The organism is Microbacterium sp. AC215, from assembly GCF_979258645.1.
On record NZ_OZ409869.1, the window covers coordinates 1,626,675 to 1,857,360 of the forward strand.

The 230,686-nt window shown below is 68.6% G+C and carries 187 protein-coding genes, 6 tRNA genes and 2 pseudogenes (2 of these 195 only partly in view); 66 read left to right on the forward strand and 129 right to left on the reverse strand.

Annotated elements, in window-relative coordinates; genetic code table 11:
- The 4 genes from ACZZZF_RS08075 to ACZZZF_RS08090 form a co-directional block, all read right to left on the reverse strand.
- Positions 1–1,195: the 5' portion of an Ig-like domain-containing protein gene (locus tag ACZZZF_RS08075; protein ID WP_463497885.1), read on the reverse strand. It extends 479 nt beyond the left edge of the window; only the first 1,195 of its 1,674 coding nucleotides appear in the window; it begins with the start codon at positions 1,193–1,195; its stop codon lies off the left edge, out of view.
- A gap of 157 nt (positions 1,196–1,352) precedes the next feature.
- Positions 1,353–2,039: a response regulator gene (locus ACZZZF_RS08080; RefSeq protein WP_431739140.1), complete on the reverse strand. Its 687-nt coding sequence runs from the start codon at positions 2,037–2,039 to the stop codon at positions 1,353–1,355.
- Entirely contained in the window at positions 2,036–3,151 is a 1,116-nt protein-coding gene (locus ACZZZF_RS08085) for a sensor histidine kinase (protein ID WP_463497886.1), read from the reverse strand. Before ACZZZF_RS08085 ends, ACZZZF_RS08080 begins: the two co-directional genes overlap by 4 nt.
- A 4-nt stretch (positions 3,152–3,155) precedes the next feature.
- Positions 3,156–3,854: a DUF2306 domain-containing protein gene (locus ACZZZF_RS08090; protein WP_463497887.1), complete on the reverse strand. Its 699-nt coding sequence runs from the start codon at positions 3,852–3,854 to the stop codon at positions 3,156–3,158.
- A gap of 131 nt (positions 3,855–3,985) precedes the next feature.
- Here ACZZZF_RS08090 and ACZZZF_RS08095 point away from each other — a divergent pair, with 131 nt between their 5' ends.
- Positions 3,986–5,002, forward strand: coding sequence for an NAD(P)-dependent alcohol dehydrogenase (locus ACZZZF_RS08095; protein WP_463497888.1), 1,017 nt, complete (start codon positions 3,986–3,988; stop codon positions 5,000–5,002).
- Positions 5,003–5,126: 124 nt separating this feature from the next.
- Complete coding sequence (locus ACZZZF_RS08100; RefSeq protein ID WP_463497889.1) at positions 5,127–6,029, forward strand: PfkB family carbohydrate kinase; 903 nt, start codon at positions 5,127–5,129, stop codon at positions 6,027–6,029.
- 17 nt (positions 6,030–6,046) lie between these two features.
- Here ACZZZF_RS08100 and ACZZZF_RS08105 read toward each other — a convergent pair whose 3' ends face one another.
- Positions 6,047–7,630 (reverse strand): SLC13 family permease, encoded by a 1,584-nt coding sequence (locus ACZZZF_RS08105; RefSeq protein WP_463497890.1) that lies wholly within the window; start codon positions 7,628–7,630, stop codon positions 6,047–6,049.
- A gap of 308 nt (positions 7,631–7,938) precedes the next feature.
- On the opposite strand from ACZZZF_RS08105, the gene ACZZZF_RS08110 reads away from it, so the two are divergent.
- The 3 genes from ACZZZF_RS08110 to hrpB all read left to right on the forward strand — a co-directional run bounded on the left by ACZZZF_RS08110 (position 7,939) and on the right by hrpB (position 12,875).
- Entirely contained in the window at positions 7,939–8,367 is a 429-nt protein-coding gene (locus tag ACZZZF_RS08110) for a MarR family winged helix-turn-helix transcriptional regulator (RefSeq protein ID WP_053098809.1), read from the forward strand.
- A 250-nt stretch (positions 8,368–8,617) separates the two neighbouring features.
- A complete protein-coding gene (locus tag ACZZZF_RS08115) occupies positions 8,618–10,219 on the forward strand; it encodes an SPFH domain-containing protein (protein ID WP_053098808.1) in 1,602 nt (533 codons plus the stop codon).
- Between the two features lie 103 nt (positions 10,220–10,322).
- Entirely contained in the window at positions 10,323–12,875 is a 2,553-nt protein-coding gene (hrpB, locus tag ACZZZF_RS08120) for an ATP-dependent helicase HrpB (RefSeq protein ID WP_463497893.1), read from the forward strand.
- 7 nt (positions 12,876–12,882) lie between these two features.
- Here the strand turns inward: hrpB and ACZZZF_RS08125 are convergent.
- The 5 genes and pseudogenes from ACZZZF_RS08125 to ACZZZF_RS08145 form a co-directional block, all read right to left on the reverse strand.
- Positions 12,883–13,616, reverse strand: a pseudogene (locus tag ACZZZF_RS08125) (ABC transporter permease).
- Positions 13,613–14,389 (reverse strand): ABC transporter ATP-binding protein, encoded by a 777-nt coding sequence (locus ACZZZF_RS08130; protein WP_463497895.1) that lies wholly within the window; start codon positions 14,387–14,389, stop codon positions 13,613–13,615. Before ACZZZF_RS08130 ends, ACZZZF_RS08125 begins: the two are co-directional and overlap by 4 nt.
- Before the next feature lie 96 nt (positions 14,390–14,485).
- Positions 14,486–15,082, reverse strand: coding sequence for a TetR/AcrR family transcriptional regulator (locus tag ACZZZF_RS08135; protein ID WP_056276946.1), 597 nt, complete (start codon positions 15,080–15,082; stop codon positions 14,486–14,488).
- Positions 15,083–15,116: 34 nt separating this feature from the next.
- Entirely contained in the window at positions 15,117–15,869 is a 753-nt protein-coding gene (locus ACZZZF_RS08140) for an AAA family ATPase (RefSeq protein ID WP_372983844.1), read from the reverse strand.
- Positions 15,870–15,921: 52 nt separating this feature from the next.
- The gene (locus ACZZZF_RS08145) at positions 15,922–17,415 is read right to left on the reverse strand and encodes an L-serine ammonia-lyase, iron-sulfur-dependent, subunit alpha (RefSeq protein ID WP_072590750.1); all 1,494 of its coding nucleotides are present in this window, start codon (positions 17,413–17,415) and stop codon (positions 15,922–15,924) included.
- 16 nt (positions 17,416–17,431) lie between these two features.
- Between ACZZZF_RS08145 and ACZZZF_RS08150 the strand changes: the two genes are divergently transcribed.
- Positions 17,432–17,851 (forward strand): prolipoprotein diacylglyceryl transferase, encoded by a 420-nt coding sequence (locus ACZZZF_RS08150; protein WP_285365183.1) that lies wholly within the window; start codon positions 17,432–17,434, stop codon positions 17,849–17,851.
- Between the two features lie 76 nt (positions 17,852–17,927).
- Here ACZZZF_RS08150 and ACZZZF_RS08155 read toward each other — a convergent pair whose 3' ends face one another.
- A complete protein-coding gene (locus ACZZZF_RS08155; RefSeq protein ID WP_295104255.1) occupies positions 17,928–19,658 on the reverse strand; it encodes an L-aspartate oxidase in 1,731 nt (576 codons plus the stop codon).
- A gap of 71 nt (positions 19,659–19,729) precedes the next feature.
- On the opposite strand from ACZZZF_RS08155, the gene ACZZZF_RS08160 reads away from it, so the two are divergent.
- A complete protein-coding gene (locus tag ACZZZF_RS08160; RefSeq protein WP_053098801.1) occupies positions 19,730–20,662 on the forward strand; it encodes a LysR family transcriptional regulator in 933 nt (310 codons plus the stop codon).
- A 6-nt stretch (positions 20,663–20,668) separates the two neighbouring features.
- On the opposite strand, the gene ACZZZF_RS08165 is transcribed toward ACZZZF_RS08160, so the two are convergent.
- From ACZZZF_RS08165 to ACZZZF_RS08185, 5 genes are all read right to left on the reverse strand, one after another.
- The gene (locus tag ACZZZF_RS08165; protein WP_463497897.1) at positions 20,669–21,715 is read right to left on the reverse strand and encodes a family 43 glycosylhydrolase; all 1,047 of its coding nucleotides are present in this window, start codon (positions 21,713–21,715) and stop codon (positions 20,669–20,671) included.
- Positions 21,712–24,336 carry a family 78 glycoside hydrolase catalytic domain gene (locus ACZZZF_RS08170; RefSeq protein WP_463497899.1) on the reverse strand — a complete coding sequence of 875 codons (2,625 nt, stop codon included), beginning with the start codon at positions 24,334–24,336 and terminating at the stop codon, positions 21,712–21,714. The genes ACZZZF_RS08165 and ACZZZF_RS08170 overlap by 4 nt, the downstream gene beginning before the upstream one ends.
- Position 24,337: 1 nt before the next feature.
- Complete coding sequence (locus ACZZZF_RS08175) at positions 24,338–25,243, reverse strand: carbohydrate ABC transporter permease (protein WP_230101259.1); 906 nt, start codon at positions 25,241–25,243, stop codon at positions 24,338–24,340.
- A gap of 4 nt (positions 25,244–25,247) precedes the next feature.
- Positions 25,248–26,132: a carbohydrate ABC transporter permease gene (locus tag ACZZZF_RS08180; RefSeq protein WP_053098799.1), complete on the reverse strand. Its 885-nt coding sequence runs from the start codon at positions 26,130–26,132 to the stop codon at positions 25,248–25,250.
- Between the two features lie 63 nt (positions 26,133–26,195).
- Positions 26,196–27,521 carry an ABC transporter substrate-binding protein gene (locus tag ACZZZF_RS08185; protein ID WP_463497901.1) on the reverse strand — a complete coding sequence of 442 codons (1,326 nt, stop codon included), beginning with the start codon at positions 27,519–27,521 and terminating at the stop codon, positions 26,196–26,198.
- A 168-nt stretch (positions 27,522–27,689) separates the two neighbouring features.
- On the opposite strand from ACZZZF_RS08185, the gene ACZZZF_RS08190 reads away from it, so the two are divergent.
- Positions 27,690–28,736 (forward strand): LacI family DNA-binding transcriptional regulator, encoded by a 1,047-nt coding sequence (locus ACZZZF_RS08190; protein WP_463497903.1) that lies wholly within the window; start codon positions 27,690–27,692, stop codon positions 28,734–28,736.
- A 218-nt stretch (positions 28,737–28,954) separates the two neighbouring features.
- On the opposite strand, the gene ACZZZF_RS08195 is transcribed toward ACZZZF_RS08190, so the two are convergent.
- Positions 28,955–29,027: transfer RNA gene (locus tag ACZZZF_RS08195), tRNA-Arg, on the reverse strand.
- A 66-nt stretch (positions 29,028–29,093) separates the two neighbouring features.
- The gene (locus tag ACZZZF_RS08200; protein ID WP_072590748.1) at positions 29,094–29,675 is read right to left on the reverse strand and encodes an asparagine synthase; all 582 of its coding nucleotides are present in this window, start codon (positions 29,673–29,675) and stop codon (positions 29,094–29,096) included.
- Between the two features lie 128 nt (positions 29,676–29,803).
- Between ACZZZF_RS08200 and ACZZZF_RS08205 the strand changes: the two genes are divergently transcribed.
- On the forward strand, positions 29,804–30,643 hold the full coding sequence (locus tag ACZZZF_RS08205; protein WP_463497904.1) for an SDR family NAD(P)-dependent oxidoreductase: 840 nt from the start codon (positions 29,804–29,806) through the stop codon (positions 30,641–30,643).
- Position 30,644: 1 nt separating this feature from the next.
- Here the strand turns inward: ACZZZF_RS08205 and ACZZZF_RS08210 are convergent, their stop codons facing one another.
- From ACZZZF_RS08210 to ACZZZF_RS08250, 9 genes are all read right to left on the reverse strand, one after another.
- Positions 30,645–31,508 (reverse strand): hypothetical protein, encoded by an 864-nt coding sequence (locus ACZZZF_RS08210; RefSeq protein ID WP_463497905.1) that lies wholly within the window; start codon positions 31,506–31,508, stop codon positions 30,645–30,647.
- A gap of 10 nt (positions 31,509–31,518) precedes the next feature.
- The gene (locus tag ACZZZF_RS08215; protein WP_072590746.1) at positions 31,519–31,764 is read right to left on the reverse strand and encodes a hypothetical protein; all 246 of its coding nucleotides are present in this window, start codon (positions 31,762–31,764) and stop codon (positions 31,519–31,521) included.
- Positions 31,765–31,906: 142 nt separating this feature from the next.
- Positions 31,907–32,566: a GntR family transcriptional regulator gene (locus ACZZZF_RS08220; protein ID WP_400340271.1), complete on the reverse strand. Its 660-nt coding sequence runs from the start codon at positions 32,564–32,566 to the stop codon at positions 31,907–31,909.
- 136 nt (positions 32,567–32,702) lie between these two features.
- A complete protein-coding gene (locus ACZZZF_RS08225) occupies positions 32,703–33,344 on the reverse strand; it encodes an NADPH-dependent F420 reductase (protein WP_463497907.1) in 642 nt (213 codons plus the stop codon).
- 56 nt (positions 33,345–33,400) lie between these two features.
- A complete protein-coding gene (locus tag ACZZZF_RS08230) occupies positions 33,401–34,348 on the reverse strand; it encodes a GNAT family N-acetyltransferase (RefSeq protein ID WP_463497909.1) in 948 nt (315 codons plus the stop codon).
- Positions 34,349–34,379: 31 nt separating this feature from the next.
- Entirely contained in the window at positions 34,380–34,814 is a 435-nt protein-coding gene (gene sufU, locus ACZZZF_RS08235; RefSeq protein ID WP_056276906.1) for a Fe-S cluster assembly sulfur transfer protein SufU, read from the reverse strand.
- Positions 34,811–36,133, reverse strand: a complete 1,323-nt coding sequence (locus tag ACZZZF_RS08240; protein ID WP_463497911.1) for a cysteine desulfurase — start codon at positions 36,131–36,133, stop codon at positions 34,811–34,813. Before ACZZZF_RS08240 ends, sufU begins: the two co-directional genes overlap by 4 nt.
- A 56-nt stretch (positions 36,134–36,189) precedes the next feature.
- Positions 36,190–36,660, reverse strand: coding sequence for a hypothetical protein (locus ACZZZF_RS08245; protein ID WP_463497913.1), 471 nt, complete (start codon positions 36,658–36,660; stop codon positions 36,190–36,192).
- Entirely contained in the window at positions 36,630–38,165 is a 1,536-nt protein-coding gene (locus tag ACZZZF_RS08250; protein ID WP_463497915.1) for an RNA polymerase sigma factor, read from the reverse strand. The genes ACZZZF_RS08245 and ACZZZF_RS08250 overlap by 31 nt, the downstream gene beginning before the upstream one ends.
- A gap of 273 nt (positions 38,166–38,438) precedes the next feature.
- Here ACZZZF_RS08250 and ACZZZF_RS08255 point away from each other — a divergent pair, with 273 nt between their 5' ends.
- A complete protein-coding gene (locus ACZZZF_RS08255) occupies positions 38,439–39,905 on the forward strand; it encodes a PucR family transcriptional regulator (RefSeq protein ID WP_463497917.1) in 1,467 nt (488 codons plus the stop codon).
- A gap of 4 nt (positions 39,906–39,909) precedes the next feature.
- Here ACZZZF_RS08255 and ACZZZF_RS08260 read toward each other — a convergent pair whose 3' ends face one another.
- The 5 genes from ACZZZF_RS08260 to ACZZZF_RS08280 form a co-directional block, all read right to left on the reverse strand.
- Positions 39,910–41,808: a sigma-70 family RNA polymerase sigma factor gene (locus ACZZZF_RS08260; protein ID WP_463497919.1), complete on the reverse strand. Its 1,899-nt coding sequence runs from the start codon at positions 41,806–41,808 to the stop codon at positions 39,910–39,912.
- A 259-nt stretch (positions 41,809–42,067) separates the two neighbouring features.
- A complete protein-coding gene (locus tag ACZZZF_RS08265) occupies positions 42,068–42,661 on the reverse strand; it encodes a hypothetical protein (protein WP_463497921.1) in 594 nt (197 codons plus the stop codon).
- The gene (locus tag ACZZZF_RS08270) at positions 42,658–43,620 is read right to left on the reverse strand and encodes a class C sortase (RefSeq protein ID WP_056276889.1); all 963 of its coding nucleotides are present in this window, start codon (positions 43,618–43,620) and stop codon (positions 42,658–42,660) included. Before ACZZZF_RS08270 ends, ACZZZF_RS08265 begins: the two co-directional genes overlap by 4 nt.
- Positions 43,621–43,722: 102 nt before the next feature.
- Positions 43,723–45,204 carry a SpaH/EbpB family LPXTG-anchored major pilin gene (locus ACZZZF_RS08275; protein WP_053098784.1) on the reverse strand — a complete coding sequence of 494 codons (1,482 nt, stop codon included), beginning with the start codon at positions 45,202–45,204 and terminating at the stop codon, positions 43,723–43,725.
- A gap of 67 nt (positions 45,205–45,271) precedes the next feature.
- A complete protein-coding gene (locus ACZZZF_RS08280) occupies positions 45,272–47,794 on the reverse strand; it encodes a DUF7507 domain-containing protein (RefSeq protein WP_463497922.1) in 2,523 nt (840 codons plus the stop codon).
- Between the two features lie 210 nt (positions 47,795–48,004).
- Between ACZZZF_RS08280 and ACZZZF_RS08285 the strand changes: the two genes are divergently transcribed.
- Entirely contained in the window at positions 48,005–48,652 is a 648-nt protein-coding gene (locus ACZZZF_RS08285; RefSeq protein WP_295101767.1) for a LysE family translocator, read from the forward strand.
- Positions 48,653–48,661: 9 nt separating this feature from the next.
- Here the strand turns inward: ACZZZF_RS08285 and ACZZZF_RS08290 are convergent, their stop codons facing one another.
- The 4 genes from ACZZZF_RS08290 to ACZZZF_RS08305 all read right to left on the reverse strand — a co-directional run bounded on the left by ACZZZF_RS08290 (position 48,662) and on the right by ACZZZF_RS08305 (position 52,389).
- Positions 48,662–49,459 carry a DUF1206 domain-containing protein gene (locus tag ACZZZF_RS08290; protein WP_053098781.1) on the reverse strand — a complete coding sequence of 266 codons (798 nt, stop codon included), beginning with the start codon at positions 49,457–49,459 and terminating at the stop codon, positions 48,662–48,664.
- A gap of 67 nt (positions 49,460–49,526) precedes the next feature.
- Positions 49,527–50,159: a GyrI-like domain-containing protein gene (locus ACZZZF_RS08295; protein ID WP_463497923.1), complete on the reverse strand. Its 633-nt coding sequence runs from the start codon at positions 50,157–50,159 to the stop codon at positions 49,527–49,529.
- A 107-nt stretch (positions 50,160–50,266) separates the two neighbouring features.
- Positions 50,267–51,130, reverse strand: coding sequence for an AraC family transcriptional regulator (locus tag ACZZZF_RS08300; protein WP_463497924.1), 864 nt, complete (start codon positions 51,128–51,130; stop codon positions 50,267–50,269).
- Between the two features lie 89 nt (positions 51,131–51,219).
- A complete protein-coding gene (locus tag ACZZZF_RS08305; protein ID WP_053098778.1) occupies positions 51,220–52,389 on the reverse strand; it encodes an ROK family transcriptional regulator in 1,170 nt (389 codons plus the stop codon).
- An 86-nt stretch (positions 52,390–52,475) separates the two neighbouring features.
- Between ACZZZF_RS08305 and xylA the strand changes: the two genes are divergently transcribed.
- Positions 52,476–53,663 (forward strand): xylose isomerase, encoded by a 1,188-nt coding sequence (gene xylA, locus ACZZZF_RS08310; RefSeq protein WP_056276871.1) that lies wholly within the window; start codon positions 52,476–52,478, stop codon positions 53,661–53,663.
- A gap of 5 nt (positions 53,664–53,668) precedes the next feature.
- The gene (xylB, locus tag ACZZZF_RS08315; RefSeq protein WP_463497925.1) at positions 53,669–54,955 is read left to right on the forward strand and encodes a xylulokinase; all 1,287 of its coding nucleotides are present in this window, start codon (positions 53,669–53,671) and stop codon (positions 54,953–54,955) included.
- 151 nt (positions 54,956–55,106) lie between these two features.
- Here xylB and ACZZZF_RS08320 read toward each other — a convergent pair whose 3' ends face one another.
- From ACZZZF_RS08320 to ACZZZF_RS08330, 3 genes are read right to left on the reverse strand one after another with little or no spacing between them, the layout of a single operon-like run.
- Positions 55,107–56,168: a Gfo/Idh/MocA family protein gene (locus ACZZZF_RS08320; protein ID WP_372983829.1), complete on the reverse strand. Its 1,062-nt coding sequence runs from the start codon at positions 56,166–56,168 to the stop codon at positions 55,107–55,109.
- Positions 56,165–56,896: a cupin domain-containing protein gene (locus ACZZZF_RS08325; protein WP_372983828.1), complete on the reverse strand. Its 732-nt coding sequence runs from the start codon at positions 56,894–56,896 to the stop codon at positions 56,165–56,167. Before ACZZZF_RS08325 ends, ACZZZF_RS08320 begins: the two co-directional genes overlap by 4 nt.
- The gene (locus tag ACZZZF_RS08330; protein ID WP_463497927.1) at positions 56,893–58,023 is read right to left on the reverse strand and encodes a Gfo/Idh/MocA family protein; all 1,131 of its coding nucleotides are present in this window, start codon (positions 58,021–58,023) and stop codon (positions 56,893–56,895) included. The genes ACZZZF_RS08325 and ACZZZF_RS08330 overlap by 4 nt, the downstream gene beginning before the upstream one ends.
- Before the next feature lie 99 nt (positions 58,024–58,122).
- Between ACZZZF_RS08330 and ACZZZF_RS08335 the strand changes: the two genes are divergently transcribed.
- From ACZZZF_RS08335 to ACZZZF_RS08345, 3 genes are read left to right on the forward strand one after another with little or no spacing between them, the layout of a single operon-like run.
- On the forward strand, positions 58,123–59,106 hold the full coding sequence (locus ACZZZF_RS08335) for a LacI family DNA-binding transcriptional regulator (RefSeq protein WP_463497928.1): 984 nt from the start codon (positions 58,123–58,125) through the stop codon (positions 59,104–59,106).
- Between the two features lie 22 nt (positions 59,107–59,128).
- The gene (locus tag ACZZZF_RS08340; protein ID WP_056276856.1) at positions 59,129–60,064 is read left to right on the forward strand and encodes an NAD(P)-dependent oxidoreductase; all 936 of its coding nucleotides are present in this window, start codon (positions 59,129–59,131) and stop codon (positions 60,062–60,064) included.
- A gap of 39 nt (positions 60,065–60,103) precedes the next feature.
- Entirely contained in the window at positions 60,104–60,499 is a 396-nt protein-coding gene (locus ACZZZF_RS08345) for a VOC family protein (RefSeq protein WP_053098770.1), read from the forward strand.
- A gap of 9 nt (positions 60,500–60,508) precedes the next feature.
- Here the strand turns inward: ACZZZF_RS08345 and ACZZZF_RS08350 are convergent, their stop codons facing one another.
- The 3 genes from ACZZZF_RS08350 to ACZZZF_RS08360 form a co-directional block, all read right to left on the reverse strand.
- On the reverse strand, positions 60,509–61,483 hold the full coding sequence (locus tag ACZZZF_RS08350) for an NAD-dependent epimerase/dehydratase family protein (RefSeq protein ID WP_187249940.1): 975 nt from the start codon (positions 61,481–61,483) through the stop codon (positions 60,509–60,511).
- A gap of 38 nt (positions 61,484–61,521) precedes the next feature.
- On the reverse strand, positions 61,522–62,178 hold the full coding sequence (locus ACZZZF_RS08355) for a GntR family transcriptional regulator (protein WP_363519646.1): 657 nt from the start codon (positions 62,176–62,178) through the stop codon (positions 61,522–61,524).
- 99 nt (positions 62,179–62,277) lie between these two features.
- The gene (locus tag ACZZZF_RS08360; RefSeq protein ID WP_400340239.1) at positions 62,278–63,318 is read right to left on the reverse strand and encodes an aldo/keto reductase; all 1,041 of its coding nucleotides are present in this window, start codon (positions 63,316–63,318) and stop codon (positions 62,278–62,280) included.
- Positions 63,319–63,546: 228 nt separating this feature from the next.
- Between ACZZZF_RS08360 and ACZZZF_RS08365 the strand changes: the two genes are divergently transcribed.
- Positions 63,547–66,171, forward strand: coding sequence for an excinuclease ABC subunit UvrA (locus tag ACZZZF_RS08365; protein WP_463497930.1), 2,625 nt, complete (start codon positions 63,547–63,549; stop codon positions 66,169–66,171).
- A gap of 37 nt (positions 66,172–66,208) precedes the next feature.
- Here the strand turns inward: ACZZZF_RS08365 and ACZZZF_RS08370 are convergent.
- The 9 genes from ACZZZF_RS08370 to ACZZZF_RS08410 all read right to left on the reverse strand — a co-directional run bounded on the left by ACZZZF_RS08370 (position 66,209) and on the right by ACZZZF_RS08410 (position 75,509).
- Positions 66,209–66,297: transfer RNA gene (locus ACZZZF_RS08370), tRNA-Ser, on the reverse strand.
- A gap of 203 nt (positions 66,298–66,500) precedes the next feature.
- On the reverse strand, positions 66,501–67,502 hold the full coding sequence (locus tag ACZZZF_RS08375; RefSeq protein ID WP_056276845.1) for a LacI family DNA-binding transcriptional regulator: 1,002 nt from the start codon (positions 67,500–67,502) through the stop codon (positions 66,501–66,503).
- A gap of 42 nt (positions 67,503–67,544) precedes the next feature.
- The gene (locus ACZZZF_RS08380; RefSeq protein ID WP_053098765.1) at positions 67,545–68,222 is read right to left on the reverse strand and encodes a hypothetical protein; all 678 of its coding nucleotides are present in this window, start codon (positions 68,220–68,222) and stop codon (positions 67,545–67,547) included.
- Between the two features lie 2 nt (positions 68,223–68,224).
- Positions 68,225–69,166 carry a carbohydrate ABC transporter permease gene (locus ACZZZF_RS08385; protein WP_053098764.1) on the reverse strand — a complete coding sequence of 314 codons (942 nt, stop codon included), beginning with the start codon at positions 69,164–69,166 and terminating at the stop codon, positions 68,225–68,227.
- On the reverse strand, positions 69,163–70,164 hold the full coding sequence (locus ACZZZF_RS08390) for a carbohydrate ABC transporter permease (RefSeq protein ID WP_053098763.1): 1,002 nt from the start codon (positions 70,162–70,164) through the stop codon (positions 69,163–69,165). The genes ACZZZF_RS08385 and ACZZZF_RS08390 overlap by 4 nt, the downstream gene beginning before the upstream one ends.
- A gap of 67 nt (positions 70,165–70,231) precedes the next feature.
- Complete coding sequence (locus ACZZZF_RS08395; RefSeq protein ID WP_053098762.1) at positions 70,232–71,527, reverse strand: ABC transporter substrate-binding protein; 1,296 nt, start codon at positions 71,525–71,527, stop codon at positions 70,232–70,234.
- A gap of 163 nt (positions 71,528–71,690) precedes the next feature.
- Positions 71,691–72,617 carry a glycoside hydrolase family protein gene (locus ACZZZF_RS08400; protein ID WP_463497932.1) on the reverse strand — a complete coding sequence of 309 codons (927 nt, stop codon included), beginning with the start codon at positions 72,615–72,617 and terminating at the stop codon, positions 71,691–71,693.
- The gene (locus ACZZZF_RS08405) at positions 72,614–73,705 is read right to left on the reverse strand and encodes a Gfo/Idh/MocA family protein (RefSeq protein ID WP_463497934.1); all 1,092 of its coding nucleotides are present in this window, start codon (positions 73,703–73,705) and stop codon (positions 72,614–72,616) included. The genes ACZZZF_RS08400 and ACZZZF_RS08405 overlap by 4 nt, the downstream gene beginning before the upstream one ends.
- 28 nt (positions 73,706–73,733) lie before the next feature.
- Positions 73,734–75,509, reverse strand: a complete 1,776-nt coding sequence (locus tag ACZZZF_RS08410) for an ABC transporter ATP-binding protein (RefSeq protein WP_187249932.1) — start codon at positions 75,507–75,509, stop codon at positions 73,734–73,736.
- 65 nt (positions 75,510–75,574) lie between these two features.
- Between ACZZZF_RS08410 and ACZZZF_RS08415 the strand changes: the two genes are divergently transcribed.
- The 6 genes from ACZZZF_RS08415 to ACZZZF_RS08440 all read left to right on the forward strand — a co-directional run bounded on the left by ACZZZF_RS08415 (position 75,575) and on the right by ACZZZF_RS08440 (position 82,548).
- Positions 75,575–76,540, forward strand: coding sequence for a serine hydrolase domain-containing protein (locus ACZZZF_RS08415; protein WP_285365260.1), 966 nt, complete (start codon positions 75,575–75,577; stop codon positions 76,538–76,540).
- 95 nt (positions 76,541–76,635) lie between these two features.
- Complete coding sequence (locus tag ACZZZF_RS08420; RefSeq protein WP_072590718.1) at positions 76,636–77,028, forward strand: L-rhamnose mutarotase; 393 nt, start codon at positions 76,636–76,638, stop codon at positions 77,026–77,028.
- The gene (gene rhaI / locus ACZZZF_RS08425; protein ID WP_463497936.1) at positions 77,025–78,191 is read left to right on the forward strand and encodes an L-rhamnose isomerase; all 1,167 of its coding nucleotides are present in this window, start codon (positions 77,025–77,027) and stop codon (positions 78,189–78,191) included. Before ACZZZF_RS08420 ends, rhaI begins: the two co-directional genes overlap by 4 nt.
- A 75-nt stretch (positions 78,192–78,266) precedes the next feature.
- Positions 78,267–79,121, forward strand: coding sequence for an alpha/beta hydrolase (locus ACZZZF_RS08430; RefSeq protein ID WP_056276823.1), 855 nt, complete (start codon positions 78,267–78,269; stop codon positions 79,119–79,121).
- A complete protein-coding gene (locus tag ACZZZF_RS08435; protein WP_463497938.1) occupies positions 79,118–81,154 on the forward strand; it encodes a bifunctional aldolase/short-chain dehydrogenase in 2,037 nt (678 codons plus the stop codon). Before ACZZZF_RS08430 ends, ACZZZF_RS08435 begins: the two co-directional genes overlap by 4 nt.
- Positions 81,151–82,548 carry a rhamnulokinase gene (locus ACZZZF_RS08440; protein WP_463497940.1) on the forward strand — a complete coding sequence of 466 codons (1,398 nt, stop codon included), beginning with the start codon at positions 81,151–81,153 and terminating at the stop codon, positions 82,546–82,548. Before ACZZZF_RS08435 ends, ACZZZF_RS08440 begins: the two co-directional genes overlap by 4 nt.
- Positions 82,549–82,722: 174 nt before the next feature.
- On the opposite strand, the gene rhaS is transcribed toward ACZZZF_RS08440, so the two are convergent.
- The 4 genes from rhaS to ACZZZF_RS08460 are packed head-to-tail and all read right to left on the reverse strand — an operon-like array spanning position 82,723 to position 87,428.
- A complete protein-coding gene (rhaS, locus tag ACZZZF_RS08445; protein WP_056276817.1) occupies positions 82,723–83,766 on the reverse strand; it encodes a rhamnose ABC transporter substrate-binding protein in 1,044 nt (347 codons plus the stop codon).
- A 55-nt stretch (positions 83,767–83,821) separates the two neighbouring features.
- A complete protein-coding gene (locus ACZZZF_RS08450) occupies positions 83,822–84,874 on the reverse strand; it encodes an ABC transporter permease (RefSeq protein ID WP_053098751.1) in 1,053 nt (350 codons plus the stop codon).
- Positions 84,871–85,902, reverse strand: coding sequence for an ABC transporter permease (locus ACZZZF_RS08455; RefSeq protein WP_053098750.1), 1,032 nt, complete (start codon positions 85,900–85,902; stop codon positions 84,871–84,873). The genes ACZZZF_RS08450 and ACZZZF_RS08455 overlap by 4 nt, the downstream gene beginning before the upstream one ends.
- Positions 85,899–87,428, reverse strand: coding sequence for a sugar ABC transporter ATP-binding protein (locus ACZZZF_RS08460; RefSeq protein WP_053098749.1), 1,530 nt, complete (start codon positions 87,426–87,428; stop codon positions 85,899–85,901). The genes ACZZZF_RS08455 and ACZZZF_RS08460 overlap by 4 nt, the downstream gene beginning before the upstream one ends.
- A gap of 150 nt (positions 87,429–87,578) precedes the next feature.
- Between ACZZZF_RS08460 and ACZZZF_RS08465 the strand changes: the two genes are divergently transcribed.
- The gene (locus tag ACZZZF_RS08465; RefSeq protein ID WP_187249926.1) at positions 87,579–88,586 is read left to right on the forward strand and encodes a LacI family DNA-binding transcriptional regulator; all 1,008 of its coding nucleotides are present in this window, start codon (positions 87,579–87,581) and stop codon (positions 88,584–88,586) included.
- A 91-nt stretch (positions 88,587–88,677) separates the two neighbouring features.
- Here the strand turns inward: ACZZZF_RS08465 and ACZZZF_RS08470 are convergent, their stop codons facing one another.
- Positions 88,678–89,721: a M24 family metallopeptidase gene (locus tag ACZZZF_RS08470; RefSeq protein ID WP_463497942.1), complete on the reverse strand. Its 1,044-nt coding sequence runs from the start codon at positions 89,719–89,721 to the stop codon at positions 88,678–88,680.
- Positions 89,722–89,795: 74 nt separating this feature from the next.
- Between ACZZZF_RS08470 and ACZZZF_RS08475 the strand changes: the two genes are divergently transcribed.
- The 4 genes from ACZZZF_RS08475 to ACZZZF_RS08490 all read left to right on the forward strand — a co-directional run bounded on the left by ACZZZF_RS08475 (position 89,796) and on the right by ACZZZF_RS08490 (position 94,207).
- A complete protein-coding gene (locus ACZZZF_RS08475) occupies positions 89,796–90,800 on the forward strand; it encodes a LacI family DNA-binding transcriptional regulator (RefSeq protein WP_463497944.1) in 1,005 nt (334 codons plus the stop codon).
- A gap of 85 nt (positions 90,801–90,885) precedes the next feature.
- On the forward strand, positions 90,886–92,214 hold the full coding sequence (locus tag ACZZZF_RS08480; protein WP_056276812.1) for a Gfo/Idh/MocA family protein: 1,329 nt from the start codon (positions 90,886–90,888) through the stop codon (positions 92,212–92,214).
- On the forward strand, positions 92,211–93,107 hold the full coding sequence (locus tag ACZZZF_RS08485) for an NAD-dependent epimerase/dehydratase family protein (RefSeq protein WP_372983813.1): 897 nt from the start codon (positions 92,211–92,213) through the stop codon (positions 93,105–93,107). The genes ACZZZF_RS08480 and ACZZZF_RS08485 overlap by 4 nt, the downstream gene beginning before the upstream one ends.
- A complete protein-coding gene (locus ACZZZF_RS08490; RefSeq protein WP_463497946.1) occupies positions 93,104–94,207 on the forward strand; it encodes a mandelate racemase/muconate lactonizing enzyme family protein in 1,104 nt (367 codons plus the stop codon). Before ACZZZF_RS08485 ends, ACZZZF_RS08490 begins: the two co-directional genes overlap by 4 nt.
- A gap of 23 nt (positions 94,208–94,230) precedes the next feature.
- Here ACZZZF_RS08490 and ACZZZF_RS08495 read toward each other — a convergent pair.
- Positions 94,231–96,518, reverse strand: a pseudogene (locus ACZZZF_RS08495) (glycoside hydrolase family 3 C-terminal domain-containing protein).
- A 93-nt stretch (positions 96,519–96,611) separates the two neighbouring features.
- On the opposite strand from ACZZZF_RS08495, the gene ACZZZF_RS08500 reads away from it, so the two are divergent.
- Complete coding sequence (locus ACZZZF_RS08500; RefSeq protein ID WP_463497948.1) at positions 96,612–97,208, forward strand: TetR/AcrR family transcriptional regulator; 597 nt, start codon at positions 96,612–96,614, stop codon at positions 97,206–97,208.
- Positions 97,209–97,277: 69 nt separating this feature from the next.
- Here ACZZZF_RS08500 and ACZZZF_RS08505 read toward each other — a convergent pair whose 3' ends face one another.
- From ACZZZF_RS08505 to serS, 4 genes are all read right to left on the reverse strand, one after another.
- On the reverse strand, positions 97,278–98,531 hold the full coding sequence (locus ACZZZF_RS08505; protein WP_053098742.1) for an LCP family protein: 1,254 nt from the start codon (positions 98,529–98,531) through the stop codon (positions 97,278–97,280).
- A 50-nt stretch (positions 98,532–98,581) separates the two neighbouring features.
- A tRNA-Ser gene (locus tag ACZZZF_RS08510) sits at positions 98,582–98,666 on the reverse strand.
- A gap of 42 nt (positions 98,667–98,708) precedes the next feature.
- Positions 98,709–99,530: an HAD family hydrolase gene (locus tag ACZZZF_RS08515; RefSeq protein ID WP_053098741.1), complete on the reverse strand. Its 822-nt coding sequence runs from the start codon at positions 99,528–99,530 to the stop codon at positions 98,709–98,711.
- Positions 99,527–100,810: a serine--tRNA ligase gene (gene serS, locus ACZZZF_RS08520; RefSeq protein WP_053098740.1), complete on the reverse strand. Its 1,284-nt coding sequence runs from the start codon at positions 100,808–100,810 to the stop codon at positions 99,527–99,529. The genes ACZZZF_RS08515 and serS overlap by 4 nt, the downstream gene beginning before the upstream one ends.
- 74 nt (positions 100,811–100,884) lie before the next feature.
- On the opposite strand from serS, the gene ACZZZF_RS08525 reads away from it, so the two are divergent.
- Entirely contained in the window at positions 100,885–101,883 is a 999-nt protein-coding gene (locus ACZZZF_RS08525) for a diacylglycerol/lipid kinase family protein (protein ID WP_072590707.1), read from the forward strand.
- 28 nt (positions 101,884–101,911) lie between these two features.
- Here ACZZZF_RS08525 and ACZZZF_RS08530 read toward each other — a convergent pair whose 3' ends face one another.
- From ACZZZF_RS08530 to ACZZZF_RS08540, 3 genes are all read right to left on the reverse strand, one after another.
- On the reverse strand, positions 101,912–102,652 hold the full coding sequence (locus tag ACZZZF_RS08530; RefSeq protein WP_463497950.1) for a hypothetical protein: 741 nt from the start codon (positions 102,650–102,652) through the stop codon (positions 101,912–101,914).
- Between the two features lie 52 nt (positions 102,653–102,704).
- Positions 102,705–104,165 (reverse strand): cardiolipin synthase, encoded by a 1,461-nt coding sequence (cls, locus tag ACZZZF_RS08535; protein WP_053098737.1) that lies wholly within the window; start codon positions 104,163–104,165, stop codon positions 102,705–102,707.
- A 100-nt stretch (positions 104,166–104,265) separates the two neighbouring features.
- Positions 104,266–104,439, reverse strand: coding sequence for a hypothetical protein (locus ACZZZF_RS08540; RefSeq protein ID WP_171821981.1), 174 nt, complete (start codon positions 104,437–104,439; stop codon positions 104,266–104,268).
- 120 nt (positions 104,440–104,559) lie between these two features.
- On the opposite strand from ACZZZF_RS08540, the gene ACZZZF_RS08545 reads away from it, so the two are divergent.
- On the forward strand, positions 104,560–105,678 hold the full coding sequence (locus tag ACZZZF_RS08545; protein WP_463497951.1) for a DUF4192 family protein: 1,119 nt from the start codon (positions 104,560–104,562) through the stop codon (positions 105,676–105,678).
- Here the strand turns inward: ACZZZF_RS08545 and lysS are convergent.
- Entirely contained in the window at positions 105,671–107,197 is a 1,527-nt protein-coding gene (gene lysS, locus ACZZZF_RS08550; protein ID WP_053098735.1) for a lysine--tRNA ligase, read from the reverse strand. The two genes, ACZZZF_RS08545 and lysS, sit on opposite strands and share 8 nt — an antisense overlap.
- 80 nt (positions 107,198–107,277) lie before the next feature.
- Between lysS and ACZZZF_RS08555 the strand changes: the two genes are divergently transcribed.
- Positions 107,278–109,116 carry a DUF2207 domain-containing protein gene (locus tag ACZZZF_RS08555; protein WP_463497953.1) on the forward strand — a complete coding sequence of 613 codons (1,839 nt, stop codon included), beginning with the start codon at positions 107,278–107,280 and terminating at the stop codon, positions 109,114–109,116.
- Positions 109,117–109,118: 2 nt separating this feature from the next.
- On the opposite strand, the gene ACZZZF_RS08560 is transcribed toward ACZZZF_RS08555, so the two are convergent.
- From ACZZZF_RS08560 to hpt, 10 genes are all read right to left on the reverse strand, one after another.
- On the reverse strand, positions 109,119–109,823 hold the full coding sequence (locus tag ACZZZF_RS08560; RefSeq protein WP_053098733.1) for a DUF2520 domain-containing protein: 705 nt from the start codon (positions 109,821–109,823) through the stop codon (positions 109,119–109,121).
- Positions 109,816–111,762 carry a PH domain-containing protein gene (locus tag ACZZZF_RS08565; protein WP_463497955.1) on the reverse strand — a complete coding sequence of 649 codons (1,947 nt, stop codon included), beginning with the start codon at positions 111,760–111,762 and terminating at the stop codon, positions 109,816–109,818. Before ACZZZF_RS08565 ends, ACZZZF_RS08560 begins: the two co-directional genes overlap by 8 nt.
- On the reverse strand, positions 111,759–112,355 hold the full coding sequence (locus ACZZZF_RS08570) for a PH domain-containing protein (RefSeq protein ID WP_363519576.1): 597 nt from the start codon (positions 112,353–112,355) through the stop codon (positions 111,759–111,761). Before ACZZZF_RS08570 ends, ACZZZF_RS08565 begins: the two co-directional genes overlap by 4 nt.
- The gene (locus ACZZZF_RS08575) at positions 112,291–112,788 is read right to left on the reverse strand and encodes a DUF3180 domain-containing protein (protein WP_056276778.1); all 498 of its coding nucleotides are present in this window, start codon (positions 112,786–112,788) and stop codon (positions 112,291–112,293) included. Before ACZZZF_RS08575 ends, ACZZZF_RS08570 begins: the two co-directional genes overlap by 65 nt.
- Positions 112,785–113,324 carry a 2-amino-4-hydroxy-6-hydroxymethyldihydropteridine diphosphokinase gene (gene folK / locus ACZZZF_RS08580; RefSeq protein ID WP_053098730.1) on the reverse strand — a complete coding sequence of 180 codons (540 nt, stop codon included), beginning with the start codon at positions 113,322–113,324 and terminating at the stop codon, positions 112,785–112,787. The genes ACZZZF_RS08575 and folK overlap by 4 nt, the downstream gene beginning before the upstream one ends.
- Positions 113,321–113,713, reverse strand: a complete 393-nt coding sequence (gene folB / locus ACZZZF_RS08585; protein ID WP_056276771.1) for a dihydroneopterin aldolase — start codon at positions 113,711–113,713, stop codon at positions 113,321–113,323. Before folB ends, folK begins: the two co-directional genes overlap by 4 nt.
- Positions 113,714–113,716: 3 nt before the next feature.
- A complete protein-coding gene (folP, locus tag ACZZZF_RS08590; RefSeq protein ID WP_285365292.1) occupies positions 113,717–114,517 on the reverse strand; it encodes a dihydropteroate synthase in 801 nt (266 codons plus the stop codon).
- Positions 114,514–115,113 carry a GTP cyclohydrolase I gene (gene folE, locus ACZZZF_RS08595; protein WP_053098727.1) on the reverse strand — a complete coding sequence of 200 codons (600 nt, stop codon included), beginning with the start codon at positions 115,111–115,113 and terminating at the stop codon, positions 114,514–114,516. Before folE ends, folP begins: the two co-directional genes overlap by 4 nt.
- Before the next feature lie 3 nt (positions 115,114–115,116).
- Complete coding sequence (gene ftsH, locus ACZZZF_RS08600; protein WP_056276765.1) at positions 115,117–117,117, reverse strand: ATP-dependent zinc metalloprotease FtsH; 2,001 nt, start codon at positions 117,115–117,117, stop codon at positions 115,117–115,119.
- An 80-nt stretch (positions 117,118–117,197) separates the two neighbouring features.
- Positions 117,198–117,749, reverse strand: a complete 552-nt coding sequence (hpt, locus tag ACZZZF_RS08605; RefSeq protein WP_053098725.1) for a hypoxanthine phosphoribosyltransferase — start codon at positions 117,747–117,749, stop codon at positions 117,198–117,200.
- Positions 117,750–117,886: 137 nt separating this feature from the next.
- Here hpt and ACZZZF_RS08610 point away from each other — a divergent pair, with 137 nt between their 5' ends.
- Complete coding sequence (locus tag ACZZZF_RS08610; protein ID WP_230100979.1) at positions 117,887–118,477, forward strand: DUF937 domain-containing protein; 591 nt, start codon at positions 117,887–117,889, stop codon at positions 118,475–118,477.
- Positions 118,478–118,572: 95 nt separating this feature from the next.
- Here ACZZZF_RS08610 and tilS read toward each other — a convergent pair whose 3' ends face one another.
- Positions 118,573–119,559, reverse strand: coding sequence for a tRNA lysidine(34) synthetase TilS (tilS, locus tag ACZZZF_RS08615; RefSeq protein ID WP_463497957.1), 987 nt, complete (start codon positions 119,557–119,559; stop codon positions 118,573–118,575).
- 77 nt (positions 119,560–119,636) lie between these two features.
- Here tilS and ACZZZF_RS08620 point away from each other — a divergent pair, with 77 nt between their 5' ends.
- Complete coding sequence (locus ACZZZF_RS08620) at positions 119,637–120,293, forward strand: TMEM175 family protein (RefSeq protein WP_463497959.1); 657 nt, start codon at positions 119,637–119,639, stop codon at positions 120,291–120,293.
- Here ACZZZF_RS08620 and ACZZZF_RS08625 read toward each other — a convergent pair.
- Together ACZZZF_RS08625 and ACZZZF_RS08630 are read right to left on the reverse strand one after the other, a co-directional pair.
- On the reverse strand, positions 120,260–121,057 hold the full coding sequence (locus ACZZZF_RS08625) for a 3-hydroxybutyrate dehydrogenase (protein WP_056276754.1): 798 nt from the start codon (positions 121,055–121,057) through the stop codon (positions 120,260–120,262). The two genes, ACZZZF_RS08620 and ACZZZF_RS08625, sit on opposite strands and share 34 nt — an antisense overlap.
- On the reverse strand, positions 121,054–122,433 hold the full coding sequence (locus ACZZZF_RS08630; protein ID WP_056276751.1) for an MFS transporter: 1,380 nt from the start codon (positions 122,431–122,433) through the stop codon (positions 121,054–121,056). Before ACZZZF_RS08630 ends, ACZZZF_RS08625 begins: the two co-directional genes overlap by 4 nt.
- A 111-nt stretch (positions 122,434–122,544) precedes the next feature.
- On the opposite strand from ACZZZF_RS08630, the gene ACZZZF_RS08635 reads away from it, so the two are divergent.
- Positions 122,545–123,516, forward strand: coding sequence for a LysR family transcriptional regulator (locus ACZZZF_RS08635; protein WP_463497961.1), 972 nt, complete (start codon positions 122,545–122,547; stop codon positions 123,514–123,516).
- A 68-nt stretch (positions 123,517–123,584) separates the two neighbouring features.
- Complete coding sequence (locus ACZZZF_RS08640; RefSeq protein ID WP_053098719.1) at positions 123,585–124,076, forward strand: inorganic diphosphatase; 492 nt, start codon at positions 123,585–123,587, stop codon at positions 124,074–124,076.
- Between the two features lie 68 nt (positions 124,077–124,144).
- Here the strand turns inward: ACZZZF_RS08640 and ACZZZF_RS08645 are convergent, their stop codons facing one another.
- Positions 124,145–125,512 (reverse strand): peptidoglycan DD-metalloendopeptidase family protein, encoded by a 1,368-nt coding sequence (locus ACZZZF_RS08645; protein ID WP_053098718.1) that lies wholly within the window; start codon positions 125,510–125,512, stop codon positions 124,145–124,147.
- A gap of 211 nt (positions 125,513–125,723) precedes the next feature.
- Between ACZZZF_RS08645 and ACZZZF_RS08650 the strand changes: the two genes are divergently transcribed.
- From ACZZZF_RS08650 to ACZZZF_RS08670, 5 genes are all read left to right on the forward strand, one after another.
- A tRNA-Glu gene (locus ACZZZF_RS08650) sits at positions 125,724–125,796 on the forward strand.
- 29 nt (positions 125,797–125,825) lie between these two features.
- A tRNA-Asp gene (locus tag ACZZZF_RS08655) sits at positions 125,826–125,899 on the forward strand.
- A 70-nt stretch (positions 125,900–125,969) separates the two neighbouring features.
- Positions 125,970–126,042, forward strand: a tRNA-Phe gene (locus ACZZZF_RS08660).
- A 261-nt stretch (positions 126,043–126,303) separates the two neighbouring features.
- Positions 126,304–126,927: a GntR family transcriptional regulator gene (locus tag ACZZZF_RS08665; protein WP_082297981.1), complete on the forward strand. Its 624-nt coding sequence runs from the start codon at positions 126,304–126,306 to the stop codon at positions 126,925–126,927.
- Positions 126,928–127,244: 317 nt separating this feature from the next.
- Positions 127,245–128,165, forward strand: a complete 921-nt coding sequence (locus ACZZZF_RS08670; protein ID WP_285365312.1) for an AEC family transporter — start codon at positions 127,245–127,247, stop codon at positions 128,163–128,165.
- Here the strand turns inward: ACZZZF_RS08670 and ACZZZF_RS08675 are convergent.
- Positions 128,146–128,877, reverse strand: coding sequence for a DUF2071 domain-containing protein (locus tag ACZZZF_RS08675; RefSeq protein WP_463497963.1), 732 nt, complete (start codon positions 128,875–128,877; stop codon positions 128,146–128,148). The genes ACZZZF_RS08670 and ACZZZF_RS08675 overlap by 20 nt on opposite strands.
- 69 nt (positions 128,878–128,946) lie before the next feature.
- On the opposite strand from ACZZZF_RS08675, the gene ACZZZF_RS08680 reads away from it, so the two are divergent.
- The 4 genes from ACZZZF_RS08680 to ACZZZF_RS08695 all read left to right on the forward strand — a co-directional run bounded on the left by ACZZZF_RS08680 (position 128,947) and on the right by ACZZZF_RS08695 (position 132,888).
- On the forward strand, positions 128,947–129,450 hold the full coding sequence (locus ACZZZF_RS08680) for a hypothetical protein (RefSeq protein WP_056276735.1): 504 nt from the start codon (positions 128,947–128,949) through the stop codon (positions 129,448–129,450).
- 163 nt (positions 129,451–129,613) lie between these two features.
- Entirely contained in the window at positions 129,614–131,044 is a 1,431-nt protein-coding gene (locus ACZZZF_RS08685; protein WP_056276732.1) for a coiled-coil domain-containing protein, read from the forward strand.
- A 111-nt stretch (positions 131,045–131,155) separates the two neighbouring features.
- Entirely contained in the window at positions 131,156–132,061 is a 906-nt protein-coding gene (locus tag ACZZZF_RS08690; protein ID WP_072590696.1) for an ABC transporter ATP-binding protein, read from the forward strand.
- Positions 132,058–132,888: an ABC transporter permease gene (locus ACZZZF_RS08695; protein ID WP_230100971.1), complete on the forward strand. Its 831-nt coding sequence runs from the start codon at positions 132,058–132,060 to the stop codon at positions 132,886–132,888. Before ACZZZF_RS08690 ends, ACZZZF_RS08695 begins: the two co-directional genes overlap by 4 nt.
- 79 nt (positions 132,889–132,967) lie before the next feature.
- Here ACZZZF_RS08695 and ACZZZF_RS08700 read toward each other — a convergent pair whose 3' ends face one another.
- From ACZZZF_RS08700 to ACZZZF_RS08730, 7 genes are all read right to left on the reverse strand, one after another.
- The gene (locus tag ACZZZF_RS08700; RefSeq protein ID WP_463499930.1) at positions 132,968–134,086 is read right to left on the reverse strand and encodes a fatty acid desaturase family protein; all 1,119 of its coding nucleotides are present in this window, start codon (positions 134,084–134,086) and stop codon (positions 132,968–132,970) included.
- A 148-nt stretch (positions 134,087–134,234) separates the two neighbouring features.
- Positions 134,235–134,519: a hypothetical protein gene (locus tag ACZZZF_RS08705; protein WP_150115151.1), complete on the reverse strand. Its 285-nt coding sequence runs from the start codon at positions 134,517–134,519 to the stop codon at positions 134,235–134,237.
- A gap of 158 nt (positions 134,520–134,677) precedes the next feature.
- Entirely contained in the window at positions 134,678–135,085 is a 408-nt protein-coding gene (locus ACZZZF_RS08710; RefSeq protein WP_463497964.1) for a Sec-independent protein translocase subunit TatA/TatB, read from the reverse strand.
- Positions 135,082–135,876, reverse strand: coding sequence for a twin-arginine translocase subunit TatC (gene tatC, locus ACZZZF_RS08715; RefSeq protein ID WP_463497966.1), 795 nt, complete (start codon positions 135,874–135,876; stop codon positions 135,082–135,084). Before tatC ends, ACZZZF_RS08710 begins: the two co-directional genes overlap by 4 nt.
- A gap of 3 nt (positions 135,877–135,879) precedes the next feature.
- Positions 135,880–136,122, reverse strand: coding sequence for a twin-arginine translocase TatA/TatE family subunit (locus ACZZZF_RS08720; RefSeq protein WP_187249904.1), 243 nt, complete (start codon positions 136,120–136,122; stop codon positions 135,880–135,882).
- A gap of 42 nt (positions 136,123–136,164) precedes the next feature.
- Complete coding sequence (locus ACZZZF_RS08725; protein WP_187249903.1) at positions 136,165–137,139, reverse strand: intradiol ring-cleavage dioxygenase; 975 nt, start codon at positions 137,137–137,139, stop codon at positions 136,165–136,167.
- Between the two features lie 89 nt (positions 137,140–137,228).
- On the reverse strand, positions 137,229–138,359 hold the full coding sequence (locus tag ACZZZF_RS08730) for a low temperature requirement protein A (protein WP_463499932.1): 1,131 nt from the start codon (positions 138,357–138,359) through the stop codon (positions 137,229–137,231).
- 354 nt (positions 138,360–138,713) lie between these two features.
- Between ACZZZF_RS08730 and ACZZZF_RS08735 the strand changes: the two genes are divergently transcribed.
- From ACZZZF_RS08735 to ACZZZF_RS08765, 7 genes are all read left to right on the forward strand, one after another.
- On the forward strand, positions 138,714–140,246 hold the full coding sequence (locus ACZZZF_RS08735) for a sugar transferase (RefSeq protein ID WP_463497968.1): 1,533 nt from the start codon (positions 138,714–138,716) through the stop codon (positions 140,244–140,246).
- A 98-nt stretch (positions 140,247–140,344) separates the two neighbouring features.
- Positions 140,345–141,493 (forward strand): DUF1972 domain-containing protein, encoded by a 1,149-nt coding sequence (locus ACZZZF_RS08740; protein WP_463497970.1) that lies wholly within the window; start codon positions 140,345–140,347, stop codon positions 141,491–141,493.
- Entirely contained in the window at positions 141,490–142,605 is a 1,116-nt protein-coding gene (locus ACZZZF_RS08745) for a Gfo/Idh/MocA family protein (RefSeq protein WP_053098702.1), read from the forward strand. Before ACZZZF_RS08740 ends, ACZZZF_RS08745 begins: the two co-directional genes overlap by 4 nt.
- Positions 142,606–142,607: 2 nt before the next feature.
- Entirely contained in the window at positions 142,608–143,495 is an 888-nt protein-coding gene (locus tag ACZZZF_RS08750; RefSeq protein WP_200955152.1) for a hypothetical protein, read from the forward strand.
- Position 143,496: 1 nt separating this feature from the next.
- Positions 143,497–144,642, forward strand: a complete 1,146-nt coding sequence (locus ACZZZF_RS08755; RefSeq protein ID WP_230100965.1) for a glycosyltransferase family 4 protein — start codon at positions 143,497–143,499, stop codon at positions 144,640–144,642.
- A 178-nt stretch (positions 144,643–144,820) separates the two neighbouring features.
- The gene (locus tag ACZZZF_RS08760) at positions 144,821–145,438 is read left to right on the forward strand and encodes a DUF4352 domain-containing protein (RefSeq protein WP_463497972.1); all 618 of its coding nucleotides are present in this window, start codon (positions 144,821–144,823) and stop codon (positions 145,436–145,438) included.
- 64 nt (positions 145,439–145,502) lie between these two features.
- A complete protein-coding gene (locus ACZZZF_RS08765; RefSeq protein ID WP_463497974.1) occupies positions 145,503–150,215 on the forward strand; it encodes a PKD domain-containing protein in 4,713 nt (1,570 codons plus the stop codon).
- Positions 150,216–150,272: 57 nt separating this feature from the next.
- Here ACZZZF_RS08765 and ACZZZF_RS08770 read toward each other — a convergent pair whose 3' ends face one another.
- The 8 genes from ACZZZF_RS08770 to ACZZZF_RS08805 form a co-directional block, all read right to left on the reverse strand.
- A complete protein-coding gene (locus ACZZZF_RS08770) occupies positions 150,273–152,672 on the reverse strand; it encodes a right-handed parallel beta-helix repeat-containing protein (protein WP_463497975.1) in 2,400 nt (799 codons plus the stop codon).
- A 284-nt stretch (positions 152,673–152,956) separates the two neighbouring features.
- Positions 152,957–153,580 carry a CDP-alcohol phosphatidyltransferase family protein gene (locus ACZZZF_RS08775; protein ID WP_082298073.1) on the reverse strand — a complete coding sequence of 208 codons (624 nt, stop codon included), beginning with the start codon at positions 153,578–153,580 and terminating at the stop codon, positions 152,957–152,959.
- 89 nt (positions 153,581–153,669) lie between these two features.
- Positions 153,670–159,021, reverse strand: a complete 5,352-nt coding sequence (locus ACZZZF_RS08780; protein WP_463497977.1) for a PKD domain-containing protein — start codon at positions 159,019–159,021, stop codon at positions 153,670–153,672.
- Positions 159,022–159,116: 95 nt separating this feature from the next.
- Complete coding sequence (locus ACZZZF_RS08785; protein WP_463497979.1) at positions 159,117–159,767, reverse strand: hypothetical protein; 651 nt, start codon at positions 159,765–159,767, stop codon at positions 159,117–159,119.
- Positions 159,768–159,821: 54 nt separating this feature from the next.
- Positions 159,822–161,021: an O-antigen ligase family protein gene (locus ACZZZF_RS08790; RefSeq protein ID WP_463497981.1), complete on the reverse strand. Its 1,200-nt coding sequence runs from the start codon at positions 161,019–161,021 to the stop codon at positions 159,822–159,824.
- 61 nt (positions 161,022–161,082) lie between these two features.
- The gene (locus ACZZZF_RS08795) at positions 161,083–162,408 is read right to left on the reverse strand and encodes a hypothetical protein (protein ID WP_463497983.1); all 1,326 of its coding nucleotides are present in this window, start codon (positions 162,406–162,408) and stop codon (positions 161,083–161,085) included.
- Positions 162,409–162,445: 37 nt separating this feature from the next.
- Complete coding sequence (locus ACZZZF_RS08800; protein ID WP_463497985.1) at positions 162,446–163,675, reverse strand: lipopolysaccharide biosynthesis protein; 1,230 nt, start codon at positions 163,673–163,675, stop codon at positions 162,446–162,448.
- Positions 163,676–163,781: 106 nt separating this feature from the next.
- Positions 163,782–164,960: a glycosyltransferase gene (locus tag ACZZZF_RS08805; RefSeq protein ID WP_053098690.1), complete on the reverse strand. Its 1,179-nt coding sequence runs from the start codon at positions 164,958–164,960 to the stop codon at positions 163,782–163,784.
- Positions 164,961–165,122: 162 nt separating this feature from the next.
- Here ACZZZF_RS08805 and ACZZZF_RS08810 point away from each other — a divergent pair, with 162 nt between their 5' ends.
- Positions 165,123–165,584 (forward strand): FAD synthase family protein, encoded by a 462-nt coding sequence (locus ACZZZF_RS08810; protein ID WP_053098689.1) that lies wholly within the window; start codon positions 165,123–165,125, stop codon positions 165,582–165,584.
- 49 nt (positions 165,585–165,633) lie between these two features.
- Here the strand turns inward: ACZZZF_RS08810 and ACZZZF_RS08815 are convergent, their stop codons facing one another.
- On the reverse strand, positions 165,634–166,026 hold the full coding sequence (locus tag ACZZZF_RS08815) for an SIP domain-containing protein (RefSeq protein WP_056276678.1): 393 nt from the start codon (positions 166,024–166,026) through the stop codon (positions 165,634–165,636).
- A 108-nt stretch (positions 166,027–166,134) separates the two neighbouring features.
- Here ACZZZF_RS08815 and ACZZZF_RS08820 point away from each other — a divergent pair, with 108 nt between their 5' ends.
- The 3 genes from ACZZZF_RS08820 to ACZZZF_RS08830 are packed head-to-tail and all read left to right on the forward strand — an operon-like array spanning position 166,135 to position 169,617.
- Positions 166,135–166,398 carry a glutaredoxin family protein gene (locus ACZZZF_RS08820; RefSeq protein WP_053098687.1) on the forward strand — a complete coding sequence of 88 codons (264 nt, stop codon included), beginning with the start codon at positions 166,135–166,137 and terminating at the stop codon, positions 166,396–166,398.
- A gap of 38 nt (positions 166,399–166,436) precedes the next feature.
- On the forward strand, positions 166,437–167,834 hold the full coding sequence (locus ACZZZF_RS08825) for an MFS transporter (RefSeq protein WP_463497987.1): 1,398 nt from the start codon (positions 166,437–166,439) through the stop codon (positions 167,832–167,834).
- Positions 167,835–167,862: 28 nt separating this feature from the next.
- A complete protein-coding gene (locus ACZZZF_RS08830) occupies positions 167,863–169,617 on the forward strand; it encodes an aldehyde dehydrogenase family protein (protein ID WP_463497989.1) in 1,755 nt (584 codons plus the stop codon).
- 24 nt (positions 169,618–169,641) lie between these two features.
- Here ACZZZF_RS08830 and pip read toward each other — a convergent pair whose 3' ends face one another.
- Complete coding sequence (gene pip, locus ACZZZF_RS08835) at positions 169,642–170,604, reverse strand: prolyl aminopeptidase (protein ID WP_463497991.1); 963 nt, start codon at positions 170,602–170,604, stop codon at positions 169,642–169,644.
- Between the two features lie 9 nt (positions 170,605–170,613).
- Positions 170,614–171,495, reverse strand: a complete 882-nt coding sequence (ypfJ, locus tag ACZZZF_RS08840) for a KPN_02809 family neutral zinc metallopeptidase (RefSeq protein ID WP_056276671.1) — start codon at positions 171,493–171,495, stop codon at positions 170,614–170,616.
- Positions 171,496–171,545: 50 nt separating this feature from the next.
- Here ypfJ and ACZZZF_RS08845 point away from each other — a divergent pair, with 50 nt between their 5' ends.
- Together ACZZZF_RS08845 and ACZZZF_RS08850 are read left to right on the forward strand one after the other, a co-directional pair.
- Positions 171,546–172,535 carry a malate dehydrogenase gene (locus ACZZZF_RS08845; RefSeq protein WP_463497993.1) on the forward strand — a complete coding sequence of 330 codons (990 nt, stop codon included), beginning with the start codon at positions 171,546–171,548 and terminating at the stop codon, positions 172,533–172,535.
- A gap of 52 nt (positions 172,536–172,587) precedes the next feature.
- A complete protein-coding gene (locus ACZZZF_RS08850) occupies positions 172,588–173,058 on the forward strand; it encodes a recombinase family protein (RefSeq protein WP_056276664.1) in 471 nt (156 codons plus the stop codon).
- A gap of 25 nt (positions 173,059–173,083) precedes the next feature.
- Here ACZZZF_RS08850 and ACZZZF_RS08855 read toward each other — a convergent pair whose 3' ends face one another.
- The 12 genes from ACZZZF_RS08855 to ACZZZF_RS08910 form a co-directional block, all read right to left on the reverse strand.
- Positions 173,084–173,836 carry a hypothetical protein gene (locus tag ACZZZF_RS08855; protein ID WP_463497995.1) on the reverse strand — a complete coding sequence of 251 codons (753 nt, stop codon included), beginning with the start codon at positions 173,834–173,836 and terminating at the stop codon, positions 173,084–173,086.
- Positions 173,836–175,047, reverse strand: coding sequence for a hypothetical protein (locus ACZZZF_RS08860; protein WP_463497997.1), 1,212 nt, complete (start codon positions 175,045–175,047; stop codon positions 173,836–173,838). Before ACZZZF_RS08860 ends, ACZZZF_RS08855 begins: the two co-directional genes overlap by 1 nt.
- Entirely contained in the window at positions 175,047–175,343 is a 297-nt protein-coding gene (locus tag ACZZZF_RS08865; RefSeq protein WP_053098679.1) for a hypothetical protein, read from the reverse strand. Before ACZZZF_RS08865 ends, ACZZZF_RS08860 begins: the two co-directional genes overlap by 1 nt.
- Entirely contained in the window at positions 175,340–175,642 is a 303-nt protein-coding gene (locus tag ACZZZF_RS08870; RefSeq protein ID WP_053098678.1) for an SAV_915 family protein, read from the reverse strand. The genes ACZZZF_RS08865 and ACZZZF_RS08870 overlap by 4 nt, the downstream gene beginning before the upstream one ends.
- Positions 175,643–175,661: 19 nt before the next feature.
- Positions 175,662–179,636 carry a type VII secretion protein EccCa gene (eccCa, locus tag ACZZZF_RS08875; RefSeq protein WP_463497999.1) on the reverse strand — a complete coding sequence of 1,325 codons (3,975 nt, stop codon included), beginning with the start codon at positions 179,634–179,636 and terminating at the stop codon, positions 175,662–175,664.
- A complete protein-coding gene (locus tag ACZZZF_RS08880; RefSeq protein ID WP_053098676.1) occupies positions 179,633–180,877 on the reverse strand; it encodes an FHA domain-containing protein in 1,245 nt (414 codons plus the stop codon). Before ACZZZF_RS08880 ends, eccCa begins: the two co-directional genes overlap by 4 nt.
- Positions 180,874–182,238 carry a hypothetical protein gene (locus ACZZZF_RS08885; RefSeq protein ID WP_053098675.1) on the reverse strand — a complete coding sequence of 455 codons (1,365 nt, stop codon included), beginning with the start codon at positions 182,236–182,238 and terminating at the stop codon, positions 180,874–180,876. Before ACZZZF_RS08885 ends, ACZZZF_RS08880 begins: the two co-directional genes overlap by 4 nt.
- Before the next feature lie 118 nt (positions 182,239–182,356).
- The gene (locus ACZZZF_RS08890) at positions 182,357–183,793 is read right to left on the reverse strand and encodes a hypothetical protein (protein ID WP_463498000.1); all 1,437 of its coding nucleotides are present in this window, start codon (positions 183,791–183,793) and stop codon (positions 182,357–182,359) included.
- Positions 183,783–185,120: a S8 family peptidase gene (locus ACZZZF_RS08895; RefSeq protein WP_463498001.1), complete on the reverse strand. Its 1,338-nt coding sequence runs from the start codon at positions 185,118–185,120 to the stop codon at positions 183,783–183,785. The genes ACZZZF_RS08890 and ACZZZF_RS08895 overlap by 11 nt, the downstream gene beginning before the upstream one ends.
- The gene (locus ACZZZF_RS08900) at positions 185,120–185,557 is read right to left on the reverse strand and encodes a hypothetical protein (protein WP_053098672.1); all 438 of its coding nucleotides are present in this window, start codon (positions 185,555–185,557) and stop codon (positions 185,120–185,122) included. Before ACZZZF_RS08900 ends, ACZZZF_RS08895 begins: the two co-directional genes overlap by 1 nt.
- A gap of 127 nt (positions 185,558–185,684) precedes the next feature.
- Positions 185,685–185,975 carry a WXG100 family type VII secretion target gene (locus ACZZZF_RS08905; RefSeq protein ID WP_463498003.1) on the reverse strand — a complete coding sequence of 97 codons (291 nt, stop codon included), beginning with the start codon at positions 185,973–185,975 and terminating at the stop codon, positions 185,685–185,687.
- A 32-nt stretch (positions 185,976–186,007) separates the two neighbouring features.
- Complete coding sequence (locus ACZZZF_RS08910; RefSeq protein WP_053098670.1) at positions 186,008–186,322, reverse strand: WXG100 family type VII secretion target; 315 nt, start codon at positions 186,320–186,322, stop codon at positions 186,008–186,010.
- Positions 186,323–186,767: 445 nt separating this feature from the next.
- Here ACZZZF_RS08910 and eccD point away from each other — a divergent pair, with 445 nt between their 5' ends.
- Genes eccD through ACZZZF_RS08925 form a run of 3 tightly spaced genes read left to right on the forward strand, consistent with a single transcriptional unit; the run spans position 186,768 to position 190,798 of the window.
- Positions 186,768–188,102: a type VII secretion integral membrane protein EccD gene (eccD, locus tag ACZZZF_RS08915; protein WP_056276643.1), complete on the forward strand. Its 1,335-nt coding sequence runs from the start codon at positions 186,768–186,770 to the stop codon at positions 188,100–188,102.
- Between the two features lie 3 nt (positions 188,103–188,105).
- Positions 188,106–189,458, forward strand: a complete 1,353-nt coding sequence (gene eccB / locus ACZZZF_RS08920) for a type VII secretion protein EccB (RefSeq protein WP_400340148.1) — start codon at positions 188,106–188,108, stop codon at positions 189,456–189,458.
- Complete coding sequence (locus ACZZZF_RS08925; protein ID WP_463498005.1) at positions 189,458–190,798, forward strand: S8 family serine peptidase; 1,341 nt, start codon at positions 189,458–189,460, stop codon at positions 190,796–190,798. The genes eccB and ACZZZF_RS08925 overlap by 1 nt, the downstream gene beginning before the upstream one ends.
- A 116-nt stretch (positions 190,799–190,914) precedes the next feature.
- On the opposite strand, the gene ACZZZF_RS08930 is transcribed toward ACZZZF_RS08925, so the two are convergent.
- The 10 genes from ACZZZF_RS08930 to ACZZZF_RS08975 all read right to left on the reverse strand — a co-directional run bounded on the left by ACZZZF_RS08930 (position 190,915) and on the right by ACZZZF_RS08975 (position 207,704).
- Positions 190,915–191,547: a hypothetical protein gene (locus ACZZZF_RS08930; RefSeq protein WP_463498007.1), complete on the reverse strand. Its 633-nt coding sequence runs from the start codon at positions 191,545–191,547 to the stop codon at positions 190,915–190,917.
- Entirely contained in the window at positions 191,544–192,374 is an 831-nt protein-coding gene (locus ACZZZF_RS08935; protein WP_187248886.1) for a PP2C family protein-serine/threonine phosphatase, read from the reverse strand. The genes ACZZZF_RS08930 and ACZZZF_RS08935 overlap by 4 nt, the downstream gene beginning before the upstream one ends.
- Positions 192,371–194,155 (reverse strand): DUF5684 domain-containing protein, encoded by a 1,785-nt coding sequence (locus ACZZZF_RS08940; protein ID WP_463498009.1) that lies wholly within the window; start codon positions 194,153–194,155, stop codon positions 192,371–192,373. Before ACZZZF_RS08940 ends, ACZZZF_RS08935 begins: the two co-directional genes overlap by 4 nt.
- Entirely contained in the window at positions 194,152–196,704 is a 2,553-nt protein-coding gene (locus tag ACZZZF_RS08945; protein ID WP_463498010.1) for a transglutaminase domain-containing protein, read from the reverse strand. Before ACZZZF_RS08945 ends, ACZZZF_RS08940 begins: the two co-directional genes overlap by 4 nt.
- A complete protein-coding gene (locus tag ACZZZF_RS08950; protein WP_463498012.1) occupies positions 196,701–198,071 on the reverse strand; it encodes a DUF58 domain-containing protein in 1,371 nt (456 codons plus the stop codon). The genes ACZZZF_RS08945 and ACZZZF_RS08950 overlap by 4 nt, the downstream gene beginning before the upstream one ends.
- A complete protein-coding gene (locus ACZZZF_RS08955; protein ID WP_053099368.1) occupies positions 198,068–199,033 on the reverse strand; it encodes an AAA family ATPase in 966 nt (321 codons plus the stop codon). Before ACZZZF_RS08955 ends, ACZZZF_RS08950 begins: the two co-directional genes overlap by 4 nt.
- A 99-nt stretch (positions 199,034–199,132) precedes the next feature.
- A complete protein-coding gene (locus ACZZZF_RS08960; protein ID WP_463498013.1) occupies positions 199,133–205,123 on the reverse strand; it encodes an Ig-like domain-containing protein in 5,991 nt (1,996 codons plus the stop codon).
- Positions 205,123–206,253, reverse strand: coding sequence for a serine/threonine-protein kinase (locus ACZZZF_RS08965; RefSeq protein ID WP_463498015.1), 1,131 nt, complete (start codon positions 206,251–206,253; stop codon positions 205,123–205,125). The genes ACZZZF_RS08960 and ACZZZF_RS08965 overlap by 1 nt, the downstream gene beginning before the upstream one ends.
- Before the next feature lie 169 nt (positions 206,254–206,422).
- Positions 206,423–206,989: a DNA-3-methyladenine glycosylase I gene (locus ACZZZF_RS08970; RefSeq protein ID WP_053098659.1), complete on the reverse strand. Its 567-nt coding sequence runs from the start codon at positions 206,987–206,989 to the stop codon at positions 206,423–206,425.
- 58 nt (positions 206,990–207,047) lie between these two features.
- A complete protein-coding gene (locus ACZZZF_RS08975) occupies positions 207,048–207,704 on the reverse strand; it encodes a GntR family transcriptional regulator (protein WP_463498017.1) in 657 nt (218 codons plus the stop codon).
- 201 nt (positions 207,705–207,905) lie between these two features.
- Between ACZZZF_RS08975 and ACZZZF_RS08980 the strand changes: the two genes are divergently transcribed.
- A complete protein-coding gene (locus tag ACZZZF_RS08980; protein WP_463498018.1) occupies positions 207,906–208,625 on the forward strand; it encodes a GntR family transcriptional regulator in 720 nt (239 codons plus the stop codon).
- Positions 208,625–209,299, forward strand: a complete 675-nt coding sequence (locus tag ACZZZF_RS08985; RefSeq protein WP_295100767.1) for a GntR family transcriptional regulator — start codon at positions 208,625–208,627, stop codon at positions 209,297–209,299. The genes ACZZZF_RS08980 and ACZZZF_RS08985 overlap by 1 nt, the downstream gene beginning before the upstream one ends.
- A gap of 149 nt (positions 209,300–209,448) precedes the next feature.
- Here the strand turns inward: ACZZZF_RS08985 and ACZZZF_RS08990 are convergent, their stop codons facing one another.
- The 7 genes from ACZZZF_RS08990 to ACZZZF_RS09020 form a co-directional block, all read right to left on the reverse strand.
- On the reverse strand, positions 209,449–210,495 hold the full coding sequence (locus ACZZZF_RS08990; protein WP_053098655.1) for an NAD(P)-dependent alcohol dehydrogenase: 1,047 nt from the start codon (positions 210,493–210,495) through the stop codon (positions 209,449–209,451).
- Between the two features lie 132 nt (positions 210,496–210,627).
- Positions 210,628–212,697, reverse strand: coding sequence for an acyl-CoA dehydrogenase family protein (locus ACZZZF_RS08995; protein WP_056276610.1), 2,070 nt, complete (start codon positions 212,695–212,697; stop codon positions 210,628–210,630).
- A gap of 150 nt (positions 212,698–212,847) precedes the next feature.
- Positions 212,848–214,092, reverse strand: a complete 1,245-nt coding sequence (locus ACZZZF_RS09000) for an HTTM domain-containing protein (protein ID WP_431739267.1) — start codon at positions 214,090–214,092, stop codon at positions 212,848–212,850.
- Positions 214,089–214,895, reverse strand: a complete 807-nt coding sequence (locus tag ACZZZF_RS09005) for a DUF5819 family protein (RefSeq protein WP_230100871.1) — start codon at positions 214,893–214,895, stop codon at positions 214,089–214,091. The genes ACZZZF_RS09000 and ACZZZF_RS09005 overlap by 4 nt, the downstream gene beginning before the upstream one ends.
- A gap of 83 nt (positions 214,896–214,978) precedes the next feature.
- Positions 214,979–220,678 carry a choice-of-anchor G family protein gene (locus ACZZZF_RS09010; protein WP_463498020.1) on the reverse strand — a complete coding sequence of 1,900 codons (5,700 nt, stop codon included), beginning with the start codon at positions 220,676–220,678 and terminating at the stop codon, positions 214,979–214,981.
- A 331-nt stretch (positions 220,679–221,009) separates the two neighbouring features.
- Complete coding sequence (locus ACZZZF_RS09015; protein WP_463498022.1) at positions 221,010–222,770, reverse strand: glycoside hydrolase family 3 protein; 1,761 nt, start codon at positions 222,768–222,770, stop codon at positions 221,010–221,012.
- Between the two features lie 2 nt (positions 222,771–222,772).
- Entirely contained in the window at positions 222,773–224,071 is a 1,299-nt protein-coding gene (locus tag ACZZZF_RS09020) for an MFS transporter (protein ID WP_463498024.1), read from the reverse strand.
- Between the two features lie 137 nt (positions 224,072–224,208).
- On the opposite strand from ACZZZF_RS09020, the gene ACZZZF_RS09025 reads away from it, so the two are divergent.
- Complete coding sequence (locus ACZZZF_RS09025; protein WP_320489722.1) at positions 224,209–225,480, forward strand: TetR/AcrR family transcriptional regulator; 1,272 nt, start codon at positions 224,209–224,211, stop codon at positions 225,478–225,480.
- 13 nt (positions 225,481–225,493) lie between these two features.
- Here the strand turns inward: ACZZZF_RS09025 and recQ are convergent, their stop codons facing one another.
- Positions 225,494–227,554 carry a DNA helicase RecQ gene (gene recQ, locus ACZZZF_RS09030; RefSeq protein ID WP_053098647.1) on the reverse strand — a complete coding sequence of 687 codons (2,061 nt, stop codon included), beginning with the start codon at positions 227,552–227,554 and terminating at the stop codon, positions 225,494–225,496.
- A gap of 90 nt (positions 227,555–227,644) precedes the next feature.
- On the opposite strand from recQ, the gene ACZZZF_RS09035 reads away from it, so the two are divergent.
- On the forward strand, positions 227,645–227,962 hold the full coding sequence (locus tag ACZZZF_RS09035; protein WP_295103039.1) for a GNAT family N-acetyltransferase: 318 nt from the start codon (positions 227,645–227,647) through the stop codon (positions 227,960–227,962).
- Positions 227,962–228,879 carry a pirin family protein gene (locus ACZZZF_RS09040; RefSeq protein WP_053098645.1) on the forward strand — a complete coding sequence of 306 codons (918 nt, stop codon included), beginning with the start codon at positions 227,962–227,964 and terminating at the stop codon, positions 228,877–228,879. The genes ACZZZF_RS09035 and ACZZZF_RS09040 overlap by 1 nt, the downstream gene beginning before the upstream one ends.
- Positions 228,880–229,005: 126 nt before the next feature.
- On the opposite strand, the gene ACZZZF_RS09045 is transcribed toward ACZZZF_RS09040, so the two are convergent.
- Positions 229,006–230,686, reverse strand: the 3' portion of a protein-coding gene (locus ACZZZF_RS09045) for a S8 family peptidase (RefSeq protein ID WP_463498026.1). The gene runs 1,376 nt beyond the window's last position; only the last 1,681 of its 3,057 coding nucleotides appear in the window; the start codon falls outside the window, past its right edge; it ends in the stop codon at positions 229,006–229,008.

Here is a 230,686-nt window from a genome sequence, read left to right on the forward strand (position 1 = left end):
CGCTGAGCACCGACTCCCCCACCGGAACCGTCATCGTGGTGGCTGCCGCATCCGAACCCTCGACCGAATAGCGCACGGTGTAGGTCGCATCCCGAGCGGCATCCGCCTGCGCGCCGGTGAGCTCCTTCGTGATGCCGAACGTCGTGTACGAGACACCACTGCCGTCGCCACCACCCGTTTCGACGACCGTGTGGGTCGCCGAGGTCGCGAACGTGTTGACGATCGCGTGGTTGCCGAAGACATCTCCCGCGGACACCGGCGCATCCGCCTGCGTGAAGTACACGAGCTCGTAAGCGAATCCGCCGGTCGGCAGATCGGTGACGGCGAACTCGAATGAGCGCCCGTCGTCGGCGAGATCGATCACGTAGGCCGACGAATCGACCGCGCTCCAGTCGCCGACCACTGCACCGTTCTCGACAGCGCGTCGCGCCAGATGGAACTCCCCGGTGTAGCGGTGCTCGGTCAGTCCGGCATCGAGGGTGTCGGTGATCGTGAAGGCGCCATCGTCGACATAGCCGCTCGGAATCCCGATGACCCATCTCAGCAGCCCGTCGGTCGCGGTCGCGCCGCCGAACTTGTAGGGCTCGTCCTCTTCCGCCGAATCTCCCGGTACGACTCCGCCGTCACCGGGCAGGTCGACGATCTCGATCGTGTCGCCCAGGTCGAACTCGACGGTCTCGCTGGTCGTCGACTGCGAAGCCCGCGCCTCCATCCAGAACGAGCCGCCGACCTCCTCGAGGCCGTCGACCGCTTCGGTCAGAGTGCACACCATGTCCGGCCCCTGGCCGGCAGCGACGACGCAGTTCGCCATGACCAGACCCGTCACGGGGTCTGTGATCGTGAACTCACCGGCCGACTGACGGCTGAACTCCGCGGGCAGGGTCATCCCGAAGGTCTCCCCTGCCTGCGCCCCGGTCGGGACGGCCCACTCGCCCGTGATCCGCACGGTCTGCCATTGCACCAGCGGGCCACCGCCGTTCTCGTTCTCGAGCGAGACGCTGCCGATCGCCCCCGGATAGGTCACGGACGGAGCCGCCATTGCGGGCGCGGTGGAGCCGAGCAGCCCCGCGATCGCCAAGACCATCCCCACGATGATCGCCACGATGCCGCGCTGTCGCGGCCTCGCTCCCCCGGCTCTCCTGGCCTCATTCATCCTCTTCGTCCGTGCACGCACGACACCACGCTCCCCAGTCATCGTTCTCCCCATCCGATTCGCGTCGCTCCCAATGCGACACATCTAAGAGATCAGGAAAAAGCGGGGGGATTACGCGGCAACCGGTATACAACTCCGATATACCGGGATGCGGTGTTGGCTGCGGCGTACCGGGGACTGCCTCGACGCGTCCCGGCCGTCATCGATTCCGGTTTTCCCCGCCCGTGGCTCGCGGGCTCATGCGCCCCGTCTGATGCGCCCAGATGGCGATCTCGACGCGATTGCGGACCCCGAGCTTGGTCATGAGGCTCGCCACGTGCGTCTTCACCGTGCTGAGGGTGATGAACAGCTCGCGCGCGATCTCGCCGTTGCTCAGACCCGCAGACACCTTCGCGAGCACCTGCTCCTCGCGCTCGGTCAGCGACTCGACCGGCGGCGGCGATGGTGCGGCGGCGGCCGATCCGGCGAAGGCCTCGAGCAGGCGCACCGTCACGTTGGGGGCGATCAGGGCATCACCGCTCGCTGCGGCGCGGATCGCCTGGGCGAGCAGCTCCGACCCGGCGTCCTTGAGCAGGAACCCTCTGGCGCCGGCCCGCAATCCCGCGAAGACGTACTCGTCGAGGTCGAAGGTCGTGATGAGGACGACCGCCATGGGATCGGGCACCCCTGGGCCGGCGAGCATCCGGGTCGCCTCGATGCCATCGAGGCCGGGCATCCGGATGTCGAACAGGCACACGTCCGGTCGCAGACTGCGGGCGAGGGCGACCGCTTCGGTGCCGTCGGCCGCCTGACCGACGACTTCGATGTCGGTTTGGGCGCCGAGGATCATGCTCAGTCCGGTGCGCACGAGTTCCTGATCGTCGGCGACGAGCACTCGGATCATCATGGCGCCCACCCGGCGCGGGGCAGCACCGCGTTGACGATCCATCCGCCGCCTGACGCCGGACCCGCCTCGCAGGCACCGCCGAGGAGGGCAGCACGCTCCCTCATGCCGATGATGCCGAAGCCGGGAGTCGGCGACGCGGCCACGTCTCCGTCGTTCGTCACTCTCAGGCGCACACCACCCGCGTCTGCCTCCACGCGGACGTCGACGCGGGTGACCTGTCGCGCGTGACGGAGGGCGTTGGTCACCGATTCCTGCGCGAGACGGAAGACGGCGGCAGCCACGGGTGGCGGGATGCTGTCGTCGTTGCGCGCGACCTCGACGACGACGACCGTTCCGCCCGGCCGCGTTCCGGCGAGCTGCGCGATGTCGTCCAACTGCGCGCTCGGCGCGAGCTCGGCCGTCTCGCCCTGCCGCAGGACTCGCACCATCGACCTCAGCTCGCTCAGCGTCCTGGCCGCCTCCGCCTCGATCACGCCGAGCGCATCCTGCGCTGCGCGCGAGTCCCGCCCGGCCACCGCGATGCCCGCCTGGGCGCGGATCGCGATCGCCGAGACATGGTGGGCGACCGTGTCGTGCAGGTCGCGAGCCAGGTGCTCGCGCTCCAGCATCCGGATCCGGTCGAGGCTTCGTCGTCTCGATCCCGCCCGGTAGCGAAAGGCGATGCCGAACAGGGCGACCGTCAGCAGCAGCGCGAACCCCCCGACGAGTTCATCGAGGCCTTCCCCGCGGACGAATGTCAGCGCGAGGCTCGCCAGGAGGATGGCCGACCCGATCACGAGGTCGCGACCTGCCCCCCACCGGTACACGGCGTACACGTTCACCATCACGAAGAGACTCGAGTACAGCGCCGAGTCGGGCAGGAGCAGATCGACCGGCACCATCACGATGATGAGCATGAGAAGCGGCTTCGTGCGGCGCCACAGCACGGTCGGCAGCACGACGAGGAGGGCGATCACCGCGAACAGCGGCTGCGTCAGGGCGGTGCGGACGATGCCCTCGACCACGGCCAGGACGGCGACGAGGGCCAGGAGCACCCAATCCCGCCAGACTCGGGACGGCGGAGGGGGCACAGCGCTCGGCGCACTCCACACGGAACGCACGAGCCCGGTCACGCTGTCATGATACAAGCGCACCACGGCGCGACACCCCGCGCGTCCGCCGGCGAGAGCGGCGCCGGATGAGCAGCTCCGCCACGGCACTGTTGATCATGAACGCGGCGGCGACGAGCCATGCCTCACCGAAGGCGTCGACCTCACCGAGGGGGATCGTCCACAGCGCGAAGACGAGCGCCTGGGTTCCTCCCGACACGGCGGTGGCGTAGGCGCGGGTCATCCAGGCCCCGTGCGCCACGAAGTCGCGTCGTGTGATCGCGATCACGCCCCGCACGAGGAACAGGGTCATCGCCACGGCGAAGACGAGACGAACCATCGCGAGCGCGAGTTCATCCGGTGGACCACCGAAGAAGACCGCGAGCCAGGCCGCTGAGAGGGCCGCGACGAATCCTGCGGGAATCAGCACGCGGCCGGCCACGCGGTGCCAGGCATGCCGCGTTCGGAGCGCGGGTGAGAACTGGAACGCCCCGAGAACGCAGTAGACGGTCATCGCCACGATGTGCGCGACGATCGCGACCGTCGACGCCAGGAGGAGAGTCCTCACGGGTTCCCCGCTCACCTCCTGCAGACGAAGCGCTCCACCGATCACGGGAAGCACGCTGAGCAGCAGAAGGCCGGTGATCGCCGGCCACCCGCTCTTCGATCGCCGACGCCGCTCCTTCTGCTCGGGAGTCGATCGGGCGGCCTTCATCTGCTGCGACATGTCTCGATGCTCGTCTCATCGACAGTCGGGGGCATCGGCCGTCAGCACGGACTCGGAACCGTACTTTCGGCCGAGCGGATCCGGGCTTCCTGGCCGATGACGAGCATCCCCGGGACGACAAGCATCGAGACATGACCACTGACACGACCATGACCGCGGCCGTCTACCACCGCTTCGGCGCCCCTGAGGAGGTCCGCCTCGAACAGCGGGCGGTCCCCACGCCCCGGCCCAGCGATGTGCTCATCCGGGTGCACGCGAGCACCGTGAGCGTCGGCGATCATCGCGCCCGCGCTCGGGACATCCCGGCCGGCCTCGGGGTGCTCGCCGCAGTCGGACTCGGCGTGTTCCGTCCCAGTCGGCCGATCCTGGGCATGGATGCCGCGGGCGTCGTCGCGGCTGTCGGCTCGGGCGTCACCGCCTTCGCACCCGGCGACAGGGTGATCGCCTCGACCGGCGGAGCGTTCGGCGGTCATGCCGAGTACGTGCGCCTGTCTGCCGACGGCCCGATCACCAGAGCTCCCGACACGATGAGCTTCGAAGAGGCGGTGACGCTGGTGTTCGGCGGCATCACCGCGCAGTGCTTCTTCGCCCAGGTCGCGATCGGCCCCGGCACCTCCGTGCTCGTCAACGGAGCATCCGGCGCGGTCGGCACTGCCGCGATACAACTCGCGAAGCAGCTCGGAGCAGACGTCACCGCCGTCACGAGCGGCGGCAACGTCCCACTGGTCGCGTCCCTCGGCGCCGATCGGGTCATCGACTACACCCGCGAGGAGTTCGCGGCGGGGGGCGACACGTACGACGTGATCGTCGACTGCGTCGGCAATGCCCCTTTCAGCCGGGTGGAGACACTCATCAACCCCGGCGGTGCGCTGCTGCTCGTCATCAGCGATCTGCGGTCGATGCTGACGAGCCGCGGGCACACTCGCCGGTCGGGAAAGCTCGTCACCTGGAACGTCGGCACGCCGGGCGCGGAGGACCTCGCCCACCTCGTGAGCCTCGCGGATTCCGGTCGCTTCCGGGCCGTCATCGACAGGACCTTCGAGCTGGCCGACATCGTCGAGGCGCACCGCTATGTCGACACCGGCCGCAAGCGGGGAAACGTGGTGCTGCGCATCCCCCAGCCCGGAGCGAACCACGCGCATGGGTGATGACCGGCAGCATCTCGCTCGACATCGCGGCTAACAGCGGCGCCCCGCTCGCGCAATGCCCTCTCGGTGGGCGTCGTCGACGCTTAGCCTCGTGCTGTCACGATGGTCGAAGGGCGGCGCACCCATGTCGGAGAGAAGAGACCGCTTCGCGGTGTTCGGCCAGATCGCCCAGGATCTGGTCCTCAGGGGAGATGCGCTCCCCGAGCCGGATGAGTGCGTCAGCGTGTCGGAGCTGCGACGGCTCCTCGGCGGCAAAGGCGCGAACCAGGCCGTAGGCCTTCGTCAGCTCGGGGGTTCGGTCGCGATCGTCGGCGTGGTCGGAGAGGACGACATCGGAGAGCGGCTCGTCACCGCCCTGCCGCACGACGCGATCGATGTCTGCGGGGTGGTGCGGCGCGGGGGCTCGGCCGTGCTGGTGGACGTCGTCGATCCGGCATCGCGGCGCATGCTGCTCGAGCACGTCCCGCCGACGTCGCTGTTGACCGTCGCGGATGTCGAGGCATCGGCGAGCGGTGTCAGCCGTGCAGGCACGATCTGTCTGCAGTCTCAGCAACCGGGCGATGCGCTGTCGGCCGCTCTGATGATCGCGCGACGAGCGGACGCGACGGTGGCGCTCGACGGAGCGCCCGAGCCGGAGGTTCGCGACGAACTGCTCGCCGGTGCGGACGTCGTGCGTGCCGACGCCACGGAAGCCGAAGGACTGACGGGGATCGCCGTGTCGAACCTGGACTCGGCTCACGAGGCGTGCCGGTGGCTGCTCGCTCGCGGACCCCGCATAGCGGCCGTGGAGGTGGCAGGCGAAGGCGACCTCGTCGTCTGGGAGGACGGCAGCGCCTACCGCGCACATGACGACGACGAGACCGTGGTGGACCGCACGGGAGGCGGCGACGCATTCTTCGTGGGACTCGTGCGGGGTATCGCGAACGGGTGGTCGATGGATCGCGTCGCGGATCTCGCTGCACGGGCTGCCGCGTCGACCGTGGCACGGCTGGGCGGTCGGCCGGAACTCGCGCACCTCGTGCGGTGATGCCGCGTGATCGGGAGTCAGAACGGCCAGATGAGCGGGACGTAGAGCACCGCGACGGCGACGTAGATCGCGACGAGTGGAAGACCGAGACGCCAGTAGTCACCGAATCGGTAGCCGGCGGGCTGCATGACCATGAGATTCACGGGTGTTGCGATCGGCGTCAGGAACGCAGCCGCTCCGACGACCGTGAGCGCCATCATGAACGGCTGCACGCTGACGCCCATGCTCGACGCGACGGACACCGCGATCGGCGCGATGACGAGCACGGTCGCCACGTTCGAGATGAACTGCCCGAGGATCACCGATGCGACGCAGATCGTGAGCAGAGCGAGATGGGGCGAGGTGTTGCCGACCAGCTGGAGAACCGCGTCGCCGACGAGATCGGCGGCGCCGGTGGAGACGAACGCCGATGACAGCGGGATCATCCCGGCGATGAGCGTGACAGTGGGCCACGAGATCGCCGAGAAGGTCTGCGTCACGGTGAGCACCCGCGTGACGATGAGGGCACCGGCCGCGAGAAGGCCAGCGATGACGGGCGGGACGACACCCGTGGCGAGGAGCACGACCATCGCTCCGAGGATCACCAGCGCGCGCCGCGCACCCCGGCCGAGCGGCACTGTCCGCTGCATCTGCTGGGGCGAGCTGACCGGAATCACATCGGGTGAGGTCGTATAGCGGTGCAGTGCCTCCCACGGCCCCTGGACGAGCACGGAGTCACCCGCCTGCAGCGTGACCGCGCCGGTCGCCCTTCCGCCCACGTCGCCCGGACGGCTGCCGTGCCGGAGCGCGAGGATCACCAGGTCCTCCTGTCGCGTCGTCATCCCGGGCGAGACGACCCGGCCGATCAGGCTCGACCTCGGCCCGATGAGCACCTCCGCGACGCCCTCGCCGACCGTGAAGAGGCTGCCCGTATCGAGCGCGACGTCATACGTCTCGCGCCAGGCGCGGGCATCGTGACTCGGGTCGGCGGGCTCCTCGAGACGGTCCGGAACGCGCTCGGGCAGGAGCCTGTCTCCGAGCGCGAGCACGAGCACGACCGTCAGGACGACCATCGGGATGCCGACGATCGCGAACTCGAAATACCCGAACGCACGCCCACCGGCCTCTGCGGCCGCCTCGGACACGAGGATGTTGACCGGCGTTCCGGTGAGCGTGAGGAGCGACCCCGCGCCGGCGGCGAATGCGAGCGGGAGGAGCATGCGCGACGGCGCGATGCCTGCCCGTACCGCGACGAGCACCACGATCGGAAGGAGGGCAGCCACGGCACCGTTGATGCTGATCACCGCCGACAGCACGGCGGCCAGCAGACACACGATGAGCAGCAGGCGCGAACGGCTCTTGCCGGCGCGGCGCATGAGCTGCCGTCCCACCCACGACGTGACGCCCGTGGCATCCAGCGCCTCACTGACGATGAACAGAGCGACGATGAACAGGACGATGGGATCGCCGAACCCGGCGAAGGCGTCGCCGAGCGAGAGCACTCCCGTCGCCCACAGAGCGATGGGCACCGCCATCGCGACGATGACCATCGGGATGCGGTTCGACACGAACGCGATCACGGCCGCACCGAGTATGAGGAAGGTGATGATCTCGGGGTTCATCGTGTGTCTCCGGTGTCGGGGTGCGCATGAGAGCGAATGGGAAGGCTGTCGGCGGCGAGCGCGTCGTCCCCTGTTCAGGAGACATCACCATCTTCGCCTGCCCTCAGCCGGATCGCTGCGCAGGCCCGTCGAGATTTCCGTGACCAAACCGTTGCATTCGTTACCTCGCCGTTATAGAGTGATTGCACGGTGAATGTTTGCTGTGGCATACACCGCATGTGATTGCAGGACACTCTTGGTGCAAGGGACAAGGGCCGGTCGGGAGCCTCTCCGACCGGCCCTTTACTGTTGCCAGTACGCTGTTCTCCATGACCGATCGCAAGCTCGCCCTCGAGGCCTGGGAGAGCCTGTTCCGTGCACAGCACGAGCTGTTCACGGAGATGAACACCGACTTCGATGACACCGATCTCGGGCAGGCGGAGTATGACGTGCTGCTCACGGTGACCCGCTCCCCCGGCATGTCGGCCCGCCTGCGCGACGTCACGGCGAACATGCTGATCAGCCAGCCGAGCGTCTCGCGCCTCGTCGACCGCATGGTCGCCCGCGGACTCGTCTCGAAGTGCCCCGACCCCGACGACGGACGCGGTGCGCTGATCAGGGCCACGGATGCCGGTGTGCGCCAGTTCCGCAGCGTCGCCACGGTGCATGGCCGGTCGATCGCCGAGCGGATGTCGCGCCTCGACGACGCCGAGCTGAAGACGCTCCGCGATCTGGCGGAGAAGCTCCGCGGTCGCTGACCCCGACGCACGCACGCAATCCGCGGTCGCTGACCGAACGAGCTCGGCGCATACGGAGGGTTTCCGCCGTACGGAGGATGCCGCGGCGCTGAGCCTCCTCCGTATCGCAGATCTCCTCCGCATCGCCGAGATCCGGCGGCATCCCGCCCCGACACCCTCCCCTCTTTTCTGGCAGGGTGGAGCGTGAACGCCCGCGCGGCCGCGCCGGCATCCACGACCGCCCCCTCGGGGGGAACCAGGGAGGTCATCCATGGAGATCGCCGGAATCGTCGGCATCCTGATCATCGTCGGGATCGGGATAGCCATCGCTATCGTCGTCCTGCTCATCCTGCTGCTGTTCGCACGCAGCTGGATCAAGGTGGCTCGCGCCGATGAGGCGCTCGTCATCTCGGGGCGCAAGCAGAAGGTGCAGCGGGCCGTCATCTCGGCCGACGGCACGACCAGAGACGAGATGTCGGAGTCGCCCGTCACGGTCATCGTGAACGGCAAGTCCCTCGTCAACCCGATCACCCAGCGCCACGAGATCATCTCGCTGCGCTCGCGTCAGGTGTCGCTCAACGCCGAGGCCCAGTCGCTCGACAGCGTCACCCTCAACGTCGACGGCGTCGCCATCGTGAAGATCGGCTCCGACCCCATCCTCGTGCGCCGCGCCGCCGAGCGTTTCGCCTCGCAGGACAAGGCGATCGAGCAGTTCACCACTGAGCAGCTCGAAGGTGCGCTCCGTGGAATCGTCGCGACGCTGTCTGTCGTCGAGCTCATGCGCGAGCGCAAGAAATTCTCCGACCAGATCGCCGCCGACGTCTCGCAGGAGCTCGCCGAGCAGGGTCTGATCCTCGACTCGTTCCAGATCAAGGGCATCACCGACAAGGTCGGCTACATCCAGTCGCTCGGTGCTCCCGAGATCCAGGCGAAGCGTCAGTCTGCCGAGATCTCGCAGACCAACGCCGACCGCGCGATCAATCAGAAGAACATCGCCAACCAGGAAGCCAACCTGGTCGAGCAGACGGCTCTCGACACGAACACCGCCAACGCCAACGCCGGCATCGGTCGGGCTCGCGCCGAGGCCGAGCAGGCCGAGAATCTCGCCCGCGAGCAGGCTCAGCAGGCCGTGCTGCAGCAGCAGGCGGAGAACCGCCAGGCCCAGCTCGACGCCGACGTCAAGCGCGTCGCCGACGCACAGCGCTATGAGGCAGAGACCCGGGCACAGGCCGAGCTCTACACGCGTGAGCGTGCGGCGGAGGCCGGAGCGATCGAGCAGGTGAAGCAGGCCGAGGCCCGCACCCGCATCGCCGAGCAGCAGGCGCAGGCCGACAAGGCCAAGGCCGACGGTGAGGCCGCAGCCGCGATCGCCCGAGCCACCGGTGAGGCCGACGCACTGCGTGCGCAGGCCGAGGCCGAGTCCGAGGCCCGCCGACTGCGCGCGAACGCCGAAGCAGACGCCATCCGCGCCGAGGGTGAGGCGCGAGCCGCCGCCGTCGAGGCAGAGGCGAAGGCCATCGCCTCGAACCAGGACGCGTTCCTGTCGCAGCGGGTGCTCGACACCCTGCCGTCGATCATGGCCGAGTTCTCGAAGGGCTACGCCGCGATCGGCAGCGTCTCGATCATCGGCGGCTCCGGCGAGGACGGCGCGTCGAGCGTCGTCGGCGCCGACAGCGCGAAGGCACTCAAGTCGGTGTTCGACAGCGTCAGCGCGGCGACGGGCCTCGACCTCGCGTCGATCATCCAGGGCCAGGCCGTGGGTCGCGGGATCGGCGAAGGCGTGGCTGCGGCATCCGCACCGTCCACGCCGACCCGCCAGTCTGCGCCGACCACCCCGCCGCCGCCGGCACCTCCGGCTCCCGCAGCGGAGTAGTCAGCACACAGCGCACAGCGGATGCCGCGGCCGATTCGGTCGCGGCATCCGTCGTCTCCGCCACCCGTGCTCGATGACTCCGGAGACCAGGCAGACTGAGGGAATGACCGCCGCCGCCTTCGACCTCGCCACCATCGGCGCCGGGCTCTCGTTCGCGGCCGCGCTGGACGAACTCGGGGCCGCGCTCGACGGGAGCGGATCAGTGGTCGTGAGCGCCCCGCCCGGCACGGGCAAGACCACTCTCGTGCCGCCGCTGCTGGCGTCACGGTCGTCCGGGCGCGTGATCGTCACCCAGCCTCGCCGCGTCGCGGCTCGCGCCGCAGCCCGCCGCCTCGCTCATCTCGACGGCTCGGCACTCGGCACCCGCGTGGGCTTCACCGTGCGCGGCGAGCGCTCGGCAGGTGCGGCGACCCGCATCGAGTTCGTCACCGCCGGAGTGCTGCTGCGTCGCATGATCGACGACCCCGGCCTCGACGGTGTGGATGCCGTCATCCTCGACGAGGTGCACGAGCGCGCACTCGAGACCGACCTGCTGATCGGCCTGCTCTCGGAGGTCCGCGAGCTGCGCGACGACCTCGTGGTCGTCGCCATGTCGGCGACGCTGGATGCCGCGCGCATCGCCTCCGTCCTCGGCACCGACGACCTGCCCGCGCCGATCGTCGACCACGCTGTGCCGGCGTTCCCTCTCACCGAGCGCTGGGCTCCCAGCCCGACGCCGCGCCTCGATGAGCGCGGTGTCACCTGGGGCTTCCTCGACCACGTCGCACGCACGACGACAGCGGCCGCACTCGAGCTGGTCCGCGAGAACCCTCGGGCCGATGTGCTGGTGTTCGCCCCGGGCGCGCGGGAGGTGTCGGAGATCGCCCGCCGCATCCGCGATGCGAGCGCGGCGTTCGACGTGCGAGAGCTGCACGGTCAGATCCCCGCGGCGGAGCAGGATGCCGTGATCCGCGGGCGTCGACCGGATGAGCCTCCGCGCATCATCGTGACGACTTCGCTCGCGGAGTCGTCGCTCACCGTGCCCGGAGTGCGCCTCGTCGTCGACAGCTGTCTGTCGCGGCATCCGCAACGTGATGCCGCGCGCGGCATGACGGGTCTGGTCACGACTGCCGCGTCGCGCTCGTCATGCGTGCAGCGCGCCGGTCGCGCCACGCGCCAGGGCCCGGGCATCGTCATCCGCTGCGTCGACGAGCGCACCTATGCGGCCGCCCCGGCCCGCCCGACACCCGAGATCGCGGTGACCGACCTCGCGGATGCCGCCCTGCTGCTCGCCTGCTGGGGTGCCCCGGGTGCAGAAGGCCTGCGCATGATCGACCCGCCGCCCCGAGACAACCTGGCCGATGCCGTCTCGGTGCTGCGCGGTCTCGGCGCGATCGACGACGAGGGCCGCGCCACGGCCGAGGGTCGAGCTCTCGCCCGGATCCCCGCCGACCCCCGGCTCGCCCGCGCTCTCCGTGACGGCGGCTCGGTCGTCGGCAGCCGTCTCGCCGCAGAGGTCGTCGCCGTGCTCGGCGGCGACCTGCGCATCGCCGAGGCCGACGTCGCACAGGCGCTCATCACCCTGCGCGGCGGACGGACACCGGACGCTCGCCGCTGGCGTGACGACGCGAACCGCCTCGAGCGCATGGTCGCTCCGGCGGGGGACGTGCGATCGAGTCTCGACGGCGTCGGACTCGTGATCGCACTGGCGTTCCCCGACCGGATCGCGCATCGTGTCGAGCGCACCGCCCACGGAGCGGTCTTCCTCCTGGCGTCCGGAACCCGTGCCGGAGTGACTGGCCCGCTCGCCGCAGTCGAGTGGCTCGCGGTCGCCGACGTCGCGCGGGCCACGGCGCGAGTGGCGGCAGGGTCAGGCGCGATCATCCGATCCGCGGCTGTGCTCACGGAAGCCCAGATGGAACGCGCTGCGAGTCACCTGCTGACCGACCGAGTCGAGGCGGAGTTCACGGGAGGTCGCGTGCAGGCGCGCCGTGAGCGCCGCGTCGGTGCGATCCTGCGTTCGTCCTCGCCCGTGCGCCCCTCTGCTCAAGAGGGGCGGGATGCCGTGCGCCGCGCGGTCCTGCGCGACGGGCTCGGCATGTTCGCCTGGTCGGATGCCGCGACCGCGTTCCGACGCCGATTGGCCCTGCTGCGGCGAGAGCTCGGCGGCCCGTGGCCCGACGTGTCGGATTCCGGGCTGCTCAGCACTCTCGATGACTGGCTCGCTCCCGAGCTCGACACCCTGGCGGGCGGCACCCCCGCAGCGCGAGTGGATCTGTCCTCGGCTCTGCGTCGACTGCTGCCCTGGCCCGAGGCGGCGCGCCTCGACGAGCTCGCACCCGAGCGCCTCGCGGTGCCGAGCGGATCCCGTATCCGCATCACCTACCCCGAACCGGACGACACCTCGGCACCCCCGGTCGTCGCTGTGAAGCTGCAGGAGTGCTTCGGCTGGGCCGAGACTCCTCGACTGGTCGACGGACGCGTGCCGGTGCTGTTCCACCTGCTGTCGCCCGCGGGGCGCCCTCTCGCGGTCACCGACGACCTCGCCTCGTTCTGGTCGGGCCCCTATGCCCAGGTTCGCGCGGAGATGCGAGGGCGCTACCCGAGGCATCCCTGGCCGGAGGACCCGTGGGCGGCCGTGCCCACGAAGCACACCAAGAACCGCGCCGCGCGCTGACCCTGCCTCACGCGGTGCGACGTCGCAGGGTCAGCGATGCGAGGACGAGCGCCCCGACTCCGAAGGCGACGACGACCAGCAGGGGTCCGTACACGTCCCACCCCTCGTCGCCGGCCGTGACGGCGTTGATCGTGTCGATCGCATAGCTCAGGGGCAGCCAGCCCGAGATGGCGTACAGCACGTCGGGCATCTGATCGCGCGGCATGAAGAGCCCGCCGAGGATGATCTGCGGGAAGACGAGCAGCGGCATGAACTGCACCGCCTGGAACTCGGTCTGCGCGAAGGCGCTCGCGAGGAGCCCAAGGGCGGTGCCCAGGAGAGCGTCGACGACGGCGACGAGTCCGAGCTGCCAGAGCTCACCCTCGACGTCGAGCCCGCAGACGCCGACCGCGAACGACACGGTGATGATCGCCTGCAGCAGCGCCATCAGCCCGAACGCCAGGGCATAGCCGAGAATGAAGTCGGCCTTGCCGAGCGGAGTGGTCATCAGACGTTCGAGGGTGCCGGAGCGTCGCTCCCGCAGGGTGGTGATCGAGGTGATCAGGAACATCACGATGAATGGGAACAGCGCGAGGATCGCTCCCCGAACTGATCGAACACGCCGTCCTGATCGCTGAAGAGCCACGCGAAGAGTCCGACCAGCAGGCTCGGCGCGATCAACATCAGCGCGATCGAGCGAGGATCGTGCCGCAGCTGTCCGAGCACCCGGGCGGCGGTGGCGAGCATCCGACCGCCGTTCATTCCGAGGCCTCCCGCCGTGCGCGCCGGGTGCTGCCCGCCGCTGGACCCCCGGTCGCTCGGCTGTCCCGCTCGATCAGGGCGAGGAACGCCGCCTCGGGCTCCGTCGTGCCCGTGTCGGCGAGGAGTCCGGCTGGGTCCGTGTCGGCGATGATCCGCCCGCTCCGCATCAGCACGAGCCGATCGCATCGCAGCGCCTCGTCCATCACGTGACTCGAGACGATCATGGTGACGCCGCGCGCGGCGAGGCCGCGGAACAGGTCCCACAGTTCGGCGCGCAGCACGGGGTCGAGGCCGACCGTGGGTTCGTCGAGGACGATGAGCTCGGGGGATCCGATCAGTGCCATCCCCAGCGAGATGCGCGTCGCCTGGCCACCGCTGAGCGAGTCGACGAGCTGGGCGGCCTGCGCCCGAAGCCCGACCTCGTCGAGCACCCGGTCGACGTCGCCCTTCGGTGCTTTCAGCACCGCCGCGAAGTACGAGAGGCTCTGCCGGACGGTGAGATCGCCGTACACGGCGGCACCCTGTGTTCCGTACGCCACCCGATGCCGCAGCCGCGGCGATCCGCCCGGTTCCCCCAGCACCGTCACCATGCCGGCGGTGATCCGCTGCACACCCACGATCGAGCGCATCAGCGTGGTCTTGCCGCATCCCGAGGGACCCAGCAAGCCGGTGATCTCGCCCCGGGGGATCACCAGGTCGACACCGTCGAAGACCTGCGTCCTTCCCCGTCGCACTCGCAGCCCCGAGATCTCGACCGCCGCTTTATTCATCATGTGATGAATTATGCGCCGCGCGAGTCGCGGGGTCAACGGGTACTCGTGCCCGAAGCCGAGGCGGGATGCAGGCGGCAGTGCGGCGCGTGGCCCGCGCTATTCGAAGAGGTAGCGCTGCACGGTCGGTCCGACCCGCAAGACGATGTCATCGACGGATGCCGCGGCGATCGGCGCGAGCCGCAGCACGTAGCGCGTGAGCAGCAGACCGGCGATCTGCGAGGCGACGAGTGTGGCGCGCAGCTCGGCATCCGCGACGCCGAGCGTCTTCGCGATCCGGCCGATGAGTTCGCGAGAGAGGAACCCCGCGAGAAGGGGCGTGGTGAGCCGGCTGCCGATCGCCGTCCGAATGAGCATGACGCCGCGGCGACGGATGTCGGGCTGCTCGAAGGCCTCGAGCACGTACCGCACGAGACGCTCGCCGACGGCGTCACGCGGACCCGCGACGATGGCCGGCACGTCGATGTCGGGGCGCAGCGGAATGCCGACCGCCTCAGCGAAGAGGTCTGCCTTCGTGCCGAAGTAGTGGTGCACGAGCGCCGAGTCGACGTCGGCACGAGCCGCGATCGAGCGCACCGTCGTGCCGTCGTATCCGTGCTCGCCGAACTCGTCGACTGCGGCGGCGATGATGCGTTCGCGCGCATCGGAGACGCCACGCGGACGCCCGCGCTTCTTGGGCGCACGCTGCTCGGTCATGGCGCCAGCCTACGACCAGATCTGCGCGCTCCCCTCAGTCGAGCAGATGCCGCAGGTACCGCGGCGGGTCCTGCAGGAACGACCGCCAGTGGTTCACCAGCTCGAGGTCGTTCCACTCGGCGGGACGGATGCCCCACTCCCCCACTTCGAGGATGCGAGCTCCCGGCAGCGCGGCGAGCACCGGCGAGTGCGTCGCGCACAGCACCTGACCCCCGTCGTCGACGATGCGCTGCAGCACCGCGATGAGGGCGAGGGTGGACTGGAACGAGAGCGCTGCCTCTGGCTCGTCGAGACAGTAGAAGCCGGGTTCATCGAATCGACTGTCGAGCAGAGCGAGGAAGGACTCGCCGTGGCTCATCTCGTGGAACGCCACGTCGCCCCTCGCGGAGGGATTCTCTTCGAGGTAGGTGTAGAACGAGTGCATCGTCTCGGCTCGCAGGAAGAATCCCCAGCGGTTGGCTCCGACTCCGCGCTGCAGCTGCAGCCACTCCGACAGCGGCGACTCGCTGGGGCGCGTGCTGTGCATCGCCTGGCGGGACCCTCCCTCGGGCGAGAGCCCGTAGGCGACGGCGATGCCCTCGACGATCGTCGACTTGCCGCTGCCGTTCTCGCCGACGAGGAAGGTCACCCCGGGAGCGAGATCGATGCCTTCCTCGAGCACCTGGGCGACGGCGGGAATGGTGGTCGGCCACATGCGGCCGGAATCCGGCGCGTCACCATTCGCGCCCACGGCGACGATGGGCTGCTCCCGCCGCCTGCGACTGCCCGGGGTCCAGATCGATTCCATGCGCGCCTCCTCAGAGGAGGCTATCCGCAGCCGCCGACGCGCTCGGAATGACTCAGCACTCGATGACGTTGACCGCGAGACCACCCTCGCTGGTCTCCTTGTACTTGGTCGACATGTCGATTCCGGTCTGGCGCATCGTCTCGACCACCGCGTCGAGGGAGACGTAGTGGCTGCCGTCGCCGCGCAGCGCCAGACGGGCGGCCGTCACCGCCGTCGACGCGGCGATCGCATTGCGCTCGATGCACGGAATCTGCACGAGGCCGCCGATCGGGTCGCAGGTGAGCCCGAGGTGGTGCTCCATCGCGATCTCGGCGGCGTTCTCGATCTGCCGGTTGGTGCCGCCCATCACGGCGGTGAGCCCTCCGGCAGCCATCGCGCAGGCCGAGCCGACCTCAGCCTGGCAGCCACCCTCGGCCCCCGAGATCGAGGCGTTGGCCTTGAACAGCGAGCCCAGCGCCGTGGCCGTGAGGAGGAACCGACGGATGCCACGGCGGCGGTTCGCGTCGGCGACGGCGTCGTCGTCCTCGGCCTGCGCCGCCTCGATCGCCCGCGTGCCGTCGAAGCCGAGCAGCGCACTGCCGACGAGTTCTCCGTACGGCGTCACGGCATTGCCCGCACCGAGGCCCGAGTCCGCCAGGAACCGCCACCAGTACATCGCGACGGCGGGAAGGATGCCGGCGGCGCCGTTGGTCGGCGCCGTGACGACGCGACCGCCCGCCGCGTTCTCTTCGTTGACCGCGAGCGCGAAGGCACCGAGCCACTCTCCCGGCAGCTCGCGATGACCGTCGGCCTCCGCCTCCTCGAGCTGCGCGCGGATCATGCTCGCCCGCCTCTTGACCTTGAGCATCCCCGGCAGGACGCCGTCCGAGTGCAGTCCGTTCTCGACGCACGCAGCCATGGCGTCCCAGATCGCATCGAGTCCGGCGGCGACCTCTTCTTCCGAGCGCTCAGCGGTCTCGTTGAGTCGCGCGATCTCGGCGATCGACAGTCCGTGCTCGTCGCACAGTGCGAGCAGCGACGCGGCGTCGGCATACGAGTAGGGCAGTGGGGCCGAGGCGAGCTTCGCCTCCTCGCCGTCCCGGCGGATGAACCCGCCGCCGACGGAGTAATAGGTCTCTTCGGCGACGACACCGCCGGCATCGTCCCGGGCGGTGATGGTCATCGCGTTCGGATGACCGGGCAGCCGGGTTCGCGGCTCGAAGACGATGTCGGCCTTCGAGAACGGGATCTCATGGACCCCGTCGACGCGCACCGTGGCGCCGTCGCGAAGGTCGGTCCAGGCGGCGCGCACGTCGGCCGGGTCGCAGCTCTCCGGCGACAGCCCGCGAAGGCCCGCGACGACCGCATCCGGCGTGCCGTGACCGATTCCGGTGGCGCCGAGAGAGCCGTACAGCGTGCATCCGATGCGTGCGACGCGATCGAGAGCTCCGGACGAGCGCAGGCGCTGAGCGAACGCGAGGGCCGCCCGCATCGGCCCGACCGTGTGGGAGCTCGAGGGGCCCACTCCGATGGAGAAGAGATCGAAGGCCGAGACGTACGCTGTCACCTCTTCAGCCTACGTCGTGCGCAGGAAGACGGACGCTCCGGAGGCTGTCGTCAAGGCCCTTCTCGCCTCGCAGCCGCTGACGGATGCTGGGGGTGCACTCGATGCGAAAGGGACGATCATGACGAACAGCACGCCCGAGCAGGACCCGACCTCCGGCCTCGACCCCGAGGCCCAGACCCCCACTCCGACGCCCTCGTCCGGCGATGCCGGCGAGTTCAAGGATCCGGCGAACACCGCCGAGAAGCCGGCGGAGGCGGAGTCCCCCGAAGACGCGGATCCGTCGGAGGTTCCGAGCAACGACGAACTCGAAGAGCCGAGCACCGAGAAGGAGCCCTCGGAAGAGCCCAAGGCTCCGTCGCGAAACGACCCCGAGCCCGACCATGAGGCGGTCGGGATCGGGGTCATCGACGGTCCGGAGACCGACGAGGGCGACTGAGCGACTCCTACCTCGCTCGACCACCCCACCGCTCCCGTCGCGATGCACCCTGCGACGGGAGCGAGATCGGATGCGGCTATTCGACGAGCTTGCCCTCGGTGTCGACCTCGCGCATGAGCTCGGCGATCTCGGCGGGGATCTCCGGGATCGACTCGCGCGTGACTCCGCCGGTCGGCGACCAGACGAGGTTGACCTGCAGCGTCGGGTCGGTGTCGGGGTAGTCGCTGCGGTTGTGACATCCGCGCGTCTCCCGACGCTCCAGCGCCGCCTCGAGAGTGGCTCGCGCGGCGAGCGCCGATGCCTTGAGGTCGAAGGCATGCGCGAGATCCTGGAATCCGGCGATGTCCGGGTGGATGCCGATGTCCTCCATCCGCCCCTCGATCATGTCGAGTTCGGCGAGGCCGGCACGGAGTCCGTCCTCCGACCGCACGACACCGGCATGCTGGGTCATGGTGTTGCGGATCGCGCGCTGCAGGGCTCGCACATTCTCGCGACCGTCGGCCGTGAGAAGGTCGTCGATCTCGGCGCGGGCCTGGACGACCGCGTCCGCCGAGCGGCGCTGAGCGTCGAGCCCCGCGGCATGCGCCATGGCCGCCTGCCCGACGATGCGCCCGTAGACGAGCAGCTCGATGAGCGAATTGCCGCCGAGGCGGTTGGCTCCGTGCAGGCCGCTCGATGCCTCGCCGATCGCGTAGAGCCCGTCGACGTCGGTCTGGTGGTCGTCGGGACGCACCCACACGCCACCCATCGAGTAGTGCGCGGTGGGCGCGATCTCGATCGGATCGGTCGTGATGTCGAGCATCTGCAACTCCATCATCGTCTGGTAGACGCGGGGCAGACGGGTCATGATCGTCTCGCGCGGCAGATGCGAGACGTCGAGCCAGACGCCGCCGTTCTCGGTGCCCCGCCCTTCGGCGATCTCGGTGTACGCGGCGAGCGCGACACGGTCGCGTGTCGAGAGCTCCATGCGCTCAGGATCGTACTTCGACATGAAGCGCTCACCGAGGGCGTTGCGCAGGATCCCGCCCTCGCCGCGGGCCGCCTCCGAGATCAGGGTCCCGGCGGCGTTCTCGGGCTCGATGATCCCGGACGGGTGGAACTGCACGAGCTCCGGGTCCCGCAGGCGGGCGCCCGCATCGACCGCGAGCCGGAACGAGTCTCCGGTGTTCTCGTCCCGTCGTGACGAGGTGCGGCGCCAGATGCGGTTGTGCCCGCCCGCGGCGAGGATCACGGCATCCGCGTGGATGAGGTAGCGCGTGCCGTCCGACTGGTCGAAGCCGTAGGCGCCGAAGACGACGTTGTCGCGCACGAGCAGACGCGTGATGTAGACGTGGTCGAGGATCGGCACCTCGAGCTGTTCGGCCTTCGCGACGAGGGTTCGCTGGATCTCGAGACCCGTGTAGTCGCCGGCGAAGGCCGTGCGACGGAAGGTGTGCGCCCCGAAGAACCGCTGCGAGATGCGGCCGTCGTCCTCGCGGGCGAAGTCCATGCCCCAGCGCTCGAGATCCCGGATGCCGCGCTCGGCCCCCTGCGTCACGATCTCGACCGTGTGCGGGTTGGCGAGCAGGTAGCTCTCCTTGATCGTGTCGGCGGCGTGCTGCTGCCAGCTGTCGGCCTCGTCCATGGTGCCCAGCGCGGCGTTGATGCCGCCGGCGGCGAGAGAGGTGTGCGCGTCCTGGCGCGGGCGCTTGCCGACGGCGAGGACGTCGATGCCGTGCTCGGCGACCTCGATCGCCGCCCGCAGCCCGGAGCCGCCGGTGCCGATGACCAGGACCGTGGTGGAGATCTGACGTTCGCGAGTGCTCATGCCTTCCACGCTAATTACGGTATCCCGATAACTCCAATGCATTGTTCTACTGGTATCGATACACTGAAAACATGAACCTCGAGCAGCTCCGCGGGTTCGTCGAGGTCGCCCGCCTCGGCCATTTCACCCGCGCCTCCGAGCACCTGCACCTCGCTCAGCCGTCGCTGAGCCGACAGATCTCGACACTCGAACGCGAGCTCGGCGCCGAGCTCTTCCACCGGGCGCGCGGGCACATCGGACTCACCGCCGCCGGAGAGGCCCTGCTCCCCCGCGCTCAGCGCATGCTCGCCGAGTCCGACGCGATCCGCGAGGAGATGGCCGAACTCGCCGGACTCCGCCGTGGCCGCGTGCGACTCGGCGCACCGCCCACCCTCTGCATCAGCCTCGTCGCCGAGGCGATCAGCACCTTCCACGCCGCCCACCCGGGCGTCGACCTGCACCTCACCGAGAGCGGGTCGAGGCTGCTCGTCGATCAGCTGGCCGTGGGTGCCGTCGACATCGCGCTCATCACGGAGTCGGAGGGTCCGCCGCCGTCGGGCTTCAGCCTGACGCGCATGCCGCTGCTGACCGAAGAGCTGGTGGTCGTGTCCGCCGCATCCGAGCCTCCCGTCTCGACCTCCACGGTGATGAGCCTCGACCACCTCGCCACCCTGCCGCTGATCGCGCTCGACGAGACCTATGAGCTGCGGGCGACGACCGATGCGGCCTTCCGCTCGGCAGGGCTGACCCCGAACTTCGTCCTCGAGGGCGCCGAGATGGACGCGCTGCTCCGCTTCGTCGAACGAGGCGTCGGCGTGGCCGTGGTTCCGGCGATGGTGCTGCTCGATCAGCCGGCGCTGCGGTCGGTCAGGATCTCGCACCCGATGATGAGGCGCACGGTGAGCCTGGCCCACCGTGCGGACGTCACGCCGGCCGTCGCGGTGGCCGCGATGCGTCACGTGATCGTCGGCACGGCCGCTGAGGTCGCCCGCCGAGACCCTGCCATCACGAGCCTGCTCGACTGAGGTCGCTCAGGCGTCTTCGTACTCGTCGGGAGACCACTCGTCGCGCCAGTCGATGATCGGCCGGTCGCCCTCGAATCGGATCGGCAGCCAGACGTAGTCGGCGATCGAGGTGTCGACGTAGGCGAATTCCTCCATCGGCTCGTCGCCGTCCTTCCCCGGTGCGAAATGCTCGATGAACGCCTGTCGCGCGCGGTCGCCGTGCTCGAGATACCGCGGCAGCCACCGATCGGCGACGGCGATATAGAGGTCCTTCTTTCTTGGATGCCGGAACACCGATGAGATCTGGGAGTGGTACGAGGTGCGCGACTCGTCGCCCGGATGCAGGTCGCCGAGCACCTCGAACGGACCGTGATAGCTGCGCGCCACCGCCGACTCGGACGGGTTCGGGTAGTACCCGGTGGTGCCGGAGGTCAGCAGGTAGTGCAGTCCGCCGCGCTGGAAGTGCGCCGGAGCCTCGCGCACGTACGGCGGCTGCGGCTGCGGGAAGTGGGTCGAGTAGTACCCGGTGACATCGGTGTAGTCGCTGGTGAGGTCGGCGCAGATCATCTCGGAATGCACGCGTTCGAAGTAGTAGTACCCCTTGCCGTCGTGCGGATCGACGACCAGATCGAAATCCCCGGCGCTCATGTCGAGCGGACGCAGCCAGGTGCGCTGGATCTCGTACGGACCGAGGATGCTGTCACTGGTGAGCACCGTCGAGCGCTGCACCGATCCCTTCGTCATGACCTTGACCCAGCACACGTACGTGCGGGTCTCGGCGTTGAAGATGATGTGCGGTCGGTCGAGCCCCTGAGTCGGATGCAGCGGTGAGGACTCGTCGTACTCGTCCGGCGGGATGATGACGCCCCGGTCGTCCCAGTTCACGAGGTCGATCGACGAGTAGCACCGCACTCCCCAGTGCCAGATCCCACTCCCCGGCGTCGAGAACTCCTTGTTCTCGCCGTACCAGTAGTGCACGCCGTCGACGGTGATGACGGATCCGCCGTGGGCGTGGATGCGCTCGCCTTTCGTGTCGAGCCACACCTGCCCCGGCCGGATGTGCTGCTGAGTCATGCTGCTCCCTCGGTCTCGAGAACGGGCTCCGGTCTGCGCCAGCCGAAGAACGGCCGTTCGGGGTCGTCCTCCACGGCGCGGAACGTCGTGGTGAACGAGTGGCGCCCGGGGCCGACGGGGATCTCCTCCGCGGATCCCGGAAGAACGAGCACGCCGATGGATGCCGCGGGCACCTCGACGTCGATGGACAGGCGCTCGCCGTCACGCCGCCACGCGATCGACGCCGTGCCGCGAACGCTGTCGTACCGCGCACTCGCGTGCTCGAGACGACCGCCCGGCTGCGGCTCGAAGCGGATCCTCTCCCACCCGGGCGCATCCGCCGCGAGCCCCGCGACCACCCGGTGCAGGAAGTCGGCGACGGCTCCGAGCGCGTAGTGGTTGAACGACGTCATGTCGCCGGGGTTGATGGATCCGTCCGGCAGCATGCTGTCCCAGCGCTCCCAGATCGTCGTCGCGCCCATGCTGACCGGATACAGCCAAGACGGCAGCTCGTCCTGCAGCAGCAGGTGATAGGCGTAGTCCATGCTCCCGGCGCGCACCAGCGCATCGCAGATGATCGGGGTGCCGACGAAACCGGTCGAGATGTGGAAGCCGCCCGCTCCGACGAGCTCCTGCAGCCGCGAACCGGCCCGCCGCACCTGCTCCTCGTTCTCGAAGAGCTCGAACACCAGCGCGACGGCGATCGAGGTCGGAGTGTCGCTGACCACGCGGCCGCTGTCGCTGAGGAATTCATCCTGGAAGGCCCGGGACGCTCGTTCGGCGACACCGCGATAGTGCGCGGCATCCGCCTCCTCGCCGAGCAGAGCAGCAGCGTCGGCCACGATGCGCGCCGTGCGCACGTGATAGGCCGTCGCGACCAGGTACTTGTCGGTGTGGGACTTGCCGGGGTCCTCCGGTGGTGCGGTCGGGTCGAGCCAGTCGCCCAGCTGGAAGCCGGTGTTCCAGAGTCCTGTGTGATCGGTGAGCTCGTCGACCAGGTCGACCCAGGCGCGCATGCTCGGGTACTGGTCGGAGAGGATCCGGATGTCGCCGTCGTTGCGGTACATCTCCCACGGCACGATCACGGCCGCATCGCCCCACGCGGCCGTCGGGAAGTTCGGGAAGCCGCACTCGACCCACGGTACGAAGTTGGGTACGTGCCCCTGATCAGCCTGCTCGACAGCGAGGTCGCGCAGCCATCCGGTGAGAGTGCCGTGGGCCGCGAACAGGCGCAGCGCGGTGGGCGCGAACACCTGGATGTCGCCGGTCCACCCCACGCGCTCGTCACGCTGCGGGCAGTCGGTCGGCAGATCGACGAAGTTGTCGCGCATGCTCCACACGACGTTCGAGTGCAGCCTGTCGAGCCCGTCGTTCGACGACTCGAACCAGCCGGTGCGCCGCATGCCGGTGTGGATCACCACCGCCTCGACGTCTCCGTCGCGGAGCTCGCCCGGCCAGTTCTCGAGCTCGGCGTACTGGAAGCCGTGGATCGTGAAGCGAGGGGTGTAGATCTCCTCACCCGAACCCGCGGCGGTGTAGCTGTCGACCGATGTCGCCGCCCGGAGCGGACGGATGCCGAGTTCGCCGTTCTCGATGACCTCCGCGTGGTGGAGCGTCACGGTGTGACCGGCATCCGCTCGCACCCGGATACGGAGCACCCCCGAGATGTTCTGACCGAAGTCGAGACGGATGCGGCCGCTCGGCTGACGCTCGACCGTGACCGGGCGCAGCGTCTCGGTCTCCTGCACCGGCAGAGCGGTCGGCGGTTCGATCGCCGCCGGGAAATCGGTTCGGGGCAACATGGCCGCCGGACTCCAGCTGGAGGCGTCGAATCCCGGCGCGGACCAGCCGTCCTCCGTCAACCGCGCATCGAAGCTCTCGCCCTCATACAACCCGACCGCGGTGATCGGCGACGGCGCCGTGAGCCACTCGAGGGGCACCTGTCGAGTGACACCGTCCGCCGTGGTGACCTCGAGCTGCGCGAGCAGCGCGACATCCGATCCGTAGATGTCCCACACGCCCCCGTCGAACCCGATGTGGCCGCGATACCAGCCGTCGGCGAGCCATGCGCCGATCACGTTCTCGCCGACGCGAAGCGCCGCGGTGACGTCGTGCGTCTGATAGCGCAGACGGTGGCCATAGCTCGTCCACCCCGGTGCGAGCACGTCGTCCCCGACACGCTGACCGTTGACCTCGAGCTCGTACACGCCGTGCGCCGTGGAGTGGATCCGGGCCCGCACGATGTCGCCGGGCAGTGCCCCCTCGGCGATGGCAGCCCGCAGCAGATACGCGGGCCGCGGTGCCGTGCGGTCGGCCACGACCGAGGGCGAGGCGAAGTCGACCTGCCAGTCGTCACCGAGCCCGGACTCGATCCGCACCGGTTCGCTCCAGGGGCCGGAATCGAGGGCGCGGATGCGCAGGTCTCCCCCGGCGCGTGGCGCGAGAGGCGCGAACGGCCAGGCGACGCGCTGCGTCGACGTCGTGCGCTCGGCGCGCACCGTTCCGTCGTCGGCGACGAACTCCAGTTCGAAGGCGTCTGCCGCAGCATCCGCCACGAAGGAGATCCGCGGTTCGGCTTCGCCGATACCGAGGGTCTTGCCTCCGCGCCTGTTCTCCAGCCAGATCTCGATGATGTTCGTCATGTCAGCCCTTCACCGATCCGGCGGTCAGGCCCTTCATGACCTGCTGGTTGAGGAACACGTAGATGAGCAGCGTCCCGAGCACGTTGACCGAGATCGCGGCGAAGGTCGGCCCGTACTGCACCGCTCCGTACTCTCCGGTGAAGTTGAGCAGTCCGACCTGGATCGTGCGCAGGTCGCTGCTGTTGGTGAACGTCAGGGCGATGAGCAGGTCGTTCCAGAGGAAGAAGAACTGCACGAGACCGATCGTGAACAGGGCGTTCTTGACCAGCGGGAGGCCGATCGAGAAGAACGAACGGAAGATGGACGCGCCGTCGAGTGTCGACGCCTCGAAGATCTCCCGCGGCACCGAGCGGAAGAAGGTCGCCATCATGAACACGGTCAACGGCATCCCCAGCGCCACGTAGGTGATGATGAGCGGCCACAGCGTGCCGGTCATGTTCGTGCGGAAGTAGATCGTGAACAGCGGCAGCAGGATCATCTGCGCAGGCACCATGATGCCCGCGAGGAAGAGCAGCAGCACCGTGCCGCGCCCCTTCCAGACCATGACCTCGAGCGCGAAGCCCGCGGCGGTGCCGAAGACCAGGATGATCGCCAGCGACGGGAACACTGCGACGACGCTGTTGAGGATGTACTTGCCGAACTCGCCGGTGGTGAACACCTCGATGTAGTTGACGATGTCCCACGACTGCGGCAGAGCCCAGAACGGCTCGTTGAGGAACTCGTTCTGCGTCTTGAACGACCCGAGCAGCATCCACAGGATCGGATAGACCTCGACGATGAGCAGCACGGCGATGAGCAGCCGGATCGGCAGCCGTCGGAAGAAGTCTCTGGCGCCTCGACGGTTCGGATCGACGTCGCGGCGGGTGGGCAGCGGGGTGCCCGTGACGATGGCGGTTGTCGCACTCACTGGTTCAGTCCTTCGTCAGATCGCGGCGGGTGGAGCGGAAGATGAAGACCGTGAACAGCAGGCACAGGATCGTCAGCATGAGGGCGATCGTGCTCCCGTACCCGTAGTCGCCGTAGGCGAACGAGGTGCGGAACATGTACAGGGTCAGCGGCGTGGTCGCGTTGCCGGGTCCGCCGTTGGTCAGCGCCACGACCGTGTCGAAGACCTTCAGCGTGCCGTTGATGCTGAAGATGATCGATGACAGCAGCACGGGCAGCGACAGCGGCAGGACGATCGTGCGGATGAGCTTCCAGCCGGATGCCCCGTCGATGCGCGCCGATTCGATGAGCTCGTCAGGGATGTCGACGAGTCCGGCGTACAGCAGCACGGCATAGAAGCCCATCGACCGCCAGAGGTCCATCGCGATGATCACCCAGAAGGAGGCGTCGGGGGTGCCGAACCAGTCGAGGTTCTGCCCTCCGAGGATCCCGAGGAAAGAGTTCACCGGTCCGACGGTCGGCGCGGCCTCGAACAGTCGCTGGAACAGCAGCGCGACCGCCACCGTGGGGAGCACCACGGGGAAGAACACGATCGTGCGGATGATCCCCGATCCCTTGCGCAGCCAGAAGACGTACATCAGAGAGAGCAGATAGCCCACGATCACCTGCAGGGCGGTGAGGATGAGCGCGTACTTCAGGGTGAAGAAGATCGCGTCCCAGGCGGCGGGGTCCTGGAAGAACTTGGTGAAATTGTCGAACCCGTTGAAGGTGAAGCCCGTGATGGGGTTGCCGTCCTGCACCGTGTAGAACAGCGACCACACGATCGGGACGAGCATGACGAGGGAGTAGACGAGCAGCGCGGGTCCGAGCAGGACGAAGATGGCGCGCTTGTCACCGAGGACTTTGTGCATGGTGGATCTCCTGATGCGACGAGGACGGTCTCGGGGCGGGCGGATGCCCGCCCCGAGAGTGGGTCAGCCTTCGTCGTTGGCGGCCTGGACGAGCGTCATGAACTCTTCGCCGGAGAGGCTGCCGTTGGCGAGACCTGCACCGTTGTTCTGGCTGATGCCGGTCGCCTTCGGGGTGAAGAGCGCCTCGAACCAGAGCACGCTCGACGGAGCGTTCGCGATCTCGTCCTGCACGGTCTGCGTCGTCGAGGGCAGATCGGCGGGAGGGTTGTCGACCACGAAGCCCGAGACGACACCGCTCTCGTTCAGCGCCGTGTCGCCGTAGCCCTCAGCGATGCACTTCAGCCACGCGGCCGCTTCATCGTCGTAGTTCTTCTCGGCGAACATCACCGGGATGCCGACGTTGGCCGGGATCTGGTCGATGCTGCCCTCGCCGCCCTCGACTGCGGGGAAGCGCGCGAAGCCGACGTTGTCGACCCCGATCTGGTTCTGCTCCTCGTCGTTGAAGTTCGCCAGCGCCCAGCTGCCCATGTAGTAGAAGGCGGCTTTCCCGCTGAGGAACAGGTTCATCGAGGCGTTGTAGTCGATCGAGCCGACGGCGTCACCGAAGTATCCGGCCTTGCCGAGTTCAGCGACCGCGTCTGCGGCGGCGACGTATTCGGGGTCCGTCAGTTTCGCATCGCCGTCCGCGACCTTCTGGAGTGCGTCGGGGCCGAGCGTGCGGAAGATGTAGTCGCCGACGAGGCGGGTGACGGGCCAGCCGTCCTTGCCCGCGGTGGCGAACGGCTGGACGCCGGCGTCCTTGAGCGTGGCTGCGGCATCGACGAGGTCGTCCCACGTCTCGGGCACCTCGATGTCGTTCTTCTCGAGAAGCTCCTTGTTGTACCAGAACCCCTCGATGTTGAACTCGGTCGGCAGTGCGTACAGCGCACCGTCACCATAGAGCGCCTTGACCGTCGATTCAGCCGCGGGCAGCAGCCGGTCGGAGACGCCCAGGTCGTCGAGCGCCTGGGAGAGGTCGAGCACCTTGCCCCCGTCGATGAACTCCGACATGAGCGCGGGGGTGCCGGCAGCCATCTGCATGTCCGACAGACCGTCCTGACTCGCGAGCAGCTGGAGCTGCTGGTCCCACTGCGTGCCCGAGATGTCATCGGACGTCAGCGGCGCCGCGTCGGCCGCAGCCTTGCACTGGTCGCCGGCGAGGGTCTCGAGCGTGCTGATGATCGTGGTGTTCTCGGTCTGACCGAGATAGGTGAATTCGCCGGAACCGGCACCGGACTCGGAGCCCGATCCTCCGGAGCCGCCGGAGCAGGCGGAGAGCGCGAGAGCGCCGACGCCGATGAGCGCGATTGCGGGGGCCAGGCGACGGGCGCGCCTCGTTGCTGTGGTCACTGTTCCTCCTTGAAGAGCGACGCCTCTTTTGAAGCGCTTCATTCACACCATGCCATAGAAAAAAAGCCATTGTCAAGAGAGTTACGCATCACAAATGAAGCGCTTCACGAATAGTGATGCTCTAGAGTTGAAGAGCCAGGTCATGGCGACGATGCCGAGGAGGATGACGTGACCGACACTCCCCCGCCCGGGCGCTCGAAGCCCAGCATGGCGGACGTCGCCGCTCACGCGGGAGTCGCCCTCGGCACTGTGTCCAACACCCTCAACAATCCCGAGAAGGTGCGAGAGGCGACCCGTCGCAAGGTGCTGTCATCCATCGCCGAGCTCGGATTCGTCCGCAATGATGCTGCGCGCTCTCTCGCCGCGGGAAACAGCACCTCGGTCGGCCTGGTGCTGGCCGACCTCGGCAACTCCTTCTTCGTCGACATCGCGCGCGGCGCCGAGAGAGCGCTGCGGCGCCACAAGATGGACGTGCTGATCGTCAACTCGGACGTCGACCCCGATCGCGAGGTGCACAACCTCGAGCTGCTCGACCGTTCGCGCGTGGCCGGCATCATCCTCGCCCCTCTCGACACGGCGCTCGCGAAGTCGCCGCACCCCGAGAACCGCACCACTCCGACCGTGCTGGTGAACTTCGAGTCCCCGTCTCTCGCGTACCCGGGAGTCACCGTCGACGAGCGCCACGGCGGGGCGCTCGCCGCATCGCACCTGATCGCGCTCGGGCGCCGACGACTTCTCTTCGTGGGCGGTCCGCGTTTCCTCACGGCCGTCAACCAGCGCTGGGAGGGCGCCGAGCAGGCGACCGCCGCGCACCCCGACGCGCGCATCGAGATCCTCGAGACGCGAGGCGTGAACATCAGGCACGGACGGGATGCCGGACGGCAGATCCTCGCCCGCGGTGCGGGCGCCTACGACGCGATCGTCGCAGCATCCGATCTCGTGGCCATCGGCCTCATCCAGATCCTCAACGAGGTGACCGGATTCTCGGTTCCGAACGACATCGCCATCACCGGCTACGACAACAACCACTTCGCGTCCGAGAGTGCGATCCCGATCAGCACGGTGAGTCAGCCGGGCGAGGAGATGGGCGCCGTCGCAGCAGATCTCCTGCTGGAGCGCATCGCCGACCCCGGTGCGGCGGCGCGCAGCGTCACCCTCGAGCCGCGCCTGCTCCCCCGCACGTCCACCCTCGGCGAGATGTGGCGCAGGGACTGACCTGCAGTCATGTCACCGCTCGCTCGCTGCGACGGAGATCACCCGTGCCGAAGGTCTGAAACTCGCATCCGCTCCTTCGCAGCGTGAGTTCTCCTTCGCTGGACGGGCCTTCGCTGGACGGGCGTGAGGGCCGAAAAGTGGATCCGAAGATGGAGACCGCATGGATGCCGGACAACGCAAAACCCCCGCCGCTTTCGCGACGGGGGTTTCACCTGATGTGCGCCCGAAGGGACTCGAACCCCTAACCTTCTGATCCGTAGTCAGATGCTCTATCCATTGAGCTACGGGCGCTCCTGGACCGCTCAGCGGGCCGTAGAACAGCCTACAACAGACGAGACGCGAAAGCGAAACGAGCGCTCACTCGTCACTGTCGGGCGTGTTCTGCTTGTTCTTCCGCTTCGCTTTCGCACGCTGCAGAGACGACAGCGCCTGCAGGTCGACGAGTCGCAGCGCCTGCATCCGCGCCTCGCGCATCCGGTCGTAATCGGGGTCCTGATCGGGTCGCATGCCCTCGACGCGCAGCCGACGATCGAGGTTGTGCCGCACGTCAGCCCAGGCTCCTTCGCGCGCCTCTTCGACGATGACGCGCAGGGCGGCCTCGTCCTCCATCATGTCGCGCAGCTTGGTCGCGACCCCGTGCGACTGCTTGGCCCTCCGACGCAGGTTGCGCACGTCGCGGTCCCGGTAGTCATGGGTTCCCGAGGGGTCGGAATGGCGACCGCGAGCGCGTTTGCGCAGCTCGGTCAGGTTGCGCTCGACCTCTTCGGACTCCTCGGCCATCGCCCGCAGCGCTTCCCGCGCATCGGCGACGTACTTGTCCGTGTCGAAGACGCCGTTCTCGGCGATCGTGCCGATGAGGATGTGATTCTTCACGGCGAGGCGCGCCGCAGCGGTCGCGATCGCAACGCCTTCGGCGATGGCATCCGCTGTTCGTCCCACCCCTACCTCCTCCCTTCGAGAGTACCGGTATCGCTCGGGGATGCAGTGGGCCAGAATGGATCGGAATCGGGTCTCTCCGACCCGCTCCACGACCGGCTGCTCTCCCGATCGCCGCCAGGAGGGATGCGATGAAGCGTCTCACGCTCACCGGAAGCACGACGGTCATCACGGGCGCTGCGAGCGGGATGGGTGCCGACATCGCCCGGCTGCTCGCTCGCCGACGCGTGCATCTGGCGCTCATCGACCACAACGCCGACGGCCTCGCAGCCATCGCCGCCGAGCTCACGGGCGCCATCGTCACCACCCATGTGGTCGACCTCCGCGACGACGACGCCGTCTTCGCCACGGCCGCGGAGATCACCGCGGCGCACCCCAGGGTGAATGCTCTGATCACGTGCGCGGGCTCGTCGATGCTCGGCGACCTCGACCAGCTGACCATGGAGGAGATGCGCTGGCTGACGGATGTGAACCTCTGGGGCACGGTGTCGATCACGAAGGCGCTGCTCCCCGCCCTGCGCGCGGCGCCGGCCGCCCACATCACTCACCTCGCCAGCGTCTACGCGCTGGCAGCCCCCGCGGGACGCATCCCCTACTCCCTGAGCAAGTTCGCGGTGCGCGCGTTCTCCGAGGCCCTGCGCCACGAACTCGACGGCACCTCGGTGACGGTGGGAGCGGTGTATCCCGCCGGCGTGCGCACGGGCATCATCCTGCACGGACGGTATGCCGCGGCGATCGAGCCGGCCATCGCCGCGCGAGCCGCGGCCGCCCAGGCGGCGATGTACCACACGGAGCCCGCGGATGCCGCGGCGCTGATCGTGCGCGCGACCGAACATCGCCGCGCCCGCACGATGGTCGGACGCGAGGCGCGACTGATCGATGTGCTCACCCGCGTCGCCCCGTCGAGCTACTGGCGGGTCATGCGGCGTCCCCTGCGCGAGGCCATCGACACGACGACGCCGATCGCCTGAGTCAGCCGACTGCGCCGACCCAGATCCCGGACGCCCACGCCTGCTGGTCGGCGTCGCACCCGACAGATCCCGGATATCCGCGAACCACCGCCATGCAGTTCGCAAGGAACTCGGCGTCTCCTCCGAACGCGGAGTAGTAGGCATCTGACGCCGTCAGGGCGCCCCACACCCGGAATTGGTAGATGTGCGCCAGCTCATGCGCCATCGCCCAGTTCAGTCGGTCGGCGCTCCATTCGACGATGTCGGCGCGGTACTTGATGAAGCCGCCGCTGTTCGCGCACGCCGGCGCGGTCCCTCCCGCACAGGAAGCCGATTCGTAGAGCCCGACTCCCCCGCCGCCGACCTGGTCGAGAGCGGCACGCACGCGCGCGTACCCGTCCGGACCGCTCGATGCCCACGCGGGGCCCGAGGGAGCGGCGTACTGCGCCGTCTCCCAGCTGCCGATGTCCTGACCCACCTTGTCGATGAGGGCATGCACGGTGGCTGTGGCGGCGACCACGGTCGCCGGGTTCTTGCGCTCGTCGAGCACGGACTGCTGGGCCGACTGCGCGGAGGCCCTGTGTGCCGAGGTGTCGACCTTGCCGACTGCTCCGTCGATCGCCGCAGTCAGCGCCGCGATCTCGTCGACGAAAGCGGGCCGTACCTCGAGGACTGCGGCACGCGCGGCGGTGTCCTTCTCGGCGATCGCGATCGATCCGTCGAGGTGGTCCGTGCGCATATCCGCCGTACGGATCGACTGCGCCAGCGACCGCAGCTCGGCGATCGCCTCTGCCCTGTCCTCGTCCAGGGCCGCGGCGCGACCGACGACGCCCGCAGTCAGCATCACTGCTGCGACGATCGTCACGGAGAGGAACCGCCGGATCACAGAGTTCGCCTCATGGCAGGAACCCGGAGGTGTCGGTGAGCAGCGTCTCCTGTTCGGCGATGGTGGTGCGCAGTGCCGTCAGCTGCTCCGCAAGACGGAGGTTCACCTCGCGCGCGAGCTCGAGCCGCTCTTCCGCCTGGACGACAGCCGCCCTCGCCTCGGCGAGGGCATCCACACGCTGCTGATCCGCGACAGCGATGAGCACCGTTCCGCCGAGGAGCAGCAGTCCCCCCGCGACGACGGCGACGCCTCTCATATCGCTCCCCAGGACACGACTCTCCGGAACCATTCCGTATGGCCAATATATCCCCGCGGGAGACCGCTCTCCAGGCCGGTCGGTGGTCGGCCGCGCGGCGCGGTCGTTCGCTGCGTTCGCGCGGCACGCCGGGCCGGGACGCTCAGATCGAATAGGCCTGGTCGCTGAGGCGTCGCTCGGCGGCTTCCTGCCCGCTGGCCAGATGGCGCGGGACCATCACGCGCAGGGCGTCCGTGTCACGTGCGGCGACCGCTTCGAGGATCAGCCGATGCTCCTCGGCCATCGCGAGCAGATCGTCGTGCTGCCCGAAGAGCCAGCGCAGCCGTGTGACGAACACCGCGATGAGCTCGCCCAGCATCTCGTTGCCGGCGAGCTCGGCCGAGATCTCGTGGAACTCGCCCGCAGCGATTCGCGCTGCCTCGATCTCGCCCGCGGATGCTGCGGCGAATTCGCGCTCATAGGCCGCCCGAAGCCGCGCGATCCCCTCGTCGGTGTGACGTTCGGCGGCGAAGACGAAGATCAGGGTCTCGATCGCCTCGCGGACCTCCCCGAAATCCCGGATGTCCCGATGCGTGAACTCCCGCACGACTGCCCAGGTCCGCGGGCGTGCGACGACCACTCCCTCGCCGACGAGAGTGCGGATGGCCTCGCGCACCGGAAGCCGCGAGACGTTGAGCTCGGCCGCGATATCTCGTTCGACCAGCCGGGAACCGGGGGCGCGCCGACCGAGCACGATGTCATCGCGAAGAACGCGCGTCACCCGCACCGACTCGAGTTCGCCGGTAGTCCCCACCCCCGCCATGACCGAATTGTCTCACTCGGAGCACCACCCGACAAGTTTGGTATCCCAACGCGGCGCATATGTTACGGGTGCTCCATCGGGGCGGACAGAGAAAGGGGAGCGAATGCCTCGGCATCCGCTCCCCTCGTCCGTGCCGTCAGGGCAGACGGTTGGCGATCGCGAGGTTCGTCGTCAGCTCGTCGGCATTCTGGCGCACGACGTATGCCGGGCGATCGCGCTCGACCCTCCAGGACTCACTGAGGGGTCCGACGTTGACCGTGTCGAAGCCGGCCTCGTCGTAGAAGCGGGTGACGAAGACGACGGCCTCGGCGTCATCGCCCGCTGTGGCGAGGGCGCGTCGATCGGGTGTGCCCGCGGGCGATCCGTCGGTCGTGATGTCGGCCGCGAGGATGTGGTTGAACGCCTTGGCGATGCGCGACGTCGGCAGCTGCGCCTGCAGAAGCTCCGATGTGGTGGTCTCGCCGCGGTCGAGGGCCTCGATGTGCCCATCGCGTTCGAAGTAGTAGTTGTTCGTGTCGAGCACGATCTTGCCCGCGAGCTGCTCGACCGGCAGCTCGTCGATCTTGCCCAGGGGGACGGTGACGACCACGGCGTCTCCGGCCGCAGCCGCATCCACCGCGGTTGCGGCAGTCGCTCGATCGCCGAGTTCTGCGACGAGATCCGAGAGCGTCTCCGGTCCACGGGAGTTCGCGATCACCACGTCGTAGCCGTTCGCCACGGCGACCCGTGCGATCTGGCTGCCGATGTGTCCTGCACCGATGATTCCGAGAGTAGTCATGTTGGGCCCAACGCCCGTCTCGCGCCGCTATTCCCGCGTGACCCCGCGTGTCGCGATCACACCGTGAGCAGGAAGCGCTCCTCGACCCGGCGATAGCCGAGGCTCTCGTAGAGACGGATCGCGGAGGCGTTGAAACCGAAGACATGCAGCCCGATCGAGTCGGCACCGAGTCGTGCGGCCTCGCGCTCGGCCGCGAGCATGAGATCACGACCATAGCCCTTGCGGCGCTGGTCCTCGGCGACCTCGATGTCGAGGATGAACCCGTGCGGGCGCCCTCCTCGCCGACGGACGCCGATCCACAGCACCCCGACCTCGATGCCGTCCACGTGGGCGGTGAACAGCTCCTGCCCCTCCGAATCGATGCCGTCCGGCAGCTCGAGCTCCATCTGCCGGTGCGACTCGACGACGGCATCCTCCGCCGAATACCGACCGGATGCCACCAGGTCTTCCGCGAAGGCCGCCTCGGACGCGGCAGCGAAGCTCGCGAAGCGCTCCGGGGTCATCGGCGCCACGACGAACGCGCCGTCTGACGGCTGCGCCGCCCGAGACGGCAGCGGTTCGAGAAGCATCTGGATCGACGCGACCTCGAATCCCCGCCCCTCGACGAAACCGCGACCAGCGGTGTCGGACGAATGCAGGGCGACACTCAGACGACCGACCTGCTGCCTCCGCGCGAGCGTCGTCAGCTCGTCGAGGAGGTCGTGGAGCTGTCGGCCACTCGGCTCGGTCGCGAACGCGAGATCGACGATGAACAGCACGCCGTTGTTCGCGGCGAGCCAGACGGTGCCGATCCGGGCGTCGCCGTCATCGATCGTGAGGATGAGCGAGGTCTCGGTGTCGTGCCCTGCGGGGAGCAGCTCGTCGAGCACGGCGTCGACGTGCGAGACGGCATCGTCGCCGACGTGCATCCCGGACTCCTGCCGCAGCGACACGAGTCGTGCTCTCGTGGCCTCGCGCCAGTCGTCGAAGGCGTCTGCGGTGAGAGGAGTCAGTTCAAGAGGCATGATTCCATCCTGCACCGCATCGCCTCGGTGCTCAGGACTTGTGGAGTGCATCCTCCGCAGCGACCCAGGCGAGCATGGCGCACTTCACCCGTGCCACGTATCGCGAGACGCCCCCGAGAGCAGCGGCATCGCCGAGCAGCTCTTCATCCGGTTCGATCTTGCCGCGCGAACGCATCGCCTCGCGGAACGCGGCGATGCGGATCTCGAGCTCGTCGACCGTGAGCCCCTCGGCGAGCTCGGCGAGCAGCGACGCGGATGCCTGCGAGATGGCGCATCCGTGCCCTTCCCACGCGATCGCCTCGATGCCGCCGTCGGCGCCGCGGTGCACCTGCAGAGTCACCTCGTCACCGCAGGTCGGGTTCACCTGGTGCGACTGCGCGGCGATCTCACCCCGGAGCCCGAACCCGTGCGGGGTGCGGGAGTGATCGAGGATGAGCTCTTGATACAGGTTCTGCAGGTCGCTCATGCGCCCCTCCGGAAGAAGTCGATCGCACCCTGGACGCCGTCGATCACGGCGTCGATCTCGTCATCGGTCGTGTACAGGTACGTGCTGGCCCTCGTCGATGAGGTGACGCCGAGGCGACGATGCAGCGGCTGAGCGCAGTGGTGTCCGACACGCACCGCGATGCCGCGATCATCGAGGAACTGCCCGACATCGTGCGAGTGGATGCCCTCGACGTCGAAGCTCGCGAGGCCCACACGCGGCAGATCGATGCCGGCACCGAGCACGCGCACCCCATCGATGGCCGTGAGCCCCTCGGCGAGTCGCGCGCCGAATGCGGCCTCGTGCGCCGCGATGCGCGGCATCCCCACCGCCGTCAGATAGTCGATCGCCGCGGCGAGCGCGACCGCCTGGGACACCCGCTGGGTGCCGGCTTCGAACCGCTGCGGCGGCGGCAGGTACGCCGCCTCCGTCGTGGTGACGGTGGTGATCATCGATCCGCCCGTCAGGAACGGCGGCATGGCCTCGAGCAGCTCACGCCGCCCGTAGAGCGCGCCGATTCCCGTCGGCCCGAGCATCTTGTGGCCGGACACCACGGCGAAGTCGACGTCGAGTGCGCGGACATCCAGCGGCAGATGGGGCGCCGACTGGCAGGCGTCGAGCACGACGAGCGCGCCGACGGCGCGCGCACGCGCCACAAGATGCTCGACCGGATTGATGACGCCGAGCACGTTCGACACATGCGTGACGGCGATGAGCTTCGTGCGGTCGGTGATGAGATCTGCGGCGGCGTCGAGCCGGAGGGCACCGTCGTCGTCGAGCGGGATGACCCGCAGGGTCGCTCCTGTGCGGGCCGCGAGTTCCTGCCACGGGATGAGGTTGGCGTGATGCTCCATCTCGGTCGTGACGATCTCGTCGCCCTCGCGCAGACGCAGGCGCTCGGCTGCCGCTCCCCCGCGGCCGAGCGAGGCGTTAGAGATCGAATACGCGATGAGGTTGAGCGCCTCGGTGGCGTTCGACGTCCACACGATCTCGCCCTCGTCGGCACCCACGAACCGCGCGACGGCGGCCCGAGCGTCCTCGAACACCTCGGTGGCCTCGGCCGCGAGAGTGTGCGCACCACGGTGAACGGCCGCGTTGAGGGTGGTGGCGAACTCGCGTTCGGCGTCGAGCACGGCGAGCGGACGCTGCGACGTCGCACCCGAATCCAGATACACGAGCGGGTGCCCGTTGACCTCGGAGCGCAGGATCGGGAAGTCCTCGCGGAGTCGCCTCACCTCGACATCGGTCAGCGGGCCGCCCCCGGTCGGGGCGATCACGTCGGATTCGCGGGAGATGCTCATCCTTCTAGCTTCTCATCTGGCGCACCCCGCGGGGCCCTGCGCACACGGGGCGACGGTCAGGGAACGACGAGGATGTAGTCCGTGTCCGAGATGCCGAGGATCCCCGTCGCCGGGTCGACGTAGCGCAGGGTGATCCGATGGAGTCCGGGCCGGATGTCGATGAACGACACGATGGTCGAGGAGTCGTCGAGCAGCGCGGGCGACGCCGTCTCCCCGTCCAGGGACACGGATGCCGTCGAGCCGGCGACGCCGCGGACGTCGAGCGAGAGGTCATCCCGTCGCCCGTCGCCGTCGGAGTCGACGCGGGAGATCGCACCGTCCGAGTCTTCGGCGAGCCCCGGGACCGGGAAGTAGAGGCGCCCCGTCGGATCACTCACCGTCCGCACGCCGGTGGTCCGGGATGTGTGGCGCATCGAGATCGACATGCCCTGGTGAAGCGTGTCGACATCGGGGCGCACCGAGAAATCTCCGTCAGGACCGACGAGGGTGGAGGCGATCACGAGGCCGGTCTCGTCGATGATCTGCACCGCTGCTCCCGGAGTTCCCGTGCCGGCGATGGTCGGGGAACAGTCGTCCCCGGCAGGATGCTCCAGTCCATCGTCACCGGCTCGACGACGGGAGGGTCGACGACCGGAGGGTCGACGACCGGCGGGTCGACGACCGGCGGGTCGACGACCGGCGGGTCGATCACCGGAGGGTCGACGACAGGAGGGTCGACCACCGGAGGGTCGACGACCGGAGGGTCGACGACAGGAGGCTCGACCACCGGAGAGTCGACGACAGGAGGGTCGACGACCGGCGCCTTCACGACGGGAGGCGCGATGACCGAGGGGCCGCCGGCGGGAGGCGCGACCACGGACGGGTCGACCACCGGGGGAACCACGATGATCGGGTCGATGACGACCTCGGGGCCGGCGTGCTCCTCGGGAACGGTCACGGGCGTATGCGGGTCGACACCCGTCTCGGCCTCCTCCGCCGGCGCGATCGGGCTCGGGACCGCCGTCGATTCGGGCGACATGATCGGCGCCGGAGATGCGACGACGAGCGCGGACGACGGTGTCGACGACTCCTCGGCGTTCGGCGCGCCCACGGGCGCCAGCTGTGCGGCCACCGCTGCGACCGCGACGACGGCCCCGGCTGCCGCGACGGATCCGCCGACGACCAGCCATCGAGCGGTGCCCCTGGGCAGCCAGGCCGGCGCAGACGCAGCCGTCGCAGGCGCAGGAGAGCCGACCGAATAGGCTAACGCCGCCGGTCCGCCGATGATCACGGGAAGCAGCACGGCGCGCAGCTTCGATGACGCCTGCTCGATCTCGGCGCTCGCCATCGTGCACCGCTGGCAGCGCTCCAGGTGCGCGTCGAATCGCGCTCGGTCGGCACGCGCCACATGGCGCCTGCGCCCCTGCGCCACGATGCGCTCGCAGACCCACCGGCATTCCGGGTCACGTCCCGGTTCCTTGATGTGGGCCTGCAGCCAGGCGAGCTTGAAGCCCTCGCGCGCCCGGGCCGCCAGCACCGAGACGGCGTTGGGAGTCATGCCCATGAGCGGCGCGATCTCACGCGGCTTCATGCCCTCGACCTCGAGGTACCAGAGCAGTGTGCGCCACCGTTCGGGGAGGTCCTTGAACGCCACCGTCAGCAGCGCCTTGTCAGAGAGCAGGTCGAGCGAATCCTCCGTGTGCTCGGTCGGAAGCTCCTCGATGTATTCGAGCGCGACGACGTCCTTCTGCTTTCCTCCCCATGTGGCGGCCGCGCTGCGCACGGCCGCGAAGATGTAGGGACGGAACGCATCCGTCGGACCTCCGCCATTGCGGATCGCGCTGAAGGTCTTGGCGAACGCCTCACTGACGAGATCCTCGGGGTCGATCGAGCTCGTGATCGAACGCGCCGCGCGGAGAGCTGCCGGCGAGTGACGATCCCACAGCACGCCGAACGCACTGCTGTTCCCCGCTCGGGTCGCGAGGACGAGCTCGTCGTCACTCGTCTCGGGATCGATCCGCGTGCGCCGCTCGCGCACTGTCGACGAGCTCATGGCGCGACCCGTTCGGCGCGAATCGAGGCAGGAGCAACGGACGGGTCGTTCACAGGGATCCCTTTCGACTTCTTACTGTCAGTCTCGCGACATCGCGATCTGACCGGTATGTAGATTCATACGAGAGTTCTTGACACCGAATAGAGAAGATTCCATGGCCTTCGATGACATCCGCGCCGAAGCCCCGACGTTGCGCGACGCGCTTCGCCTGAGCGACGGGAGGCTCTTCTCCCCCGTCGAAGCACGCGGCTCGATGCCAGGACGTACGTGGGCGTGGAGTTCTACGATCCGTCGGCATCCGCATCCGACTACACCGATCGCATCGTCCTCGGGGCCGGTGTCGCGACGACGAGCGTTCCGGCCCTCGTCGCCGAGCTGGCCGATGTCGGGGCGGCCGCGCTTGTGGTGCGCCCTCCCGATGACGGCGATGGCCTGGAGCGCACTGCCCTCGATCTGCACGTCGCCCTGCCTGTCCTCCACCACAGTGACGGGGACTGGGCACAGCTGGCGAACGTCCTGCGGTCGCTGCTGAGCGGTCACTCGATCGGCCGGGTCTCGGGTGTGCGACTGGGAGACCTCTTCGGCCTCGCCAACGCCATCGCCACCCTCGCGGACGGCGCCGTCAGCATCGTCGACTCGACCGGTCAGATCGTCGGCTACTCCACGCACAGCGAGCAGCCGATCGACGACGTCCGTCGACGCACCACTCTGCTGCTGCAGGAGGACATCTCGATCGCATCCGACTCGCGCTACCGGTCGCTGCTCCGCGCCAGCGAGGCACGGCACTTCCCCTCGAGCACCGACGAGTTCGGACGCGTCGGGATCGCCGTGCGAGCGTCCGGCGAGCTGCTCGGCTCTCTCTGGGTGATCCAGATCGATCCATCGCCGGCCGCCCGGACCCGGTCCCTGCTGGAGGAGATGGAACCGATCGTGGCCCAGCATCTGCTTCGTGCTCGAGCGGAGGCGGGCGACCGGGACCGTCGGACATCCGACCTGCTCCGCACGCTTCTCGAAGATCGACGGCATGCCCGCGGCGCGGCGTCGCAGCTCCTCATCCGTCCCGAAGCCGGATGCACGGTCGTGTGCTTCCGGATCACCACGTTCGACGAGGTGGAGGCGATGCGCGGTCTGCAGCGAGTACTCCATCTGGCGATGAGCGTGTCCGGCGCCGCCTTCCCCGGCTCCCACAGCGCGGTCGTCGGCTCGGAGGTCGTGACGCTCATCCCGGGCCCGAACGCCGCTGCGGTCGAGACCTTCACCCAGGCGGTGATCCGGATCGACGACGCGTTGATCGCCGGCATCGGCACGCGCGCGTACGACATCAACGGCATCGGCCGTTCCTATCGTGAGGCCGGGGCCACGGCCGGCGTGCTCGTGAGTTCGTCGCTCCGCGACGACCATGAGCCCCGCATCGCGACCTTCGACGAGATGCGCGATCGCCTGGCGATCCTCCAGGTCGCCGACCTGATCGACGGCCTGGATGCCACGGTCGGCGACGCCGCGAGCATCCTCGCCGAGCATGATGCCGCGCAGGGCACCCGTCTGACGCACACCATGCGGGTCTTCCTCGACCAGCTCGGCAGTGTGCGTGAGACCGCCAGCGCACTGCACGTTCACCAGAACACCGTCCGGTATCGGCTCGATGTCGTGCGCAACGAGCTCGGGATCGACATCGATTCGCCGGCCACGCGACTCTGGCTCTGGCTCCGGCTGTCGGCGACCGCGCGCACCGCAGTGTGAGGACTCATTCGATCGCCGCCGGCAGCAGCACGGTCACTCCGGCACGACCCGTGGACGGCTCGATGTACCGGGCGGCGACGAACGGCTCACCGACACGGGATCGCACGACGATCCCGTCGATGTCGTCGGTCGCGAGCCGCACAGTGCGCGATCGCCCCTGCTCATCGAGCAGCTCGACCCATGCATCCGGTGCGGCGCTCAGATGCAGACAGCTGACCGCGCCGAGGGACGCCTCAGGACAGGCGTCCTGGTCCGCGGCCGCGATCGTGGGCGTCGCGAAGGTGAGCGGCCCCATCGCCTCCGCCCACTCGGTGACTCCGGTCGCCGCGTCGTACTGCCTCACGCTGAGCGTCATGCCCTGACGCAGGGCTTCGCCCGAGACGTCGAGCACGAATGCGCCGTCCTCGTCGATCACCCCGGTGTCGAGCATGACGCCGCTCTCGTCGGTCACCGTGACGACCGCGCCTGCAGCGCCGACCCCCTCGATCAGATCCGGCACGAGAGAGTCCTGGGCGATCGACCGGGTGATGCGGAACTCCGCCAGGTCGATGGGCGGCGGTGTCTCCGACGGAGCGTCGGTCGGGGTCGGAGTCGGGGTCGGAACCGCTGTCGACGGGGCCGGGGCGATACTGAGCGGGGTCAGTGGGGGCTGCCTCTCGCCGGGTCCTGGAGTCTCCGGTTCACGGCTCGCGTCCGAATCGGGCTCCAGTCCCGCATCGACCTCGGGCTCCGGCGACGGCAGGGGCTGCGGTTCGGGCATCGGCTCCGATGCGGGCGGCTGAGTCGGGAAGCGCGGCAGATCTTCGAGAACCGGGCCCGCCTCACCGGAGACCGACGCCTCGGAGATCGACCGGGTGAGTTCCGAATCGTCCGATTCCTCGGCCGACAGACTCAGGACGCTGCCCGCCAGGATGACGGCGCCGACCACGACGACGGCGGTCGCCGCCAAGGCGGCCAAGCCACCGGCCGGTACCACCGCCGCTGCTCCGTGCGCGGCGACAGGCGCCCCCGCGCCGATCGAGGAGGTTGCTGCATCGTCCCAGCCAGACGACCCGGTGGACCCCACCACGGAGCTCGCGCCCATGACCTGCGCCTCCGCGGAGGCATCACCGGTGTAGATCGCCGCCGCCACGCCTCCCAACAGCGCGGCAGGCAGGATCGCCCGCAGCCGCTGCGAGACGGTATCGATCTCCGCGGCGACGATCCGGCATCCGCCGCACACGCTCATGTGCTCTCTGAAACGGTCGGCGTCGCCGACCGCGACCGGACGACCGCGACGGTCGACCACGCGCTCGCAGAACCACCTGCAGTCCTCAGACCGCGAGGGATCGTGGATGTGCGCCTCGAGCCAGGCGCGTTTGAAGCTGTCGCGTGCGCGCGCCGCCAGAGCGGAGACCGCATTGGCCGTCATCCCCATCAGGGGCGCGAGCTCTCGCGGCTTCATGCCCTCGACCTCGAGATACCAGAGCAGCGTGCGATGCCGAGCCGACAGCGTGCCGAACACGGCCGCGATGCTGGATCGCTCGGCGATGCGCTCGAAGGCATCGCCGCCCTCCGACGACAGATCGCCCTCCGAGATCAGGTCGATCGACAGGTCGGTCCCGTTGCGGGACCAGCGCGCGGCCGTGTTGCGCAGCGTGGCGAGGAGATACGGCCGGAACGCGTCGCTCGGCCCGCCGCCCGCCTTGGTCACCCGGAGTATCGACGCGAACGCCTCGCTCACGAGATCGTCGGGATCCGCCGAGGGCGAGATCGCTCGGGCGGCTCGGCGCGCGGATTCGACATGCCGGCGCCACAGGAGGGCGAAGTCGCCGATGTCGCCACCCCGCACCGCCTCGATGATCTCGGCATCGGACGGCTCACCCGAGATGTCGTCGTCGTCGAGATACTTACCGAGGATCATGCTGCTCCGGATGCTGTCGAGTCCGGCATCGCGAGCGCAGCGCCGAAGACGGTTGAGGGACGAGGCAGTGGGGATGCCTCGTCCCTCCGACTCTCGTAAGGGTCGAATCCGCTCTGAGAAGGTTCGGCCGGGGAGTGGTCGACCTCTGCTGTGCGGGCGTCGGCCGGGAACCCGACGCGAGGCCGATGGCCATACCTACAAGACCGGTATGACCGGAAATCGTGACGGTCAGAACCCGAGATTCTCGCTGTGCAGGACATCAGCTGCCGCTCGCCGCCGGGTCCACGGGCGCGAGCGACAGGAAGCGCATCTTGTTCTCGCCGTAGAAGCACGTCTGGACCATGAACTCCCCCGTCATACCGGTGAGTTCTTCGACGTTCGACCACTTGGGCGTGTGCCGCTCCTCGACCACCTCGTAGATCATGTCGGAGCCCTCGACGGTGACCCGCTGACCGAGCTCCCAGCCGAGGATCACGTCTCCCCCGCAGTTGTTGTGTGCGGCGAACAGCGGCAGCACGTCGTCGATGCGGTAGCTGACCATCTCGGTGAACGTGCCGTCGCATCGGTCGAGCTCGACCATCCCGCCCTCGACCCCGAGCCTGATGACGGGAAGCTCGTCGGGCGCGAAGACCTCATGGAACGTCTTCAGCACCGAGACTTTGACGTCACCGGTCACTTTGTCGACCGCATCGGGGGCGAGCACGGATGCGGAGAGGAAGGATGCTCCCAGTCCGACGAGCAGGATGCTGGTCGACAGCAGACCGATACGTCGCCGCGGGCGGCGGCGTGTCACGGGCTCGCCGGGTTCGTCGCCGTTCGCGGCGGTGCGGTCCACTGCGACGTCGACCGTCATGAGTCGGAGCCAGCGGACACGTGCGTCGCTCGTCGGCCGCTGCGGTTCTTCCGGGCACGGCGAGGCTTGACGACGATGAACGTGAGTGCCGGCACTCCGACGACGAGCAGTGCCCACCACGGGAAGCCGGCGGGGTCGGTGGTGTCCGCGATGGTCGTCACGGCGGAGTCCTCGGTCGGAGCATCGATGCGCTCTGCGCGCACGAGCAGGCGGTGCGTGTTGACGCCGGTGGGCGTGCACGTGACGAGCGTGAGGTAGTCCTTGCCGGCGACCTGACGCAGGTCTTCCGCGTCGTCGGGAAGAACGGTCTTGGTCTGATCGACCTCGTAGTAGAGGTCTTCGCCCAGTGCGCTGACGATGATGACGTCGCCCTCGACGAGTTCATCGATGTCATCGAAGAGGGTGGCCTGCACGAAGCCGTTGTGGCCGGTGAGCACCGAATGCGTCCCCGGTCCACCGACAGGAAGCGATGAGCCGTAGAGGTGCCCGATACCGCGAGACAGTGTGTCTTCATCGGTGCCGTGGAAGACCGGCAGATCGACGTGGATGCTCGGAATGCGAATCCGCGCCATCGTGTCGGTTCCCTCGGTGGTCAGAGTGTCGAAGTACGCCGAGGCCCCCTCGCCGATCGCCGTCTGCTGTCCGTCTGCTCCGAGGGCATACGGGTCGCGCAGCGGCCCGGTCGGAAGATTCTCGTTGTACTCCTCAGCGGCGGCGAGCATCTCGTCGACCGCCTCATCGGGGATCTGCTCGACGGACTGGATGTACCCGTCGACGTCGGTGTCGTGAGACCAGGCCGAGAACCAGGAGGCCGCGGTCGGGTAGACGAGGACCACGATGCCGATGGTCGCGATGAGCATGACGATCGACTGGCTCCATCCCCACCGCGCCTTCTGGGCGGTGGCACCCGTAGCGGGTCGCGCTGGGGCGTCCGGTGCGGACGCGTCGATGAGGGTCATGCTGCGCTTTCTGATCGGAGCTGGAGAAGAAGTAGGTGGAAACGAATGGGCCGTGCGGGGGAAGGGATCTCTTCACCTCCCCCGCACGGCCGGTCTTTCGGGTTACGCCTGTGCTGCGGCCTTGCGACGGCTGCGGATGGCGAGCAGGACCGCTCCACCGAGCAGCATGACGCCGCCGGCGAGGAACAGGGTCGTGCCGGTGCCACCGGTCAGCGGCAGGGTGAAGCCGGCGTTCGAGGGAACGTTGACGACCTCGAGGTCGACGCCCACAGCCGAGGTGGCGGCGGTGACGGTGAACTCGATCGGAGCTGCGAGCAGCTCGAATCCGTCGGGTGCGACGATCTCAGCGAGCCAGTACGACTGGTAGCCGTCTTCGCCCACGGCGACGGTGGCGTTGTCAGCCCAGTCGGAGTAGCGCAGACCCGAGATGGTCACGGTGCCGTCAGCGGCGACCGCGAACTCGGTCGAACCGGCGAGAGCGATGGCGTTGGTGCCGTCGATCGCGTCCTGCTGGGTCGGGTACACCGAGAACACTGCACCGGTGAGCGGTGCGCCGGCCTTGTCGGTCTTCTCGACCGTGATGTCGCCCCACTTGGTGATGACCTCGGGGGTGACGGTGGGTCCGCCGGGCTCGCCCGGTGCGACCGTGTACGAACCGGCGTTCGGGTAGAGCACTGCCGTGTTGGCGATCTCGCCGACCGTGTTGACCTCGGCGGTGATGACGACCTGAACCTCGGTGGCCGGGTGAGCCGCGAGAACTGCGCGACCCGCAGCGGTGAACTCGACCGTCACCGCGTTGGTGGCGGCGTCGTGGACGACCGTGTAGTCACCCGCAGCGAGCGGGGTCCCGTCGACGAGCGTCACAGCGGCGCTCACGTAGTCGAGCTTGGCGTCCAGCGTGTCGACGATCTTGTAGCCGTCGATGACTGCGACGTTGGGGATGCCTGCCGTGATCGTGAAGTCGATCTCGTCGCCGAGCTTGATGTCGGCCGAGTCCTCGACGGTCTTGGTCGCCTCGGTGAGGGCGTTCTTCGGGTAGACGTGCACGTCGTACAGCCACGTGCTGTCATCGGCCGGGTCCGTCAGCGGGACCGTCACGAGGAACGGGGCCACGCCGGTGGAGCCAGCGAGCGGAGCGGTCTCCACCACGAAGTAGAGGCCGAGGTCGAGGTTCGCCAGGGCGATCTCACCGTTCGCGTCGGTCAGGGTCTGACCGCCGATCGCGCTGGCCGTGTATCCGGCAGCCGTGATGTCAGCGACGCTGTCGGGGTTCAGGTCGGCGAGATCGTTCGCGTCGACCCAGCCCTGGTTGCTCGTCAGGTCGATCGTGTCGACCTTGTAGACCGTGAAGCCCACGCCCGGCAGCGGTGCCAGTGCGACGTTCTGCTCGGTGCCGTCGTTCGGCAGGCCGGTGGGCGTCTCGGGTGCCTCGAACTTGTGGATCGTCAGCGAACCGACGGCGTCCGGGTCGACGAGGTTGGGCGTCGCGGCGCTTGCAGGCGCTGCGAGGGTCAGCGCGGCGACGCCTGCGACGAGCAGACCTGCCGCGACGCGGGATCCGCGTCCGTTGTTGGGAGTGTTCACTGTGTCTCTCTCTAGGTGGCCAGGTCGCCCTGGTGGGTTGCAGATGGTGGATTGTGAGAAGTGCAGATCAGATCTGCGGGTCTGTGGTGTCGGCACGTGTGTTGCGTCGGCGGACCCAGAGGGCCAGCCCGCCCGCGCCGAGCACGGTCAGGGAACCGGCGAGGATGTAGGGCAGTGCGCCCGTCCCTCCGGTGGTCGGAAGGGTCAGCGCCGGCACGTCGCGCACCGTGATGATCTGACCGGTGGAGGTCACCGCCTGATCGCCGCCCGCGGTGATGCTCACCGTGCGGTCCGGGTTGATGACGAACTTCACGGGAGCGGCGAGCAGGCTGAACCCGTCGGGTGCCGTCAGCTCGCTCAACCAGTACGTACCGGCCGGGATGCTGTCGATCTGGAACAGACCGGTCTCGACCCCGTTGATGGTGAAGGGAAGCGCCGTGCCCGGCTGCCCGTTCGCGTCTGCGAGCACCGCGAACGAGGAGCCGTCCATGCGCACCCAGGTGTTCGCTGCGGCTTCGCCGACCTTCTCGATCTTCAGCGGGATGCGGAACGGCTCGACGGGGGTCTCGGTGCTGTCGTTGTTCGAGCGCACCGAGACCCCCTTGGGGTCGGTTCCCGTGGAGTGGGCCGTGTTGATGACCTTCTTCGCGTCGACGTCTGCCTGGCCTATGACGTACGGCGCATTCGCGGCGCACGTCGAGATCTGGGTCGGCGCGATCGTCGTGGGCGTGCAGGTGACGGTGATGTTGCGCTGCGTCAGGCGGTCATCGACCACGGTGATGTTCGCGACCGTGATGTTTCCGGTGTTGGTGACGGTGAACGCGTACATGATGTGGTCGCCGAGCCCGGTCACGCCGTCCTGATCGATGTCCACGACCGAGGCGGTCTTGTCGAGCACGAGAGCGGGCGTCCAGGTGGCGGGGATGATCTCGTCATCGGTGTCCGTGACGTTCGGTCCGACCGCCGGCGTTCCGGTGGCCCGTGCGACGTTCGTCAGCGGAGCGCTGTCGAGGTCCGCCTGCTGCACCACGTAGGTGGCCGTGCAGGTCATCTTGGCGCCACTGGCGAGTGTGGATCCCTGAATCGGTGTGCAGGACAGCGTCGTCATGTCGCCCGCACCCGAGAACGTGTCCTCGGTGATCCGCACGTTGGTGAGGTTCGTGTTGAGCGTCGTGTTCGTCGCGGCCTTGGGAGTCGTGTTGGTCGCCACGAAGCTGTAGGTGATGACGTCGCCGACCTTCGAGTACGCCTTGTCGGGATCGGTGTCGCTCGTCACGGCGACGCCGTTCACGGCGGTGATGCTCTTGACGATGTCGATCGACGGCTGGATGACCTCGAGCGACGCGTTGGCCGGCGGGTTCAGGTTCGTCGTGATGTTGGCGGGGCCGTTGATGTAGGTGCCGTTCACCGTCGAGGTGACATCGACCGTGATCGTGCACGATGCCTGTCCGAGGGCGAGGTCGCCGCCGGTGACCGACACCGAGGTTCCGCCGGCCGGCGCCGTGACCACGTAAGCCGCACCGGTGCGCTGCGTGCAGGTGCCGCCGACGTTCGGGGCCGCGGCGATCTTGAGGTTCGTCGGCAGCGCGTCGGTGATGGTCCAGTCGCTCTTGGCCATGAGGTCGGTCGTGTTCGTGACGGTCAGCGTCATCTTCGAGGTCGAGCCGTTGGTGATCACGGTCGGGCTGAACGCCTTGTCGAGCTGCGGGGTCACATCGACGATCTGCGGCAGATCGAAGGCGACGTCGTTGCCCGCGCCGGTGGCCGTCGCGTTGTAGAGCATCAGACCGAGGTTCGCCGAGGTTCCGACGGGCACCTGGTAGGCGGCCGACTGCAGCTTCGCGATCTGCGTCTCCCACACCGTGTTGTTCGTGCACGGGTTCAGTCCCGTGCTCAGGGTGATCGGGGTGCCGTTCACGAGGAGGCTGAAGGTCTCCTTGGGCTGGTTCGCTCCGCCGGCTGCGGGGCAGTTGACCGCAGCGAAGTATGCGGAGACCGCGTAGTAGTGACCGCCGATGGCCGGGATGGTGTTGACCGTGCGGAACTGCGTGCCCGCGGCGATCGCTCCGTTCGTCGCATTCGTGTACGACGTCAGCACCTGGTTGGTCGCCGCCTGCGTCGTCGTCTGGCCCTGCGCGACTCCGAGCGCACGAGCCATCTGCTGCAGCGTCGTCCACGTCGTGCTGACGTTGTTCAGGCAGCCCAGGTCAGTGACGGGCGCCGTCGGAGTCGCACCGCTCATGATCCAGCCGTTGCACTGGTTGCCGGCCGGGGTGTACTGCGTCGAAGCCGTGTACGTCGAGTTCGCGGCTGCCGCGCCGCCGACGTAGGTGGTGATCGACCGTGCGGCGAGTGCTGCGCTCTGATTCGAGAAGTCCTCGGTGTACACCGGAGTACCCGGCTGAGGCGTTCCCGGCGTGCCGGGCACCGTCGCCGCGGCTGTGATTCCACTCGGGGCGAGCGTCGCTCCGGCGACGAGCACGCCGGCGATGGCGAGCACGCCGAGCAGCCGCGTGATCGCCCGTTGGCGAGGCGCGACTGCGGAGCGTAATGGCCGCTCCGTCGTGCGGTGGTGCGAGCGAATGCTCATGAATGTCCCAATCCCGGCATACCCTCGACCCGCCGGATACGGCGGAGCGCGAGAGGCGGATGCCTGTCCCCGAAAGTCGTGTGTGTCCCCAGTGCGAGACAGGAAGCAGAAGCCGCCCGTCACATACCCAGACCCCGGCGCGGACTTTTTATGACGGGCGTGGGAGAAAACTTTTCGGGGGGCCTCTTCGGGCTGCCCTAAGCTCGCACCATGTTCAGCGCCGAGACCCTCGCGACCTTCGTCGTGGCCGCGTTCGTCATGGTCGTGATCCCCGGACCGACAGTGCTGTTCACGATCGGCCGGGCGATGGCCCTGGGGAGACTGGGCGGGTTCCTCAGCATCCTGGGCACGGCGCTCGGCTCGATCCTGCTCGTCGTCGCCGTCGCCTTGGGCGTCGGCACCGTCGTGGCGCAGTCGATCGTGCTGTTCACGATCGTGAAGGTGCTGGGCGCCGGCTACCTCGTCTTCCTCGGCGTCCAGGCCATCCGGCATCGAAAAGATGCCGCGGCCACGGTGACAGGACCTGTGGCGCGGCGATCAGGCGTGCGTCTGCTCGGTGAGGGGTTCGTCGTCGGGGTCACCAACCCCAAGTCGATCGCCTTCTTCCTGGCGATCCTTCCTCAGTTCGTCGACCTGCACGCAGGGTCGGTGCCGATGCAGCTCTTCGTGCTCGGCACGATCGTCGTCGCGATCGGAGTGGCCTGCGATGCGATCTGGGTGCTGCTGGCGAGCGCCGCGCGCGAATGGTTCGGACGCTCTCCGCGACGCATCGAGGCGATGGGCGCCACCGGCGGCCTGCTCATGATCGGGCTCGGCGCGTTCCTCCTGCTGTGGAACGACAAGCCTGCGAACGCCTGAGGCCGAGACTCACATACGCGCGAAGCGGGCGCGGACCATCGAGAAGACGCCGTAGATCGCGAGTCCGACCCCGACGAGCCAGAGGATCGCTCGGCCCAGGGGCAGGTCGACGAGGCTCCGCAGAGCCGCGTCGAGACCAGCGGCCTTCTGCGGATCCTGCGTCCACGCGGCCACCACGAAGAGCGCACCGGTGACCGCGATCGCGATTCCCTTGGCGATGTAACCGGCGACCCCGAGGGCGATGATCCCGGGCCGCGACGGGCCCGTCGGGACATCCATCGTCTTCTCGAAGCCCCGAGTGAATCCGATGACGATGAATCCGATGCCGACACCCGCGACGGTCAGACCGAGGAGGATGAGCGCCACGATGCCACCCGGCGCCGAGAGCACGACGGCGCTGAGCGCCCGAGAGGTGTCTTCGGATTCGACGTGCCCGCCGAAGGCGAAGATCAGGGCCAAGCCGGCGATCACGAGGTACGCGCCCGCGATGCCGATCAGCTTGATCCTCATCCCCCACTTCCTGGTCTCCTTGCCGCCGGTGAGGAGACCGCTGGCGACCTGCCAGACAGCGAGCGCGATCAGGGCCACCGCGATCACGCCGAGGACCAGCCCGCCGACGGGCGTCGAGCGGATCTGCTCCATCGCGCCGTCCTGATCGGCGTCTCCGCCGCCGCCGCTGGCGATCGACACGGCGATCGCCCCGATGATGATGTGCACGAGGCCGATCACCACGAATCCCGCCCGCGCCACGCGCCGGAAGGCATCGGATCGCTGCGCCGTGCGCGCGGCACCCTTCGCTGAGGTCATCCGAGCAGGATATCTGTCGGCGCGAAGACGTCGGAGGGGGTTGCGTCGTCGCTGAGAGCCGCCCTCGTCAGGTCGCCCTCTCGACGGGTTGGCGCAGGATCGTCCGGAGCTTCGCCGGTTCGACCCGTCGGACATCGCTGAGGTAGATCTCGTGGTGCAGGCCCGTCATCGACAGGCCGTTCTCGGGGATGAATCGATGGTGCAGATCGTCGAGCACCGGGGCCTCGTCGTCGTAGGAGCCGATATGGAGCGTCTGCACGCTGAGCCCTTCGTCGAGGGTCTCGAGACGCACGGAGCGGAGGGCGGGTGCAGGCTGCTTCTTCTTCGCCAGCTTCGCCTCGACCGCGTCGACCGCGTGGTCGAACATCTCCGGGGTGACGTGGTCGGGCACCATGATCAGGAGAGTCCACCGCCACGCCGATTTGTCGCGGCGCGATGTGAACGACTCCATGTCGGGCGCGTGCCACTGCCCCTCGAGCGGCATCACGACCGTGTCGATCCCGAGCTGCTCCCTGCTCGCGAACTTGAGCGCGTAGGCGATCGGGAAGAGTGCGGACACTGCGTCCTGGTATGCCTGGGCGGTGTTGGGATCGCCCGCCCCGTCGACCATCAGATACTGCATCGAGGGAACATCGAGGATGCGGAACTCCCCGTGCTTCGCCTGATAGGCGTCGAGGGTCTTCTTCGGGTCGAGCGCCATCGCGGGTCCTCTCACGGCGGAATCGGCATCCGACCGTCGGCACAGTGTCGCACGGGCGACGGACGTCGGGTGGTCGGCGCGCATCCGCGCCGACCACCCTGACGCGCTCAGGCGGGCTCGACCGCGAGCCACAGCTCGCAGGACGCGTGCGTCCCGGTGAACTCGAGGTACCGGACGATCGAGGGCGCGGGCCGCAGCCGCCACGGATTCGACGGGAACCACTCCGTCGCCGTCGCGGCCCACAGCGTCTGCAGGGTCTCCGGGAACGGACCCGTGGCGGCGAAGACCGCCCAGGCGCCCGCCTCGACCCTCACGACATCGAGATCGTCGGGCACCGAGGTGGTCGGCCGCACGGAGACTCCGTGCAGGTAGGTGAGCTCGGTGCCCTCCGGCGCATCCTGAGCGATGTCCCCCGTGATGGCCAGTATCCCCTCGGGCTGCGCATCGCTCAGCGCCTTGAGGCGAGCATGCTCCTCCGGGGCGATCGAGGAGATGTGCGCCTGGATGTGCGGATTGACGCCCTCGTGGATGAGCGGCACTCGTGCGGCATGGCCGACGAGGACGAGCTCGGGGGTGGTGGTGATGGTGACGTCCATCGGGGTGCTCCCTTCGACGCTCAGGCGGAACCGGAGCGTGGGTTGTGTGCGGAGAGGACCCCCGTCTCGGCGCGCATCGACCGGGCTGATCCCGTGCACGGCGCGGAACGCCCGGCCGAACGCCTCGATCGAGCCGTACCCGTGTCGCACGGCGACGTCGAGCACGTTCGGGGCGCCGGCGGCGAGTTCTGCGCCGGCCAGCGTCATCCGCCGACGGCGGACGTATTCCGACAGCGGCATCCCCGCCAGAGCCGAGAACATCCGGCGCAGGTGGTACTCCGTCGTGCCGTGCACGCGAGCGAACCCGGCGACGTCGATCTCGTCGCCGGTGCCTGCCTCGACGAGATCGACCAGTGCGTTGAGCGTTCCGATCATGAGGTCCTCCTTTCCCCACCATCGTGCGGCCCGAGGGCGATCTGCGACCCGACTTTCCGTGTCGGATCCGATCGATCGCCTCTCGGAGGTCAGCTCCGCTCGCCCGGATCGGCGAGCAGGTCGGCGAATGCCAGCTCGGCCGCGCCGATCAGCAGCCTGTCAGCGCCGAGAGCGGCCGGGCGGATCTCGAGCGCCTCAGCGCTCTCCGACATCGCGAGCGCCGTCACATCGTCGACGATCTGATCCGCCCGCAGATCGGCGAGGGTGGCGAGGAATCCGCCCAGCACCACGAGAGCAGGATTGAGCACGTTCACGGCATTGGCCAGCGCGCTCGCGAGCACATGCGCCTGACGCGTGATCTCGGCGGCCACCACCGGCGAGTCGGATTCGGAGAGCTCGGCGGCGAGCGTCTCATCGTCGGCCGAGTCGAGGCCGACCGCATCGAGAAGCAGCCGGCGGCTCACCTCGGCCTCGAGCACACCGTCGCGAGTGCGGCGGTCGGCGTCTGCCGAGATCCGGGGTCTGTTCTGACCGAACTCCCCCGCGTACCCACCCGCCCCGGCGACCGGCCTCCCGTGGATGATCAGTCCGCCTCCGATACCCGACGCACCTCCGTTCAGGTAGACCACGTCGTCGATCCCCCGGCCGGCGCCGTAGCGGTGCTCGGCGATGGCTCCGAGCGTGGCGTCGTTGTCGACGAAAGCCGCAGACGCCGTCGCCGAACGGACGAGATCGGCGAGCGGCACATCGGTCCAGCCGAGATGAGGCGCATTGCGCACGACACCGTCGGATGTTCGCACGAGGCCGGGGACCGCGACACCGATCGCCGCGATCCGTGCCGCGGCGAGCGCCCCTTCGCGCCAGGCGGCGATGCGATCGGCGATCGTCGACACCACCGCATCCGGCGTCGGAACGGTCTCGTTCGGCAGGCGCTCGCGCAGGACGATGCTGCGGTCGAGGCCGATCGCAGCGATCTCGATCGCGTCGACCTCAGGGTTCACCGCGATGGCGACGACGCGAGCCGACGCCGTCACGACCGGTGAGGGGCGCCCCACACGGCCGGGTACGTCGGGTATGCGCTCGTCGACGAGACCGCGTCTGACGAGCTCTGCGACGAGGTCGGCGATCGTCGAGCGGTTGAGCCCGGTCTGCTCGGTCAGCGCGGCTCTCGACTGCGCGCCGTTCTCGTGCACGAGCCGCAGGAGGAGGGCGAGGTTGTGCGGGCGGGTGCCCAGCGCGGGGCTCGGCTGCGTCGGCATCCCTTCACTGTAGGGGGTGGACGCACCTTCTGTCATGAGATATGTTGTGAATCACAACTTATTCGATGACCTGCACAGGAGCAGCCATGACCACCCCCACCCGTGACGACAAGTTCTCCTTCGGCCTGTGGACCGTCGGCTACAACGGCGCCGACCCGTTCGGCGGCCCCACGCGCCCGGCGCTCGACGTGGTCCACGCCGTCGAGAAGCTCGCCGAGCTCGGCGCGTACGGCCTGACCTTCCACGACGACGACCTGTTCGCCTTCGGCTCGACCGATGCCGAGCGCCAGACTCAGATCGACCGCCTGAAGGGTGCGCTCTCCGACACCGGCCTCGTCGTGCCGATGGTCACCACCAACCTCTTCAGCGCGCCGATCTTCAAGGACGGCGGTTTCACCTCGAACGACCGCGACGTGCGCCGCTATGCACTCCGCAAGGTGTTCCGTCAGCTCGATCTCGGTGCTGAGCTCGGGGCCAAGACCTTCGTCATGTGGGGTGGCCGCGAGGGTGCCGAGTACGACTCCGCCAAGGACATCCGCCAGGCGCTCGAGCGCTACCGCGAGGCCGTCAACCTGCTCGGCGACTACGTCACCGACAAGGGCTACGACATCCGCTTCGCGATCGAGCCGAAGCCCAACGAGCCGCGCGGCGACATCCTGCTGCCGACGCTGGGCCACGCCATCGCCTTCATCGACTCGCTCGAGCGCCCTGAGCTCGTCGGCGTGAACCCCGAGGTCGGGCACGAGCAGATGGCAGGACTCAACTTCACCGCGGGCATCGCTCAGGCGCTGTTCCACGGCAAGCTCTTCCACATCGATCTCAACGGCCAGCGCGGCATCAAGTACGACCAGGACCTCGTCTTCGGACATGGCGACCTGCACAACGCCTTCTCGCTCGTCGATCTGCTCGAGAACGGCGGCCCCGGTGGAGTGCCCGCCTACGACGGCCCCCGTCACTTCGACTACAAGCCGAGCCGCACCGAAGACGAGAAGGGCGTGTGGGAGTCGGCCGCCGCGAACATGCGCACGTACCTGCTGCTCAAGGAGCGGGCGGCCGCATTCCGCGCCGACCCCGAGGTGCAGGAGGCGCTCGCCGCCGCCCGCGTCGACGAGCTCTCGACGCCGACCCTCAACCCCGGAGAGAGCTACGACGACTTCCTCGCCGATCGCTCGGCATACGAGGACTTCGACGCGAACTCGTACTTCGGCGGCAAGGGCTTCGGGTTCGTCCGGCTGCAGCAGCTCGCGACCGAGCACCTGCTCGGCGCTCGCTGATCGTCATGCCACTGGTTCTCGGGGTCGACTCGTCGACCCAGTCGTGCAAGGTCGTCGTCGTCGACACGTCGACCGGGGCGGTCGTCCGCTCCGGTCGCGCGTCGCACCCGGAGGGGACGTCGGTCGACCCCGAAGCCTGGTGGCAGGCGCTGAACGCCGCGATCGCGGAGGCGGGGTCGCTCGACGACATCGCCGCGTGGTCGATCGGCGGGCAGCAGCACGGCCTCGTCGCGCTCGACGAGTCGGGCGCGGTGATCCGCGACGCGCTGCTGTGGAACGACACACGTTCCGCCGGTGCGGCGCAGGATCTGATCGGCGAGTTCGGTGCGTCCGAACTCGCCGACCGCACCGGCCTCGTGCCCGTCGCCTCGTTCACGATCACCAAGCTGCGCTGGCTGCGCGACCACGAACCGGAGAACGCGGCACGGGTCGCCGCCGTCGCTCTGCCGCACGACTGGCTGACGTGGCGTCTGCGCGGGTTCGGACCCGACAACCCCGCGCTCGACGAGCTGGTGACCGATCGGTCCGACGCCTCCGGCACCGGATACTGGAACCCGTCGACGGGCGACTATGACCGCGAGCTGCTGGTGGCGGCGCTCGGCCATGACGCGATCCTCCCCCGGGTGCTCGCCCACGACGAGTGGGTGACGGATGCCGACGACCGGCGCGTCGGTGCGGGAGCGGGTGACAACGCGGCCGCCACGCTCGGACTCGGCGCCGTGCCGGGTGATGTGGTCGTGTCGATCGGCACCTCGGGCACGGTCTGCGCTATCAGCACCACTCCTCTGAGCGACCCGACCGGGACCGTCGCGGGCTTCGCCGACGCCTCGGGCAACTTCCTGCCGATCGTCGCCACGCTCAACGCCGCGCGGGTGGTCGATGTGACCGCTGCGCTGCTCGGGGTCACGCACAGCGAGTTCAGCGACCTCGCGCTGCGGGCCGCCCCCGGCGCGGGCGGCCTCACTCTGCTCCCCTACTTCGAGGGCGAGCGCACCCCGAATCTGCCGGATGCCACGGCCTCCCTCTCGGGGATGACACTCGCCTCGACGACGAGGGAGAACCTCGCCCGCGCCGCCGTCGAGGGGATGCTCCGAGGACTCGGCGCCGGGCTCGATGCACTGCGCGATCTCGGCATCCCGCTCGAACGCGCCCTGCTGATCGGCGGCGGAGCGCAGTCGGAGGCCGTGCGTCGCATCGCGCCGGAGATCCTCGGCCTGCCGGTCGAGGTGCCCGAGCCCGGCGAGTACGTCGCGCTCGGCGCCGCCCGGCAGGCATCACAGCTCGTCGGCTGATCCCGCTGGAACGCACCCCGCCGGAACGCACCCCGTCGGGAGGAGATCTCCTTGTCGGGAGGACGAATTCGCCGCATCCGTCCTCCCGAAGCGCAGTTCTCCTCCCGAGCGGGCGACCGAACGACCGAGCACACGAGCGAGGCGGATGCCGTCAGCCGGCCAGCACCCTGGCGTCCCGCTGGGCGATGATGCTCAGCTCCGCCGCCGCGAAGGCGTGCGCCTGTGTCATCGCGTGCTCGGTGCGGTCGATGCAGTCGCGGATCAGCTGACCGAAGAAGGGGAACCCCGTCTTCCCTGTCGCGTCGAAGCGGAACTGTCCGTCCTGATCGACGAGCAGCACCTGTCCGCCGCCGTTGTCGGTCGTGATGTCGGTGTACTTGCGCAATTCGATGTATCCGTCGGTGCCGAGCAGCACGGTGCGACCGTCGCCGAAGACGTCGAGCCCCGCCGGGGTGAACCAGTCGACGCGCACGTAGCCGGTGGTGCCGTTGTCGAGCACGACGTGGGCGTCTCCGAAGTCCTGCAGGCCCGGAGTGTCGGGGTGCGCGTAGTTGGCGACGGTCGAGCTCACGATCTCGCCGGTCGTCGCGCCCGTGTAGTACAGCATCTGCTCGAAGTTGTGACTGCCGATGTCGCAGATGATGCCGCCGTACTGCTCGGTGTCGTAGAACCAGTCGGGCCGCCCCGTGCCGATGCGATGGGGGCCGAATGACGCGACCTGCAGCACGGTGCCGATCGCGCCCCGGTCGATCAGCTGGCCGGCGAGGATCGCCGCCTCGGAATGCACGCGCTCGCCGTAGTACACGGCGAACTTCCGCCCGGTGCGCTCGACGGCGTCTCGAGCGGCATCGAGGTCGTGCATCGTCGTGATGGCGGGTTTGTCGGCGAAGAAGTCCTTGCCCGCGTCGAGCACGCGCACGCCGAGTGGAGCCCGCCGATTCGCGATCGATGCACTGGCGACGAGCCGCACCTCCGAGTCGTCGAGCACCTCCCGCTCGCTCGCGGCGGCACGCGCCTGCGGGAAGCGTTCGAGGAAGTCGGCGATCTTCACCGGGTCCTCGTCGAAGACCAGCGAAAGGGTTGCGCCGGCCTCGATCAGCTGCTCGACCATGCCGACGATGTGACCGTGGTCCAGTCCGATCGCGGCGAAGACGAACTCGCCGGGTGCGACGACAGGTTCGGGGAGCGGATCGAAGGTGTAGGTGCGGGTCATCGCCGGGTCTCCTCGTGGTTCATGTCATAGGTGCGCAGGCGTCCGCACATGCCGAATCCGCGGTCTCCCCCCGAGGGTACGGCTTCGTGCACGCGAGCATCGGCCAGGTGCGCCACCGAACCGGATGCCACGGCATCGGCGAGCGCCACCGAGCGCTCGGCCTGAGCCAGCGGACCCTGGCGCACGAGGTCGCCCCACGCCTCGGCGCGGTGGCGTACGAGCACACCGGCGGCGGCATGGAACGCGCGGAGCGCGCCGTGATCCGCACCCGAGACGGCATCCCGCAGCGTCTCGAATCCCGTCACGGCGAGATCGCGTCGTCGGGCCGCTCGCTCAGCGCGTTCATCTGCATCGTCTCCGAGCGAGGCCGCCGCCGCATACGCGTCGGGGTCGCCCACGATCTCGGCGGGGAACGTCATCACCGCATCACCCGCCTCGGGGAGTCCGGCGTCGCTCATCAGCACGACGACCCGCAGGTCGCCGCCGTTCACGGCACGGTGGATGGTGCCAGGGGTGAACCAGACGACGGACCCCGACCTCAGCGGGGTCTCATGGAACCCGGCGGCGTCGATCGTCTGCAGGGCTCCCTCACCGGAGATCACGACATAGGCCTCGGTCGAGACGAGGTGCATGTGAGGGCTGCCGCCGCAGATGCCGTCCGGCGCGGCATCCGGGTAGACGTCGAGGTGCGACAGCGATGTGCCGCCGGGGAACGAGGATGCGGTCACGATGCCGCCTCCACGAGCGACGCGGTCTTCTCGAAGAAGTGCGGGGCGTTCGCCACCAGCTGTCCCGCCCGATAGTAGGGATCGGACGCCGTGATCGGCAGCGAGACGAACTGGCGCTCGAAGCCGGACTTGTAGATCGCGGTCACCACCTCGACCGCATCGCGGCCGTCCTGTCCGCCGGCGATCGGGACTCTCCCCTCACGGATCGCGCTGAGCAGGTCGCCGATCTGGCCCTCATGCCCGAGGTGGGCGAGCGGGGCACGGCCGGCGACGAGCTCCTCGATGCGTGCGACGGCCTCGGGGTCTCCGCCGTCAGCGGGAAATCCGTCGCGTCGGGACTGCTCGGCGACGACGGAGAACGGCTGGGACACCCGGGCGTTCGCCCCCTGGATCACGATCGCCTGCTCCTCCCCGTGGTGCACCACGGAGCTGGTCAGCTGCGCGAGCCCCCGTTCGTAGCGGAAGACGGCGACCGAGAGATCCTCGACTTCGGCGTTGTCGTGCTGCGCGTTGGCGAGCATGGCCGTGATCTCGGCCGGGCGTCCGAGCAGCCACAACAGCAGGTCGATGTGGTGGATGGCGTGGTTCAGCGTGCAGCCGCCCCCCTCTTTCTCCCAAGTGCCGCGCCACCAGAGGTCGTAGTACGGCAGCCCACGCCACCACGCCGAGTCGACCCGGACGTGCGAGATCGATCCGAGCAGACCCGAGTCGACGACCTCCTTCAGCGCGGCGAGATCGTCGCGGAATCGGTTCTGCGCGACGACGGACAGCACACGGCCCGAACGCTCCTGCGCGGCGAGCATCGCATCGCACTCCTCGAGGGACGGAGCCATGGGCTTCTCGACCAGCACGTGGATGCCGGCATCGAGCGCAGCGGTCGCGAGCGAGGCGTGCGTCGACGGCGGAGTCGCGATGCTCACCAGGTCGACGAGACCCGAGGCGATCATCGCGAGCGGATCATCGAACGTCGCCGCCCGCGTGAGCCCGAACGCCTCGGCCTTCTGCGCGGCCCGCCCGGGGATGACGTCGGCGAGCGCGGCGATCTCGCAGTCGCCCGCGAAGGCGAGGTATCCGCTGTTGTGCGCGTCGGCGATCCCGCCGGTGCCGATGATGCCGATCCTGAGCATTCGCTGCCTCCCCGATGAGGTGTTACTACGTATTACTAAGACGTAGTAGATACTATCGAGACAGACACCCGCCACGTCAAGCCCGGAAAGGAGGATGCCGTGGAGAAACGCCCGACCAGCCACGACGTCGCCCACCTCGCCGGGGTCTCGCAGTCCACCGTCTCTTTCGTCTTCACCGGGCGGCCGGGGATCTCCGAGGCGACGCGCGAGCGGGTGCTTCGCGCAGCATCCGAGCTGAACTACCGACCCAACCTGGCCGCCCGGTCCATGCGCACCCAGCGCACCGGCCGCCTCGCCGTCGTCGTGCCGATCGCCACGATGAATCCGCTCACTCTGCTCTCCGGCGCGATCTCCGCCGCGCGCGAGGCAGGCTACGTCGTGGAGGTGGTGAGCCTGCCCGAGGAGGCGACCGCGCGCGACGATCGCCTCGCCGATCTCATCGGGTCGGGGCAGTACGAGGGCGTGCTCGCGTTCACGCCGCTGCCCGCCACCGACTCCCCCGCCGACGGCCCCGTCGTGCTCTCGGTCGGCGAGTTCGATGACGCGATGCACATGACCGGCGCATTCACCGATTCGCGACCCATCACCGAGATGATCGAACGCCTCGCGGCACAGGGACATCGGAGATTCGTGCATCTGGCCGGCCCCGAGGACTTCCCGTCGGCACGAGCCCGTCGCGCGGCCTACCTCGAAGCGATCGAGCGTCTCGGACTCGAGTCGCTCGGTGTGTTCGGAGAGGAATGGAGCGGCAGCGCCGGTGAGGCCGCCGTCGACAGGCTGCCCGCAGACGCACCGCCGCTCGCCGTGATCGCCGCCAACGACGTGATCGCGACCGGAGCCATCCGAGCGGCGACACGACGCGGATGGACGCTGCCCGACGACGTCGCCGTCACGGGGTGGGACGATCACCCCCAGAGCGCGTTCCTCGTGCCGTCGCTGACGAGCGTGTCGCAGGACCGCGAGAGACTGGGCGCCTACTCGATGCACCGTCTGATCGCAGCCGTCCGCGGCGGCGATGAGCCGATGAAGCCCGACGGTCTGCTGACCGTCATCTGGCGCGAGTCGACCGATTCTCCCCACTGACCGCCGAGACCTGGAGGCGCACATGAAGATCCTGATCCCGAACACCATCGAGCTGCCGGTGACCGCAGACGTCGAGACCGTCGTCTACGACATCGACGCCGAGATTCCCGCCGAGCACCGTGACGCCGAAGCGCTCGTCGTCTGGCACAACTCCTCGTCGTGGCTCCGGGAAGCCGCCCGCGCACTGCCCCGCCTGCGTCTCGTCCAGGCCCTCGCCTCCGGCGCGGATGCGGTTCTCAACGCCGGGTTCGGCGCCGACGTGCGCATCTGCTCCGGTCGCTCGCTGCATGACGGACCCGTCGCCGAGCATGCGCTGACCCTGATCCTGAGCGCCGTTCGACGTCTCGACCGGCTGCGCGACGCTCAGCGCGAGCACGTCTGGGACGAGGCGTTCAACGAGGAGCAGAGCGCCGCGCCCACTCGCGCGCTCTACACGCTGTCCGGCGCCCGCGTGACCATCTGGGGATTCGGTTCGATCGCCTCGACGCTCGCGCCGTTCCTCACCGCACTCGGCGCGGAGGTGCAGGGCATCGCCCGCACCGCCGGAGAGCGATCCGGGTATCGGGTGCACTCGGATGCCGATGCAGCCGCCGTGCTGGCTGACACCGACGTGCTCGTCTCGATCCTGCCCGCCACCGACGAGACCGCCGACCTGTTCGACGCCGAGCTCTTCCTCGCGCTCAAGCCAGGCGCGGTGTTCGTGAACGTCGGTCGTGGTGTGACCGTCGACGAGGCTGCGCTGATCGCGGCGCTGGAGTCGGGACAGCTGCGCGCCGCGGCGATCGATGTCGCGAAGTCCGAGCCGCTTCCGGCATCCGACGTGCTGTGGGACGCACCGAACCTGCTCATCACCCCTCACATCGCCGGCAACCGTCCGGTCGGAGCGGCACGCCTGGTCGACCAGAACGTGACCCGCCTCCTCGCGGGCGATGATCTCCTCAACCAGGTGCACCCCTAGGGTCTGGACACCGCGGGGCGAGCGGCGCATGCTGAGGGCATGACCGCCTTTCAGACCACACACGCGTTCAGCGGGTTCAGCGTCGACGACATCGACGCCGCCCGCTCCTTCTACGGCGACACCCTCGGCATGGACGTCACCACCAATGCCATGGGATTCCTCGACATCAGCCTGCCCGACGGCGGATCGATCCTCGTCTACGGCAAGCCGAACCATGAGCCCGCGAGCTTCACGATCCTGAACTTCCCGGTGGACGACGTCGAAGCAGCCGTCGACGAGCTCAACGAGCGGGGCGTCGTGACCAAGATCTACGACGACTCGGAGTTCGCCACCGATGAGAAGGGCATCCTGCGAGGCGGTCCCGATCGAGGGCCCGACATCGCCTGGTTCACGGACCCCGCCGGCAACGTCCTCGCCGTGCTCGCCGCCGGCTGAGCGCCGCTCTCAGGCGAGGAGCGAGTCGAAGAGCTCGTTCACGGCCGGGTCGACTCGCTGCAGCTCGGGATGCGCGTCGTGCCAGTCGATGATCTCGCGCGCCGCCGTGTGCAGTGGCACGAGCGGGGCGAAGTCCGGCACGAGGCGGCGGACCTTGGTGTTGTCGAAGACGACGGAGTGCGCCATGTCACCCGTGAGCTGCCCGGCGCGGTCGGGTGCGGCATCCTCGATCGCCGCACTCGTGGCGTACCGGATCTTCGGCTCTGCTCCCGCCGCGCGACCGAGGATCGCGTAGATCTCGTTCCAGGTGTAGACGAAGTCGCTCGTGATCTGGAAGGTGTCGCCGTAGGCGAGCGGGTTGCCGAGCAGCCCCGCGAAGCCCACCGCGAAGTCGCTCGAGTGCGTGAGCGTCCACAGCGACGTGCCGTCGCCGTGGACGATGATCTCCTCACCCCGGCGGATGCGGTCGATCGCCGTCCACCCTCCGAACGCCGGGATCGTCCACTTGTCGTAGGTGTGCGAAGGCCGCAGCACCGTGACCGGGAATCCGCGATCCCGGTACGCGGCGGTCAGCAGGTCCTCGCAGGCGATCTTGTCGCGCGAGTACTGCCAGTACGGATTGCGCAGCGGTGTGGACTCGGTGATCGGAAGACGAGAGACCGGCTTCTGGTAGGCGGATGCCGAACTGATGAAGACGTACTGTCCCGTCCGGCCCTCGAAGCGCTCGATGTCCCGCTGCACCTGATCCGGCGTGAAGGCGATCATGTCGGCGACGACATCGAACTCACGACCGGCGAGGGCGGCGTCGACCGCTGCCGCATCCGACACATCCGCCGTCAGCACCTCGACGCCGTCAGCGGGCTCGCGCTGCGACTGTCCGCGATTCAGCAGAGTGACCTCCATCCCCCGGGACGCCGCGAGCGCACTCGCCGCCGAGGAGATGATTCCGGTTCCACCGATGAACAACACCGTCGTCGCAGTCATGCATCCGACTCTAGCGACGGGTCAGGCGAGGAGGCCGCCTAGGCGAGGTGCTCGAAGAGCGCGCGGACGGCCCCTTCGACGGCATCCGGATCTTCCGCACGGATCGCGTGGGCGACGGCTTCGGCCGCAGCGACCAGCCCGGGTGTCGCGTCGTCTCCGGGTACAGTCTCGGAGAACTGCAGCGCGCATTGAGCGAGGATCGTGGCCTCGACCAGGTGCATCGCCTGTCGCGGATGCCGCACGAGATCGTCGACGGCGGTGAGGAACGCGATGGCCGCGGCGTCGCGGTCGGCTGCGGCCTGCGCGCGACCGATCTCCTCGGCATACGCCGCGAGATCGGAGCGGACGCCTTCCGCGGCCGTGGGCAGCGCCGTGCGGAGCGCCGTCCCCGCGAGCACGCCGGCGTAGCTGATGGCGGCACGCGACTCGCGTGCGGTGAGGTCCGCGACCTTGGTGTAGCGCGCGGGAGTGACCTCGACCAGTCCGATGTCACGCAGCCGGATGATCGCTTCGCGGATCGGGTTGAGCGACATGTCGAGCTCTCGGGCGAAGCGCATCGTGTTGAGCGTGTCGCCCGACCGATAGTCCCCCCGCAGGATCGCCCCGAGGATGTGCTGGAAGGCAAGTTCGGGCAGCGGCACGGCACCGCGATGGGTCCAGTGGTGCGTCCGTGGATCCGCGTAGGCGATGGTCATTGGTGCTCCCCAGGTCCGTTGTGTACGCCCCCTGTGACAGGGGCCCCCACTAGACAGACTCGCTGCCGCCCGGAATATTACGCAGCGCCAGGGAAAAAGTCAGACGACGCTGGCGCCGGGCGCCGCAGCGAACTCCTCGAGAGCGGTGACGACGTCGTCGGAGAGCTCGACCTGGCTGGCCGCCACCGCGTCGTCGATCTGGCCCGTGCGCGATGCTCCGATGATCGCGGTGGTCACCACGGAGTCCCGCAGCACCCACGCGACGGCGAGCTGGGGAATCGAGAGGCCCGCGTCCTTCGCGACGCGGTCGATGCCGCGGATGCGCTCGAGGTAGCTGTCGGTGAGCGCGGACCCGTTCAGGAAATGGCTGTTCGCGGCACGCGAGTCGGCCGGGACGTCACCGTCGATGTACTTGCCGGTGAGCAGGCCCTGCGCGAGCGGCGAGAACACGGCGCTGCCGATCTCCAGCTCGCGCAGCGCCGGGAACAGCTCGGCCTCGGGAGTGCGGTCGAACAGCGAGTACCGCGGCTGGTGCAGCAGCAGCCTCACGCCCTGATCCGCGAGCAGCTGATACGCGCGACGCGCCAGCTCGGCCGGGTAGTTCGAGATGCCCACGTACAGCGCCTTGCCGCTGCGCACGATGTCGGCGAGCGCCGTGACCGTCTCCTCCAGCGGGGTCTCGGGGTCGGGGCGGTGCGAGTAGAACACGTCGACGTAGTCGGTGTCCATGCGCTGCAGACTCTGCTCGAGCGAGCGCATGAGGTACTTGCGCGATCCGCCGTCGCCGAACGGCCCCGGCCACATGTCGTAGCCGGCCTTGGTCGTGACGAACAGCTCGTCTCGGTAGCGGGCGAGCCCGCTGTCGAGAACGGCGCCGAACGTCGACTCGGCGGACCCGTACGGCGGGCCGTAGTTGTTCGCGAGGTCGATGTGCACGACACCGCGGTCGAACGCGTGCAGCACGATCTCGCGCTGACTGTCGAAGGTGCGGTCACGACCGAAGTTCTGCCAGAGTCCGAGCGACACCTTCGGCAGCTTCACCCCGCTGGCGCCTGCGCGCTGGAACGGCACGTCGGTGTAGCGGGTGGCCGCAGCCTCGTAGGCATGCGTCAGGCGGGGGTCATCGGCGGCGATGGGCATGAGGGACGCTCCTGGATCCGAGGCGGGAAGAGCTTCAGGATAGCGCTTTCTCGCACAGCGGGACCAGGACTCCGATGCATGCTGCGCCGGCATACGGGCGTCCGCGCTCGCAGGCCCGACCGACCGCTGTCAACCACACCGACGAAGTCCGACGGTCGGGGTAGCGTGACGGAGAGACGGCGATCATCGCATTCACCCCCGCTCCCCGCGGGAAACGAGAAGAGGTCCATGATGGGCGGGACCCCACCGTCGAAGCTGTCCGGCACGTCGAACGCCATCGTCGTGACCGGAGCACGGGTGCACAATCTTCGCGACGTGAGCGTCGCGATACCCCGCGACGCCCTCGTGGCCTTCACCGGCGTCTCCGGCTCGGGCAAGAGCTCCCTCGCATTCGGCACGTTGTACGCCGAGGCGCAGCGTCGGTACTTCGAGTCGGTGGCGCCCTACGCGAGGCGCCTGATGAGCCAGGTCGACATCCCCGACGTCGACGCCATCGGCGGGCTGCCTCCGGCGGTGGCCCTCCCCCAGCAGCGCACCGCGGGAAGCGCTCGATCGACCGTCGGCAGCGCCACGTCGATCGGCAACGTCATCCGCATGCTGTTCTCGCGAGTGGGCACATACCCCAGTGGGGCGGAGCCGCTGTTCGCGGAGGACTTCTCCGCGAACACCGTGCAGGGCGCGTGCCCGCGCTGCCACGGGATCGGGCAGGTGTACGACGTGCCGCTGCACCTCATGGTCCCCGACGAGTCGCTGTCGATCCGCGACCGTGCGCTCGACGCCTGGCCGCGCGCCTGGCACGGCAAGCAGCTCATCGACAGCCTGATATCGCTCGGCTACGACATCGACATCCCGTGGCGCGATCTGCCTGAGAAGCAGCGTCAGTGGGTGCTCTACACCGAGGAGTCGCCTCAGGTTCCGGTGTTCACCGACCGCGGCCCGGCGCAGGTGCGCAAGGCCGTCGCGGCCGGCATCGAGCCCTCGTACATGAGCACGTTCGTCGGCGTGAGGCAGTACGTGCTCAACACCTTCGCCAACTCGAAGAGCGCGAAGATGCGCGAGAAGGCGGCGAGCTTCATGGTCAGCGTCCGCTGCCCGATGTGCGACGGACGCCGCCTGAAGCCCGAGGCGCTCGCCGTGACGTTCGCCGGTCTCGACATCACCGAGATGGCCGCGATGCCACTCGCGGACCTCGAGGCACTCCTCGAGACGGCACTCGACTCCTCCGGCAACGGAACGGATGCCCCCGGCGCCGGTGGCGAAGCGCTCCCACCCGAGAAGAAGCTCGCGGCGCACCGGCTGGTCGACGAGCTGCGCGATCGGATCTCCCCCATCATCGAGCTCGGTCTGGGCTACCTCTCGCTGGATCGCTCGACCCCGACGCTCTCGTCGGGTGAGCTGCAGCGTATGCGGCTCGCGACCCAGGTGCTGTCGCAGCTGTTCGGGGTCATGTTCGTGCTCGACGAGCCGTCTGCCGGCCTCCACCCCGCCGACGGCGAAGCGCTCGTGCGCATCCTCCGCTCGTTGCGAGACTCCGGAAACACGGTCTTCTTCGTCGAGCACTCCCTCGACGTGATCCGGCATGCGGACTGGATCGTCGATATCGGCCCCGGAGCGGGATCCACCGGCGGTGAGATCGTCTATTCCGGCCCGATCGATGGGCTGCGGGACGCGGAGCGCTCCCAGACGAGACGATATCTGTTCGCCGACGACCTGCGGGCCGAGCAGCCGACGGCACAGCCGCGGGCCCCTCGCGAGCCCGATGCCGAACTCGTGCTCGTCGACGTCTCGCGGAACAATCTCCGCAGCGTCTCGGTGTCGATCCCCCTCGGCTGCCTCACCGCCGTCACGGGCGTCTCCGGGTCGGGCAAGTCGTCTCTCGTCACCCAGGCCCTGCCCGACCTGATGCACAGCAGCCTCTCCAGCGAGGTGGACGGCTCGTCGACCGACACGTCGACGAGGGAAGAGCAGGGCAGCGCAGCAGCTGATCCGCTGTTCTCCGCACCGATCGCCCACACGACGGGTCGCGCCTCCGGTCCCGCCGACCGCGTGCGACGCGTGGTGCAGGTCAGTCAGAAGCCGATCGGCCGCACCTCTCGATCGAACGTGGCGACGTACACCGGGCTCTTCGACCGCGTCCGCGCGCTGTTCGCCGCGACACCGGAAGCACGTCGGAGGCGCTACGCCGCGAGCCGCTTCTCGTTCAACCTGGCGAGCGGGCGATGCCCCACCTGCAAGGGCGAGGGCACGGTCGAGGTCGAGCTGCTCTTCCTCCCCACCGTCCACGCCCCCTGCGGCACCTGCGGCGGCACGCGCTACAACCCGGAGACCCTCGAGATCGAGCTCCACGGGCACACCATCGCCGACGTCCTCGCCCTGAGCGTGAACGACGCGCGTGTCCTCTTCGAGGACGATGCCGACGTCGCGCGACATCTCGATGCCCTCCTCGACGTGGGGCTCGGGTATCTGCCGCTGGGCCAGTCGGCGACCGAGCTCTCCGGCGGCGAGGCGCAGCGCGTGAAGCTGGCGTCCGAACTGCGGCGCGCCCAGCACGGCGACACCCTCTACCTGCTCGATGAGCCCACCTCAGGACTGCATCCGTCGGACACCGATCGGCTGCTCGTCCATCTTCAGCATCTCGTCGACGCCGGCAACACGGTCGTGATGGTCGAGCACGACATGCGCGTGGTCGCACAGGCCGACTGGGTGATCGACATGGGACCGGGAGCCGGAGAGCTCGGCGGCACTGTCGTGGCGCAGGGAACTCCGCGTTCCGTCGCCTCCGCGAGCGGAAGCACCACGGCGTCGTACCTCGCGGATGCCATCGCGGCTCAGGAACTCGGAGTCAGCGCCTGAGAACAGAAAATCCCTGCCGAGGCAGGGATTCTTTCTGCGGAGACGAGGGGATTTGAACCCCTGGTCCCCGTGAGGGGACTCCACCTTAGCAGGGTGGTGCACTCGGCCGGACTATGCGACGTCTCCAGGCATCCGAACCGTGAAGAGCGGATGCACCTTGCAATCATAACGGGTTCCCGTGGCTGGAACGAATCGGGGCTCAGGGTCCTCGGCCGGGCCGCCTGCAGGACGAAAGCACATCTGCAGGACGAGACCCGACGGATGCTCCCGCATCCGTGCTCCGGTCATGCACACGGCACGGGTGACGGCGCGTGACCCGAGACGATCCCTCAGCCGGCGCTCGATTCGCGCACCACGAGTTCGGGCTGGAACCGTACGCGACGGTCGTGCTCGACGCCGTCGAGCTCCTTCAGCAGCAGATCCACCCCGGTCCAGCCGAGCAGCCTGGCGGGCTGGCGCACGGAGCTCAGCGGCACGACGGTCGCCGAGGCGAAGTCGATGTCGTCGTACCCGACCATGGCGATGTCCTGGGGCACGCGGATGCCGGAGCCGAAGCTGAACGCCTGCAGCAGCCCGACGGCGAGCAGGTCGTTCGCGGCGAAGACGGCATCCGGGCGCGATTCGGGCCCACGCGCCGCGATGGCCTCGCCCGCAGCCCTGCCCTGGAGCACCGTGAGCGCGGACTGCTCGAAGATCTCGAGAGTGACATCGGGGTGAGCGGCGACGGCCGCCTGCACGCCGCGCAGACGATCGGCGACCTGCTGCACTGACTGCGGTCCTCCGACGAATGCCAGCCGGCGACGTCCCGAAGCCAGCAGATGATCGGCAGCCAGGCGTCCGCCTTCGACGTCATCGACCGAGACCGACGGCAGCAGCCCCTCCTCCACCTCGCGGTCGACGAGGATCACCGGCATGCCGCCCGCGGCGAATCGATGCACGGCCGAGAGGTCGTCGGTGGCGGGTGTGAGCAGCACGCCGTTGACCCGCTGCTCCTGGAAGAGCTCGAGGTGCGCGACCTGGCGCTCGTCTCGCTCGTCGCTGTTGCCGAGCAGCACCGTCATGCCGGCATCCGCTGCCCGGTCCTCCGCGCCGCGCACGACCTCGGCGAAGAACGGGTTGCCGATGTCGGGCACCACGAGTCCGATGCTGCGGCTGCGACCTGCGCGCAGCTGCCTGGCGGCGTCGTTGCGAACGAAGCCGAGTTCCTGGATCACCCGCTGCACGCGCTCGACCGTCTTGGCGGACACGCGCTCGGGCTGATTGAGCACGTTCGAGACGGTGCCGACCGAGACGCCGGCCGCAGCCGCCACGTCCTTCACCCCTACCGCCATGGCCTGCCTCCGTCCGTCCGCGCGTGCGCCACGACTACCTTCTCATTCCGCGGGGTGAACTCCGCGCCGGCGACGCCCCGGAACCGCGACGACGGCGAGCGCCGCGCAGCCGATGCCCGCGATGAACAGGGGCGCGAGCGCCCAGGTCACGACGCCGGTGAAGACGGCCGCGGCCGCGATGTACGCGGCTCCGGCGGCATCCGCTGTGATCATCCCCGGCACGGCGCGCACCGCGGCGGTCCACCCGGTCGACGGCGACCAGGCGCCGGCGGCAAGCAGCACGGCGACCGCGAGAGCGAGCAGCCCCGCCCAGCCGATGACCGCGATGATCTCGCCACCGGGCAGTGCGCCCGAGCCTGCGAGCACGACGTCGACCGTGAGCACGGCGGCGATCAGCGCCGCCGGCACCCCGACGCGGAGCGAGGGCAGGATGCCGGTGCGCACGTCGTCCCAGAACAGGGCCGTGCGCGAATCCTCCGCGGCGACGAAGCGACGCAGGTGACGGATGCCGGCGGCCAGGGCGATCGGCAGCGTGACGACGCCGAGGGCGATGATCGTCATCAGCAGTCCGACCGTGAGCACCTCGCCGAACAGACCGAACTTGGCGGTCGCTCCGGGGTTGACCCCGGGCTCGACACCGGCGACCGTCGGGCCGGCGCCCGACCGCGCCTCGCGCTTCGCCGCCCGGTGCGCCCGACGCTCTGCGTTGATGACCGACATGACTAGCCCTTCAGTCCCTGCGTGGCGACTCCGTCGACGAGGAAGCGCTGGAAGACCACGAAGAAGAGCAGCACCGGCACGAGGGCCACGAACGACGCCGTGACCGTCGCGCCGTAGTCGGACGACGAGGTCTGGTCGTTGTAGAGGCGCAGCGCGATCGGCAGCGGGTAGTTCTCGGGGCTCGTCAGGTAGAGCAGCGGGCCGAGGAAGTCGTTCCACGCCCAGATGAACGAGAAGATCGCGCAGGTGATCAGGGCGGGCTTGATGAGCGGCAGGATGATCGACCAGAAGATCCGCAGGTGGCCTGCTCCGTCGATGCGCGCCGCTTCATCCATGTCGCGGGGCATCTGGCGGATGAACTGCACGAGAAGGAAGACGAAGAACGCCTCGGTGGCGAGGAACTTCGGCAGGATCAGCGGGATGAAGGTGTCGACCCATCCGAGCTGGTTGAAGATGATGTACTGCGGGATGATCACGACGTGGAACGGCAGCAGCAGCGTGCCGATCATCGCGGCGAACAGCACGCCGAGTCCCTTGAACTGCACTCGTGCGAAGGCGTAGGCGGCGAGCGCCGACGAGAGCACCGTGCCGACGACGGCCGAGACCGCCAGGATCAGCGAGTTCAGGAAGAAGCGCCACATCGGCACTCCGGCGATGCCCTCCATGACCTTGCCGTAGTTGTCGAGCGTCGGTGCCTGCGGCAGCAGACCGGGGTTCTGACCGAACTCGGAGTTCGGCTTGAACGTCGACAGGAACAGCCACAGCAGCGGGTAGAGCACCACCGCGGTGAGCACGAGGAGACCGATGAACCAGATGACGGTCTGCCAGGTCTTGCGCTTGATGCGGCGACGCGGGGCGGGCGGACCGACGGGCGTCGTCTGCTGCGCGGCGAAGACCGGAGTGGATGCGGCGCCGGACGTGGTCGCCTGATTGGAGGTGCTCATTTGTCGTCTCCCGAGTAGTGCACCCACGACCTCTGAGTGCGGAAGAGGATGAAGGCGATGATCGCGACGACGACGAGCAGGACCCACGCGATCGCGGCCGCGTAGCCCATCTGTCCGTCGGAGAACCCTCGCTTGTACAGGTACACGGTGATGAAGTTCGTCATGCCGGCGGGGCCGCCGGTGCCGTTCGAGATGATGTACGCCGAGGCGAACACCTGGAACGCGCCGATGAGACCGAGCAGCAGGTTGAAGAACATCACCGGGGAGAGCATCGGGATCGTCACCGCGCGGAACCGACGGTAGGCGTTCGCGCCGTCCATTTCCGCGGCCTCGTACAGCTCCTTGGGGATCTGCTTGAGACCCGCGAGGAAGATCACCATCGTGGCTCCGAACTGCCAGACGGCGAGCAGGATCATCATCGGGAGCACGAGGCTCGGGTTGCCGATCCATCCGCCGAGATCCACGCCGAAGATCTGCAGACCGCTGTCGACCGGACCGTCGGAGGAGAACATGGCCCGCCACACGATGGCGACCGAGACCGAGCCGCCGATGAGGGACGGCGCGTAGAAGGCGGAGCGGAAGAAGCCGGCGCCCTTGTCGCGGTAGTTCAGGAGCATCGCGACGCCGAGGGCGGCCGCGAGGGTGATCGGAGTGCCGATGAAGACGTAGACGAGGGTGATCTGCGCCGACTGGATGAAGTTCGGGTCGCTCGTGAAGAGTCGGATGTAGTTGTCCAGCCCGATCCACTTGGGCGGCTGGAAGATGTTGTACTTCGTGAAGGAGAGGTACAGGGAGTAGATCATCGGCACGGCGGTGAGACCGAAGAAGCCGATGAGCCACGGGGTGAGGAACGCATAGCCGGTCGCCGTCTCACGCCGCAGACGTGCGCGCTGGCCCGGCCGCGCGAGTTCGTTCTCGGGGCGGCGGCCGCTGCGCAGCGCCCGCCCTCGCCCGGACTTCTTGCCCGTGACGATCGTCCTGGTCGCCGTCGTGCTCATGACAGCTCCTTCCGAAGTGGATGGGATGCGGTGGGCCGGGCGGATGCCACCCGGCCCACCGACGGGATCACTGGTTGAGGACGACGTCCATCTCGGAGAAGAACTGCGTCACGGCCTCGTCGACCGTCGTGGTGCCGAAGTTCAGCTCGGTGCCCAGCACCCGGAACTTCTCCTCGAGGGTGCCGTAGCCGACGATCGGCACGGGCGGAGCGTCGCCGAGGCGGTCGGCGATCGACTCCTCGTAGTCCTTGACGAGCTGGCTCATGGGATCGAGCTCTGCGGCCTCGAGAGCGGTCTCGGAGGCGGGGAGGCCACGGTTGGTGCCGAAGATCTCGCCGGACTCGGGCGAGTTGACCAGGAAGTTGACGAGCGTCGCCGCCGCCTCCGGGTGCTCGGTCTTGGCCGAGATCGTGTGCAGCATCGAGGGCTTCAGGTACAGATCCTTCGCGCCCTCCTTCGTGACCGGCGGGGCGACGAGGCCGAGCTCGGTGTAGCTCTCGCCGAGGTTGGCGAGGTAGCCCGCACCGAAGTTGTCCCACGTCAGCTCGCTGGCGTTCTTCGCGGCGTCGAACGCGGTGAGGGGGTTGAGCTCCTCGACGACCTGCTGCGGAACGACGACTCCGTCACGGATGTCGTCTCCGGCCTCCCAGAACTCCTTCAGACGGTCTTCGTCGAAGCCGGGCGTGCCGTCTTCGTCGAACAGGTTCTTGCCCTCGCTGCGCAGCTGCAGCTCGAAGTTCTGGATGCGCCCCGTCCAGTCGGACCCGCCCCAGAACTCACCCGCGCCGGCATCGGTGATCTCGCCCATCCACTCGTCGTAGTCCTCCCAGTCGCCCCCGGGGAACTCCTCGACGCCTGCGGTCTCGAGCAGCTGGGGGTTGGTGAAGACGCCCCACGCGTTGGTCGAGGTGGTGATGCCGTAGGTCGTGTCATCGACGACGCCGATGCCGAGGATGTTCTCGGAGAGCGGCTCGGTGTCGATGACCGAGCCGAGGTAGGGCTCGAGGTCGAGCAGCAGGCCGTTCTCCGAGTACTGACGCAGGTACGAGTAGTCGAACTGCATGACGTCGGGGAGTCCGCCGCCGGCGGCCTCGGTCTGGCGCTTCTCCCAGAACTCCGGGAACCCGAGGAACGTCGCGTTCACCGTGATGTTCGGGTACTCCTCGTTGAACGCCTCGATCGCCTGGTTGTAGAGATCGGCGCGGACGTCGTTGCCCCAGAACGCCAGGTCGAGGGTGACCTTCTCGTCGGGGTCGTACGTGGGCTCGCCCTCGGGGCTGCCTCCGCCGGCGCAGCCGGCGAGTACCAGCGCTGCGCTGGTGGCGACGGCCGCTGCGGCCGCCAGACGCTTCTTGCTGAACATCGTTGTCCTCTCTGATGAACGTCCTCGTTCGGCAGGGCCGCGGAACGCCTGTGTCCATGTGGTGCGGGATGCGATCTCCATCGTGCGGGGAAAACGCTTACCTGCACGCTAATCCAGATTGAAACGTTTCGCAACCGGCAATTCGCGGCGGGGATTACATCGATTACCGCGGGGTCTTCGATCCTCTCACGATCAGCTTCCCGCCCTCGACCTCGAGCCCCACGCGACGGACGGCGGATCGCCTCTGCTCGCCCGTCGCAGAGTGGGCCGGAGGCCCCTCCGCGGCGGCGAAGAAGTAGAACCACAGGTCGTCGCCGACGCGCACCTGCGCGCCGTGACTGCCGTGCCCTCCGGTCGGCAGATCAGCGAGGATGACGGCATCCGCATCACCCTGACGCGTCCAGCGCGTGCCGTCGTCGGAACGATAGACGCCCATCCCCCGCCACTCGTCCACGATCAGCCACCAGAGACCGCCGAGCTCGAACACCGTCGGCCCCTCGTGCGGCCGCCCTCCGACAGCGACGCCGTCGAGGGACCAGTCCGCGAGGTCGGGCGATGACGCGACCATGGTCACCGAGTCCGCCGCCTCATCCTTGTACCAGAGGCGCCACAGTCCGTCGGGCGTGCGCGCGACGGCCGCATCGATCACACGATCGCTGCTCAGCACGAGCGGGCCGCATCTCGACCAGTGCCTCAGGTCGTCGGAGGCGTACTCGACGATGGCGCGAGCGAACCCCGGCCAGCGGTCGGGGATGCCGTCGATCTCGGTGAGATGCATCCGCCAGCGCGCACCGTCCCAGAAGACCTCCGGGGCCCAGTGGGTGCGGTCGACCTCGGCGGGCGGCGGGCCGGTCTCGAGGACGAGATCGGATGCCGTGGGCTCGAGCGTTCCGTCGTAGTGCCAGTCCAGGCCGTCGGTCGATGTCGCGACCCCGATCCGGCTGCCGTGCACCCACGACACCCCCGGTCCCGCATCGGCGAGGCTCGCCCGACGCTGGGTGTAGAACATCCACCACAGCCCGTCGGCGTCGACCACGACCCGCGGATCGGTGGCGCCGTCGTAGACGGGGTCGCGGTAGAGCTCTCTCATCTGCGGAGATCGGTGACCGGACTCGCGAAGCCGGCCCGGTGCGTGGGGTGCGAGCCCAGAAGCTCGGGGGTGATCACCGTGCCGTCTGCGGCGGCCGAGGCGTAGATGGCCGCCACGATCTCGAGCGAGCGTGCGGGCGCATCAGCGGTAGGAGGCAGGGGTGCGCCCTCCAGCAGAGCGTCGAACACGTCGCGCAGCAGCGGCTCGTGGTCGCTGCGCTCCTCGGCATCCGGGAACGCCCATCCCTCGGCCTCCGGCTCGAAGCCGGGCGCCGGGGTGATCCGCCAGTTCTCATGACCGTGGGCGTAGACGTGGTCGACCGTGACCGTGGCCTTCTGGGTGTCGATGCGGATAGAGCTCGTCTCTCGCGGCGACACGGCACTGGTGACGAGCTGCGCGACCACTCCCTGGCCGAAGACGATGGTCGCGGTCGAGACGTCCTCGGTCTCGGTCTCGCGGTCGAGCCGCCAGAGCCTGCCCTGCACAGACGACCAGTCGCCCAGCAGGTGCGCGAGCAGGTCGATCTGGTGGATGCCGTGGCCCAGGGTCGTTCCGCCGCCCTCCGTCTCCCACTTGCCGCGCCACGGCACCGCGAAGTAGTCGGCGTCACGGAACCAGAGCGTCTGGCACACGGCGACGAGCGGGCGGCCGAGGGCTCCGCTCTGCAGCAGCCCGCGCACGTGCGCCGCGGCCGTGCCGGTGCGCTGCTGGAAGACGACCGCCAGCTGCCTGCCCGCGGCCTCAGCCGCCGCGCGCATCTCGTCGAGCTCATCGAGCGAGGGTGCCGGCGGCTTCTCGACGATCACATGCGCGCCGGCTGCGAAGGCTGCGAGCGACTGCGAACGGTGCGGCCCGGGCGGCGTGCAGATGAGCACGACGTCGGGGTGCTCGGCGGCGAGCATCTCGTCGAGGTCGCCGTAGGCGGCATCGATGCCGTATCGGCCGGCGAACTCCTGCGCCTTCTCCCGGCTGAGGTCGGCGACGGCGACGAGCTCGGCGCGCGGGTACGCGGCGACCGCGCGGGCGTGCGCGTTCGCCACCGCCCCGGTGCCGACCAGGGCCGCGCGAAGGGTCTTCTCGGTTGTCATCGTTCCTCCTCAGGACGCTGAGCCGGGGTCATCTGATGCCGTTCTGCACCAGGTGCAGGCGGGCGTATCGCCCGTCGGCGGCGAGCAGCTCGTCGTGCGAGCCTTGTTCGACGATACGTCCGTGCTCGAGCACGACGATGCGATCGGCCTGCCGGATCGTCGACAGCCGGTGCGCGACCACGAGCGTCGTGCGACCGCGCATGAGCCGTTCGAGGGCCTCTTTGACGAGTCCCTCGGACTCGGGGTCGAGCGCGCTCGTCGCCTCGTCGAGCAGCAGGATCCGCGGATCGCGCACGAGCGCGCGGGCGATCGCCAGACGCTGGCGCTGACCACCCGAGAGGCGCGCTCCGCGCTCGCCGACCACCGTGTCCCACCCCTGCGACTGCTCGCTCACGAACTCCCACGCGTTGGCGTCTCGCAGCGCCTGTTCGACGCGATCGGGCGTGACGTCGGGCATGCCGTAGGCGATGTTGTCGAAGACCGATCCCTCGAACAGCACCGACTCCTGCGGCACGACCGAGATCGACCGGCGCACTGTGCGCAGGTCGAGCTCCTGCATGTCGGCGCCGTCGAGCACGATGCGGCCGCTCGTCGGACGGACGAATCCGAGCACGAGGTTCAGGAGGGTCGACTTGCCCGAGCCCGACGATCCCACGAAGGCGACCGTCTCGCCGGGGGCGATCCGCAGATCGATCTCGAACAGGGCGTCGTCGTCGGCATCCGCGTAGCGATGCGTCGCAGAGTCGAGCACGATCTCGCCGGCGACCGCCGAGACGACGCGCTTGCCGGAGTTCTGCTCGACGTCGGGCTCCTGCAGCACCTCGGCGATCGAGCGCACCGACTCGAGCCCGCGGGCGCCGACGGGAATGAGCATGAGCAGCTGGGTGAGCCCGCCGGTCAGCAGCGTGAAGTAGCTCGACAGCATCACGACCTCGCCCGGCGTGATCGGGAGGAAGCCGGTGAGCGCGCACACGGCGGCGAGCATGAGGCAGGCGACGCCGAGCAGCTGCATCGCCACCCAGGAGATCGAGGCCACCCGGCCGTTCAGCAGGTCGAGGTCGAGTCCGGCGCGGCGCACGCCATCCGCCCCGCCCGCGACGCGGTTGATCGCCGTCTCCTCGAGCCCGTGAGCGCGGGTCACCGGGATCAGCGACGCCATCTCGCCGACGCGGGCCGACAGCGTCTCGATCTCGCGCCGGAAGACCTCGTTGCGACGCTGCGATCGGTTGCGCATGCCGTAGCGGATGCCGATCGCGATCGGCACGGCGAGGGCATACACGGGAAGGAACTGCGGCACGGTGACCGCCGTCATGCTGAGTGCGCCGAGCATCACCATGGTCGACGACAGGAGCGGATGCGTGACCTGCTGCAGCATGAGCTCGACGTTCTCGACGTCGCGCACCACCTTCGTCTGCACGATCGACGAGCTCATCCTCGTGTGGTACCCGATCGAGAGGCTCTGCAGTCGCGCGGTGAGGGCGTTGCGGAGATCGGCACCGAGGTCTCGCACCACGGTCATGAAGTTGCGGGTGTAGATGATGTGGTTCGGGTAGTTCTGCAGCAGCAGCACGGCGGCCAGCGCGAACCACCACAGCACCTCGGTGACATCGCCGTCGCTCGCCACGACGTCGATGATCGCGGCGGTGATCACCGGCAGGAACCAGAGCGGGATCTCCTTGATCGCGAAGGCCGTGATCGCGAAGGTCAGTCGCCAGGGACGGCGGGCGACGAGGCGCAGCACGGAGCGGGTGGGGTGATCACCGTCGATGAGCGCGGCCGGATGGGAAAGCGCTTTCTGTGCCATGGTCCTATCGTAGAGTCACCGCACCCGTCTGGGAAGCGCGACCATCCGAATCAGCAGGAGCAGCCATGACCTTCGACGCAGCATTCGACTGGGCACGTGGTCACGTGCAGGCGGAGCGCCTGCCGACAGCGGTGCTCGGCATGGCGACGGCTGACGGGATCGTCGACCTCGAGGGCTTCGGGGCCGCGACGGATGCCGTCTATCCGCTGTTCTCGATCACGAAGGTGCTCACCGGCATCACGGCGACGCGCGCCATCGAGAGGGGTCTGCTCACCCCGAACACTCCGCTCGCCGACGCCCTGCCGCAGTTCGGCACCTCTCGTGACGACATCGTGCGGCTGTGGCACCTCGCGTCCCACACCTCGGGGATCTCCGAGCCGGCTCTCGACACCGCGCTTCCGCTGCGCGACGAGCTGCTCAGCCAGGGGCGGGACTTCGCCGCCGGCACCGCGTCGCGGTATTCCACCCTGGCCTTCGAGGGGATCGCGGCGCTGATCGAGCACGCGACCGGTTCGACCTGGGATGCCGGCACATTCGACTGGGCGCATCGCATCGGCGCGATCGGCCTGACCCTCGACCCGAGCAAGTCCCTCGGGGTTCCGGATGCCGCGGCCGGCGGACTCGACCTCGACCGGTTCCACGCCACGCGTGCTCCCGGCGCAGGACTCCTGGGCAGAGCCGAGGATCTCCTGCACCTCGGCGCCGAGCTGCTGCGCATCGGCCAGGGCGCGAAAGACGGCATCCTGTCTCCGGCGGGACTGGCCATGATGCTCCGCCCGCTGACCGGCGCGATCCCCCGCCTCGACCCGTACCCCTCTGAGCGCGGTCAGGACTGGGGCTTCACGTTCAACCTGCGCTCACGAGCGCCGGGACTGGTGGACCGTGACGTCTTCGGCCACGGCGGGTGGGCGGGCACGGAATTCTGGGTGCACCCGACGGCGGGCGTCTGCTGGGTGCTGCTCACGAACGCGGCCGTGCGCCCGGGCGTGGACGCCGATCAGCTCGACAACGCGGTCATCACCGCGGTGTGACCGCCGACGCTCACTTGACACGTCGCTCGCCCCTGTCTAGGGTTGAGACATTGAATGAAACGATTCAAAACCCGCTCGATGAAGAGAGAACCAACATGACCCGCGTCGCGTTCCAGTTGCAGGTGCGTCCTGAACTGCTCGACGAATACCTCGCCCGTCACTCGCCGGTCTGGCCCGAGATGCTGGGCGAGATCGCGGCAGCCGGCCGCCGCAACTACTCGCTGTTCCTCGCCGAGGGCGGCACGCTCGTCGGCTACTACGAGACCGACGACGATGCCGCCGCCCAGGCGTATCTCGCCGCCTCCCCCGTCGCCGCGCGCTGGGAGTCCGAGATGAGCCGATTCTTCATCGGTCTCGACGGACGCCCCGACCAGGCCGCCACCGCACTCGCCGAGGTGTTCCACCTCGAAGACCAGCTCGCCGACGCCGGCGACTCCCCCGCATCAGACATCGACAACCGCACCGACACCGAAGGCAGCGCCTCATGAGCATCCTCTCGTCCGACAACCTCGCCGCCCTCGAACAGCAGGGCATCGAACTCCCCAGCTGGGCGTTCGGCAACTCCGGCACGCGCTTCAAGGTGTTCGGCACGCCCGGCACGCCCCGCGACCCGTGGGAGAAGATCGCGGATGCCGCGCAGGTGAACAAGTACACGGCGCTCGCGCCCTCGGTCGCCCTGCACATCCCGTGGGACCTGGTCGACTCGTTCTCCGACCTGCGCAAGCACGCCGAGGACCTCGGCGTGACACTGGGCACCATCAACTCCAACACGTTCCAGGACGACGACTACAAGTTCGGCGCGCTGACCCACGAAGACCCGTCGATCCGCCAGAAGGCGATCGACCACCACCTCGCCTGCATCGACGTGATGGATGCCACGGGCAGCCGCGACCTGAAGATCTGGCTCGCCGAGGGCTCGAACTACCCGGGGCAGGCCGACCTGCGCGGCCGTCAGGACCGCCTGCAGGAGTCGCTGCAGCAGATCTATGCACGCCTCGGCGACGACCAGCGCCTCGTGCTCGAGTACAAGTTCTTCGAGCCGGCGTTCTACCACACCGATGTTCCCGACTGGGGCACGTCCTACGCCCAGGTCTCGTCCCTCGGCGACAAGGCCATGGTGTGCCTCGACACGGGCCACCACGCACCCGGCACCAACATCGAGTTCATCGTCATGCAGCTGCTGCGCCTCGGCAAGCTCGGGTCGTTCGACTTCAACTCGCGCTTCTACGCCGACGACGATCTCATCGTGGGCGCGGCCGATCCCTTCCAACTGTTCCGCATCCTGTTCGAGGTCGTGCGCGGCGGCGGCCTGAACAACCCCGATGTGGCGTTCATGCTCGACCAGTGCCACAACGTCGAGGACAAGATCCCCGGTCAGATCCGCTCGGTGCTCAACGTGCAGGAGATGACGGCGCGTGCGCTGATCGTTGACCGGGACGCCCTGACCGCGGCGCAGAAGTCCGGCGACGTGCTCGCCGCCAACGCCGTCTTCATGGACGCGTTCTACACCGACGTGCGCCCCGCGCTCGCCGAATGGCGAGAGTCGCGCGGCCTCGCAGCCGACCCGATGGCGGCCTACGCCGGGTCGGGCTACCAGCAGAAGATCGCCGCCGACCGCGTCGGTGGCGTGCAGGCCGGCTGGGGCGCCTGAGCCCGCACCCCGACCCGTCGGGATGCGGGAGCCGATCCCCGCATCCCGACGCCCCCCGACAGAACGGATGACACCGTGAACGAGCAGGTGCTCGACGGACCGCACGGACCGCTGCGCGTGCGGGTGTACACCCCGACCTCTCCCGTCGGCCCCGGACTCGTCTGGGTGCACGGCGGAGGGTTCGCCGCCGGTGAGATCGACATGCCGGAGGCCGACTGGGTCGCGCAGAGCTTCGCCGAGCGCGGCATCGCCGTGGTGTCGGTCGACTACGCGCTGGCTCCCTTCCCTCGCACCTGGGCTGCGGCAGCCGGGGCACCCGAGCGAGAGGGCGTGCACTACCCGGTCGCCTCCGAGGAGGTCGAGGCCGCATTCCGTTGGGCGGTCGACTCCGGCCTCACCGAGGGGCCGTGGTCGATCGGCGGAGCGAGCGCCGGCGGCAACCTCGCGGCCGGCGCGGCACTGCGCCTCAGTCACGGTCCCGGGCCCTTCCCTGCGCTCGCGGTGCTCGCCTATCCGACGCTCCACGCCGTGCAGGCAGCCCCGGATGCTGCGCTGCGCGCCGCTCTCGACGCGGACCCCGATGCCGACGTGTTCGGCCCCGACCCGGTGCGCGGCATGTACGAGAACTACCTCGGCGGGCCGGTCGACGGTGGCGACGTCTACGCCGTGCCCGGCACCGCGTCCCCCGCCCAGCTCTCGCATTTCCCCGCCACGATCATGATCAACGGCGAGGTCGACGAGCTCCGTGTCTCCGGCGAGGCGTTCGGCGCCCTGCTGCGCGACGCGGGCGTCGAAATCGACATCTCGACCGAGGCGGGCACCCGCCACGGCCACCTCAATCAGCCCGAACTCGCGGCAGCGACAGCATCGATCGACCGCTTCGCCGCCCGCATCCTCGCCACGTCTCCACAGAACAGGGAACAGCCATGACCAACCCCACCGCCGCCGCCCTCATCGAGCGGTCGAACCGCCTGGGCGCCGACCCGAAGAACACCAACTACGCCGGTGGCAACACGTCGGCGAAGGGCACGGAGACCGACCCCGTCACGGGTCAGCCCGTCGAGCTGATGTGGGTCAAGGGTTCGGGTGGAGACCTCGGCACGCTCACAGAGCAGGGTCTCGCCGTGCTGCGCCTCGACCGCATGCGCGCACTCGTCGACGTCTACCCGGGCCTCGACCGTGAGGATGAGATGGTCGCCGCGTTCGACTACTGCCTGCACGGCAAGGGCGGTGCAGCTCCGTCGATCGACACCGCGATGCACGGGCTCGTCGACGCCGCGCACGTCGACCACCTGCACCCCGACTCGGGCATCGCGATCGCCACCGCGGCCGACGGCGAAGAGCTGACGGCGAAGATCTTCGGCGACAAGGTCGTGTGGGTTCCGTGGCGTCGCCCCGGATTCCAGCTCGGACTCGACATCGCCGCCATCAAGGCGAAGAACCCGCAGGCCATCGGCACGATCCTCGGCGGCCACGGCATCACCGCCTGGGGCGACACGTCGGAGGAGGCCGAAGCCAACTCCCTCTGGATCATCGACACCGCGGCCGCCTACATCCAGGCCAACGGCAAGGCCGATCCGTTCGGCGGCGTGCGTGCCGGCTTCGAGGCACTCCCCGAGGCCGAGCGGCGTGAGCGCGCAGCGGCCCTGGCCGGCACCATTCGCGGGATCGCGTCGACCGACAAGCCGATGGTCGGCCACTTCACCGACTCCGACGTCGTCCTCGACTTCCTCGCCTCCGAGCGCGCCCCTGAACTCGCGGCTCTCGGCACGAGCTGCCCCGACCACTTCCTGCGCACCAAGGTCAAGCCGCTGATCCTCGACCTGCCGGTCACGGCATCCGCCGATGAGCAGATCGCCCGTCTGCACGAACTGCACACCGAGTACCGCGCCGACTACCAGGCCTACTACGACGCGCACGCGACCGCCGAGTCGCCCGCGATCCGCGGCGCCGACCCGCTCATCGTGCTCGTGCCCGGCATCGGAATGTTCTCCTACGGCGCCAACAAGCAGACCGCCCGCGTCGCCGGTGAGTTCTACGTCAACGCGATCAACGTCATGCGCGGCGCCGAGGCACTGTCGACCTACTCGCCCATCTCTGACGCCGAGAAGTTCGACATCGAGTACTGGGCGCTCGAAGAGGCCAAGCTGCAGCGCATGCCGAAGCCGAAGTCGCACCAGGGACGCATCGCCTTCGTCACCGGAGCCGCCAGCGGCATCGGCAAGGCCATCGCCACCCGCCTCGCCGCAGAGGGCGCCTGCGTCGTCATCGCCGACCTCGACCTCGAGAAGGCACAGGCGGCCGCCGCCGAGCTGGGCAGCACCGACGTCGCGATCGGCGTCGCGGCGAACGTCGCCGATGCGGATGCCATCCAGGCGGCGCTGAACGACGCCGTGCTCGCGTTCGGCGGCGTCGACCTCGTCGTCAACAACGCCGGTCTCTCGCTGTCGAAGCCGCTGCTCGAGACCACCGAGAAGGACTGGGATCTGCAGCACGACGTCATGGCGAAGGGCTCGTTCCTCGTGTCGAAGGCCGCGGCCCGCGTGCTGATCGACCAGAAGCTCGGCGGCGACATCATCTACATCTCGTCGAAGAACTCCGTCTTCGCCGGCCCCAACAACATCGCCTACTCGGCGACCAAGGCCGACCAGGCCCACCAGGTGCGGCTGCTGGCCGTCGAGCTCGGCGAGTTCGGCATCCGCGTCAACGGCATCAACCCCGACGGTGTCGTGCGCGGCTCGGGCATCTTCGCCTCCGGCTGGGGCGCGAACCGTGCCGCGACCTACGGTGTCGCCGAAGAGGACCTCGGCCAGTTCTACGCCAACCGCACGATCCTCAAGCGCGAGGTCGTTCCCGAGAACGTGGCGGATGCCGTCTACGTGCTGACGGGTCCCGAGCTGAGCCGCACGACCGGTCTCCACATCCCGGTCGACTCCGGCGTCGCTGCGGCGTTCCTGCGATGACGGTGCGGTCCGTCGCCGCCGTCGACCTCGGAGCGACCAGCGGTCGCGTCATGATCGGCCGGATCGGCGACGGCCGGCTCGACCTCGAACTCGTCTCGCGGTTCCCGAACGGGCCCGTCGAGCGCGAAGACGGTCTGCACTGGGACTTCGGCGCTCTCTACGAGCACGTCGTCGCAGGGCTCGCCGAGGCGGTACGGCGCGAACCGGCGATCGAGAGCGTCGGCATCGACTCGTGGGCCGTCGACTACGGCCTGCTGCGAGACGGCGAACTCCTCGCCGAGCCGTTCCACTACCGCGACGCGCGCACGGCGCGCGGCGTCGACGAGGTGCACACGGTCGCGCCCTTCGCCGAGCTCTACGGCCGCAACGGACTGCAGTTCCTGCCGTTCAACACGCTGTACCAGTACCGCGTCGATGCCCGCCTCGCCGACGCCGACACCGCGTTGCTCATTCCCGACCTCATCGCGTTCCTGCTCACCGGAACAGCGGTGGCCGAGCGGACGAACGCCTCGACCACCGGGCTCCTCGGCGTCGAGTCGGGTGAGTGGGACGCCGAGCTCGCCGAGCGCATCGGCATCCCGACGCACATCCTGCCGACGCTCGTCGATCCGGGCGAGACGATCGGCACACTCCGCGCGGACCTGGTCGAGCGCATCGGCAAGAAGCTGCCGGTGATCGCGGTCGGGTCGCACGACACAGCATCCGCCGTCGTCGCCGCTCCCCTGTCGACCCCGCACTCCGCCTACATCTCGTGCGGCACCTGGGGGCTGGTCGGCGTCGAGCTGACCGAGCCGGTGCTGACGGATGCCGCGCGCGAGGCGAACTTCACGCACGAGCTCGGCGTGGACCGTCGCTACCGCTTCCTGCACAACGTGACGGGGCTCTGGCTGCTGAGCGAGACCGTGCGCGCGTGGGAGGCGGAGGACGGCTCGCGGATCGACCTGCCCGAGCTGCTGGCCGCGGCATCCGCCGTGACAGACGACGTGCCCCTCTTCGACGCGAACGACGCGTCGCTCAGCGCACCGGGAGACATGCCCGCGCGCATCACGACACTGCTCGGGGCCGAGGCTCCGACGACGCGACCCGCGTTCGCCCGGTCGATCGTCGAGTCGATCGCGACCGCCTTCGCGGATGCCGTGCAGACGGCAGCCGATCTGTCAGGGCGCGCACTCGACAGCATCCACCTCGTGGGAGGCGGCTCGCTGAACCGTCTGCTGTGCCAGGCCACCGCGGATCGCACCGGCCGTCCCGTGCTCGCCGGCCCCGTCGAGGCGACAGCCCTCGGCAACGTGCTCGTGCAGGCACGGGCTCTCGGCGCCGCCCCGGCATCCCTCGAGGAGCTGCGCGCCCTCGTCGCCGCGACGCACGAACCGGAGCGCTTCGACCCGCGCTGACTCCCTCACCCCCGTCGCAGCCCCTCATCCGACCGCCCGTATCCCCGATGGATGCCGGTGCGAATCCCTGTGCGGGTGCGGATGCCCGCCCTGTCAGGCGCCGGAGAACGCACACCGCGGCGCACACGGAAAGGGGCGCCGAGGCCGAAGCCCGACGCCCCTCACGAACTCGACTCAGAAGTCGAACTCGCCGATGTTGTCTGCGTTGAACTCGAACGGGTCGCCGAGAAGAACGACGCCGTCGGCGCCGACCGTGTACTCGCCGAGGTCTCCGGCCTCGAAGGTGTCGCCCTCTTCGCCGGTGATCTCACCCTCGATCAGCGCCTTGGAGGCGAACGCGGCCAGGTAGCCGAGGTCGGCAGGGTTCCACAGCGCGAACGCGGTGACGGTGCCGTCTTCGACGTACTCGCGCATCTGGTTCGGCGTGCCGAGACCGGTGATGGCGACCTTGCCCTTGTAGTCCGAGGTGGACACGTACCGCGCCGCAGCCGCGATGCCGACCGTGGTGGGCGAGATGATGCCCTTCAGGTTCGGGTGGCTCTGCAGCAGCGCAGCGGTCTTGTCGAACGACGTCTGGTCGTCGTCGTCACCGTAGACGGTCTCGACGATCGTGATGTCGGGGTACTCGCTGGCGACGTACTCCTTCATCAGGTCGATCCAGGCGTTCTGGTTGGTCGCGTTGGCGGATGCCGACAGGATCGCGACCTCGCCGGCTCCGCCGATCTGGTCGGCGATCAGGTCGACCTGCACCTTGGCGATGCCCTCGGAGTCGGCCTGGTTGATGAACAGGTCGCGGCACTCGGGGTTCGTGTCGGAGTCGAAGGTGACGACCTTGACGCCGGCGTCACGGGCCTCGTTCAGCGCGTCGCAGATCGCCTTCGGGTCGTTCGCCGAGACGACGAGCGCGCCCACGGCCTGCTGCGTCGCGGTGTTGATGTAGCTGACCTGGGCGTCGGGGGTGGCCTCGGCCGGGCCGACCTCGGCGAACGTGCCGCCGAACTCGTCGACGGCGGTCTTGCCGCCCTCGCTCGAGGTGTCGAAGTACGGGTTGCCGAGGTTCTTGGGCAGGAACGTGATCGCGAGGTTGTCGGATCCGCCTTCACCCTCTGAACCCGAGCCTCCGGATCCGCCGCTGGTGTCGGCGCAGCCGCTCAGCACGAGCGCTGCGGCCACGGCGACCGCCGCGAACCCCGCGATCTTCTTACGTGCAAACGTCATTGTTCTTCCTTTCGTGATGATCACCGCTGGCGGGTGCCGGCGATGAGAGGCTGCCTCATGGTGCGGGAGAGGCTGCTACGCGCAGTGGCGGACCGGCCTTCGCGCGGACGCGCTGCGCCCAGGCGAGGACGCTCGCTGCGACGACCGAGAAGATCAGCAGCCCGCCGGTGATGATGTTGATGACGTCGGATGTGACTCCGGCGAGGCGCAGGCTGCTGCCCAGCACCCCGATCAGGAGAACGGCGGCGACGACGCCGTGCAGGTGTCCCCGTCCGCCGAACACCGACACTCCGCCGAGCACCACGGCCGCGATGACCTGCAGTTCGAGCCCGGTGGCGTTGTCGCCTCGGGCGCTGCCGAACCGCAGCGTGTAGAAGATGCCTGCGAAGGCGGCGACCACGCCCGAGAGCACGAACAGGATGAACTTCGTCCGTTCGACGTCGACGCCCGAGAACCGCGCGGCGTCCTTCGACAGACCGATCGCGAAGACACCACGGCCGAAGGGCGTGAAGTGCAGCAGCACGGCGAACAGCACCAGCAGGATCAGGAACGGGATGACGATGTACGGGATGGTCGTCCCGGCGATCTTCGCCTTCGCGAGCGCCGTCCATGTCTCGGGGAAGTCCGTGACGGCCGTGGTGCCGAGCAGGCCGACCGCAAGCCCGCGGAAGAGTGCGAGTGTGCCGATCGTGACGGCGAGCGACGGCAGCCCGACGATCGTGACGAGGAACCCGTTGAAGGCTCCGCCGACGACGCCGACGAGGAGGGCCGCAAGGGCGGCGACCTCGAAGGGAGCACCCGACTCGGTGAGGACTCCGGTGACGACGCTGGCGAGCCCCACCATGGATCCCACCGACAGGTCGATCTCGCCCGTGATCATGACGAGCGTCATGGGCAGCGCGATGAGCAGGATCGGTGCGACGTCGAGCAGGAGGTAGTTCGCGGTGATCGGCTGGGCGAAGCCGCGGATCGTGACGGCCGCCACGATCGTCACCAGCACGAGGAGCGCGATGATCGCGAACTCGCGGTTGATGAAGATGCGCCGCCACAGCGGACGGTCGTAGTCGCGGATGACGCGGGTCGACGTCGTCGTCGTTGTCGTGGTCATGATTCGTCCCTCGCCTCGATGAGCTGGCGTCTCTGTCTGACCGCGAGCACCCGGTCGAGCACGATGGCCCCGATAATGAGCACACCGACCACGGCACGCTGCCAGAAGTCCGGGATGCCGAGAATGGGCAGCGCGCGGTTGATGGTCATCAGGAGCATCGCGCCGATGGCCGCGCCCCAGACCGTGCCGACACCGCCGGTGATCGCGATGCCACCGATGACGGCTGCGCCGACGGCATCCAGCTCCCAGCCGCTTCCCGCCTGCGAGCTGATGGATCCGTATCGCGCGGCGTAGAAGACGCCGGCGAGACCTGCGAGTGCACCCGAGAGGACGAACGCGGAGAGCACCCGACGGGTGACCTTGAGGCCGTAGAGCTCGGCCGCCGAGGGGTCGGAGCCGATCGCGTAGTACTCGCGTCCGCCCCGGATGTTGCGCAGATACCAGGCCGCGAGCGCGAGCACGATCACCGCGATGATCGTCAGCACAGGGATGAACAGGATCTGCTGCGTGCCGAGTGCGAGGAAGTCCTTGGGCATGTCGGAGGCGTTGATGCGATCGCTGCCGGTCCACAGCACGTTGATGCCGCGGTAGGCATAGAGCGTGCCGAGCGTGATCACCATGGCCGGCACCTTCGCGAAGGCGACCAATGCGCCGTTGACCAGGCCGAGGAAGGCACCGAGCAGGACGGCCGCGATCACGACGACCACGATCGGGATGCCGGGGACGTCGACGAAGAGGCGTCCGGTCAGGTAGGCCGTGAGGCCCATCACCGAGCCCACCGACAGATCGACGTTGCGCGTGATGATGACGATCGCCTGGCCCACGGCGACGAGCATGAGGATCGACGGCGTGAGCAGCAGATCGCGCCAGCCGTCGGAGCTGAAGAGGAACGCCGGGTTCTTGACGGTCGCGGCGATCACGACGAGCACGAGCGCGGCGAGGATGCCGAACTCGCGTGCACGGCCGATGCCGCCGGGCTTCTTCGCGATCGCCGGAGCGGCGGCCGCGGGTGCGGTGGTGGTGCTCATGAGTGCAGCTCCGATGAGTGGGTGGCGGCGAACATGACGTTCTCGCTGGTGGCGTCGTCGCGGGAGATCTCGGCGGTGATGCGTCCTTCGCGCATCACGAGCACGCGATCCGCCATGCCGAGCACCTCGGGCAGCTCGGACGAGATCATCAGGATGCCCATGCCCTCGCCGGCGAGCTGCGACAGCAGTCGGTGCACCTCGGACTTGGTGCCGACGTCGATGCCGCGGGTCGGCTCGTCGATGATGAGGACGCGCGGGTCGGTGGCCAGCCACTTGGCCAGCACGACCTTCTGCTGATTGCCGCCCGAGAGCGTGGACGCCACGGTGTCGAGCGCGTGCGTCTTCACCTCGAGGCGCGACGCCCACTCCTTCGCCGCACGGTTCTCGATGCCGCTCGTGATGAGTCCCCACTTCGAGAGGCGCCGGCGGATGGCGAGCGTGATGTTGCCTCCCACGCTCGCGTCGATCACGAGGCCCTGCTTGCGGCGGTCCTCGGGAACGAGCGCGAGTCCGCTGCGCATCGCGGCGGTCGGGTTGCGGCGGGCGACGCCCGCGCCGAGCATCCGCACCTCTCCCTCGTCGTAGGGATCGACGCCGAAGATCGCGCGGGCGACCTCCGAGCGACCGGCGCCGACGAGACCTGCCAGTGCGACGATCTCGCCCGCGCGCACCGTGAACGAGATGTCGTGGAAGACGCCGGGACGGGTGAGCGCTGTGACCTCGAGCAGCGGCTCGCCGATGGCGGCCTCCTGCTTGGGGAACAGCTCGGTGACGTCGCGGCCGACCATCTGGCGCACCAGTTCGTCGACCGTGGTCTCGGCGATGGGAGTGGTGTCGATGTATGCCCCGTCACGCATGACGGTGACGGTGTCGCACAGGTCGAACACCTCGTCGAAGCGATGCGAGATGAAGAGGATCGCGCGTCCCTCGTCGCGGAGGCTCCGCGCGACCGCGAAGAGTCGGTCGACCTCGACGCCGCTGAGTGCGGCCGTCGGCTCGTCCATGATCAGCACGCTCGCGTCGAGAGAGATGGCCTTGGCGATCTCGATGATCTGCTGGTCGGCGATCGACAGACCCTCGGTGATGCGGTCGGGGTCGAGCGTCACGCCCAGGCGGCGGAAGATCCGGTCGACTTCGGTGCGCATGGCCTTGCGGTCGATGCGGCCGAGGAAGCCGGTGGGCTGACGTCCCATGAAGATGTTCTCGGTGACCGAGAGATCGGGGAACAGCGTCGGCTCCTGGTAGATGACCGCGATGCCCGCGGCCTTCGACTGGGCGGTGCTGGTGAAATCGACATCGTCGCCGTGCAGACGGAAGTCGCCCGAGTCGCGGCGGTACAGACCGGCCATGATCTTCACGAGCGTGGACTTGCCCGCGCCGTTCTCGCCGATGAGGGCGTGGATCGAGCCGGGGCGGAGCGTCAGGCTGCCGGAGCGGAGTGCGACGACGGGGCCGAAGGACTTCACCACCCGATGCAGCTCGAGCGCGGTGGGGGGAGCGCTGCGGGCGGAGGCTGCGTCTACCACTGGCTTTCCTCTCCGTTGAGGGGGATGATGATCGGAATGAACTTTACCTGAATCGATTCAAGCTCGTTTCAGGCTAGTGTATGTGATGCCGGTCTCAGGTCAACCCCCGATGCCGAAGCGTGATCCGCCCGACGACGAGAGGACTGCCGAATGCCGGTCAGCATCCGCGATGTCGCCGTTCGCGCTGGCGTCTCCGTCGGCACCGTCTCGAACGTCCTGAACCGGCCGGACGAGGTCTCCAGCGAGTCGGTCGAGCGAGTGACGCAGGCGATCGAAGAGCTCGGCTACGTGCGAAACGACGCCGCCCGCAAGCTCAGAGCGGGCGTGAGCACGACCGTCGGATTCGTCGTGCTCGACGGCCAGAACCCCTTCTACAACGATGTCGTGCGCGGTGCCGAAGACGAGGCGTCCAGCCACGGCATCGCGATCCTGTACGGCAACACCGACGACGACCCGTCCCGCGAGAAGGTCTATCTCGACCTGTTTCGCGAGCAGCAGGTGCGCGGCCTGCTCATCGCCCCCTACGGCGACGTCATGACGCAGCTGCGCAAGTTCCGAGCGAGCGGGATCGCGACGGTTCTCGTCGACCGATTCAGCGCCGACAGCGGGTTCTCGTCGGTGTCGGTCGACAGCGTCGCGGGCGGGCGGCTGGCGGTCGAGCACCTCATCGAGGGCGGTCGGCGGCGGATCGCCTTCGTCGGGGGCCCCTTCGACATGCGTCAGGTCACCGACCGTCTCGCGGGCGCTCGCGCGGCGGCCGAGAACGCGGCGGTGCACGTCGAGCTCGAGGTCGTGCCGACGGCGGCGATGACGGTCGAAGAGGGCGTCGCCGCCGGAGCGCGCCTGCTCACCCGCCCTCGGCGCGAGTGGCCCGACGCGCTCTTCGCCGCCAACGATCTGCTCGCCCTCGGCCTGCTGCAGTCCCTCGTGTCGGGCGGACGCCTGCTCGTCCCCGACGAGATCGCGCTGATCGGCTTCGACGACAATCCGTTCGCGGCCGCCGCCGCGGTGCCGTTGTCATCCATCCGGCAGCCCAGCCGCATGATCGGTCGCACGGCGCTGCGGATCGTGCTCGAAGAGGCGGCCGACCCCGAGAGCATCCCCCGCCAGACGGTGTTCCCGCCCGAACTGATCGTGCGCAGCTCGACCGTCGGCTGACCCGGGGCGGCCTTCCCCGCACCTCGGCGGCTCAGGTGCATCCGCAACCTGAGCCGGCACTCGGCACCGAGTCCCGCCATCGAGGCCCCGATTACGTCCCGTATGCCCTCGAGACCGGCCGATGCAGCCCCTCGTACTCGACCGACGGCCAGCACTCATCGACCGTGAGCACCTCCCAGTCGTCATCTGTGCGCAGCAGGGTGTCTTCGACTTTGCGGCCCGGTGCGGTCGGGTTCCAGGCGAACGCCTGATCCTCGACGATCAGATCCGCAGTGGATGCCGTGGCGCGGGGATCGCGACCGGCATACCCGGTCGGTCCGCCCTGGTGGTGGCGCTGCCATTCGTCGGCGTCGAACCCATAGCGGGCGTACGCCGCGATGCCCGCCGTGAACGCGTCGTTCAGACGGGCTCCCGGCACAGACGCATCGAGGAGAGCCCGCTCCACGCCCCAGATCGGCTCGTCATCGACGGATGCGCCGACCCAGCGTGTCGCGTTGGCGATGAGCCCGTTCCGACGCCCGCACACGACGATCATGGCCCGCTCTCCGAGCAGCCCGGCGGTCGGAAGCGGATGCCGGAACGCAGTCCGTTCGGAACCGGCGACCAGCACGACGAGCGGATCGATTCCTCGGGCGATGAGCTCGGCGCAGACGATCGCGGCGACCATCCGCTCGCTCTGCTCCGGACCGACGCGGGCGAGCGCATCCGTCAGCGACTCTGCCGTCTCCCGTCCGAGAAGTCGATATCTGGCACGCTCGGCCGGCAGCAGGCGCGCGCGAGCCGCGCGCAGTTCAGCCGCCACGTGCGATTCGGCGACGCCGGCCTCCTCAGCCGCGGCGGCAGCGGGTGGGATCCACCACGGCACGCGCACCACGCGCGCGACATCCTCCGGCAGCAGCTCCTCGGCGATCAGCCGATCGGCCTCGTTCTCGGCGATGAAGAGCACATCGCCCTGCGCCTCCGCCCGCACCGCGAGCACCGGAGGACCCGCGAGCGACACATGCGTGCGCACGCCCTCGAGGTACCACGACAGCGATTCGTGAGAGACGAGCACCACGGGTGCCCCGTCGACCTCTCGGCGCACGCGCGCCAGCCGATCCTGCTTCTCGGCGCGGTCCTCGGATGCTCCAGCCATGAGACCCTCCCTGAAGAACGTTTTCTCGTAGTATGACGACAGCCGCGACCTCTCGCGGACACGAAGGGATGCCGATGGCACGCGAATCGTCACGCCCCGGCATCACCGACGTCGCGAAACTCGCCGGCGTCTCTCTGTCGACGGTGTCGCGCGCGATGAACGGCAACCCGACGGTCGATCCGGCGCTCGCCGAGCGCGTGCAGGCAGCCGCTGCGCAGCTCGGCTACACGGCGAACCCCGTGGCACGGAGCCTGGTGCTCGGCCGCACCCAGACCATCGCCGTCGTGATCCCCGACCTCGAGAACCCGACGTTCCAGGCGATCCTGCGTGGCCTCAGCCGCGCGGCCACGGCCGACGGATATCACGTGCTGGTCGCCGACTCGCGTGAGGACCTGGATGAAGAGCAGGCGCTCGCCCGAGCGACCAGGCTGCGCACCGACGGCGTGATCCTCTGCGCCCCTCGAATGCCCGAGGAGGACCTCGGCCGACTGCTGCCGATGCTCTCCCCCGCCGTCGTGATCAACCGCGGCCCGCAGACGAGCACTCCCGTGGTCGGCGCCGACTACGGATCCGGCATGCGCGAGATCGTCGGCCACCTCACCTCGCTCGGCCACCGCCGGCTCGTCTATCTCGCCGGCGCCACCCGCAGCGTGACGCACAGGGCGCGGCAGGATGCGATCGCGGCGGAGCTCTCCCGGACCGACGGGCTCGAAGTCGAGGAGATCACCGCAGGCGTCGACTTCGACAGCGGCACCGCGGTCGCCGACCAGGTTCTCGCGAGCGGAGCCACCGCAGTGATCGCCTACAACGACCTCGTCGCCATGGGGCTGCTCTCGGCCCTGACCGTGCGCGGCGTCGACGTGCCGGAGCAGCTGTCGATCACGGGTTTCGACGACATCCCCTTCGCCGCCTACACCTCACCCCCGCTCACGACCGTGGCCGTTCCCGCGGTCGAGATCGGCGCAGCCGCATGGGCTGCGATGCACGACCAGCTCACCGGCGGCGATCCCACGGCAGCGCTCACCTTCACGCCGACCCTGATCGTGCGCGGCAGCACCGCCACCGTGCACACGCCCTGAACCGTCGGCGGTCCCGGGGCCTGACACCTCTCCTGTGCTATCGTCGAGAAAACGTTTCCTGACCGGAGATCGAAGAGAGATCACGATGACGAAGACCCGCTACGCCCTCGCCGGTGCCGGAGCCCGCGCGCAGATGTACGTCGAGGGGATCATCGGCACGCACCGTGACCGCGCCGAGCTCGTGGCGATCATCGAGCCGAACCCGGTGCGGGCCGGGCACTACGCTGACCGCATCGCGGAGGTCGGCGCGCCGGCGCCCCGCCTCGCCACCCCCGACGAGCTCGAGCAGGTGATCAGCGACGAGCGGGTCGACCGGGTCATCATCTGCTCCCGCGACGACCTCCACGCCGAGCTGATCGTCCGGTCGCTCGAAGCGGGCGCCGACGTCGTCGTCGAGAAGCCGCTCACGATCGACGCGGCGAGCGCCGCCCGCATCGAAGACGCCGTCGAGCGCACCGGTCGCCAGGTCGTGCTGACCTTCAACTATCGCTACTCGCCCCGCAACAGCGCACTGCGCCAGGTGATCCAGGACGGCACGATCGGCGACGTCACGTCCGTGGACTTCTCGTGGATGCTCGACACGAACCACGGCGCCGACTACTTCCGCCGCTGGCACCGCGAGAAGAAGAACTCGGGCGGTCTGCTCGTGCACAAGTCGAGCCACCACTTCGACCTCGTCAACTGGTGGATCCGCTCACAGCCGACCCGCGTCTTCGCGTCCGGCGGCCTGCGTTTCTACGGAGCCGAGAACGCGGCCGGCCGTGGCCTCGGCGAGCGACCGGCGCGAGGCACCCACGACGACGGCGACCTGTTCGAACTCGACCTGCGCACCGATGAGCGTCTCACCGCGCTCTACCTCGACGCCGAGGAGCACGACGGGTACCGGCGCGATCTCGACGTGTTCAGCGAGGGCATCACGATCGAGGACAACCTCGCACTCGTCGTCGACTATGCGTCCGGCGCGACGATGTCGTACTCGTTGAACGCGCACTCCCCCTGGGAGGGCTACCGCGTCGCCGTCAACGGCACCCTCGGCCGGGTCGAGCTCGAGGTGGTCGAGCGCGGCGCCGTGCTCGCGGGCGAGGGACTGCACCCGCACATCGACCCCAGCCTCTCCGGCGGCCACGGCACGACCGCACTGCGCCCTGAGAGCGAGCGTCTGATCGTGCAGCGCCACTGGGAAGAGGCCTACGAGGTGCCGATCGACGGCGGCGACGGAGGCCACGGCGGTGGAGACGAGCTGCTGCTGTCCGATGTCTTCGAGGGCCCCGGGGACGACCCCCTCGCGCGTCCGGCCGACTGGACCGACGGCATCCGCTCGATCGCTGTGGGCATCGCGGGCAACCGCTCACTCGAGACGGGCCTTCCCGTGAAGGTCGACGAGCTCGGGATCGCTCTGCTGGCGCGGCCATGAGGATCATCGTCACCGGCGGTTCGGGCAGACTCGGACGCACCCTGGTGACGGGCCTCGCAGATGCCGGGCACGAGATCGTCTCGATCGACCGGGAGCCGAGCGCGGCCCTCGACCGGGACGGGATCACGCAGGCGTCCCTCGACCTGACGGACGCGGATGCCACGGCATCCGCTCTCGCCGCGACGTCGGCGGATGCACTGATCCATCTCGCGGCGATCGCGGTGCCCTTCAGCGCACCCGAGGACGTGATCATCCGCACGAACGCGGCTCTCGCCCAGTCGGTGCTGGGCGGAGCCGTACGGGCCGGCATCCACCGCGTCGTCGCGGCGTCGAGTCCCACCGTGGTCGGCTATGGCGCACCTCGCGGCTGGACCCCTGAGCGCCTCCCCCTCGACGAGACGTCGCCGACCGAGCCCTGGAACGCCTACGCCCTGTCGAAGCTGCTCATCGAGCAGACCGTCGACATGCTGCGGCGTCAGGCCGGCGACGACGTGCGCTTCGCCTCCTTCCGCCCCTGCTACGTGATCGCCCCGGAGGAGTGGGCCGGCGCTCTCACCCAGCAGGGCCACACCGTTCTCGATCGTCTCGACGATCCGGCGCTCTCCGCGCCCGCGCTCTTCAACTATGTCGACGCCCGCGACGTCGCAGCCTTCACCGACACCCTCCTCGCCGCGCTCGACCACATCCCGAACGGCGAGAGATTCTTCGTGGGAGCCGACGATGCCCTCGCCCGCCGCCCGCTGAGCGAGCTGCTGCCCGAGTTCCACCCCGGCACCGAGCACGCGGCCGCGGCGCTGACCGGCACTTCCCCCGCCTTCTCGTCCGACAAGGCCGCCCGACTCCTCGGCTGGCGCCCGTCCCGCACCTGGCGCACAGAGCTGGCACTGCTGTGACCACGATCCGGAGCCTGTCGACTCGTCTGCAGAGGGTGCCGCTGACTCGCCCGTGGGCTGCCGACGTCACCTCCGTCGGCGTGATCGCGACTCACGTCGTGCGCTCCGACGGTGGCGAGGGATGGGGCTTCTCGTGGAGTCCGCAGATCGGTGCGCCCGCCGTGCAGGCGCTGCTCGAGCATGACATCGCTCCCGCCGCGGTCGGCCGCTCCGCCACGCCCGCCGAGAGCTGGCAGGGGATGTGGGAGCACCTGCACGAAGCCGGAGGTGGGGGGATCACGACGATCGCACTCGCCGGTCTGGACCTGGCGCTGTGGGATGCGGAGGCGCGGTCGACCGGCGTCTCGGTGTCGGAGTCGATCGGCCGCCGCCGCGAGCGGGTGCGCGCCTACGGCTCAGGCGTGAACCTGCACTACTCGCTCGACGAACTGCTCGCCCAGGTGCAGCGCTGGATCGATGCGGGGTTCGAGGCGGTCAAGATCAAGGTCGGAAAGCCCGACATCGCCGAGGACGCCGATCGCGTCGCCGCCGTCCGCGAGCTGCTCGGCCCTGATCGGGGGCTGATGATCGACGCGAACCAGCGGTGGGATCTGGCGCGGGCGACCGCATCCGTCGAGGTCCTGTCGCGCTTCGACCTCGCCTGGATCGAAGAGCCCCTGCGCGCCGATGACCTCGACGGACACACGGAACTCGCACGGCGCATCGACGTGCCTATCGCGCTCGGCGAGAATCTGCACACCGCGCACCGTTTCGGCGACTTCCTGCGCGCGGGTGCGGCGCAGATCCTGCAGCCCAACATCGTGCGGGTCGGCGGGATCACGCCGTTCCTCCGCATCGCCGAGCTGGTCGCCGCGCACGGTGCGACCCTGCACCCGCACCTTCTGCCCGAGCTCTCGGGTCAGCTCGCGCTGACTCTGCCCGACACCGGCCACGAGGTCCTGGTCGAAGACGTCGAAGACGCCGGCTTCGGTGCACTGGGAGCTCTCGCCGACCCCTCGCCGGTGACGATCGCCGACGGCCACCTCACCGAGAACGCGCACCACGGTCTCGGGCTCCGCTTCGCTCCCCTGCTCGACGACGGGGCCCGCCTCGGCGCCTGAGTTCTCGGCGCCGAGGCGTCCGGTCAGGCCTGCGGCAGCGCGCCGGCGTTCGCTCCGGCGAGCAGCTCCTCGACCTGCTCGTGCGTCACGTCCACCCCCGGGAATCCGATGAGGCGGCCGATCGGGAACGACGCCATCATCTTCTCCATGGCCTCGTCGTTGGGCATCATCGATGCCGCCGACGAATCGGCGCCGCTCAGTTCGCCCAGGAAGCCGCCGAGCGCGCCCATCATGATCGGCCCCGCGACGGGGTGCGCCATCACATCGCCGATCGAGGAGTTCATGGTGAGGGGCAGCGAGACCACATCACCCGCCACCTCGACGGTCGCGGTGGAGCGGATGTCGCGGCTCGATGCCGCGACATCGATGCGGTACTCGCCGGGCTCGACGATCCAGCGGTCGACGCGGACGTCCCAGTAGGCGAGGTCCTCGCGACGGATGACCAGCTCGACCGTCCGGGTCTCGCCCGCGGCGATCGCCACCGAGGCGAAGGCCTTGAGCTCGCGAGGCGCGCGCTGGACGACCGAGGACACCGGAGCGGCGTACACCTGCACGATCTCGCGGCCGTCGCGGGTTCCGGTGTTGGTCACGTCGACGCGCACGGCGATGTCGCCGTTCTCGGCCGCTTCGACCGTTGCCTCGCCGTACGAGAAGGCCGTGTACGAGAGCCCGTGGCCGAACGGGAACGTGACATCGAGTCCCTTGGCGTCGTACCAGCGGTAGCCGACCAGCACTCCCTCGCCGTAGCGGACATGACCGAACTCGCCGGGGAAGCTTCCGAACGACGGGTTGTCCTCCACACGCACCGGCACCGTCTCGGTGAGCTTGCCCGACGGGTTCACGGCGCCGTAGAGCACGTCGGCGACCGCTCCGCCGCCCGCCTGTCCGAGCAGCCAGGTCTCGACGATCGCGGGCACCCGGTCGGCGAAGGGCAGCGCGACGACGCCGCCGTTCGAGAGCACGACGACCGTCGCGGGATTCGCCTCGATCACGGCGTCGAGCACCGCCAGCTGAGCCGCCGGAAGGTCGATGTGCTCGCGGTCGAAGCCCTCCGACTCCTCTGCGGCGGGGAGGCCGAGGAACACGACCGCGACATCCGCTGCGGACGCGGCGGCGACCGCCTCCGCGAGCAGGTCGTCAGCGGAGCGACCGGATGCGGCGGTGTCGCCGCCTTCCACGGCGAAGCCCGGCGCATATGTGACGTCGTCCCCACCGATCGCGCGCAGCTCGTCCAGCGCCTTGTCGACCCTGGTCGGGTTGATGAGCGACGATCCAGCTCCCTGGAATCGCGGCTCGGTGGCGAAGGCGCCGATGACCGCGATGCGCTGCTCGGGGGCGAGCGGCAGCAGGTCTCCGTCGTTCTTGAGCAGCACGATCGAGCGACCGGCCGCCTCCCTGGCGAGCGCATGGTGCGCGTCGACGTCGAGCGGGCCGGAGACGGCCGGACGCCGCTGCGCCTTGCGGACCAGATCGATCGCGCGGTCGGCCGCTGTGTCCAGCACGCTCTCAGCGAGCTCGCCGGCGCGCACGGCAGCGACGAGCTGCGCATCCGTCCGACCTCCCGACGACGGCATCTCGAGATCGAGGCCGGCGGCGACGCCCGCCACACGATCGTTCACGGCACCCCAGTCCGACACGACGAGGCCGTCGAAGCCCCAGTCGTCGCGGAGCACCTGGGTGAGCAGCCAGGGGTCCTCCGATGCGTAGACGCCGTTGATGCGGTTGTACGAGCACATGACCGTCCATGGCTGAGCGTCCTTGACCACGCGCTCGAAGCCACGCAGATAGATCTCGTGCAGCGGTCGCGGGTCGACGTCGGAGCTCGCCCGCATCCGGTCGAACTCCTGGTTGTTCGCGGCGAAGTGCTTCAGCGACGTGCCGACGCCCTGCGACTGCACACCGCGCACCGAGGCGGCACCCAGGGTTCCCGAGACGATCGGGTCTTCGGAGAAGTACTCGAAGTTGCGGCCGCACAGCGGCGACCGCTTGATGTTGATGCCAGGGCCCAGCACGATCGCGACGTCTTCGATGGCCGCCTCGACTCCGATGGCGGCGCCGACCCGCTCGATGAGCTCGGGGTCGAACGACGATCCGATGCCGACGGCCGGTGGGAAGCACGTCGCCGGCACGCTGCTCGAGAGGCCGAGGTGGTCGGTTCCCCCGACTGCTTGCGCAGGCCGTGCGGCCCGTCGGTCATCATGATCGACGGCAGACCGACGCGATCGATGGCCTTCGTGGTCCAGAAGTCCGCGCCGCTCGTGAGCGACGCCTTCTCCTCGAGGGTGAGATCGGATGCCGAGGTGTCGGTCATGGTCTTCCTTTCGCGCGCGACAACGGTGTCTTGCGAAAACTATATGCCAGTAAGTATTGGATCTCAAACGTTGTTCAGGATTACTCTCGAGGAATGGCACGACGAGGTTCATACGCGAAGGGCGTCGCCAGGCGCGAGGAGATCCTCGAGAGCGCTCTCGATGTGATCGGCCGCAAGGGCTATCAGAACGCCTCACTCAAGCAGATAGCCGAACTCGTCGGCGTCACCCCGGCCGCCCTGCTGCACTACTTCGGCAGCAAGGAGGAGCTGTTCACCGAGGTGCTGCGCACGCGCGACGAACACGACGGGATGGCGCCGCAGACCTCGAACTCCGAAGACGCGAAGTCCGCCTTCGTCGACGTCATCCGCCACAACACCCAGGTCCCGGGTGTCGTGGAACTGTTCTCCCGACTCTCCGTCGATGCCGTCGACCCCGCGCATCCCGCGCATCAGTACTTCCTCGAGCGCAGCGAGCGACTCCGCGAGAGCATCACCGACGCCTTCGCCCACGATGCCGGCCGTCGAGCCGCTCTCGATCCGGACACCATGGCGCGCGTGATCCAGGCGGTCGCCGACGGACTCCAACTGCAGTGGATGATCGACCGCTCGGTCGACATGCCCGGCATCATCAGCGCTCTGATGGATGTGCTCTACCCGCCGACCGATCAGCCCGACGCGCAACAGGGCTGAATGCGGAGAACCGCCCCTCGCGCTGTAGGCGAGGGGCGGTTCTTCGTGGCGGAGAGTGCAGTCGGCGCGTCAGCGCACGTTCCCGTTCGAGCAGGTCTGCTGTGCGGCCGAGTTGCCCTTGATCGTGTCGGGCAGCGCCACCACGTTCTCGGGTGCGGCCGAGGGGTCCGGCGTCGCCGCCTCCGCTCCCGGCTCCGCCGGTGCCTGCGTTCCCGGGTCCGTGACGACGACGCCGTCGTTCTCGGTGTTCTGATGCGTGACCTGCAGCTGAGCGTTCTGGTTGATCGCGTCCCACATGGCCTCTGCTGACGTCTTGTCCGGCACGACGCGGTTGGGGTCGTCCGGGTCCGTGAAGGTCGGGTACTGCAGGAAGACGATGTCCTCGAAGGGCACGGACTTCACCGCGAGCGCGATCTGCACGATCTTCATCGGGTCGGCCAGCGACGTGCTCGCCTCGACGTTGTCGAGACCGGTCGTCGCCAGCTTCAGCATCATCGGCACGTTGCCGAGCGTCTCGCCGCTGATGAGCGTGCGCGCGAGGCTCGACATGTACTGCTGCTGGTTGCCGATGCGGCCGAGGTCGCTTCCGTCGCCGACTCCGTGTCGGGTCCGCAGGAACTGCAGCGCGGTGATGCCCTCGATCACATGGTTTCCGGCTGCGAGGTCGAGGCCCGTGTACCGGTCCTTGATCGGGGAGGCGAGGCACACCTCGACGCCGCCGATCGCGTTGGTGATCTCGATCACGCCGCCGAAGGTGACCGAGGCCGCGAACTGGATGTCCTGACCGGAGAGGTCGGAGACCGTCTTCGCGACGCAGTTGAGTCCTCCGTCGGTGTAGGCGACGTTGATCTGCTGCTTGTTCATCGCGGAGTGCACCTCGCCCTCTGCGTCCTCGCACTCGGGGATCGGGACCATCATGTCGCGCGGAAGGCTGACGACGGTGATCCGGCGCGGCTCCTCCGACACATGCATGAGGAGGTTCACGTCGTTGAGGGTGCCTTCGGAGTCCGCGCCCGTGCAGCGGTCGCCGAAGTACTGCGCGTATGCCTCTTCGCACGTGTCGACACCGGTGAGCAGCAGATTGAATCCGCCCTTGTACTCACTGATGTCGGGCGGCAGCTCCTCGGTGCTGTCGAGTTCGACAGCGTTGGCCGAGACGGTGCTCGAGAGGTCGTAGACGATGTAGGAGACGACGCCGAAGCCGCTCACCAGGACGACGGCGAGACCGATCGCGATGAACTTGAGCAGTTGGCTGAGGGGGCCCGGCGTGTGGAGCTGACCGTGGCGCGCGATGGTGCGGCGGCGTCGCGTGGTGGGACTCACTCGGGGCCTTTCGGTTCAGCGTACGGCGCGGAGGCACCGTCCCTGGAATGCGGAGGGTGTGGGATTCGAACCCACGAGACATCTCTGCCCACTGGTTTTCAAGACCAGCTCCATCGGCCACTCGGACAACCCTCCCGACAGACGAATCTGCCGACAAGCCGTGAGTCTAGCCGAGTTCTATTCTCCCGCGCTGACCTGGGCGGCCGCTGGAAGCGTGTTCAGCGCCATCGCGAGACCGCCGTCCTCGACATCGCCGGTCACCTCGCCCGCGGCATCCTTCACCTCTGTCGGCGCCTGCCCCATGGCGACCGCCCGGCCGTCGAGACCCAGCGCCCAGCCGAACATGCCGATGTCGTTGCGCCCGTCGCCGGCCACGAAGACGTGCCCTCGCTCGAAGCCGAGCTCGGTGCGCACGCGCTCCAGCGCCGTGCCCTTGTCCACTCCCTGCGGTGCGATGTCGAGCCAGGCCGTCCAGCCGATCGCGTAGGAGACCTCATTCAGCCCGGCGTCCGCCACGAGGCGGTGGAAGTCCTCCTCATCGTGCCCGGGAGAGACGACGACGACACGGGACACCGGTTCAGCGACGAGCTCTTCGAAGCCGACCTGCCGTCCGCCGTCGAGCGTCCAGTCGTCCAGGTGCTCGGTGTAGAGCCGCAGCCCTGACCCGAGCTCGACCATGTAGCGGGCTTCCGGGAGCCGCTCGCGCAGCAGAGCGAGCACAGGAGACGGATCGAACGTCTCGATGTGCCACCGCTCCCAGTCGTCTCCCACACGGCGCATGGTCACCGCACCGTTCGAGCACACCACGAAATCGGCGGTCAGCTCGAGCTGCTCGACATAGCGACGCGTCGCCATCCAGCTGCGTCCGGTGGCGATCGTGACCACATGGCCGGCGTCTCGCAGGCGCGCGACCGCCTCGGGAACACCGGGACTCATCGTCTCGTCCTGCAGGATGATCGTGCCGTCGACGTCGAGCCCGACGAGCCAGGGAGCTGTCACGCGGTCGGCTCCAGAACCTCGAGCCCGCCGAGGTACGGGCGCAGCACCTCCGGCACGCGGACCGATCCGTCGGCCTGCTGGTGCGTCTCGAGCAGCGCGACGATCCATCGGGTCGTCGCGAGGGTGCCGTTGAGGGTGGCGACCGGCTGCGTCTTCGCGGTCTGCCCCTCCTGAGCCTCGGGTCGGTGGCGGATGTCGAGACGGCGCGCCTGATACGTCGTGCAGTTCGAGGTGGAAGTGAGCTCGCGGAACGCTCCCTGCGTCGGGACCCACGCCTCGATGTCGTACTTGCGTGCGGCGCTGGAGCCCAGGTCGCCGGCGGCGACGTCGATCACGCGGTAGGCGAGACCGAGCGAGGTCAGCATCTCCTCCTGCAGCGCGACGAGGCGCAGGTGCTCGGCCTCGGCGTCCTCCGGGTTGGTGTAGACGAACATCTCGAGCTTGTTGAACTGGTGCACCCGGATGATGCCGCGGGTGTCCTTGCCATGGGAGCCCGCCTCGCGGCGGTAGCAGGTCGACCATCCGGCGTACCGCAGCGCGCCTTTGCCGAGGTCGAGGATCTCGTCCTTGTGGTATCCGGCGAGTGCGACCTCGCTGGTGCCGACGAGGTAGAGGTCGTCGTCCTTGTCCAGGTGATACACCTCGTCGGCGTGCTCGCCGAGGAATCCGGTGCCCTGCATGATCTCGGGCCGCACCAGGGTGGGCGTGATCAGCGGGATGAAGTCGTTCTGCAGCGCCTTGTCGAGGGCGAGGTTCATGAGCGCGATCTCGAGCCGCGCTCCGATCCCGCGCAGGAAGTAGAAGCGGGCGCCCGACACCTTCGCGCCGCGCTCCATGTCGATCGCGCCGAGGATCTCGCCGAGCTCGAGGTGGTCTCGCGGCTCGAAGTCGAATGCGGGGACCTCGCCCACGCGTCGCAGCTCGACGAAGTCCGCCTCGCCGCCCGCGGGGACGCCGTCGACGACGACGTTCTCGATGCGTGCGAGAGCCACCGCCAGGGCGTCTGCCGCCTCATTCGCCGCCTGCTGCGCCTGCTTGACGCGCTCGGCGAGGTCTTTGACCTGAGCGACGAGTGCCGCCTTCTCCTCCTTGGGAGCCTTCGCCACCAGCTTGCCGAAGGCGTTCTGCTCGGCGCGCAGCTCTTCGAACGCGGCGAGCGCCGCTCGGCGCGATCGGTCAGCCTCGAGCGCGGTGTCGACGGTGCCCTGGTCGTTGCCACGGGCGGCCTGAGAGCGGCGGACGATCTCCGGATTTTCGCGGAGGAGTGCGAGGTCGATCATCCATCAAGTCTATGGTGCGGCCCGGGCGCGTCCGCCGCGTCCGGGCGGGCCGACGCCCGGGCTAGAGTAGCGCCATGACCACGAGCGCCACCGGCCGACGCCAGGCAGCGCTCGTCTACAACCCGATCAAGGTCGACGGGAAGCAGCTGCGGGCGCGAGTCCGCGCTCTCTCGCACGAGGCCGGGTGGGAGCATCCGGCCTTCTATCCGACCACGATCGAGGATCCCGGTCAGGGTGCGACGGCCGAGGCCCTCGCACGCGGCGTGGATGTCGTGCTGGTGGCCGGCGGAGACGGCACGGTACGCGCTGTCTCCGAGGCCATCGCCAACACCGGGGTGCCGCTCGCGATCCTGCCGAGTGGCACGGGCAACCTGCTGGCGCGCAATCTCGGACTCCCGCTGGCCGACCCCGACGAGATGATCCGCGCGGCGCTGGGCGAATTCCGCCACGCGATCGACATCGGCTGGGCGCGTCTGACGAGAGAGAGCGGGCAAGACGAGGAGCACGCCTACGTCGTTCTCGCCGGCGTCGGGCTGGATGCCGACATGATCGCCAACACGCGCCCCGACCTCAAGAAGTCGGTCGGCTGGATCGCGTACGTCGACGGCGCGGCGAGGTCGCTCGTGAGCGCCGAGCCGTTCCGATCCGTGTTCCAGATCGACGACGGCCGCCTGCACTCGACGAAGGTGCACAGCATCCTGTTCGCCAATTGCGGCACCCTGCCTGCGGGAATCGCGCTGATCCCCGACGCCTCCATCACCGACGGCGTCCTCGACGTCGCCGTGATCCAGCCGACCGGCGTCTGGGGCTGGCTCGGCGTGTGGCGCAAGATCTGGTGGGACAACTCGGTGCTGCGACGCTCGCGCGCCGGCCGTCGCGTGCTCGAGCGACGGGGCCGGGACGCATCGGTGCACTACTTCCGCGGAGCCGTCGCCGAAGCCGCGGTGACGTCTCCCACCCCGATCGAGCTCGACGGCGACGAGTTCGGGACAGCGGTGCGCGTCACGTGCCGGGTCGATCCCGGGGCTCTTCTGCTGGCGCTCCCCGCCGATCACCCGGTCGCATCGCTCTGATCCACCGGGGCGCGCACTTCTTACAGCGTCAGCTGCGTACCTCGACCGTGCCGTCGAGGTTCCCGCCGACGAGCGTGAGGGTGAAGGCGTCATCATCGACGGCGTCCTCGCCGAATTCCAGGATCGTCGCGCGCGGTGCCATGTCCATGGTGCACACCTGATCGTCGTCGGTCGTGAAGGTCGCGGTGCCCGATGCACCAGATCCCTCGAGGCTCTCGACCACCGGGGGGCAGCCTGACGAGCCCCACGTGAGCAGCACCAGCGAGCCGTCATCGAACCAGCCGGCACTCGGCGCGTACTCCGTCGATGAGCCGGGGGTGCCGGTGAACGACGGGTCGCCGTCGAGCTCGACGTCGTCGACCATGTCGCCGTACGTCACCTGCAGAGTGATCTCCTTCGTCGGGTCGACTCCCTCGGGCAGTGCGCCGATGCTCGAGCGGGAGGCCAGGTCAGCGGTGCACGCCTTCTCGCCGTCCGTCTCTGGCTCCGGCTCGACCAGCGTCACCGATACCGTCTGCCCCTCGGCCGTCACCGCGTCGACCTGGGGAATGCACGTCGAGGAGCCCCACGTCACCACGGCGAACATGCGGCCGTCGTCGAGCAGCGTGCCTTCGACGTCGTCCGAATCGTCGGTGCTCTGCCCGGGCCCGCTCGACGGGTTCGAGGTCGCCTGCGATCCTGTGGCCCCGGGGCCGATCGTGCACCCCGCGATCAGCAGCAGAGCGGCCAGGGACGAGAGAGCGGCGACGACACGCGACGGGGAAGCCATGCACACAGGGTACCGGCCGCGGTCTGCCGAAAGCACCCCCCCTATCGGCGCCCTATTGCAGCGCCGAGGTGAGACGGGCGAGGTTGTCGAGGACTGTCGACCGGAGCGGCTGCTGCATCCACTCCTCGAGAGTGAGCTCCCGGCTGAGCGAGCGGTAGACGTCTTCGACCGCGCGCATCTCGAGGACGAACTCCTCGCCGCGGACGAGCATCGACACCTCGAGGTTCAGACCGAACGAGCGCATGTCCATGTTGCTCGAGCCGATCACGGCGACCTGGTCGTCGATGGTCAGGCTCTTCGTGTGCAGGATGTACGGCTTGCGATACATCCAGATCCGCACCCCGGCCTTCAGCAGCGCCTCGTAGTAGCTGCGCTGGGCGTGGTACACCATCGCCTGGTCGCCCTCTTCGGAGACGAACAGCTCGACCGCGACCCCCCGGTCGACCGCTGCGGTGACCGCGAGCAGCAGCGCTTCATCCGGCACGAAGTACGGGCTGACGATCATGATCTTCTCTTTGGCCGCGTAGAGCAGCCCGAGGAACAGACGCAGGTTGTTCTCGACCTCGAACCCCGGTCCCGACGGCACGACCTGGCAGTCCAGGTCGCCCGAGCCCGCCTCGGCGTGCGAGATGTCGATCTCCTGCAGCACCTCGTCGGTCTCGCTGTACCAGTCACTGAGGAAGATGGCGTTCACGCTCAGCACGACGGGCCCGTCGATGCGGACCATGAGGTCGACCCAGTGCAGACCCCGCTTGATGTTCTTGGGAAGGTTGTAGGTCGAGTCGGTGACGTTCTGGGAGCCGAGGAACGCGACCTTGCCGTCGACCACGAGGAGCTTGCGGTGGTTGCGCAGGTCGGGCCGCTGCATGCGTCCCTTCAGCGGCTGCACCGGCAGCATCAGGTGCCAGTTCGCGCCCATCCGATTGAGCCGGGCGACGGTCTTCCGGTACTTCGGCTTCCACCTGTTCGCCCAGTGGTCCAGCAGCACGCGGACATGCACGCCGCGTTCTGCCACCTCTTCCATCGCGCGGAAGAAGTTGTCCGTCGACGCATCGGACTGGAGGATGTAGAACTCGATGTGGACGTAGTCCTGGGCCTTGCGGATCTCGTCGGCCATCGCGTCGAGCGAGTCCTGATAGTCCGCGATCAGATGCGCGCCGTTGTCGCCGGAGATCGGCAGCGCTCCGAGACGGTGGTTCATCTCGACGAGCGGGGGAAACCAGCTCGGCGCATTCGGGCGCAGGGTGCCGAAGTGCAGGTGCTCGCTCGTCTCGGCGATGTACTCGTTGATCTGATCCTGCTTGCGACGCCGCGCTCGCGGCAGCCGTGGATTTCCGATGAGCAGGAAGAGGAACACGCCGACGAACGGGATGAAGAAGACCGCGAGCAGCCAGGCCATCGCCGCCGTGGGACGCCGGTTGCGCGGGATGATGATGATCGCCGTGATGCGGATGGTCAGGTCGAGGGCGATCAGGAACGCCGCGGTCCACCAAGCCCAGATCTCGGGCGTCATCCCTCGTCCTCTCGGCCGCTCGGCACTTCGACGCCGGGCGCTTCAGTGGGCACCGATGACGGTGCGCTGGCTACACAGTAGCCGATGGTTCCGACGCCGCTCAGGAGCGCGGCGGCAGACCGCGTGCGGCCCGCTCCTCGGCTTCGATCCGTGCGTGCACCTTGCGTTCGGTGCGATCGAACCGCAGGATTCCGCGGAGCACGAAGAAGAACACGACGCTCACCCCGATGGTCGGGATGAGCGACCATGCGGCTGCGAGCCAGAAGTTCTCCATGGCTCCATGGTACGCGACTCACTACCCCACTGCTCCTCCACACTCGGGCGCAGAAGGGGGATAGGCCATCGGCGCTGTGGAGACCGACCGCGAGCGTGCTCGTGCGATGAGACTCGCCGGATGACAACACTGCTCCGCGCTTCCGGCTCCGCTGAGTTCCTCAGCATCGTCCCCTCTCTCGCAGGCTTCACCCCGACTGAGAGCCTCGTCCTGCTGCCGTTCCGTGGCACACGCACGTACGGCGCGATGCGACTCGACCTCCCCCGCAGCCACGACGACCTCGCCGACTACGCGGATGCCGCGGTCGGCCTCGTCTCGCGAGTCGAGCGGACGGATGCGGTCGCCCTCGTGGTCTATACGGATGACACCGTGCAGCGCACACGCGACGGGCTGGTGCTCCCCTTCGCCGTCGAGGTCGATGAAGTGCTGGGTCGGGCGGAGGACGCCGGACTGCGTATCGTCGATGCGCTCTGCGTGACCCCCGACGGGTGGTCGAGCTACCTCGACGGCGATCCGCAGGTCCGCCGTCTCGACCGCCTCGCACCCGAGGTGCCGGGCGTCGGTGACGTCTCCGGGGACCAGCTGTCCGGTGCTGCTCTTCCTGCGGTCGGCTTCGCCGACAAGGAGCGGGTGGGGCGCGCACTGCGTGACGTCGGCGGTCTCCTCGAACGAGGCGGCACACCTGGGGCGACGGGCACGGAGAACCCTCAGGCGATCGCGGCGCTCGTGCTCCTCGAGGACATCCCGGCCTTCTTCGAGTCCGTTCTGGCATCCCCGGACGATCTGCCGCCGTTCGCCACCGCGGCCCTCCTCTGGTGCCTCGATCGCCCGCTCTTCCGAGACGTGGCGCTGACCCAATGGGCGACCGATGCGCGCGGCGGCGAGCGCACGCTCCAGGCGCAGCTCGACTTCGCGGGCGCGACGACCAGGGTGCCCGACGACCTGGGCGATGTCTTCCTCGGCCGGGGACCCACTCCTGATCCGCAGCGACTCGCAGTCGCCCTCTCACTCGTCCGCACGGCTGCCGCTCTCGCCCCGCCTGCCGCGAGACCCGCTCCGCTCACCGCTGCGGCATGGCTCTCGTGGGCACTCGGCCGCTCGAGCCATGCCGCGCAGTACCTCGATCTCGTGCGGGCGATCGATCCCGAGTACGGTCTCGCCGCGCTGCTCGCGTCGATGATCGACGCGGCGATGCTGCCGGAGTGGGCGTTCAGACGCGGCGCGACGCCCGCTATTTGACGAGGGGGAAGAGGATGGTCTCGCGGATGCCGAGCCCGGTGATCGCCATCAGCAGGCGATCGATGCCCATGCCCATGCCCCCGGACGGCGGCATGCCGTGCTCGAGCGCACGCAGGAACTCCTCATCGACCGGCATCGCCTCGACGTCACCGCGGGCAGCGAGCTTCGCCTGCTCGACGAAGCGCTCGCGCTGGATGACGGGGTCGACAAGCTCGGAGTATCCGGTCGCCAGTTCGAACCCGCGGATGTACAGATCCCACTTCTCCACGACGCCCTCGATCGAGCGGTGCTCGCGGACGAGGGGCGAGGTGTCGACAGGGAAGTCCATGACGAAGGTCGGGCGCACGAGGTCGCCCTTCACGAAGTGCTCCCACAGCTCTTCGACGAGCTTGCCGTGCGTGGCCTGAGCGGGCAGGTCCACGCCGTTCGCCTCGGCGAAGGCGATCAGGTCCTCGACCGGATCGCTCGGGGTGATCGTGCGACCGGATGCCGCCGACAGCGACTCGTACATCGAGATGCGATCCCATTCGCCACCGAGGTCGTATTCGGTGCCGTCCGCCCAGGTGACCGTGGTCGAACCGGCGACCGCGATCGCCGCCTGCTGCACCAGCTCCTGCGTCAGCGCGGCCATCTGGTTGTAGTCGCCATAGGCCTGATAGGCCTCGAGCATCGCGAACTCGGGGCTGTGGGTCGAGTCTGCGCCCTCGTTGCGGAAGTTGCGGTTGATCTCGTACACCCGCTCGATGCCGCCGACCACGGCACGCTTCAGGTACAGCTCGGGCGCGATCCGCAGGTAGAGCTCCGTGTCGAACGCGTTCGAATGGGTGACGAACGGGCGAGCGGATGCTCCACCGTGCTGCACCTGCAGCATCGGGGTCTCGACCTCGAGGTAGTCGTGGCTGCCGAACGTCGCTCGCAGGCTCGCGTTCACCGCCGCACGAGCGCGGACCGTCGTGCGCGCCTGCTCGCGGACGATCAGGTCGAGGTAGCGGCTGCGGACCCGGCCCTCTTCGCTGAGCTCCGAGTACGCATTCGGCAGCGGCAGGATCGCCTTCGAGGCGATCGCCCACCCGTCGGCCATGATCGACAGCTCGCCGCGGCGGCTGGAGATCACCTCGCCGTGCACGAAGACGTGATCCCCGAGGTCGACGTACTCCTTCCAATCGGCGAGCGACTGCTCCCCGACGTTCGCGAGCGAGATCATCGCCTGGATCCGCGAGCCGTCGCCGGCCTGCAGCGTCGCGAAGCACAGCTTGCCCGTATTGCGACTGAACACCACACGACCTGCGACTCCGACGACGACGCCCGTCTCGGCACCCGCCTCGAGCTCGCCGTACTCGGCGCGCAGCGCCGGGATCTGGTGAGTCACCGGCACGCTGACAGGGAACGCTCCCCCGCCGGCATCCGCGCGGTTCGCGACCAGACGCTCGCGCTTCGCCAGGCGCACGGCCTTCTGCTCGTGGACGTCTTCTTCGGTGGCGGCGGTGGTCGTCTCGGGCGCGGCAGACGCGTCAGTCATTCGGGGCTCCTTGAAAGTCGTGTCCAGTTTACCGAGGTCCGACCCCTCACCCTGCGGTCGAGTCTGGGTAGCCTCGAAGCATGGCAGCCACCAGACTCGCCCGCACGCTCGTCACGATCGGTCTCACCGCCGCTGCACTGCTCGTGCCCACGACACCGGCAGCTGCAGCAGCGGGACCCGCACCCGCCGCCGGCGCCTCGACCGCGATCCGCGCCGACGTGGACGACTTCTCCTACGCATCGTGGGATGCACGGTACGAGGTGGGTCTCGACGACGACGGCCGCTCGCACATGCACGTCACCGAGTCCCTCACGGCTCGATTCCCCGAGGTCGATCAGAACAAGGGGATCGTCCGCGGCCTTCCGACGAGCTACGAGAACGCGTGGCTCGATGTGCGAGTGCTGTCGGTGACCGACGAGACCGGGGCCGACGTGCCCTACGAGACCGAGCAGGAGGACGGGCTGCTGCTGGTGCTCACCGGCGACGACGACTACGTGCGCGGACTCACGACCTACGTGATCGAATACGAGATGCGCGACGTGATCCTGGCGGCAGACTCCGGAGTCGACGAGTTCTACTGGGACCTCCTTCCTCTCGACAGCACGCAGCCCGTCGAGGACTTCCGTGCGGAGATCGTGTTCGACGAGACGATGACGGATCGGTTGACCGGAAACGCCCGCTGCTATACCGGCTACCAGGGATCGACGAACGAGTGCGACCTCGTCGCGTCGCCCGACGGCGCGCAGTTCGCTGTCGAGGCGAAAGAGCTCTCCCCCGGCGAGGGGATCACGGTCGCCGTCGGATTCGACCCTGGCACCGCTGTGCAGCCGTCGGCTCGGCAGCCCGATCCCGTGACCGACACCGTGCCCGCGATCGCGGCACTGGGCGGGCTCGGGCTCTCGGTCGGAAGCTGGATCGCCGTGTCGGCGTTCAAGAAGAAGCGACGCACATCCAGCGGCATCATCGTCGCGCAGTACGACGTGCCGGATTCGCTGCCGCCACTGCTGGCCGCCGGGATCGTGCCCGGCGCCAAAGACCCGATCCCCGCAGAGATCATCCACCTCGCGGTACGCGGCCTGCTGCGCATCGAGGAGGGCACCGACGTCGAGCAGCCACGGCTGCGACGCCTTCCGGGTGGGAGGATTCCTGACGAGCTCGACGCCCGGGCACTGGATGCGCTCTTCGTCGGCGCCGACGCCGCAGGAGTCGCCGAGGTTCCGAGTTCGAGCGAAGACTTCGCGGCCCGCATGAAGACGCTGTCGCAGAGCGGCATCGAGGCAGCGGTGTCACGCGGCCTCACCACCAAGGCGCGCAGCAGGGGCGCGATGATCCTGCAGTGGTGTGCGATCGGCGTCGTGCTCGCAGGCTTCGCCCTCGGCCTCTGGGGGATCATCGGCGGACGTGTCACAGCGATTCCTGCGTTCGTCGCGATCGCGTTCGGTGTCTTCCTCGTTCTCCTGTCCTCCTTCTACGGCTTCTCGAAGCACACCGTCCTCACCGCCGAAGGCGCCCGACTGCACGAATACCTCATGGGCGTCAGGGAGTTCATCCGCGTCGCCGAAGCCGACCGACTCCGGATGCTCCAGTCGTACACGGGCGCCGAGAGGCGACAGGACGGCAGCGCGAACGTGATCGTCGTCTACGAGCGCCTGCTCCCCTACGCGATGCTGTTCGGCATGGAGAACGAATGGGGCGCCATTCTCGAGCAGGTGTACGCCTACGAGCAACGAGGCGCGTCGTGGATCGGGGATCCCAGCGCGCCCTTCGTCCGCGGTCAGCTCGTGGCGTTCGCTGCGACGTCGCACGCGTCCGCGACGTACGCGGCATCGAGTGCGAGCTCGTCGTCGAGCGCAGGCGGATCGTTCGGCGGCGGCTTCTCTGGCGGAGGCGGTGGAGGCGGCTTCTCGGGCGGTCGCTGACGTCAGAGCAGAGGGGGCGGCCCTGACGCATCGCGGAGCGCCCGTTCGACCGTCGACTGCACCAGGGCGGAGAGGTATCCCCCCGGGTTCTCGACGCCGAGTTCACCGAGGCGCGAGGTGGACTGCGCGATGATCGAGCGTGAGAACTCGGTGACGGTCTGGATCGCGTCGGCGTAGGCCTCCCGATCCGCCTCCGAGATCACGACAGGCTCGCATCCCATCTCGACTGCCAGAGCCTGTGCGATGGGAAGCACCGCCGCCGGAGCGGTGACCGCCGCATAGCTCGCCTGCAGCTGACGCAGATCGATCGACGTGCCCGTGAAGGTGATCGCCGGATGCACGGCGAGCGGGATCGCACCGCTCGAGGCCGCCGGTCGCAGCACCTCGATGCCGTGACCGGGGTCCGTGTGCAGCACGAGCTGGCCGAGCTGCCAGCCTCCGACCTCGGCGATGCCCGCGATCAGGCCCGCCAGCTGATCGTGAGGAACGGCCACCACGACCAGCTCGCTGCGACGCACGACCTCCAGCGCATCGAGGATCGGGACGTCCGGCAGCACCGCTGACGCACGGTCGTCGTCAGAGCCGCTCGTGATGCCGATGATCGCGTGTCCTGCTCCGGCGAGAGCCGCGCCGATGACCGGCCCCACTCGTCCCGCGCCGATGATGCCGACTCCGAGGCGCCCATCGCGGCGCGTCGGATCACTCACCGTTCGGAGCCGGCGCTGCGGGCGGGGCCGGAGGTACGGGCGGAGCGACAGGCGGAGCCGGAGGCACGACAGGCGGAGCGGGCGGCGCGACAGGCGGAGCCGGAGGCACGACAGGCGGGGCCGGCTGCACGACAGGCGGAGCCGGAGGCACGACCGGCGGAGCCGGAGGAGGCAGCGGGGTCCCGGAGACGCCTGCAGCGGCATCCGCCCCGGCGACCGGGTATCCGGGAACCTGCGCTCCCTCGGCATCCGTCACGTATTCGCCCCACCGGTGGGTGTGATCGCGCGCGGCGGCGGCGACCGCTGCCGAGCTCACCCTGTCGAGCAGGTACAGCGCGTCATCGCGTTCGAGACCCGACAGATAGCCCGTGATGAGCCCCTGCACGGAGTGCACCTGCGCACCGGACACACGCTGCGCACGGTCGATCGGCCCCTGCGAGAGCGACACTCCCTGCAGCCGGGCGAGCGGGAAGATCGCCAGCTTGCGCCAGACGATGCCACGCCGGAGCAGGAGTCCGAACTCGGTCAACGCGAAGCCGTGACGCTTCCACGACACGGGCCTGCGCCACCATGCGCGCCGAGGCATCGTCTGGTACGGGTCGCCCTCGACCGGCCCGAGAATGCCGTGCTCCCACACGAGCGGGATGTCGGCGACCGGAGCATCGGGAAGGATCAGCGCGAGCACGCGTTCGACATCGGCGCGCTTGCCGACCGGCAGCACGACGCTGAACTGCTGCGCCGAACCTGACGACTGCTGAGCGGCGCTCTTGCCGCTCATGCGGTTGATCCTGACGGTCCACCAGCCGAACGGCCGCCACAGCAGCGACTGCGTGACCTCCACGGCGAAGATGCGTCCAGGCGGCAGCGTCTCGGTCACGGTCGTCAGCAGACCGTACGTGATCCGCACGCCGTCGGGCGTCGGGGCGATCGAGTAGCGCAGCGACTTCGAGATCTGCGCCCAGGTGATTCCGACGATCGCGATGATCATGGGGATCGCGATGCCCAGCGTGATCCCGAGACCGAGGAACCCGCCGATGGGGTCTCCGTCGATCAGCGAGCCGATCGCGACGCCGCCGACCGCGACCCCGAAGATGATCCCGAAGAAGATGAGCCAGAGGACGCTCGAGATGAGCTGGGAGCCGACGAGACGCCCCGTCGGGATCTTCACCACACTCTCGGGCTCGACGTCGGCGAGGTCGACGCCGCTGATCAGATCGTTGACGCCGGCGTTCATCGATCCGACGAGCTGTGCCCGTGCCGAACCGGGCGCGACCGTCCCCGAGCCTGCGGCGTCAGAGGAGCGCACGCCGGCCGCGGCGTCCGCAGCTGTGAGTCTGGCTGCGCGCGCACCCGAGGCGAGGCGCAGGATGTCGGTGCGCACCGCCTCTGCGCGCGGAGTCGCGAGGTACTCGAGCTCGACGTTGGAATCGGTGCCGGCACCGACGACCTCGAGCTTCGCGAGTCCGATGATGCGGGCGGGGAACGGACGGGTGAGGTTGACGCCCTGCACCCGGTCGAGCGGAGCGCGACGGTGCGAGCGGAAGACGATGCCCTTGCGGACCTCGACGTGGTCCCCCGTGATCCGGAACTGCTGGAAGCGCCAGATGAACCAGAAGATGAGGACGAGGACGACGACCAGTCCGAGCACGCTGAGCAGCACGATGACGATGAGGTTGTTCTGCAGCACCCAGTCGACGGGATCCCCGCCGCTGTAGTCGTACTGCGCCTCCTCAGGGGTGAAGAGGTCGACGAACCAGGCGATCAGACGGTCGCGAAGGTTGGCGATCGCGATGCCCGCGATGATGATGAGAGCCAGCCCGCCCTTGAAGAGCGGGGTGAGCGGATGCATCCGATGCCACTCGCCGTCGGCGAGGGTCTCGCGCCCGGTGGCCGCGATGGGCCGCTCCCCCGTCGGTGCCGGCGGCTGGTGCTCGCTCACAGGCCCGTCCGACGAGTCTCGGCGACCTCGATCAGGGTGTCCCGCAGCGCTTCTGCCGCCGCCTGGGTGAGCCCGGGGATCTGCACTCCGGTCGTCGCGGCGGCGGTGACCATCTTCAGCTGGGAGATGCCGAACGCGCGATCCAGCGGCCCCTGGGTGATGTCGACGAGCTGCATACGTCCGTAGGGCACGGCGATCATGCGCTGCCAGAGGATGCCCTTGCGGAAGACGATGTCGTCTTCGCGGAGCATGTATCCGATGGCCCTCGCCTGCCTCGGCAGGATGACCATGGTGATCAGCGTGATGAGCACGACGACACCCGCCGGGATCCACGCCCAGGTCTGATGCAGCACGAGCGCGAGAACCGCCGCGACCGCGAGGACGACGGCGATGAAGATCAGGTTCTGCACGTTCTGCGAGACCACGTAGCGAGGGGAGATCTGATGCCAGGTCCCGTCGAGCTCGAGTCTCGCCTCGCTGCGCGCGGTGCGCAGCTGCGGGTACGTGCCCTGGTCGAGGGCCGCGCGGTCAGTGACCTCCGCCGAGTTCAGCGGGGCCGGGATCCCCGGCTCGATCTCTGGGTTCTGAGTCATCAGGATCCTTCGGAAGTATGCAGAACTGTTCGGCGATGAGCGCGGCGACGGCCAGCACGACCGCGCTTCCGATCAGTGCCAGCATCGCCACAGTCGACCCTACCGGGGGATCGATCGGCCGGGAGAGGAGGAACGCCAAGAGGCCCGCTCCGAACCCCGCCATGATCGCCCCGACGAGACTGGACGCGCGGGCCAGCGTCACCGCGCGCGTCGCACGGAACGGATCGATGCGGACGCCGTTGCGAACACTCGCGCGCACGGGCCAGGCGACGCCCAGCGAGGCTGCGCCGATGAGCAGGAGCAGCACGGGCAGCAGCAACGACGGCGTGAAGGTCGTGCGGCCCATCGCCGTCAGCATGTGGTCGAGGACGAAACCCGCGCCGGCGGCGAGCACGGCGAGGAGCACGAGGAGTCCGATCGAGGTGCGCTTCATCGCTGCTCCCGGCGTCGCAGATCCGCGACGAGGTCGGCGACGCGGCCCGCACCGGGAAGCACTGCGTCGCGATCGAGTTCGAGCCACGGCTCGAGGACGAACAACCTCTCGAACGCACGGGGATGCGGCAGCTGCAGTCCGTCACCCTCCGCCGACTCGTCACCGTAGGCGATCAGGTCGAGGTCGAGTGTCCGATCGCCCCATCTCTCCAGGCGCTCGCGGCCGTACTCGTCTTCGATCGCGTGCAGCATGCCGAGCAGGATCGACGGAGCGAGGCGGGTGGTGACCAGGGCGACCGCGTTCACATACCCCGGGGCGTCGGGATCCGGCCCGTCGAGCCGCAGCGCGACGGTCTCGATCAACGAGGACAACCGCACGTCTCTGACCAGCGGCAGTCGCGAGATGCGCTCGGCGGCGGCGCGGATCGTGCCTTCGCGATCACCGAGATTCGCGCCGAAGGCGACGACCGCGACGGCATCCTCGCGCCCGGGTCGCGGGCCGGGGAGACTCGGCGGGTTCGCCAGATTGCGACTCATCGCGACTCCTCCTCGGCGAACTGCTGTCGCGCCCGGTGCACGGTGACGGCGACGTCCGAGAAGGTCAGGGCGATCGGAGCATGCGGCTTGTGCACCGTGACGGTGACGGAGTGCACCCGGGCGTCGGCGAGCGCGACAGCCGCGATGCGATCGGCGAGCGTCTCGATGAGGTTCACCGGCTCGCCCGCGACGACCTCTGCGACTCTCTCGGCGAGCTCTCCGTAGTGCACCGTGTCGGCCACGTCGTCCGATGACGCCGCATCGTCCAGCGGCATCCGAAGGCGCAGATCGATCGTGAACTCCTGACCGTTCTCCCGCTCGTGGTCGTACACGCCGTGCCGACCGAACACGGTCAGTCCGGTGAGGACGATCTCGTCCAGGACATCCATGGTTCATCCCTCCCAGGCATGCACGATGGCCAGAGCATCGCGGGTGGCACCGACATCGTGGACTCTGACGGCCCAGACGCCGGCGCGGGCGGCGAGGGCGCTCGTGACCGCTGTCGCGAGGTCACGACGCGCCTCGGACACCGCCGCAGGGTCGGCGCCGATGGTCTCCGCGAGGAACCTCTTCCGGGAGGTGCCCACGAGCACGCGTGGCCCCAGCGCGACGATCTCGTCGAGGCCGCGGAGGACGCCCCAGTTCTGGCCGCCCTTCTTCGAGAATCCGATCCCCGGGTCGACGATCAGGCGCGACGGCGCGATTCCCGCAGCCGCGGCCTCGCCCATGCGCTCGCGCAGCTCTCCCGCGACCTCGCGGGCGGCACGACGATACTCGGCGTGCTCGTACATGTCAGCGGAGAAACCACGCCAGTGGCCGATCGCATAGTCCGCGCCGGACTCGGCGACCGCAGCCAGCATGTCGGGGTCGGCGAGCCCGCCGGAGACGTCGTTGACGATCCGAGCGCCCGCTCGGACAGCCGCCGCCGCAGTCGACGCGTTGATGGTGTCGATGCTCACAGGCGCGCCCTCAGCGACGAGACGCTCGATCACGGGGAGCACGCGCTCCTGCTCGATCTCCGCCCCCACGCGCTCGGCTCCCGGCCTCGTCGACTCGCCGCCGACGTCGAGCACGGTTGCTCCCTCGGTCCGCAGCCGCAGGCCGTGTTCGACGGCCCGATCCACGTCGAGATACCGACCGCCGTCGCTGAACGAGTCGGGCGTGACGTTGACGATCCCCCAGATCCCCGTCATGCGTGCCCCGCGCTCGGGGCGCCGATCAGCGCGATGAGCTCCGCCCTCGCGATCGGGTCCGTGTACTCGCCGCGGGCGGCGATGGTCAGCGTGGACGCCTCCGGCTGCCGTCCTCCGCGCATCGTCACACAGCCGTGGCTGGCATCGAGCACGACGAGCACTCCGCGGGTGTCGAGGTGCTCCGCGATGGTGTCGGCGATCTGCTCGCCGAGTCGTTCCTGCACCTGGGGGCGGGTGGCGAGGATCTCGACGACGCGCACGAGCGCGCCCAGCCCGACCACCTGCTCGCCCGGAAGGTAGGCGATGTGCGCGCGCCCCGCGAACGGCAGCAGGTGGTGCTCGCACACCGACCGGAATCGGATGTCCCGCAGCAGCACGGCACCCGAGGGGAGGGTGTCGGGTGCGGGACCCCGGGCGACGCTGATCGTGTGCGCGAGAGGCGCTGCGGGGTCTTCGCCGACCCCGGCGAAGAACTCCGCATACAGATCGCCCATCCGCGTCGGCGTCTGCTTCAGCCCGGGACGGTCAGGGTCTTCGCCGATCGCCTCGAGCAGTTCCCTGGTGAGTCGCTCGACACGCGCGCGGTCGACAGACACGGGTCAGGCCGTCGCTGGTCGAGCCTGACCGGCTCCCGCCGATCCTGGCTGTGTGCGCGGAGCCGACGCCGGCGCCTGGATCGAAGCGGCCAGCGAGACGTCCTTCTTCGGGACCTCGATCGGAGGACGCTCCGAGACGGGGCGGTCTTCGCTCGAGAGCCACAGCGGACGTTCGGGGAGCTTCTTCACCTCGGTGAAGATCTCGGCGATCTGGTTGTGGTCCAGCGTCTCCTCCTCGAGGAGGGCCAGAGCGAGCCTGTCGAGGATGTCGCGGTTGGCGCTGATGACCTCGTACGCCTCGTTGTGCGCCTGCTCGATGAGTGCGCGCACCTCGGCATCCACCCGCTCCGCGACCTTCTCGGAGTACTCGCGGCCACGGCCCATGTCGCGCGCGACGAACATGTCGCCACCCTCGGAACCGAGCTTGACCGGACCCACCTGGGTGGTCATGCCGTACTCGATGACCATCTTGCGGGCGATCGAGGTCGCCTTCTCGATGTCGTTCGAGGCACCGGTGGTCGGGTCGTGGAAGATGATCTCCTCGGCGACGCGGCCACCCATCGCGTACGTGAGCTGATCCTGCAGTTCATTGCGCGTGACGGAGTACTTGTCGTCGAGCGGCAACACCATCGTGTAGCCGAGGGCTTTGCCGCGAGGCAGGATCGTGATCTTCGTCACAGGGTCGGTGTAGTTCATCGCCGCAGCTGCGAGAGCGTGACCGCCCTCGTGATACGCCGTGATGAGCTTCTCCTTGTCCTTCATCACGCGGGTGCGACGCTGAGGGCCGGCGATCACACGGTCGATGGCCTCGTCGAGCGCGCGGTTGTCGACCAGCTGCGCATTCGAGCGAGCGGTCAGCAGCGCGGCCTCATTGAGGACGTTCGCGAGATCGGCACCCGTGAATCCGGGAGTCTTGCGGGCGACGACCTCGAGGTCGACGCTCTTCGACAGCGGCTTGCCCTTGCTGTGCACCTCGAGGATCTTCTGGCGGCCGCGGAGGTCAGGGGCGTCGACGCCGATCTGGCGGTCGAAGCGGCCCGGACGCAGCAGCGCGGGGTCGAGGATATCGGGACGGTTCGTCGCGGCGATCACGATGACGTTCGCGTTCGGGTCGAAGCCGTCCATCTCGACGAGCATCTGGTTGAGCGTCTGCTCGCGCTCGTCGTTTCCGCCGCCCATGCCGGCACCGCGGTGACGACCGACGGCGTCGATCTCATCGATGAAGATGATGGCGGGAGAGTTCTCCTTCGCCACGTTGAACAGGTCGCGCACTCGCGATGCGCCGACACCGACGAACATCTCGACGAAGTCGGAACCCGAGATCGAGTAGAACGGGGCTCCCGCCTCGCCGGCGACCGCGCGGGCGAGCAGCGTCTTTCCGGTTCCGGGAGGGCCGTACAGCAGCACGCCCTTCGGGATGCGGGCGCCGATGGCCTGGAACTTGGCCGGGTCCTGCAGGAACTCCTTGATCTCGTGGAGCTCCTCGATCGCCTCATCCGCACCGGCGACGTCGGCGAAGGTGACGGTCGGGGTCTCCTTGTTGACGAGCTTGGCCTTGGACTTGCCGAACTGCATGACCTTGCCGCCGCCGCCCTGCATCGACGACAGGAGCCACCAGAACAGCAGGCCGAGCAGCACGAGAGGAAGAAGAAGGGAGAGGATGCCGTCGAACCAGGTCGCACGCGGAACGGCATCGTTGAAGCCGTCCTTCGGGTCGGCGTCGTTGATCGCCGTGACCACTTCTTCGGCCCGGGCGTCGACGTAGTAGAACTGCACCTTGTCCGCGCCCTCGAAGGCCTTGGACAGGGTCATGTCGACCCGCTGGTCGCCGTCGGTGTTGACGACCTCGGTCACCGTCTTGCCGCCGAGCAGCTCGAGACCCTCCTGGGTCGTGATCTGCTTGGGGGCGCCGAGGTTCGAGATCAGCAGGAAGCCGCCGAACAGCAGCAGTCCGATCAGAGCGACGTAGATCAGCGGGTTCCGCGTGAGCTTCTTGACATCCATGGTCGGATCAGCGTATCGCGCGCGCCCTAGGTGGCCGCTGTGCGTTCACCCACGGCGTAGCGGGTGCGCCGGAGCGTCGCTCAGCTGTAGACGTGCGGGGCCAGCACGGCCACATCGCGCAGGTTGCGGTAGCGCTCGTCGTAGTCGAGCCCGTAGCCCACCACGAAGTCGGTCGGGATGTCGAAGCCGACGTACTTGCAGTCGATGACCACCTTCGCGGCCTCGGGCTTGCGGAGGAGGGCGAGCACCTCGATGGACTCCGCACCGCGCGACTCGAAGTTCTCGAGCAGCCAGCTGAGGGTCAGACCCGAGTCGATGATGTCCTCGACGATCAGCACGTGCTTGCCGTTCAGGTCGGTGTCGAGGTCCTTGCGGATCTGCACGACACCACTCGACTTGGTGCTCGCACCGTAGCTCGAGACGGCCATCCAGTCCATCGGGGCGTGGAACGGAAGTGCGCGGGCGAAGTCGGCCATGACCATGACCGCGCCCTTGAGCACGCCGACGAGGATGATCTCCTTGCCCTCGTAATCGATCGCCACCTGGGCCGCGAGCTCATCGAGCTTCGCGATGATCTCCTCCTCTGTGACGAGGATCTGAGCAAGGTCGTCCTGGATCTCCGCGGCGCGCATGGATCGATTTTAGGCGACGCATCGCCATGGTCCTGCACAGCATCCGCAGATCGTCGACCAGAATTCCGGATGCGCGCCGGCATCCCCACTACTCTGACGGTGTGACGGGCGGACGCCCCGGACGGAAGGATTCACCCATGGCTCTCGACGACATCCTGAAGCAGGTCCCGATCGACGACATCGCCGCGAAGCTCGGAGTCTCCCCCGACGTCGCCAAGGAGGCGGTCGAACAGGGCGGAGCGGTGCTGCTCGGTGGCCTCGCCAAGAACGCCTCGACCGCTGAGGGCTCCTCCGCGATCGAGAACGCGCTCAAGCGCCACGAGGGACGGACCGGTGCGGCGAAGGTCGACGACATCGATCAGACCGACGGCGGCAAGATCGTCTCGCACATCCTCGGCGACGACGAGCAGAAGGTCACCCAGAAGCTCACCGAATCGAAGGAGACCGCCGGCATCGACTTCGGCAAGCTCCTACCGATCCTCGCTCCGATCGTGATGGGCCTGATCGCCAACGCCACCAAGGACAAGTCCGCGAAGTCCGCGCCTGCAGAGTCGCAGTCGGGCGGCGGCGGAATCGGTGACGTCATCGGCGGCATCCTCGGCGGCGGCGGCTCCACGGGCGGCGGCGGAATCGGAGACATCCTCGGCGGCATCCTCGGCGGCGGAAGCTCGTCCGGCGGCGGCGGAATCGGAGACATCCTCGGCGGCCTGCTGGGCGGAAAGAAGTAGCCCCCGCCAGCCTGCTGGACGACACCCCTGCGGCCCCCTCCTGAGGAAGAGACCGCGGGGGTTCTCCCTCTCCGCGAGGAGTGGGATGCCGCGGCTCAGCGCGCGGTGAACACGATGCGACCGCCCGCTCGAGCCGCCGAGCACCCCGGCAGATCGATGGGCCCCTGACCCGACCAGTCGATCGCCAGACGAGCGACCTCGAGGGTCTGCGATCGGGTCAGGCTCACGCCGAACTCGCTGTCGACCACGAGTCGGATGATTCGGTTGCGGAGAGCGGCGGGGTTAGCGGCGAGCGCGGCGACGCTCACGGAGATCCCCGCCTCGGCGTGCTCGACGATGTCCTCGATCGTCTCGTGGATCATCTCGTCGAACGCCTCGGCGTCTTCGCGCAGCTGCTCGGCGGTGCGCGCGAGCGCCTCGGCGATGCCGGGGCCGAGCTCGGTCTCGAGCACGGGAAGGACCCGGTCGCGCACCCGCACCCGGGCGAACCGATCATCTGTGTTGTGCGGGTCGTCCCAGACCTCGAGATCGGATTCCGCGCAGAACGCTCGTGTGGTCTCGCGCCGCACCCCGAGCATCGGGCGCACCCAGCGCAGTCCGTCATCGTCCTCTCGCACGGGAGCCATGCCCTGCAGGCTCGCGGCTCCGGATCCGCGTGCGAGACCGAGCAGCACCGTCTCGGCCTGGTCGTCGAGCGTATGCCCGAGGATCACGGCCGCCGCACCGGCATCCGTCGCGGCGTCCTTCAGCACCCGGTACCGCGCGTCTCGCGCCGCTGCCTCAGGGCCTCCGTCAGCGCCGACCTCCACGCGCACGACCAGCGCGTCGAGCCCCAGCGCGGCCGCCGCTCTCGCAGCGCGCGCGGCGACGGCATCCGACCCGTTCTGCAGCCCATGGTCGACGGTGAGCGTGCCCACCCGAAGCCCGAGCTTGGGCGCCTCGAAAGCGGTCGCCGCGGCGAGCGCGAGGGAGTCCGCTCCCCCGGAGAGAGCGACGACGACTGTCGACCCCTCGGGCAGATCGGCGAGCGCGGTGCGCACGGCGAGGCGGATCTCGGCGATGACGGGAGAGAGCGACGGCACAGACCAACGGTAGATCACGGGGACGGATCACCGCACAGCGCTCGCGCTCGACGGGCATCGCGCTCTAGCCTGGCGCCGTGACGGATCACGTGCTGCGGTTCAGGACCGAACGATTCAAGGCGTTCGTCGACGCGGTCGTCGCCATCGCGATGACGCTGCTGATCCTGCCGCTGATGGAGTCCGTGTCCGAGGCCGCCGCCGGAGGTCTGGGCACCGCCGAGTTCTTGCAGGAGCATGCAGGACAGCTGCTGAGCTTCGGGCTGAGTTTCGTCCTCATCGCCAATTTCTGGATGGGGCACCACCGACAGTACGACGAGGTCACGCGGATCACGAGACCGCTTCTCTGGCTCAACGTGGCCTGGATGGCGACGATCGTCTGGCTGCCGGTGCCTACGGCGATGCTCGGTCAGATGGACACCGACCCACTGCAGGTGGTCCTCTACATCGGCACGCTCATCGCCACGCAGATCACCACGCTCGGCGCGCGCATCTATCTGCTGCGGCACCCTGACCTGACGAAGACGCCGCCCTCCCGCATCCGTCACGGTGCCGCCGCCGACATCGCCTCGATCCTGCTCTCGGCGGTGGCGATGCTGCTGGCGATCACCCTCGGAGGGGTGGGGTACCTCGCCCTGCTGCTGCTCTGGCTCACCGGACCTCTGTCATCGCTCCTGGATCGGCTCTGGACGCGGATCGTTCCTCATCGCGCCGACCAGCCGCCGTCCATCGCATAGCTCGCCCCGGTGACCATCGACGCCTCGTCGCTCGCCAGCCAGGCGACCAGCGATGCCACCTCGTCGGGCTCGATCAGGCGCTTGATCGCGCTTTCGGTCAGCATGATCTTCGCCAGCACCTCGGCTTCAGGGATGCCGTGCACACGCGCCTGGTCGGACAGCTGCTTCTCGACCAGCGCCGTGCGCACGTAGCCGGGGTTGACGCAGTTGCTGGTGACGCCGTGCTCCCCTCCTTCGAGCGCGGTGGCCTTCGACAGTCCCTCCAGCCCGTGCTTGGCCGCGACGTAGGCGGACTTGTAGGGCGATGCGCGCAGTCCGTGCACCGATGAGACGTTCACGATCCGGCCGAACCCGTTCGCGTACATCTCCGGCAGAGCCGCGCGGATCAGCAGGAACGGAACCTCCAACATGAGGGTCACGATCCGTCGGAAGTCCTCGGGATCGAAATCCTGGATCGGGCTGATGTGCTGGATCCCGGCGTTGTTCACCAGGATGTCGACACCGGCCAGCACGTCGGCCAGCCGGTCGTCGGTGACGGCGGCCGGCTCCAGCAGATCGACCACCCAGCTCGAGCCTCCGACCTCGGCCGCGGCGGCCTCGCACTGCGCGCGATCCTTGTCTGCGACCACGACGTGAGCGCCACGCGCGGCCAATGCTCGCACGACCGCCAGGCCGATCCCGCTGGCGCCTCCCGTCACCAGGGCTCGGCGGCCGCTCAGCGACAGACCGGCCGCACCCGGCCGCTCGATGCTTCGCTCGGTCATGCCGCGCTCACCCGGGGAGTGTTCAGCCCGTGCTTGCGTGCATCCGCGTCATCGATGTCGTGCAGGGACACCCCGCGGGTCTCCTTGAGGGTGACCACCGCGACCGCGGTGACCGCGCAAGCTGCCGCGACGTAGATCGCCACCGGCAGCCACGAGCCGAAGTCCTGCAGCAGGGCCGTGGCGATGATCGGCGCGAGCGAGCCCGCGACGATCGAGGTGACCTGGTACCCCAGCGAGACGCCGGAATAGCGCATGCGGGTCGGGAACATCTCGGCCATGATCGCCGGCTGCCCCGCATACATGAGCGCGTGGAAGCACAGACCGATCGTGACCGCCGCGATGATCACGAACGGGTTCTGGGTGTCGAACATCGGGAAGGCGAAGAACGCCCAGCTGGCTCCGAGCACCGCGCCGGCGAGGTAGACGGGCTTGCGTCCCCAGGCGTCCGAGAGCCGGCCGACCTGCGGGATCACGACGAAGTGGATGGCATGCGCGACCAGAAGCGCCAGCAGCAGCTGACTCGTGTCGTAGGCGTGCACCGTCTTCAGGTACACGATCGTGAACGAGACGATGATGTAGTACAGGATGTTCTCCGCGAAGCGCAGGCCCATGGCTCCGAAGATGCCCCGCGGGTACTTGCGCACGACCTCGAGCACTCCGTAGCTCACGGCCTTGTCGGCCTCGACCTGTGCGCGGGCCTCGAGGAAGATGGGCGCCTCGCTGACGTGCCGGCGGATGTAATAGCCGATGACGACGACGATCGCCGAGACCCAGAACGCCACGCGCCATCCCCAGCTCAGGAACTGGTCGGCGGGAAGCGCCCAGGACATGCCGAGCAGCACCAGGGTCGCCAGCAGGTTGCCCACCGGGACGGCGGCCTGGGGCCAGCTCGACCAGAACGCGCGAGACCTGTCGGGGCTCTGCTCGGCGACCAGCAGCACGGCACCGCCCCATTCACCGCCGACGGCGAACCCCTGGATGAATCGCAGGAGCACGAGCAGCGCCGGCGCCCAGTAGCCGATCGAATCGAAGCCGGGCAGGCACCCCATCAGGAAGGTCGCGACGCCGACGAGGATGATGGTGATCTGCAGGGTGTGCTTGCGGCCGAGCTTGTCGCCGATCTGGCCGAACACGATGCCGCCGAGCGGTCGGGCGATGAATCCGACCGCGTAGGTCAGGAATGCGGCGATGATGCCGTCGAGCTCGGTGCCGGCGTTGGGGAAGAAGAAGGTGCCGAACACGAGCGATGCGGCGGTGGCGTAGAGGAAGAACTCGTACCACTCCACCACCGTGCCCACCATCGAGGCGGCCACGATCTTCTTCAGCCCGGATGTTCGGGTCTCGACCTGCGAGTCGACCGGTTGCTCGACGCCCATGAATGCACTCCTTCGTGTTCTGCAGCGTCCTCGTCGACGGCTGCCTGGCGGGCCGGTATCCCGTCTGCGGGCGGCCTCCGCCAGTATGTGCATGCCCGGCTCTGTGCGCCAATGACCAGTCGAGCAGAGACGGAGTGCACAATTGCAGATGTGACATCTTCCCCGAGTACCTCCGAGCCGCACGCCGACGATCTCCTCATCCTTCTCGCGGTGTCGCGCACCGGTCGCTTCACTACTGCCGGCCAGAGCCTGGGGCTGAATCACACGACAGTCTCGCGACGCATCGCCGCATTGGAGAGAGTCCTCGGCGGGCGGGTCCTCGCCCGCAGCTCGGGAGGGTGGGAGTTGACAGACCTCGGGCGTCGGGCGGTGCGCGCCGCCGAGGACGTGGAGACGGCGGTGGCGACGATCCATGAAGGAGAAGCCGAGTCCGATCAGATAGCCGGGGTCGTGCGGATCTCGGCCACCGACGGGTTCAGTGCGTTCATCATCGCGCCCGCGGTCGCGCAGCTGCGGCGAAAGTATCCGAGACTCAGCGTCGAGATCGTCAACGTCACCCGGCGGGCTCTGCAGTACCGTTCCGGGCTGGACTTGGAAGTGGTGGTCGGAGAACCGCAGGTGCACCGCGCCGAGGCCATCCGACTCGGCTTCTACACCTTGGGCATGTACGCGTCGCACGGGTACCTGGACGAGCACGGGACGCCCGCCGATTCCCATGAGCTGAGCAGGCATCCGCTGGTCTACTTCGTCGATTCGATGCTCCAGGTCGACGATCTGGATGCTCCTCGACGACTCGTGCCGGGGATGCCGGATTCGCTCAGCTCGACCAACGTCTTCGTCCATGTCGAGGCCACACGCGCCGGCGCGGGGATCGGCTTCCTTCCGTGCTTCCTGGCCGACGGCCACGCCGATCTGGTGCGGCTCCTCCCCGACGACTTCGCCGAGCGCCTGCCCTACTGGATGGTGCTGCGTCCGGACTCGCTGCGCCAGCCCGCGGTCGCCGCGGTGGCTGCCGCCATCCGCGACCGCACGGCGGCCGTCCAGGATGCACTGCTCGGCATCGCCCCGGCCGCCGAACGCTGACAGCACCCGTCGACGGCCCGGCTAGGCTAGTGCGCGGCATCCAACCGTCATTTCTGAGGAGCACACGCATGGGCGCACACGACGCCGTCATCGAGATCCCGCGCGGCAGCCGCGTGAAGTACGAGGTCGACCACGAGACCGGACGAGTGCACCTCGACCGCGTGCTCTACACGACCTTCGGGTACCCCGCCGACTACGGCTACTTCGACAACACCCTCGGCGAGGACGGCGACCCGCTCGACGTTCTCGTGCTCCTCGACCACGCCATCTACCCCGGCGTCGTCGTCGAGGTGCGCCCGGTCGCCGTGCTCAAGATGAGCGACGAGGCCGGCGGAGACGACAAGCTCGTCGCCGTGCTGTCGAAGGACCCCCGTTGGGCCCACATCCAGGACATTGGCGACGTCGCCGAGTACACCAAGAAGGAGATCGAGCACTTCTTCGAGCACTACAAGGACCTCGAGCCCAACAAGTGGGTCAAGGTCGACGCATGGGGCGACGCCGCAGAGGCGCAGCGCATCCTCGACGAGGCGATCGTCCGCTTCGGCGAGCAGGGTCACTGACCCCAGGCTCCGACGAGAAGACCCCCGGTTCCGCTCAGCGGCCGGGGGTCTTCTCGTCGTGGTCGTTCTCAGACCGAGACGCCGCGATCTGCGAGGAACGTGATCGGGTTGGTGTACGCGCCGTTGATGTACACCTCGAAGTGCAGGTGGCAGCCGACGGATGCTCCGGTGTTGCCCGCATAGGCGATGACCTGACCGGAGTTGACCCATGACCCGCTGCGGACGGCGAAGCCGCCGTCCCTGATGTGGGCATAGCCGGAGGAGACTCCCCCACCGTGCTGGATGCGGATGTAGTTGCCGTAGTTGCCGCGCGGACCGGCGTAGTCGACGGTGCCAGACTGCGCCGCATAGATCGCCGCGCCGCACCCGTTCGCGAGGTCGACGCCGTAGTGGTAGCCGGAGCAGGCTGCGCAGGGCTTGGGCCGGGGGCCGAATCCGGCGCTCCGGTGTCCTCCGTGCGGTCGAACCCAGCCGCCGGAACCCGGCGAGCCGCCGACGCCTCCGCCGCCACCTCCTCCGCCGCCGTTGCCTGCGGCGGCTGCCGCGGCCTCGGCCGCTTCGCGACGCTTGCGCTCCTCCTCCGCGACGCGCACGCCCTCCTTGTACCCGGCCACGGTCGTCGCCGTGGCGTCTTTCAGGGCTGAGAGCTGTGCCTGCATCGTCGCGAGGTTCGCCGACTGCTCGTCGAGCGCAGCCTGAGCGGCGTCCGCAGCGGCCTGAGCCTCGATCATCTTCTGCTCGGCGATCTGCTGCAGGCGATCGCGCTCCGTGCGGGCGACGACAGCCTGATCGGTGAGCTGCTGGGCCGAGTTGCGGGCAGCGACCGCGTTGTCGTGCACCGTCTGGTTGTACTGATAGACCTTGTCCATCGTGCCGAGACGCGAGAGCAGCTGGTCGGCGTTGTCGGCCGAGCCGGCGAAGAACAGCTCGAGGGCGGTGTCGTCGCCGCCGTTGCGATACAGCTGCGCCGCGAGCTGGGCCGCCTTCTTCGTGGCGTCATCGGCGGCGACGGCCTGCTCATCGGCCTTCGACTGGAGCTCCTCCGCGACGGCGATGGCGTCGAAGTAGGCGAGCTGCGCGGCGTTGTACTCCTCGCCCGCGAGCACGGCCTTGGCCTGCGCATCCGCCACCCGCTGCTTGAGCGACTGGATGAGTCCCTCGATGCGCGTGACCTCCGCTGCCTTCGCGGACTCGTTGTTCATGGCGTTCTGCACGTCGTCCCAGCTGGGGTACGAGGCGGCGTACGCGGCGGTCACTCCTGAGGAGACGCCGAAGGCGCTGAGGGCGACGACGCTGAGCGCGCCGAATGTGAGAGCGCTGCGACGGGTGACCGAACGGTCCTTCCAGAACGCGCGGCTCTCCGCAGGGGTCGGCGCGCAGCCGCAGTCGTCGGACGCCGCCGCAGCAGCATCCGACGTGGAGTGATGGTCGTTCACACGGCCCCTTTCGCCGGTTTCACAGATGCCACACTAACAACTTCTTTCACATCCGCACCAGGGGGCGGACAGCGGGAGAGGGCACAGCGATGTGAGTCCATCGTCCTCCTGAACACGCCCGGGAGACAGCAGGCTCGCCCTCGATTCGCGTTTTGCTCAGATCTTCCCTTATGCTTGAGCGTCGGCAAGGAAGTCCTCCGGGACAGACTTCGGCCCCATCGTTTAGCGGCCTAGGACGCCGCCCTTTCACGGCGGTAGCACGGGTTCGAATCCCGTTGGGGTCACTCCTTCCGGTACAATTGAAAACAAGTATGGCCCTGTAGCGCAGTTGGTTAGCGTGCCGCCCTGTCACGGCGGAGGTCGCGGGTTCAAGTCCCGTCAGGGTCGCTCTAAGCGACGGGCCCTTTTCTTCGAGAAGGGCCTTTCGTCTAGATGCGACAGGTCTAGCCGGTCGCATGGCTCTGTAGCTCAGTTGGTAGAGCGCACGACTGAAAATCGTGAGGTCACGGGATCGACGCCCGTCGGAGCCACAGGGTGATCATTACAGTCACCTTAGGAACCCTCGCCTAGCTTCTACATGGCGGGGGTTTCCGCTTTTTCCGGTGAGAGTCGGTGTCTGCTCCGCTCCCCTGGGCTGCTGGTTCTGTGCTTGTCGTCACGCGCTCCAGCCACGAGACGACACGTCTCGGGACGACCGTCTCGATGCGTCGAGCAGGTGCACGGGCCGCAGGTCAAACACGCATCTGCTCGGCGGACAGCCGCGCCATACTTATGCGCCGTAATATACCGATATGGGACCTGAACTGCCCGTTGTGCCTGGGGCGCAGCGGAACCTCGGAGCTGAAGAGCTCTTTCGTCGACTCGCGACGTCGATCGCCGACGGCACCTACGCGCCTGGCGCGAAACTGAGCGACAAGGCGATCGCAGACGATCTGGGAGTCACCCGCACCCCCGTCCGAGAGGCCGTGCAGCGACTGGCGCGCGCCGGGCTGATGGAGGTCCACGCGAACCGCTACTCGATGGTCACCGACATCACCGACGAGCGGTCCCGCATCACCCGCGAGTTCGCCGCCTCTCAGGGCGGGGAGATCATCCGTGAGGCCGCGCTTGCGCTGTCCGAGGCGGATCTCGCCATCGCGTGCGAACTGATCGCCGACGCCATCCGGTCCGTCGAGACGGGCGAGGGATGGATCGAAGCCCATGTGGAGCTCTTCGAGTTCCTCACCGACCGCGCGCTCAACGATCTCTATCGACTCATGCTGAGCGACTTCTGGTATCTCGTGTTCCGCGACCTCTACCTCGGCGAGCCCCGGGTGGACACGAAGGAATCGCTCGAGGAGCTCGAGTCCGCGATGCGCGCCCGCAGCGCGAACGCCGGCGTGAAGGCCGTGCAGAGGATGCTCCGCCTGAAGTAGCGGCCACTCCCGAGGAAGTTGGTTCCGGTCCCCCGCGCCCGAACGGGGGGACCGGAGCAGTCGATGAGAAGGTCCGCAAGCGCACCCACCCCCATGTGGGCGCTCAAGACCGAGAGAACTCGAGGGCACCGTCTGGTTCGACCGACGGAGAGCGGCAGATGCTGCTCGTCGTGTTCTCAGCGTATGGCCGCACCCCGTCTTGACGCTGATCGGAGCTCATCCATTGACGCAGGGCCACTCCGACTGCTACGGCGGACTCCCGCGCGCCGACCGTGCCGGTGGCGACGACGTGCGTCCGGGCTGGATACGCTCGAACCATGCTCGAGACGCTCACCGGATTCGCCGTCGTGGGAGTCGCGATCGCACTCGGCTATGTGCTCGGTCGGATCGACCTGCTCGGACCGCACGCCCGGCACGTGCTCGGGCGTCTGATCTTCTTCGTGCTGTCGCCGTTCCTGCTCTTCACCGTGCTCGCCCACGCCGATGCGAAGATGCTCTTCTCCTCGCTGCTCCCCGTGTCGGCGATCGCGGCCGTCGCGATCATCGGGATCTACACACTCATCGCGCGGCTCTGGTGGAAGCGTCCGGTCGGAGAGACCCTGATCGGAGCGCTGTCGGCGGGGCAGGTCAACTCGAACAACATCGGCATCCCGTTGTCGCTCTACCTTCTCGGCAGCGCCGCGTACCCCGCACCGGTGGTGCTGATGCAGCTGCTGGTGTTCACCCCGATCTCGCTGACGATCCTCGACGCCGTCACGAGCGATCGCGTATCGCTGCGAAAGACGCTCGTGCGCACGGCGACGAATCCCATCATCATCGCGTCGCTCCTCGGCACGCTCATCTCGGTGCTGGGCCTCACAGTGCCGCCCATCATCATGGAGCCGGCTCAGCTGATCGCCGATGCCGCCGTGCCGGTTCTGCTGATCAGCTACGGCATCTCCCTGCACGGCCAGCGCGTGCTCGGCGCCCCCGGCCACCGGCGGGACATCATCCTCGCCACCTCGCTCAAGCTCATCGCGATGCCGCTGATCGCGTGGGTGGTGGCCGAGTTCGTCTTCGGGCTCTCGCCGGCCGAGGTGCTGATCGTCGTGATCCTCGCCGCGCTCCCCACCGCACAGAACGTCTTCAACTACTCGCAGCGCTACGACATCGGCGAGACGATCTCGCGCGACACCGTATTCCTGACCACTCTCGGCTGCCTGCCCGTGCTGATCCTCATCATGTTCCTGCTGGGCTGAGCACCGCGTCGATCCGGGACTCGCGCACGTCCGACAGCGTCAGCGGAAGATCGCGCATCACGACGACACTGTCGAACACCACTGAGCCGGCGGGAAGAGCGTCGAAGAACGACGAGCTCACGCTGTGCAGGTGTGCGTTCTCGACCCTCCACGCGTCGGTGGTGAGCGCGACCGATTCGACGCCGCGCCCTCCCCGCGCCGCCGACCAGCCGAGCCGACCGGCGCGATAGAAGTCCGAGGCCTCGTCGATCGAGGCGAAGAGAGAGCTCGACCATGCGCCTCCCACCTCGACATCCGCGCAGAGACTGTGCTCGCCGGCATCCATCGTGACCGCGTAGCGACCATCCCCCTCCTCGATCTCGAACCTCGCTCGGCGATGCACCCCCGGGAACAACCGTCCGCCGAAGATGACCGGATGCCACGCTGAGCTGTGCCGACCGACGATGAAGACGCCTCTCTGCACGCCATCCTCGGTGTCCCACTCGACGGCGACCCGGTGGGCGTTCTCGGAGCGCAGACCCCACCGGCCCCGCGCCCAGCTCGGTCGGATCGACTCCAGCCCCAGCACGCACACGCCGGCCACCGCAGACCCGTCGACGATCTGCGGGCGGAACCCCGTGGGCAGCAAGGAGGAGGCGACCTCCGGCTGGACCCGATAGGTGATCAGGAGTCGCCGACGGAGCTGAGCACGGACACCGCGGATGATCGTCATACTCCGAATGTAGCACTGGAGCTAAATTCCTCCAAGGCCTCGGGGACGAGGTGCACGTAGGTTGTATCCGTGGACAATCCGCTCATCTACATCGCCGCGATCGGCGCGATCATCGTGCTCGCGATCCTCCTGCCCCGCTGGGTCCGTCGCTCCACCGGCGCCGCCGGCGGCAGAGCAGGGCAGCGTCACGTGGCTGACCGCCTCACCGGGATACTCGAGGAACTGGGCACGACGCTCGTGCTGCAGACGTCTGAGGCCACGGCGAGGGAGATCGTCGACGGGGTCGTGCGTCAGCAGCCACGCAAGTTCACCCCGCTCGCGAGCGGAGGCTACGGTATCCGATTCGTCGAACCGGATGACGCGATCGTGCGGGTGGTCGACGATGAGAACGGGACCCGTCTGCAGGTGGAGAGGATCCGCGAGCATCTGGGCGTTCCCAACACTTCCGAGTTCTGGTCAGACCTGCGCTCCGCCGTCTCCGCCGCAGCACGCGCTGAGGGCGTCCAGGTCTCGCCCGGGCCGCCCTTGCGGCACCGGCGCGACGATGCGACCGAGTCGTGGATCGCGGAGTAGAGAAGCCCAGTGCGTACCGGAACATCGGGTGCATCTCACAGCCGTCGCAACTAGGCTGTGTTACTGCTGATCACGCACCGGCCAGCCCACAGTCGGCCTCGCGACGGCACCATTTCTCATCACAGCTCTCAGTCCCTGTGACCTGCGCCGGAAAGGCCGACCCATGAGTGAATCCCCCGACAACGACCGGACCCCCGACTTCTTCGACAAGCTGATCGAAGAGACGCCGCGCGAGCAGTCCGGCTTCACGGCCTCGTTCCGCGGCTACGACAAGGCGGAGGTCGACTCGGCCCTCAGCACTCTGCGCAATCAGCTGAAGCAGGCGAAGGCCGACCTCGCCGCCACCGAGGCACGTCACGAGGACGCAGTCGAGGCGCTTCGCGAAGAAGAGCGCATCGCCCGCGAAGAGCTCGAGGCGGAGCTCCTCGCCACCAAGGCGAAGGCTGCCGAGACCGAGCAGCAGGTCGCCACCCTCACCAACGAGCTCGTCGACACCCCGCGCGCGGATGGCCAGGAGGCACCGTCGCGGGAGCAGTTCGAGGCGATCCTCCGGGTGGCCGAGGAGCAGGCCAACGTCCTCATCCAGAACGCCGCCGTGCAGGCCGACCGTCTGATGGCGGCCGCGCGCGAAGAGGTCACCGCACAGCGGGCCGAGGCGGATGCCGACGTCACCCGCATCATCGCGCACGCTCAGCACGACGCCGACCAGGTGCGCCTGAAGATCGACACCGAGTACACCGCCCACCAGGCGACGCTCGAGCGCGAGGCCGCGCACGCCGCCGAGCGGGTGCATCAGGCGACGCAGGAGGCCACGGCCATCCGCACCGAGGCGGAGAAGGGCGCTGCGGCGCTCCGCTCGCTCGTCACCCGCGAGACCACCCAGCTGCGCGCCGAGGCCGAGCGCGAGGTGCGCGAGATGAACGCCCGCGTCCTCGAGTTCGAGGAGACGCTCACCCGTCGGCAGGACGACGCTCAGCAGGAGTTCCTGGTGCTGCACAACCAGGCCGTCGCCCACGCCGAGCGCATCACCACCGACGCCAACGAGCAGGTGGCCGCTTCGCTCGATCACGCGCAGCGCATCTCGGCGAAGGCTGACGACTACGAGCGCCTGATGCGGTCGCAGGCGCAGACCATCGAAGCGGATGCTCAGGTGCGCGCCCGCGACACCCTGGACCGTGCCCGCGTGAAGTCGCAGAAGATCGTCGACTCGGTGACGGGTCACACGTCCGCCGTGCTGCGGGACGCCGAGGACCACGCGCGCCAGCTGCGCTGGCAGCAGCAGCAGCTCGCCAGCTTCATGGCCGAGGTGCGCGAGCTGATCCGCCCGGAGGGCATCTTCAGCGACGAGGCATCATCCGTCGGCTCTGCAGCGGCCGCGTCGCAGGTCGATGACGACACCGACGCCGAGACCGTCGAGGTCGAGGAAGCCGAGCTGATCGACGACTCCGACGACGCGGTCGACGAGGTCACCGGCGACGAGGAGTTCCGCGGTGACGAGGCGCTGGAGGACGAGCTCCTCGACGAGAACGCCGAGACGATCGACGGCAAGATCACCATCGAGGTCGTCGAGTCCGATCAGAAGGCCTCCCGCTGAGCGACTTCTCCTGACTGACCGAGCGAGGGCGTGGGCGGATATCCGTCCACGCCCTCGCTCGGTTCACCCGTCCTGCTATCGCTCGGAGCCGTCAGCGTGCACGCTGTACCTATGACAGACAGCGTGATCGAGGTGCGGGATCTCCGCAAGGAGTACGGGGGTGCCGTCGCAGTCGACGGCATCAGCTTCGACATCCGCCGGGGAGAGACCTTCGCTCTTCTGGGCCCGAACGGCGCGGGCAAGTCGACGACCATCGAGATCCTCGAGGGCTATCGTCACCGCACGTCCGGCGACGTGCGCGTGCTCGGTGTCGACCCCCAGCGCGGCGGTCTGGCGTGGAAGGCACGACTGGGGATCGTCCTGCAGTCCACCGGAGAGGCCGGCAACTTCACCGTGCGGGAGCTGCTCACCGAGTTCGCCGGTTACTACCCCCACCCTCGTCCGGTCGACGAGGTGATCGCCGCCGTGGGACTCGAGCACAAGCAGCGATCCAGAGCGGGCAAGCTGTCCGGTGGTCAGCAGCGCCGTCTCGATGTCGCCCTCGGGATCATCGGACGCCCCGAACTCCTGTTCCTCGATGAGCCGACGACCGGCTTCGATCCCGAGGCCCGACAGCAGTTCTGGCAGCTCATCCGCACCCTGAAGTCCGAGGGCACCAGCATCCTGCTGACCACTCACTATCTCGATGAGGCCGCCCGGCTGGGCGATCGCGCGGCGGTGATCACAGACGGGCGCATCGTGGCGATCGGGAAGATCGACGAGATCGGCGGGCCCGAGGCGAGGACGCCGATGGTTCGCTGGAGGGATGCCGCCGGCGTGCGCCACGAGCAGCGCACGACCGCTCCCGGCGCGGTCGTCTCCGAGCTTCAGCGAGCGGGCGGCGAGCCGGACGGCCTCGAGGTCGTGCGTCCCACTCTCGAGGACATCTACCTCGGCCTCATCCGTGAGCACGGAGCCGCATCCGATTCCGATCCGACCGCAGAGGCCCTGCGGGCAGATGTGGCGGAGTCCGCATGAGCACCACGACTGCCACGCCGAACTTCGGGCTCGCCCGCACGGTTCGCCTCGGGGTACGCCGCATCCCGTTCGAACTGCGTCAGTACTTCCGCGCCAGCGACCAGGTCTTCTTCACCTTCCTGTTCCCCACCCTCATGTACCTCATCTTCGCGACGATCTTCACGGGCGACATCGGCGAAGGGCCCGACAAGATCAGCATGGCGACGTACTACCTTCCCGGTCTCGTCGCAGGAGGCATCTTCCTCTCCGGGATGCAGGGCCTGTCGATCGAGATCGCAGTGGAGAAGAGCGACGGAACCCTCAAGCGGCTGGGCAGCACGCCGATCTCACCGGCGACGTACTTCATCGGCAAGATCGGTGAGGTCTTCGTCACCGCGATCCTGCAGATCACTCTGCTGCTGGTCGTCGCGGTCGTCCTCTATCAGGTCGAACTGCCCTCGGATGCTGAGGCCTGGGGTCGCTTCGCCTGGGTCTTCGTGCTCGGCCTGCTCTCGTGCACGCTTCTCGGCATCGCACTGTCTGCCGTGCCGCGGTCGGGCAAGACGGCGTCCGCCGTGGTGATCCCGGTCGTGCTGCTGCTGCAGTTCATCTCCGGCGTCTACATCGCCTTCACCGCGCTGCCGGAATGGCTGCAGAACGTCGCTGCGGTCTTTCCCCTCAAGTGGATGGCTCAGGGTATGCGCGCGGCGATCCTGCCCGAGTCGTTCTCCTCGGCAGAGCCGAGCGGATCATGGGATCTCGGGCTCGTGGCGGTCGCCCTCGCCGCATGGCTCGTGGTCGGCTTCATCCTCAGCCGCGCGACGTTCCGCTGGATCCGGCGGAACTGACCGTCTGGCATGCGAACGGCCCCATCCCGAAGGATGGGGCCGTTCGATGTGCGGGTCGGCTGCGACGCCGCGAGAGTGTCTACGCCCGGACGAACTGGGCCGCTGCGGGGCAGTCGAACGGATCAGCACCGGCGGCGAGACCGACGCGGTTGAGGTACTCGATCACGATCGCGTACGACCGGCCGAGGCTGGTCTCGGTGTAGGGCACGTTGTTGGCGGCGCAGTAGTCGCGCACGACCTCGCGAGCCTTCGAGAGGTGCGGGCGGGGCATGTTCGGGAACAGGTGGTGCTCGACCTGGTAGTTGAGTCCGCCCATGAGCCAGGTGGCCCACCATCCGCCGCGGATGTTGCGAGAGGTGCGCACCTGCTTCGAGAAGAAGTCGAGACGGGCGTTGGGATCGATGATCGGCATGCCCTTGTGGTTCGGCGCGAAGGACGCGCCCATGTAGACGCCGAAGACGGCGAGCTGCACACCCATGAAGGCGAATGCCATGCCGAGCGGCAGCATCAGGAACACAGGCACGAGGACGATCGCGAACCGGAGGGCGATGAGGCCCAGCTCGATCCAGCGGCCCTTGGCCTTCTTGCTGGTCACCAGGTGCTTCACGCCCAGGTAGTGGAGGTTCAGGCCCTCGAGCGTCAGCAGCGGGAAGAACAGCCACCCCTGCTTGCGCGTGATCAGACGGACGATACCGCGGGACTGCGCGGCGTCGGTCTCGAGGAACGAGATCGTGTCGACCTCGATGTCGGGGTCCTTGCCGACCTGGTTCGGGTTGCCGTGGTGCTTGGTGTGCTTGGAGTCCCACCAGGAATAGCTGATTCCCACCACGCCGGCGGCGAGGATGCGGGCGAGGCGGAAGTTCGCCGGGCCCGTGGAGAGGATCTGACGATGCGCGGCCTCATGGGCGAGGAACGCCACCTGCGTGAGGATGATGCCGAGAGCCCCGGCCATCAGGAGCTGGAGCCAGCTGTCGCCGAGAAGGATGAAGCCGGTGATGACTCCGCCCAGAGCCACGGCGATGCCGACGGCCACGAAGATGTAGAACCATCCGGCGCGCTGGAGGAGGCCGGTTTCGCGGATGACCTGCGAGACCTGCTTGTAGGCGTGGGTCATCGGAGGAATGTCCGCATTGCCCGAATACGTCTGACGTACCGGTCCGAGAACTGCGTCGGTCTTTTCGACCTGTGAAATGGAGATGTTGCTCTCCCGTCGATCGGAGCCCTTGAGCTGATGTGAAGCCCAAGGCAGATCGCCGAACGCTTAACTCAGGCTAACCCTGCCCTCATGCGATTTGGGGAATACATCAGCATCCCTTGACGATTCACAGTTCCCCCGCATGGAACGGTCAGGCGCGTGCGCGACGCGGTCGGCTGCGGAGGGCGCGGCGAAAGGGAGAGGTGAGGCTGCGCGGGCGAGATCTCGGCGCATTCGCGCTCTCGAGGGCGTCACGGGCGGCATCCAGCGACTCGAACGAGCCGAGGTCGTCACCACGCTGGTCGCGGGCGACATGCGCGGTGCCGTCAAATTCGACGAACCCGGCGAACTCGCCGCCGCGGGTCGCGACGTGCACATCTGTGTCGGCCTGTTTCCAGGTCAACGGATCGGAAGGAGGAAAAGTGGTCGTGCTCATGGTGATACTCATTGCTGTGTGACGGGCACGCGTTGTCGCGACCCGCAAGATGTGAGATCGAAGGCGGATGCCGCGCGCATCGATGCGCTTGGTCCGTAATGGCCCTGATCAGTGGCTCCGTGGTGGCCTAGAGGGCGGCCAGAACTCACGTTGCTCCATCAGTCTAGCAGGTCGGCGCCGCGCACGCGGGCCTCCGCCTCAGCGGGCTTCCACACGCGCCGTGGATGACCGGACGATCCAGCCACGGTCCAGCGCCCCTCGGGCTCCGGCTGCGGGGCCTCAGCGGCTTTCGAGCCGTCCGACTCCTCCCCCGCATCCCACGCCTCGCGGATGATCTGCCTCGGGTCGTACCGCCGAGGATCCACGGCGGTCCATTCCTGGCGGATGCTCGCCACTCCGGCCTCCTGCTCGGCTCGCCGCGCCGCCTCGCCGACGGTGAGCGTCACCCGGCGGACGAGGGCGCCGAGACGGCCCGCATACTCCGGCAGTCGCCGAGGACCGATGATCACGGCTGCGATCAGCGCGACGAGGAACAGCTTCTCGATCGTGAGTCCGAACATCGTCATGCCTCCGTCGTGCCGACGGCCGACTCCCCGACCCTGCGATCATGCAGCCATGCGAGCAGCAGGGCGATCAGGAACAGCAGGGTCATGGGAATCGCGATCAGGAACATCGACAGCACGTCGGCCGCGGGGGTCACGACCGCACTGAAGAGGACGATCGCGACGACGACGAGACGCCAGCTCCGCGCGATCGCCGCCGCCGACACGACACCGAGCAGGTTGAGCATCACGACGAACACCGGGAGCACGAAGGCGACCCCGGTCGCGAGCACGATCTTGAGGATGAAGTCGACGTAGTACGACGCCTGCAGCAGCGTGCTGTCCTCGTTCGAGGCGAAGCTCGCGAGCAGCTCGACCATGTGGGGGAAGAGAAGGAAGCCCATCAGGCATCCGCCGATGAACAGGGGAACGGATGCCGCCAGGAAGCCGAACGTGTACCTCTTCTCTCTGGTGGTCAGACCCGGAGCGAGGAACGCGAGCAGCTCGTGCATCCAGACGGGACTCGACAGCGCGACACCGGCGAAGAGCGCGATCTTGAGCCGAAGGTCGAAAGCCCCGGTGATGCTGTCGTAGTTGAGGCTCGCATCGCGCGATTCGGCGAGCGCACTGATCGGTGCTCGCACGACCTCGAGGATCTGGTCCGAGAGGAGATACCCGGCGACCACCCCGGTCAGGAGCGCCGCCGCCGCACGGAACGAGCGCGTGCGCGCCTCCCGCAGGTGCGAGGACAGCGGCATCCGGGCCAGGGCGGGCGCGGTGCTCGCCTCGACGGCATCAGCGGCGAGCGAGGACACGGTTTACTCCGCGGGCCGCAGGGCGGGCTGCGGGAGGTCTGCGGACTCCCGAGCGTCGACACGGTCCCGGCCCCTCGGCGTCGGCTCGACCCGTGCCTCGTTCGAAGGCTCGGCGACCTCCGATCTGAGGATGCGCATCGACTGGCCGACGCTCTTGGCGAGGGCGGGGAGCTTCGCGGCGCCGAAGACGAGGACGACGATCGCGAGGATGATCAGGGCGTGCCACCCTGTGAGGTTCTGGAGCATGGTCTCTGTTCTTTCGCGTGGAGGGGTTGTCGGGGTTCGGGTTCAGTCGGACGGCGGCTCGCCGCCACCACCGGGGCCGCCCGCGCCGCCCGACGGCGCGGAGCCTGCGCCGGGCGTCGTGGCCGTGTCGACGCCGACCACGAGCGTCGCGGTGTATCCGCTGCCGCCGCCGGTGACAGTGGCCAGCTGAAGGGCCCCGGAGTCGTCGCCGAAGACGTTGTCGCCGGAGAGGCTCGTCTGCGACAGGTTCTGCGTCGAGCCCGGGTAGCGGGAATCGGCGTAGACGGTGGCGCAGACATCTTCGGGCAGTGCCAGCTGGGACGTGGCGATGGCGTTGGCCGAGTCGGTGATCGAGGCGAGGTCGGGGTAGACCTCGAAGTGGATGTGCGGCCAGCGGCCCGAGTAGCAGCCGGGGAAGATCGACGTGAACGAGACCTTCCCCTCGGCATCCGCCACCTGCACTCCACGGAGGTAGGTGACGTCCTCGAGCCCCGACGAGTACATCGAGTACTCCCCCTCAGCCGTGCAGTGCCATGCGTACACCGCGACGCCCTCGAAGGGGACGCTGCCGTTCGCGAGGTCGACCACCTGGAACTCGAAGGTCAGCGGGATGCCGTCGGCTGTCGCCGACCCGTCGATCGACGTCGTGATGTCCTGTCGCACGATGCCCGAATCCTCGAGGACGTCCGGTCCGTTCGATCCGTCTCCGGGGTAGGGACCTGCGGTCTCGTCGGGTATCTCGCCGGCCGCTGTCGTGGTCGACGACCCGGACGTCGTCCCCGTATCGCTCGTCGATGTCGACTCGCTCGTGCTGCCGCTGCCCGACGGGGCGCACGCGGCGAGCACCATCGCGCCCACCCCGAGTCCGGCGAGTCCGAGAATGCCGCGGCGCGTCACCAGGGTGCGGATGTCGAAGGCGGCGCCCTGATCCACGACCTCCTCATCGGCACGGTCGAGCAGCCGCCCCTCGTAGGTCGGGCCCTCAGGGGTCTGTACGGGTTCGGGAATGCGGCTCATGATCGTGCTCCTCTCGATGTGGATGGGTGTCGATGTACCCATGGTCACGGAGGAGCCGATCAGCGAGCTATGCCGCGTCTATGCAGAATCTATGGCTCTCGACGCACCGGCGGATGGAGGACGAGGACGACCACGATCACCACGAGCACGAGGGCGCTGACCGCCACGGGGATAGGCAGCAGGGCGTCGAGGAGGACGACAGCCGCACCGACCGGCACGACGGTGTTCACCACCCTGTCGGCGTTCTCGCGGATCGCGACCCACCAGACGCCGAGCAGGAAGATCGCGATCGGGATGGTCACGGTGAACGACGCCTGGATGGTGGAGAGATGGCTCTCCCCTATCAGGACGTCGAGTTCGACCTCGATGCCCGCCGAGAAGGCGGCGGCCGCGGCGAAGACGAGATAGTGCGTGTACCCGTAGCGGAGCGAGCGGCCGAACGTCGTGATCGCCCTGTGGTGCGGCGCCCAGAAGTAGATCCACCAGAGAGACGCGGTCACGACCAGGGTCAGCACGGAGATCGAGATGAGAGGGACGAAGGAGTCGAGTTCGTTCTTCGCGTCGATGATCGCATTGGCGGAGGCGAGGAGGCTCTCGCCGAGCACGATCAGGGTGAACAGCCCGTAGCGCTCGGTGATGTGATGGGGATGCCAGGGCGTCTGTCTGCGGTGCTCGGCGAACACGGGCACGCTGACCTCGACGAGAGCGAAGACCACGAAGGCCACGAGCTGGAGGGGGCCCGACGGGATGAGCAGGAACAGCACCCAGAGCACCTGCACGCCGGCGATCCCGATGGCGTAGCGACGCGCGGCACCCTTGAGATCTCCCGCACCGCGGGACGCCCGCAGCCACTGCGCGATCATGGCCACACGCATGACGATGTAGCCGATCACCGGGACGGTGAAGTCCCCCTCCTCGAACGCCGCAGGGATGCCGGCAGCGAGCACGAGCACTCCGCCCATCTGGATGATGGTGGTGACGCGATACAACCAGTCGTCTGTGTCGAAGGAGGTGGCGAACCAGGTGAAGTTCATCCACGCCCACCACACGGCGAAGAACACCATCGCGTAGGAGGTGATTCCGTGCACGAAGTCGCCGTGGCTCAGCGCGTGGTGCAGTTGGGCCGAGGCGATGCTCACCGCGACGACGAAGACGAGATCGAAGAACAGCTCGAGCGTGCTGGCCGTGCGATGAGGCTGAGCCGGATCCCTCGGCAGCATGCGGCTGAGATGGAATCGAGGCGCTGAAGTGGTGGTCACGCGGTCAGAATATCGGGGGCCATTCTCCGACTAAGCAGATGTACCGGAATACAGGTTGATCCACTCCCGTGAATTATCTTCCCCTGAACGTTTGGTTCCGCTAGAGTGAACGAAGTCTGCAGTGCCTGCTGCCAGCACCACCGTGTGGGACGGTGACCGCAACCCGTGATGTGGGATCACGGATGCAGCAGGACCCGAGGGGTCGGGAACGCAGACGATGCCATGGACGTGGGGTCCGTGGTCTGGGGAATATCTGGGGATAACTATGGCGCACTGGGGAATTCTGCGTACATTCACGGCTCAAGGGGCCTCGGCATGACTTCCGTCGAGGATGCTCTGAGCATCACTCGCGCGGGTTCGGTCTTCACGCCGGTCTCTGCTCCGCGAGCCGCGAAGTCGGTCACGCGCACGGTGGTCACACCGCGCGTGTCCGCAACGCTGGAGCGACGTCGCCAGTGGGAGCGGCGTTATCGGATGCGACTGCGGATCACGGATGCTGGGGTCATCCTGTTCGCGGTCGGAATCACAGCAGCGGTCCAGATGATGACCGGTGTCGCAGGGGAAGAGGCCCTGCGCAACGGCATTCTGCTGGCCACGCTCTGGTATCTGATGCTCGGCGCGCTGCACACCCGTGACGCAGCGCTGTTCCGCGCCAGCGCCACCGAGTACCGCGGTGTGGCACACGCGAGTGGATTGGCGTTCGGGATCATCGCCATGCTCAGCGTCGTGCTCGGCTGGCAGACGATGCAGCTCGTGCTGCTGATCGGCCTGCCGCTCGGTGTCCTCACGCTGCTCGTCACGCGCTGGGCGTGGCGGCACTGGCTGACGGCGCAGCGTGCGCGAGGTCGTTTCGCCTCGCGCACGCTCGTCGTCGGCAACCGCGACGACGTCGAGTACGTCATCCGCACCCTGCACCCGATCGGCGCCTCCGGGTACCAGGTGGTGGGCGCGACGCTGCTCGACGGCAACGCGCGAGATGTCGAAGCACGCGGCGAGCAGTTCCCCGTGCTCGGCAACGTCAACTCCGTCTCCACCGTGGCTGCCGAACTGGGCGCCGACACGATCATCGTCGCAAGCCGCCCAGACGGCGAGCCCGACTTCGTGAAGCACCTCAGCTGGCAGCTCGAGGGCACCGCCGCAGAGCTCGTGCTCTCGAGCCGCCTCACCGATGTCGCGGGCCCGCGCATCTCCTTCGCTCCTGTCGAAGGTCTTCCGCTGATCCAGGTGCAGATCCCCTCGTACGAGGGCGGTCAGCACGTGCTGAAGCGCGCACTCGACATCGCCGTCGCGTCCGTCGCTCTCATCCCGATCGCACTCATCACGCCGATCCTCGCGCTCCTCGTCAAGCTGGACTCGCCCGGACCGCTGTTCTTCTCGCAGGAGCGCGTCGGTCGCGACGGTCGCACCTTCAAGATCATGAAGTTCCGCTCGATGAAGACCGACGCCGAGCAGCAGCTCGCGACGCTCAAGGAGCAGAACCAGGGAGCGGGCCTGCTGTTCAAGATGAAGGACGACCCCCGCGTCACGCGGGTGGGCAGGATCCTGCGCAAGCTGTCTCTCGACGAGCTGCCGCAGTTCTGGAACGTCCTCATCGGCGACATGAGCGTCGTGGGTCCGCGCCCGCCGCTGCCCACCGAGGTCACCGCCTACGACGGCACCGTGTTCCGTCGGCTCTACATCAAGCCGGGCATCACGGGCCTGTGGCAGGTCTCCGGGCGCAGCGATCTCTCGTGGGACGAGAGCGTTCGCCTCGACCTGCGCTACGTCGAGAACTGGTCGGTCATGAACGACCTGCAGATCATGTGGCGCACCGCCAAGGTCATGGTCCAGCCCAGCGGGGCATACTAGGTACAGAACACTGTGGTTCGGTCTGCCGGGGAGGCGGATGCAGGGCCGTGATGCAGTGAAATGGGTGCGGGAGCACCCGACATGAGGGGGAAATCACCGTGCCATCAACCGTTCGGATACTTGGCACCCACGGCGTTCCTGCCGCCTATGGCGGCTTCGAGACGGCGGCCGAGAACGTCGGTCTGTATCTTCGCGATCAGGGGTGGAACGTCATCGTCTACTGCCAGCTCCCGGGCGAGGGTCGGACCACGGTCGACGACTGGAACGGTCTCCAGCGCGTGCTCGTGCACGAGCCCCGTGAAGGCTGGAAGGGCACGTCGGCATTCGACCTGACCACGATCCGCCACGCGATGCGCGAGCACATCGACGGCGACGTCTGGCTGACCTTCGGCTACAACACCGGTGTCTTCGACGTCATCCCGCGGCTTCGGCGGATCCCCAACGTCATCAACATGGACGGCATGGAGTGGACACGCAAGCGCTGGGGCATCGTCAAGCAGGGAATCCTGCTGGCGAACGAGCGTCTCGCCGGCTGGGTCGGCGATGTGCTGATCGCCGACCACCCCGTGATCGCGACGTATCTGCGGCGCCACTTCGGCACGCGGCGCGTTCAGACCATCACCTATGGCGCCCACGAGGTCGTCGATGCTCCGACCGCACCCGTCGAGGAACTCGGCCTCGTGCCCGGCAGGTATGCGACCGTCGTCTGCCGACCGATCCCCGAGAACTCCGTTCTCGAGATCGTGCAGGCGTGGTCGGCCACCTCACGGGGAATGCCGTTGGTGGTCGTCGGCCCCTACGGCGAGGACGACCCTTACCACGTGGCTGTGCGGGCGGCGGCATCCGATGAGGTGCTCTTCCCCGGTGCCATCTTCGAGCCGGAGCGGATGCGGTCGCTCCGCTTCCACTCCGCTCTCTATCTGCACGGTCACACTGTCGGTGGGACCAACCCCTCGCTCGTCGAGGCCATGGCCGCAGGCAACCCCGTGATCGCTCACGACAACTCTTACAACGCCTGGGTCGCAGGACCCGACAACGCCTACTTCACCGGAGCCGACGATCTCGCCGGCCTGCTCGACGACGTGCTCTCCGATGACAGCAGACGGCAGCGCATGGGCGCCGCCAGCCGCGCCAGGTTCCACGCGGAATTCACCTGGAACAAGATCGGCGCCGAGTACGAGAAGGCGCTACGGACGGCACTCGCGCGACGAGGCCACACGCATCAGCAGACAGGGGTAAACGCATGATCGATGTCGCGGTAGTCGGACTGGGGAAGATGGGACTGTCCCACCTGTCGATGATCAAGGCCCACCCAGACGTGAATCTCGTCGGAGTGTGCGATGCGACGGGGTACCTTCTCGACATCCTCGCGAAGTACACGGGGGTCACGACATACAAGGACCTCGACAAGATGCTCGACGAGGCTCGTCCGCAGGCAATCATCATCGCGACGCCGACGCACCTGCACGCCGGCATGATCCGGCGGGCGCTCGAACGCGGCATCCACGTGTTCTGCGAGAAGCCTCTCGTCATCGACCCCGCTGACAGCATCGAGCTCACCGCACTCGCCGAGCAGAAGGGTCTGGTCACACAGGTCGGTTACCACAATCGGTTCGTCGGCGCCTTCCGCGAAGTCAAGCGACTCCTCGACCTCGACGCGATCGGCACCGTGAACACCGCGCTCGCCGAGGCGTACGGCCCCGTCGTGCTCAAGCCCGCCGGGCGCACCTGGCGAAGCGAGCGAGCGACCGGTGGAGGGTGCCTCTACGACTACGCGGCGCATCCGCTCAACCTCCTCACCTGGTACCTGGGCACACCGGAGTCGGTGAGCGGCAGTCAGCTGACGAGCATCTTCTCCGCCCAGATCGACGACGCTGTCGCGAGCACTCTGCACTACCCCGACGGCACGGCGCAGATCATCTCCAACTGGTCTGACGAGTCGCAGCGCAAGATGACCACCAAGATCACGCTGTGGGGCACCAACGGTCGCATCTACGCAGACCGCCAGGAGATCCACGTCTACCTGCGAGACACGGCGACGATCCCCGAGGGATACCGTGTCGGTTGGAACGTCCGATACACCACCGAGCTCACCGAGGCACCGTGGTTCTATCTGCGCGGCGAGGAATACAGCGCCCAGCTCGACTCGTTCGTGCAGCGTGCGCAGGCCGGTGCGTCCGCCGGCACGAACGACTTCGCGTCGGCCGCGGTCACCGACAGGGTGATCTCCATGATCAGCGAGGACGCGGTGCGCGAGGACTCGCGCCTCACCTCTGACGCAGCATCCGATCTCGCAGTGAACACCGCACCGAAGGGGCGCATCGCGGCGGCATTGACCGCGCTGCGCGGAGGGAAATGACCATGACGACAACCACTCGAACGATGGACCGGCTGCTGTTCGGTGACAACCAGTTCTTCGGCGTCAATCACATGTCGGAAGAGAAGGCACGGGCGCAGCAGATGCGCTTCCAGGACACAGACGCCATCATGAGCGTCCTCGACGCCGCGTACGACGAGGGTGTCCACACCTTCATGTGCACCACTCACGACCGGATCGCCGAGGTGACGGACCACGTCCGCGCGCACCCCGATCGTTACTCGGACATGACCTTCTTCCCGTGTATGCCGTATGCGCACAAGTACGCCAATGCGGTGACGGAAGACGGCTTCCTCGGCGCAATCCGCAAGTTCCTCCCGGAGGAGGGACTCCTCGACAGCATCGCTCGCGGCACCTCCTCGCTCGCCCGCAAAGACATCGAGGGCGTGACGACGCTGCTCATCGACGCCGAGATGAAGATGTTCGAGGGCCTCGACACCCCCGTCATCTGGCTTCAGAACGTGGTCGTCGATCTGCTCTCGGGACTGGGCTTCACCGACGCGTTCCGCATCTTCGCCGATCACGTGCGCAAGCGCTACAACGCGGAACCCGGGTTCATCACGATGAACCTGCCTCGCCTGCTCGACGACCTCGACAAGGCCGGCGTCGAGAACCCGATCGTGTGCTCGAACATCAACAAGCTCGGCTTCCGTATGTCCGGGGGCGTCGACGCGTACCGCGAGGCGATGGACAAGCGCCCGTTCCGCGCGGTCGCGATGTCGGTGTATGCCAGCGGTGCCATCCCGCCGCGGGAGGCCATCGAATGGGTGACCTCGCTACCGAATCTCGAGTCGATCGTCTTCGGCGCATCGAGCAGGGCGAACATCGCGTCGACAGTGAGTCTGGTCGACGAATACTGGCCGCAGCGCTGACATGCCCACCGGTGATCCCAACGTCGTCCTGATCGCGAACCCCGGTGCCGACCTCTACGGCTCCGATCGGATGGTGCTCGAGACCGTGCGGGCTCTCGTAGGTGCGGGGCGACGAGTCGTCGTCACCGTGCCGGCTTCGGGACCTCTCGTGCCGCTGCTCACGCAGGCGGGTGCCGAGGTGGTCGAATGCTCGACTCCCATCGTGCGCAAGGGCCTGTTGAGTCCGCGCGGGCTGATCAGCCTGTTCGTCACCGCTCTGAGGTCGATCGGACCGGGCCTCCGACTGATCCGGCGCGTCGACCCCGGCGCCGTGATCGTGAACACGATCACTCCCCCGCTGTGGATCGCCCTGGCCCGGTGGAGCCGCCGGCTGACCGTGTGCCATGTCCATGAGGGTGAAGGCTCCGTGTCGGGCATCCTGCGACGCGCGCTCTATCTTCCACTCGTGTTCAGCCATCGGGTGATCGCGAACAGCGATTTCACAAGGCGTGTCCTCGCCGAGGCCGCGCCTCGGGTGCGCTCGCGCACTGTGGTGGTGCACAATGCCGTTCCGGGGCCGCCAGAGGTCGTGCCACCGCGTTCGTCCCTCGTCGCGCCGACCCGCCTTCTGTACGTCGGTCGTCTCTCTCACCGCAAGGGTGTGCATGTCGCGGTCGATGCGCTCGACATCCTCGTGCGCGGTCGCCGGGACGCCCGCCTCGACATCGTCGGAGCCGTCTTCCCGGGCAACGAGTCCTACCTCGAGGAGCTGCACGCTCGCATCGAGCAGCGCGGACTCGGCGAGCGCGTATCCTTCCTCGGCTTCAAGGCCTCCGTGTGGGACGACCTGGCCCGCACAGATCTCTCGCTCGTCACCTCTTTGGTCGACGAGACGTTCGGGAACACCGCTGTCGAGGCCGCGCTGTCCGCGCGCCCCGCAGTCGTGAGCAGGGTCGGGGGTCTGCCCGAGGCTGTCAGCGCCTCGCAGAGCGCCACGCTCGTCACCCCCGGCGACGCCGCCGAACTGGCTGCGACCATCGCCGCGAAGATCGACGACTGGCCCGCGCAGGCTCGGCTCGCACTGGCGGATTCCGTCGCCGTTGCTGAGGCGTTCTCGACTGCGCGCTATTCGGACGGCATCCTGGCCGCGCTTGCGCTGAAGGTCTAGCGAACGCTATCCACAGGTCTCTTGTCCCCCATCCGGTGGACATGATATGATCTCGCCACTGGGGATAGTGTCATTTGGGGATGACACAAGCTGACCGATCCGTTCTGAACGGATCGATGTCGGCAACCCTGATTGGGGAATCTGGGGATCGACAATCATGATGATTGCGCGTACAAGCATGTCCATCGCGACCCTCGCGCTCTGCGTGAGCCTGGTCGCTTGCACCGGCAGCAGCGAGGCACCGAGCGGCGGGGGGCCGTCGGCGAATCCGTCGGCGACGTCCACTTCGGATCCGACCGCGGGTGCCGTAGCACCGAGCGAGTCCGACGGGCCGTCTCCGGACGAACCGGTCGCGAAGATCGAGAGGGCGGGCCAGTCGGGCGAACCGAGCGTGAAGGCGGATCCCGCCCGCACCTCGGATGCGGTGTCCTATGACGACGGCGTGAGCGTCGCGATCGACGATGTCACGTTCGCAGCAGAGACGGCGCAGGGCCCCGGGAGCTTCCCGGACCGCGAGTACGCCCGCCTGACGATCACGATCGACAACGGCTCCTCGCAGGCGATCGACCTCGGCACCTCCGTGCTGACATTGCTCGACGCTAACGGCGCGACCGCCGTGCGCGTATACGCCGCAGAGGCTGAGACCGTCGACCTCGCCGGTGTCCTGGCAGCCGGAGAGAGCGCCACCGCCGCGTACGCCTTCGCCATTCCCGCCGATGCGCGCGACGAGGTCACGCTGGTCGTCGACTTCGACGGCGACCATACATCCGCAATCTTCCGCGGAGGGCTCGACTGACATGTCATCACTGAGCCCGCGCGCCACCACTCGACTCGACCGCATCTCAGAACGAGGAACTTCCATGACACGCACCGCCCGCGGAGCAGATCGTCTCCGTCGCGTGATCGCCGCGATCGCCACCGCGGCCACGGCGCTCGCCATGATCGCTTTCATCGCGCTGCCGACCGAGTCGGCATCCGCTGAGACCCCCGGCCAGCCCGACACCGTCACCGCCGACGTCCTGCCGACGTGGCAGATCAACGGCGTCGTATGGAGCCAGGCGGTCGCCGGGAACACCGTGTACGTCACGGGCAGCTTCACCAAGGCGCGTCCGCCGGGGGTCGCCGTCGGCGGCCCCGGCGAGATCGACGCGAACAACGTGTTCGCCTTCGACATCACCACCGGCAACCCGGTACCGAACTTCAACCACGCCTTCGACGGCCAGGGCCTCGTCGTGCGGGTCACCGCCGACGGCAAGACGGTCTACTTCGGCGGCGACTTCACCGCTGTCGACGGACAGGCTCGCGCGCATGTGGCCTCGTTCGACGTCGCAACGGGTGCGATGCTCGATTGGGCACCGCGCGCTGACGGACAGGTACGCGGTTTCGCGTTCGCCGGTGACACGGTCTACGTCGGCGGCAACTTCCGCTCCAGCGGGGGGCAACCGCGCAGCGAGCTGGCCGCCTGGAGCAGCACGACCAAGGCGATCCTCCCGTGGGCTCCGTCTGCCGCCGGCGACGGATTCGTCTGGGACATGCTGATGAGTCCCGACGCGTCCCGCGTCATCATCGGAGGCTCCTTCACGACGCTCAACGGCGCGTCCGCCTACGGCATGGCATCGATCGACGCCGCGTCGGGCACCGCCCTTCCGTGGGCCGCCACCGACAAGATCAAGACGGCCGGCCTCAATGGCGCGATCTCGAGCCTCAGCACTGACGGCACCCAGGTCTACGGGACGGGCTATGCCTTCGGCGCTGGAGCGTCGTTCGAGGGAACATTCGCTGCGGACCCGTACACGGGCTCGATCAACTGGGTCAACGACTGCCTCGGCGACACCTACGGCTCGTTCCCCAGGGACGGGGTGCTGTACTCCGTCTCGCACAAACACGACTGCAGTGTGGTCGGAGCGTTCGGCGACACGAACCCGCGTTCACGCTGGACCAAGGCCATCGCCGAGAGCACGACACCCACGGGCGTCATCACCAAGAAGGACGCCTACGGCTGGGACTTCACCGGACTCCCGTACACCGAGCAGCTGAACTGGTACCCCGACCTCGAGTTCGGCACCTACACCAGCTCTCGCCAGGCGGCCTGGTCAGTGACCGGCAACGCGAACTACGTGGTGCTCGGCGGCGAGTTCCCGAAGGTGAACAACGTCGCTCAGCAGGGGCTCGTCCGCTTCGGCAAGACGAGCGTCTCGCCGCACGCGGTCGGCCCGGTGTACAACGCGGGCCTCACACCGGCTCCGTACTCGAACGAGTCCGGCGTCGTGCGCGTGCCGTTCACCAGTGTCTGGGATCGTGACAACGCCACGATCACGTACGACGTCTTCCGCAGCCCGTCGGTGAAGATCGCGACCTTCACGCGCAGCGACGGCCGCTTCTGGAACCTCCCGGACCTCAGCATCACCGACACCGGGCAGGCGCCCGGAGCGCAGGTGCGCTACCAGGTCAGGGCCAAGGACGCAGACGGCAACGTCCAGTGGAGCGCGTGGTCGCCCTACGTCACCGTGTCGAGCACGCCGACCGCTGCATACCGCGCGGCAGTGCGAGCGAGCGGAGCCGAGCATTACTGGCGCCTCGATGAGACCACGGGAACCCGCCTCAAGGACGACATCGGAAACGCAGCGGGCACTGCGACAGGCCTCACGCTCGGCTCGAGCGGCGCGATGACGAACGACACGAACGCGGCCATCACCTCCGCGGGCGGCAGCTCACCGAAGATGACGACGCAGGACGTCAACGCCGCGCCCGCCGCAGTCACCGTCGAAGCCTGGGTGAAGACCACGAACACCAGGGGCGGACGAATCGTCGGCTTCGGCGACTCGGCCACCGGCACCTCGACCTCGGGCACCACCGATCGCGTGCTCTACCTCGACACCTCGGGGCGAGCGAACTTCGCGATCAACGACGGCTCCTACCGCACGATCTACAGCCGGACCGCCGTGAACGACGGCAACTGGCACCACATCGTGGGTACCGTCGGCAGTGAGGGGATGCAGCTCTTCGTCGACGGCAAGCGCGTCGACCGCGACCAGGCCAGAACCTCGCCGAGGATCTACGACGGGTATTGGCGCATCGGCGCCGACCAGACCAACGGCTTCACCAACAAGCCCACCAACGCGGGACTCGCGGGAACGATCGACGACGTCGCCGTGTATCCGGCGGCCCTGAGCCCGTCGGACATCCAGTCGCACTACCTCGCGAGCGGGCGTTCCGCAGCCTGGACCTCGACTCCGACGGATGTCTACGGCGCCGCCGTATCCACGGACAAGCCTGACCTGTTCTGGCGTCTCAACGAGACCGTTGCGGGAAGCATCGTCGATTCGGCGACCGGCGGCACGACCGGAAACCTCTCCGGCACCGTGACCCGGGGGCAGGCATCCGCGATCGGGGCCGGCACGGCGACCACGTTCAACGGGACGAGCGCGCTCGTCGTCGCTCAGGAGGCTTGGACGGCGCCGAGCACCTACAGCGCCGAGCTGTGGTTCAAGACGACGTCGACCAGGGGTGGGACCCTGATCGGGTTCGGGAACACGACCAGCGGACTGAGCTCGTCGTACGACCGTCACGTGGTGATGCAGAGTGACGGCAAGATCCAGTTCGGAAGCGGGCAGCCGCAGACGACGCTCGTGACCCCCACGGCTTACAACGACGGGCAGTGGCACCATGTGGTGGCCACTCAGGGCACCGGCGGCATGAAACTGTGGTTGGACACGCAGCTGGTGGGCAGCAACTCGATGGCAGGGGCTGAGAACTACCGCGGCTACTGGCGCATCGGCGCGGACCGCACCTGGGGAAGCACACTCAGCAACTACATCGCCGGCACACTCGACGAGGTCGCCGTGTACCCCACCGCTCTCTCTGAGCAGCGGGTGCGCGATCACTTCGCCGCAAGCGGCCGGACAGTGCCAGGACGTGCCCCGGTGGCAGCGTTCACATCTGCGGCGAACAAGCTGAACATCGCGGTCGATGCCAGCACCTCCACCGACGCTGACGGGGGCCCGCTCGTCTACGCCTGGAACTTCGGTGACGGCACCCTGGCGGACGGGCCGACGGCGTCGCACACCTACGCCGCTGGCGGAACGTACACGATCACGCTCAAGGTGACGGACAGCACATCGTTGGTCAACACCCTCACGCGCGCCGTGACGGTCGCTCCGAACCAGGTCCCGACGGCAGTCGTCACCACGAACGCGGATCACCTCGACGTCGCCTTCGACGGGTCGGCATCGACGGATCCTGATGGCACGATCGCCTCGTACGCCTGGGACTTCGGTGACGGCGGGACAGGCACCGGGGCGACCGCGTCGCACAGCTACACGACGGCGGGCACATTCACCGCAACGCTCACCGTCACCGACGACAGCGGCGCCACGGCGACCGCGACTCGCACGGTGACGACGACGCTGGCGCCGAACCAGGATCCGACGGCCGCCTTCACGACGGCGACCGACATGCTCCGGGTCTCGACCGACGCGTCCACGGCGGCGGACCCGGACGGCACCATCGAGTCGTACGCCTGGCAGTTCGGAGACGGTGCGACCGCGACCGGAGCCACCGCGGAGCACACCTACGCGAATGCCGGCACCTACACGGTGACGCTCACGACGACCGACAACAGAGGGGGCACCTCGACGGTCACGCACGACGTCACCGTCGCGCAGAACCAGGCACCGACCGCGGCCTTCACCACGTCGGTCGCGAACCTCACCGCCTCCGTGAACGCCTCCGGCTCCGCGGATGCCGACGGTACCGTCGCCTCCTACGCCTGGGACTTCGGAGACGGCACCTCGGGCTCGGGTTCGACAGCCACGCACGCCTACGCTGCCGGGGGCACGTACACCGTGACTTTGACGGTGACGGATGACCGAGGCGCCACTGCCACCACAACGAACGCGGTCACGGTGGCGGCTCCGCAGGTATGGGCGCAGGACGCCTTCACGCGCACGGCGACCAACGGCTGGGGCACCGCGACGACGACGGGCGGCCCATGGACCATGTTCCCGAGCAGCGCGACGGCCCTCAGCAAGTTCGCAGTCAACGGCACGGGCGGCACGGTCACGCTGTCCGCTGGCAACAACTACTCGGCATCGCTCGCCGGCTCCACGCCGTCGACGAACACCGAGGAGCGGTTCACCGTGGCGTTCAACCAGCCGTCGACCGGCGGCGGCTTCTACTTCTCGGCTCTGGGCCGTCAGATCGACAGTGGCAACGACTACCGCGCGAAGTTCCGTGTAGCCTCCACGGGCGTCGTGTCGCTGTGGCTGACGAAGACGATCGGCGGGGTCGAGACGGTCCTGTCGTCTACGACGATCCCCGGTCTCTCGGTCACCACCGCAGATCAGCTGAGCGTCAGACTGCAGGTCACCGGAACGAACCCGACCACGTTGAAGGCGAAGGTGTGGCGCACGTCGGCCACCGAACCCACCGCGTGGGCACTCACTGCCACGGATGCGACGGCGTCCCTGCAGACCGCCGGCTACGTCGGAGTGAACAGCTACCTGTCGGGGAGCGCGACGGCAGTGCCGGTCGTGTACACCTACGACGACTTCTGGTCCGGCCCGGCTCAGTAGGGGAAGCAAAGAGGCCGGGGTGCTCACGCACCCCGGCCTCTTGCATGTGTTCCGCGATCAGGGGAAGCGGGCCCCGATGGTCGGCGTCGCAGAACCGAGGATCGTCGCCACCACTGCTGGGATCGTCCGGGCCGACGCGGTCACCCCGGCCAGCAGCCTTCCGGAGCGATCGGTGGCCGCACGACCTTCGATCGCGGTCGAGTTCGCGTCCTGCCCGGTCGTGCCGCGGTACGTCGCCCACGTCGAGAAGACGTAGGGGTTCACGTTCTCCGCGCCGCGCGACCAGACGACGAACCAGGTGGGTGCGGCGGCACCGTTGCGCTGGACCACATTGCCGTCCGAGCGGATGTTCAGCTGCGCGGGTGTGTACCGGTGGGTGTAGTCCTCGACGCACACCGTGCAGTTGCCCGCGCTCTCACCGATGACGTTGTTGCCCATCGAGATGTCGCGGATGAGCCACGGCATCGTCGGGTCCGGGAACGGGCGCCGAGCGTTGTGTCCCGGCACCGACGCGTCAGTGGCGCTTCTGCTGTCCTGCACGACGTTGACGGCGCGGTCGCCGCCGATGATCGTGTTGTTCCAGAGGTTCACACCACCGGTGTTGTTGATCTTGACCCCGTTGCCGACGTTTCGCAGCACGAGGTTGTTGACGAAATCGATCTTCTGCGAGAGCTCGAGGAATGCCCCGGCTCCCTTGTTCTCGATGATGTCGGATCCGGCGATGCGGACGTCGTACACGGACTGGTCGAGCCAGACACCCGGCCCGTCGTTGCGCAGCAACGCGGAATCGGTCACCGTCACGCCGCGCGACTTCGCGATCTTCACTCCGCCGGACACCGGCGATGTGTTGAAATGCTCGGCGTTGTTCTCGATAGCGAGCAGATCATCGATGACGAGCGCATCGGCGTAATTCGCGCCGAGGCCCATGAGGCCGTTGCGTGCGAGCGTGACATCGCGGACCGTGGCGTTCGACGACCCGACGAAGAGTCCTGTCGAGGCGTTGTCGTAGATCACGACGTTCTCGAGAGTCGCCCGCGGCGCCTCGACCGTGACGGCGCCCATCATCCACACGGACGTCGCATAGTTGCGGATGCCGATCCCCCGCACCAAGGCTCCCTCGCCTCGGAGCGATAGCGCCTTCGTCAGCGTCGAGGTCTTGACGTTGCGTCCGGTCGGATCGGTGCCGAGGTAGAGGCGGTCGTTCGCGACGTCCGTGAAGAATGTGCCCGCCTTGAGATTCGCGAGCGAGGCGACCTCCGCCTGTGCGACGCCATCGATCCAGACCTGCTCGGGATGCGCGGCCATGGGATGCGCGTCGTTCAGCCATCTCCACCCGGCCTCGGTGCCGTCGGCCTCACCCTTCGTGAACGATGGGGTGGAGTCGAAGTCGTACTTCCAGTCGGCGCTGAACCAGCGTCCACTCGAGCCCTGCCAGTTCTTCAGCGTCGACGCCCCGTCGAACCAGACGGCCTCGCCGGGGTAAGACTGCACCGTGAGCTTCTTGCCCGCGGGGATCACGACCGACTCGTGATACGTGCCTGCCCGAAGCACGAGAGTGGCCCCGGATGCTGCACGGTCGACCGCAGTCTGCACGGTGGCGAAAGGCGCTGCGGACGACCCTGTTCCGGCGGCCGTGCCGCTGGGACTCACGAAGAGCGCACCCGATGGAACGGCGTAGTTCGTCGACCCCACCACCGCAGAACCGGCCGCGGTGCGAGTGCCGGCCACGTTCCAGACCGGGGCTCCACCTGCGGGGGCCGCCGGAGCGGTCGGCGTCGTCGGAGTGGTCGGCGTCGTCGGGGCCGTCGGAGCGGTCGGCGTCGCCGGGGGCGTTGTCGGCTTCACCTCCTGCTTCGTCGTCACCCGAAGATCGTCGAACAGGACCGCGAGTGCGGGAGTGCTCCGCGAGACATAGAGTCGCACTCCGGTGCGGCCGGCGACCGTGAGTCGCTTCGTCGCACGGTCGGTGACGCTGAGCTTCCAGGTGGACGGCTTCACGCCCACGGCGTGCACACGCGCGTCGATGGTGACGGCGACCGTCCCCGCGAGACGGGTCTCGAGCACGAAGGGGACTCCGGCCTTGACCCGCAGGTCCGGAACCGAGGTGTGGCCGAGCGAGGTCTGCACGCCCGCGTTGACTCGGAGCGTCTCGAGAAGGATCACGCCCTTCGGGTCGACGCGCACCTGGGTCTGATAGAAGCCGTCGGCGGTGAGGCGCGACTGCAGGCTCAGGTACACGCCGGAGCCTGCAGTCGGAAGCTTCGGAAGGGTGAAGACCGTGGACTGGGTCGAGTCTCTGACCGACAGGCCGACAGGCCGAGCGGTGACCGTGGCGCCCGGGGCGGCGGCGGTCAGCTTGGCCGCGCCGTTGGCGACCGAGGCTGAGGTCACGGGTGCCGCGTCGTAGGTCGTGCCCTGGGCCGATGTGCCGAGGCCCTTGGTGACGGTACGGGTCATGGAGTCCTGAACCACGACCACGTCTGTCGTCGCCGCCGCAGCGGGTGAGACGACGACCAAGGGGAGTAGAAGTGCGGATAGGGATGCGATGAGGGGGAGGGTTTTTTTGCGCATGAGGGGGAGGCTCCGATGTGCTTCTCGTCACTGCAGGGTCGGGGTGGCAGCTACGACATCCGCCTTCGGGTGGCGGATTATCCTAGACCATAGCCTGAATTCCCTGGGTAGTCACGCTGGGTTCGCTGATATCGATTGAGTAAACGACAGCGATCGGAGATCCTTTCGACTCAGCCGAGCGCCGACATCTTTCGGAACCATATGGCCAAGGCCGCGGCCAGGTACAGCAGCGCGGCGAGTCCCAGCAGGCTGTATACCAGCATGAACGCGGGCGCCCAACCCCAGAGCACGAACGCGAAGCACAGCACGCCGTAGTCGGTGGGTAGACCCATCAGAGAACGGACGAGCGAGAATCCCCCGGCCTGCGCTGCCTGCGGCACCCCGCGCTTGCCGCGCAGGAGGTCGTTCAGGATCATCCCGAAGAAGGTGACCGTCGAGATCACGGCGAACCCGAGCGGAACCAGAAGCCAGAGATCGGAGGGCAGCGGGAAGAAGCGGTACCACCCGATCACGACGGCGAGCGGGAGGGAGACGAGCTTGGTCGAATCGAGAACGTGATCGAGCCATTCTCCGGCGAGCGATCCGCCCCCACGCAGTCGCGCCACCTGGCCGTCGGCGCTGTCCCACGCATAGCCGATCGCGAGAAGCAGCCAGACGACGATGCCGAGAACGATGGACGGGGGCACTGTCGCCAGCAGGACGATCCCCGTGAAGGTGAACGCGGCGCTGATGAGCGAGACCTTATTGGGCGTGAGGCCGGCGGTGTATGCGCCCGCCGCGATCACTCGACCCACCGGACGATTGACGAACACCGAGTAGGCGGGGGCCCCGCGGGCCCTCCCCTTCTGCGCTGCTGAAAGGCTCCGGTAGGCGTCTGCGAAACTCAGGGGGTCACTCCTCGTGCTCGGAAGTCATCGAATGCCACGGTGTACGGAACGCTGCTGAATCCGGACCCCGCGTATGTCGAGATCCCGATGTAGCCGGCGGTCTGCAGGGCTGCGGTGGAATCGGTCGTGGACAGCTGCCAGGCAGCCGGTTCTGTCGTTCCCGCCGCCCAGAGCTTACTCCGCAGCGTCGTCGTACCTGTGCCGAATGCCTGCACTCGCACGTTATATATCGTTCCCGCTGCGAATGTGAACCCGGTGAGGTTCTGCGAGACGAGCGCCGTGCCGCCGCGAGCGAGCTGCGCCGTCACCGAGCCGTCGGCCCCGATCAGCCAGCGTGCACGGTAGTCGTCCGCACCGACGACCCGGGCGAGAGCCGCGACGTAGACCCGCGCGCCCGTCGGCAGTGCGGGGGCCGTGACCGTGAAGGTCAGGTCCGTGCTGGTCGAGGTCGCCGCGTTCAGCGATGCGGTGCGGGTCTGCCCCGCCGCCTGCGTCGTGAACTTCGCGGCGCCGTTGTCGATCGACACGTTCGCCGCTCCGCTGGTCTGCGACCAGACGCCGCCGGTCTGCGCCGTTCCCAGAGCACCGTTCGCCCGACCGAAGTCGTCGGCGGCGAAGGCAGCGCCCGCGGGAGCGACCACGGTCACCGACTGGGTGACCGTGTTCACGGCGCCGGCGTTGTCGGTCACCGTGAGCGTCACCGTGTATGTGCCCGCTGCGGCATACGGGTGCGAAGTCGTCGCGCCCGTGCCGGTGGTGCTGTCACCGAAGTTCCACGCATACGAGGCGATCGAGCCGTCAGGGTCCGTCGATGCCGAGGCATCCACTGCGACGGTGAGATCCGTCGGTGTGGCCGTGAACGAAGCGACCGGGTTCTGGTTCCCCGGGGCCGGAGCCGTCACGGTCACCGGCTTGGTCACCGTGCCCGTCGCACCCTTGTCGTCCGTCACAGTCAGCTTCACCTGATACGTGCCCGCCGCGGCGTACGTGTGCGCCGTCGGCGTCGCTCCCGAACCCGTGGACCCGTCTCCGAACTCCCATGCGTACGACGCGATGGTTCCGTCGGCGTCCGCCGAGGTCGACCCGTCGACCGTCGCTGCGAGGCCGCTCACCGAGCTGGTGAACGCGGCCGTGGGCGCCTGGTTGGCGGGAGGAGTGGGACCGCCCGTGGTCGAGCCTGCCCAGAAGTTGTCGAACCGTGTCTGGAAGGGCACGTTGGTGACGGATCCGCCGAGGTACACGCCGAGTCCGACGTGGCCGGCCGACTGCAGTCCCGCCGCGGAGCTCGTCGTGGTCGACGTCCACGCGGTCGGCTCCGTCGTTCCGACCTTCCAGACCTTCGCCCGGACCGTGGTCGGAGACGTGCCGGTCGCCTCGGTGCGCACATGCAGCGCCTCGCCCGCGGCGACGGTCAGCCCGGTCGGAACCGTGGTCAGCACGGTGGTGGTCTGCTGCAGCTGCAGCTGCACCCCGCCGGTCGGAGACACGATCACACGGGACCTGTAGTCCTCGGTGCCGACGCGGCGTGCCGCCACTGTGTAGTACGCGCTGCCTCCGGTCGGAAGCTGCGGCAGGACCACATCGACGTCCACCGCGGTGTCTGTCGAGGAGACGCCGGTGAGGTAGGCGTACCGCTGCGCTCCTCCGGCAGGCTGCTGGAACGCCGCGTATGCACCGCTGACCAGGTAGTTGGATGCCGTGTTCGACAGCGTCCAGGCCCCACCCGTGTTTGCGGTCCCGAGGCCGCTGGCGGCCGTGCGATTGAACGAATCCGAGGCGTATGTCACCGCACCGACCGGCGCCGACACGGTGATCGAGGCGGTCTTCTGCGAGGTGGCACCCTCGTCGTCGGTGACGGTCAGGGTGATCGTGTAAGTGCCGGCTGCAGCGTATGTGTGCGTCGCCGTGGCCCCCGAGCCCGCTGCCGTCGAGTCACCCCAGTTCCAGGAGTATCCGGCGATCGTGCCGTCGGTGTCCTGAGAAGCGCTCGCGTCGACGTCGACCTTGAGGTCGGCCGCCGCCGAGGTGAACGACGATACGGGCGCCTGGTTGGCCACCGCCTCGACGATCGCCGTCTCGGTGTCGGTCGCGCCCTTGTCGTCGGTGACCGTGAGGGTCACCGTGTAGGACCCGGCGACGGCGTAGGTGTGCGTCGCCGTAGCACCGGAGCCCGCGGGCGATCCGTCGCCCCAGTTCCAGCTGTAGGCCTGGATCGTGCCGTCGGCGTCAGTCGAGGCCGAGGCGTCGACCGCGAGGCCGAGCTTCGTGACCGCGGTGGTGAAGCTGGCGCTCGGCGCGATGTTCGCCGGCGCGCCGGTCGTTCCCAGCGCGTAGTGCTGAGAGACGGCGGTCTCGGAGATGGGCGTCAGATAGACCGCTACCTCGTCGATGGCTCCGTCGAACTCCCAGTCTCCGGGGCCCCAGGTGACGTCGCCACCCACGTGCCAGTATCCGGTGTAGTCCTGCGCGTTCGTCTGGCCGTTCGACCCCTGCAGCACGCCGTCGACGTAGAGACGCATGCCGGTCGCGCCCTGCGTCGCGACCACCTGATGCCACTGACCGTCGTTGTACGACGCGCTGGTCTGCAGCGTCTCGGCGAAACCGACCCACACGCCGTAGATCAGCTTGCCGTCGGGTGTCATGTAGACGTGTCGGTCGTACCCGGAGGAGTTGCCGTCAGCGCTGTTTCCGAATCCGATGATCTTGCCACCGGTCGTGGTGTCCGTCTTGAACCACGCCTCGAGCGAGTACGACCGCGGGTTCGTGAAGGCGTTCTGGCTGATGACCTGGCCGCCCTCGAACGTGGCCGCCGAGTTGCTGACTCCCTCGAGAGCTCCGTTCGCGCCCTTGGTGACAGCGCCGAAGTAGTTGCCCTTCTGGTTGTAACCGGAGGCGTCTGCCGCGACACTGCCGGTCGACTCGCCGAGACGCCAGTACAGCGCGGGGTCGGCGGCGTAGACGGCTGCGCCGTATGCGTCGCTCGGTGCGGTCGAGCCCTCGAGCTCGCGTCCGGATGCGGTGTAATGGGCGGCTGCCTGCTCGCGCGTCAGCGGAGCCCCGTAGATGGCGACCTCGTCGATCTGACCGTCGAAGAACGCGGCTCCAGACCAGGAGGTGTCTCCACCGACACGCCAGTACCCGTTGTACGGCTGGGCAGAGGTGACATCGGTGCGCTGGGCGACCCGGACGCCGTCGATGTAGAGCACCATGCCGGCGTCGCTGAGACCGGCGGACATGTAGTGCCACTGACCGTCGTTGAATGCGGACGACGAACTGATCGTCTGAGATGAGCCGGGGTAGACGCCGAAGGTGACGCGTCCGCTGGCCTCCATGTAGACGTGGCGGTCATAGCTGCCGGATGTGCCGGTCGAGCTGCTGCCGAAGCCGACGATCTTGCCGCCGTCGGTGGAGGTCGTCTTGAACCAGGCCTCGACACCGAAGGTGTCAGGGCCGGCGATGGCCGAGGTGGTCGACGCGAAGCCGTTGGCCGAGCCGTCGAAGTCGGAGGCGTCACGGGAATCCGAGAGCATGGCGCCCGAGGTTCCGCGGGTGACGCCGCTGCGTACCGCGAGGTCCGATGCACCGGCCCAGTCGTACGAGAGGGTCGCGGACGAGTCGTCGAGCGGCCAGTAGCTCAGGGGCGCGTCCTCGAGCACCGCGGTACGGTACGCACTCGGAGCCGCCGAGCCGGACGCCGTCACGGTCGTCGTCCCGCCGAGGATCGAATGACCTTCGTTGTCCGTGGCGCGCACCCGGTATGTGTAGCTCGTGCCGTTCGTGACGGTGGTGTCGACGAACGCCATCGGGGGCAGGCCCCAGTCGGCGGACTTCGACCGGATCTTCTCGTAGGTCTTGACGACCACGTTGTCGCGCAGGACCTCGTACTTCAGGAACTCGCTGTCACGGTCGTAGTTGAGTGGCCAGCTCACGCGGATCGATCCGCCGGTGAGCGCGATCGAGGATGCCGGCCACGCGGTGTTCCAGAGGATAGGGCCCTGTGCGTTCGGAGCCTTGCTGGTCACGGCGAAGCGGGCGAGGCCCTGCTGCCCGGTGTTGTTCACCCGGGTGAACTCGCCGCCGTACACGAGGTACTCGCTGTTGGAGGAGACCGACCACGGACCCTGCGATGCGCCACTGACGTTGCCCGCGTTGAAGGCGGGGAACCAGTGCTGCAGCTTGGGTGCGGGGTTTCCGCCGAAGTCGTAGTAGCCGAGGTTCAGGCCATAGGGCGTGGTGCGCTCGACGTCCTTTGTGACGGCCAGGCCGCGGTAGAACGACCAGGGGTCGCTCTGCGGGAATCCGTCGACGAGGCTGCCGCAGTAGTGCGAGTGGCCAGCCGCGTACACGCTGTCGCCCATGGGCTCGACGTCGTACTGGTCGCCGTGGCAGTCGTTGACCCAGACCAGGTTGCCACTCGACCACGACGCACGGAACGAGCCCTCGAGGTTGCCGCCGTTGCCGAAGACGTAGCCGGTGCCGTAGATGTCGTCGCCGTCGGACTTGAGCGAGAGAATCGCCGCGTCGAGACCGGCGTTGCGGATCACGTTGTTCGCGGAGAAGGGCAGCAGCGAGGCGTCGGATGCCGACACCATGGCCAGTCCGTAACCGGGATTGGAGCTGCCGTTGAGGGTCAGGAAGTTTCCGCCGAGCACGACCTTGTCACCCGCGGGAGAGACGGTGACGACGCGGCCCTGACGTGACTCGAGCACGGGCGCCCAGGGGAGCAGAGTGCCGCTGCGGGTGAAGGCTGCGGCGCCGGAGCGGTCGTTGCCCGAGACTCGGCCGAACGTGCCGGTGATGTACACGGTGTCGTTGGTCGCGGCCACGCCGGAGGTGACGCCGTTGGAGTTCGGGTTGAACGCGGCCAGGTTGCCGCTGGGCAGATCGAACGCGGCGACGCGGTTGCGCGTCTGGGTGTTCACCGTGGTGAAGTCGCCGACGATGTAGAGCCGCGTTCCGTCGGGCGAGGCCTCGACCTGGCGCACCTGGCCGTTGATCGAGGGGGCGAACGACGTGATCAGCGCGCCCGTGCGGATGTCGTAGGCCAGCAGGTTCGATCGGGGCGTCTCGTTCGTCCCCGCGGCCGCGCCCGCCGGGCGTGCGCTGGTGAACTTTCCGGCCGCGTAGACGACGTTGCCCACGACTGCCTGATCCCAGACGATGCCGTTGATCTGAACCGTCGGAAGCGAGTCGGCGGTCACCGTCGGCGCTTCCCCCTCGGGTGGACTGACGTCCGCCTGAGCCGGCGAGATCGCCACCAGCGATCCGAAGGCTATGGCGAGCGTCATCGCGATCGCGATCGATGCTCCCCGTGCGCGGCGTCCCCAAGACAGAGCTGTAGTGCCCATCGTTCATCTCCCCAGATGATGGACCGTTCGCGCTCAACCCCTACATTGGCACCGAACGATGATTCCCCAGTAATCCGTCGTCCGACGGTGACGACCTAAGGTCGAGGACCGACGAAGACGACGTTTGGCGCAGCGGCCAATATATCGACAGTAACACGCACGTCCCCGTCAGGAGAAGAGGGAACTGCAAACTGGTATATCGCATCCGCGCTGGCGCCTGCCGGGATGGAATCCGGCCACACTGTGGTGCCCTCGCCGGTCAAGCCCGCCGCGGGAAGCCGGTCGTCCCCGCCATAGGTCAGCGTGACGTTCGCCCCCGCCGTGTCGACGGGCCCATCCGAATCGTTCGTGAGGCGGACAGTCACCTGGATCGCCGGCCCGCTGGGCTCGCCCGGGATGTCGTTGCCTGCGGTGATCGACTCGATTGCCGTGACTTCCGCGACCACGCCGTCGACCGCGGGGGCGGGTTCGTCGAGAGGCACCTCTTCACCGTCGCCGGGCTTCGCGACGTCGTCGGTGGCACCGGGCGTCGGAGTCTCGAATTCGGTGGGCTGTGGTGTCGGCGTCGGTCCCGGTGTGGTGGTGACCCCCGGTGTGGTCGACGCACCGGGCTCCCCCTGACCTGAGTTGCTGTTCGCGATCACGCCCCACACGATCCCGCCGATGAGGAGCACGGCGACCACGCCGACGATCGTCCATCCACGCCACCCCATCCGCCGCTGCGGACCTCCGACCGACTCAGTCACTGGTCTCTCCTCCGCGCCGGGTCTCCGCGTCGACGACACGGATATTCCGACATTCTAGGTGAGACTCGCCTGTCGCGACCGGCGCCCGTCCACCCGATCGTATTCGGGTCCGACAGGGTCATCGGCGTGCCTGGAACGATGGGTGAGCAATGAGGCCACGACGAAGAACAGGATGAAGGCAGTCGCACTGTCGATGAGACCGCTCTCCGTGACGGAGCGGATGATGACCAGCGTCAGCAAAGGCGTGATGAGCCATCGGCGCCGAGATGAGATCAGCGCGCTCGCCACGCACCACACGATCAGCGCTCCGATCAGCGCGGTGCCGATGAGCCCCGTCTGGGCGAGCAGCGAGGCCCAACTGCTGTCGAGCACCTGCTCGTCACGCCATTTGATGTCGACCGGGATCTTCTTGGCGGAGAGGCCGATGCCGATCCACTTCTGCCATTCGCTCCAGTCCCATCCGATCACGACCCTCCACACGTCGAAACGCGAGTCGAGAGCGGTGGAGGTGTCGTTCGACCCTGCTCGGGTGGCGAGGCTGCCGAAGACGTCGGTGAACGACCCGATCGCGTAGCCGAGTGGAAGAGCGCCGAGAAGAAGGTAGACGACGCTGCGGTCCCGGATGCCGTTGACCACCACTGCGACGCTGATTCCGACCACGATCGCGAGCAGGCCGGTGCGTGATCCGCTCGCCACGGCGATGCCGACCAGGAGGACGGCGGCGAGCAGCCGCCAGACCCGCACGCCGTTGCGCAGCATGAGGATGACGAGACCGACGATCGGCGCCGCCACAAGGCCGGCGAGTTCGTTCGGGTGGATCTCGGGGATACCCCCACCGAGACGACCGCTCGCCGCCAGGCTCGGCAGTCCGGTCACCGCCGCGACGACGGCCACTGAGGCCATCGCCGCGAGCAGGCACACGATACTCGTCACCCACGGCACCGTCGTGAGGAGGAAGAGGATCGTCGCCATCACCAGGAACATCCTGCCGACGAGGACGATCGTCGCAGAGTCGTTGCCCGCGAGAATCGACCCGAGAACACTGACGAGCAGCGCGACGGCGATCACTCCCGCGGGTGCGATACCGACGGCGACCCGCTCGCGCGTCCTCGCCGCCAGCGCGACCGTCGCGGCGAGCGCGAGAAGCGCGATGAACGCCTTGGCGACAACCACCCCATCCGCGCCGCCGGAGTAGATCGTCGCGCTGCGCCAGGGGATCACGCTCACGATGATCAGCACATAGAGAGCCCCCACCACCGCCACTCTCGCCGCGCTGGGATGGTGCGCGGACTGCTGCCGAGGCGGGCGCTGAAGATCAGTCGGAGCGAGCATGCGAGCCTCCGGCGCCCGCGGCGACGGTGTCGCGATCGGAGACTCGCCACGACTCGGCGATCGAGCCCAGCGACCGAGACCCCGTGTGCAGCATGACGACGCCCAGAGGGCGGACGCCCATGACCCGCAACCGTGTCGCCACGGCGACGAGGTCGGTCGCCGACGTCGAGTTGTGCCTCACCGTGATGATGAGACCGGCGCCCGGGCCCATGAGCTGTTCGATGAGCGCGGATGCGCCGGGTTCGCACACGACGATCACCACGTCGAAGCTGTCGTGCATGGAGCTGACCAGCTCGGGGAGCTCGGAGACGAGCCTCTCGAGCATGATGGGCTCCGCGGCGACGAAGACCGCTCTCTTGTCCTCATCGTCCGAGATCGTCGCCCCGTCGAGCACCTCGTTCAGGGTGTGCCCATGACCGGCAACGTGGGCCTCGCGGGTATCGATGACACAGGCGGTCGCGCCGATCAGACGCTGCGCTTCGAGCATCCCGGTGACCGCATCGTCGTCGATCGCTCCGTCCGAGGCGGGGACGAGCACATGCGTTCGCATGCGCCCTCCGGCGAGCGCCACGAGGTTCCCGGCCGCCTCCTCGTATGCGACGATCGCGCCGGAGCCGTCATCGGGACGGAGTCGACTGCGCCGCGGGATCTGCCCGATGACCGGGAGACCCGAGGAGCGCCGCACGTCGGAGATGGTCCGAAGCCGACGGTTCGTCGTCGTGCGATAGACCGCGATGATGGCGCCGAGCGCGAGGCCCGCGATGCCGCCGAGTCCGGTGATCGCGGTCACCTGAGGCGAGATCGGCGCAAGGGGAGCGACCGCCGGGAGCACCTGATCGAGTGCCACGGTGTACCGTGCGTCGTCCTCGTCGTTCTCGGTCTCGCCGATCAGCTCCGAGAGATGCGTCGCGGCCGAGTTGGCGATGTCGGTGGCGAGCTCAGCGGTGGGAGCATCAGCGCGCACCACGAGCAGCACCGTGTCGGCCGTGTTCTCGGCGGACAGCATCTGTCGAATGTCACGGTCGGTGTACTCGTCCTCGTCGAGGTCGAGTTCTGCGCGCACCTTGTCGATCACCTCGGGGCTGTCGACCAGCGGCGGATAGGACTTGATGCGGGCGAGGCTGAACTGATTCCGCTCGAAGAGAGACGCCTCGGTCGAATCGACGCGGAGCAGCAGTGTCGACGTGGCCGCGTACGTCTCGGGCAACAGCTTCGTGACGAACCACCCCATGCCGGCACCGAGTACCGCGAGTACGACGATGACAACCCATCCCTCGCGCAGGATACGTCCATAAGGGACATCTTCCATCGCCAACCCCCTCAGCCGAAGACAGGGCCTAAACCTATCATTCACGGTCCTGTGCTCTGTCACCACGCGGGCTGCCGGGGCCACGACCCGCGACGACCAGCCAACGCAGGCCCAGACCCCCGAGCAGTGATGCGACGGCGAGCGCGAACGGCAGCGTCGACGGTTGCGCACCCAGCGCGATCATCACGATCACGGCCACGATCGCGAGGATCGTGTCGGAGAGACGGATCACGAATACCGCTACCTGGCGACCGGCGACCGCCCCCAACGCCCCGTACGGGGTCACGACAGCGACGGACATTCCGTAGGCCAGCCATGCGATCACAGCAAGCGGGTCGACCTCGACATCGAACAGGAGCGGACTCACCCACGGGATGAGCACCACGGCGATCGCGCTCATCACCACCGTGCCTGCGAGCAGGAAGACCACGACACGGTCGGCCTCGCGTACGGATCCGCTTCCGCCTGCCTTGTGCTGGTCGGCGAAGCGCACGAAGAGGAAGGACGAGAGCCCGCCTATCACGAGGATCAGCGGAGAGGTGTAGGTGCGAGCGGCCTCGAGCAGACCGACGGCGGTGAGCCCGGCGCCGGCGAGCACCAGCAGACGCAGCACGGTGAACAGGCTCGGGCGCAGCACCTGCTGAAGCCCACGCCACATTCCATACCGCCAGACCGCGGCCATGTCCGCACCACGGAGGCCCACGAGACGCCTGTCGCTCCGAGGTGACAGGAACCAGCCGACGAACGTCGCGACGATCTGTCCCGCGGCGATGCCGCCGAGGAAGGCGGCGAGTGTCAGGGTGCCCGTGACATGCACCGTGAGGATGATGGCGAGCGCGACGATGAATCCTGCGACGTCGGTGATCGCGGTGCGGATGAACAACAGATGCGCGATCAGCATCCGCCGGACGATCTCCTCGACCGCGAACGCGGCGAGAGCAAGTGCGAACAGCGCGGATTCCCCTGCGTCAGAGAATCCGGTGAGCCAGGCGATCAGGAAGGAGCCGACCGCCAGCACCGCGGATGATGCGAGCAGCATCGCCTCGAGGCCTGCCCTGATCGGGCGCTGCGAGCGGTCGAGCACCACGAGGGAATCGCCGACCAGGCCGGTGACGACAGCGGTGGCGACGATCACCACCCCGTACAGGATCGCGAATCGGCCGTACTCCTCGATGCCGAGCAGTCGGGCGACGAGGATCTGCAGGAGCAGACCGATACCCGCCTGCGCCGCCTGCGCGATCACGGCCCCCAGTGCCTTGCGCTTCATGTCGCCTCCCCGCCTGACATCCTCGCACGCCATCGACGTCGCTCGATCCCGGCGTCGGAGCGCGGCCATCCGCAGCACCGGCGGCCCCGGTCGTACGCTCTTCGGCTCAGAGCTCGCCGGGCTTCATCGCCTCGGCATCGATCGCCCGTATGATGCGCAGCGTCGCCGTGTCCGGCTTCGGCTCCCCGTCCTCCGTCGCCTCCTTCGCCCGCCGCTGCGGCGCGTAGACCACGAGGGAGTGGAAGAGGAATCGCGCGAAGAAGGCGACGATGAGCGACAGCCCCGTCGCGAGCACGCTGGAGATATGCCAGGTCTCGACCATGAGCGCCATCACGGGGATCCGCAGTGCGGCTTCGACGTTGTTGAAGGTGAACGACGCGGCGAATCGGCCGCCCAGTCCGCGTGCGTCCGTGCGCATGTCTGCGAAGACGAACCGCTCCTGCAGGAGGAAGTTGCCGATGATCGTGACCTCGGCGCCGATGATCGCGGCCCATATATAAGGAACACCTGCGGCGGTGAGCAGCCACATGATCCCCAGGTTCGCGGCCGCGCCGATCACTCCGATGATCGCGAAGAGCGACATCTTGCCGAATCGGAGTCTGGCCAGGTGCGCCACGAAGGTCGCTCCCTGACGCAGGCTCGCTTTGGAGGTCCCGTGACGACGCTCGCCGAACTCCATCGGCACCTCGGCGATGCGGAGGTCCGTGCGAGCGAGGATCTCGAGGAGGATCTTGAATCCCTGCGGCTTGAGGGCTGCCAGGTCCAGACGCGACCGGTCGACGAGGAAGAACCCGGTCATCGGATCGGTGCTGCGGGCGAGACGGATCGGGAACATCGCCCGTGTCAGCCAGGTGGCCGCCCTGGAGACACCGAAGCGGACCGCCGTTCCCAAGCCGCTCGTGTCGCCGCCGCCGATGTATCTCGAGGCGGCGACGAGATCGGCGCCGCCTTCGCCGTGCCTTCCCAGGAGAACGGGAAGCAGCTCGGGCGGATGCTGCAGGTCGCCGTCCATGACGATGCAGAGATCGTGCTGTGCGGCCTCCAGCCCGACGACGACCGCTCCCCCGAGCCCACCGGTGTTGTCGGCCCGGTGGATCACGCGCACGGGCAGCGGAGCATCGGCTGCCACCCGCTCGACCTCGGCGGCCGTGCTGTCTGTGCTGTCGTCGACGAACAGGATCTCGGCGTCGTACGCGGCGAGCGCGAGCGCGGTGCGGGCCACCAGTTCAGCGACGTTGTCGCGTTCGTTGAAGGTCGGCACGATGACGGTGACCGCTGTCCCCACTGTCCGCCCCCTTCGCCTGTACCGGCATCACTGCGGACTCCATAGTTCCATGTGTTCCTATGCGTCGGGAAACCGCGACCTGCTAGAGTGACGGGATGCGGCTGTGGGAGTCGCTGGGCGGATGGGGATCCGCCTCTGGGGAAATACTGATCTGGGGAGATCATGGGGACGCGCATCGGCTATGCCGTGGGTGCTTTCGACCTGTTTCACGTCGGGCATCTCAACCTTCTTCGTCACGCCAAGCAGCACTGCGACATTCTCGTCGCCGGTGTCGTCAGCGATGAGATGCTGCGGCAGGTGAAGGGCATCGAGCCCGTCATCCCGACCGTTGAGCGGGCGGAGATCGTCCGTCACATCTCGTTCGTCGATGATGTGTACGTCGAGACCACGCCGTCGAAGATGGATTCGTGGCGAGACGTGCAGTTCACGCACTTCTTCAAGGGCGACGACTGGCGGGGCACCGAGAAGGGCCTGCGGCTCGAGAGGGAGTTCGGGGAGGTCGGCGTCGAGGTCGTGTACTTCCCGTACACCGCGCACACGTCGAGCTCGTCGCTGCGTCGTGCGCTCGATGCGATCAGCGCAGGCGCGACCGTCGGCGGCGCTCCTGCGCTCGCGACGCGCTGACTGCCCCTGACTGACGGCGGGGCGGGCCCGGGCCGGACCCTGCCGTCAGTCAGTTCGCGACGCCGAGCAGGCTGCGCGCCATCCGTGCGACGTGCGGCGGCGTGTGCGCACCGAGCCAGACCGTCCATTGCAGCGCCGGCTCCGCGCACGTCCACTCGACGCACCAGGAGTGCACCGCGTTCGCGAGGCGCTCGCCTTTCGCATGCTGACGGGCACCGTCACCGCGCAGCAGCCACCGCACGGACACTCCCTCGGGCACGTCGATGTGGCGGAACTGGATGCGAGCGGCCGCCTCGATGAGGATGACCCCCTCGGCATCCCACGGCATGCGAGCGGCGATGGCAGCGATGGCCCCGGCATCGGTCGAATCACCCGCGATCAGCACGACTCCCTCGATGTTCTCCCAGTCCGGATCCTCGAGGTGCTCGCATGCGCTGTTCATACGCCCGAGTATAGGTAAGGGTACCCTTATCTATCAATGGCGGATCAGTCGCATCGCCGCATCCGCCGTCTCGGCGCCTGCCCAGCCGAGCGGCTCTACGCTGGATACATGACTTCTCCTGCAGACTCCGCCATCACGATGTTCGGTGCCGATTGGTGCCGCGACTGCATCCGCACCAAGAAGCAACTCGACTCCCTCGGCGTGGAGTACACCTATGTCGACCTCGTCGCCGACCCCTCCGCGGCCGACGTCGCGAAGGAGATCTCCGGTCGCACGAACATCCCCGTCGTGGTCTACCCCGACTCCTCGCACCACGTCGAGCCGTCGAACGCGGACGTCGAGTCGAAGCTCCGCGAACTCTCCCTGATCTGACCTGAAGCGGCCTCGTCGCGCACCGATACACTGGCGCGATGAGCACCGCGGCTCGGCCCGAACGAGCGTCCGTCCGCCTGCCCGTTCGCACGGTCGCCCTGTACGCGATCGGCTCGCTCGGCACAGGCGGCTATGCCACGCTGCCCGGGCTCGTGCTGACGTACTTCCTGACCGACAATCTCGGCGTCGCCGCACTCGCGGCCGGTCTCATCGTGACCGCGGCGAAGATCTGGGACGTCATCATCGACCCCCTGATCGGCGCAGCCTCGGACCGCCAGTACGCGAAGACCGGTTCGCGTCGCGGACTCATGGTCGTCGGCGCTCTGACACTCCCCGTGTTCTTCGCGTTGACTTTCGCGGTGCCGTCGTCGTGGGGGCCCCTCGCCGGCGCGGTGTGCGTGCTGCTCGCGTTCCTCGCCACCGCGACGTCATTCAGCCTGTTCCAGGTGCCCTACGTCGCGCTGCCCGCCGAGTTGACGTCGGGGTACGACGAGCGCACCCGCCTGCTCGGGTGGCGCGTGGTCGTGCTCACCGCATCCATCCTGCTCTTCGGCGCCGGTGGACCCGAGTTGAGACGGGCGACCGCCGACCCCGTCACGGGATACCTGCTGATGGGCGTGGTCGCCGGTGTGGTCATCGGCATCGGCATGCTCATCGCATCGCGGACAGCCGATGCGGCCGCGCGGAGCATGGCCGCGGCTGACCGACCGAAGGCCCTCGCCCCCGTGGGCCTGCGTGAGCAGTACGCTGCGGGCCTGCGCACGTTGCGTCGCAGCCAGCCCTTCCGCGCACTGCTCGGCACGTTCCTCCTGCAGGCGCTCGCCACCGGCACGATGCTCGCCGGCGCGCAGTACGTGGCCACTTGGGTGCTGCGCTCGGAGGACGCCGTCACGCTGGTCTTCCTGGCACTCGTCGGTCCCGCCCTGGTGGCGACGCCCGGCTGGACGATCGTGGCGCGACGCCTGGGCAAGGAGCGGGCGTTCGCGATCGCGAGCGGGGTCTTCCTGACCGCCGCCGCATCGCTCGTCGTCGCGGTCTGGACGCCGGGAGCATGGATGTACGGCTCGATCGCGGTGGCGGGCATCGCCTACGCCGGGCTGCAGTCGCTGCCCATGGCGATGCTCCCCGACGTGATCTCGCACGATGAGCGGCACAGCGGCCGCGGGCAGGCGGGTACCTTCACGGGAGTGTGGACGGCGGGAGAGACCATCGGGTTCGCGCTCGGAGCGAGCGCTGTGTCCCTCACCCTCGCCGCGACGGGCTACGTGTCGAGCGTCGCAGGTGCCACAGCCTCACAACCGGATGCCGCGATCACGGGCATCGTGCTCGCGTTCAGCATCCTCCCCTCGTTCCTGATGGCAGCGAGCCTGCTGACGCTCCGCCGCTACCGTCTGCGTCGCGCCGACATCGACACCCGACCGGAGTACGCGACATAAGCTGGGATCCCGTCCGAAGGAGACGCCGATGACTTCTGCGACAACGCCCGCCGCTTCGACGGCGAGCCCCGAGCTGGGTGAGGCCGAGCGCACTCGCCTCGACACCGCGATCGAGGACCTGCACGCCGGCACCCGAACCTGGGCAGCGCTGACGCTGGCTCAGCGGGTCACGCTCCTGCGGGCCGTCCGCTCGAGCGTCGCCGCCGCTGCTGAGGACTGGGCGCACACCGCAGCCGCCTCGAAGGGCCTCGACGCCCGGCATCCGCTGCGTGGCGAGGAATGGCTCAGCGGTCCCTACAGCGTTCTCGGCGCCCTCGACGCCTACATCGAGACCCTCGCGCGCCTCGCGCACGGCACCAATCCGCTCGACGGGATCACGATCGACCGCGCCCCCGGTGGACGCACCCGCGTGCATGCCTTCCCTCTCACGGGCCTCGATCGGTTCCTGCTCTCGGGCTACACGGGCGAGGTCTGGCTCGAACCCGGGGTGACCCCGAACGGCGCACGCGCCGCGGCCGGACTGGCCCAGCGCACACCCTCGGAATCGGGAGGCGTGGGGCTCGTGCTCGGCGCCGGCAACATCACCTCGATCCCCGTGCTCGACGTGCTCTACGAACTGCTCGCGCACAATCGCACGGCGCTGCTCAAGGTCAATCCGACCCAGGATGCGCTGGTGCCCGTCTACAAGCGGGCGCTCGCACCGCTCATCGGCCCAGGACTGCTGCGCATCACCCGTGGCGGGCCCGAGGTCGGCACCTACCTCACCGGCCATTCCAGCCTCGCGCACGTGCACATCACCGGATCGGCCGCGACCTTCGACACGATCGTGTGGGGCACCGGAGCTGCCGCCACCCGGCGACGCCGTGAGGACCGCCCGCTGCTGAAGAAGCCCATCACCGCCGAGCTCGGCGGAGTATCGCCCATCATCATCGTGCCGGGCGAGTGGACCGACGCCGATCTCACGTACCAGGCCGAGCACATCGCCACCATGCGCCTGCAGAACAGCGGCCACAACTGCATCGCCGGACAGGTCGTCATCATGTCCTCCGACTGGGCGCAGGCCGATGACTTCCGGGCGGCGCTCCGCCGCGCCTATGCGAACGCTCCGGAACGACCGATCTGGTACCCGGGCTCCCCCTCGCGGATGCACCTCGCGACCGACGCGTACCCCGATGCCCTCGTGCTCGGCGACAGGGTGCTGGTCGAGGTCTCCGAGGGCGACGACGCCACGGCGCTGCAGAGCACCGAGTACTTCGCCCCGGTGCTGGGCGTCGTCTCGCTCGCCGGAACCGGTCAGGAGTTCCTCGACTCGGCGGTGGCCTATGCGAATGACCGGCTGCAGGGGACCCTCGGGGCGAACCTGCTCATCGAGCCGTCGACCGAGAAGGCCCTCGGCGCCGGATTCGACCGTGCCATCGCTGCCCTGCGCTACGGGTCTATCGCGATCAACGGCTGGACCGCCTTCGGCTTCATCACCCCGACGATGACCTGGGGAGCATTCCCCGGCAGCACGATCGCCGACGTCGGCAGCGGCATCGGAGTGGTCCACAACGCGCTCCTTCTCGACCGCGTCGAGCGCTCGGTGATCCGCGGACCGTTCCGTCCCTTCCCCCGGTCGCTCCCGGTGGCGAATGGCGGCGGACGCCTCAGCATCCTCCCGAAGCCGCCGTGGTTCGTCTCCGCGCGCACGGGGGCGACGGTCAGCGAAGGGCTCACGCGATTCCGCGCCGACGGCGGTCTGATCCGGCTGGTGAAGACGCTGACTGCGGCTCTGCGCGCCTGACGCGCTCCCTGCGGCCGCGAGCCGTCAGGCCGAGAAGCGGTCGGTCGCGGCACGCAGCGCTCGCTGGATGCCGGGCTCCGTCGCCGAGTGACCCGCGTCGTCGACCACGACGAACTCCGCCTCCGGCCAGGCCACGTGCAGATCCCACGCCGTCATCATCGGCGTGCACACGTCGTGGCGTCCCTGCACGATGACCGTCGGGATTTGGCGGATGCCGTCGACACCGTCGATCAGCTGACCCTCGCTCCACCATCCGCGATTCACGAAGAAGTGATTCTCGATCCGGGCGAAGGCGATAGCCGTGTCCGGGTCTGACATCGCCTCGATCTGCGCGGCGTCCGGGCGAAGGGTCACGGTCGACGCCTCCCACCGTGACCAGGCCACCGCCGCCGGACCATGCACCGCAGGGTCGGCGTCGAACAGACGCCGGTGGTAGGCCTCGATCATGTGCGAGCGCTCGAGCACCGGAATCGGAGCGATGAACTCCTCCCACAGGTCGGGGAACAGCGCGGCGGCCCCGCCCTCGTAGAACCATTCGAGCTCTGCGCGCCGAAGGGTGAAGATGCCTCGCAGGATCAGCTCGCTGACGGCATCCGGATGAGCCTGCGCATAGGCGAGTGCGAGCGCGCTACCCCACGATCCCCCGAACACCTGCCACTGCTCGACGCCGAGGTTCTTGCGCAGCAGCTCGATGTCGGCGATCAGGTGCGCGGTGGTGACGAAGCGGAGGTCGGCGTCCGGCGCACTCGCGTGCGGGGTGCTGCGCCCGCAGCCCCTCTGGTCGAGCAGCACGATGCGGTAGACATCCGGGTCGAAGAATCGTCGCTGCCAGGGCGAGGTGCCACTGCCCGGTCCGCCGTGGAGGAAGACCACGGGCTTGCCCTCGGGGTTCCCGCTGACCTCCCAGTACATGCGGTGTCCGTCACCGACGAGCAGCTCGCCCGTCTCATGGGGCTCGATGGGCGGGTACAGCGCGTCCAGGTCCATCGCGCCTGCCTACAGCTCTCCGCCGGACACGGTCAGCGGCTGCTCACAGACGTCCAGACCGTTGGTGTATCCCTGGGCGAACCAGGCCTTGCGCTGCACACTCGTGCCGTGCGTGAAGCTCTCGGGATTGACGGTGCCGGACGACTGCTGCTGGATGTTGTCGTCGCCGACGGTGTTCGCGGCGTTAAGGGCGTCCTCGAGCTCCGCCTCGGTCGGCGGCAGGAGGTAAGGAACCCCGTCGGGGTCCTTCTCCTTCGTCATCTGCCCGATCCACGCACCCGCATAGCAGTCGGCCTGCAGCTCGACGCGCACGCCGTTGCTGTCCGGCCCCGTGCCGTTGTTCGGGTACCTGTCCATGACGCCGGTGATGTACTGGATGTGGTGTCCCCACTCGTGCCCGACGATGTACAGCTGGGCGAGGTTGCCGGCGGATGCTCCGAACTGCTGCTCCATCAGATCGAAGAACGTGGGGTCGATGTAGACCGTCTCATCCGGCGGGCAGTAGAAGGGACCGACCGCGTTCGACGCGGTGCCGCAGGCGGTCGAGGTCGCTCCATCGACCACGATCAGCTGCGGCGGCCGATACGGATCGATGTAGTCCTCCCAGTAGCCGTCGAGCGCGAGCTGGGATGCGGCGACACGGCAGTCGACGTTCTCGTTGGCATCCTCGCCGGTCTGGCAGTTCTCGATCACACTGCCCCCCTGCGGCTCCGTCCCGCCACCGGTCGTGCCGCCGCCCAGGAGGCCGGTCAGATCGATGCCGAGCAGGGGTCCGGCGATCAGGGCGATGATGCCGAGCAGGCCGACGCCGCCCGCTCCGGCTACGACGGCACCACGGCCACGTCGGCGGGCCGTGTTGCCGGAGACGTCTGCGTCAGGGTTGAAGGTCATGCCACGAGGGTACTCTGCACCACGGGCTCGCACCGTCGTAGGCTCGAGGCATGACGACCACCATCACGCTCACGGGTGCGGGCGGACAGATCGGCTACGCACTGCTCTTCAGGATCGCCGCGGGAGACCTGCTGGGCCCCGACGAGAAGGTACGGCTGCGGCTGCTGGAGATCCCTCAGGGGCTCGGCGCCGCCGAGGGTGCGGCCCTCGAACTGCAGGACGGCGCCTTCGGACTGCTCGAGCACGTCGAGGTCACGGACGACCCGGCCGTCGGCTTCGACGGGTGCGATCTCGCTCTGCTCGTCGGCGCGAGACCGCGCGGGCCGGGCATGGAGCGCGGAGACCTGCTCGCGGCCAACGCCGGCATCTTCGGTCCCCAGGGTGCCGCTATCGCCGCCCATGCCGCGGATGGCGTGCGGGTCACGGTGGTCGGCAACCCGGCGAACACGAACGCGCTGATCGCGTCGGCCTCGGCGGACGGCGTTCCGGCCGAGCGATTCGCGGCGCTCACCCGGCTCGACGAGAATCGCGCCAGAGCCCAGCTGGCACAGACGCTCGCTGTGCCGGTCGACACCGTGCGACGTGTGCCGATCTGGGGCAATCACTCCGCGACGCAGTTCCCCGACGTCTCGCACGCGACCGTCGGCGGCAGGCCCGTCGCGGATGCGCTCGAGGCCATCGTCGGCGATGTGCCCACGTGGCTCGAGCAGACCTTCATCCCCCGGGTCGCGAAGCGAGGTGCCGAGATCATCGAGGTGCGCGGCTCATCGTCCGTCGCCTCCGCCGCGAACGCCACGATCGAGCATGTGCGCGACTGGGTGCGCGGCACCGACGACTGGACCTCGGCCGGCGTGGTCTCACATGGCGAGTACGGCGTGCCCGCCGGCCTGATCTCGTCGTTCCCCGTGCGGTCGGTCGACGGAGAATGGCAGATCGTCGAGGGGCTCGAGGTCAGCGAGTGGGCCCGCACGCGCATCGACGCCTCGGTGGCCGAGCTCGTCGAGGAACGGGACGCGGTCACAGCCCTCGGGCTGCTCTGAAAGGTCACCGCTCCGGCTCCGCGCAGGGCAGAATGGATGCCGGAGGTGCGCGATGAGCGAGACGATCGATCCCATGAAGGCGACGGCATCCGTCGACGAGGCCCTGACGAGCCCGCTGCATCTGCCGCACGCGGCTGCGGAGTGCCCCAAGTGCTTCACAGAACTGCAGCAGAATCGCGACTTCTGGCTCGCACGCCCGGACGGTTCACGTCTGGTCGGGCTCGTGGTCTCCCGCGAGGGCATGCCCTCGGTGGTCGAGCAGCGCGACGATCTCACGCGTTTCGGGGTGCCGATCGAAGGATTCCGGCACCCCGCTCCCGACATCCTCGAGAGCTGGAGCGATCGGCTGTCGCGATTGATCAGCACGCTGAAGCCCGGTGACGTCCTGGTCGTGGCGAACATCAACGCTCTCGGCCGCGACTCCGAAGAGGGCGCACGTACCGCCAAGGAGCTGCGTCGCCACGGCATCATCGTCAAGGTGCTGAGTCACGACGCCCGTCATCTGGCCGACGCCACGCGCTGAGGTCGCGGGTTCACACGTCTCGCGCTCAGAAGTCTCCCGAGCGAAGTCGAGCGAGAGTTCCCGCTCCGATCTCGGCGCGGGCCTCGGGGCGTTTCCCGTAGAAGGAGACCAGTTCCGCGAGGATCACCGGATCACTCGCGAGATCGCGCGTCGCCCACGAGGATGGACGCGTCGTCGTCGTACGGACGACCACGCGATCGCCCTCCAACGATGCAGCCGAGATCTCATCCCAGGCCGCATTCACGCGGTTGCGTGGAATCCGCAGCTCGACCCCGTCACGACGCAGGGTGAGGCGATGGCCGTCGAGAGGACGGAACCACGAGCGCACGCCGACGGTGAGCAGGATCAGCCCGATCACCGGCACGCCCAGCAGAGTCAGTATCGTCATCCGTTCGGCAGGAACGGTGAAGATGCTCCACGCCCATCCGGCGAGGAGCAGCGCTCCGGCTGCGACGAACGCGCGCAGCGGCCAGACGACCTCCGCCGCACCGCCGAACACGACCGTCGATCCGTCGACCGCAACCCGTACGACCCTCACCCGTTCGATCCGGAGATGAGCGGTCAACAGCCACGCCGCGACGCCGACCGCCAGCACGACCCCCGATCCGAGGAGCATCATGGCCGGGGCGGGGTCAGCCAGCAGTGTGACCGCATAGAAGACGACTGCTGCCGTGAGCACGACGCCGAGCACCACCAGCCCCGTCGTCGACCCCTTCTGGCCCTGCCATCCGGCATGGCCGGGAACCCAGACGGTCTCCGCGGTCTTCTCCTGCCCCATCACCCGAACAGACCCTTCCACGCCTTCCCGACGCCGTCACCGACGTCGCCGACGAAATCGGTGGTGTTCTCCCACGCGTCCTCGGCGAAGTCCGTGGTCGCGTCCCATGCGTTCTCCATCCCTGCATCGATGGACTCCCGCACGTCCTGCGGCACCCAGCTCTCGTACGCCCAGACAGCGCCGGCGCCCACTGCCACCGCAGCCCCGCCGACGACGACCGCAGTGCCCCAGACCGGCAGGGTGATTACACCCGCCGCGGCGAGAGCCGCGACGCCGGCGGTGGCAGCGATGCCGCCGACGACACCGCCGCCGATCTCCACAGCAGTGGAGGAGGGGTCGTCACCTGTGGACATGTCGGAACCCAGGTTCCAGATGTCGATGCCCCAACCCACGACCGGCAGCGCCTTGCTCGCTCGGGAGAGTCGCCGAGCGAGGTCTTCCGCCTCGTCCGCCGCCCAGCGCATTCCGCCGGGGTTGGCCGCCTCCGCAGCCGCCTTCACAGCCGGGTTCCCGGACCGCAGCTCGCGCACGAAGTCGGAGGCCCCGAGGCGGAGATCCTCCGCGTGGGAGACAAGGTCGGTCGCCGTCGTCTTCCACGCGAGCGCCTGCCCTTCGAGGTAGAGCTTCGGAGCCTCACCGCCCGCCTCGTGGAGCCCGGCGAGGATCTTCTGTGCGGTGGACTGCGTCGGGAGCCCATCGAGGAAGCCGTCGAGATTCTCGCTGATCCAGACTTCGAGCTCGCCCCACCACGAACCGACGTCCTCGGCGATCTTGTTGTACAGGTCGATGCGGTCGAGGTGCTGCTGCCACTCATCCCAGTACGGATCGTCGCGGGTCGCAGGACACACGGGAATCAGGGAGACCGGCCGACCGATCACCATTCCGTTCACGGGGAGCCCCTCGCCGCGGGCCTTCTCCCGATGCGCGGCGAAGTCCTCCTTCATCCGCTCCAGCTGGCCGGCGTACGAGCGCAGCTTCTCCGCCGCGTCGCGCGCCAACCCTGCGATCTCGTCCGCCGCGTCCGTGGTTCGCGACAGGATGGTGACGTAGTCGTCAGCCGATTCGCCATACCAGTGCGATCGCACGCCCGTGGGGATGAAGCTCGTCGTGCGGGACGACCCGTCGGCCGCGTCTTTCAGACCGGGATCGAGCCACTCCGCAGCCGCCCGCACCTGCGCGGCGTCACCATGGGTGGTCGTGTCGATCGTCATCAGAGGTCCTCGACGATCGTCGCGACCGGGGTGAGCTGATCGATCACGTCCTGCTCGTTCGTCGCGGAATCCTGTGCGATGGCACGGACGATCTCTCCGAGCGTGCCGTTGATCCGGTACAGCGCGTCGACGCCGTCACCGACCCGCATCATGATCGCCGCCACCGCATCGGAAGCGAGGCCACCGTCGACGGCGGTCGGAATGGCGGCGAGCTTGCCTTCGATCGCCTCCACGGCCTCCTCATGCATGCTCGCGTGGACGGCCATGACCTCCGGGTCCATCGCGATGCGAGTCATGCGATCGCCCCGTCCCGTCGATACGACGCGGGCACATCGAGATCGAAGATCACGACGTCGTACGGCTGCGCGCGCTTGATCTCCGCGAGGTCCTCGGTGCGCACCAGGATCCACGGCTGCCGTTCGCCCGCAAGCGTCAGCAGCCGGTCGAGCGCCGTGTATGCGAGGAGAGCGAGCCGCCCGTCCTTCAGCTCCCTGATCTCGACGAGCTGCGCCTCCGGAGTCGACGTCACGCTCAATGGCAGATACAGCACGGGCGGCACCATCGGCTGAGACGGCGTTAGGGGTTCGAAGGTCATGACGGCCTCTCTCTCGGTCCTACTGGTAGCTCGGCGGCACCCACAGCAGCTGGGCGGCGACCAGCCCGCGGTCTCGGCTGACGATCTGGGCACGCCCCGGAATGGCCGGGATCGCCTTGACCTTGCCGATCAGCTGACCCTCCTCGGGGTTTCCCGAGAGCAGGATGCCGGTGGCACCCAGGTCGGTCATCCGCTGGATGATCGGATCGTAGGCCGCGCGGCTGGCTCCGCCGGTGCGACGCGTGAGGATCACGTGGAGCCCGAGGTCGGCGGCCTGCGCGAGCAGAGGCGCGAGCACAGCGACCGGATTGCCCTGCGACGTCGCCACGAGGTCGTAGTCGTCGATCAGCACGAAACCTTCGGCGCCCTTCCACCACGACCGGGAGCGCAGCTGGTCGGGTGTGACATCGGCGCCGGGGATGCGGCTCTGGAAGAACTGCGCGAGCTCGCTCATCCCGCCCTCGGTCATCTCGTGCGACGTGAGGTAGGCGCCGAGATACTCCTGCGGGATCTCGCCCAGCAGTGCTCGGCGATAGTCGACGACGAAGATCTTCGCCTCCGTCGGGCCGTAGAGACGCGTGATCTCATGCACGACGCCACGGAGCATCGACGACTTGCCCGAGTCGGCGTCGCCGTAGAGGTAGAGCAGAGGCTCGTCGAGCGGATCGATCGAGAACGGGGCCAGGTTGGCCTCGTCGATTCCCAGCAGGATCTCGCGGGGTTCCGAGCCGTCGGTCGAAGCGGCGGCGGCGACCGCTCGCAGATCGGCGTGGCTGATGCGCGACGGCAGCAGACGAAGCTTCGGACCCGCGGGGCCGTGCCACGCTGATGCCACCCGGGTGACCAGGTCGTCGATGCCGTCGGCCAGCGAGGAGGCGTCATCGACACCGTCGATGCGCGGCAGTGCGGTCAGCATCTGCAGGCCGTTCTCGTTGAGTCCGCGGCCCGGGATCGACGTGACGTTCTCGGCGGCCTTGCGGTTGACCTCGGAGTCGGTCGGATCGCCGAGGCGCAGCTCGATGCGGGTGCCGATGAGGTCCTTGATGTTGGCTCGGACCTCCATCCAGCGCGACGCCGTGATGACGATGTGCACACCGTAGGTGAGGCCGCGCGCGGCGATCGCCTGGATCTGCGGTTCGAGCATCTCGAACTCGGCACGCAGGGTTCCCCAGCCGTCGACCAGGAGGAAGATGTCGCCGTAGCCGTCGTCGGCGAGTCCCTGGGCGCGGCGCTGGCGGTAGGTGTCGATCGAGTCGATGCCGTTCTGACGGAAGTACACCTCGCGGGCGTTGAGCAGGCCCGTGACCTCCGCCACCGTGCGACGCACGATGTCGGGTTCCGAACGCGTGGCCACCCCGCTGATGTGCGTGAACCGCTGCAGGCCGGTGAAGCTGCCGCCGCCGAAGTCGATGACGAAGAACTGCACCTCCTGCGGAGTGTGCGTGAGCGCCAGCGCGACCAACGTGGTGCGGGCGAGGGTGCTCTTGCCGCTGAGCGGAGCGCCCACGATCGCCATGTGACCGGCCGCCCCTCCGAGCGAGATCGCGAGGTTCTCGCGTCGCTGTTCGAGCGGCACGTCGACGATTCCCAGCGGCACGGTGAGTGCGCCGGCGCCCCGCCAGCGCGGGGAGATGAGACCGAGGGCGGGGTCTTCGACGAGGTCGCCGAAAAGCTGGTCGAGCGTCGCGGGCGTCTCGAGCGGCGGGAGCCACACCTGATGGGCGGCCGGTCCTCGGCCACTCATCGTCTCGACGGCGATCTCGAACGTGTTGCGCTTCTCTTCGGGCTCGGCGTCGACGACGACCTCAGGCTCGTCGACGGGCGTCTCGGCCCGCCACACGGGTGCTGCGGTGAAGAGCTCGACCGCTGTCGACCCGGTGCTCTGCGCAGAGCCCGATGTCGCGCGGCGCCGACGGCGGGGCGGGGGCCCGGACACATAGGCGGCGCGGAACTGCGTCATCGTCTCGGTGTCGGACTTCAGGATTCCGGCACCGGGCTGAGTGGGCAGGTGGTACGCGTCAGGAACTCCGAGCACGGTGCGCGACTCGGCGGCTGAGAACGTGCGGAGGCCGATCCGGTACGACAGGTGCGTGTCGAGACCGCGCAGCTTGCCCTCCTCCAGGCGCTGCGAGGAGAGCAGCAGGTGCACTTGGAGCGAACGTCCGAGGCGACCGATGTTGACGAACGTGTCGACGAACTCCGGCTTCGCCGACAGCAGCTCCGAGAACTCGTCGGCGACGATGAGCAGAGCGGGAAGCGGAGCGAGGTCCGTGCGTCCGCCACGGCGGGCCTTCTCGTAGTCTGCGACGTTGGCGAAGGGCCCCGTCGCCCGCAGCAGCTCCTGACGGCGGACCATCTCGCCTTGCAGCGCATCCTGCATACGGTCGACGAGCGAGATCTCCTCGCCGAGGTTAGTGATGATCGCCGAGACGTGGGGCATGTCCGCCATACCGGCGAAGGTGGCACCACCCTTGAAGTCGACCAGCACGAAGTTGAGCTGCTCGGGAGAATGCGTCATCGCCAGCGCGAGCACGAGCGTGCGGAGGACCTCGGACTTGCCCGAACCCGTCGCACCGATGATGAGGCCGTGCGGGCCCATGCCCTGCTGGGCCGATTCCTTGATGTCGAGGATCAGAGGGCTGCCGTCTTCGGTCTGCCCGATGGGCACCCGGAGACGGTCGCGCTCGAGACGCGGGGCCCACGCGGCATCGAGATCGAGATCGCGGACGTCGGGAAGGCCGAGCAGCTCGACGAGCTCCGCCTGATCGGTCGCGCTCTTCTTCTTCGCGATGGTCGTGCCACCCGCGTAGAGGGCGATGAGTCGACGCGCTGTCGCCTCGGCCTCGACGATGCTGATCGAGTCGGCTTCGAACGGACGCGCAGGCACCTGCAGGCTGACCAGCTCGGCTCGGCGACCCTTGTCCCCCGGCTCGAACGCGATGCGCAGGGCGTTCGGATCGTCGAGATCGCCCCACCGCGAGGGGAGGTCGATCACGGTCACACCCTGCACGCCGTCGCCGCTGACGAGCGCGTCGTTGAAGGAGGTGCTGACCCCATCGGTCAGGATGACGATGTGCGGCACCTTGGCACCGGATCCGTCACGCGCGAAACGCGACCGCTCCCTGACCTCGGCCGGAAGCATCTCCTCGAGCTCCGACAGCTGAGATCCGATCATGCGCGCAGCGCCGAGTCCGTCCCTGACCGTGCGCGAGTGCGTGTGCGGCATCCACTTCGCCCACTCCCACTGCGGGAGCACCGCCGCGTCCGCCGCGATGACGACCTGCACCGTGTCGGGATCGTGCATCGTCGCGAGGTGCAGCAGGATGGCGCGCGCGAGGCCGCGGGACTCGGTCTCGTCTCCCGTGATCTCGACACGGGCGTAGTCGCGCAGCGTGATGCCGAGCGAGAGGTTCTTCTGGATCTCGTGCGTCAGCATGAAGCGGTGCGCGGCAGAGGCGGCGACCGGGTCGAGCTGGGCGAGCGGCGGCAGCTCCGGTGCCTCGAGCGAGATGCACAGCGGCTGGTCGCTCGTGCCGACACGTACCGTCAGGAAGTCGGGGTCGTTCATCCCGCGTTCCCACACCCTGGTGCGCTCTTCCGCGATGTACGGCAGCGCCGACGGTGCGGGGAGGTGCCAGTTCGCGGCACGGCGCTGCTGGCGAGCCGCGACCCGCACGGTCTGACGCAGCTCGGTCAGGTAGGCGAGATACTCACGGCGCGAGCCGAGCGTCGCGGCCTGCCGCTGGGATCGCTGACGCCATCCGTTCACCGCCACGAAGCCGAGCGACGACAGCAGGAACATCCCGCCGGTGAGCAGTCCGGTCACCGACTGGTTCGACATCGTGACCATGACGATCGCGCCCACGCTGCCCAGCATCGGCAGGAGGGATCCGAGGATTCCCATACCGCCGTCATTGGGCTGCAGCTCGGGCGGCGCCTGGACGGGGAGCTTTCCGGAGGGAACTCGGGGCGGCGCGAGACGGGGTCCTGTCATGCTCTCTCTCCGGCGCTGCTGTCGGTGGCCAGCAGGAGGCTGATGGTGAAGCTGCGATTGCCGATGCGCACCCGGTCGGCATCGTCGAGCAGAACGCGCTCGCCGGCGACGAGCTCGGTCGTCTGCCCGTCGTCGGATCGGATGTCGGACCCGTTGGTGGAGCCGAAATCGGTCACCCAGGTTCTGCCGCGCGAGTGCTCGAGCCGGAGGTGCGTCTTCGACACCGAGGAGTCGGGGTCGGTCACGGTCACCAGGCGATCGTCGTGCACACTCGCCACCGGCGCGCGACCGATGTTCGCCGCCAGAGGGAGCCCCAGCTGCACGCGCTGGCCGGTGTCGAAGATCAGGAGCAGCGCCCCGGACTCGGATGCCGGAGTCGGAGCATCGGAATGCTGCGCAGCCGCCGGGGCGACGGTGAAGAGCGGCTTGTCGTCACCCTGGGCCGCGGGGGCGGGCTTCTCGGTGCGGTGCGAGGCCGCGCGGGCGTCGGTGGGCTCGGAGTCCTCGTCGACGACGGACGGATGGGCACCGAGAGGCACGACCTGCGGAGGAGCGAGCGGAGTGGCGACCTCGGCGACCGTCGCCTCCTGCGGCGCATCGGCGGGCGCCCGAGGCGGGACGGCGACGACGACCGTGCCGGCCACGCGATCGGCCCACGATTGACGACGTCCGCCACGGTCCCATGCGCTCGAGGCGACGACGACCCAGCTGCCGACCGCGACGAGGAAGCCGGCGCCGGTGATGATCCCCCGCACGAACTGGCGCCCCACGCCGGGCGAGTACGGCCGGTCGCCGCGAGACGCGCGCAGACGCAGCACGGCGTTGCCCAGGGTGAGTCCTGTGCGCGCTTCGAGCACGCACAGGAAGATCGCGAGCTCGGCGACCGTGAGGCCGGCCAGCAGCATGCTGCGAGTGGTGATGAGGACGATGGACGCGGCGAGGATGACGGCGGCGCTGTCGAGCGTGAAGGCGGCGATCCGCGCCCCGGTCCCCGCGGGCGAGCCGACGAAAGCCGGACCGAGCCCGTCTTCGGGTCGTCTCGTCCTGGCGCGTGTCGAGACGATCGGAGTGGGGCTGGGAGGCGCGGATGCGGACCGGAGGGGCGCGCCGTCGACACCGGGGGCCGCGGCGATCAGCGCCGGCGGGAGCGCAGGGACCTCCCCGAGCTGGCCGGGTCCGGGCTGGACGGGCGGGATAGCTCCACCGCCCGGCCAGGACTGTGGTTCACCGTTCCCGCTCATCCGGCCATCATTCCACGAACGAGGGACAGCACATTCGCGTAGAGCAGCGCCGCGGGAAGGGCGAGGGCGACGGCGAGCCATTCGAAGGCGTCACCGAAGCGCGACCAGATGAGCGAGCTCGCACCGCGGGAGACGGGGATGATCACGGCGACCGCCGCGAGGCCCACCGCGAACAGCACGGCGGCGCCGAGCACCTGGAAGCCGGAGCCCAGCGCTGCGGCCGCCTGCAGCCCGGCGACCACCGACACCACCGCTGCCGCCGCACGCGGGAGCCAGCGGAGGATGCGCGATGTCGTGTGCCGAGGGGTCAGGAGGAGTGCGAGCGCGACGCAGACGAGGAGTGCGATGCCACCCGAGATCACGAAGGGGTCGTCCGGCCACGGGCGCAGGAAGGCGAGAGGAGCCATGAGCGCGGCGACGACGCTGAGCACTGCTGTTCCGGCGATGAGCCGGGCCGAGGAGTCATCGACGACGGCGATGATGCGCTCGGGCCGCAGCAGCCCGACCGACTCCGGGATCGCCCCTCGGACCGTCCACCGGCTGGTCATGAAGTGCTTGTAGTCGATGAAGTACCCCTCCGGGAGGTTCACCAGGCTGCTGGGCAGTGCGCGCAGCCCGAGCGGCACGAGTCCGAGAGAGATTGCTGCGGCCTCGGCGGGGCCCCATCGCAGCAGCAGCGAGAGCCCCCAGACCGCCGCGAGACCCACGAGGAGCACCGTCGCCGTTCCGGCGGCCGCGCGCATCGGACGGGCTCGGGCAGAGACGGCGATGACCGAAGTGGTGATGCCCGCGGCGAGGAACCCGGATGCGGCAGAGAGGTGCGCACTCGCGTCGAGCTGAGCCGGGATCAGGAGCGCTCCGGCCGAGAACGACAGGAGGACAGGCGCGAGGACGCCGAGGATGCCGCGCACCCCCGCTGCGGAGTCCCGGCGCGACCATGCGACGGCACCGCTCACGGCGCCGACCACGAGGAGGAGACCGATCAGGAGCCTGAGCAGCGGATCTCCGGCCCCCTGGGCGAAGACCGCGACGAGCAGCAGTCCGCTGACGCCGAGCATCCACCATCGGGCGCCGTGGTCCGCGCGCGAAGGCCGCTCCGGCGCGCCCGTGGCTCGCGCCTGCGGCGCGAGTGCCGTGCGGTCGATCAGCGCGTAGAGGCCTCCGTCGATGAGGTCCTCGCATTCGGTGTCGCCGGGGATCTCGAATCCGCCGGGACCGATCGTCGCGAAGCGATCGGCCGTCGACAGTCCGCTGAGGACGAGCGCGTCATCGAGGGTCTCGTCGAAGGGAAGCGAGAGGTCGAAACGACGGTCCTCGCTCTGAAGAACGATCCGACGCCGTTCTACCGTTTCGACTGACATACCTGAACCCTATCGACCGTGTGCGGCTGCTCACTCCGCGGCGTGACCGACCACCGACCATGCACGCGTGCGGGTCGTGGACGGCATCCGCCGTCCACGCCCGCCGCGGTGATCCTGATCAGTCCGCGTGCTCGTCGCGGGAGCCCGCCTGCGCGCCCTTGGCACGCGGACCGCGCTCCTCGTCGTCTTCGAGCTTGGGAGCGATCGGACCACCGAGACCGGAGCGCTTGGCCTTCTCCTCCTCGTCGGCGCCTCCCGCGCCGCCCATCATTCCCATACCCGGACGCATGCCGGAGCCTGCTGCGCCGGACGAGCCCGCCGCACCGCCTGCTCCGCCGACACCGCCGACACCGCCAGCGCCACCGACGCCGCCAGCGCCACCGACACCTGAGCCGAATCCACCCGCGCCGCGCGCACCCACTCCGCCGACGGCGGACTTGCCCAGCAGGCCGCCACTGCCTCTCTGGCCGGCGCCGGACGAGCCTCCGAGTGCCGATCCGCCGAGGGTGCCCATGCTGCCGATACCGGCGATCTTGGATCCCGCAGCGATGGCCGCGGCTCCTGCGCCGCCGCCCACGATGCCGCCGATGCCGCTGCCCCCACCGATGACTCCGCCGGGGAGCGTCGAACCGGGGTGCAACGGATACCCGCCTCCGGTTCCTGAACCGCCGCCGCCGGTGCCTCCCGGCAGCACGCCGCCGCCGGGGAAGTCGACCGTCGGGTCATCGCCGCCGGTATCACCGAGGCCTCCCGGTCCGTCGGGGTCGTACTCCCAGTCTCCGGGACCATCGGGAATCGTCGGATAGGTGGGGTCAGGCAGGTACTCGGGGACGGTCGGGTCCGTCGGCGTCGGCGGGACATACTCGCCGACCCCGCCTCCACCGCCACCGGTCTGGTATCCACCGCCACCGGGCGTGTACCCGGACGGGCCGCCGCCGATCCCCGGGGATCCGATCCTCGGGGCGTCGATCTGCGTGCCCGGGATCGGCTCGTCAGAACCGGACGGGGCCTTCGACGACCGGTAGTCCACCTCGTTCATCGCGCGGGCCGCCTGAGCCAGCTTGTTCGTCGGCTCCGTCAGCGACGCCTCGACCTTCTGAACGACCTCGCGCGCGGCATCCTCCCGCTGGTTGCCGAGGAAGTCGCCGATGGCGTCCAGAGCCTTGTCCGCCGCGAGCGGACCGAGGACCGGGTGCACCACCAAGGACGCGCCCTTGGCAGCGTTCGCCCAGAAGGGGTCGATCGATGCCGACGGGAGTTCGGCGGCCGCGATCTCGCGTCGAGCCGAGTTGCCTTCGACGACCGCGGAGTCCACGGCCTCGACGAGTCTGAGAATGGCCGATACCTTCGACCGGATCTCGTCGATGTCAGCGGTCGCCCCCTTGGCGGACTCGCCCTCCCAGAACTCGGAGAGGCGCACGGCCGAGAGCGCTCGCTCCAGTGAGGTGAACGCATTCGTCACGGCGGAGAGCCGCGGGATGATCGAGTCGTCGAGCTGCCGGATGCGGTTCAGTTCCGCCTCGTACCCGCCCGGGCCCATCTGCTTACCGGCCATGGTTTCCCCCTTGTTCGGTGGTGTCTCGTCGTGAGGAGCGTGTCAGTACGATCGCGAGGATGATCCCGCCGATCACCAGCAGCAGGAGGACGATCCCTCCGCCGATGAGCCAGGGAGTGATCGGCGATGCCTGCTGATCGGGTTGCTCGGCGACCGGCCCGTCCGTCGGGACGGGTGTCTGCGCGCCGCCTCCGAGCGCCGCCTTCGCCTCGTTCACGTCGCCGAGAGACGGCTGCGCGTACGTGTCCTCGGTGTCGAAGAGCGGATTCACGTCAGGATATTTCGACGGGTCGACCGCGAGCATCCCCGTGAGGGAGGCCGCTCCATACCCGGTGCTGTCGTTCCACTCCGGCTCGTGCTCGCCCTTGGTGCCCGTGTTGTGGATCAGGCTCTGGATCAGCTGCCCTGCTGTCGCATCCGGGTACTTCTGCTTGACCATCGCGAGGAAGCCCGCGACGATAGGCGTCGAGAACGACGTTCCCGACCCGATCTGCTGGGCGTCCCAGGAATCCGGGGTCCCCTGCAGGAGGAGCCCGACCCCGGGTGCGGCGACGACGACGTCCTCCGCCAGGTTCGGCTTGCCGTTCGTTCCGGTCTGGATCTTGCCGTCCTCACCGAAGGCCTGCACCGCGACGACTCCGTTGAGCCCCGCGGGCCACAGGCTGATCCCGTCCTCGTTCGACATGCCGGCGACGACGACCGCGTCGGAGGCATAGGCGTCGGCGAGACCCTGCCGCATGTTGATGCTGCTTCCGGAGGAGATCGAGATGATGTCGGCGCCATCTGCCGCGGCGTCCGAGATCGCGCGGTCGAGAGCGAAACGACCGTCGTCGCCCAGCTCCTCGCCGTTCTCCTGGAGGCACTCCGCATCGCCGCCGTCTTCGCCGATGACGCCGTCGAGGACGCCGGTGCTGTAGAAGACCACCTCTGCCCCCGGCGCCACACCCTTGACCGGGGCGCCCCCGGCCGGAGCCTCGCCGGTTCCGGCGATCATCGAGACCACCTGGGTGCCGTGAGAGGACTTGCCGTACTCGGCAGAGACCGCCGGATACGGCTGGCCGGTCGCGTCGAAGCAGTACGAGGAGTCATCGACGGTGACGTTCGCCCCGCGGAGCCCGACCACGTCGGGGTTGATCTGACTGTCGATCACGGCGATCTTGATTCCCGCCCCGTCGAAGCCCGCATCGTGCGCCTCTTGGACCTTGCCGCGATCGAACCACCACAGACCCGATGCGGCGGCCGCTGTCGCGCTCCAGGGCACCGCGATCGCGGCGGCCAGCGCCATAGCGCCGACCGCCGCGATCACTCCGCGGCGAGTGCGTCTCATCAGTAGTCGGCCTCTTCGGGCTCATCGGCACCCGTAGACGTCGGTGCAGATGCCTGGACTCCGGCTGAGCCCCCACCCGTCGCGCCGGTCCCAGCGCCTGTCGATGTCGCGGTGTCGCCGTCGCCCTGGGCAACGGCCGAGTCCAGCAGCGACACGATCAGCTTCGTCTCGTCGGCGAGCGACGCGTCCTGCTCGGCGATCTGCATCACGGCGGCGCGAATCACGTCGTGGGTGTCCTGGATCTTGGCGATGGTCCGCGCCGTGGCGTCTCCCATCGACTGCGCGGCATCGGCCACGGCCCGCCGGAAGTCGACGGTGGCCTTCGACGACCCTCCCTCCGAGACCGCCACCTCGGACGGGCTGGGGAACTCCTGCAGCTCACGCAGGATCCGCTTCAGCTCAGCGAACACTCCATCGAAGTCGATTGCGATGCTCATCGACGCCCCTCCCCTTCACAACGGCAGATGATTCCGAAACATCTGCTGCGCCCTCCGACTCGATCGCCGAACAGCACAGCAGACGGCGCGGGCCCGGCGCATCGCTGCGTCGGGCCCGCGCCACGGATCAGGCCCCGAAACGCCCAGCGGCCGACTTGTCGGTCTGGACGTACTGGCCCGAGATCTCCTCGGTCTTGCCCGCGATCTGCGTGAGAAGCTGCTGCATCTCGCTCAGCGAACGGTTCCACTTGGCCTGAGCCTGGTCATACGCCTGCTGCGCGGAACCATCCCACGCCGCACGGAGCTTGCTGACCTCGGACTCGAGACGGTCCAGCTCGGAACGAATACCCTGCGACCCGCTGCGGATCTGCGCTGCCAGAGCGTTGACCTGCTCCGGGCGAACTGACATCGACTGCATCATGTTCTCCTTGAAATCTCTGTGGTCTACGCTCAGGCGCCCATCATCGAGCCGAGGCCCGAGATGGTCTGCTGGTGAGCTTCTTCGGTCGCAGCCTGGTCACGCTCGGTGCCCGCAAGAGCATCCTCGAGCGTCACGAGGACCTCGTTCAGCTGACGCGCCTGCTCGTCCCAGCGCGACATCAGCGTCGTGAACGACACAGCAGCCGCACCGGTCCAGAAACCACGCAGCTGCTCGATCTCACCGCGGACCTTCTTGGTCTGCTGGTCGATCCCGGACTTGGTCTCCCGCACCGCCTGGGCTCCGCGACGCAGAGCCCCTTCTTCTGCGGAGATGACATCAGCCATAACTCACTCCCTCCGGTCCACATGGGACACACGTGCGGGGGAGCGCATCCCAGTCTTGGGACGACAACGAAACAACCCCCCACGAATCTGTTTCACGACACAGGCTAGAACACATCGGAACGAATCGCCAGATTTCATGATGCATCCGAGCGGAGATCCTGCAGTCGATGGAGAAAATCGAAGATGCTCAGTTCCGCGCCCTGTCACGGGCACACGATCAGCGCACTGGTTCCCCCGCGCTTCGAGTATCGAGTAGAGGCTCGAGAGGTCCTGCCTCCGATCACCAGAACGCACAGCGCATCCTCCGGGAGATCGTGCAGTCGATGGAGAAACGTCGCATCCTGCGACTGTGCGTTGTCGCACGCCTCAACTAGGGTGAAAGGCGGAATGCGCAGCCACGGGTCTCCTCCCGCCCGGCTGCACACCATGGAGGGGGCATCGTTCCATGACTCAGAGCAGCGCAACGGCAGGCACCGTGCTGCGGCTTTCCGTCGTCAGCGACGACCGTCGGCTCGACGTCGGCGTGCCGTCGCAGGTCCCGCTGGTCGAGATCATCCCCGGGTTCGCCCGGAGTCTCGGCGTGCTCGACCCGACCCTCACCCACGGCGGCTACTCGTTGCAGCGAGCCGATGGCACACCGCTGGACCCGGCACGCGGCGCGGCGGCGCAGGGTGTGCACGACGGAGAGCTGCTCACTCTCGTCCGCGGCGGCCTCATGCAGGAGCCGCGCGTCTACGACGACGTCGTCGAAGCGGTGATCGATGCGACGGCAGAGCAGCACGGCTCCTGGACGCCCGCGGACAGCTCGCGCACGGCGCTCTTCGTCAGCCTCACCTTCCTCGCCCTCTGCGCGCTGCTGCTCGTCGCCACACCGCCGACGTCCCTCCTGCCCGCGATCATCGCGGGCTCGGGAGCCATCGTCCTCAGCGTCGCGGCCGCCGTGCTCATGCGTCTCCGTCAGCCGGAAGCCGGACACGCCCTGGGACTCACCGCCGCAGCCTACGGAGGGCTCGCGGGTTTCCTCGCCGTTCCCGTGCAGAGCATCTGGGGCTGGCCGCTCGCGGCCATGGGACTGGGTCTCGTCATCGTCGGCGGCCTCGGCCTCGCCGTCACCCAGGAGAAGCCCGAGATCCATCTCGTGCCGATCGCGCTCGGCGCCTCGATCGGCATCACCGCGACGACCGCCGCGATCTTCGGCGATGCGCTCGCTCCCTACGCGATCATGCTCGCCACGACCGCACTGCTCGCGAACGGCATCCCGTGGCTCGCTCTCAGCTCGACGCGCATCAGAGTCATCTCCCCTCAGAGCGACGCCGACATGTTCGCCGCACCCGAGCCCATCGATGCCGACGAGGTCAAGCGCCGCGCCGCCGCGGGGACACGCACTCTCATCGCACTGCGCGCTGCGCTGGGCCTCGCGGCGCTGATCGCGACCCCTCTGGTCGCCGGGAGCGGCGTCTTCGGCGCTCTGCTCTGCGTGCTCGCGTTCGTGGGCATGATGTTCCAGTCGCGTCAGATCCACGCGCGCCTCGGCGTGCTCGTCCTCATGGCCATCGGCGCGATCGGGCTCGCCGTCACCGGTGTGACGGTGGCACTCGCTCTGCCCGACGTCCGCACCTGGATGCTTCTCATCCTGGTCGTGGCCACCGTGATCCTGGTCGGTCTCACGCTGCTCACGCCGAAAGCGCGTCTGCGGCTCACGAGGCTGGGCGACACGGTCGAGGTCATCGCACTCGCTCTGCTGCTGCCGCTCGGCGTCACGACGGCCGGACTCATCTGACCCATGGCGACCAAGAAGGATCTGATCGAGGCCCAGGGCTTCAGCAGGCGCCGCCTCCTCTCGGCGTTCACCGGCGGAGCCCCCGGAGGCAAAGAGCTCGACCCCGCGAAGCCCCTGCGCGCGGTCGTCGCCGGAGTCGCACTCACGGTCGGCGTGATCCTCGTCGGGGTGTTCTGGGGAATCATGCAGCCCGGGCTCCCCGGCGACTGGCAGAACAACCGCCTGATCGTCGCCACCGACACCGGTGCCCGCTACGTCTCCGTCGAGGGCACGCTGTACCCGGTGATCAACACGGCCAGCGCGCGGCTTCTGATCCCCGCCGGAGAGTTCAAGGTGGTGCGCACGGATCAGGCGGCGCTCGACGGGATCCCGGTCGGCCCCTCGATCGGCATCCTCGGTGCGCCCGATGATCTGCCCGCGCCCGCGGCACTGATCAACTCCTCCTGGACAGCGTGCATCGACGACACGGCCGGCGCCGCCGTGTCACTGTCGAGCGCGCCGATCGCCGAGGTGTCGACGGGAACCGGTGCCGTCGTCCAGCGCGGCGACGAGCTGTTCGTGATCGCAGACGGCAAACGCCACGCAGTGCCCGCCGACGATGCCAACGCCGTGCTCCGCGCCGTCGGTCTCGGCACCAGCGACGTCCTCGAGGTCGACGGACGATGGCTCAACCTCTTCGAGTCCGGTGACGAGCTCGAGCCGATCCGCATCAACGGCGTCGGCGCATCGGTGCCCGGAACGGATCTGAGAGCCGGAACGATCGTGCACACCCAGGGCAGCCCTGCCGACGAGCGCTACGTGGCGCTCGGCACCGGCGAGCTCGCCAGACTCAGTCCCCTCGCATATCAGCTCTACCTCCTCGGCAGCGGCCAGGAGGTCGGTGCTCAGCAGGAGGTCTCCCCCGCCGAGGTCGCCGACGTGGAGACCCGCCCGTACATCGGGGGCGAGGACTGGCCGACGCTGCCGTTGACCACGCTCGCCGCCGGCGAGACGCCCTGCGCGATGCTCACCGATGACGCGCACACGGTGCTCGCGGCGACGACCACCGAGTTGCCCGAGCAGCGCTCCGGCGTCGATGTGAAGGTCGGTGGCGGCGCCCTCGTCGAGGTCACGGGTGGGTCCGAGGACGCGGCGGGTCTGGCCGTGCTCATCGACGAATCCGGCACCGCGTTCGCGATCCCCGGTGCTGCAGCAGCGCAGAGCGCCGAGGAGTCCGCAAGCGGCCCCATCGCTCAGCTCGGGTACTCCCCCGAGGACGTCGGACAGGTGTCGGACGCGTGGATCGAGTTCTTCGCCGCCGGCCCCGCGCTGACCTCCGATGCTGCGAGAGAGTCGCCCGGCTCGGGGACCGACTGATGCGCGGCCGCACAGCCGCTCTCACGGCCGTCGTCCTCGGCGCCACGCTGCTCGGCGCACCGGCATCCGCTCTGGCATCGCCTGCCGTCCCGACGTCGATCGCATCGATGGCGACGTCCGGCGATGCCTGCACACCCGGCAACGTGGTGTTCACGCCCGAGGTCCCACCCGCCCTCGCACTGCTCGGTGCTGACGAGGCCCACCGCGTCGCCACGGGCCGAGGGGTCGTCGTCGCCGTCGTCGACTCGGGCATCGATGCCGGCAATCCGCATCTCGCCGGAGCCGTGATCGGCGGTGTCGATCTCGTCGGAGACGGCGAGCGGGCTGACGGTCTGACCGACACGACCGGGCATGGCACGGCGATCGCCGGGCAGATCGCCGCACAGCCGGTCGCGGGCTCCGGCGTCGTCGGACTCGCGCCCGACGCCCGGCTGCTCTCCGTGCGAGTGTTCCGCAGCGAGCAGCAGCAGGACAAGGACAAGGGGTACGGGCCCACCTCGCAGCGCATCGCGGACGGCATCCACTGGGCGGCCGACAACGGCGCGGACATCATCAACGTCTCGATCTCGCAGACAGCCGACTCCCCCGATCTCCGGGCGGCGGTCGAACACGCGTCCGCCGTCGGCGCCCTGGTCGTGGCGAGCGCCGGGAACAGGGCGTCAGATCCGGACGCGGAAGACGGCGCTCGCTACCCCGCGGCCTATGAGCAGGTTCTCGGGGTCAGCGCGGCCGACGCCACCGGACGCGCGACCGATGACTCGATCCACGGACCCCAGGTCGGCGTGACAGCCCCCGGAAGCACGGTGCTGAGCGCAGCGGTGGGCGGGGGCGACTGCGTCTTCGCCGCCGATGCCCCTGCCTCGAGCTTCGCGACCGGATACGCGAGCGCGGCTGCCGCACTGGTGGCGCAAGCGCACCCCGAGGATCCGCCCGCCGGCTGGGCGTATCGGCTCACCGCCACCGCCCTGCGAGCCGACGCCGACAATCGGGACGATATCGACGGCTGGGGATTCATCCAGCCGCTCGCCGCCATCGAGCTGCTCCCGGATGAGACGACGCGCGGGCCCGTGAGCCCATACTTCGACACCTCGGAGAGCGCCGTGCGACCGCCCGCAGCCACCGCCGACCCCGACCATGGAGCGTCGCCGTTCCTGCTCACACGGGAGGGCGCGCTGTTCACCGCGATCGGCGGAGCGACTCTGCTCGGTGTGCTCGGCATCCTCATCGTGCTGCGTCGCCGCAGAGAGCAGCCGGTCGTGGATCCGGTCGAGGTCGAACGCGAAGGCGGACTGCTCAACATCCCCGGTCCGGCATCGGGTGACCCGAGCACGTTTCACTGAGACGCGCGGCGCGATGGTCCGCAGCGACACGGCGCGGCCGCTTCAGGGCACCCAGGCGGCCCGACGGCCGGTGGGAGTGCGCGGACGCTGAGCACGGCTCCGTCAGGGTGAGGGCGTCACCCGAAGACGAAGAAGCCCAGACCCACCAGACCCGCGACGGAGACGACGCAGGCTGCTGCGAACGTGATGAGGGCCGCCCGGCTCCAGCGCAGTCCCTGCTTCGCGACCGACGGGAGATCCGGGTCCACCGTGCGCGTGGGCGCCGCGGCGCCGATCACGACGGGCGGGGCAGAAGGGCCGAGCGGGGCCGGACGCGGCCGGTAGATCTCCGGTGCCGGCGCATCCGTCGGCGCCTCGAACGAGGCGGGCACGTCAGCCTCTGCGCGGTCGGCAGAGTCGTCGCTGTCGGCGGGCTGTTCCGATCTCTTGCGTCGCACACGACGCGGCGTCCGGGAGACGAGCACCGTCGACTCGTCGACAGGGTCGTCCTCCCGATCGGCACCTTGCTCCTCAGCCTCCGCGGGTCTCCGGTCGACGACGACCGTCGCCTCGTCCACGTCATCCGCTGGCTCAGCGGGTTCGGCGACTTCGGCGGGCTCGGCAGGCTCGACGGGCTCAGCGGGCTCGGCAGGCTCGACGGGCTCAGCAGACTCGGCGACTTCGCCGGACTCGGCGACCGGTCTCCCCCGGCGCCGATCGCGTCTGGTCAGCATGACGGTCTCTTCGACCTCGGTCTCGTCGTCCGTCATCTGGCTCGAACCGGGATCGTCGTGCCCTCGAGCATCGAATCGGTCAGCGAGGCGGATGCGGCATCGCGGCCCGCAGTGAGGTCGTCCGGGCGCCCGTTCGCGCCTCCCGAGATCACGTCGATCACGACGACCGACACGTTGTCGCGACCACCCGCTTTGAGCGCCCGGCTCACGAGAGCCGCTGCCGCGGTCTCCGGTCGCCCGTTCATCGTCAGGGTCGCTCGGATCGCCTCGTCGCTCACCTCGCCGCTCAGGCCGTCGGAGCAGATCAGCAGTCGCTCGCCGTCGACCACGGGCAGCAGCCAGCTGTCCGCGGTGCTGTCGGGCGCACCGATCGCCCTCGTGATGACGTTGCGCTGCGAGAACGTCGAGAGATCCTCGGCGCGGAGCTCACCGGCATCCACCAGTTCCTGCCCCAGTGAATGATCGATCGTCAGCTGTGTCAGCTCGTTGCCGTGGTGCCGGTAGACACGGGAATCGCCGACATTGAAGACGAGCCAGTGCGGCACGCCGTCGTGATCGACGAGAGCGACACCGGTCACGGTGCTTCCTGCCCCGCGCTTGTGCTCGGCGGAGATGTCATCGACCACAGCCGAAGCGCGACTCAATGCCTGTCCGATGTCGGCGACGTCGACCGTCGCCCCGCGAAGCGGCTCGAACGCCTCCACCACCGCAGCGCTTGCACGATCCCCAGCCTCATGCCCGCCCATGCCGTCCGCGACGAGAAAGACCGGAGACGCCACCAGCACCGAGTCCTCATTCGCCGAGCGCGTGAGACCGGTGTCGGTGAGTGACGCGACGCTGAGGACGACCGAGGAGAGCGTCATGAATCGCGCTCCGCGATCACATGCATCCCCACTTCACCGAGGATGAAGCGGCCGTTGCCGGTGACGCTCTCTCCGGGATCGAGCAGGGTCTCGGTGCCGTTCTCCTCGACCACGACGACGCCGTTCGTGGCGTGCAGATCGGTGAGACGCCACTCGTCGTCGTGCACGACGAGACGAGCGTGCGTCTTCGACAGCGTGCGGGTCGTATCGGAGATGGCGAGTCGCTGCTCGCCCGGCTCGCCGATCGGATTGCGGCCGATCACGACGCTGGCGCCGGACAGCGAGAACTTCCGTCCGTCATCGAGCACGAGCGATCGGCGGACTCCGCGCTTGCGGGCGACGACGACGGTGGCGTCGAGGTCCTCGTCGACATCGTGCGTCGGACGCGGTGTGACGACCGTCTTGTCGACGTCGGCCGCGAGGCCTCCGAACGGCATCGCGAGGGGCGCCGGGACGGGTTCCTCGACCGCGGGTGCGGGCGCTGCATCGGCCGGGGGCACCACGGCGGCCGTATGCACATCCGCGGTGGTCCCCGCAGCCGCGGGGGACGACGGGACAGGACGGATCACCGGCGCCTGCGGCTGTTCATCCGAGAGGCCACCATCTCGGAACGAGGGCGGAGCGGGCCGCACCATCCGCTGCGCCTCTTCGGCGGGCGCCGCGGCGGGCGCGTTCTCCGTCGGCCGCTCGAACTCGGGCACGGAAGCGGATGCCGGGGCCGGCGCCGGTGTCGGCGCCGGTGTCTGTGCCGGTTGCTGAGGCACGACGTCGTCGGATACCGGTACCGGCGGCGCGGGTGGCTGCGGCGCCGCCGGAGCCACAGGCGCGCCACCCATTGCGGCCATGATGCCGGTGGTCGGGTGCGCCTCGGTCGGAGCCGGCGGGTTCACGGCGGGTGGCTGCTCCACCGCAGGGGGCTTAGGTGCGCGCACCGGCGCGGGCGGCGCAGGAGGCTGCAAAGCCGGCGCCTGAGGAGCAGGAGGCTGCAAAGCCGGCGCCTGAGGCGCAGGAGGCTGAGGCGCAGGAGGCTGAGGCGCAGGAGGCTGCTGCGCGAAGGACGAGGCGGGCGGCTGCGGCGGAGCGAATGATGCCGCCGGCGCACCCTGCACCGGGGGCTGTCCGGCGACGGGAACCGGCGGGGCGCCCTGGACGGGAGGCGCGCCCCACCCTGAACCCGCGGGACCACCGCTCGCCGCGGCTGCGGTCGCAGTCCGGTCGGGCTGCACGGCCGGACGGCTCGGTGCGGCGTAGTCGGGGAACACGGGCGCGGGGGCGTCAGGCTGGCTCTGGGTATGCGGAGCCAGGGACGGGATCGTGTATCCCGATGCGTCCCTCGCCGGGGTGGCCGTGGGCTGCGAGCTTCGGCGCGGGCCGGGCTGCAGCGCGGCCAGCCGTTCGCCCTCGGGGTACGGCGGCGCCCCCCAGGCGAGAACCGTCGCCCAGACCGGGGGCAGAAGGATCGCGAGCACCGTCATTCCCGCACCGCGACCGAACCTCCGATTGATGCGGTGGGTCGCGACGACCTTGAGGTAGATGCCGAACAGCTGCACGATCGGGATGAAGTAGAACACCACCGACCACGCCGGCACTCCGCCGCGCGCCAGGATCTCCGCCTCGTTGAGGATGGGGACCCAGCCCTTCCACCCCTCTCCGTCGATGCGCGGGAAGAGGCGCGACAGCGCCAGCGCGTACCAGACGTAGACGGCGAGGCCGATGAGCACGCCGACGCCGCCGACGATGGCGAGCATCGTGACGTAGCCGGTATCCACGGGCGCGATCATGAGTTCCCCTTCTTCCGGTCGCCGGGCGACCAGGTCAATCCGAGCGTAGCGAGCACAGGCACGGCGGCCGTGAATCCACGACCGTTCGCGCCCCGTATGCGACCGACGAACGACGTCGGTCGCACGCGCATGACGATGCGATGCCACCATCTGCCTGCCGCTGCGAGCTCCGTCCGCTCGGCGTCGACGATCTCCCAGGCGGCGCGCGCATCCTCGTCCGTCGGAGGATGCTCGGCGAACACGGCGCGATCGACGATCTCTGCCAGGCGGTCCGCTGCCTCTCGGTCGGTCGAGAGCGCGCGCTGGATGCGGGTGCCTTCGGCATCCATCGGCACATCGTGGTCGGCGTACACGTCGACCAGCTCCTCCCACGCCCCGGCGAGACGCACCTCGGGATCTTCGGCGGTTCGGCGGGCCCTGGCTCGCTGCCGTTTGGCCAGCAGCAGCACGAGGAAGGGCAGCGCGAGCAATGCCAGCGCGAGCATGACGAGCCCCAAAGCGCGGAGGATCGGCAGCAGGACGGCGAGCACCTCTGACTGCGGCGACTCGAGCGGAGGCGCGTCATTGTTGGAATCGCTCTGCGCCTGAGGCGGATCCAACGCCTCCGACCGGGGCTGCTCGGGCACCGTGGGATGCTCGGGCAGCTGCTCGCCCTCGGTGATGGAACTCGGAAGCATCGCGTACTGCGGTGTGGTGTCGACCGGCATCCACTCGCCGCCCGATCCTCTCACCTCGACCCAGGCGCTCATGTTCGCGCCCGTGCAGGTCTCCGTGCAGGCGGGAATGCCGGGCACCTCTTCTGCGGCCGCAAGGCGCGCACCGATCACGACTCGGGACTCGAGCCCCCAGTGCTCGGCGAGAAGCGCCGCTGCCACTGAGAACTGCTCGTCGTCGCCGACCGCCGACACGAGCAGCTCGGGCGCGGCATCCGAGCCTGCCCTGCGCTCCTGTTCGAGCAGGTCGGTGAACAGCTCCTCGATGCGGGCCGCGGAGTGTCCCGCATAGCTGGGTGCGAAAGCGTATCCCTCGGACTCCTTCAACGAGGCGATCCATCCCGCCGCCGCCTCATCGTCGATCAGCGCGTGGCTGAGGTAGCCGCGGGAGCGCAGGCGGTCGATGATCTCGAGATACCCGGCCCCGGTGCGGGGCTGCTCCTGCATCTCGGCCCACTCGGTGAGCGCGGGATACAGGTCGGTGTCGAGGTTCGAGGCACCGCCCTGTACGGCGGTGATGTCGCCGGGGCTCGCCGGGGCGTCCACGAGCACTCTGTAGCGATCGCCCGGAACGAGCCCTTCTCCCCCGCCGGGTGCCTCTGCCACGGTGATCGCCGTGTCGCCGCCCGAGTTGACGTGGAACCCGTCGGCGAGCGCTTCGGCGCGCGCACCCGAGAAGTCCGGCGCCTCGGCGAGACCGGCCGGCGAGGGGACCCAGATGCCCCGGTAGGCGTCGCCGATCGTGATCCCGAGCGACACGCGGCCCTCGCCGGGCATCGCGCTGCGGGGCAACCGGCTGAACCGGTCGTCCGGCGCGATGTGGAAGTCCTCGCCGTCGTACGAGTCGAGGGTGACGAGCCGGAGGCGCTCCAGCGCTCCAGGATCGCCCTCCACCTGCACGACCGTGTCATCGAGAGTGCTGCCGGCGAACCACGACCGGTAGGCGCTGAGGGGGCTCGCCTGCTGCTGCACGACGATCATCGGCTCGACCTCGTCGCGCAGAACGGAGCGGTCGCTCCACCCTGCCGCGGCGGGAGCCACCGCGAAACCGGCGACGAGGGCGATCACCGCGAGACCGGCCGACAGGAGATGCCGACGGATCGTGAGCCACACCGGGGTCGCCCGGCGCGAGATGTTCGCCGCCGCGACGGTGCGCAGCGCCTGTGCCCGCTGAAGCCGCGAGCGTCCGACCAGCCAGACGAGAGAGACCACGAAGAGCGCGACGCCGATCAGCCATTCCCGAGGAGCGGGAAGCGCGACGCCGAGCACTGAGACCGGAGCCGTCGTGCCGCTCACACCGAAGGCGATTCCGAAGACGCTCATCGCGGTCACGACGGGAACCGCTATGGTCGCCCGGCGTCCGCCTTCGAGCACGAGCAGAGTGGCGATGAAGGAACCGAACAGCATGACCACGAGGAGCGGGATGAGCACCGCCTGGTACTCACCGAGGGGCGGGTTCAGCGTCAGCATCTGCTTCCAGCCGAGCACCACCCCCAGCACCGCGTCGCGGATTCCGCCCAGGAATGCGGGAAGCGACGAGAGCGCCGATGGGATGGCGAGCGGAACCGAGACGACCAGGTAGACGCCGGTCACCGCGAGAGCGCCGATCAGCAGCCCCCACCGCAGCAGCCGGGTCAGCACGGCGACGACCATGCCCAGCAGGCCGCCGATCAGGCCGACCGCCAGCGCCCGGGGGGACTCGTACACCGGCCATGCAGCCGCCGTGGCGAGACCGATGCCGACCAGCACATATCCGAGAGACCAGAGGGTCAGAGCCGAGAGCGCGAACGTCCGGCGCGACCTCGCGACGCCGCGCCGCGGACCCGCGGCGCTCATCGCAGTGCTCCGCGGGCGAGCATCTGCGGAAGGTCGCCGAGTGCGCCCAGCGTCATCACGGCCAGTTCGCGCGCCGTGCGCAGGGTGGGCTGCTCGCCGAGTTCGCTGCGCACCGCGACCGCCTCGACCGCCGCCGGCAGAGTGATGGCGGCGTGGCGCAGACGCTCGAGCGGCATGCGCGAGCCCGTCATCAGGAATCCGATCGACAGGTCGGGGTAGGACTGGGCGGTGAGCGCGGCGACCGCCTCGAGCCGCATCACGCGGTCGGCCGGATCGATGGTCGAGGTGGCATCGAGGAGGGCCTTGGGAGTCACCGTGGGAAGAGTGCGTATCGACAGCAACTCGGCACGGCTGTGCTCGGGGATCTCGTTGCTCACCGAGAAGAGCACGTCACGACCGTCGCGCACACCCTGCAGGGCGAGGGATGCGGCGGCGCTGACCGTGTTCTCGAACTCGTCGTCGCTCTCGTACGACTCGCTGTCGAGGTCGAGGATGATGGCGATGCGAGCGTGCCGCGACTCCTCGTACTGACGCACCATGAGCTTGCCGGTCTTGGCGGTCGACTTCCAGTGCACGTGGCGCTGCGAATCGCCCACGACGTACTCGCGCACCGCGTGGAACGAGAGGTCGGCATCGACGAGGGTCGAACTCGGCGTGCCCTCGAGATCGCGGATGAGACCGGCGCTGGTGCTGGGCAGGCGCACCGTGACCGGATGCACGTGGATGCGCTGGACATCGGGCCAGCGCAGCTCACGGCGGAGGATGCCGATCGGATCACCGCGGGTGATGGTCATGGGGCCGACGTCGATGACACCGCGGCGGTGGGCGGCGATCGTCAGCTGCTCGCGATGGTGTGCGGCGGGGCGCAACAGGGGGACGTGCGCTTCGACGAGCCCCTCCCCCACGGGAACGTCGACGATGCCGGGCAGCGACAGACGCTCGCTGTTGTTGCGCACGTCGAGCGTCGCACCGATCTCGGCACCGGCGACCACGCGGTCGCGGTCGAGGGTCAGCTCGATGCGATAGTCGTGGGTGCCGAGGATGAAGGGGATGCAGGCGATCAGCAGCACGAGCGCGATCGCCGCCACCGCCCACGCCTCGACCCAGCCGAACAGCAGCCCGGCGGTGACGCACAGGACCAGCGCCGCGACGACCAGCATCCCGGCGGATGTGACCGTCTCACGCACCCACGCGACAGCCGCTCGGGTTGCGCGCTCCGTGCTGCGAGCGGCCCGACGCACGCCGAAGACGGCGCCGCGGACGGGGCCGCGGCGCGTGCGGTCGTAGCGCGTGACCGTCGACGTGCGCGTCGTCGTGCTGGTGCCCGCCGTGGTGCGCGTCAGACGGGACTCGGTGCTGAAGCTCACGCAGTGCCGTTCTCGCGCGGCGGCTCGACGTCGAGCAGGATCTGCCCCACCACGGCGACCGCGGTGACGCCGTCGAACTCGGCCTCCGGCTCGAGCACCAGGCGGTGCGCGAGGGCGACGACGGCGAGCTCTCGGACGTCGTCGGGGGTGACGAAGGTGCGACCGTTCTTGGCAGCCCACGTCATCACGAGACGTGACAGGGCGAGGGCCCCTCGCACACTGGCACCGAGGCGGACCTCGGACGCTCGACGCGTCGCATCGACGATGCGCATGATGTAGTCGGAGACCAGCGGGTTCACGTACACGCCGCGGGTCATCTCGGCCATCGTGAGGATGGTGTCGACGCCGACGATGCCGTCGAGCACGTGCTTCGGCTGGGCTGCTCCCTGGAGGATGCGCATGGTCGCGGCTTCGTCGGGGTATCCGATCGACGTCTTGATCATGAAGCGGTCGAGCTGCGCCTCGGGCAGACGGTAGGTGCCGCCCTGCTCGATCGGGTTCTGCGTCGCCATCACGAGGAACGGCGATCCGACCGGCCGCGTGACGCCGTCGACCGTGACCGTGCCCTCTTCCATGACCTCCAGCAGCGCCGACTGCGTCTTCGGGCTCGCCCGGTTGATCTCGTCGGCGAGCACGATGTTCGCGAAGACGGGACCGGCGTGGAACTCGAAGGCGCCCTCCTTCTGGTCGTAGACGGTGATGCCCGTGACATCGCCGGGGAGCAGGTCGGGCGTGAACTGGATCCGGGTGCTCGTTCCCGTCACGGTCTGCGCGATCGCCCGCGCGAGAGCCGTCTTGCCTGTGCCGGGGAAGTCCTCGAGCAGCACGTGGCCGCCGCTGACCGCCGCGGCGAGCACGAGCTCGATCACGTGCCGCTTGCCGAGGATCGCCTGTTCGACGTTGGCGGTGAGGATCGAGAACGTCTCGGCGAACCAGGCGGCCTGTTCGGCGGCGATGGTCACGGGAGCAGCGGAGGGAGCAGGCATAGGGCAACCGTATTCGTCTCTGGCACCTGCGGTGTGCAGGGCGGTGGGGAGGAGGGAGTCGTCATCGCGGCGGGTTCATCCGGCAGGATCGGCGGGGTCGGCGGGCTTGTCGGAGTCCTTCGGATCCTCCGGCTCCGGCTCCGGTTGCGTGCACAGCGTCACGCGGTGCGTGATCGGCTTGAGCGAACTGAAAGCGCCCGTCCACGTGAGCTTCATGTCGACCGTGGAGATGCCGTCGACGATCCTCGGAGTCACGGCGAGGGAGTACGAACCGCGGGCGGCAGGGCTGACGACGAACGCGTCATCCGGGTTGGCTGGCACGCACTCGCGGAACTCGACCGCCACCGTCGTCGGCGCCGTCCGGGGCGAGATCTCGACCGAATCGGAGCAGTACTCCCGCAGCACCGCGTGGCAGGAGCGCGCCCCGACCGGCAACGGTGATGAGTCGGTGCTCAGCTGGAAGTCCGACCGCCAGGACCCGTACATGTAGTACTGCGGAACGAAGCCGTCTCGCACGGCGATGTCGGGCGCCGACTCGAGCCGGTAGGAATAGCGGTTGTCCTGGACCGACGGCTGGGTGGCGATCGTGTAGCTCGTGTTGCCCTTCGGGCCTTCCACGAAGGTGAACGTGAAGACCTGGGTGGTCGCCGACTCGGCGACGCCGAAGCCGTTCGATGCGCACGCCTTCACGTTGTAGGTCGAGTACTCGGCGAGCTTGGTGAGGGTGGGTGACGACGACTGCGCCTCCGCACCCGAGACCTGCAGACGACCGTCGCCGTCAGCGGTGCAGCTCGCATTGCCCGATCGCCAGGCGAGGTACACGACGTCGATGCCGAGGGCGCTGCCGTTCGGCTGCGCTGCCACTCCCGAGACGTCGATCGAGGTGTTCGACGTCGCGGTCGCGCGTGCTCCCGAGGGGTCGAAGTAGACGGTTCCCGCAGCGGTGACGGACGTGCGGAAGGCTCCGCCCTCGTTTCCACCATCGCCCGTCGGCGGCTGGAACTGGCTGATCGGGACGATCGTGATGTTCTGCGGGCCCGGCGCCAGCGCGATGTCGGCCGTCGTCGTCGCGCCGGTGCGGTTGATGACCTGCCCGGTCTCCTCGATGCGGAACGCGAGGGAGTCGTCCGACGCATCGACCGCGAGAGCGACGATGCCGCGCCCGCGCTCCGTGCTGCCGGGGCGATAGACGGGTGTGGCGTTCGCCTTCGACACCACAGGGGCGGCATACGCCCAGCTGGTGTGCGGTGACGTCGCCGCCGATGTGCCGACCGCGTTGACGGCCGCCGCGGTGAAGACGTGCGGCGCTCCGTTGACGAGTCCGTTCACCGTGCACCGGTAGGCACCTGCCGCCGGGCTGCACGACGCGTTCGCCGGCGCTCCGTCCTGCAGGATCTCGACCCCCGTGACGCCGGGGTGCGCGCGACCGGCCTCACCGAGGGGCACGTCGAGCACCACGGTCGAGCGGGTGAATCCGACCGTCGTGACGCTGGCGGGTGCCTGCGGGAAGCCCTGCAGATCGAGGGTCAGAGTTCCGGTGCCGGTGCGCCCCTGCGCATCCTGCACGACGAAGGGGATGATGCACTGTCCACCCGGCGCCTGCCCTCCGCCGGGCCAGCTCGCCGTGATCGCCTTGCTTCCCGAAGTCGAGATCGACGCGACATCGCATCGTGTGCCCCCGCCGAGGGACATCAGTCGGAGGCCCGATCCGGGCTTCCCGGCGAACGGGTCGTACTCGCCGGCGACGTCGACGACGTCGATGGTGCAGCTGGGGTTCGTCACGATGCACTGCTTCGTGAAGGTCGCGCCGCGCGGCGCATCCGGCGGCGCTGCTCCGACGACGAGGCGGACGGATGCCGACGGCTCGCCGTACTGGGGCACCGTGACGCTGACGTTCTCGGCGTTGCCGGGTCGCGCGTCTGCGCGTGCCTCGATGGTCAGCTGAGGCCCGTTTCGGGTGACGATGAAGGCCGAGCCCGAATAGACGATCCGGTACTCGAGGGATCCCGCGTCACCCTCACGTCCGCCCTCCCACGCGGCCATGTTCGCGTACATGTCGACCGTCTCGGTGGTTCCGGGGGCGATCGTGTGCGAGATCGACGACAGCAGCAGCTGCGGCTCGGCAGGACGGATGCTGATCGGCACGTCGATGAACGACCAGCGCTCCTGACCCTGCAACCGCACCTGGACCAGGCAGGTGTCCGACCATGGCGCTTCACGGCCGGCGCGATACGTCACGCTGCCTGCACCCTCGGCGGAGCACGACGCGGCCGCCCGCTGCGCGGTGAACTGCCCGGATCCCACTTCGAGGGCATCTGAGGAGGTCAGGTCGACATAGTCGGCCGCGTCGAACGAGACCGAGGCGTCCTCGTCGACCACGACAGGAGTCGAGGCGGGCTTGAGCTGGACCTGCATGTCGTCGAAGGCGGGTATGCGCAGGAACCCGTAGGCGACCACCGCTCTGCCGCCCGATCCCTCGCCCTTCAGCTGGAACGGAACGAGCGCACCGTCTTCGGGGGCCGCGCCCACGATGCGGTTCCCCTGAACAGTGAACCCGGGCTGGTCGCCCCACAGGCTCAAGGTGAGGGAGGAGGCGTCACCCGAGGGCCAACTGACACGATCGGTCACGACGTCGATGCCGCGATCCGGGAGCTCCTCCCGATCGCGCGCAGTGAGCACCGTGTCGGCGACGCTCGGCTGGTCGGCGACCGCACCGTCGGTCACGGTCACGACGATGAGACCCTGCGACGTGCTGGATGTGCGAGTGGACCTGACCGTATAGAAGTAGGAGTTCGTGCCGGCGGTGTCTCCCGCGCGCAGCACGACACGGCCGTCTTCGAGAGAGGTGTCGGGATCGATCAGCGCGTTCAGGCGGTCGTAGAGCGGATTCCCCTTGACCGGTGGCGCGTTCGGGACGAGTTCGGTGATCTCGAGCTCGCTCTGCGCCGGATCGAGGTCGTTGAGACGCGGGTCGAGGACGATCGGTGTCGTCGACCCGGCCTCGACGCGCACGTAATCGCTGAAGGTCACGGGCGCCGCGTCATCGATGTCCGCGTCGAGCACGCCGACGCGGACGGTGCCCGTCCCCTGCTCGCCCTGCGGGTCGCGCACCGTGTATCCGAAGCTCACCTGACCGCCGTCGACACCGCCCGCGGGCGCCCGGTAGACGATCGCGTCGCCGTCGGCCGAGATCGTCGCCGTGCCCGCACCCTTGTGGGGCTGGTCGACGCCCGCGAGCACGACTCGATCGCCATCGCTGTCCATGCCGGTCGAAGGCACGGGCAGCGACACGGTCTGACCGCTGAGGACTCGGCCGGTCAGGGTCGACGGCGTCGGGGCACGGTTGGTGCCCGGAGGCACGACCGTGACCGTCACGACACCGTTGTCGGCGAGGGCGGGGTTGCGCTCGAGTGACACCGAGTACGACAGACGGTAGGTGCCGGGCGTCGTGGGTGCGAGGTAGCGCAGCGCGTTGCGGTCGGCGAAGACGAGCTCACCCGATTCGCCCGAGCCGGTCACCTCGGGGAGAACGACCAGGGGCTCCCCTCGCGGCGCCACGTCGTTGGCCGTGACAGCGATGCGCGTGAGCGAACCTGCGCGCACGGTGATCGCGTCGGGGAAGACGATCGGACGCGTCACCGTCGACGGCGGCGTGAGGAAGACCGTGACGGTTCCCTGCACTGCGGCACCGGTGCCGTCGGCGATCGTCACGGTGGCCTTGCCGATGACCCCGGGCTCGCCGTCCTCCGTGGTGCCGTTCACCCGGATGCTCTCGTTGCCGACCACACGCACGCCGAGCTGCGGCGTCGAGCTCACCGCATCGGCCAGCATCAGCACCCGACCACTGGTGTTCTGCACGGCGCGGATGACGTCGACCGTCGTGTCCTCGCCCTCGCGGACGAACGCGGTCAGCGGTGCCATCGCGAGGCCCGCGGATCCGTCGACCGCGGTGATGCGGATGACGGCCGACTGCTCGGCCTGGGTGGTGACGTCCTGAGCCGTGTAGGTGACGACATACTGCCCCGGTTCGGCCACCGTCATCTCGACGGTGCCGGATGCCGCGTTCGGGTTGACCTCGAGTCCCTGCGCGGTCGCCGCAGTCTGCACGGCGTCGACGAGACGATACGAACCGGAGCCGCCGGACAGATGATCTGAGATGCGCACCGATTGGAGCTCCCCGACACGCGCGGTCAGCGCGACCGGCGAGGCGACGAGAGCCGGGCTCCCTGTGACCTGCACATCGAGGGTCTTCTCCGCGGTCGCACCGTGCACGTCCTCGACCACCACGGTGACCGAGATCACGGCATCCGCGGCATTCGGGTCGGTGTGGCGGATGGCCACCCGTCCGTCGGCCATCGGCACGACCATGACGGGCGACGAGGAATCGGTCTCGTAGGCATCGCTGAGCACGAACGGATCGCCCTCGGGATCGACCCAGCCCGACAACGCCGAGACGACCGTGCTGCCGCCCGGAAGGAGCTGGGGCGTCGGCCACTCCTGCTGGCAGGCGTCGACTCCGCACCACACGGGCGCGGAGTTCGCTTCCGGATCGACGACGGTCAGGGTCACGGTCGCCGGAGCCGACACCGCGGCGCCGTCGGTGACCGCATATGTGAAGCTCGCCTGCCCCGAGCCCGCCTTGACGTCGACCACCAGCGACTGCCCGTTCGCGACGAGGGTCAGGTCTCCGAACGCCGGGTCGCCGAGCCCGCCCGAGACCGATTCGGGATCGATCGACAGCACGTCCTTCTTGTTCGGATCGTGGTCGTTGAGGAGCACCGGCAGGATCACCTGCTCGCCCGCACGGACACCGAATGCGTCGTCGACGGCGACGGGCGGCATCTGCTCGGCCACGTCCTCGACGATGATCGTGCCCTCCTGCTGCTCGGTGTCGTCTTCGATCGCCCACTGCTCGAGCGGGATGAGCACGCCGTCGGGGGCCGTCCAGATGAGTCCGGTGCCGATCTCGCTCAGCACCGCTCGATCGCCGTTCTCCTGGAAGACCGGTTCGATCGTCGAAGAGTCGAGGGCCTCGTCCGGAACACGCAGCGGAACGGTCTCGCCACCTGCCCACAGAGTGCCCGCACCCGTGTCGAGCCAGGCGGCATAGACCTCGCCGTCGACGACGACCGGCGTCGCCGGCACGCCCGACGCGTCAGCGACCCGCTCCGACTCTCCGGAATCCAGATCGACCGACACGAGTCCGTCGGAGTCGGCGATCGACATGTTCTCGCCCGACTCAGCGCCCTCCTGGAGACGCGCGTCCTCAGCGACGTCCAGCTCCACGGGTTCGTCGCGCCCCTGCAGCCACAGCTCGCCGGTGCCCGCCTGGAGCATCGCCCAGCGGTCGCCCACGACCGTGACGAGGAGGCCCTCTGCGGCATCCGGAGCCTGCGAGACGGACTCGGGATCGCCGAGGAAGCGGTGCTCGTCGATGTCGAACCGGCGGATCGCGCCCTCGTCTGCGGAGAAGAGCACCAGCAGGCCCGCGGGCGACAGCCCGATCGCATCCGCCGTGTACGTCGGAGGGTCCTCGCCCTCCTCGACCTCGACGCCCGCGAACGGGTCGACGAGAGCAGTGGCGGCACCCGCCTCGAGAGTGGTGACCGATACCTGGCCGGTGTCGGTGCGATACGCCACATAGGCACCGGCCGACAGGATCTCCCGCGTGCCCGCCGGCGTCGGCTCGGAAGCGATCGGCGTGCCTTCATCCGACGCGTCGGAGAGCAGGTCGGCGGGATTCGCGGGGTCGAGATCCCACCGCTGCCTGTTGCCCTGGGCGTAGATGACGGCCGCCGAGCCGCTCTGCCAGACGGCCTCGGGATCGTCGACGTTGCGCACGGTGTCGATCTCGGCGAGCTCGGTGTTCACGCGGGCGTACTGGCCGCTGTCGCGCATGACCCAGACGGACGACTCGAGGCGGGGCACCTCCTGCGACTGGTATCCCTGGGCCGTGATGGCGAGCGTGAGCACCACCGCCAGGGCGGCGACACCCGAGATGGCCGCGATCAGGCGTCCGCGCGATCGGGGGTTCGCCTCCGCGCGAGCGCGGTCGCCGATGGCCATCACAGGACCCCGGTCAGGTAGAGCACGCCGACGCCGACGCCACCGAGGACCGCTGCTCCGATCAGCGCGCCGATCACGCCGGCGACGAGGGGCGAGCGGGTCTTCGCACGCGCGGCGGGCAGTTCGTCGCGGTCGCGCGGCATCGCCTGCTGCTTCGCGGCGCGCACTGCACGTCGCGAGTCGGGGGCGACGGTGGTGATCACCGGGCCGCGGGCGCTGGAGTCGGAGAAGCTGACGGGCGCTGCTGCGGCCCATTCAGCGGACGCCGCCTCGAAGGCCGTCGGGTGCAGACCCAGCTCGAACTGCGCCCAGCGCAGGCGTTCCGCGAAGTCGGCCATGCTCGCGAACCGTCTGGCCGGATCACGGTGCATCGCGGTCGCGAAGATCTCGTCGATGATCGGCGGGATGCCGGGTATCGGCACCGCGGTATAGCGCGCCTTGATGATGCGCTCGGTGAGCTGGTCGCGGGAGTTGGAGCCTCGGTCGGCGCGTTCGAACGGGCTTCTTCCCGCGAGGAGCGTGTACAGGGTGGCTCCGAGGCTCCAGATCTCGCTCGGGACGGATCCGGAGACGCGCTCCTGCAGCACCTCCGGCGAGCTCCACGGCACCGACATCGCGATGGTCTCTCCGTCGCCCTCGTCGATCACGGCGGCCGCGATGCCGAAGTCGGCCAGCACGGGGGCGCCGAGGGAGTTGATGAGCACGTTGGACGGCTTGATGTCGCGATGCAGGAGTCCGGCCCTGTGCACGGTCTCGAGGGCGCCTGCCATGCGCACGCCCGTGTCGAGCACCTCGGCGAGCGCCAGCGGCGCCTTCTTGTACCGGGCGCTCATGGTGTCGGGGCAGTACTCCATCGCGAAGTACGGCCGACCGTCTGCAGAGATGGACGCATGATAGATGGTGACGATCGAGGGGTGGGCGCTGAGCCGCGCGGAGATGTCGGCCTCGACGTTGAAGGTGCGGAGAACCTCGCGGTTCACGGCATCCGCCAGCAGCACCTTCACAGCGGCGACGCGTCGCGGCATGTCCTGTTCGTAGAGGAAGACATCTGCGAACCCGCCGGATCCGAGCGGACGCACATAGCTGTACCCCGCCAGCGTCGGCGGTGTCGATGCCATGCGCGTGGCCACCCATGCTCCTCACGGTCGGTCGGGAGACCGCGCTCTGCATGATCCCTGCGCGCCGCGCTGGGCGATCCCCCCGACCACGAGTATATCGAGGGTGTGGACGATCCCGAAGGCGGGCGATCGCCCCTGCACTCGCCCCGACACGGCGGGCGCGCCCAGCACGCCTCGGTGGTCAGGCGCGCCAGCACCCGACGACATGATCGTCGACCATGCCCGCGGACTGCATGAGCGCGTACATCGTCGTCGGACCCACGAATCGGAAGCCGCGACGACGCAGTTCCTTGCTCATCGCCGTCGACTCCGGCGTCACCGCCGGTACATCCGCGAACGATGCGGGCCGCGGTCCCGATGCCGGCGCGAACGACCACATCAGCTCATCCAGCTCGCCGTCTGCCATCGAGCGCACGATTCGGGCGTTGCCGATGGTGGCCTCGATCTTCGCCCGGTTGCGGATGATCCCCGCATCCGCCATGAGCCGCTCGACGTCGGATCGGTCGAACTCGGCGACCCGCTCGGGCTCGAAGCCGGCGAAGACCTCGCGGAACCGGGGGCGCTTGCGCAGGATGGTGATCCACGAGAGCCCCGCCTGAAACCCCTCGAGGGCCATCTTCTCGAACAGCGCCCGGTCGCCGTGGAGCGGGGTGCCCCATTCCTCGTCGTGATACCGGCGGTATTCGGCGTCGTCGCCCACCCACCCGCATCGGTCGCGGAGGTCGGGGCCGGCGATCAGAGACGTCATGAGCCCACGCTAGCCGCCGCCACCGACACGGCGGGTGATCCCGGCTCTCCTGCCGGGACTACGCAGCGGCCTCTGCGGGGCCGGATCCGAGCGCGTCGATGAACGACGTCGAGAACCCGTCGAGAGCGTCGCGCGCCGCGGCAGCATCCTGTCGTTCGATGGCGGCGAGGGCGGCGGAGAGGAGACGGCGGCGGGAGGCCCGATCCGTGTCGAGATCGATGCCGTGGTGGCGGGCCGTCTGCGGATCCACGAACAGCCGCAGCGGGTCGATGTGGTCGCGGGCGAGGCGGGGGCCCAGACGGCCGAGCTCCCGCGAGATGAGGATCTCGGAGAGCTCGAGGTAGCGGAGCAGCTCGCAGGTCTCGTCCGCCAGTCGCGTCGACTGCTGGTGCGTGCGCACGGGCGGGCCGATGCAGCTCTTCTCGACGATCAGGCGACCGACGACGTGGGCGCGCTCGATCATGTCAGCGCGCGACCACTCCGCCACACGAGTTCCGGCGCTCGGAGACACCTGGACGAACCGCATCTCGACAAGCCGTTGCAGCGCCTCGCGCACCGGCGTCCGGGAGACGGCCCACGCGTGGGCGAGCAGATCGAGCCGCAGTCGCTGGCCGGGCGGGATGCGGCCGCTCACGATCTCGGCGAGCAGGCGCTCGTATGCGAGACCGCTGAGAAGCTGCGGGCGCAGTTGGTCCTCGAGGGAGCCCATGGGCATGATCACATCGCTCTCATCAACTAACATATTGGATGATTAGAGGATGACATAAGTTAGCCGTGGACACAAATCATCTGATATTTCAATGTGTGGGCACCCTGCCTGAAGTCGTCGCCTCATCCGCCGAGAGCCAGGGCATGGGTATATATTGCGGGCGATTGATATATCAGGTACCCAGATGATTCCGACTAGCATTGACCCATGCCTGTGCCCAAGACCCCGGCGCAAATGCCCCGAAAACTGCTGCGCGACCAGATCTTCGACACGCTTCTGGATGCCATCGTCGCCGGTGACCTGGCCGCAGGGGAGCCGATCTCCGACAAGCAGCTCGAGAGCTGGTTGGGCGCCTCGCGCACGCCGATCCGGGAGGCGGTGAACCGGCTCGCCGGCATGGGGCTGATCGAAGTGCTTCCTCAGAGGGGCACCCGCATCGCACCTCTCGATCCCACGAGGTTCGCAGAGGAGATGGAGATGCTCGGCGTCGTGTACTCGGCGACGGTGCGCGAGGCTGTCCCGCTCCTCACCGACGCGGACCGGACGCAGATCGCCGACCTGCACACGACGGTGAGCCGGACCTCGAACGCCCTCGAACGCGCACGGATCGTGAACAACCTGATGAACGTGTTCGTCGACCGCTACCGCAACACCCTCGTTCAGCGCATCCGCGAGAAGTCGGTGCCGCACGTCACCCGGATGATCACCGCTCGACCCGGCGCACTCGACGCGACCGACACATCGGCCGCGCTCGACGCACTTGCCTCCGCCGCCGCCACAGGGAACGCGGATGCCGCAGCCCTGGCCGCACAGGCGTACTTCACTGCAGGGGCCGCAAGCGTGCAGGCACGAGATGCGGCCGAATCGAGCCCGCAGGTCGCTGCCGGCGCCGATACAGCTGAGCGGCTCGGAAGCGAGGACGCGTGATGCCCACGAGGGACACACCTCCGCCGCGGCGGCTGCTTCGCGACGAGGTCTACGACACGATCCTCGGGGCGATCCTCGACGGGACGTTGGAACCCGGGGAAGTTCTCCACGACGAGGAGCTCATGACGTGGCTCGGGTCGTCCAGAACCCCGATCCGCGAGGCGCTCAATCGACTCGCCGAGGAGGACGTCGTCGAGTTGGTGCCGCACCGTCACACCCGGGTGGCCCCGGTGAACGTCGCGGCGATCAACGAGAGCCTGTTCGTGATCGGAGTGATCCACGAGCACCTTGCCCGCACCACCACCGCCGACCTCGCGGATGCGCATATCGCCGACCTGCGTCGCGAGCTGGCGCATGTCGAGGATGCGGTGGATGCAGATGACGCGGCCGCTCTCGGACGAGCGATCCGCCGGTATTTCCTCGTCGTCGTCCGCGCCGCGACGAACTCCGTGCTGCGAGCGAAGGCCGAGACCCTGTCGCTGCAGCTGGTGCGCTTCCTCACGCCTCGCGAGAACCTCGTCACGCCTCTCCAGGCGCGCGATTTCATCCGCGCGATCACTGCAGCGGCCGAAGCCCGTGACGGCGAACGAGCCGGAGATCTGATCCACGAGCTGCACGCCGCGACGCGCAGCAACTTCCTCGAGTACTACCGCGAGCCGGATCCCGCGAACTGAGCGCGGCTACGGCTACGGCTACCGCGCCGCCCCGCCGCACAGGCCCAGCACCACCCCGACCCACACCGCCGCACCCACTGCGCGAACGGTCCCAGGGGAGCAACCGACGGGGGTCCCCTGGGGCGTACCCCGAGGACCCCCTCCGGAACTCAGTCGGCGATGGTCGCGGCGTCGATCACGAAGCGATAGCGCACGTCGGAGGCGAGCACGCGCTCGTACGCCTCGTTGATCTGCGATGCGCTGATGATCTCGATCTCGGCTGCGATGCCGTGTTCGGCGCAGAAATCGAGCATCTCCTGGGTCTCCTGGATGCCGCCGATGTTGGACCCCGCGAGCGATCGACGCCCGCCGATCAGAGACGAGACGTTCACTGAGAGCGGTTCTGCGGGGGCTCCCACGCAGACCATCGACCCGCCCACGTCGAGCAGACCGAGGTAGGCGCGGAGGTCGACAACCGCGCTGACCGTGTTGAGGATGACGTCGAACGACCCGCGCAGCGAGCGGAACGTCTCGGGATCGCTCGTCGCATAGTAGTGATCGGCACCGAGACGGAGGCCGTCATCCTTCTTGCTGAGCGTCTGCGACAGCACGGTGACCTCTGCTCCGAGAGCGTGCGCGATCTGCACGCCCATGTGGCCGAGTCCGCCGAGGCCGACGACCGCCACGCGCGTGCCGGGTCCGACGTTCCAGTGCCGCAGCGGGGAGTACGTGGTGATTCCTGCGCAGAGCAGGGGCGCCGCGACGTCGAGCCCGAGCGCGTCGGGGATGCGCACGGCGAAGGATTCGGTCACCACGACCTGCTCGGAGTATCCGCCCTGAGTGACGCTGCCGTCACGGTCGGTGCTGCCGTAGGTGAAGATCGCACCGTTGGAGCAGAACTGCTCGTCGCCGCGCAGGCAGTTGCGGCATTCTCCGCACGAGTTCACGAGACAGCCGACGCCGACCCGATCGCCGACGGCGTGCTTGGTGACATCCGATCCGATGGCCGCGACGGTTCCGGCGATCTCGTGTCCGGGTGCGAGCGGGTACTGCTGCGGCCCCCAGTCTCCGCGCACCGTGTGGATGTCGGAGTGGCAGATGCCGGCGAACGCGATGTCGATCAGGATGTCGTTCGGGCCGAGCTCGCGACGCTCGATGACGGTCTTCTCGAGCGGTGCGGCCTCGCTGGGTGCGGCATAGGCGGTGACACGGGTCATCTCGGACTCCTCTGATCGGTGCGGATGGGCCAGATCGACACTACTCGCGCCCTCCTCTGCGGCACCTGACCGCCCACGACGAAGGCCGGGACCACTGATCCCGGCCTTCGTCAGCGGAGCGACGAGGAAACCTCAGCGCTTCGCGTTCTTCTTGAGCGCCTTCTCCAGCACAGGGGCGTCACCGGATGCCGCGAGCGCCGCGTAGTACTCCCGAGCCTCGTCCTGCCGCACGCGCTCGGCGCCGGAGGCGATGGGCGCCCGGACGTGCTCCGGCTCGTAGCCGAACGCGTCGACCAGGTCGAGTGCGTACGGACGGAGCCTGGCGCACAGACGGTCGATGTATCGCGAGACCGCGGCGGCGCGCTGCGTCGAGAGACGCCCGTGGATGAGGTGCCAGGCGAGGTGCTTCTCGATGAGCTGCAGACCGAAGAGGTCGCGCAGCCACGTGAGCACCTTCTTGGTGTCGGCGTCGTCGACGCGGTGGACGGCATCCGTGAACGCCTCCCACTGCAGCAGCTCACCGTGCGCACGGGCCGCCTCGATCAGCTCGGCCTGATTCTCGTTGAACAGCTTCGCGCCGAGGGCCTTGTCCTTGCCCGCCGGACGCAGCCGGCCGGCGATGTCGGCGACCATCTGCTGCACGCGCTCGGCGAGCAGCTGGTGCTGCTGCTCCTCACGCAGACCGTTCTCGACCGAACGCGAGACCTGACCGAGGTCGACGACCGACTGGCCGAACTGACGAAGGCCTGCGCCGTGGAACAGCTTGCCGGCGGTCATGCCTACGGCGAACTTGGCCAGGGCCGCAGCATCCTTGCCGGTGAACTGCTTGGCGTAGTCGGTGAGCAGCCGCTTGCCGACCAGCTGAAGGAGCACATTGTTGTCGCCCTCGAAAGTGACATAGATGTCGAGGTCGGCGCGAAGTCCCACGAGACGGTTCTCGAACATGAAGCCCGCTCCGCCGCAGGCCTCGCGAGCCTCCTGGAGGGTGTCGAGCGCGTGCCAGGTCGACAGCGGCTTGAGGGCTGCCGCCAGGGTCTCGAGGTCCTCACGGTCATCAGGGGTGTCGATGCGGCCGGAGAACACGCCGTCGAACTTCTGCAGGAACTCGTCGTGCGCGAAGATCTGCGCGTAGGTCGTCGCCAGGCGCGGCAGCAGGCGGCGCTGGTGCTTGCCGTAGTCCATGAGCACGACCTCCTGGCCGTCTGCTCCGTCGAACTGGCGGCGCTGCGTCGCGTAGGTGATCGCGATCTTCAGCCCGAGAGCCGAAGCCCACGACGCGGCGCCGTCGAGCGAGACCCGTCCCTGCACCAGCGTGCCGAGCATCGTGAAGAAGCGGCGACCGGGGCTGTCGATCGCGCTCGAGTACGTGCCGTCGGCCGCCACATCGCCGTACTTGTTCAGCAGGTTCGTGCGGGGGATGCGGATGTGGTCGAAGCTGAGGCGGCCGTTGTCGATGCCGTTGAGCCCGCCCTTGAGTCCGTCATCCTCACGACCGATGCCGGGAAGATCGACGCCGTCTTCGCCGCGCAGCGGCACGTAGAAGCAGTGCACCCCGTGGTTCACGCCGTTCGTGATCAGCTGAGCGAACACCGTCGCCGCCACGCCGTGCAGCGCCGCGTTGCCGAGGTACTCCTTCGTCGCGCCGCGGAACGGCGTGTTGATCACGAACTCCTCGGTGCTCGGGTCGTACGTAGCGGTGGTGCCGACCGCTGCCACGTCGGAGCCGTGCCCGATCTCGGTCATCGCGAAGGCGCCGGGGATCGAGAGATCCATGACACCGGGCAGCCACTTCTCGTGGTGCTCGGCGGTGCCGAGCTGCAGGATGGCGGAGCCGAACAGCCCCCACTGCACTCCCGACTTGATCTGCAGACTCGGATCGGCGACGACGAGCTCCTCGAAGCCGGCGATGTTGCCGCCGTTGTTGTCTTCTCCGCCGAGTGCGGTCGGGAACGCCCGGTGCACTGCCTTGTTCTCGACGAGCAGGTGCAGCTGGCTGAGCACACGCTCGCGGTGCTCGTCCTTGCTCAGCGCGTCATCGCGCCAGAACGCCGAATCCTTGATCAGCTCGCGCGCCTCGCGGCGCGTGTCGGCCCAGGTGCCCATCAGCAGATCGGTGACCCGGGCGACATCGAACCTCAGGTTCGCATCTGCGCTGTCGGTGTGCGGGCGAGTCGTCTTCGGACGGACGGCGGCGTCGACCATGAGCGTTCCTCTCAGAGGGAAGTAGGGATACTCCCATGGTAGGTCTGCCACAACCAGGAGCGAACTGCTGTGTGCGCATCCTCCAACAAGCTCCCGGGACGGCGCCCGGTCGGATTGTCGTCAGACCACAGTCTCAGCCCAGCCGCAGTCTCAGGCCTCGACGCGTGCGGGCGTGGGAGGCGCGGTCTGCGCCTGCTCCCACCGCCGTCTCGTCCCTTCGCTCAACCGCGCCCACGTCCGATCGCGGATGAAGATCGAGTCGATCGCGATCATCGTCAGCGAGAACCACGGCAGCCCCATCAGCACGCCGATGCCGATGTGGAAGGAGAGGATGCCGATGAGGCCGATCAGCCGAGTGGGCCGTGTGAGCAGCATCAGCGGGAACGCCACCTGCAGGATGATCGAACCCCAGGTCGCCGCGACGACCATCGGGCCCCAGGTCGTGACCAGGTCGCTCAGCACCGGCCACGTGCCGAACCGAGCGGTCTGCAGAGGGTTGTACACCGCGTAGCCCTCTTCCCAGGGCGCACCTCCCGCCTTGTAGAGAGCACCCGATGCGTACACGAAGCACACCTGCGCGGTCAGCGCCACGAGTGCCAGATTGTGGAAGACCGTTCCCAGGAGGGCGGGCTGGCTTCCCGGAGCGAACCACTCCCCCTTCTTGGCGCGACGTCTGGCATCGATCGACCAGCGAGCGGCCGGGTCGGCGAAGAACAGCAGGAGCAGCGCGATGCGGAACATGTTGTCGCCCTGATCGCCCACCATGTCGTTCGCCTCGATGAACCCGACCCAGAGGCAGAAGAACACCGGGAGGACGATCCGGAAACGCCAGCCGAGGACGAACAGCACCGCCAGCACGCCGAGCAGCAGATAGAGGGCGGTGTAGAGCGCGTCATTGCCCATCGCGGCATGGAACGCGCTGAAGATCCAGATCTTCGGGAACTCGCTGACGGGTTCGGCGAGTTCGCCGTTCCACGCCGACCCCGAGCCGAACGTATAGAGACGAGTGCTGAAGTTCGACGCGAGCAGGCCGATCGCCGTGATGCCGAAGAGGATGCGGGTGACCGCGAGACCGTAGAGGGCCTTCTTGCCGTTGAAGAGCCAGTCCCCCACGAACGCGGAGATCCGGTCGATCGCCGAGAGGACCATCGACCACAGTCCGCCGATCATCGACGAGGCGAAGCTCAGCAGGCGGGTCACGAAAGACCGGGGAGGCGGGGCGGCAGGCGCACCCGAAGGCGCGGGCATGCGCGGCGGCGAAGGCTCGGGCGCAGAGGCGGGTGGAGCGGATGCCGGAGCGGGCGCCGTCACGGTCGACCGCCCGGCAGCATCCTTCTTCCGGTCCCGGTTCGCGGCGCCGTTCGTCTGGGGCGCGGTCTTGGTGGGCGCGCTCACGGCTGGATCCTCTCGAACTGGGCGCGGAAGGTGTTCGCGAAGTTCTCGCGACTCTGCCCCTCCTCTTCTATAGGCAGGCGCCACCCGGTGGTCGAGAACGTGGGGTCGGGGCGCTGCGCGCTCGGATCGTTGCGATCCGCATAGGGCACCACGTTCTGGCGGCTCACGCGGTACTGGACCTTGATGACGGAGTCGGCGCCCCAGATCGCATAGGCCACCTGGGTGGCGTAGGCGGTGGAGAGGTGCTCTTCCGCCATGTACGCGTCGGTCGACGGGTTGTCGCCCTCGAGTTCGTCGAAGGAGCGCACCATCCACTCCTCCCAGCCATCCTCGGCGAAGTCGAGCCCGACGACGGCCTTCTGGTCGTCGTCCAGCTTGTTGTAGGCGTTCATCTGGCCGCTCGCGACCTCGCTCGACTGGATCCCCGCTCGGGGCGGGAAGAGGTTGTAGCGGATCATCGAGAGCTCGACGTCGGTGGCGCTCACCCACCCGGTCTCGATCTCCTCACCGTCCTTCTCGATGACGGCACGCACGTTGAAGTGGTAGTCGCCGTTGATGGGCTCGGGCGCGAAGACGCTCCACGACTGACCGAACATCGGCAGCATGTACCCGGCGAGGACTTCTTGCGTGGGGATCTCGCGGAGCGCCGAGTACGGAGCGATCCACAGGAACGACGCCCCCACGTGCCACAGGGTGAGCAGACACGCGGCGAACGCGATGAGCTTCACCCACCAGGTCGGGCGCGGTCGAGGGGCGGTCGCGGCGACCGCCGCATCCTGCACTTCGGGTGAGGTCTCAGTCATCGTGCCCATCCACATCCTTCTCACCGCTGAAGGTCGGGGCCGCCGCAGCGACGGCCCCGACCTCTCAGCGTTCCTGCACTGCGTTACTCCGTCTGGACGAGCGGCCGTCTGGAACGCGCGACCCTCGTCATCCCGAGTCCGAGCATCAGCAGCAGAGCCGCCAGCGCGATCCACCCGCCCTGGATCTCACCACCGGTGGTGGCGAGGCCCGTGGCCACGACCTGGAACGAGGCCGACACGCTGCCGGAGGTCGCTCCGGTCAGTGTCACGGCGTGGGTTCCGAGGTCGGTGCCGGAGGGGATCGTCCAGGTGAAGGTGACCGTGCCCTGCGCATCGGCGACCTGGGTGCCCAGTGCGATCGGCTCGGACGTCATCACACCGGTGACGGACTCGCCGGGCTGGAACCCGGTGCCGACCGCCGTCTGCTTCTCACCGCGCTCCAGAACCGGGACCTTGATCGTGATGGCGATCGGTCCGGTCGGGTCGGCTGCCGCGTCTGCAGACGCCGAGGCCTCAGCAGTCGCCGAGGCGGATGCCTCGGCAGCAGCCTCAGCGGAGGCATCAGCCGCCGCCGACGCGGACGCCGTGGCCGACGACGAGGCGTTGGCCGCCGCGGCCGCCGACGCGGTCGGATCAGCGTCAGCCGAAGCCGATGCGTCAGCCGCACTCGTCGAGGTCGCGTCGTTCTGCGCCGACGCCTGCGCCGCTGCCGCGGAGGCGGCCGACGCGTTCGCATCCGTCGTGGCCGTGGCCGAGGCATCCGTGGATGCGTCGTCCGTCGCCGCCGCAGACGCGGCCGCATCAGCCGTCACGTCAGCCGCCGCCGAAGCGGAACTCGTCGCATCGGCCAGAGCCGCAGCGACAGCCGCCGCCTGAGCCGCCGCGTTGCTGTCGTCATCAGCCTGAGCCGACGCCGCAGCGGATGCCGAGGCGTTGGTGTCGACCTCAGCCGACGGGTCGGCCGCAGCCGAGGCATCAGCCGTAGCCGCAGCGTCAGCCGTGGTCGCAGCGGATGCCTCGACCTCTGCCTCAGCGGAAGCGTCAGCCGCCGCCGTCGCGGACGCCGTGGCCGACGACGAGGCGTTGGCCGCCGCGGCCGCCGACGCGTTCGGGTCGGCATCTGCCGCCGCAGACGCGTCAGCCGCACTCGTCGAGGTCGCATCGTTCTGCGCCGCCGCCTGAGCGGCCGCTGCAGCAGACGCGTCCGCATCCGTCGTGGCCGTGGTCGACGCGTCCGTGGATGCGTCGTCCGTCGCCGCCGCAGACGCGGCCGCATCAGCCGTCACGTCAGCCGCCGCCGAAGCGGAACTCGTCGCATCGGCCAGAGCCGCAGCGACAGCCGCCGCCTGAGCCGCCGCGTTGCTGTCGTCATCAGCCTGAGCCGACGCCGCAGCGGATGCCGAGGCGTTGGTGTCGACCTCAGCCGACGGGTCGGCCGCAGCCGAGGCATCGGCCGTGGCGACTGCATCGGAAGATGCGTCGGTCGATGCACTGGCGATCGCCGCCGCGCTCGAGTTCGATGCTGCGCTCGTCGAGGCGTCCGATGTCGCCGAGGCCTCAGCCGCGGTATCCGTCGTCGCGTCGGCCAGCGCCGCAGCCTGAGCCGCGACCGCCGCACCGGCGTTCGCCTCCGAGGTGGCGTCCGCCGTGGCTGCCGTGGACGATGTCGCCGTCGCCGCCGACTCCGCCGCAGCCTCAGCCGTCGGGTCAGCCGCAGCCGATCCCTCTGCCGTGGCGTCCGCGAACGCCGCCGCCTGCGCGGCCGCTTCAGCGATCGCGTCGGTCGATGCATCGGCGTTCGCCGACGCGGATGCCGACGCCGCCGCGTTCGTGTTGGCCGCAGCCTCGGACGAGGCATCCGTCGACGAGTCGGCGATGGCCGCCGACTCCGACGACGACGCCGAGTTCGACTCCGCCGCCGTCGATGCATCCGCGTTCACGTCATCCGACGCGTCGGCCTGGGCCGCCGCCTGCGCAGCAACTGCCGCCGAGGCGTTGGCCGTCGAGGTGGCATCGGTCGTCGCGGCCGACGAGGCATCCGGCGTCGCCGCCGCATCCGCCGCCGAGGTGGCGTCCGAGGTCGCCGCCGCTGAGGCCGCCGACGTCGCGTCTGCGAGGGCCGCGGCCTCAGCCGCCGCCTGCGCCGACGGGTCGCCGTCTGCTGTCGCGTCAGCCGAAGCGGATGCCGATGCAGCCGCGTTGGTGTTGACGTCACCCGGGTCGCCCGCAGTCACCTCGGTGGTGTCCGTGTCGCTGGACGCGCCGGATGTCGCGGTGAGCAGGTAGCCCGCGCCGGGCTCGGCATCAGCCGGAACCGGGTAGTTCTCCGTGAACGCACCGAACTCGTCAGTGGTCGCGATGACCGGGCCTCCGATGTCCGCTCCCCCGCCTGGCGCGGTGAGCTGCAGCGACACGGTGGAGTTCACCGGCCAACCCGTGCCGGTGACGGCGAGGTTGGTGCCTGCCGGAACCGACGAGGCCGCGTCGACGACGACAGGAGCAGCCGTCACCTCGGTCGTGTCGGTGGCTGTCTGCGTGCCCGCGCTCGCGGTGACCGTGTATCCCGTGCCCGCGGGAGTTCCCGCCGGCACCGGATAGTCGATCGCGAAGCCGCCGAGAGCACCGGTCGTCACCGTCTGGGGCGTGCCGATGACCGCACCACCGGGGGCTGTCAGCTGCACGGTGACCTCGGTGTCGGCCGGCCACTCCGCACCGGTGATCGCCAGGTCCGTGCCGGCCTCGACGGTCGCGGCCGCGTCGACGGTCGCCGCTGCGGTCACCTCCGTCGTGTCGGTCGCCGTCTGGGTGCCGACGGTCGCGGTGATCGTGTAGTCCGTGCCCGGCGTCGCCGAGGCGGGAACCGGGTAGTCGAGCGTGAACCCGCCGTCGCCATCGGTCGTGACCGTCTCAGGACCGCCGACGGTCGCTCCGCCCGGAGCGGTCAGCTGCACCGAGACCTCGGTGTTCGCCGGCCAGCCGGTGCCGGTGACGGGAAGGCTCGTGCCCGCCTGCACCGTGTCCGCGGCATCCACCGCTGCCGCGGCGGTCACCTCGGTCGTGTCCTCAGCCGTCTGGCCGCCGACCGTCGCGGTCACGGTGTACCCCGTGCCCGGGGTCGCCGACGCGGGAACCGGGTAGTTCAGCGTGAACCCGCCGTCGCCATCGGTCGTGACCGTCTCGGGACCCCCGACGTCAGCGCCGTCCGGGTCCGTCAGCTGCACCTCGACGACGGTGTTGGCCGGCCAGTTCGTACCGGTGATGGGGAGAGAGGTTCCCGCCTGCACCGTGTCGGCCGCATCCACCGCAGCGGCGGCCGTCACCTCGGTGGTGTCGATCGCCGTCTCGGCGCCAGCGGTCGCGGTGACCGTGTAGGCCGTGCCGGGCGTCGCCGATGCGGGCACCGGGTAGGAGAGCGTGAACTCACCGTCGCCGTTCGTCGTGACCGTCTCGGGGCCACCGACGTCCGCGCCTCCGCCCGGAGCCGTCAGCTGCACCGAGATCTCGGTGTTCGCCGGCCAGTTGGAGCCGGAGACCGCGAGATCGGTGCCTGCCTGAACGGTCGGCGCCGCGTCGATCGAGGCGACCGGAGCGTTCGTCACCTCGGTGGTGTCCGTCGCCGTCTGCGCGCCCAGCGTCGCGGTGACCGTGTAGCCGGTTCCCGCAGGAGTTCCGGCCGGAACGGGGTAGCCGAGCACGAAGGCACCCGACCCGTCCGTCGTGACGAGCTCGGGGCCGCCGATGTTCGCGCCGCCGCCGGGAGCGGTCAGCTGCACCGAGATCTGTGTGTTCGCGGGCCAGTTGGTGCCCGAGACGCCGAGGTCGGTTCCGTCCTGCACGGCAGGTGCCGCATCGATCGCTGCCGCGGCGGTCACCTCGGTGGTGTCCGTCGCCGTGCTGGTGCCGTCGGTCGCCGTGACGATGTAGCCGGTGCCGGGCACGGTCGAGGCCGGGATGAAGACCGTGCCGGTGAAGTTGCCCGACGCGTCGGTGGTCACCGGCGCTGATTCGTTGACCGGGGTTCCGTCCGGTGCTGCCACCTGGATCGTCACCTGGGTGTTGGCCGGCCAGCCGGAGCCGGTGACCGGAAGATCGGTTCCGGCCTGCACGGTGGTTGCGGCGTCGATAGCCGCGACTGCCGCCGCCGCTGCCTTGACGGTCGACGACGCGAGATCGAGTTCGACCCCTCCGCCCACGGCCGGGAGCAGATCGATGGCGAGCGCCCGCACGGTGAAGCTGTCACCGGGGATGTCTCCCGGCTCGGACTGCTCGTTGATCGTGATGGTCGCGATGCCGGACAGCACGCCCTGCAGCACGGGGTCCAGCGTCGAGAGCACGGGGCCGGTGACCGCTGCGAGGGCCGGCTGGACGAGCGGGATGACGCTGGTCAGCGCGGTGTTCACCAGAGGGCCGGTGGTCGTGGTGACCGCCGTGGTCACAGCGCTCACCACCGGGTTGAGCAGCGCACCGATGTTGAGCCCGGCGAGCGAGATGTCGGTGGTCACCGTCGGAACCGGCGTGGCCGTGCCCGCGAACTGAGCGAGCGAGCCGGCGATCGTGACATCGCCGGAGACCAGGTCGATCCCGGTGAGCGGGTTGGTGAGATCCACCCCGACGGTGAGCGTGACCGCCAGCGAGTCGAGGGTGGAGTCGAGGATGGTCGCGACCTTGCCGTTGAGGCTGTTCGGGTGCGTTCCGGTCAGAGCAGAGGTGATCCCCTGCTGGATGGCGGCGATCGTCGTCGCAGACAGCACAGGGGTGTTCGCGGGAAGCGAGTTGAGGTCGGCTCCTGCGCCCGTCTCCACGAGGATCTGAGCGAGGTCGACCGAGATCGTCCCGTCGCTCAGATCGACGAGCACCGAGCCCGTGGTGTTCTCGAGCGGCTCCGTCAGGAGCTCCGTGACGACCGTCGCCCCGACTGTGTCGAGGCCGGCGATAGCGACCGTTCCGCCCGTCGCCTCGAAGGCGGCGACGAGGGGCACATCCGGAATCGCGTTGATCGTGTTGACCACGGTCGTGACGAGCCCGGTGAGCGCTCCGCCGGGACCGGCGAGGTCGCTGACCGGGGTCACCGTGCCCTGGATGGCCGTGCCCAGAGTGGTCGCGAGCCCCGCGACGAGGTTGCTGTGCAGGTCGAGGTCCAGGCCCGCGATGCGGTATTCGGAGCCGGCGACGCCGGCGTTCGACTCCGCCCGCGATGCGAGGGCTCCGATGCCGACCGACGCTTCGTCGAGGACGGCGTCGGTGAGACCGGCGACGCTGAGCTGGTCGAAGAGATCGGTGAGTTCGAGGGTGGCGGGGTTGACGCTTCCGTCGATCGCCCCCGCATCAATCGCACCACCGGAGGTGATCGCGCCGGAGGACGCGATCGACTGGGTCTGCGTGGGTGAGGAGCTGAAGCTCTGCGCGCCCCCCAGATCGCCCAGCTGCAGCAGACCGGGCGACGTGCCGTCGGTCAGCAGCGGCACGTTGAGCGTGCCCACGTCGATGCTGAGCGCCTCGAGCACGTCGAGGTCGAGACCGCCGAGCTCAGGGCCGACCGCGGCCGGGTTGCTCGTCAGCGTGTGCCCGAGTGCGGCGACGTCCAATCCGCCGAGCAGGTCGGCCGGCAACTGGATGATCTGTCCCTGCGCGACCGACGGATCGTTCGGATTCGCGTCATCGAGCGCATTCGCCGCCGTCGGTACCAGTGCACCCGCAAGGATCATCGCGCCGACGGTCACGCCGGCGATGCCTCCCCCGATGGCTCTGCGTCGCCGCAGAGTCTTCCCCTCCAAGAATTCCATTCGCCTCTCCCGTGATGCAGATGTTCCGCGTCACAAGGCCCTCCCCAGGCGTCGACAGGTGCCGACCGAGCGCATGTCCAGACAGTATTGCCGGATCGGGAATGTTAAGTCCAGCGATTGTCCAGTGATCTTTCAGGAAACGTCATCAGGTGAGACATTTCGTCATCGGTCATTAAGACCTGCCCACAGGTCTGTCGGCGAGGACGCTTTTGCCAGGACGAATAGGAGGGGTCCAGCGCACTCCGCGCAGGCGCGACACGCACTCCGGCCACACGACGAAACCGCCCCGCAGACCGAGGTCTGCGGGGCGGTTCAGGGCGTGAAGCGAGGGCTACAGAGCGAGCCCGTCGCCGAATCGGAAGAGCGGATCAGCGGTGTCGAACGGCACATCGGGTCGCGAGGCGACGACCGCGGCCATCGACCTCGGCAGGTCGAACGGGAGCCTGCCCTGCGCGCTCGCGACGCCGCTCAGCACATCGAGCAGCGCCGCCCCTGAGACACCCCAGTTGACGGTGACGGCCGCCGCACCGGCCACGATCGGTTCGAGAATGGGCGGTCGATCGGCGAGCACATCGACCACGGTCGGCACGGCTCCGGCGATGGCGCCGACATGCGCGAGCACCTCGTCGGAGAACTCGAGCGACCCCGCATGGAAGAAGTTCTCGAAGGTCGTGTCGCGCTGCTCGAACGGCGCCTGGAGACGGAGGATCGCCAGGTCGGCCTCGTCGACGGTCGCCACGACGTCGCCGTACGCGGCTGCGACGGATGGTTCGATCCCCTCGACGTAGAGCTTGATCCCGGGGGCGAAGGGCAGCGAGCCATCGTTCGTCAGCACGGTCACGGAGGCGCGCTGGGCCGCCTCTCCCGCGGCGCGGAACTCCGCGCTGCCGACGATCCCGTCCGCCGCGTCCTCGTCGACGAACGGGTTCTCGAAGAGCCCGAGCTCGAACTTCTCCCGCAGGATCCGTCGCGCGGAGAGGTCGAGCCTCTCCTCCGAGACCGAGCCCTCGGCGACCAGCCCGAGCAGCAGTTCGGGGCAGTCCTCGCCACCGAACTGATCGACACCCGCATCGAGCACCTTGAGCATCCGCTCTCGCGGCGTCAGATGCTCCACGCCCCAGGCGCGGGCAGGGAACGGCTGGCCGAAGATCTCCGCATCGTTGATCAGACCCCAATCGGTGCACACCAGGCCGTCGAAGCCGAATCGCTCGCGCAGCAGCCCGGTGATCACCGACCTGTTGAAGCCGAACCCGACCTCCTCGTACTCGGTGCCGACGGGCATGCCGTAGTACGGCATCATCTGACGCGTGCCGGCGGCCAGTGCATCCTCGAAGGGCTTGAGGTGCAGGTCGAACGCACCCCCGGGATACACCTGCTCCCGCCCGTACGGGAAGTGCGGGTCCTCGCCGTCGAGCTGCGGCCCGCCGCCGGGGAAGTGCTTGGTCATGGTCGAGACCGATCCGGGACCGAACGAGTCGCCCTGGAACCCGCGGATATATGCCGCTCCCAGAATGCCCGTCAATTCGGGGTCCTCTCCGAACGTCGCCGTCTGCCGCGCCCACCTCGGTTCGGTGGCGAGGTCGACCTGCGGGTGAAGGGCGACGCGCAGGCCGACAGCCGTATATTCCTGACGAGCGATATCTGCGAACCGTTCGACCAGCTCGGGGTCACGGGTGGCTGCGAGACCCAGGGTCTCCGGCCATTGCGAGAACGGTCCGGCGAGGATCGACGCCCCGGGATTCTCGCTGAACGAATGCCGCGGGTCGGTCGACAGCGTGACCGGGATGCCGAGCCGGGTCGAGGCCGCCAGCCGCTGCAGCTCGTTCTGCCAGGCGGCTATCTCTCGCCCGGTGGGCGCCGCCCCCAGCAGGTTGAAGTGCGTCATGTTCTTGAGGTCGATGAACTCGCGGGCGCTCGGTGTGCCGAAGATCGGGTTCGCCTCATCGAGGTCTCCGATCGCGATCATCGTGTGGAAGAACAGTCCGGCCTTCTCCTCGACGGTCATCTCGTCGAGGAGGAGCTGCACTCTCTCATCGACCGGCAGGGCCGCGTCGAGCCACGGTCGGGCAGTGGTCACGTCGGTGTCGGTCATGGTCACTTGACTCCTTTGATGCGGTAGACGAGAACGGCGCCGGCGAGTGCGACGAGCGCTCCGAAGAGGTACCAGGTCGTGTAGCCGCCCAGCGGCGTCGCGGCGCCGAGAGCGATGATGCTCGGCGCGATGGCCGGGGCGATCGACTGGGGAAGGGCGTTGGCGATGTTGAGCACGCCGAGGTCCTTCGCCACGTCGTCGGGGTTGGGCAGCACTTCGGTCGCCAGCGCGAGATCGACCGACAGGAACGACCCGGCACCGAGTCCGATGATGGCCTGAGCGACGATGACGACGGCGATCGACGGAGCGATCGCGAGGATGACGAGGCCCACGACCATGATGACGCCGGCGATCGCGACGAACGGCCGGCGCTTGCCGATCTTGTCGGAGAGGAATCCGCCGAGCGGCGCGGAGATAGCCATCGCGGCCATGGAGGCGAGATTGGCGATCAGGATCGTGCCGACTGCGCCCTGCTCGTCGAGCTGGAACTTGGTCACCAGGTAGAGCGGCAGGAAGGTGGCGATGCCCGCGTAGCCGAACATCACGAAGAACTTCGTGAGCCAGGTCCATCCGAAGTCGGGGTGCTTGCGGGGGTTGAACACGAACGAGCCGAAGAACGTGCCGACCGTGAAGCGCGTGGCGGGCTTCTCGGTGAGACGACGGTCCTTGAGGGTGAGCACGAACACGATGACGAGGATCAGCGCGATGGCACCGGGGACGAAGAAGCGCTCGAAGTCGCCGGGGAGGAAGTTGACGATGAAGCTGCCGGCGAGGATGCCGATGGGGGTCGTGATGCCGATGATGCCCGACACCTTGCCACGGCTCGAGACCGGCACCTGATCGGGCAGGGTCGCGTTGGCCGCCGCGAGCACGGCGTTCATGGATGCCTGCACGAGGCACCACGCGAGAAGAACGACGAGCACCGAGGTCGCGGCGCCGATGATCGCGAAGCCGCCGAGGCCGACGATCGCACCGCCGAGGATCCAGGGGCGACGCATGCCCCACCGCGAGGTCGTGCGGTCGGAGAGGCGACCGACGAGGGGATTCGCGATGAGCGCGAAGGCCGCACCGACACCCATCACCAGTCCGAGGCTCGCCTCGGTGTTGGTGGGGTCGAGCCGCTGGATCTTGAAGGCCATCGACACCATCACCGGGGTGAGCAGGGCGAGGTAGACGCCGAAGTTCACGGCGGCGAGTCCGGGGGTGTAGCCACGGGGCGTCTTCAGCGGGGTGGTGCCGGGAACTTTGAAACCGGTCGTTCCTATGGCGGCCGCAGTGGCGGCCGATGACAGCTCTGTCACGGGTGGATCCTTTCGGGCAAGGTGCGCCGGTCATCTGCGACACGACGTGAGGATGACAATACCGGAATATCGACCGATTGGTAAGTGAATGTCTACCGATTGGTAATGAGAGAGAATGAGAGGGAAGGGTGGACGGGATGACGACAGCAGCCACGACGGGCTCGCGCCAGGCGCGCGCCGCGGCCACGCGTCAGCGGATCGTGGACGCGGCCCGAGAGCTCTTCGTCTCGAACGGATACCGTTCGACGTCCCTGCGCGACATCGCCGCCGCGGCATCCGTGAGCCATCCGGGGCTGCTCGGACACTTCGCGTCGAAGGACGACCTGCTCGCCGAGGTCGTCGCCGGTTTCGAGGATGACAACGAACGGGCATTCGACCTGCTCGCTGCGGCATCCGATTCCGGTGAACTGATCTTCGCGGACGTGGCTCGACGCAACGCGCGCACCCCCGGCTACCTCGAGCTCTTCGCCGCACTCACCGGGGAAGCATCCGCCTCCGGACACCCGGCGCACGAGCGGATGCGCCAGCGGTATGCACGCCTGCACCGCCTCAGCACGGATGTCCTCGAAGATGCGGCGCTGCATGGGACGATCGGCGCCGACCGCGACGTCGCGGACGAGTCCGTGCGTCACAGCGCGGGCTGGGACGGGCTGCAGCTGATCTCTCAGTATCTGCCTGAGCGGGTCGACGTCGTGCAGATGCTCGAGGAGCGCGAAGCCCTGTGGGCACTGCCCTACGGGTGGCGGGATGCCGACAGCCCCGACCCTTCTCCGACCGCTGCCGGCCCCTTGCCGCCTGTGTTCGGAGAGCCCGCCGTCGACGACTCCCCGGGATACGAGGTGGGACGGCGCCGCCGCGCGCAGATCCTCGCCGACGCCTCACGCCTGTTCTCCCAGGACGGCTACGGGGACACCAGTCTTCGGGACATCGCTCAGGCTGTCGGCGTCTCGAAGTCCACTCTGCTCCACCACTACCCGTCGAAGGAACTGCTGCTCAGCGCGGTGCTCTCCGAGCGCGACAGCGCGATCCGTGTGCGCAGCGAGTCCACCCATGCCGAGCGAGCCGCCGACGCGCTGCGCGCGATCCCGCTCGGAGCACGGGTGAGCGCACTCGATGAGCCCGGCCTCATCGAGGTCTACGCGGTGCTCTCCTGCGAAGCGGTGCCGGCCATGCACCCTGCGCACGACTACTTCGCCACGCGGTTCTCCCAGGCGATCGACTACTTCACCGAGCTGTTCCGTCTCGCCCGCATCGACGGCGATCTGCCCGAGCACCGCGACCCCGAGCACGAGGCGATCTGGCTGATCGCCCTGTGGGACGGCCTGCAGTACCAGTGGCTCTACGACCGCGGGGCCGTCGACGTCGGCGCCCACCTGCGCGCGCATCTCGAAGACGTGCTGCCGAGCTGAACGGCGCCCTGCGTCAGCCGGCCGCGATGACGGTGAGCACTCCCTCGCCGTAGGCATCCCGCTTCTTGGCGCCGATCCCCGTGATCCCGTCGAGGTCGGCCAGCGAAGCCGGACGATGCTCGGCGAGCGCACGCAGCGTCGCATCGCCGAAGACGATGTACGCCGGAACGCCCTGCTCGCGCGCCGTCTCGGCGCGCCACGCCCGCAGCGCCTCGAAGAGCGGGCGGTCGGACTGATCGAGCGCGTCCGCCGCACTCGCCTTGCGTGCCCGCGGCGACGAAGCGGGGCGTCCGATCGTGTCCTTGCGCAACGGCACCGGGGTCTCGCCCTTCAGCACGCCGGCCGACTGCTCGCCCGGAGCGAGCGTGCCGTAGTCACCCTGCGCCACGATGATCCCCCGTGCGAGCAGCTGGCGGACGACGCTGCGCCAGTCCTGGTCGGAGAGGTCGGCGCCGATTCCATAGGTCGCGAGCTTCTCGTGCCCCTGCTGACGGATGCGCTCCGTCGAGGCTCCGCGGAGGATGTCGATCAGATGCCCGGCTCCGAAGGCCTGATTGCGCTCGCGCTTGAGCCGCACGATCGTCGAGAGCAGCTTTTGTGCCGGGATCAGGCCGTCGAAGGTCTCGGTCTCGTCAAGGCACGTGTCGCAGTTGCCGCACGGCTGCGAGTCCTGCCCGAAGTAGCCGAGAAGGTTCTGGCGGCGGCACTCGACCGTCTCGCACAGCGCGAGCATCGCGTCGAGGTGCTGCCCCAGGCGCATCTTGAACGTGCGATCGCCCGGGCTCTGGTCGATCATGCGGCGCTGCTGCACCACGTCGCCCAGGCCGTACGCCATCCAGGCGATCGACGGCTCGCCGTCACGGCCCGCGCGACCGGTCTCCTGGTAGTAGCCCTCGACGGACTTCGGCAGGTCGATGTGAGCGACGAAGCGCACATCGGGCTTGTCGATTCCCATGCCGAAGGCGATCGTCGCGACCATCACGACGCCGTCCTCGCGCAGGAACCGGGACTGGTTCTTCGCGCGCACCTCGGCCGGAAGACCGGCGTGATACGGCAGCGCGTCGAAGCCCTGAGCGGCGAGATAGGTCGCGGTCTGCTCGACGGACTTCCGGCTCAGCGCGTAGACGATGCCGACTGAGCCCTCCGGCTGCGCGCGGATGAACGAGACGAGCTGCTTGCGCGGATCGACCTTGGGCACGATCCGATACTGGATGTTGGGCCGGTCGAAGCTGGCCACGTAGTGCTGGGCGGCGTCGAGACGCAGTCGCTCGGTGAGCTCCTTGTGCGTCGCCCGGGTGGCGGTGGCCGTGAGCGCCATGCGCGGAACACCGGGGAACCGCTCGCCCAGATCGCCGAGTGCGAGGTAGTCGGGGCGGAAGTCATGACCCCACTGCGACACGCAGTGCGCCTCGTCGATCGCGATGACGCTGAGCGTGCCGCGCTGCAGCAGGGCGGTCGTCTGCGGCGAGGACAGCCGCTCGGGGGCGACGTAGATGAGGTCGAGTTCGCCGGCGACGTACGCCCGTTCGACCTCGCGCCGCTCTTCGATCGCCTGGGTCGAGTTGAGATAGGCGGCGTTGACGCCGTTGGCCCGGAGCGCGTCGACCTGGTCGTGCATGAGAGCGATGAGCGGGCTGATCACGAGGCCGGTGCCCTCGCGCACGAGTGCGGGCACCTGATAGGTGACGCTCTTGCCGCCGCCGGTGGGCATGAGCACGACAGCGTCACCGCCCGAGATGACCTGATCGACGATCGCGGCCTGATCGCCGCGGAACTCGTCGTAGCCGAAGACCGTGTGCAGCGCCTCGGCCGCAGTCGCGTATCGGCTGGGGGCCGCCTGTCGCGCGGCCGTCGCCGTCACCCCGGGAGCAGACGAGCGTGCGGATGACCGCGCGGACGCCGATCCGACCGGTGTCACGGGGCCCTGGCCCCAGTCGAGCGGCGGCTCGTACCCGGCGCCCTGCGGCTCCCAGTCCATCGGCTCGGGCGGCTCGGAGGGCTCCCACCCTGCGCCGTCCCACGGCTCGTCGGCGTAGGGCAGATCCTCGTACGGGTCACGGGGAGTCTGCGGCATCCCTCCAGCGTAACGACCCCCGCCGACGTCGGCCGCGCCTGTGGACGCTCAGCGGGCGTAGGTTTGTGGCAGACGCCCGAAGGAGCCCCGATGACCGACATCACCGTCACCCGCAACGACGACGCCTCCCGCTACGAGATCCACTCGGATGAGACGCTCGCGGGCTTCGCCGAGTTCGAGCTGCGTCCGGGCGCGATCCGCTTCATCCACACCGAGATCGACCCCGCGTTCCAGGGTCAGGGACTCGCGGGGATCCTCGCTGAGCGCGCCCTGACGGATGCCGCGGCATCCGGCGACGCGATCGTGCCGCTCTGCCCGTACATCGCGAAGTACCTGACGACGCATGAGATCCCGGGCGCCGAGATCCGCTGGCCCAAGCGGCCCGGCGCTGCTCCGACGGAGGCATGATGATCGGCGAACGACGCATCGTGCTCGAGCCACGCGAGGTGCCGCTCGGCGGGGTGCGCGGGATGAACGTGCTGCGCGTGCTGCCGCATCGCAACCTCCCGACCATCGGTGCGTGGTGCTTCCTCGACCGGTTCGGCCCCGCCGACACCAGGATGCGGGTCGAACCGCATCCGCACATCGGCCTGCAGACCGTGACCTGGCCGCTGGTCGGAGAGATCCGTCACCGGGACTCGGTCGGCAGCGACGCCGACCTCCGCAGGGGCCAGCTGAACCTCATGACCGCCGGCAACGGCATCTCGCATTCGGAGTACTCGATCGGCGATGATCCGATCCCCCTCGACGCCCTGCAGTTCTGGGTGGTGCTGCCCGAGAGCGCACGGCACGGTGCTGCCGGTTTCGAACGGCACACCGAGCTGCCACAGCTGCCGCTCCCTGCCGACGAGGGTCAGGACGCCACCGCCACCGTCGTCCTCGGCGAGTTCGCCGGCACCTCATCGCCGGCCACCGTGCACACTCCGATCGTCGGCGCGGAGATCCGGATCCCCGCGGGCGCTCGTCTGCACCTGCCCTTGCGTTCAGGATGGGAGCACGGCCTCATGCTCGTCGAGGGTGATGCCGTCGTCGCCACGCACGGGATGTCGTCGAACGACATGCTGTACCTCGGTGACTCGAGGGACTCGGTCGAGGTGTCCAGCGCACAGGGAGCGCTGCTGTTCCTCATCGGCGGCGAGCCCTTCGAGGACGAGATCGTCATGTGGTGGAACTTCGCCGGACGCACGCACGAGGAGATCGTCGAGGCTCGCACCGAGTGGGAGGCGGCCTCCGCTCGGTTCGGTGTCGTCGAAGGGCACGACGTCCGCATCCCCGCTCCGCCTCTTCCCGACGTGCGGCTGATGCCGCGCGGCCGCAAGATCTGACGGCTCTGACTGCGACGCCGCGCCCCGCGCGCGACGCGACGCGGCCTCGACGCGGCCCCGACGATGCGGCGACCGCACGCGACGGCGCCCCGCGCTCCGAAGAGCACGGGGCGCCGGTGCTGATCGCTACTGCGCGTCGACCGTCACGATCGTGCGCACGGCGGACTCGCCGTACTGCACGAGGCCGAGGTACCGGGTGCCGGCGGTGAGGCCGGTCCAGCTCAGCTCGTAGCTCGTCGCCTGGCCGCGGACGGCCTCGATCGGGTTCGGGGTCGCGGTGAACGCCCCTTCGCCCTCGGGCTGCACGTTGGCGTAGGTCATGTCCCACGTCATCGGGGCCGAGGTCGAGTAGACGTTCGCGACCACCAGGTAGGTGCCCGCCGTCGGAGCCGGGAGTGTGACCTGCTCATCCGCCGAACCGGTCGCCGACTGCCAGCGCTCGTAGTAGCGCAGGTCGTCGGCGCTCACGACCCGGTAGACGGTCAGGTCGAGGTCGCTGCCCGCGTCATCCGACGAGTCGAGGTCGAAGCGCGAGAGCGTCGTGCCCTCCGGCACGTCGACGATCCACGACACGTCCTTGTTCTCATCGCCCGACGCCTCATCGCCCGAGTGTCCGACGACACGGCCGTCGGGGTCCTCCAGCAGGCTGAACGGCGTGAGTCCCGAGAGCCCGAGCGCCAGAGCGCCGTCGACGCCGGGGGTGATCTCGACCGTGGTCGCCCCCTCGACTCCGGTGCCCTCGACCTCGGCCGGCGCGTCGGCCGTCACGGGGAAGACCGCGATCGGCGAGCGCACCGAGTTGCTCTTGCTCGTCCAGGTGAGCGACCCGGTCGCCCACTGCTCGACGGGAGCGCTCTGGTTGTCGAACGTGACCGTGTAGGTCGCGGTCTGGCCGGGCTTGGTGAACTTCAGCGTCGAGGGCTCGACGGTCACGTCGACGCCGGGCAGATCGACGGATGCCGTGAACGTGCCCTTCTCGGTCGCCGTCACCGTGCGGGTGACGCTCTGCGCGCTCGCGAGCGACCCGATCGAGAACGATGCGATGTTCAGGTCGCTGCCGTCGATCGGCTCGACGCCGTCGAACTCCGCCAGACCCTTGCCCTCGAGGAACGCGGCCCAGTCGGGCACGTCGTTCAGGTAGAGCAGGCCCGGGTTGAAGTAGCGCTTCGGGTCGACCTGGCCCGCACCCTGCTGGAACGGGTCCTTGTTGGCCGAGCCGTCGGGGTTCACCGTGTCGTAGGCGGTCGTCATCATGGCCGACTTGACCTCAGCCGGCTTCGCGTTGGGACGCTCGCCGAGATACAGCGCCGCGAGACCGGCGATGTGCGGTGACGCCATCGACGTGCCCGACAGGATGCCGAAGGTCGGCGCCTCTCCGGGCCCGTTCTGCGTGGCCGCGAGGATCGCGACGCCGGGGGCTGCGATGTCGGGCTTCATGATGTCGCTGCCGTCGGCGAGCATCGGGCCACGGCTCGAGAAGCCGGCGATCTGGGGCACCGGGGTCACGACACCGGTCGTGTTCTCGCCGACGAGCGTGATCGGGCGATCGGTGCCGCCCTGCACATAGGCGAGCACGGCTGCGCGATGCACGGACGAGAGGTGCACGGTGGGCACCGCGTGGAAGTCGTTGTCGAGCGAGTCCGCACCACCGGGCACGTTCACGAGCACGACGCCCATGCCGCCGGCATCCTTCACGACCTGCGACTTCTCGGCGCGGGCGTTGCCCCCGCGGTCGCAGACCACGATGTGACCCGTGACCTTCGCCGCATCCAGCGTGCCCGGAAGGCACAGCGCGGCATCGGCGGCA

Bases quoted from the DNA above. Each gene is read 5' to 3' on its own strand.
- ACZZZF_RS08480 (WP_056276812.1), top strand. From the start codon at position 90,886: ATGACGAAGACCCGCTACGCCCTCGCCGGTGCCGGAGCCCGCGCGCAG.
- ACZZZF_RS08675 (WP_463497963.1), bottom strand. From the start codon at position 128,877: ATGACGATCATCCGCGGTGTCCGTGCTCAGCTCCGTCGGCGACTCCTG.
- rhaI (WP_463497936.1), top strand. From the start codon at position 77,025: ATGAGCATCCTCTCGTCCGACAACCTCGCCGCCCTCGAACAGCAGGGC.
- ACZZZF_RS08220 (WP_400340271.1), bottom strand. From the start codon at position 32,566: ATGGCGGGGGTGGGGACTACCGGCGAACTCGAGTCGGTGCGGGTGACG.
- ACZZZF_RS08095 (WP_463497888.1), top strand. From the start codon at position 3,986: ATGACCACTGACACGACCATGACCGCGGCCGTCTACCACCGCTTCGGC.
- ACZZZF_RS08935 (WP_187248886.1), bottom strand. From the start codon at position 192,374: ATGACGCTCTCCTCGGTCGTCCTCAGCGTCGCGTCACTCACCGACACC.
- ACZZZF_RS08780 (WP_463497977.1), bottom strand. From the start codon at position 159,021: ATGGGCACTACAGCTCTGTCTTGGGGACGCCGCGCACGGGGAGCATCG.
- ACZZZF_RS08215 (WP_072590746.1), bottom strand. From the start codon at position 31,764: ATGAGAGGCGTCGCCGTCGTCGCGGGGGGACTGCTGCTCCTCGGCGGA.
- ACZZZF_RS08905 (WP_463498003.1), bottom strand. From the start codon at position 185,975: ATGCAGTCGATGTCAGTTCGCCCGGAGCAGGTCAACGCTCTGGCAGCG.
- ypfJ (WP_056276671.1), bottom strand. From the start codon at position 171,495: ATGACCTTCAACCCTGACGCAGACGTCTCCGGCAACACGGCCCGCCGA.
- ACZZZF_RS08665 (WP_082297981.1), top strand. From the start codon at position 126,304: ATGGGACCTGAACTGCCCGTTGTGCCTGGGGCGCAGCGGAACCTCGGA.
- ACZZZF_RS08355 (WP_363519646.1), bottom strand. From the start codon at position 62,178: ATGACCATCGCCTACGCGGATCCACGGACGCACCACTGGACCCATCGC.
- cls (WP_053098737.1), bottom strand. From the start codon at position 104,165: ATGACGCCCGAGATCTGGGCTTGGTGGACCGCGGCGTTCCTGATCGCC.
- ACZZZF_RS08140 (WP_372983844.1), bottom strand. From the start codon at position 15,869: ATGGAATCGATCTGGACCCCGGGCAGTCGCAGGCGGCGGGAGCAGCCC.
- ACZZZF_RS08395 (WP_053098762.1), bottom strand. From the start codon at position 71,527: ATGTTCAGCAAGAAGCGTCTGGCGGCCGCAGCGGCCGTCGCCACCAGC.
- ACZZZF_RS09015 (WP_463498022.1), bottom strand. From the start codon at position 222,770: ATGACCGACACCGACGTGACCACTGCCCGACCGTGGCTCGACGCGGCC.
- ACZZZF_RS08900 (WP_053098672.1), bottom strand. From the start codon at position 185,557: ATGAGCATCGCAATCGACTTCGATGGAGTGTTCGCTGAGCTGAAGCGG.
- ACZZZF_RS08115 (WP_053098808.1), top strand. From the start codon at position 8,618: ATGGAGATCGCCGGAATCGTCGGCATCCTGATCATCGTCGGGATCGGG.
- ACZZZF_RS08850 (WP_056276664.1), top strand. From the start codon at position 172,588: ATGAGCGAGACGATCGATCCCATGAAGGCGACGGCATCCGTCGACGAG.
- ACZZZF_RS08710 (WP_463497964.1), bottom strand. From the start codon at position 135,085: ATGACGATGTTCGGACTCACGATCGAGAAGCTGTTCCTCGTCGCGCTG.
- ACZZZF_RS08225 (WP_463497907.1), bottom strand. From the start codon at position 33,344: ATGACTACTCTCGGAATCATCGGTGCAGGACACATCGGCAGCCAGATC.
- ACZZZF_RS08820 (WP_053098687.1), top strand. From the start codon at position 166,135: ATGACTTCTCCTGCAGACTCCGCCATCACGATGTTCGGTGCCGATTGG.
- ACZZZF_RS08940 (WP_463498009.1), bottom strand. From the start codon at position 194,155: ATGATCGCGCCCGTGGATACCGGCTACGTCACGATGCTCGCCATCGTC.
- xylA (WP_056276871.1), top strand. From the start codon at position 52,476: ATGACCACCCCCACCCGTGACGACAAGTTCTCCTTCGGCCTGTGGACC.
- xylB (WP_463497925.1), top strand. From the start codon at position 53,669: ATGCCACTGGTTCTCGGGGTCGACTCGTCGACCCAGTCGTGCAAGGTC.
- ACZZZF_RS08925 (WP_463498005.1), top strand. From the start codon at position 189,458: ATGCGCGGCCGCACAGCCGCTCTCACGGCCGTCGTCCTCGGCGCCACG.
- ACZZZF_RS08440 (WP_463497940.1), top strand. From the start codon at position 81,151: ATGACGGTGCGGTCCGTCGCCGCCGTCGACCTCGGAGCGACCAGCGGT.
- eccB (WP_400340148.1), top strand. From the start codon at position 188,106: ATGGCGACCAAGAAGGATCTGATCGAGGCCCAGGGCTTCAGCAGGCGC.
- ACZZZF_RS08695 (WP_230100971.1), top strand. From the start codon at position 132,058: ATGAGCACCACGACTGCCACGCCGAACTTCGGGCTCGCCCGCACGGTT.
- ACZZZF_RS08280 (WP_463497922.1), bottom strand. From the start codon at position 47,794: ATGAGCATTCGCTCGCACCACCGCACGACGGAGCGGCCATTACGCTCC.
- ACZZZF_RS08305 (WP_053098778.1), bottom strand. From the start codon at position 52,389: ATGCCGACGCAGCCGAGCCCCGCGCTGGGCACCCGCCCGCACAACCTC.
- ACZZZF_RS08165 (WP_463497897.1), bottom strand. From the start codon at position 21,715: ATGACTCAGCAGCACATCCGGCCGGGGCAGGTGTGGCTCGACACGAAA.
- ACZZZF_RS08450 (WP_053098751.1), bottom strand. From the start codon at position 84,874: ATGACCACGACAACGACGACGACGTCGACCCGCGTCATCCGCGACTAC.
- ACZZZF_RS08825 (WP_463497987.1), top strand. From the start codon at position 166,437: ATGAGCACCGCGGCTCGGCCCGAACGAGCGTCCGTCCGCCTGCCCGTT.
- hpt (WP_053098725.1), bottom strand. From the start codon at position 117,749: ATGCGCGCCGCGGAGATCCAGGACGACCTTGCTCAGATCCTCGTCACA.
- ACZZZF_RS08160 (WP_053098801.1), top strand. From the start codon at position 19,730: ATGAACCTCGAGCAGCTCCGCGGGTTCGTCGAGGTCGCCCGCCTCGGC.
- ACZZZF_RS08110 (WP_053098809.1), top strand. From the start codon at position 7,939: ATGACCGATCGCAAGCTCGCCCTCGAGGCCTGGGAGAGCCTGTTCCGT.
- ACZZZF_RS08290 (WP_053098781.1), bottom strand. From the start codon at position 49,459: ATGACCTCAGCGAAGGGTGCCGCGCGCACGGCGCAGCGATCCGATGCC.
- ACZZZF_RS08130 (WP_463497895.1), bottom strand. From the start codon at position 14,389: ATGATGAATAAAGCGGCGGTCGAGATCTCGGGGCTGCGAGTGCGACGG.
- ACZZZF_RS08570 (WP_363519576.1), bottom strand. From the start codon at position 112,355: ATGACTCAGAACCCAGAGATCGAGCCGGGGATCCCGGCCCCGCTGAAC.
- ACZZZF_RS08760 (WP_463497972.1), top strand. From the start codon at position 144,821: ATGTCCATCGCGACCCTCGCGCTCTGCGTGAGCCTGGTCGCTTGCACC.
- ACZZZF_RS08100 (WP_463497889.1), top strand. From the start codon at position 5,127: ATGTCGGAGAGAAGAGACCGCTTCGCGGTGTTCGGCCAGATCGCCCAG.
- pip (WP_463497991.1), bottom strand. From the start codon at position 170,604: ATGGACCTGGACGCGCTGTACCCGCCCATCGAGCCCCATGAGACGGGC.
- ACZZZF_RS08975 (WP_463498017.1), bottom strand. From the start codon at position 207,704: ATGCCCATGGGCTCCCTCGAGGACCAACTGCGCCCGCAGCTTCTCAGC.
- ACZZZF_RS08230 (WP_463497909.1), bottom strand. From the start codon at position 34,348: ATGCCTCTTGAACTGACTCCTCTCACCGCAGACGCCTTCGACGACTGG.
- hrpB (WP_463497893.1), top strand. From the start codon at position 10,323: ATGACCGCCGCCGCCTTCGACCTCGCCACCATCGGCGCCGGGCTCTCG.
- ACZZZF_RS08985 (WP_295100767.1), top strand. From the start codon at position 208,625: ATGCCCACGAGGGACACACCTCCGCCGCGGCGGCTGCTTCGCGACGAG.
- ACZZZF_RS08340 (WP_056276856.1), top strand. From the start codon at position 59,129: ATGAAGATCCTGATCCCGAACACCATCGAGCTGCCGGTGACCGCAGAC.
- ACZZZF_RS08860 (WP_463497997.1), bottom strand. From the start codon at position 175,047: ATGACGATCGACACGACCACCCATGGTGACGCCGCGCAGGTGCGGGCG.
- ACZZZF_RS08365 (WP_463497930.1), top strand. From the start codon at position 63,547: ATGATGGGCGGGACCCCACCGTCGAAGCTGTCCGGCACGTCGAACGCC.
- ACZZZF_RS08080 (WP_431739140.1), bottom strand. From the start codon at position 2,039: ATGATGATCCGAGTGCTCGTCGCCGACGATCAGGAACTCGTGCGCACC.
- ACZZZF_RS08895 (WP_463498001.1), bottom strand. From the start codon at position 185,120: ATGAGACGCACTCGCCGCGGAGTGATCGCGGCGGTCGGCGCTATGGCG.
- ACZZZF_RS08725 (WP_187249903.1), bottom strand. From the start codon at position 137,139: ATGAGCCGCATTCCCGAACCCGTACAGACCCCTGAGGGCCCGACCTAC.
- ACZZZF_RS08345 (WP_053098770.1), top strand. From the start codon at position 60,104: ATGACCGCCTTTCAGACCACACACGCGTTCAGCGGGTTCAGCGTCGAC.
- ACZZZF_RS08815 (WP_056276678.1), bottom strand. From the start codon at position 166,026: ATGAACAGCGCATGCGAGCACCTCGAGGATCCGGACTGGGAGAACATC.
- ACZZZF_RS09035 (WP_295103039.1), top strand. From the start codon at position 227,645: ATGACCGACATCACCGTCACCCGCAACGACGACGCCTCCCGCTACGAG.
- ACZZZF_RS09005 (WP_230100871.1), bottom strand. From the start codon at position 214,895: ATGACTGAGACCTCACCCGAAGTGCAGGATGCGGCGGTCGCCGCGACC.
- ACZZZF_RS08750 (WP_200955152.1), top strand. From the start codon at position 142,608: ATGACGACAACCACTCGAACGATGGACCGGCTGCTGTTCGGTGACAAC.
- rhaS (WP_056276817.1), bottom strand. From the start codon at position 83,766: ATGACGTTTGCACGTAAGAAGATCGCGGGGTTCGCGGCGGTCGCCGTG.
- serS (WP_053098740.1), bottom strand. From the start codon at position 100,810: ATGATCGACCTCGCACTCCTCCGCGAAAATCCGGAGATCGTCCGCCGC.
- ACZZZF_RS08745 (WP_053098702.1), top strand. From the start codon at position 141,490: ATGATCGATGTCGCGGTAGTCGGACTGGGGAAGATGGGACTGTCCCAC.
- ACZZZF_RS08155 (WP_295104255.1), bottom strand. From the start codon at position 19,658: ATGAGCACTCGCGAACGTCAGATCTCCACCACGGTCCTGGTCATCGGC.
- ACZZZF_RS08465 (WP_187249926.1), top strand. From the start codon at position 87,579: ATGCCGGTCAGCATCCGCGATGTCGCCGTTCGCGCTGGCGTCTCCGTC.
- ACZZZF_RS08930 (WP_463498007.1), bottom strand. From the start codon at position 191,547: ATGACGGACGACGAGACCGAGGTCGAAGAGACCGTCATGCTGACCAGA.
- ACZZZF_RS08890 (WP_463498000.1), bottom strand. From the start codon at position 183,793: ATGGCCGGTAAGCAGATGGGCCCGGGCGGGTACGAGGCGGAACTGAAC.
- ACZZZF_RS08295 (WP_463497923.1), bottom strand. From the start codon at position 50,159: ATGGCGCTCGACCCGAAGAAGACCCTCGACGCCTATCAGGCGAAGCAC.
- ACZZZF_RS08960 (WP_463498013.1), bottom strand. From the start codon at position 205,123: ATGGCCATCGGCGACCGCGCTCGCGCGGAGGCGAACCCCCGATCGCGC.
- eccCa (WP_463497999.1), bottom strand. From the start codon at position 179,636: ATGACAGGACCCCGTCTCGCGCCGCCCCGAGTTCCCTCCGGAAAGCTC.
- ACZZZF_RS08845 (WP_463497993.1), top strand. From the start codon at position 171,546: ATGACGACCACCATCACGCTCACGGGTGCGGGCGGACAGATCGGCTAC.
- sufU (WP_056276906.1), bottom strand. From the start codon at position 34,814: ATGAGCGACCTGCAGAACCTGTATCAAGAGCTCATCCTCGATCACTCC.
- ACZZZF_RS08170 (WP_463497899.1), bottom strand. From the start codon at position 24,336: ATGACGAACATCATCGAGATCTGGCTGGAGAACAGGCGCGGAGGCAAG.
- ACZZZF_RS08320 (WP_372983829.1), bottom strand. From the start codon at position 56,168: ATGACCCGCACCTACACCTTCGATCCGCTCCCCGAACCTGTCGTCGCA.
- ACZZZF_RS08540 (WP_171821981.1), bottom strand. From the start codon at position 104,439: ATGGAGAACTTCTGGCTCGCAGCCGCATGGTCGCTCATCCCGACCATC.
- ACZZZF_RS08435 (WP_463497938.1), top strand. From the start codon at position 79,118: ATGACCAACCCCACCGCCGCCGCCCTCATCGAGCGGTCGAACCGCCTG.
- ACZZZF_RS08475 (WP_463497944.1), top strand. From the start codon at position 89,796: ATGGCACGCGAATCGTCACGCCCCGGCATCACCGACGTCGCGAAACTC.
- ACZZZF_RS08390 (WP_053098763.1), bottom strand. From the start codon at position 70,164: ATGAGCACGACGGCGACCAGGACGATCGTCACGGGCAAGAAGTCCGGG.
- ACZZZF_RS08720 (WP_187249904.1), bottom strand. From the start codon at position 136,122: ATGCTCCAGAACCTCACAGGGTGGCACGCCCTGATCATCCTCGCGATC.
- ACZZZF_RS08470 (WP_463497942.1), bottom strand. From the start codon at position 89,721: ATGGCTGGAGCATCCGAGGACCGCGCCGAGAAGCAGGATCGGCTGGCG.
- ACZZZF_RS08735 (WP_463497968.1), top strand. From the start codon at position 138,714: ATGACTTCCGTCGAGGATGCTCTGAGCATCACTCGCGCGGGTTCGGTC.
- ACZZZF_RS08575 (WP_056276778.1), bottom strand. From the start codon at position 112,788: ATGAAGCGCACCTCGATCGGACTCCTCGTGCTCCTCGCCGTGCTCGCC.
- folK (WP_053098730.1), bottom strand. From the start codon at position 113,324: ATGAGTCGCAATCTGGCGAACCCGCCGAGTCTCCCCGGCCCGCGACCC.
- ACZZZF_RS09025 (WP_320489722.1), top strand. From the start codon at position 224,209: ATGACGACAGCAGCCACGACGGGCTCGCGCCAGGCGCGCGCCGCGGCC.
- ACZZZF_RS08880 (WP_053098676.1), bottom strand. From the start codon at position 180,877: ATGAGCGGGAACGGTGAACCACAGTCCTGGCCGGGCGGTGGAGCTATC.
- folP (WP_285365292.1), bottom strand. From the start codon at position 114,517: ATGACGGGGATCTGGGGGATCGTCAACGTCACGCCCGACTCGTTCAGC.
- ACZZZF_RS08670 (WP_285365312.1), top strand. From the start codon at position 127,245: ATGCTCGAGACGCTCACCGGATTCGCCGTCGTGGGAGTCGCGATCGCA.
- ACZZZF_RS08285 (WP_295101767.1), top strand. From the start codon at position 48,005: ATGTTCAGCGCCGAGACCCTCGCGACCTTCGTCGTGGCCGCGTTCGTC.
- ACZZZF_RS08405 (WP_463497934.1), bottom strand. From the start codon at position 73,705: ATGACAACCGAGAAGACCCTTCGCGCGGCCCTGGTCGGCACCGGGGCG.
- ACZZZF_RS08885 (WP_053098675.1), bottom strand. From the start codon at position 182,238: ATGTCAGTCGAAACGGTAGAACGGCGTCGGATCGTTCTTCAGAGCGAG.
- ACZZZF_RS08800 (WP_463497985.1), bottom strand. From the start codon at position 163,675: ATGAAGCGCAAGGCACTGGGGGCCGTGATCGCGCAGGCGGCGCAGGCG.
- ACZZZF_RS08555 (WP_463497953.1), top strand. From the start codon at position 107,278: ATGGCAGCCACCAGACTCGCCCGCACGCTCGTCACGATCGGTCTCACC.
- ACZZZF_RS08525 (WP_072590707.1), top strand. From the start codon at position 100,885: ATGACCACGAGCGCCACCGGCCGACGCCAGGCAGCGCTCGTCTACAAC.
- ACZZZF_RS08705 (WP_150115151.1), bottom strand. From the start codon at position 134,519: ATGAGCACGACCACTTTTCCTCCTTCCGATCCGTTGACCTGGAAACAG.
- ACZZZF_RS08995 (WP_056276610.1), bottom strand. From the start codon at position 212,697: ATGGTCGACGCCGCCGTCCGTCCGAAGACGACTCGCCCGCACACCGAC.
- ACZZZF_RS09010 (WP_463498020.1), bottom strand. From the start codon at position 220,678: ATGGAATTCTTGGAGGGGAAGACTCTGCGGCGACGCAGAGCCATCGGG.
- ACZZZF_RS08635 (WP_463497961.1), top strand. From the start codon at position 122,545: ATGACCAGTCGAGCAGAGACGGAGTGCACAATTGCAGATGTGACATCT.
- ACZZZF_RS08415 (WP_285365260.1), top strand. From the start codon at position 75,575: ATGACCTTCGACGCAGCATTCGACTGGGCACGTGGTCACGTGCAGGCG.
- ACZZZF_RS08625 (WP_056276754.1), bottom strand. From the start codon at position 121,057: ATGACCGAGCGAAGCATCGAGCGGCCGGGTGCGGCCGGTCTGTCGCTG.
- ACZZZF_RS08765 (WP_463497974.1), top strand. From the start codon at position 145,503: ATGACACGCACCGCCCGCGGAGCAGATCGTCTCCGTCGCGTGATCGCC.
- ACZZZF_RS08685 (WP_056276732.1), top strand. From the start codon at position 129,614: ATGAGTGAATCCCCCGACAACGACCGGACCCCCGACTTCTTCGACAAG.
- ACZZZF_RS08180 (WP_053098799.1), bottom strand. From the start codon at position 26,132: ATGCACAAAGTCCTCGGTGACAAGCGCGCCATCTTCGTCCTGCTCGGA.
- ftsH (WP_056276765.1), bottom strand. From the start codon at position 117,117: ATGGATGTCAAGAAGCTCACGCGGAACCCGCTGATCTACGTCGCTCTG.
- ACZZZF_RS08385 (WP_053098764.1), bottom strand. From the start codon at position 69,166: ATGAGCACCTCCAATCAGGCGACCACGTCCGGCGCCGCATCCACTCCG.
- ACZZZF_RS08795 (WP_463497983.1), bottom strand. From the start codon at position 162,408: ATGGAAGATGTCCCTTATGGACGTATCCTGCGCGAGGGATGGGTTGTC.
- ACZZZF_RS08980 (WP_463498018.1), top strand. From the start codon at position 207,906: ATGCCTGTGCCCAAGACCCCGGCGCAAATGCCCCGAAAACTGCTGCGC.
- ACZZZF_RS08240 (WP_463497911.1), bottom strand. From the start codon at position 36,133: ATGAGCATCTCCCGCGAATCCGACGTGATCGCCCCGACCGGGGGCGGC.
- ACZZZF_RS08970 (WP_053098659.1), bottom strand. From the start codon at position 206,989: ATGACGTCTCTGATCGCCGGCCCCGACCTCCGCGACCGATGCGGGTGG.
- ACZZZF_RS08455 (WP_053098750.1), bottom strand. From the start codon at position 85,902: ATGAGCACCACCACCGCACCCGCGGCCGCCGCTCCGGCGATCGCGAAG.
- ACZZZF_RS08300 (WP_463497924.1), bottom strand. From the start codon at position 51,130: ATGATCGGAACGCTCAACGCACTGGTCGATCTCGTCGAGGCAGGCACC.
- ACZZZF_RS08400 (WP_463497932.1), bottom strand. From the start codon at position 72,617: ATGAGAGAGCTCTACCGCGACCCCGTCTACGACGGCGCCACCGATCCG.
- ACZZZF_RS08640 (WP_053098719.1), top strand. From the start codon at position 123,585: ATGGGCGCACACGACGCCGTCATCGAGATCCCGCGCGGCAGCCGCGTG.
- eccD (WP_056276643.1), top strand. From the start codon at position 186,768: ATGACTCAGAGCAGCGCAACGGCAGGCACCGTGCTGCGGCTTTCCGTC.
- ACZZZF_RS08755 (WP_230100965.1), top strand. From the start codon at position 143,497: ATGCCCACCGGTGATCCCAACGTCGTCCTGATCGCGAACCCCGGTGCC.
- ACZZZF_RS08265 (WP_463497921.1), bottom strand. From the start codon at position 42,661: ATGACGGTCGACGTCGCAGTGGACCGCACCGCCGCGAACGGCGACGAA.
- ACZZZF_RS08910 (WP_053098670.1), bottom strand. From the start codon at position 186,322: ATGGCTGATGTCATCTCCGCAGAAGAAGGGGCTCTGCGTCGCGGAGCC.
- ACZZZF_RS08420 (WP_072590718.1), top strand. From the start codon at position 76,636: ATGACCCGCGTCGCGTTCCAGTTGCAGGTGCGTCCTGAACTGCTCGAC.
- ACZZZF_RS08810 (WP_053098689.1), top strand. From the start codon at position 165,123: ATGGGGACGCGCATCGGCTATGCCGTGGGTGCTTTCGACCTGTTTCAC.
- ACZZZF_RS08360 (WP_400340239.1), bottom strand. From the start codon at position 63,318: ATGCCCATCGCCGCCGATGACCCCCGCCTGACGCATGCCTACGAGGCT.
- ACZZZF_RS08500 (WP_463497948.1), top strand. From the start codon at position 96,612: ATGGCACGACGAGGTTCATACGCGAAGGGCGTCGCCAGGCGCGAGGAG.
- ACZZZF_RS08350 (WP_187249940.1), bottom strand. From the start codon at position 61,483: ATGACTGCGACGACGGTGTTGTTCATCGGTGGAACCGGAATCATCTCC.
- lysS (WP_053098735.1), bottom strand. From the start codon at position 107,197: ATGACTGACGCGTCTGCCGCGCCCGAGACGACCACCGCCGCCACCGAA.
- ACZZZF_RS08730 (WP_463499932.1), bottom strand. From the start codon at position 138,359: ATGCTGCCGAGGGATCCGGCTCAGCCTCATCGCACGGCCAGCACGCTC.
- ACZZZF_RS08770 (WP_463497975.1), bottom strand. From the start codon at position 152,672: ATGACCCGTACCGTCACCAAGGGCCTCGGCACATCGGCCCAGGGCACG.
- ACZZZF_RS08135 (WP_056276946.1), bottom strand. From the start codon at position 15,082: ATGACCGAGCAGCGTGCGCCCAAGAAGCGCGGGCGTCCGCGTGGCGTC.
- ACZZZF_RS08545 (WP_463497951.1), top strand. From the start codon at position 104,560: ATGACAACACTGCTCCGCGCTTCCGGCTCCGCTGAGTTCCTCAGCATC.
- ACZZZF_RS08610 (WP_230100979.1), top strand. From the start codon at position 117,887: ATGGCTCTCGACGACATCCTGAAGCAGGTCCCGATCGACGACATCGCC.
- ACZZZF_RS08410 (WP_187249932.1), bottom strand. From the start codon at position 75,509: ATGGCACAGAAAGCGCTTTCCCATCCGGCCGCGCTCATCGACGGTGAT.
- ACZZZF_RS08330 (WP_463497927.1), bottom strand. From the start codon at position 58,023: ATGCTCAGGATCGGCATCATCGGCACCGGCGGGATCGCCGACGCGCAC.
- ACZZZF_RS08260 (WP_463497919.1), bottom strand. From the start codon at position 41,808: ATGATCCTCGGTAAGTATCTCGACGACGACGACATCTCGGGTGAGCCG.
- ACZZZF_RS08690 (WP_072590696.1), top strand. From the start codon at position 131,156: ATGACAGACAGCGTGATCGAGGTGCGGGATCTCCGCAAGGAGTACGGG.
- recQ (WP_053098647.1), bottom strand. From the start codon at position 227,554: ATGCCGCAGACTCCCCGTGACCCGTACGAGGATCTGCCCTACGCCGAC.
- ACZZZF_RS08380 (WP_053098765.1), bottom strand. From the start codon at position 68,222: ATGTCGGTCATCAACGCAGAGCGTCGGGCGCACCGGGCGGCGAAGCGC.
- ACZZZF_RS08105 (WP_463497890.1), bottom strand. From the start codon at position 7,630: ATGAACCCCGAGATCATCACCTTCCTCATACTCGGTGCGGCCGTGATC.
- ACZZZF_RS08090 (WP_463497887.1), bottom strand. From the start codon at position 3,854: ATGTCGCAGCAGATGAAGGCCGCCCGATCGACTCCCGAGCAGAAGGAG.
- ACZZZF_RS08855 (WP_463497995.1), bottom strand. From the start codon at position 173,836: ATGGGGCAGGAGAAGACCGCGGAGACCGTCTGGGTTCCCGGCCATGCC.
- ACZZZF_RS08630 (WP_056276751.1), bottom strand. From the start codon at position 122,433: ATGGGCGTCGAGCAACCGGTCGACTCGCAGGTCGAGACCCGAACATCC.
- ACZZZF_RS08945 (WP_463498010.1), bottom strand. From the start codon at position 196,704: ATGAGCGCCGCGGGTCCGCGGCGCGGCGTCGCGAGGTCGCGCCGGACG.
- folB (WP_056276771.1), bottom strand. From the start codon at position 113,713: ATGGATGTCCTGGACGAGATCGTCCTCACCGGACTGACCGTGTTCGGT.
- ACZZZF_RS08205 (WP_463497904.1), top strand. From the start codon at position 29,804: ATGAAGCGTCTCACGCTCACCGGAAGCACGACGGTCATCACGGGCGCT.
- ACZZZF_RS08250 (WP_463497915.1), bottom strand. From the start codon at position 38,165: ATGAGCTCGTCGACAGTGCGCGAGCGGCGCACGCGGATCGATCCCGAG.
- ACZZZF_RS08530 (WP_463497950.1), bottom strand. From the start codon at position 102,652: ATGGCTTCCCCGTCGCGTGTCGTCGCCGCTCTCTCGTCCCTGGCCGCT.
- ACZZZF_RS09040 (WP_053098645.1), top strand. From the start codon at position 227,962: ATGATCGGCGAACGACGCATCGTGCTCGAGCCACGCGAGGTGCCGCTC.
- ACZZZF_RS08270 (WP_056276889.1), bottom strand. From the start codon at position 43,620: ATGACCCTCATCGACGCGTCCGCACCGGACGCCCCAGCGCGACCCGCT.
- ACZZZF_RS08865 (WP_053098679.1), bottom strand. From the start codon at position 175,343: ATGACTCGCATCGCGATGGACCCGGAGGTCATGGCCGTCCACGCGAGC.
- ACZZZF_RS08830 (WP_463497989.1), top strand. From the start codon at position 167,863: ATGACTTCTGCGACAACGCCCGCCGCTTCGACGGCGAGCCCCGAGCTG.
- ACZZZF_RS08870 (WP_053098678.1), bottom strand. From the start codon at position 175,642: ATGACCTTCGAACCCCTAACGCCGTCTCAGCCGATGGTGCCGCCCGTG.
- ACZZZF_RS08375 (WP_056276845.1), bottom strand. From the start codon at position 67,502: ATGGCGGTAGGGGTGAAGGACGTGGCGGCTGCGGCCGGCGTCTCGGTC.
- ACZZZF_RS08485 (WP_372983813.1), top strand. From the start codon at position 92,211: ATGAGGATCATCGTCACCGGCGGTTCGGGCAGACTCGGACGCACCCTG.
- ACZZZF_RS08990 (WP_053098655.1), bottom strand. From the start codon at position 210,495: ATGACCCGTGTCACCGCCTATGCCGCACCCAGCGAGGCCGCACCGCTC.